Raw genomic sequence first — 167,540 nt, 5'->3', positions numbered from 1 at the left:
CAAGCGATAGGACAGGTTCATCGTGTTTGCCAGCATTTGCCGCAGCGTTACACGGACCGTCGAAAGCGGTTTGCAGTTGCCCGTTCACGGTGCGATAGGGCCGATTCTGGCGCGCGGCCGGTCGGCGATTCTCGACCGCAAGCCCCACCGGATGGATCGATGGATGGACGGTTTGAGGGTTAAAAGCGCTTATCTGCTGCTGGGAACGGCGTTGCTGGCGGCCAACGCGGCCCCGGCAATGGCGGCCGATCAACGCGTGTGCACGCGCACCAGCCATCTGCTGGGCGAAAACATGACCTTTCATCGCCAGGATATCGTGCACTATGCCGATGATCAGGACACCGCGCAGGGCGCAAGCGGGCTTCCGTCCGAAAACGAGCAGGTGATCGAGTTCACCGCAGACCAGCTCGACTATGACAGCAATGCCGATGTGGTGACTGCCAAAGGCAATGTCCTGCTGATCCGTGCCGACCAGTCGTTGGTCGCCGACAGCGTCACCTGGGACCGCAAGTCGGGCGAAGTCCGCGCCGATGGCAGTGTGCAGATCACCGACCAAGAGGGCAACAAGCTCTACGGCGATTCGATCGAGCTCACCGAAACGATCCGCGACGGCGTCATCGAGAACATCCTGGTCGTGCTCGACGCCGGTGGCCGCATGGTCGCCAGCCGCGGCGTGCGCGATGACGGCGTGATCACGCTGGAAAATGCCGCGTATTCCGCCTGCCTTGTCGAAACGCCCACAGGCAAGCCCAAAAACCCGAGCTGGCAGCTGCGCGCGATCAAGGTGGTGTACGATCCTGCCGACGAGCGCGTGCGCTATAAGGGAGCACGGCTTGAGCTGTTCGGGTTGCCGGTCATTCCGATACCGGGCCTGAGTCATCCCGTGGGCGAGGGCAGCGGGGGCGGCCTGCTCGTGCCCGATGTCCGGTTCAGCCGGGTCAACGGCATGCAGGTCAGCCTGCCATATTACATCAGCCTGGCCCCCAACCGGGACATCACCGTCACCGGATCGGTGTTTACAGAAGCCCTTCCGATGGTGAGCGCGACCTATCGGGCGCTTACCGACCGGGGGGCCTACCAGATCACCGGCTACGCCACCGCAGGATCCCGCATTCCGGTGGGCGTCGGCGGCATCGGTGCGACCAGTCAGAATGACTTCCGTGGCTATTTCGATGCCACCGGCCGTTTCCAGCTCGATGAGGCCTGGAGCGTCAGCGGCTCGATTCGTACGACCACCGATCGAACTTTCCTGCGCCGTTACGACATCAGCCGTGAAGACCGGTTGCGGTCGACGATCGAAGCCGAGCGGATCGGACCCAACAGCTATTTCTCGCTCGCCGGGTGGGCCACCCAGACGCTGCGGGTCAACGACCCGCAGGGCCAGGTGCCGATCGCGCTGCCGGTTGTCGACTGGCGGCTGCGGTTGCCCGAACAGGTCGCGGGCGGCAAGGTGGAGTTCCAGGTCAACACGCTCGCCATCGGTCGCACCGAAGGCCAGGATACGCAACGCGCCTTTGCACAAGCCCGCTGGGATCTGCGCCGGCTGACTGGCATGGGCCAGGAATTCACGCTGACCGCACTCGCCCGCGGCGATGTCTACAACAGCAGCGACAACGCGCTGACCAATACGCTGATCTATCGCGGCGAATCCGGGCTGCAGGCGCGCGCCAGCGGGTCGGTTGCCGCAGACATGCGCTGGCCGTTCGTCGGCGAAGCTTTCGGCGGCACGCAGGTGCTCAGTCCGCGCGTGCAGGTGGTTGCGACGCCCACGACCGGCAATCTTCAGGTGCCCAACGAGGATTCGCGGGCGATCGAGCTTGAAGACAGCAACCTGTTCGCGCTCAACCGCCTGCCCGGCTATGACCGAATAGAAGAAGGTGTTCGCGTCGTTTATGGCGTCGAATGGTCGCTTCAGCGCCCGGGGATGCAGCTCAACGCCGTCGTCGGGCAAAGCTACCGCTTCGACGATCAACGCGATTTCCTTCCCGAAGGCACCGGGCTTGGCAACCGCACGTCGGACGTGGTCGGCCGCGTCGATCTGAAGCTGCGCAACTTCATCCGCTACACCCACCGTTTCCGGCTCGACAAGGACAACCTCGCGGTACGCCGCAACGAAATCGATATCACGGTTGGCGGTCGGCAAACCTACGCCCAGATCGGCTATTTGCGGCTCAACCGGGACATCGGACCCGAGGTCGAGGATCTGCAGGATCGCGAAGAGCTGCGCGTGGCCGGGCGCGTCCGGGTTGCGCGCTATTGGTCGGTGTTCGGCGCGGCGGTGGTCGATCTGAGCAACGCGGAAGAAGACCCCCGGCTGCTATCCGACGGGTTCGAACCGATCCGCACCCGGCTCGGCGTCGCCTATGAAGACGATTGCCTTGAACTGGGCGTGACATGGCGTCGTGATTTCATCCCGGTCGGCGATGCCCAGCGCGGCAATACCTTTCTGCTCAGGCTGGCCTTGCGCAACCTTGGCTTTTGACCCCAAAGCGGATATTCACCGCCCCGCTCATCCGCGGTTAACGCTGGACGGGGCACAGGGTCGCTTTTCTCCATTCAGGAAGACATGAGCTTGCACGCATTGAACACCATCGCAATCCGTACCCGTCAGCTGGCGAAATCCACGCTGTTGCTGTCGCTGATTGCGGGGCTCGCCATGCCCGCACACGCCCAGTCGGTCAGCGACGATGCCGCCCCGCCGGAAACGTCGCTCGACGTGCCCGAAGGCCTGACGATCTTTGGCCAGCAGGACCCCAATGTCCGCCGCGCCACCGCCATCGTCAACAGCGAGATCATCACCGGAACCGATATCGATCAGCGCGTCGCGCTCATCCTGGCGGCCAACGATACGCCCGTCTCCGATGAGGAACGCGCCCGTCTCAGGCTGCAGGTGCTGCGCAACCTGATCGACGAGACGTTGCAGATCCAGGAAGCCGCCGCCAACGACATCACCGTTGACGAGAATCAGGTCGAGCGGACCTATGCCCAGGTCGCGTCGCAGAATTTTCGTCGTGAAACGTCTGCACTCGACAAGTATCTGGAGGGCATCGGCTCATCATCCCGTTCGCTCAAGCGTCAGATTCGCGGCGAACTTGCCTGGCAACGCCTCCTGGGACGCAACGTGACGCCCTTCATCAACGTCTCCGAAGACGAAGTGAAGGAAGTCATAGAGCGGCTGAAGGCGGCAAAAGGCACCGAAGAGTTCCGGATCGGCGAAATCTATCTTTCGGCCAATTCGCAGAACCGCGCCGAAGTTGAACAGAATGCCGCGCGCATCGTCGAGCAGTTGCAGCAGGGCGGATCGTTCGTCGCTTATGCCCGCCAGTACTCGGAAGCATCGACCGCAGCCGTCGGCGGCGATCTGGGCTGGCTGCAGCTTGCACAGCTGCCCCCCGCGCTCGGCGCTGTCGCGCGCGACATGCAGGTCGGCCAGCTCGCCGGACCGATCGAGATTCCCGGCGGCTTTTCGCTGATGTACCTGATCGACAAGCGCCAGATCCTGACATCAAACCCGCGCGATGCGTTGCTCGGATTGAAGCAGCTTTCGATCGCGTTTCCAGCCGGCACCAGCGAGGCAGAGGCTACCCGGCGCGCATCGGACTTTGCCAGCGCCACCCGCGCGATCAAGGGCTGCGGATCGGCCGATGAGATCGCGGCCCAGCTTGGTGCCACGGTGACCAACAACGACCAGGTCCCTGTCCGCGACTTGCCTGCGCCGTTGCAGGATACGCTGCTGGCGTTGTCGATCGGCGAGGCGAGTCAGCCTTTCGGATCGGTCAAGGATGGCGTGCGCGTGCTGGTGCTGTGCGGCCGCGATGACCCGCAGGCCGAGGGTGGCCCCAGCGCCGAACAGCTGATGGCGAACATGGAGGAAGAGAAGGTCAACCGCCGCGCACAGATCTATCTGCGCGATCTTCGCCGGGATGCGGTGATCGAGTACAACTGATGCGATCGTCGGACATCGTCCCGGCGTGAACGCGCTGCTGGCCATATCCGCCGGTGACCCTGCCGGAATCGGCCCCGAGATCATCGGGAAAAGCTGGCAAGCGCGACAGGCTGAAGGGCTGCCCGCATTCTTTGCGATTGGCGACCCACGTGCTTTTGCCAGCGTGTGGGATGGCCCTCTGGCCGTCATCGATACGCCATCGGACGCGCTGGAACATTTTGCCACCGCCTTGCCGGTGCTGCCGGTGATCGACAGCGGCGCGGTCGTGCCGGGCCAGCCCGATCTCGATGGCGCGCGCTGCGCGCTGCAGGCGCTGGAGATGGGCGTCGGCCTGGCGCGCGCAGGCACCGTGCGCGGCATCGTCACCGGTCCGATCTCCAAGATCCAGCTGCAGAAGGTCGGGTTCAACTTTCCCGGCCAGACCGAATTCATCGCCGAAGCCTGCGGTGTCGCACGCCAGAATGTCGCGATGCTGCTCGCTGGGCCATCGCTGCGCGTCGTTCCGATCACGGTGCATATCGGCATAGCGGATGTTCCCGCAGCCCTGTCGATCGAACTGATCGTCAACCGCGCCCGCGCCGCCGCCAAGGGCATGGCGCGCAACTTCGGGATCGAGAAGCCCCGGCTCGCCATCTCCGGGCTCAACCCGCACGCGGGCGAGCAAGGCAGCATGGGCCGCGAGGAGGCCGATATCATCATTCCAGCGATCGACATGCTGCGCGCCGACGGGTTCGATGTCGCCGGGCCGCTGCCGGCCGATACCATGTTCCACGCTGCCGCCCGCGCGCGCTACGATGTCGCCTTGTGCCAGTATCACGATCAGGCGCTGATCCCGGTCAAGGCGCTGCACTTCGATGACGCGGTCAACATGACGTTGGGCCTGCCGATCGTCCGCACTTCGCCCGATCACGGCACCGCCTTCGATATCGCCGGCCAGAATCGCGCCAGTCCCAGTTCGATGATCGCCGCGATCCGGATGGCAGGCGCGGCGTGGCAGCACCGACAGACCTACGACGGCTGATGCGCAATCCGGTGACTGCATTGCCCCCGCTGCGCGAGGTGATCGCGCGCCATGGGCTTGCCGCAAGCAAGGCGCTCGGTCAGAATTTCCTGCTCGACGAGCAGTTGCTCGACCGGATCGCCGCGGTCCCGGGCAACCTCGATGGCGTGGACGTGCTGGAGATCGGACCGGGTCCCGGCGGGCTGACCCGGGCGCTGCTGCGCGCGGGGGCGAACGTCACCGCGATCGAACGCGACCGTCGCTGCCTGCCCGCACTCGCCGAACTGGCCGAAGCCTTTCCCGGCCAATTGACCGTGATCGAAGGCGACGCGCTCGAGCTGCCACTGGCCGAGGTCATGCCGGGTGCGTGCCACATCGTTTCCAACCTGCCCTACAATGTCGGCACGGCGCTGTTCATCGGCTGGCTGGGCGGCAAGAGCTGGCCGCCGCAATGGCTGTCGCTGACCTTGATGTTCCAGCGCGAGGTTGCCGACCGCATCGTCGCGGATACCAATGCCGATGCCTATGGCCGTCTTGCCATTCTCAGCCAGTGGCGCTGCCATGCAAAGCTTGCGATGAAGGTGCACCGCAGCGCCTTCACCCCGCCCCCCAAGGTCATGTCGGCAATCGTGCACCTCACCCCAGCGCCGATGCCCGAGGGCGTCGCCCCTGCCCGGCTTGAAGCGCTGACCGCGGCCGCCTTCGGCCAGCGCCGCAAGATGCTGCGGCAGAGCTTGAAGGGTCTGCCGGGCGCTTTGCCTGCGCTGGAGGCTCAGGGCATCGACGCGTCACGCCGGGCCGAGACGTTGAGCGTCGAGGACTTCGTGCGGGTGGCGAAGGCAATGGACGCAGGATAAGACGCGGGCCTCGTGCAGCACTGCGATTCCGGCACAACCCCCTTCCCTTTCCCGGTGCGTGCGTTAGCATCCTCCGAAATCCGCCAGCAGCCCGGCACCAGACACGGGCGCGGCAGACCGGACGAGGAGCTTGAAGCATGTACGATCTGATCATTCGCGGCGGCACGATTTATGATGGGCTGGGCGGCGCGCCTTACATCGGCGATATCGCGATCCGCGGCGATACCATCGCGGCGATAGGCACCGTCACCGGCAGCGCGGCCGAGGAAATCGATGCCAGCGGCCATATCGTCACCCCCGGTTTCGTCGATATCCACACCCATTACGACGGCCAGGCGACCTGGGATGACGTCATGGCGCCGTCGGCCTGGCACGGCGTGACGACGGTGGTGATGGGCAATTGCGGCGTCGGCTTCGCGCCTGCCGCGCCCGACAAGCATCAGTGGCTGATCGGGCTCATGGAGGGCGTCGAGGACATCCCCGGAACCGCCTTGGCCGAGGGCATGACCTGGGACTGGGAGAGCTTTCCCGAATATCTCGATTCGCTCGAAAAGCTTCCGCGCACGATCGATATCGGCACGCATGTGCCGCATGGCGCGGTGCGCGCCTATGTGATGGGCGAACGCGGCGCGGCCAACGAAGAGCCGACCGATGCCGATATCGCCGCGATGTCGCGCATCGTCGAGGATGGCCTGCGCGCAGGCGCTCTGGGCTTCTCGTCCTCGCGCACCGTGCTGCACAAGTCGATCGACGGCGAGCTGGTTCCCGGCACCACCGCGACCGCCAAAGAGCTGATCGGCATCGGACGCGCGATGGGCAATGTCGGCTATGGCGTGTTCGAGATGGCCTCGGACCTCGTTCCCGAGTGGAACGAGTTCGACTGGATGACCGCGTTGTCGAAGGAAACCGGGCTTCCGGTAACCTTCGCGATGCTGCAATCGCCGATGAAGCAGATGAGCTGGATCGAGCAGATGGCCGCGTGCGAAGAGGCCAACCGCACCGGCGGCCATGTCGTCGCGCAGATCTCCCTGCGCGGCACCGGTGTGGTGATGAACTGGCGCGGTACGGTGCACCCGTTCGTCCAGCGTCCCAGCTGGCGTGCCATCGCCGAGCTCCCATGGGACGAGCAGCTTGCCAAGCTCAGGGATCCCGCCTTCAAGGCGCAGCTACTCGCCGAAGAAAGCCTGCCGCCGCCCTCGCCCGATATCGCCGCATTGTTCATGCTGGTGACCGCCGGCTTTGCGCTGCAGTTTCCGATGCACGACGATTTCACCTACGAGCCGACCCGCGCCGACAGCATCGCCTTGATGGCGGATGTGGCTGGCAAGGACGCGGCGGAATATGCCTATGACGCGCTGATGGCGGATGACGGCAACGGCTTCATCTATCTGCCGATCCTCAATTATCAGGACGGCAACCTCGATTTCATCAAGGGCCTGCTCGAGCGCGACGACACGGTCGTGTCTCTGTCGGATGGCGGCGCGCACTGCGGCACGATCTGCGATGCCGCAGCGCCGACCTTCCTGCTGAGCTACTGGGCGCGCGACCGCAAGGCAGGCACGATCCCCGTCGAGCTGGCGGTCAAGCGGCAGTGCCATGATACCGCGCGGCTCTATGGCCTCAACGATCGCGGGGTGCTCAAGCCCGGCTATCTCGCCGACCTCAACATCATCGATCTGCCCCGGCTGCGCCTCAGCCGTCCTTGGCTCGCCTTCGACCTGCCAGCAGGCGGCAAGCGCCTGCTGCAAAAAGCGGAAGGCTATGCAGCGACGATCAAGTCGGGCGAGATCACCTTCCGCAACGGCGAGGTGACGAAGGCGCGTCCGGGCGGGCTGATCCGCGGTCCGCAGAACGTCGAGCAGAGGGTCGCCGCGGAATAGGCGGCGCCCCCCCAATCAGAACGGCTTGACCGTGCCCAGGAAGCAGATGCCCGCGATGGTGATCCAGTAGACATAGGCCATCATCCGGCCATAGCCGATCTCGCGCTCCAGCGCGGCTTCCTGTGCGGCATCCGGACCCAGCGCCAGCGCGCGAAATCGCGTGGTCCAGCGCCGCATGATCCAGCGCAGGCCGAGGCCGATGCACAAGGTAAAGCCGTAGAGCGTCAGCTTGGCAGCATACCAGCGCACGCCCTCGCTTGCCTCGAACGGGCCACGGCCCAGCAGCGAGGAGATGCCGGTGATGAAGATCGCCGGGATGAGCAGATAGCGGATGGCTTCATCCGCTTTGGTCAGCTTGATGCCAAGATCGGTTTCGCGTGCGAAAAACGCCCCCCAGCACAGCCCCAGCCAGCCTAAGACGAATAGCCACATCGCGGTAAGATAGCCGCCGCCGAAGGGCTGAAGCCCATAAATATGCCCCATATGCAACCCCAGCGGCAGCAACAGAATGATGCCGGTGCGCGCCAGGATATCGATGCGATACGCCGTTTCCATATGCCGTTTGCGCTCATCGAGCGACAGATGGCGGTTGGTGACGTTGTAGCTCGACTGGAACACCCCCCATTCGCCGCCCAGCCAATAAACCATCGCCAGGATATGCACCCAGCGCAGCACCAGCACCTCTTCGATCACGTCATTTCCTCCACCCCAAATTCGTTTTGGCCCCGTCGCACCTCAGCGCGCGGACAGCGCGTGGACAATGTCCAGGATCGGCGGATCGGGATTTTCCATCGCCTCGACCTCCTGCTGGAAACCACGCATGATCCGCGCGATATAGGCGCGCGTATCCTCGCCGCGCGCCTGCCCGGCAGCATGATCGGGCGCATAATCCTCGACATCGCTGCGTTTCAGGCTTCCACCGGCTTCCAGCAATCGCTCGACGGTATCGAGCCGCTCGCGTGTAGCGGACAGCTCTGCTGCCAGCGCCAGCGTCAGCGAGTACAGCCGATCAACCGCCGGTTGATCGAAGAACGCCGGGCGGCGGCCTTTGGCACGCGCGCCCGCCCGGGTGATCCAGTCCAGTCCCTCGGTCACGCAGCCATCTCCTGTTCACGGCCAGGTTTCCATGCGCCATAGGCATGCCAGATTGCAGCGCGGCCATAATCCTCGGCCGCGCCATCGGGCGACGGCGGGAAGATCGACGGGTCAACCACCGCGCGCACGCCGATGGAGAACTGGTCTGCTTTGCCGAAGCCTGCCTCCTCCATCACCTGCTCCATGCTCACCCCATGCATCGCCGACCAGAATGGCTCATTGTTGTTGAACGCGTCCCAGTCGCGCAGGAACTGTTCGAACAGCGGCATATCCGCCCCGTATTGTGGCTGCTCGACATGCAGCATCAGCCCGCCGGGCTTGAGCACCCGATAGGCTTCGCGCAGGATGCGGGGCATCGAGGCGGCAGACAGTTCGTGCAGGAACATCGTGGTTTGCACCCAGTCGAAATGGCCGTCGGGAAAACGTGAGAGGTCCTCGCCATTGGCTTGGACGAAGCGGATATTCCTCACCCCCAGCCCCGCCGCCCGCGCCGCGCCGTAACGCAGGCTGGGCGCAGCGGTATCGATCGCGATCACCTCTGCCTCGGGAAAGCCCTGCGCGATCGGAACCGCGTTGTGGCCGACGGTGCAGCCGATATCGAGGATACGGCGCGGCGACCAGCCTGGCCGGTTGGCCTTAACCCAGGCGACCACCGCCTGCCCGCCACCATCGTTGAGCGCACCCAGCGCGCCGCCGGTGGTCGCAAACAGCCCGACATCATAGTTCGCGCCGACGGTCACGTCTCCGGGGCGCTCCTCGCCGTGATAGCCGCCGGGCTGGCAGTGGATGTCGACACAGGTCTGATAGTCCGGCTGCTCGATCGCCGGATCGAGCTCAAGCTGGCCGGAATGCTCGTTGAACTGGCGTGCCTGCGCGTCGAGCTCGTCCAGCTGGCGCAGCACCGCCTGGCGGCCGTTCATCTGGCGCATTTCCATCGCGTTGCGCTTGAGCGCCGACCATGTCCGGTGGAAGGGATCCAGGTTCATCGCATCGCGGATTTCATCACGATGCTGGGGATCGCGGCCATGCTCGGAACGGAAGGCCGGCAGCACCCGGCCTTCATAGGCCAGAGCGTTGCCGCGCCCCAGAGTGCCCGAGATATAGCGGTTGAAATGGGTGAGAAAATTGAACCTCGCAGCCTCGTCGTGGCGGGTGCGCGGCATCATCGGGTGGCGGGTCAATGCCGTATAGGCAGGCGGCAGGTTGTGCGTCATCGTGTCGGGCCTTTCCAAACAAGCCTGTCACGCTGCGCGCTCGGGCTTTCGGGCTCACCAGTCTGTCGGGATCGCGCTGGCGACAGTCAGCGCCCGACCGATCTGACACGATAGTTGTATGGACAAATCTGCACCCAGGATTTGATCCTGATCAAATTTTCAGCAAGAAAGTGACACGTACCCGTGCCTTTGCGCGCCGCGCCGCTTGAAAAAGGCGCGCTCAAGGCAGGACCGGCTTGGCGCCTGGCACGTCTACTTGTCGGCTGCGCGTCCGCTCCAGTCGCGCACGGCGGCGTCCAGCACGGTCATCGGCATCGGCCCGGAGGTCAGCACCAGATCGTGGAAGCCGCGCACATCGAACGCGGCACCCTGCGTCTCGCGGGCCGTCTCGCGCGCCGCGACGATCGCATTGGCACCAACCTTGAAGCTGCAGGCCTGACCAGGATACACCGCATAACGGGTCACCTCGCGATCGGTCGCCTCGGCCTGCTCGCCCGCATTCTCGACCATCCAAGCGACAGCCTGTGCCTTCGTCCAGCGATGATGGTGCAGCCCGGTGTCGACAACGATGCGCGCCGCGCGGAACAGGTTCGACTGCAGATAACCGATCCGCCCGAACGGATCGTTGTCATACACCCCAAGTTCGTCGGCGACCTGCTGCGCATAGAGCGCCCAGCCCTCGGTATAGGCGGAGAAGCGAACGATGCGGCGGAACAGCGGCAGCGCAGGAGCATGCGCGAGCAAGCTGGCCTGATAGTGGTGACCGGGAATGCCCTCATGATGTGTCAGCGTTGGCAGGCGCCAGGTGACGTGTTCGCCGGGGTTCTTGAGGTTAAGCGAATAGACGCCGGGACGGTCCGGTCCACCTCCCGAATAGAAAGCGCCGGGCGCACCCGCTTCGATCGTCGGCGATATCCGGCGCACGACGATCGGATTGATGGTCTGCGCGTTGAACGCGCCGGGGAGCAGCGCCTTGATCGTGTCCAGCTGTCCGGTAGCCAGCGCCAGCAGCTTTTCGCGTCCGGCATCGTCGGCGCTGACGCGGAACCGCGCATCGGTGTTGAGCGCCGTGACCCGATCGATCACGCTGCCCTTGGTCAGTCCCTGAGCGCGCAGCAGCCCGTCGATTTCGGCGGTTATCGCGCGGCATTGCTCCAGACCGATGCGGTGCAATTCGGCAGGAGACGTGTCCACGGTCGTGTTGGCGCGCACTGCGGCGGCGTAATAGGCATCGCCATCGGGCAGCTTCCAGACGCCGGCGCGGTCGTCGGCCTGCGGGGCCAGAGCCTCCAGCGCAGCGATCTGGCGGCTGAGCGCGGGCTGGATCTGATCGCGAAAGATCGCGAACGCGCGTTCGGTGACATCGCCCAGTTGCTGCGCGCGAATCCGCTTGAGAGCAGGCGCGATCAGCGCAGACTCGCCCGGCGCGACATCGCGCAGGCCCCTGATCTGAGCGATGGTCCGCACCAGCACGAAATCGGGCGGGATGACGCCGATCCCTGCGTCATGACGAATACGCTCGCTTTCCTGGGTGATCGCCACAGCAAAAGCCGACAAACGGTTGAGCCAGGCTTCCACATCGTCTGCGGTGTCGATCGGATGACGACTGCCGATGAAATCGGGCAACCAGTAATAGGCGCCGTTCATCTGGCTGACGACATAGGGGCTGGGGCGCAGATTGCCGTCGACATAGCCATAGCGGCCCAGCAGATCGGCCAAAGTGTCGTAGACGTAGCGCGCGACCGCGTGGTCAAGCCGGGCACGCGGCGACAGGGCCGCGACATTGATGCCGTCCAGATCGGCAAGTGCCGCCCGGATCGCTGCGCGATCGGTGGCCCGCGCGGCCATCGAGCGATCGTCGAGCCGACTGCGCAGCCCGGCGTTGGTGCCGATGTCGAAATCGCTGCCGGTGGCCTCTTCGGGCGATCGGCGCAGATAGGCCTCGCTGTGCCTCTGCAGCAACGCCTCAAGCGTGCTATCGGCGCTGAGGCCCTGCGCCAGCAAGACGCTTGGCACCATACCCGACAGGCCGCCCGCCGCGGCCATTCCCATGAAGCCCCGGCGATCGATCATTGTGCTGCTCCAAAATGCTGTTGGGTCCTGCTGTGCAATAGAGGATGGGGACGGCCGCGACCAGAGCCGTCCCCAAGGCGATGTCAGAACTTGTAGCCCAGGCTTGCGCCAAAGACGCGGAACGAAGGTTCGACCTGAACACCGCTATAGAAGGCTTTCTCATAGGCGTTGGCGTAGAAATCGGCCTTGAACAGGTTCTCGACGAACACCACCGCGCGGATATTGTCGTCCTCGATCCCCAGACGCAGATTGACGTTGTGATAGCTCGGGCTCTCGAACGGTTCGCCGGCGACATTCTGGTAGAGATAGTAATACGGGTTAGAGATCATCGCCGCGCGATAGCTCCATTCCGCGCGGGCAAAGCCTTCGAAGCGATCGCCCAAGGGTACGGTATACTGGGTCTGCGCGCCCAGCGTCCAACGCGGCGCATTGGTGAGCTCTTCGCCAGAGACGTCGATCACGATTCCGTCGATCAGCGCGTCGGGATAATCGACATATTTCGACTTGTTGTAGCCGACATTGCCGCTGAGGTTCCAGTTGTCGGTCAGCCGCGCATCGAAGCTCGCTTCGACGCCATAGCTTTCGGCCGACGCCGCATTGGCGATACCGCTGACTCCGCGCAGCAGCCCGGTCGCCGGATCGATGAACTGGAAGCGGATGGTCTGCTGAACGTCCTTCCAGTCCATGTAGAACGCGGTGATGTCGACCCGCAGCCGGTTGTCGAACAGGTTGAACTTGGTGCCGAGTTCATAGTTCCACAGGATTTCTGGCTCGAACTCGTTGGTCAGCGCGGCGCTGTTGGTGGTCTGCGTGCCGCCCGACTTGAAGCCGCGCGACGCGGTGGCGAAGATCATCAGGTCCGAATTGGGCTTGTAGGTCAGCGTGACCTTGGGCGACAAATCCTCGAAGTCGGCCACGCGGTCGTTGTTGCCGGTGATCACGGTGTTGGACCGCGTCTGCGAGACGTTGGTCACCTTTTCCCAGGAATAACGCAGGCCCGCGGTGGCGGAGAACTGTTCGGAGAAGTTCAGCGTGCCCTGGGCGAAGATCGCGAAATAGCGGCTCGAGCTGTCGCCATCGGCACCGGTGACCTCAAGCCCGTTGCAATTGCGCGCCAATGCGGCGGGGCAAAGCGGGCTGTCGGCGCCATGGAAGGTCGACTGATCGCTGACGCCGCTGTCCTTGCCCAGCGATGTCCCCAGGCTCCAGTCGAGGAACTGGGTGCCAGTCGATTGCAGGCGAAGTTCGCCGCTGGTCGATTTACGGCGAAGCTTGAGGTCCTCATAGAAGAAGTCGCGGCTGCCGCCATCGACATCCCCGAAGTTGAATACGTCGGATACCAGATGCCCGCCCACGGCGGTCATCTCGACCGGTCCGAAATCCCACACCGCTCGCGTGCTGAAATATTCGAACTTGCTGCCCACGCTCTGCGGGCGGTTGAAATTCACACGGTTGTTGTTCTGCGGGAAGAAGCCGACGCCATCGGGATCGGCGATCAGCCCGGCCGCACGGCCATAATAGACCGATGCCCAGGTGCGCGTGACAAAGCCGGTCGGAACGCCATTGCGCATACCGACTTCTTCATCCGAATAATTGTAGAGAAAATCCCAGGTGAGATTATCGATCGGCGTGAAGCGCAACTGGACGCGACCGGTGTAGTATTCGCTGTCATTGCCGCCGCCGATCGCATTGATGTTCTTGATATAGCCGTCCGACTTTTCGTACTGGCCCGAGGCGCGCAGCGCCAGCACGCCAGGAACGATGGGCACGTTGATCACACCCTGCGCGCGCTTGGTATCAAAGCTGCTGTAGCCGATTTCGACTTCGCCTTCGAAATTGTCGACCGGCTTCTTGGTGATGATGTTGATCGCACCGCCGACGGCATTGCGGCCGAAGTACGTGCCCTGCGGCCCGCGCAGCACCTCGATGCGCTCGAGATCGACGATCTGCGGGTTGCTCGTGCCTGCCGCAACGTTGAATTCGTCGACGTAGAAGGCATAGCTCGACTGGCGGACGTCGGCATAGGGATTGAGCTGGTTGGAGATCCCGCGGATCGAAAGGTCCTTGCGGTCGCGCGATCCGTTTGACTGGAAACTGACATTGGGCGTGAGCGCGAAATAATCTTCGACGCTCTGGATGTTCTGGTCCCTGATCGTTTCGGCGCTCACCGCAGTGATGGCGATCGGCACATCCTGAAGGCTCTGCTCGCGGCGCTGCGCGGTGACGACGATGTCGCTGTAGCCGACCGCGGTTTCAGCGTCCTGCGCGTAGGCCGGGATCGCCGTCAGGCCTGCGATCATCGCTGTCGCAGCGACGCTGATGGTGAAGCGGCCAATACCGCGCGTTTGAAAAGTGCCGTGTGTCATGTCAAAACCCCCTCTTCACCGGCGGTGGTATCCGCCGGTTCAAATGATCCAATCCTCTCCGTAGTCGCAGCTTTAGGGCGTCAATCCGTCCAGCACTGGGCATCGAGCGGGTCTTTGCCCGCCTCCAGCGTGTGCCTAACCAGAACGATCGAAGCGATTTTGCCGCCCTTGAGTTCGGCGTGGCCTGCAGCCAGCGAACAGCCTGTCTTGCCGTCACGGCGCGAGCGGATGACGTGGTAGGTGTACACGCGGTCCTTGGTCTCGAAGACGTCCTTGAACGGCACGACGATCTCGACATCACCGCCGCCGGACTGGATATTCTGGAAATGGGTCGCCCACTGGTCGACACCGTTGATGACCGTGCGGCCTTCGAGCACCAGCGTGGCTTCCGGCGTGAAGAATTTCGAGAAGTTCTCAGGGGTGTAGGCACCGGGCGTCTTGAACGCCTCATTCCACCAGATGAACATCTTGGAGACAACATCGGTGGCTGGCTTCTCTTGGGCCATAGCCGGAGTGGCGAGGCCGAAAGCAGCGACGATGGATGCGACGAGCAGCGTTTTCTTCACGTAAGGCTCCCTGTAATTTTGTTGCTTGATCGGCGATCTATTATGCGTGCCGTTGCGTGAAGTGTCCGTCAGTTGGAGCGTTGTTTCAACAACATTGTAAATCCACTTTCGTTGCGCTGACTGCAAACTAAGCATGGCGTCGGGACCGCAGGTCCAAGATGTTGGGATCCCAGGGCAAACCCGACCCGCTCCGATGACGTCAAAGCACGTTGCTTATCAATCACTTGCTACCAGCCCGAACCGCAGCCTGCACAGCGTGCCAGGATCACCGCTGCCAATCGTCGCGAATCACTTTGCCGCCCTTCATCACGAAGCCGACGGTCCGCAGAGCAGAGATATCGGCGATCGGATCAGCGTCGAGCGCTACGATATCGGCATAATATCCCGTCTTGAGCGTCCCCACCTCGTGATCGACGCCCAGCATGCGTGCCGGTTCGCTGGTGGCGGCGCGCAGCGCCTGGGCCGGGCTCATTCCGGCGTCGACATAGATTTCCGCCTCGCGGATCGTCGCCGTTGTTCCTTCATTGGGCTCCCAAGGATATTGATCGGTCCCCAGCGCGATGCTGACACCCGCGGCAATCGCATCGCGCAACGACTGGATATGCGCTTTGCCAACCGAATCCACCCGGTCGAGATACCAGGGCGGCGAGCCGATCTTGCGGTAAAATTCCTTGGCCCCGCTTTGCGATACGACGATGGTCGGAATGTACCAGACGCCCTTCTGCTTCATTTTTCTGAGCACCGGCGGTGTCAGGAAATATCCGTGTTCGAACGCGTCGATTCCGGCATCGATCGCGACTTCCGATGCGATCGGTGATCCGGTGTGACCGGTCACCTTGACGCCATTGCGATGCGCCACCTCGATCGCCGTCGTCAGCTCGGCATCGGTGAACGGCGACGCGCCGATATCGCCGTGCGTGTCCGATATGCCGCCCGATATGCCGAGCTTGATCCATGTCGCGCCGGCCTTGACCTGCTCGCGGACGGCGCGGGCGAACTCTGCCGGGCCGTTGACCTCGGTCTTGCCATGCCCGCCGGTGGCGACGATCGAGGACCCGGCGGTGTGTATCCTCGGGCCATCGAACAGCCCCGCGTCGATGGCGCGCTTGAGGGTGAAATCGACACCCGCATCCGATCCGGTGAGACGGATGGTGGTTACGCCCGATCGCAACGACTTCTGCGCATTGTCCAGCGAACGGAGCACCATGGAATCTGGCGTTTCGTTGTAGATGCGTGAAGCCCCAGGCAGGTTCAGCGCCAGATGGACATGCATGTTCATAAGCCCGGGGATCAGCCATTTGCCATCCATCGGGATGACCTTGGCACCGGCCGGAATGCTGGTCGTCGCGCGCGGCCCGATAGCGATGATGCGCTCGTCCTCGATCACCACCACCGCGTCGCGGACCGGCGCCTTGCCATTCAGATCGACGACACTGCCGCCGACCAGGGCGATAGTTTTGGCAGACGCAGGCCCGGCCAAGGTGACGCACAGAGCGGTGAAGGCATACAGCGCATGTTTCATGGTGATCCCCATATCTGACCGGTTCAACGGACGACGGTCTCGGGCGCGGTGTCGTTGCGATAGATCACCCCGCCCTTCATCACGAAGTCGAGCGTGCGCAGCGCCGAAATGTCTTTCGTGGGGTCGGCCGCTACAGCGATGATATCGGCATATTGTCCCGCCACGATGCGCCCGACAGATTTGTCCACGCCCAGCATCGCCGCCGGGCGGATGGTTGCCGCCTGCAGCGCCTGCAGATGCGTCATGCCCGCTTTCTGGTACAATTCGGCTTCGGCCACGGTCGCGGTGGTGCCGCCATTGGGCTCGAACGGAAACTGGTCGGTGCCCAGCGCAACATTGACGCCCATGCGGATCGCCTTTTGCAGCACCGCCCAATGGTCCTTGCCGGTCGAGGCCACCCGCTCCAGATACCAGTCGGGCGAGCCGATCTTGCGATAGAATTCATACGCGCCCGGCTGGCTGACGACGATCGTCGGCACCAGCCAGGTGCCCTGCTTCTTCATCTCGGTCAGCACCTCGTCGTTGAGATGATAGCCGTGCTCGAAACAGTCGACGCCGAACTTGAGCGCCTGCAGCGCCGCCTCGGAAGATCCGTTGTGCGCTGTCACCTTGACGCCGTTGCGATGGGCAACCTCGATGATGGTCGACAGCTCTGAATCGGTCATGGGCGCAGCGGAGATATCGCCATGCGTGTCCGAAATTCCGCCCGAGATCGCAATCTTGATCCAGCTTGCCCCGGCCTTGATCTGCAAGCGGGCCGCCTTGCTGAGTTCTGCGGGCCCATCGGCCTCGAGTGAGCCATGGCCACCAGTGGGAACAATCAGTTCGCCTGCGGACTCGATCCTCGGGCCGATCGCCTGCCCCTTGCCGATCGCGCGCTTGAGCATGAAATCGAGACCGCGGTCCTCTGCGGTCAGGCGCACCGTGGTGACCCCGGCAAGCAATGTGCGATGCGCATTGGCGGCCATGCGCAAGGCCTGTTCACCGTCCTTCTCGTTCATCAGCTCGGCGCCCTCGGCGCCGGGCAGCTTCAGACCGAAATGGACATGCATGTTCATCAGGCCCGGCACCAGCCACTTGCCGTCCATCCGCACGATCTTCGCCGACGGCGGCACCTCGATGCTGGCAGACGGTCCAACCCGCACGATTTTCTCGCCCTCGATCAGCACCACCGCGTCGCCGATGGTTTTTCCGCTGTCGACATCGACCACAGAGCCACCGACCAGCGCCGTCATCGCAGGCGTCTCGGCCGGTGATTGCGCTGCAAGCGGGGCTGAGCCCAACCCCAGAGTTGCGGCTAAGGCCGCCAGAACATGCGGTCGATTCATTTTCGGGACCCTCCAGAGGTGTGTGGCGCCAAGCCTGATGCAATGGCTGTGGAAAACAATGCACAAGATCGCGCAAACTCGTTGCGCTATGCGCAACGTAACATCAATAAGCCTACGCAAAAGACAACGGTAATCGATACATTTCCCCGATTTTGCGAGCTTTTGGATCAATCAGCCGGAATTTCTGAGGCTTGGTTCTCCGGCTTGCATTATTGCGGCGGTGCGACACGATCAGCAACAAGCGAAAAGCAAATGGGGACCCGTCATGCAAAGTCCGTCTATCCAGTTTACACGCCGGACGCTGATCGGCGCGATGGCAGCCAGCGCGCTGACCCCGTTGCCCGCGCGGGCGCAAGCCGCGCCCGCCTCTCAGGCCTTGCGCGCGCTGCTCGAACGCAGCGAAGCGGCCGATGCCGCGCTTAACCCTTTGCGCGCGGCGCGCACCGGCAAGACCCAGGGCCCGCTGTTCGTCGATCCGCTGGGCGATGACTATGCCAGGGCGTTGCGCGCCAACAAGGCGGCCGCCTTGGCGGAGCTTCAGGCAATCGATCGCGCGAGCCTGCCCGAAGCCGATCGCATCGCCTATGACGTGTTCGACTATCAGACCCGGCAGACGCTCAGCCTGTTCGAGACCGGGCTGTTCGAGGTCCAGCGCATGGCGCCGCTCAACCCGTCGTTTGGTCTGCACATCGAGTTCCCCGATTTCCTGTCCAGTGGCGCGGCGCCTTTCGCAACGCCTGCGGACTATGATGCAGCCTTGGTCCGGATCGATGGCTTTGTCGGGTATATGGACAGCACTGTCCGCCGCCTCCAGGAAGGGCGTGCGCAGGGCTATCTGCAGCCCAAGGTAATCGTCACCAACGTGCTCGCGCAGGTCGATGCGCTGCTGAAGCTGCCGATCGAGCAGAGCCCTTTCTGGAGCGGGATCACGCGGCTGCCGGACACATTTGCGCCCGAGGACCGCGACCGGATCATCGCAGCCTTTCGCGCGGCAGTCGAGGGCAAGGTCTATCCCGCCTATCGTGGCTGGGCGACCTATCTGCGCGACACCTATCTTCCCGATGCACCCGAGGCGCCGGGGCTTTGGGCGATGAAGAACGGCGATGCGCTGTATGCCTGGGATCTCGCCCGGCACACCACCACCACGCGCTCAGCGGACGACATCCACCGGCTCGGCCTGTCCGAAGTCGCACGCATCCGGTCGGAAATGGAATCGGTGCGCGCCAAGGTCGGCTTCGAGGGTGATCTCAAGGCGTTCTTCGAACACGTCCGCACCGACCCGCGCTATTATTGCAAGACGCCTGAGGAACTGCTCGCCCGGTTCGAAGCCATCGAGGCGCGAATATGGCCCGCGATCCCGCGTCTGTTCCATGCGCGGCCCAAGGCGCCGTTCGAGGTCCGCCCCCTGCCCGCGCTCGGCGATCAGCGCGGCACCGGTTACTATCGCGTTGGCCCGCCCGATGGTGTCTCGCCGGGCATCCTGTTCTTCAACATGTCGATGCTCAATACCCGGCCGATTCCCACACTGGAGACGCTGACCCTGCACGAAGGCATTCCGGGCCACCATTTCCAGCTGACTCTGGCAGCCGAAAATGCCGATCTCCCGCCGCTGCTGCGCCACGGACAGGCGACCGCCTATACCGAAGGCTGGGGGCTGTATGCCGAATCGCTGGGCTCCGAGCTCGGCATGTTCACCGATCCGATGCAGCTGTTCGGTCACCTCGACATGGAAATGCTGCGCGCGGTAAGGCTGGTCGTCGATACCGGGCTGCACGCCAAGCGCTGGGGACGGCAGCAGGCGATCGATTACATGCTCGACAACACATCGATGGCGCCGCGCGACGTGGTGGTCGAGATCGACCGCTATATCGCTTATCCCGGCCAGGCCTGCTCGTACAAGATCGGCGAACTCAAGTTCCGCGAGTTGCGCACCGCTGCGACCAAGGCACTGGGGCCCAAGTTCGACATCCGCGATTACCACCATCAGGTGCTCGCCACCGGGGCGCTGCCGATGGACGTTCTCGACGCGAAGATCCGCGGGTGGATCGCTGCCGGGGGCGGGAAGGCCTGAGCATGACAGCCGCTACCCCAGCCGTATCGCGCCGCCATCGCTGGCTGTTGCTCATTCCCTTCCTCTGGCAGATCGGCGGCATCCCGCTGGTCAACGATATCGCCTGGCGTCCGTTTTCGCTGCCGTTTCCGATGGTATGGCAGATGACAGGTATCGTGATCACGTCGCTGGTTATCGCCTTCATCTTCTCGATCGACAGGCGGCATCCGGAATTCGAAGGTCCGGATGATAACGCGTCGGATACAGGTAACGCAGCATGATCCTGGCGCTGACCCTGGCCGTTGTGCTCGGCACGATGGCGGGCGCTCTGCTGTCCGCCCGGCGGCATGCCAAGGCGAAGACACTGGCCGACTGGGCGGTAGGCGGGCGTCGCTTCGGCGTCCTGGTGTTCTGGTTTCTGAACGCGGGTGAGATCTACACCACCTTTGCAGTGCTGGGCATATCGGGCTTCGCCTGGGCGCACGGCGCGCCGGCGTATCTCGCGCTGACCTCGGTCTCGCTGTCGGCGACGATCGGCTATTGGCTGATGCCCAATATCTGGAATGCAGGCCGCAAGTTCGGGCTAGTCACGCAGGCCGATTTCTTCGCCAGCCATTACAACGCGACCTGGCTGGGCGTGGTGGTGGGAATCGCCGGCATCGCTGCGCTGATCGTCTATGTCCAGATCCAGATCGTCGCGCTCAGCCTGATCGTTCGGATGACCTTGGGGCCGGAGGTGTCCACGGTCGCTGCGGCGGTTATCGCAGCGGTGGTCATGCTCGTCTTCGTGTATTTCGCGGGGCTTCGGTCCGCCGCGTTCGCCGCGGGCGTCAAGGACGTGCTGATGGTGGTGATCGTCATATCGCTGTGCATCACGGTCGCATCGAAGGTCGGCGCGGCCTCGATGCTCGACGTCTATCGCATGGCGCAGGACCAGTATCCCGGCATTGGGCGACTGCCGGGGCTTCAGCCCGAAGCCGGGCTCTCGACCGTCTGGCTGATGACCGCCGCGCTCAACGTCGCCCTGGGCAACTGGATCCTGCCGCACCTGTTTCAGCTGTGCTTTTCTGCGGGCACCGAAGCGACGATCCGGCGCAATGCGATCTGGCAGCCCCTGTACTCGCTGTCCTATTTCTTCATCATCCTGCTAGGCCTGGCGGCGTTGCTGGCGGGGACCCAGCCCGAGGGCGGCGACACCAATGCGGTGCTGCTGCAGTTCGTTTCGGACCGCTATCCGCCCTGGGCGATCGGCATCTTTGCCGGGACCGCATGTCTGCTGGCACTGGTTCCGGGATCGGTGCTGCTGCTGACCGCGGGGTCGATCTTCAGCCGCAACATTCTCCTGCCGGTGATGCCGACGCTCTCCGACCGCGCGTCGCTGCTCGCGTCGCGGCTGTCGATGATCGTGTTTGCCGCCATCGCGGTGTGGCTGACCCTGGGAGGATCGCGATCGCTCGTCGAAATCGGGCTGTCGGCGTATGCCGCGATCGGCATGCTGGCGCCGGGCGTATATTTCGCCTTTCTGTGGAAGCGCGCGCATGCCTGGGGCGTGCTCGCAGGGATCATCGTCGGCTATTGCGCTTTGCTGCTGCCGCAGGCGCAAACGCTGTGGACCGCGCTGCTGCCGGGTTGGGACCATGGCCTGGTGGCGATGGCAATCAACGCCGCGGTGACCGCCAGTGTGTGCCTGGCATGGCCGCGGCGCCCCGCCCTCACCCCGCAGCCCGCCTGAAGACTGTCGTTGCGATCAGCTCCAGCTCTTCAGGCGCTTTTCGAGCACTCCCATCAAGCGCGCCGGCGCGCCTTCCAGCTGACGTCCGAGCCGGTGGATCAGGCTGACCGTGCTGTGCTCGATCGCGTCATCGAGCAATGGGCGCGCCACCAGGCTGCCATCGTCCAACTCGGCCAGCGCGGAGATTTGCGGCAGCACTGTAAGCGCGCGCCCGGCCTTGGCGATCTCGCGCATCATCTGGATCGAAGTCGTGACAAGCCGCGGCTCGAGCCACACCTGCGCGCGCTTTTCGGCGTGGTTGAGCGTGCTGCGGATGCGGAACCCCTGTGGCGGCAGGCACAGATCGAATCGGCTGAGATCCGCAATGGTCAACGCCTCCATCGCCGCAGCCGGATGGTTGGGCGCGCACAGCACCATCAACGGCTGCTCCACCGTCGTCCGCGTGCGGATCTTTGGCTCGCTGGTGGTGTGCAGAATCATGCCGATATGCGCCTCGTCGTCGAGCACCATGCGGATGATGTCGGAGCTCGGGCAGCTCGTCACGGTGATCGATATCCCCGGGTTGCGCCGCTGAAAGCTCTCGATCAGCGCGGTAAACGACGGTCCGAAAAACCCCTCGCCGATCGCCAGGTCGATCCGCCCCGACTTGACCTCGCGCAGCTCTTGAATGCGGTTGAGCAATGCCTCGCGATCGGCCATCTGGTTCTTGTGATAGTCAAACGCCAGTTGTCCCGCCTCGGTCAGCCTGATCGAACGCCGACCGCGCTCGATCAGCGCGATCCCCATCTCGCTTTCCAGCTGCGCGATCTGGCGGCTGATCGATGATGTCGCAACGCCGATCTTGTCGCTCGCCAGCCGCATCGATCCGAGGTTTGCCGCTTCATAAAAATAGTGCAGCGCATTGTCCCACATTCCGGAAGCTCCCCATGAACCGTTGCGAATCTGAAATCCTAAATGCCACTCGTTGCGGTAAACGCAACCAATTTCGCCTTTTGATGTCCTTGCCGCTAAGGCAGCTTGGCCTATCGGGATGCTATGCTGTACATCCTGATCAGGGGGAGCCGAATTGATGACCAAGAGATCGCGCGCCGATTGGCAGGGATATATCCCGGCGATCACCACGCCGTTCGATGCCGATCGCAATCTCGATCTGCCGGCGCTGGGCAAGCTGCTCGAATGGCTCCACTCCGAAGGGATGCACGGCTTGCTGGTGGCGGGGACGACCGGCGAGTGGCCCAGCATGTCGCCACAAGAATGCAAGATGCTGTTTTCGGCGGCAGGCGACCAGCTGAGCGGCAAGCTGCCGTTGCTCGCCGGGTGCACCGCCTTTACCGCAGATCGGGTGCTTGAGCTGGCCAATCACGCAGCGCAAAGCGGCTTTGACGGGATCGTGGTGACGCCGCCGCCGTATTACCGACCGCTGCCAGACGAGATCTTCGGTTTCTATCGCGACATTTCGGACAGAACGCCGCTTCCCATCTGCGTCTACAACTGGCCGCCCGGTACGGGTATCGACATGCCGCTCGACCTGCTGCGGCGCATCGCCGCGCTCGACAATGTTGTCGCGATCAAGCAGTCGACCAGCGACCTGCGCAAATTCCTCGACACCTTCTTCGCGCTCAAGGATGACATCCGCATCTTCGGCCACACTATGGACGAGCATGGGCTTGCACTGCTCGAAGCGCGTGGCGGCGACGGCACCATGGGTGCCGGCGGCGTGCTGGGACGGATCCATGCCGATTTCTACAATCACCTGTGGGCTGGCAACATCGCTGCTGCCCGGGAATGCGGCGCGAAGGACCGGATGATCCTGGATGCCTGGTACACGCCTGAGCTGGTAGGGCGGTTCGGGTCAGGGCCTGCCATCCTCAAGGCCGCGCTCAATGTGCAAGGGCTTCCCGGCGGTTATGTGCGTCCGCCGCTGCTCGATGTGTGCGCGGAGGATGTCGAACGAATCCGGGAGACATTGGCCTCGCTCGGGCGCATCTAGGATCGATGGAACGGGCGGACGTAGCGATCATCGGTGGAGGTCTGGTCGGCTGTGCGACCGCCTGGCGGCTGGCCCGCAAAGGTGCCTCGGTGGTGTTGATCGAAGCCGGTGATATCAACGCCGGCGCTTCCGGGCAGAATGCCGGATCGCTGCATTTCCAGATTGAACGCCGCTTTCTTGAAAACGGCGATGCGCTCGCCGAACAGGGCGCTCAGATCGTTGCCCTCAGCCGCCACGCCGTCATCGACTGGCGCACGATCGAGCGCGAACTGGAGACCGACCTGCATGTCGCGATGCACGGCGGGCTGATGGTCGCCGAAACCGCCGAGCAAGTGGCGTTGCTCGAGGCCAAGGCCGCGCGCGAAAGCCGCGAGGGCCTGACGGTGCGGACGCTGGATGGCGATGAGGCTCGCGCCATGGCGCCTTATCTATCGTCCGGCATCCTGGCGGCGAACTTTTCCGCCGACGAGGGCCATGCCGATCCGCGTGCGATCACCCCAGCGCTGGCCGAGGCGGCGCGAGGCGAAGGGGCGCAGGTCCGAACGGGCACCCACGTCAGGGCCATCACGCGCGAAAATGGGCGGTTCGTGATCCGGGGCAACGGGCTCGCCCTGTCCGCCGATCAGCTGCTGGTTGCAGCAGGCGCATGGAGCGCGGACGTCTGTGCGCTGATCAACATCCATATGCCGATCTATCCGGTGGCCCTGCTGATGAACGCCACCGAGCGCGCCCCGCCGATCATCCCGCATCTGGTGCAGCATGTCGGCCGCAGGCTTTCGCTCAAACAGACGCACGCGGGCAATCTGCTGATCGGCGGCGGATGGCCATCGCGGCTCGCCCAGACGCTGCACGGCGGTTTCGACCTTTCGGCCAAGGCGCAGATGATCCCCGAATCGCTGACCGGCAACCTTCTGGCGGCACGCGATGTGGTGCCGGGCGTCACGCGGCTCAACCTGATCCGCAGCTGGACCGGGGTCACCGCCATCACGTCGGACCAGCTGCCGATCGTCGGGCCGGTCCCGCGCATGCCCGGGCTCTGGGTCGCTGCCGGCGGGTCGGCATTCACGCTAGGCCTGACCTTCGCTCGGTTGATGGCCGATGCGATGACCGGCGACGAGGCCGACGAGCTGTCGCTGCTGTCTCCGGCGCGGTTCGAGCATTTGAACGGATTCATGGGATGAGCGCAGACCGGATTACCCAGGACGTCGAGCGCGGCGAGCCGATCACGATCGTTATCGACGGACAGCAGGTCGCGTGCTTTGCGGGTGAGACAATCGCGACCGCGATGCTGGCGGCGGGGCTCGACGCGTTCCGCACAGACCAGCGCGGCAAGCCTCGCGGGCTGCTGTGCAATATGGGCAGCTGCTACGAATGCCTCGTGACCGACATCGCCACCGGCCGCCGGATACGGGCCTGCCTTGCCCCGGCTGCAGACGGCATGGAGGTCTCCACCCGTGGCTGACCGGATCGAATGCGATGTCGCGATCATCGGCGGGGGTCCTGCCGGCCAGGCCGCCGCGCTGGCGCTGTCGGGCCACGGCCTTTCGATCGTCGTCATCGACGAGCAACCCCGGCCCGGCGGACAGATTCTGCGCCAGCCCCCTGCCCGGTTTGCTGTGCGTGGCTGGCTGGAGGAGCGCAGCTACCGGCCGCTCAAGCAGTTGCTCGGTCGGTTTCAGGCGCTGGATGATATCCACTGGCTGGGCAGTCATTCGGTGATCGGTTTGCAGCGCGGATCGGTGATGGCGATGGGGCCGGAGGGTGTCACGACCGTCACCGCCCGGCATATTCTGATCGCTGCGGGTTGCCATGACCTTGCGGTGCCGCTGCCGGGCTGGACGCTGCCGGGCGTCTATGCCGCAGGCGGCATTCAGGCGTTCATCAAGGGGCAACAGCTGCTGGTCGGCAACCGGATCCTGGTCGCCGGCACCCATCCGCTTCAACTGATCATCGCCGCGCAGATCGTCGCTGCGGGGGGATCGGTTGCTGCGGTGCTGTTCGCGCAGCCGCGCAGCGCCATGGTCGCAGCGCTTGCCCGGCACCCGCTGGCGGCGCTGCGCCGCGTGCCCGACCTGCTGGCGACTGCCGCAGCTCTGAGAGCGCTGGCCCGGGCGGGGACGCCGATCCACTTCGGCACATCACTCGAGGCGCTGATCGGCACGGACCGCGTTTCGGCTGCACAGACCAGCGCCGGGACGATCAACTGCGATGCGGTGGGGCTATGCTATGGCTTCGTGCCCCAGTCGGCGCTGCCGCGCATGGCGGGCGCGCAGATGCGGCCTTCGGGTCCGGCGGGCGGCTGGGCCTGTGGACACGACGATTTCATGCGCACATCGGTGCCGGGTGTATCCGCTGCGGGCGAGACAACCGGTGTCGCCGGGGCTGCTGCCGCAGCGGCAGGCGGAGCCCTGGCCGGGATCGGCATCGCCCTCGATCTTGGTCTTATCTCCCTCGAGGCTGCCGAACATGCGGCACGAACGCCTCGGCGCGACCTCGCCCAGCATCGCGCCTTTGCCGCGCTGCTTGATGCCGTCGCCGATCCCAGAGCCTATTTCCCCGCACCGTCTGCCGACACCATCATCTGCCGCTGCGAGGATGTCGAACAGGCCACGATTGCCGCCGAACTCCCCGTGTGCCAGTCGGCGAATGCTGTCAAGCTTGCCACCCGGTGCGGCATGGGCGCGTGCCAGGGCCGCAACTGCGAACCCAGCCTGTTGCGGATGATGGCAAAGGCGGGCAACGTCCCCGAAACCGGCTTCACGCCACGCTTTCCGGCCCGCCCGGTGTCGATTGCCGATCTTCTGCCGCCGCAATGATCGCGGACTATCATTGCGCTTCAAGCAACGATGTCTTTACATTCATTGCATTGCAGGCCCGCACCCTGCCCCGCAATATGGGCCATCGTATTTAGAGGAACTCCTGCATGACATCGGCACCGGACAAACCCGTATTCCTCTCGGTCGACCATATCTCGTGGACCGTGCCCGATCTCGAGGCAGCGGTGGCGTTCTATTGCAACGTGATCGGCGCCGAAGAGCTTTTCCGCATGGGCCCGCTCGATGCCGCCGACATGCCGGTCGACGATCAGGGACGGGACTGGATGGAAACCCATGTCGGGGTCCCCGGTGCGCGGATGACATTGGTGATGATGAAGCTCACCGACAACATGAACTTCCAGCTTGTCCAGTATGACAAGCCTGACGACCGCCGGTCCGATCTGCCGCGCAACTGCGATCGTGGTGGCCATCACCTCGGGCTCAAAGTCGACGACGTCGACAAGGCGCTCGCCTATCTCACCGCGCATGGGTGCACCCCGCTAGAGATTATCCACATCGATGCCGGTCCGCTGGCAGGCAAAAAGAATGTCTACGTGCTCGATCCGTTCGGGCACCAGCTTGAAATCGTCGACTGACACCCGCACCGAAGGAACACGGCATGACCAACACCAAGATCAACCCCGCCGGAATGTACGATGCGGTCGGCTATGGCTTTTCGCACGCCGCGCTGCACGAAGGCGGACGCATGCTTCAACTGGCCGGACAGGTCGCGTGGGACAAGGACTGCAATGTCGTCGGCGGGGATGATCTCGCCGCACAGACCCGCCAGGCGCTGGCGAACCTCAAGCAGGTGCTGGCCGAGGTCGGGGCCACTCCGGCACACATCGTGCGCCTGCGCACCTATATCGTGGGGCACACGCCCGACAAATTGGGCCCAGTGCTCGGCGAGGTCGGGGCGTTCTACGACGGCGCGACACCGGCGCCCAATACCGTCATCGGGGTCCAGGCTCTGGCGCTGCCCGACTTCCTGATCGAGATCGAGGCGACCGCGGTCATCGACTGACCGCGGCCCCAGCCATTTAACGCGCCCCTCAGCGCATGGTCTTCACTTCGTCATCGAGCCCGGTCATTTCCCAGCGGATCAGGGAGATCGGGATCGATCCGGCGGCGCGGAAGCGGTCGTGGAACGACTTGATGTCGAACGCCTCGCCCTCCTGCATCGCGACATCGGCAAGCAGCTTCTCGAGCTCGATCTTGCCCATATAATACCCGATACCATAGCCGGGCTGGCGCAGGTAAAGCTCGATATCGAACTGGGCCACGGCATCGCCCGGCTTCATCCATTTGGGCGTCCGCGCGATCAAGGATTCGTTGGCCTGCTGCCAGGTCCATTCATTGGCCTGCATCCGGATTTCTGGAACCACCCGCGCCGCGCGTTTGGCCCCCAAGATATAGTCGATCTCGCGCGTCTTGGGGCGGTCCTCCAGCATGCCGGCCTGCAGGATCATCTCCTCCAGATAGAACGCCCAGCCCTCGTTGCGCAGGCCGTTGACGAAGAACAGCCGCGGCTTGCCGCGCACCGGCCGTGTGTCGCGCGCAGCCTGCAGCGAATCGAACATATGCCCGGGCAGATTGTGGGCACGCAGCGGAAGTCCGTCGCGGAACTCCGCTTCGAAGAAGAAATGAAGCTTGAGCGGGGGGTCGAACAGACCTGGCTTGGACGGATCGCGGTCGAACGGAAACTGATAGGGCCCCTCCTCAGGATCGTGCTCGACATAATCGGGAATGGTCACCCAATCACCGTCCCGCAGCAGCTTGAGCAGGTGCTCGTCCTCTGCCTTGCGCTTGGCATCGAACTGCGCGCGTGTGGTGACCGGTTCGGGCATCGCGATCGCACGGTTGCGATGTTCCTCGATCTTCAGGAACGTCACCTGCCGCTGATATTCGCGCTCACCGATCGTCTCGACCTCTTCAGGGGTATAGGGCAGCAGCAGCACGTTTTTCAGATACCAGGCGTAGTTGTCCTTTCCGACACCGCCATGCGCTGGCAGGCCGGCTTCGATCGATTCCAGCCAAGACTTGAACTCGGCCGCGGCCGCCTGGGCGCGCTTTGCGGGCTCCGCCAGTTCGGGCTGCAGCTTGGCGGCGGACGCCGCCAGCTCGCCGAACACATTGACCTCGACCTGTTTCTGCACGATCGCCAGCCTGGCCAGATCGCCACGCGCGTCCGTCAGGTTCTCGCGGGCCTGACGCAGCGCACCGGGGACCGCGTCTAGCTTCGCTCGCAAAGCGATGGCCTTGTCCGCATCGATCGGCAGGCTTGGGATGCCGAATGCACCATGCATCTTGGGGCCGAACCCCAGATTGGTCGTGCTATAGAATGCCGGGTCGCGCTTCCACGGCTGCATTACGCGGTGCTGAAACTCGAGCCCGCGCATTTCGGCAAGAACCACCATGTAATCGACGCGCTGGCTGATCGGCCAGCGGCTGTCGTCAATGGCGGCCAGCCGCGTCTGAAACGCACGCAACCCCTCATACTGCCGCGCCATCGCTGCTGGGGAGTAATCGGGCAGGCCGTCCAGCATGTCCGGAGCGACGAACGCGCGGAACTCGTCATACAGCGCAACCAGATCGGCATGGCTTACAGTCGCAGCTTCGGCTTGCGCCGCGGCTGGAATGGCGCACGCCCCTGCAACCATCGGCAGAGCCAGCAAGCCGGCCATCACACGCATCTTGAAGTTCATGATCATTCTCCCTGTCGTGACGGCCTGCTCGATTGTGGCCCGCTATAGTGCGTTGAAGAAACGGCTCAGCCGCTCCATCGCCTCGGTCACCCGGGCTTCGGATTCCGATCCGAAACAGACGCGCAAGTGGCCTTCGCCGGCGGGGCCGTAAAAGCTTCCCGCCTCGACGACCACGTGCGCCTCTTTGAGGATCGCCATCGCAATGTCCTGCGAACTGCGGCCGGTGCCGGTGATGTCGGGGAAGGCATAGATTGTCGCTTCGGGCGCCGAGCAAGTCACGCCCGGCATCTGGTTCAGCGCCTGGACGACGATGTCGCGCTTGCGCCGGTCGGCCTCGACCATCGCCAGCATCGCGTCCTGAGGCCCTTCGACCGCAGCGCGCGCGCCTTCCTGCACGAAAACGTTGACATGGGTCACATCTGTCATCGCGATGGTCAGGATCGCGGGCATGAGTTTCGCATCGGCAGTGACATAGCCCACCCGCCAGCCGTCCATCGAATAGGCCTTGGTAAAGGCAAAGCAGGTGATCGTCCGCTCGCGCATCCCGGGCAGGCTCGCGATGCTGATATGCTGCGCCTGATCGTAGGTGATGTATTCGTACACCTCATCCGACAGCACCAGCAGGTCGTGCTCGATCGCCAGATCGGCGATGTTCTGCAGCTCCTCGCGGGTATAGACCCGGCCCGTCGGATTGGCGGGATTGATCAGCACGATCATCCGGGTGCGGTCGGTGATCTTTTCGGCGATCCTCTCTTTCGAGATCGCGAAGTTGTTGGCCTTGTCGAGCCCTGCGATCACCACCTTGCCGCCCGCAAGTTCGGTCTTGCCGATATGCTGCGGGTAATAGGGATCGAGCAGGATGACCTCATCGCCCGGATCGATCGCCGCCATGAACGCCGCGAACGAAGCGTGGGTCAGCCCGTTGGTGACCAGCACCTCGTCGACGCCGTAATCCAGCTTGTTGAAGTCGCGCAGTTTTTTGACCAGCGCCTGCCGGAAGGACAGCGTTCCGCGAAAATCCCCGTAATGCACGATGCCCGCATCCAGCGCGGCCTTGGTGGCCTGCTTGATGTGCTCGGGCGTGTCCGCATGCGGCCGTCCGAACTCGAGATGGATCAGATCGACCCCCTGCGCATCGAGCTTCGACGCCTCGTCATACATGCCGAAGCTTTTCTTGGATCCCGACGAAAGACGTTGCGCTGGCCACTTCATATTCAAATCTCCGGTGATTCCCATACACGTGAATAATTGCGTGATATACGATATTTCAAGCTTAAAGTTTTAAGCTTGAAACGATTTCCGGTGCGATCTAGCATATGGTCCATCGAGTCTCGGCACGAAGAGGGATACGCAATGAAGATCGGATGCGTCGGCGGAGGTCCAGCGGGCCTGTATTTCGCGATATCGATGAAACTGCACAATCCCGATCACGTTGTCGACGTGTACGAACGCAACCGGCCCGACGACACGTTCGGCTGGGGCGTGGTCTTCTCGGACCAGACGGTCGACAATCTGATGGCCAACGATCCGGTGAGCGGCGCAACGATCCGCGACGAATTCACCCATTGGGACGATATCGACGTGCATATCCACGGCGAATGCATCCGGTCGAGCGGGCATGGTTTTATCGGCATCGGCCGCAAGCGCCTTCTCGCCATCCTGCAAGACCGCGCCCGCGAACTCGGCATCGGGCTGCATTTCGAGCATGAAGCGAGTACCGACCCTGCCGACTGGGCTGAGTTCGATCTGGTGATCGCGGCCGATGGCGCCAACAGCCGCATCCGGACCGCACATGTCGAGCGGTTCGACGTCGACATTCAGGTCAAGAAGAACAAGTTTTTCTGGTTCGGCACCGCCAAGCAGTTCGATGCCTTTACCTTCGCGTTCGAACCAACCGAGGCGGGCTGGGTATGGGCCCACGCCTATCGTTTCGACGACCAGCTTTCGACCTTCATCGTCGAGATGGCCCCCGAGACCTGGGCTGGCCTGGGCCTCGATACGATGGACCAGCCCGAGGCGATCGCGCTGTGCGAGAAGCTGTTCGCGAAATACCTCGACGGCAATGCGCTGATGTCGAACGCCACCCATCTGCCCGGGCCGCAGGCGTGGCTGAACTTCCGCCGGATCATCACCGGCCAGTGGTCGTACGACAAGTTCATCCTGCTGGGCGACGCGGCGCACACCGCGCATTTCTCGATCGGGTCGGGCACCAAGCTGGCGCTGGAAGACGCGATCAAGCTGGCCGAGGTGCTCAACCGACCGGGCCTGTCGCGCGAGGACGCGCTGGCCGAGTATCAGGCCGAGCGCAGCATCGAGGTCTTGAAGCTGCAGAACAGCGCGCGCAATTCCACCGAATGGTTCGAGACGCTCGACCGCTATCTGCCGTTCGCACCGATCCAGTTTGCCTATTCGCTGCTCACCCGCTCGCAGCGCGTCAGCCATGAGAATCTGCGGTTGCGCGATCCGGCATGGCTGGAGGGTGTCGAACGCTGGTTCCAGGCGCAGGCCCCGGGTGGGCGCGACACCGGCGCGCCGCCGATGTTCGCGCCGTTCAGGCTGCGTGCGCTGGAACTCGCCAACCGCATCGTCGTCTCTCCGATGGCGATGTACAGCGCCACCGACGGCACGCCCGGCGATTTCCACTTCGTGCATTACGGCACCCGCGCGCAGGGCGGCGCCGGGCTGGTCTATACCGAGATGACCTGCGTCTCGCCTGAAGGCCGGATCACGCCGGGCTGCCCGGGCATGTATGCGCCCGAGCATGTTGCGGGATGGCAGCGGATCACCGATTTCGTTCACCAGAACAGCAAGGCTAAGATGTGCCTGCAGCTTGGTCATTCGGGCGCCAAGGGTTCGACCAAGCTGGGCTGGGAGGGAATGGATGAACCGCTCGACACGGGCAACTGGCCGCTGATCGCGGCATCCGACGTTCCCTGGAGCGCCGCCAACCAGACCCCGCGCCCGATGACCCGCGCTGACATGGACATGGTCCGCGACCAGTTTGTCGCCGCGACCCAGATGGCGATCGAGGCCGGGTTCGACATGGTCGAGATGCACGCCGCGCATGGCTATCTGCTCTCGAGCTTCATCACCCCGATGCAGAACCGCCGCACCGACGAATATGGCGGCGGCCTTGAGAACCGGCTGCGCTTCCCGCTCGAGGTGTTCACCGCGATGCGCGCAGCATGGCCTGCGGACAAGCCGATGTCGGTGCGCATCTCGGCGACCGACTGGATGGGCGACCAGGGCGTCACCCCGGAAGAGGCCGTGCTGATCGCCCAGGCCTTCCACGAGGCGGGCGCCGATCTGATCGACGTCTCGGCCGGCCAGACCTGGGCCGATTGCCAGCCGGTCTATGGCCGCATGTTCCAGACCCCGTTCGCCGATCAGGTTCGCAACGAAGCGCGCGTGTCGACCATGGCGGTGGGCAACATCTACGAGACCGATCATGTCAATTCGATCCTGGCAGCCGGGCGTGCAGACCTTGTCGCACTGGGACGCCCGCACATGATCGATCCGATGTGGACGCTGCGCGCGGCAGCGCAGCACGGGTATCGCCAGGTCGCGGTTCCACCCGCCTATCTGAGCGGCATGAGCCAACTCGCGCGCAACATGCAGCGCGCGGCGGAACAGGAAGCGGCATTGAGGGCCTGATATGCGATTGCAGGGACTTCACGCGGTCGTCACCGGGGGCGGATCGGGGATCGGCGCAGCGATTGCACGCGCGCTGGCAGCCGAAGGCGCAGCGCTGACCTTGGTCGGTCGGCGACGCGAGCCGCTGGAGGCCATCGCCGCCAGCCTGCCGGGTGCCTGTGTCGCGCAGGCCGATGTCACCGACCGGTCTGCGGTCGATGCGGCGTTCGCTGCGGCGCGCGCCGCGCACGGGCCGATCGGCATCCTCGTCAACAATGCCGGCATTGCGCCCTCTGCCCCGTTCGCCAAGGTCACCGCCGAAGCCTGGCACGAGACGATGGCGGTCAATCTGGATTCGCTGTTCCATTGCTGCCAGGCGGCGCTGCCCGATCTGCTCGCGGCACCCGCGGGCCGCATCGTCACCGTGGCCTCGACGGCCGGGGTCAAGGGCTATGGCTATACCGCGCCGTATGTCGCCTCGAAGCACGGCGCGATCGGCGTGATGCGCGCGCTCGCGACCGAATTCGCCGCGACCAGCCTCACCGCCAACGCGGTGTGCCCCGGCTTTACCGATACCGATATCGTCGGCGACGCCGTGGCCAACATTCAGGCCAAGACCGGTCGCAGCGCCGACGAAGCGCGCGCGCAGCTCACCCGCTTCAATCCGCAAGGGCGACTGATCGACCCGGCAGAGGTCGCAGACGCGGTGGTGTGGCTGTGCCTGCCCGCCAGCCGCTCGGTGACGGGCCAGGCGATCATGGTCGCCGGTGGAGAAGTGATGTGACAGGCGCGAGCGCGATCCGCGAAAAGCACGACGGCGAGATGGTCGACCGCAGCAACGTGCGGCTGTGGCTGCGGCTGCTGACCTGCACGACGGTGATCGAAAAGCGCCTCAAGCGGCGCTTCGCCGACCAGTACGGCATCACCCTGCCCCGCTTCGATGTCATGGCGGCGCTCGATCGCAACCCCGCCGGGATGACGATGGGGCAGCTTTCGCAGGAGCTGCTGGTGTCGAACGGCAACGTCACCGGGGTCGTCCAGACGCTGGCGCGCGACAATTACATCAGCATCGCCCCCTCGCCCACCGACGGTCGCGCCTCGATCGTGCGGCTGACGCAGCTTGGCCGCGAATGCTTTACCGGCATTGCCGAAGCGCATCACGAGTGGATCGACATGATGCTCGAGGGCCTCACCCGCGACCAGCGCGCCGCGCTGTACGATCTGCTCGGCGCGCTCAAGATTTCGCTGGCCGACGACAAAGGAAAGGAACAGCCATGAACCCCGAAAGCTTTTCGCCGGAGCATTTCAGCTGGCACTTCGACAAGGGCGTCGGGACCGTCACGCTCAACCGGCCCGACCGCAAGAACCCGCTGACCTTCGAAAGCTATGCCGAGCTGCGCGATACCTTTCGCGCGCTGGTCTATGCGACCGACGTCAAGGCGATCATCGTTACCGGCGCGGGCGGCAATTTCTCGTCGGGCGGCGATGTGCACGGAATCATCGGCCCGCTGACCAAGATGGCAATGCCCGAACTGCTCGCCTTCACCCGGATGACCGGCGATCTGGTCAAGGCGATGCGCGCCTGCCCGCAGCCGATCGTCGCGGCGATCGACGGCATCTGCGTCGGCGCAGGCGCGATCATGGCGATGGCATCGGACCTCAGGCTCGCGACGCCTGCCACCAAGACCGCGTTCCTGTTCACCCGGGTGGGCCTGGCAGGCTGCGACATGGGCGCCTGCGCGATCCTGCCGCGGATCATCGGCCAGGGCCGCGCATCGGACCTGCTCTATACCGGGCGGATGATGAGCGCCGAAGAAGGCGAGCGCTGGGGCTTCCACAACCGGCTGGTCGCCTCCGAAGAGCTGATCGATGAGGCGACCAAGCTGGCGCGCTCGATCGCCGCTGGCCCGACCTTTGCGCACGGCATCACCAAAACCCAGCTCGGTATCGAATGGGCGGTGTCGGTTGAAACCGCGATCGAGATGGAAGCACAGGCGCAGGCGATCTGCATGGCGACCAACGACTTCCGCCGCGCCTTCGAGGCCTTTGCCGACAAGCGCACTCCAGAATTTGCAGGTGATTGATGGCCGACCGCAGCTTTCTTGACTGGCCGTTCCTCGACGACAGCCACCGCAGCCTCGGCATCGAGCTCGACGCCTGGTGCGCGGCGAACCTTTCCGATGACCATCCGCACGACATCGACGCCGCCTGCCGCGATCTGGTCGCGGCGCTAGGGGCAGCAGGCTGGCTGCGCTATTGCGTGCCGGCGGCGTTCGGCGGCATCCACGAACAGCTCGACATTCGCTCGCTGGCGCTGATCCGCGAGACGCTGGCGCGCTATTCGGGTCTCGCCGATTTCGCCTTTGCGATGCAGGGCCTGGGATCGGGAACGATCAGCCTGCTGGGCACCGAAGAGCAGAAGCGTAGCTATCTGCCCGAGGTCGCCGCTGGCCGGAGGATCGCTGCCTTTGCGCTGACCGAGCCCGACTCGGGATCCGATGTCGCGGCGATGGAAACGACCGCCGAGCGCACCGCGACCGGCTATGTCGTCAACGGCGCCAAGACCTATATCTCGAACGGCGGCATTGCCGATTATTACGTGCTGTTCGCGCGCACCGGCGAGGCGCCAGGTGCGAAGGGCGTCTCGGCGTTCATCGTCGATGCGGACACTCCGGGGCTGGCAGTGACTGAGCGGATCGAGGTCATCGCACCGCACCCGCTGGCGACGCTGACCTTCACCGACATGGCATTGCCTGCCACCGCCTTGCTCGGCGAATCGGGTCGCGGTTTTGCCGCCGCGATGGCGACGCTCGACATCTTCCGCACCACCGTGGGCGCAGCGGCGCTGGGCTTTGCCCGCCGCGCGCTCGACGAGGCCACCGCGCGCGCCAAGACGCGCAAGCTGGGCGCAGGCACGCTCGCGGACAATGCGATCACCCAGTCCAAGCTCGCCGAGATGGTGCTCGATGTCGATACCTCGGCGCTGCTGATCTATCGCGCGGGCTGGCTGCGCGACGTGATGGGCCAGCGCAACACCCGCGAGGCAGCGCTCGCCAAGCTCCACGCCACCGACAGCGCGCAGCAGGTGATCGACAAGGCGGTGCAGATCTTCGGCGGCATGGGCGTCACCGTCGGTGCACCGGTCGAGGCCTTGTATCGCGAGGTCCGCGCGCTGCGCATCTATGAGGGCGCATCGGAAGTGCAGAAGGTCGTCATCGCGCGCCAGCATCTCGCTCAAAGCGGGTCCTGATGTTCCGCACCTGCCTGCCGCTGCGCTTTGCGCACTGCGACCCTGCGGGCATCGCTTACTATCCGCGGTATTTCGAACTGTGCGACGCGGCGATCGAAGACTGGACCGCCGCCGTGTTGGGCATCGACCGGCGGGAGATGCACATGGTGCTGGGACTCGGTCTGCCGACGGTGACATTGACCGCCGACTTTGCGGTGCCCAGCCGCTTGGGTGACATGCTTGATTTCGCGGTCAGCGTAACCCGGGTCGGGCGCAGCTCGATCGATCTGACGGTCGACATCGACTGCGACGGCGAACGGCGTTTCACCGTCCGTTACACCCAAGTCCTCACCCAACTGGCCGAGGGCAAATCGCACCCCTGGCCGTCTGAATTGCACGAACGACTGATCAAGGAAAGCGCATGACTGCCCATCACACCCTGTTGCCCCCCGGCTGGCCGAGGCCGCGTGGCTATGCCAATGGCGTGGCCGCCACCGGACGCCTCGTCTTTACCGCAGGCGTCGTCGCCTTCGATGCCGAGGAACGGATCGTTGGAGACGATCTGGGGACGCAGTTCCGCCAGGTGCTGGTCAACACCCTGGCCATTCTTGCAGAGGCCGGGGCCAGCCCCGAGCACATCGTGCGGATGACCTGGTATGTCACCAGCCGCGACGAATACATCGCCAGCCTACCTGCGATCGGCGAGGCCTATCGCGAACTGATCGGCCGGAATTTCCCCGCCATGGCAGTCGTCCAGGTCGCAGGCCTGGTCGAGGCCGATGCCCGGGTCGAGATCGAGACCACCGCGGTCGTTCCCCCCGCCAGCGCATAATCCGAAGGACCATTATCATGCAGACGTTCGATTGGGCCGACCCCTTTCTGCTGGACACCCAGCTCGACGAAGACGAGCGGATGATCCGCGACGCCGCACAAGCCTATGCGCAGGGCCGGCTCGCGCCGCGCGCCATCGATGCCTTCGCCAACGAGACCACCGACCCGGAGATCTTCCGCGAAATGGGCGCGCTCGGCCTGCTCGGCCCGACCATCCCGGAGGCCTATGGCGGCGTTGGCGCATCCTATGTCGCTTATGGCCTGGTGGCGCGCGAGGTCGAGCGGGTCGATTCGGGCTATCGCTCGATGATGAGCGTGCAATCCAGCCTGGTGATGTACCCGATCTATGCCTTCGGTTCGGAAGACCAGAAGCTGCGCTATCTGCCCAAGCTCGCAAGCGGTGAGTATATCGGCTGTTTCGGGCTGACCGAGCCCGATGCAGGATCCGACCCCGGCGGCATGCGCACCCGCGCGACCAAGATCGATGGCGGCTACCGCATCAGCGGCGCCAAGACGTGGATCTCCAACGCACCGCTGGCCGATGTCTTCGTGGTGTGGGCCAAGTCCGATGCGCACAATGGCGCCATCCGGGGTTTCGTGCTGGACAAGGGCATGGACGGCCTGTCCGCGCCCAAGATCGAAGGCAAGCTCAGCCTGCGCACCTCGATCACCGGCATGATCCTGATGGATGAGGTCGAGGTTCCGGACGACGCGTTGCTGCCCAATGTCGAGGGCCTCAAGGGGCCGTTCTCGTGCCTCAACCGCGCGCGTTACGGCATCAGCTGGGGCGCGATCGGTGCTGCCGAATTCTGTTTCCACACCGCACGGCAATATGGCCTCGACCGGCACCAGTTCGGCCGCCCGCTTGCAGCGACGCAGTTGTTCCAGAACAAGCTCGCCAACATGGAAACCGACATTGCCCTCGCGCTGCAGGCGTCGTTGCGGGTCGGCCGGTTGATGGATTCAGACCAGTTCGCGCCCGAGATGATCTCGATCGTCAAGCGCAACAATGTCGACAAGGCGCTCGGGATCGCGCGCATGTCGCGCGACATGCTGGGCGGCAACGGCATCAGCGGCGAATATCAGGTGATGCGCCACGCGATGAACCTGGAAACCGTCAACACCTACGAAGGCACGTATGACGTCCACGCGCTGATCCTGGGCCGCGCGATCACGGGCATTCCCGCCTTCTGATCGCGCGCGCCGCCGCGCTTATTTGACCAGCAGGATGCGGCTGGCAGGGGGATAGGCCCACTCCAGCCCGCTCTGCGTCACCACGCCATTGTCCTCGAGCGGGATCTTGATCTTGCGTCCGCCGAACTCGGGCACCGGGGTGTAGAGGAACAGCTCGATCGACAGGAAGTTGCTCGGGCGCAGCGTGTACGTCATCCGCAGCGGATTGAAGTCCGCCATCGACGGGCCCGAGCCGTGCCCCAGATCGCCCACCGAATGGCTGCCGATGACGACATCGGAAACCTTGGGATCGGCGACGGGGTCATCATAGCGCCCCAAGGCGAGCCCCGGCGTCTGCGCAACCTGGCGGTTGACCGCGGCAAGCGCATCGCCTGCGGTCACGCCCGGCCTGACCACATCGAGGATCATCCGCCGGATTTCGAGCGCCTTGTCGAAGGCGCGCTGCACACCAGGAGGCGGCGCATTTTCGCCCGCTTTCAGCACATAGGCCATGCGCTTCATGTCGGTATAGGCGGTGAGGTAGTTCACCCCCCAGTCCATGGTCAGCAGGTCGCCGCGCTGGATGATATGGTCGCCGGACACCGGCCCGCGCGGGCCCGGGCCCAGAACATAGATGCTGGGGATGCCGAAGCTGTTGCCAAGGCCTTCCTTGTGCAACTGTTCCATCATCCACCAGGCAACGTCGCCGGTGGTGGTCTTGCCGGGGGTGATCACCTCGCTCGAGAATGCGCGCTCTGCGATGGTGCGCGAATACTCGCCCGCGCGCGCAAAGGCCGCAATTTCGGAGACGGTATGGCGCCCGCGAAAGTCGGATACCAGCTTTTCAGCCGAAACCAGCCGCGAAGACAGATCGGGACCCAGCACCTCGCGCAGCTTTTCGTGCAGCGAATGGCTCAGCCCATCGGCGGTGCCGATCTCGCTGGCGATGTTGATGCCGATCCGCTTCGGATTGCGCTGTTCAACGAAGGCGCGAAGGTCTGCAGGCGACTGTTTGATATCATAGAGCGGGCACTGGTCGAACGCCGCTCCTCCGACCCCCATCGCAGCCCGTTCGATGCGGCCCGCTCCCCGGTCCGTGAACACATAAAGCCCGACATCGCCGACATAGCCACCGCCAAGCAACGCCGCATTCGGGTCGTCGTGACCCTCGCGCGAAGCCACGATCCACATGTCGATGTCGTTCTCGCGCATCGCTTCGGGGAGAACAAGATCAAGCTTGTCCTTGCGGATCTGGCACAATTGTTCCCAACGCTGCCGCGCTTCTTGCGCATCAGCAGGCGCGCTCGCCGCCATGGCGAGCGACACTGCGAGCAGCGTGCCTATTCCCGAACGCATTTGACGCATGGCAACCTCCCTACCGCCCAACGGACCATAGGCCCGAAGCGCAACTTGTTCCGTCAAATTACATCCAACTTCACGCGATTCTTGTCAATTTCTTAAATCGCTGCAGATTGCCAGGGCTCCGCAGTCTGGACCTGCCTTCCCCTCCGTTGACCGCATTGCCCGCTGCAATCGCTTGACGCACGCGATCCGGACTGTAGCGCGCACGCTGGATTTCCATCGGGACATCCATTCATTTTCAATCCGTCAGCGGCTATAACTCAGTGCAAATACACATGTATTCGGCTAATTCGACCTTCCTACCCGGTCCATGCCGATGGAACCGCTTGATCAATTAAGGCTTTTGATAAACACATGAGCACTAGGTCGAAAACAGCATCGACGCAGCAGGAAGGGGAGAACGTGGAAAATCGCGGCGATTATGACCCGAGCAGTCCAACATTCCGCCTGGAGAACTCGCCATTCTACCTGATGGCGCATGCCGACTTCAAATATCACGAGGATATGGACAAGGTGCTGCACAAGCACGGGGTGTCCAAGCCGATCTATCGCGTGATGACGGTGCTGCGCGAGCACCAGCCCGCAAGTATCGGGACGATTGCCGAGGCGGCCTTGACCAAACGCTCGACCATCAGCCGGATCATCGACCGGATGATCGAACAGGGGCTGGTCTCAACTGAATCGAATCCAGAAGACAACCGGATCACCGAAGTCACTTTGACCGCGGCCGGACAGCAGACATTGCGCAAGTTGACCCCGATCGTCGGGCGGCAGTTTACCCGTGCAATGGCGGGGATCAACAACCGGGACATCGCCCATCTTCTTCGAACGTTGAAGAAGATCAGCGACAATCTTGGCAAACTGCCGATCGAATAAGCATCGGATGATGCGGCGGTGTCGCTTGCACATCCCGACCCCGCCAGCCCGATCGGGTGTTGAAACAGGTGAATTTGCACGTGAATTAATGCGCGAATAGCTTGACGCTCCGTGTGCAGTTTGCTTGGCTGCATCGCGCCCGCCGATCATGGGATAGGGCGCGGATGCGGGAGCCGAGGTGGAACGGACACGCTCACAGGCCGACCTGGGCAACTGGCTTAACCAGGCGATGGCGATGGCCAGATCGGGCCGCCTTGATGACGCCGAGGCTCTGCTTGGCCGTCTACTGGCAATCGCGCCAAACCAGCCCGATGCGCTCCAGCTGATGGGAATGGTCGCGCGGCAGCGTGGAAACCACCGCTTGGCCGCAGACTATTTTCACCAATCGCTGGCCCAGCAGCCCAATCAGCCGCATGTTCTCAACAATCTGGGCAACAGCCTCAAGGATCTCGGCGATCACGGCGCCGCGGCCAATGCCTACCAGCAGGCGCTAGCGCTGATGCCCGATTATGCCGAGGCCCGGATCAATCTGGCGCTGGCGCAGATCGCACTGAACCAGCCGTCCGAGGCAAAGGCAACGCTCGCGCCGCTGACCGCAACCGATGGCGGTTCTGCGCGCGCCTGGGCAGTCCAGGGCCAAGCTTGCGCTGCGATGTCCGACAATCGCGGCGCGATCGACGCATACCGCAGCGCTCTTACCTTGCGCCCCGGTCATGCGCCATGGATGCACAATCTCGCGGTCGCCTTGCGGTTGGCGGGACGTGCCAGCGATGCTTTGCCCCTGTTAAGGGATTGCGAGGCACGATCTCCCGGCGAGGCAGTCATTCCCTATAATCTGGGCCACTGCCTGCAGGATCTGGGGCGGTTTGACGAGGCCGCGGCCGCCTATCGTCGTGCCATTGCGTTGACGCCAGGCGACGCCTCGATCCACGATTCGCTCAGCCGGATGCTGTGGCAACAGGGCGATAGCCAGGGCCATCTCGACAGCTATCGCCAGGCCTTGACGGACAGCCCCAATGATGCGGCCTTGCTGTGCGGCCTGGCCAACCGTCTCACGCTTTGCGGCCATGCCGATCAGGCCGCGGCGCTTCTGGACGGTCCAGCGACCGGCGGAACAGGCGGCGCCGATCTGCGCTGCGAGCAGGGGCGGGCCCTGTGGTCTGCTGGCCGACCGGACGACGCCCTCGCCGCCTTCGCGGCGGCATTGGCATTGGACGCTGACCACGCCCCAGCGCTGCGCGAATCCGCACGCTGTCTGGTGATCTGCGGCGCACTCGACAGTGCCGCTCCGCGCATCGCACGCCTGCTTGCGAACGACCCGACAGACCAGCAGGCGCTGGCGCTGCAGGCCCTGGTCTGGCGGCTCACCGGCGATGTGCGGGCAAGATGGCTGATGGATCCGGCGCTGATCGGGACGCAATTGCTGGTGCCGGACAACGGACAAACCGATACATTCAACCAAGACCTCGATGCCGCGCTGAATGCCTTGCATACAGGTCGGCACCATCCGCTCGAGCAGACGCTGCGCGGCGGCACGCAGACCACGGACGACCTGTTTGCCCGCACCCTGCCAGAGATCGAACCGGTGCGAGAGATGATCGAACGGGCGGTGCGCCGCTACATTCTGGCGCTGCCAGACGACGCCACCCACCCCTTCAGTTCGCGCAAAACCACGGCCTTCGCGTTTTCCGGGTCGTGGTCGGTGCGGCTGAGCGACGGAGGGCACCATACCAACCATATCCATCCCGAAGGCTGGATCAGCGCTGTGTATTATGTTGCCGTTCCCGATGCCGTCGCCGATGGCCACAGCGGCTGGCTCAAGTTCGGCGAGACCGGTATGCATTTGGGCGAGCGCGAACAGATCCTGCAGCAGGTCCGGCCTCAGCCAGGCCTGCTGGTGCTGTTTCCATCCTATTTCTACCACGGCACGGTTCCGTTTGCCGATACGGCGCATCGCACCACCATCGCTTTCGACATCGTTCCGGCAGACTGAAACAGCGTCCGAATATACTTGCATCTGCAAGTTTAATCTTTCACATTCCGCCCAGATCAAGGCCGACCAGTACAAGGGCCAACCAATGCAAGGGCCAACCAATGCAAGGGCCAACCAATGCAAGGGCCAACCAATACAAGGGGATGAGCATGACCACCGAGATTCTTCAGCAGCTCGCAGGCGCGGTCGCATCGGGCGCCATTCGTACGGTCGATCTGACCCAGACGCTGTCGCCTGACACGCCCACCCTTGTCCTCCCGCCCGAGTTCGGTCAGTGCGCGGCCTTCAGCCAGGAGGAGATCTCGCGCTACGACGAACGCGGTGTCGCGTGGTACTGGAACAACTTCACCGTCAGCGAGCACACCGGAACGCATTTCGATGCGCCGGTCCACTGGATCACCGGCAAGGATCTCGCCGACAATGCGGTCGATACCGTACCCCCTGCCGACTTCATCGCGCCTGCCGTGGTGATCGACATCTCGCAGCAGTCCGCTGCCGATCCCGACTATCTGCTCACCGTCGCCGATATCGAGGCCTGGGAGGCTGAGCACGGTCGAATTGCTCCGCGCAGCTGGATCATGCTGCGCACCGATTGGTCCAAGCGCGATGTCGATGCCTATACCAATCGCCGCAAGGATGGCGCGCATACCCCCGGGCCCTCGGCCGAGGCGGTGAAATTTCTCGTCGATGAACGCGATGCGCATGGCCTGGGGGTCGAAACCATTGGCACCGACGCTGGCCAGGCCCATTTGCTCGAGCCTGCCTATCCTGCGCACACATTGTTCCACGCCGCCGGGCGCTATGGCCTGCAATGTCTCGAAAATCTCGATCAGCTGCCTGCGACCGGGGCGGTTATCTTTTCCGCACCGCTCAAGATCAAGGGCGGGTCGGGCAGCCCGTTGCGCGTTCTCGCCCTCGTGGCGGCGTGACGCACCATGGCCGAACGGTCCTTCAAGGCTGAAGTCGAGCGACTGAAGATCGGCGATGGCGAGGCCTTCGAAGGCGAAGGCATCCTGGCTGTCACCAAGGCGCTGCTGCAATCGGGGGTCGCTTATGTCGGGGGCTATCAGGGCTCGCCGATCAGCCATCTGATGGATGTGTTCGCCGATGCGAGCGAGCTGATGGCCGGCCTCGGCGTTCATTTCGAAAGCTCCGCCAGCGAAGCGACCGCCGCCGCCATGCTGGCTGCCTCGGTGAACTACCCCTTGCGCGGCGCGGTCGCGTGGAAATCGGTGGTCGGCACCAATGTCGCCTCCGACGCGCTCTCCAACGTCGCTTCGGGCGGCGTCACGGGTGGTGCGCTGATCATCGTCGGCGAAGATTACGGCGAGGGTTCCTCGATCATGCAGGAGCGCACCCACGCCTTCGCGATGAAATCGCAGATGTGGCTGATCGATCCGCGCCCCAGCCTGCCGCTGCTGGTCGATATGGTCGAGCACGGCTTTGCGCTGTCCGAGGCCTCGAACACGCCGGTGATGCTCGAACTTCGCGTCCGCGCCTGCCATATGACCGGTAGTTTTGTTGCGCGCGACAACCGGCGCCCGCCGCTCACCGTCGCCGAGGCGGCGCAGACGCCGCACCGCGACACCAGCCGGATCGTGCTGCCGCCCGCCAACTTTGCGCACGAAGTCGAGAAGATCGAAAAGCGCTGGCCTGCCGGGATCAAGTATGTTCAGGACCACGGCCTCAACGAGCATTTCGGGACCGCGCAGGACGATATCGGAATCATCGTGCAGGGCGGGCTGTTCAACTCGCTCAACCGCGCGCTCGAGCTAATCGGGCTGTCGGATGCGTATGGCAACGCCGTGCTGCCGGTCTACGTGCTCAACGTCACTTATCCCCTGATCCCGGACGAGGTACAGGCGTTCTGCGCGGGCAAGAGCGCGGTGCTGATCGTCGAGGAAGGCCAGCCCGAGTTCATCGAGCACGAACTCAACACGTTGGTCCGCCGTGCAGACCTCAACACCCGGATTGCGGGCAAGGACATGCTGCCGCGCTCTGGCGAGTACACCGCCGATGTCATCAAGCAGGGTGTCGCAAAGTTCCTGCGGGCACATGCCCCTGACCGGGCGCCGGCGGAAATGCCGGTCCAGCCCCCCGCCCTGCCCCCGACCGCCGTGCCGCAGCGGCCGGCGGGGTTCTGCACCGGGTGCCCCGAGCGCCCGATCTTTTCGGCGATGAAGCTGGTGCAGAAGGATATCGGCGAGCTCCATGTGTCGGCCGATATCGGATGCCACCTGTTCTCGATCCTGCCGCCGTTCCACATCGGCAACACGACGATGGGCTATGGCCTCGGCACCGCGGGCGCATCGGCGTTCAAGCCCGAGGGCAAGCGTGCGGTAGCGATCATGGGCGATGGCGGCTTCTGGCACAACGGCCTGACCTCGGGCATCGGCAACGCGGTGTTCAACCAGGACGACAATCTGACGATCATCGTCGACAACGGCTATTCGGCCGCGACGGGCGGGCAGGACATTCTGTCTTCCAAAGCCACGACACCGCAACGCAAGACCAACAACCCGATCGAAAAGGCGGTGCGCGGCGTGGGCATTACCTGGGCCAAGACCCGCACGCGCACCTATGATGTCGCCGGGATGCGCGATGCGATCCACGACGCGCTGACCTCGCCGGACAAAGGCCCCAAAGTGCTGGTCGCGCAGTCCGAATGCCAGCTCAACCGCCAGCGCCGGATCAAGCCGCAGATCGCCAAGGCGCTCAAATCGGGCCAGCGTGTGGTGCGCGAGCGTTTCGGCGTCGATCCCGACACCTGTACCGGCGACCATAGCTGTATCCGGCTGTCGGGATGTCCGTCGCTCACCATCCGCGCCAACCCGGACCCGCTGCGGCAGGACCCGGTCGCGCATGTCGAGAACAGCTGTGTCGGCTGCGGCGTGTGCGGCGAAGTCAGCCATGCTGCGGTGCTGTGCCCGTCTTTCTACAAGGCGCATGTCATCTCCAACCCCAACCGTGCCGACCGCATCCGCCAGCGCCTGCGCGGCTGGGTGATCAGCGCGCTGCAGCGCCGCTCGGCGCGCAAGATCGCCGCGAGGGCCTTTTGATGAGCACATCCGGACGCATTTCGATCGCGGTGCTCGGGCTCGGCGGCCAAGGCGGCGGCGTGCTCGCCGACTGGATCGTCCAGCTGGGTGCGAACAACGGCTATGTAACCCAAGGCACCTCGGTTCCCGGCGTTGCACAGCGCACCGGCGCCACGGTTTACTATGTCGAGATGATGCCCCGCAGCGAGGCAGCAACGCCGCTGCTCGCGCTGATGCCGGTTCCGGGCGATGTCGACATCGTCGTCGCCTCGGAGCTTATGGAGGCAGGCCGCGCTATCCTGCGCGGCTTCGTTTCAGACAGAACGGTGCTGATCGGATCGACCCACCGCGTCTATGCGATCGACGAGAAATCGGCGATGGGCGACGGCCGCGCCAGCGGCGAGCGGATCATCGCGGCAGCCAAGCAACGCGCGGGCCGGTATATCGGCTTCGACATGGAGGACGCCGCCGAGCGCGCGGGCAGCGTGATCAGTTCGGTGATGTTCGGCGCCTTGTGCGCCAGCGGTGCGCTGCCCTTTGGTCGCGATGCCTTCGAGGCGGCGATCGTCTCGGGCGGCAAGGCGGTGGAAGCCAATCTGCGTGGTTTTGCTGCAGGCCATGCTGCAGCATTGTGCGACTCGGCCACCCCTCTCGATGCGCAGCAAATGCCGACTGCGTCGACCGAGAAGGGACGCGCGCTGCAGGCGCGCATTCAGGCCAACCTGCCGCAGGCGGCACAGTATTTCGCCATTGAGGGCGCACGCCGACTGATGGATTATCAGGACCCGGCCTATGCGGACCTCTATCTTGCCAGGCTGGAAAGCCTGTCCGGCAACGCGGACCTGATCACGGAGGCAGCCCGCTATCTTGCCCTGTGGATGTCTTACGAGGATACGATCCGCGTTGCCGACCTGAAGGTTCGCGAAACCCGCTTCGAGCGGGTGCGCGCAGAAGTGAAGGCCAAGGACGATCAGATCGTCCAGCTCACCGAATATATGCATCCCCGGCTCGAGGAGATCTGCGAAACCCTGCCTGCTGGGATGGGCCGTACGATCCTGGCCAGCCCCCGCCTGTCGGGCTGGCTGGGCGGCATGTTCACCAAGGGACGGCATGTCGAGACGACGAGCCTGCGCTGGTTCCTGATGCTGTCGGTGCTGGCCTCGGGTCGGTGCTGGCGCCGCAGCACGCTGCGCTACCAGACCGAACAGGCGCGCATCGAAGCGTGGCTTGATATCGTGCGCTCGGCCGATCCGGACGTTGCACTCGAACTGGTCAAATGCCAGCGTCTGATCAAGGGCTATGGCGATACCTTCGAGCGCGGGCTGCACAATTTCAACCGGATCATCGAACGCTATCGCTCAGGCGGGCTCAGCGCGTCCGGAATTGCCCGGTTGCGGGAGGCGGCGCTGGCAGATGAAAAGGGCGATGCGCTGCAGGCCGCGCTCGCAGGCTGACGATCAGCGCGGCAGGCGTTGCAGCGCGATCCAGCCATCGACCTTCTGTTCAAGCAGCGTCATCGGCAACTGGCCCTGCGCCAGGATCAGGTCGTGGAATGCGCGGATGTCGAAGCGGTCACCCAGCGCCTGCTCGGCGCGGCCGCGCAGTTCGATGATCTTGAGCTCGCCCACCTTGTACGCCACCGCCCCTGCCGGCGCACCGATATAGCGCGCCAGCTCGGTATCGATGTTGATATCGGCCAGCGCCGTGTTGTCCTCGAAGCATTGCCGTGCGCGCGCATAGTCCCAGCCCATCACATGGATGCCGGTGTCGACCACCATCCGGCAGGCGCGCCACATCTCGGTCGAGAGGCTACCGAAACGCTCATAGGCATCGCGGTACACGCCCATCTCATGGCCCAGCCGCTCGGCATACAGCGCCCATCCCTCGCGAAACGCCAGCAGGTCGCCAGCGCGACGGAACGAGGGCAGCGCTTGGTTCTCCTTGTTCAAGGCAAAATGCGTGTGATGCCCCGGCGCTGCCTCGTGCAGGCTCAGGGCCGGAACCTCGTAAAGGGGCCTCTGATCGAGGTGAGAGGTGTTGACCACGAACGTCCCGGCGAACCCCTTGGCGAAGTCCCCGCCGCCGCCACCGCGCGCGGTGGTATAGCCTTCCTCCAGATCACGCGGCACCGGCACGATGGTAAAGGGCTGGCGTGGCAGCACCGAGAAATAGCGCGGCAGGACGCCATCGATCCGCTTGGATGCGGCGGCGTATTTCTCGATCAGCCCTTCGCGGCTGGTCGCATAGAAGCGCGGATCGGTGCGCAGAAAACGCAGCCACTCGGCAAAGCTGCCTTCGAACCCAGTGGAAGCAATCACCGTATCCATCTCGCTGCGGATACGCTTGACCTCCGACAGTCCCATCGCATGGATCTGTTCGGCGGTGAGATCGGTGGTGGTGTAATAGCGCAGCAGAAAGTCGTAATAGGCCCGCCCGCCGGGGACCGCCGCAACGCCCAGATCGGCGCGCGCCTGTGTGCGATAGGGTCCGTCGATAAAAGCGAGCATAGCGCGCTGCGCCGGACGGATCTCGCGCTCGATCAGGCCCTGCGCTTGTGTCAGTGCCGTCGGATAGGCCTTGAGCGGAGCGAGCATCGGGTCATCGGCCAGTGGCACCGCAATCTGGTTGCGCAGCACCGCGACGGCGACGTCGATCACCACGCTCGGGTGCGTCCAGCCGGTGGCGACCCCGCGCTCAAGATTGGTGCGCTGGGCCGCGAAGTAGTCGGGAATGCCGCGCATCCGCTCGACCCAAGCCACAGCCTCGGCCTCGGTGCGCAAGTCCATACCGCGCGCCAGCGAATAGGGCGTGTTGTAGAACCCTTCGTGGGCGACGAAGGCAAAGCGGCGCTCGTCGAAATCGATTCCTTCGATCCGCCAGCCAATCAGTTCGCGCAGGTAATCGCGGTTCAGCCGATCTTCGTCGGGCAGCGTCTGCCCGTCGAGCGCATCGAGCGCGGCGGCGATCTGCGCCAGCGCCGCGCGGCGCGATGCCATGGCGGCAGGAGATTCCTCGGGCCAGCCGGTGCGCGATCGAGACGGGTCAGAGCGCCCCGCCTCCATCGGATAGTCGGCAGAGAAGCGCTCATAGTCCGCGACCAGATCGGGGAAAGTCGGAGGTGCGGCCGCGGCGAGCAGCAGCGCGGTCCCCATCAGTGCCAACATGCGCGCCCGCCGGGCAAACACCGTCCCGAATTGTGCTGTCATCAGCCCATGCCTTTCGTGAGATTTATGCCGTTGGCGCACATGCCCCGCTGGCCGATTGCACTGCCGCAATTTTCGGCTAAAGCGCGTGGATGGACGCCTTCATGTCGGGAAATCCCGGCGACTCCGCCTTCCGGGTGAAACGATACCCGTTCTATCTGCTCAACCGGCTGGTGAGCCGGTACAACAGCATCATCGACCAGCGATTGCGGGCGATCGATCTCGACATACCAAGCTGGCGGGTGCTGATGATCCTGGGCGAACATTCGCCGCGCGGCGCGCGAGAAATTGCCGAGGCGGCGGTGATCAACCTTTCCACGATGACGCGTATCATCCAGCGCATGTCCGCTGCCGGGCTGGTCACCACGGCGGCCAGCGCCGATGACGCGCGCGTGACCATGGTCGCCATTGCTCCCCTGGGAGAGAGCCAGCTGGCGCAGGCTCGCCAGGCGACTGCCCCGGTCTATGCACATCTGATCACCGGCCTCGAACCGGACGACTTTGAAAAGCTGATCACGCTGCTGGATCGCCTGCACGACAATCTGGAGCCGATCGCGCCCCGAACCGGCTGATCCCAGATCGCTCAATTGGTCAGATACGCAAGCGACATCAGCAACCTGGGCAGCAGCGCAGCGCCAGCGTGGAAACGCACTGGCTGCGGCGCGCGAGGACGCACGGACAGGGCATCGCGGTCACCTGTCGCCAGCATGGTGGCCACTTCCGAACCGATCACGGTATTGGTGGCGATGCCGCGCCCGTTGCAGGCCTGGATTGCGATGGCCTGGTCGCCGAGGTCATAGATTTCGGGTAGGAACGAGGTGTTCACCCACGCCAGTCCGCGCCACAGATAGTCGATCTCGGGCTCGGGCATGACGCCGAAATGCTGCTTCAGACGGCGGCGCGCCTCGCGATAATAGCCGGCGTCACCGTTGACCATGAACGACATCGGGAATGCCGAGATCAGGTGCCCCAAGCCGTCAAGCCGCGCGGTGAACAGATAGGGCACCTTGTCGGTGAATGCGCCACCCCTGGGCAGGATCGTCTGGCGCTGGGCGGCATCCAGCGGCATCGACGCGAACTGGAAGACATGCAGCGGAAGCGAGGTCCTGCGCATCGCCGGATGCAGCGCCGCGTTGCCGCCATTGGCCGCAAGCACCAGCCGTTGGGCGCGGACCGTGCCGATCGGGGTCCGGCAGAGCCAGTAGCCGTCCTTGCGTTCAAGCCGCGTGACGGGGCTGCCTGCATGAAGCCGGGCCCCGTTGCGCTGGGCTGCGCGCGCCAGACCGCGGACGAACGCCAGCGGGTTGAGACCACCGCCCTCCTCGAACCGCAGCGCTCCGCAATAGCGCTCCGCCCCGAAGAACCGGCGCGCGTGTGCCGCATCGATGAAGCTGACCTTGTGACCGCGCGAACTCCACTGCCGGGCATAATCCTGCTGCTGCGCAGCCAAGGCATCGGTGTGCGCGGGGGTGTAGAAGCCATCCTGCCGCGCATCGCATTCAATGCCGTGCCGATGGATCAGGTCGAACACGTGCCGACCTGACCCGCCGATCATGGCGGTCAACCGGTCACCTGCGTCTTCGCCCAGGACCGGCTGAATCGTCTCGGGGGTATGGCGGATGTAATCGGGCGCGACGATCCCGCCGCTTTGGCCGGTCGCGCCATCCCCGAACTGCTGCGCCTCCACCAGCAGTACATCGACACCTTTTTCGGCCAGATGCAGCGCGGTCGTCATGCCTGCTATCCCGCCGCCGATGACCAGCACATCCGTCTCGTGCGTGCCTGAAAGGACGTCGGCCCTGGGCGCGGGTCCGGCATTCACTGCCCAAACCGGGCTGGTCAGGGTGTTCGGCCGCTGACGCGGTATTGTCTGGTGCTTCATCAGCTGCCCGCCGACAAAAGGACGGTAACGGCAGAGGCACGGCGGAAGCGGATCGTGTCCGCAACATCCACCGATTTGGACAAGGTCATAGTGGCGAGTATCCTGTTCGCCCAATCGATGGGCGGTGAAAGCGTCAAGGTTCAGATGGCGGCGGGTTGGGGCTGCGGGTCACGCGCCGTCCGCCGCGCCACGGCGACGAACAGCATGACAACGCACAAAGCGACGGGCGTGTTCATGATCATCGGCAGCGACATCTCGTTGTTGCCGACAATCGAGACAGCGATGAAGATCGCGGTTCCCTCCTGCCGCATGAGATGCTCGATCCCGATCGCGACGTTCTCGCGATGGGTGAAGCCGGCAAAGCGCACGATGGTCATCACCACCGCCACCATCACCACGTTGAGGGTGACCGTGATCCAGAACAGCGCACCCAGATTTTCGCGCAGCACCGGGACCTGATCATACAGAATGACACCGAACGCGCTGAACAGCACGATCGTCGCGATGTTCTTGAGGTAGCGCTTGAACCAGATGGCAAACTCAGGCTTCCACGCGCGCACGGCAAAGCCGGTCGCCGCAGGAAGCACCGTGATCGAGAAGATATCCCAGAAGAACGACGCCAAAGGCACCTTCACGTCGGCCTCAAGCCCCATGAAATGCAGCAGAGCGAAATGCGCGTAAAAGGGCACGACGAAGATGTAGACCATGCTGAGGATCAGCGTCATCGACATCGACAGCGCCAGATCGCCCTTGGCCATATCGGTGAACAGGTTGGACAGCATGCCCCCGGGCGTCGTTGCCAGCAGGACGAAGCCCACCGCCAGTGCCGCCGTTGGCGCGACCGTCAGCGCCAGGGTGATGCCGATCGCCGGAGGAACGATCAGCATCGAGCACACGCCGAAAATCAGTGCGCGACGGTTGCGAAACACCTGGCGAAAATCGTCTGCGGTCAGCGACAGCCCCATCGAGGCCATGATCGCCACCAGCGACCCAGGCAGCAGCCAGTTGCCCAGCAACGCCATCAGATCAGCATAGGACATAGCTCAGCGTCCCTTATGCGGTTTCAAGCGACAGCGTGCAGGCGCCGTTGCGCCGGATCGTGCGGCAATCCGCCTGCGCCTTGGCCATATCCTCGTCCAGAATGCGCGCACAGACGTTCGCCTGGATCCAGCCGAAGGGCATCAGCAGGCGGCCACCGCTGCCATAGAACAGGCCGATGTCGTAAAAGTCGCCCGGCGGCAGCCCCTTGGTGCTGCCCGCGCCCAGATAGGCCAGCACGATGTCGCCGCTATCGGGATAGGACGTCGCATTTTCTGCCGGAATGACCGGTTGCGCCATGCCTTTAGGCAGAGTGCTGGCAGGCATCGGCACAGAGATTTCCGGCCCGGTCCAGATCGCATGCAGCGCTTCGAAGCCCGCTTTGCGTTCGGCCAGATCCCACAGGAACGCAGCCGATATCGGAGCTACATCGTCGAGCAGCCTGCAGCGAGCAGACAGGCCCGATTGCGGCTCGACCAGTTTGATGATGCGCATGTCGTTCCCTTACTGTCCGCCGACGGTGGCGAGATATTCTTCCTTCTGGAGTGCGATCGGCACATTGCCGTTCAGCCAGAGAAAGTCGTGAAAGCGGCGCAGGTCGAAGGCCTTGCCCTCGGCCACCCGCGCTTCGGCGAGAAATTCAGAGGTCTGCAGCTTGCCGATCTGATAGCTGATCGCCTGTCCCGGCGAGGCTGCGAAAAACACCGCTTCCTCGTGCGCGGTCTCGCGGTCCATCGGCACCATCGCCTCGAGATAGTCGGCGGCCTGATCGATGGTGAACGCGCCCGTTGCCAGCTTGACATCGACCTCGACCCTGAGCGCACGCAACCGAGCGAAATTGTAGATCACTTCGCGCGTTTTGGGGGCATCGGCCCAGAGACCTGCCTGCAACATCATCTCTTCGGCATAGAAGCCCGTGCCCTCGTTGGCCCCGCTGTCGTAATAATGACGCCGCAGCGGACTGGGATGCCTCCAGCTCACGGTCAGTTGGAAGAAGTGCCCCGGAACGCCTTCATGGACGATGATCGGCCGCGGATCGCGGGTGATCGAAAGATTGAAATAGCCCAGGTTCGGCGAAGGCTCGGGCAGATAGACCGTGGCATTCTGCCCCACCCTTGTCCGGTCCGTCAGATCGAACGTGCGGCCCAGCCAGCCGATCGGCGCGAGATACGCCGGAAACGGCAGCGCGTTATAGTGCCCGGCCCAGTCAGGCACGGTCAGCAGCTTGCGGTCGCGCAGGAAAGTGCGGATATCGCGCTCGTCCTCCGCCAGCTTGCCGATCACTGCATCGATCGAGGGACCGATCGGAAGCTCGGCCATCCCGGCGTTGCGGTTGCGCTCGAGCTCCTCGAACTGCACCGCCCGCGCCCATTCCTGCCGCCCCATCAGCGCAAGCTGGTCGGGCGTGTAAGGGTACAGCGCAACATTGCTGAGGAAATACTGATAGCTTTCGGAACCGACCGCCGTCTCGCCGGGAAGCTTGCCCTTTTGCGCTTCGAGGAACCGGCCAAACGCCGCAAAAGCCGTGATCGATTTTTCGACCGCCGTGTTCAGGCGCTTGCGCTGCGCAGCATTGGCATGGGCCTGCAGCCCGCGCTCCATGTCGCGCAGGCTCTGCGGAACGATCGCGATCTGGCCCAAGGCAGCATCGACAAACGGCCCCCGCATGTCATCGAGATTGACCTGCCCTGCCGCCAGCACCGCTGGCGCATTGTCGAGCAATCGGATGACCTGATCCACCCGCGCGCTTTCCACCGGCGGCGGCGGCAGCAGAACCTCGAACACCGGCGTCAGCGCCTGTGCGACATAGAAATGCGGCTGGCGACGCCAGGCTGCGACGTGATCGAGCTCCCAGTGGACGCGCGCAAAGGCCGAACCCACCAGGCGGTAGTCCACTTTCTCGCTGACCGTCTGCGGCCGGTCGGCCAGCGCCTTCCATTTAGCTTCGAACCCGGCGAGCGTCTTGCGCTGTTCGGCCACCGCGGCGGCCGACCAGTCGGGCGTCCAGCCTTGCGGCCGCACGATGCGGGGAATGTCGTCGCTGGTCGCAGGCTGGGTTTTGGACCGCCAGGTCCAGAAGTCCGCGCCGAGTTGCTGCACCTCTGCCTGTGCCAGCGCACACTGCGCCGACCCCAATGCTGCCGCCCCGATCATTCCCAGAATAGCCCGCCTCAGCATTCTATTTCCTGTTCTTGACGTTGCGATCGAAGAAATCGACCATCTTCTTGAAGGCGAACCGCGTCTGGCGCAGGTTGTCGCCGGCCCAGCCGTGGTTGGCGCCAGGCAGCGTCACCAGTTCGAACATCTGCTCGCGGTCGATCATGCCTTCTGCCAGCGCGATCGTGTCCGAATACAGCACAACCGGGTCGCGCGTGCCATGGATGATCATCAACGGGTCCTGAATCCCCTTGGCCTGATACAGCGCTGACTGCGCTTCGTAGCGACCGGGCATGTCATCACCGGTGGGCGGGCCCATGATCCACATCTGCCCAGGATACGCGTGCCAGACATTGGTGGCCGGCGCGCCCGCGATGCCGGCAGCATAGACGCCGGGCTTCTTGGACAGCGACATGATCGTCATCAGCCCGCCGTAGCTGGAGCCCCAGATGCCGATGCGCTTGGGATCGGCATAGCCCTTGTCGACCAGAAAACGCACGCCGCTTTCCAGATCGTTGATGTCGGTTTCGCCGTAGCTGTGGTGCTGCGTCTGGTTATGGTCGCGCCCCTGCCCCCACGATCCGCGAATATTGACGTTGAGCACGATGTAGCCCTGCGCGACGAAATACTGGTCGAGCCCCCAGGTGGGATGGGCCCGGCGACCGCCCCACTGGTTGCGCACCGCATCCGAATAGACCGAACCGACGATCACCGGATATTTCTTCGCCGGGTCGTAATTGGCGGGCAGGCTCAGCCGCGCGACGAGGTTCACGCCATCGACGTGGCTCGGAAATTCGGCGTAGCCAACGTTCGCCCAGGTCTGCCGGTAGAAGGCCGGCAAGGGCGACTTGGTCACCTGCGCAACCTTGGCCGGCTTGGCGGTATCGATCAGATACAGTTCGGGCGGCGTGGTATCGTTGCTGTACCAGTCGGCGACATGCCGAAAATCGGGCGAGTAGACCGGCTCATGCGTGCCTGCGGCCTGACCGCTGATCTGCTGCACCGCACCGCCGGCTACCGGGACGCGGTAGATCTGGCGATCCGAGAGATAGGACTTGTTGGCGGTGAAATAGATCTGGCCGCGGGCGTCATCGACCTCGAACGAAGCGATTTCCCATTCGCCTCTAGTGATCTGCCGCGGTGTCTCGCCCGCTGCGCGCTGATGATAGAGGTGCAGCCAGCCATCGCGGTCGGTGAGAATGATCAGCCCGTCATCGCCCGGCGCCCAGGCGACCTGCCAGTCGGGGCGCAGATGCTTGGGCTCGCGCAGTTGATAAAAGGTTTCGCGAGCCCCCGTGGCCACGTCATAGACGTAGATCGTGTGCTCGTTGGCCTCCATGTCCGATCCGCTGACGAACACCCGCTTGCCGTCGCTTGACAGTCCAAAGCCCCAGACGTGATGCTTGGGGTCGGGCCGGTCGAACATTCGGATGGTGCCCGATGCCAGGTCGACGACCCCCACGCTGGCCTTGGTGGTTTCGTCACCGGGAAAAGCGCGGATCACGCGGTTGTTCTGCAGTTCGCCCTTGGCGTAATAAAAGATGTCGCGTTCGGGCATCGCGCGATCGTCGGATTGCTGAAACGCGATCGCCTTGCCGTCCGCCGACCAGTGATAGTCATCGATATAGATTTTGGGATCGTCGTTGCCGGCGACCCGGACCGCGGTCTTGTCGTCGGTGGCCGTTACGTCACGGACCCACAACACACCGCCAAGGGTGACCCGGTTGCGGGTGTCGGCGGTGTTGCCCGCGATGAAGGCCAGCCGGCTGCCATCGGGGGAAACGACCAGCTTGCGGATCGCCTGCTTGTCGGTTTCCACCTTGGTAATGGCTCCCGCCGCGCTGCGGATATGCAACTGGCCGCCAAGGGTGAAGGCGACCCGACCACCGCTAAGCTGCACCGCCTGTGCGATGCCCTTCTGCTCGGCCTCCGGCTTGCTGTCCCGGCCCAGAAAGGTGAGCCGGGTCTTCTTTCCGGTCTTGGGAGAATAGGACCAGATGTCCCGATAGCTGTGGCCCTCGTCGTTCCACAGGAACAGAACCGTGCTGCCGTCGCGCGACCAACTATATCCTTCGGGCGAGGTGCCGATCAGGCTTTTGGGCTGGTAGAGTTCATCGATCGATAGCGAGGTGCCCGCAACGTCTGCACCGCCATGGACAGGAGCGTGCGGCCAGGGCCGGTCCTGCGCCAAAACCGACGTCGACATCAGCAGCGCCACCGCTGCCGTGGCGACCCTGAGCACACCTGATCTCTTCATGTAACGCAACCCCAGCTTTGCTTGTCATTGAATGCGACCCGTGGACCGCGACGACACAATGCCGCCGCGGTCCACGCGTTACCACTCAGAAGTTGGCCCTGAAACCAACCGTGAAGCGACGACCGATCGCATCGAAGGTTTCCCGCTCGAAGAGATAGAACGGCGGATCACGATCCAGCAGGTTGTCGATCGACCCGAAGAAGCTGAACGTTTCGGTCACGTCCAGATTGGCGCTGAGGTCGAAGTAATGCACATCACCGGTTTCTGGACGAGCCAGCCGCGGAGGCGTGATGCCTGACGCGATCGCACCGGCAATGCGGCCATCCGTGGTCGACCCCAGGTAACGATGCCGGAGCGAGACCTGCAACGAATCCGTGGCCCAAGTTAGGCGCTGGGTGAAGCGCCAGGTCGGGTTCGCCGTGGTGCAGCTGCCGCCGCCGATATAGCCCGCGCAGTTGACCGGGTTGACTGCCGGGCTTCCCTGCGTGATCGCATCGATGAGATAGCTCCCCGCGATGAAGTAATTGATGCTGCCCGCTTCCCCGATCTGGTGCCGGTAATCGAGACGGAAATCGACGCCCGAGGTTTCCAGCTTGGCGATATTGGCGTTGAGCAGCGGCACATCGATCAGCTGACCGTCTGGCGTGCGATTGGCCAGCGGCTGACAGAAGATGTTGGTGAGCGACAGATTGGCGTTGCACGCCGTGATCACCGCCTGGAGACCACCGCCGAACGATCCGATCGCCTGGTCGATCTTGATGTTGTAGTAATCGACCGTGAGCTGCAGATTGGGGATGAAGGCCGGGCGGATCACTGCACCGACCGACCAGGTATCCGACGTTTCTTCCTGCAGATTGGGGTTTCCGCCCGTCACCGCGCGGATCTGCTGGTTCTCCTGCTGGAACACATCGATAACGCTGGCCGGAACACGCAGCGCGGTGATGCAGAAGTCTCGTTCTGCAGCGGTACGACCGGCATCGGCGTTGCAGAAATCGACCGCCTGCGGCGCAGTGTTGGTGGCTCCCGAGAACAATTCGACCACGTTCGGCGCGCGCACCGCACGCTGGTAAAGGCCGCGGAACTTCAGGCCTTCGAAAGGCGAATATTCGCCGCCCAGTTTGTACGAGAAGACCTTGCCCGCGGTCGAGTAATCCGAATAGCGTGCGCCGCCTTCAAAGGCCACCAACTCGAAGCCGGGGGTGTCGGCGAGGATCGGCACATAGACTTCGCCATAGACTTCGGCGACGTCGAACGAACCGCCCGTGGGGCTGAGACCCGCCGAACGCGACAGCGCCTTGCCCTGCACGTAGAGCTGGTCAGGATCGAACTGCGAACTTTCCTTGCGATATTCCGCACCCACCGAAATGCCGACATCGCCGGCAGGCAGCGAGAACAGCGAACCGGTGATGCTGCCGCCGATCTGCCTCTGCTTGACGTTGGTGATGTTGGTCAGCTCGGTCGAGATATAGTCGATCATTTGAGGGGTCAGCGAACCGAAGCCAAAGGGATTGATCGTGACGCACCGCGGATCGGCAACAGCGCAATCGAAAGGGTTGGCCGGGTTGGTCAGGAAGCTGTTGGCGAAGTTGTCGATCAGCACGCCGCCGCCCTGGACGTCGGTGATCGTGTTTTCGCCCTGATTGTAGAACACTTCCCACTTCAGCTGGCTGGTCAGGTCGCCCTTCAGGCCCAGCACGAAGCGATAGAAATCGCGGGTCTGGTCGCTGGTGCGATCGCCGGCATCGAGCAGGCGCCGGTTGATGTTGACCGGGACCAGGTTGTTGCCGTCAGCATCGAGGTTGACGCGCAGGAACTCGCGCAACGAGGGATCGAGATAGGGATTGCGCAGATCGAGCTGGAAACCGGGGATGAAGCCCGAGCTGCTCATCGGCACCGCGCCCAGGGTCGAATTGATCTTGCTGCGGACGTAGGAGCCTTCCCAGAACGCGGTGATCGCATCGGTCATTTCATAATGACCCAGCACCGACGCCTGCCAGCGCTGCATCGGCATCTGCAGGTTGGTGAACGGACGGTCGTTGAACCCATCGGACCCACGATAGGCGCGCCAGCCTTCGGGTGCGAAGAAGATGCCTGCGGTGCCGATCGCGGTCCCGGCACGGTCGCGCAATCCGACGAGCTGAGGGCTGAAGATGGTGCCCTGCGGCGTTACGCCATTGCCGGCCGGAACCAGCGTCGGCTGGCCGTTGACGATGGCATCGGCGAGGAACACGGTCGCGTGGTCGCGCTGCGCGCCCCGCACCTGAGCGCGATCAAAATAGCTGCCATGGAACACGATGTTGCCGCGTCCATCGGCGAAGTTGCCACCAGCGGTGAATTCCACATTGTAGCGCGCGGCATCGCCTTCGTCGCTGATGCCGTAAAAGCCGCCGATCTCAAAGCCCTCGAAGTCATCCTTCATCACGAAGTTGACGACACCGGCCATCGCGTCCGAACCGTACACCGCCGAAGCGCCACCCGTCACGACTTCAATGCGAGACACCAGCGAGGGCGGGATCATGTTGAGATCGACCACGCCGTCCTGCGACGCGCCGACAACGCGGCGGCCGTTCTGCAGCACCAGGGTGCGCACCGGTCCAAGGCCACGCAGGTTGACGGTTGCCGAGAGGTTGCCCGAGTTGGACTGTGCACCGGCGCCTGCGACCGCTTGCGGCAGCGCATTGAGCAGCTGCTCGCTTTCGACAGTCACCGAAAGCTTGATTTCCTCTTCGCCGATGACGTTCACCGGGCTGTTGGATTCAACGTCCGGACGCGGAATGCGCGAACCGGTCACCACGATCGAACCGCCTTCTTCGCTATCTGCCTGGTCCTGCGCGAACGCAGTTCCAGTCACGGCCATGGAAAGCAGAAGCGCCGATCCGCACTTCAATGCTGCACGATTAAACCCAACCCGCCTCAAAACCATTTTTCTACTCCCTGAGTTAAACGCTCACCTGCGAAGGCCACGGGAGCCAACATTTTCCTGTTGATCATTCCCGTGAACAGTTGCGTGATTTTGAGCATATTGTGGGGATGGCGTCAATTCCGTGTCATAAAAAAATATGATCTCCGTCATATCGCGCCTCGCCAAACAGACTGCATCGGCATCCGACAGCGCGCTCGACGGTCAAATACGCCGCTTTAAGCATTTGTTTTTTATCTGTTTTAGTTCTTTCCTTCACTGGCCACCGTTATCGCCTTGGGGTCTTCTCGTCCTGGACAAGCGGGCCCTGCCTGCGACCTGCGGCACCGCCTGCATCGCCCCGTTTGACACTTGACCGCACGCCCCCGGCGCAACACTATGCTCAAAATCACGCTTTTTTCGTTTCAAATGATACGTTCCGAACACTGAGTCGGTAGTTTCCAAACCCGCCCATTCAGTCCATTACGAGGAGAACAGCTCAATGCGTCTGGTATCTCTCGCAGCGATCGCGATGCTGCTTGCCGCCCCCGCCAGCCTTGCCCAGGCTGCGCAAGCCCCCTCCCCAACAGTGGGCACTTCCCAGCCGGCAGGCCCCCCCACCGGGCAGGGAAGCTACCAGGAGCTTGTCCAGCTGTTCGATCAGTTCAATGCCTGGAAAACTCCCGAACCGGTGAACGGAATCGTCGATTACAGCCCGCAGACCATGGCCGCCCGTCGCGCGGAACTGGCTGCGCTCCAGGCTCGGCTCCCGGACTTTGGCGTGGCAGGCTGGGACCGGCATCAGCAGGTCGATTACCTGGCCGTTCGCGCGCAGATGGACCTGCAGGATTTTACGCTCACCGTCACCAAGCCCTGGGCGCGCGATCCGGGGATGTATGTCGATGAACTGCAGCGGCTGGCCTATGTCGACTTGCCGCTCGCTGCTGATCAGCGCGCGCGGTACCAGGACCGGCTGCGCACGATCCCTGCTTATCTGGCGCAGGCGCGGATCAACCTGGATTCGGTGGCGGCCGATTATGCCGATCTGGCCATCCACAGCCTGTCGAACGGCGACGGCGTGGGCCATGGGATGCCCTATCGCGCAGTCGAGCCTGCGGGGCTGATCGGGTGGTTTGCGGACCTGCGTGCGCGCGCCGAGACACAGCAGCCCGATCTGCTGCCCGATATCGATGCAGCGCAGCAGGCAATCGCAGGTTTCCGCGACTGGCTGGTCACTGCCCGCCCCGGCATGACCACCGCCGCTGGCGTGGGCAAACCGGCCTATGACTGGTTCCTGCACCACGTGCGGCTGATGCCTTATAACTCGGACGAAATCGTGACGCTGGCCGAGCGCGAGCTCGAACGCCACTGGGCGAATTACGCGACCGAACGGCACCGCAACCGCAACCTGCCCGAACTCCAGCTCGCAACGTCGGCCGAGGAGTATGAAAAGCAGCTGGCCGGAACAGACGCGAAGATCCGCAAATGGCTGAAAGACGAGGAGATCATCACGATCCCCGACTACATCCCCGACAGCTACACCGAGGTCGGCTTTAATGCACCCTGGGTGGTGCGGCCCGATGGACCGATGTTCTGGGAGCAGGTCCAGTTCCGCGATGTCTCTCCCGACCATCTCCATGCCACCTTCCCGGGCCACCGCTTCGACGGGATGACCGGCAAGCGGGTGACCCACCCGATCCGCCGGCATGTCAACGACAGCGGCCGCACCGAAGGCTGGGGGTTCTACCTTGAGGAAAGCGCGATCCAGCTCGGCCTGTTCGATGACCGACCCCGCACCCGCGAACTGATCTACATCTTCGGCCTGTTCCGGGCCGCCCGCACCATTGGCGACGTCAAGATGCAGCGCAACGAGATGACGGTCGGCGGGGCGATGGAGTTCTGGAAGGAATGGACGCCGTATCTCGACGACAATGTCGCGCGGGTCGACGCGGGCATCTATATCCGCCGCCCCCCGGGCTATGGCATGACCTATACCATCGGCGCGATCCAGCTTCAGAAAATGCTGGTCGACCGCCGCAGGCAGTTGGGCGAGAAATTCTCGATCAAGGAATTTCACGATTATCTGATGAACACCGGACGCCTGCCGGTGTCACTGCTGCGCTATGACCTGACCGGGCATGACGATGAAATCCGTAAGCTCTGGGCGCACGTCCCGCTGGCAACGGCGATGGCGACAGAAGGCAGTTGATCACCGCAGCATGAAGAGCGCCCTTTTGCATTCCCGGAGTGAAAAGGGCGCCCCGATTTTGGGCCGTTCGGGGAACTTTGTCGATGGGCGTTGGTAAGGAAAGGACAACCCCCGAAACAAGGATCGATCACGGACATGGCCCTCCCTATGTCGCGCGCCAGCGTAAACGGCACAGACCATGCGCTGCCGGCGGACCCGCGCCGCACGCTGCTGGACTGGCTCCGCGAGGACCTGGGCCTCACCGGCACCAAAAAGGGTTGCGACCATGGCCAGTGCGGTGCGTGCACAGTTCTGGTCGATGGCCGCCGGATCAATTCCTGCCTCTCGCTCGCGCAGTTGCACGATGGCGACACGATCGAGACGATCGAGTCCATTGGTAGCGCGGATAATCTCTCTCCTCTGCAAAAGGCGTTCGTGACGCACGACGGATTTCAGTGCGGCTATTGCACGCCAGGCCAGATCTGCTCGGCCAAGGCGATGATGCAGGAGCTGTCCGAAGGCTGGGCCAGCGCGGTGTCTGACGATGTCACGGCAGCGCCCGACATCACCCGCGAAGAACTGCGCGAGCGCATGAGCGGCAATCTGTGCCGCTGCGGTGCCTATTCCAACATCATTGCCGCGCTGGAAGAGGTGCTTGCCGACGCCGCCAGCGAAAGGGCAGACGCATGAAATCCTTCACCCTCGATCACGCCACCGATACCGATAGCGCACTCTCAGCTCTGCGCGGCGGCGCGACGACCATCGCGGGCGGCACCAATCTTGTCGATCTGATGAAGCTGCAGGTCGAGACGCCCGACCGGCTGGTCTCGATCCGCCGGACAGGGCTGGACACCATCGTCGAAGATCAAGACGGCCTGCGGGTCGGCGCGCTGGTGACCAATGCCGATTGCGCCGCCGATCAGCGCGTCCGCACATCCTGGCCGCTGCTCGCCAAGGCGATCCTCGCCGGGGCGAGCCCGCAGCTGCGCAACCGCGCGACGACCGGCGGCAACCTGTGCCAGCGCACACGGTGCGGATATTTCTACGACACCAGCCAGGCTTGCAACAAACGCGAGCCGGGTTCCGGTTGCGCCGCGCGCGATGGCTTCAACCGCATTCATGCCGTCTTGGGTACAAGCGAGGCGTGCATCGCCACCTATCCGGGCGACATGGCCGTTGCGATGCTCGCGCTCGATGCCGTGGTGCTGACCCAAGGACCCAATGGCGCGCGGGAAATCCCGATAGCCGAGTTCCACCGGATGCCCGGCGAAGATCCCTCGCGCGACAACACCCTGAAGCCAGGCGAACTGATCACTGCGGTCCGCCTGCCCGCACCCACCGGCGGCGTGCAGATCTATCGCAAGGTGCGCGACCGGGCGTCCTATGCTTTCGCGCTCGTTTCCGTGGCGGCCGATGTCAGCATGGAAGGCGGCCGCATCGCACGCTGTTCGCTGGCCTTTGGCAGTCTTGGAACGGTGCCATGGCGCGATCGGGCGGTCGAGGAATTGCTCGTGGGCGAGACCCCCTCGCCCGCGCTATACACCAAGGCCGCGGACCTGCTGCTGAAAGATGCGCGCGGCTTCGGTCACAACGACTTCAAGATACCGCTCGCCGCCCGGGCGCTTGCCGCCACCCTTCACGAAGCAACACAGGGCTGATCCGATGAGCCGCACCGACACCGTTACGTACGACAGCCCCGATACACGCAACCTGCTCGACCACACCCGCCAGGGGGTGATCGGCAAGCCGCTCGACCGTCCCGAGGGACCGCTCAAGGTCAGCGGCAGCGCGACCTATTCTGCCGAATGGAAATTCGATGATTGCGCCGAGGGTGTGCTGGTCCTCGCCACCATTGCGCAGGGCACCGTGCAGAGGCTGCACAAGCAGCGCGTGCTGGACATGCCCGGCGTACTGGCCGTGCTGGCGGACGAGGCGATGACCCGCCGTTCGACACAAGGCACCGCAGGCGAAGCGCCCGTCCAGGGTGTGCACACGGTCGACTATTTCGCCCAGCCGATCGCGCTCGTGGTCGCGGAAACCTTCGAGCAGGCCCGCGATGCGGCGCTGGCGCTGGAAGTGGACTATGTCGAAAGCAAATCACCGATCGCGCTGGATCCTGAAAGTCCCGATGCCGAGGTCGAAGACCCCGACAACAGCGAGACCGTCGAGGGCGGCGACCTCGAAAAGGCGATGCACGACGCCGCCTTCGCCATCGATGTCGAATATCGCACCCCCGGCCACGCCAGCGCCGCGATGGAGCCCCATGCGACCATCGCCCAATGGCATGGCGACAGGCTGGAACTGCATGGCAGCTATCAGATGCTGGCCTACAACGTCAAAGAGATCGCCGACTGCCTGTCGATCGACCCTGAAAAGGTCCGGATCATCGCGCCTTATGTCGGCGGCGGTTTCGGATCGAAGCTCGGCATCACCCACGAGGCGGTTGCAGCGGCGATCGCGGCTAGGCAGTTGAAGCGCCCGGTGCGTGTGGTGATGAGCCGCCAGCAGGTGTTCGAGACCGTCATGCGCCGCTCCGAAACCCGCCAGCGCGTGCGGCTGGCGTCCGATGCCAGCGGCAAGCTCATCGGGCTGGGCCACGAAGCATTGGTCTCCAATCTGCCTGACGAGGAATTCGCCGAACCGGTCACCCAGGCGACCGAGTTTCTGTATGGCGGCGAGAACCGCTTGCTCAAGGTGGAAGTGGCGCGGATCAGTCGCATGACCGCCGGATCTGTGCGCGCACCCGGCGAGGCGGTGGGCATGCAGGTGCTCGAAGCCGCGATGGACGAGCTCGCCGAGGCGGTGGACATCGACCCGGTCGAACTGCGCAAGCGCAACCTTCCCGCCAAGGTGCCGGTGGAGGGTACGGCCTATTCGTCGCGGATGCTGGTCGAGGCGCTCGACCAGGGCGCCGAGGCATTCGGTTGGGATCAACGCCGGCCGCGTCCGTGCCAGACCCGCGAGGGCGACTGGTGGATCGGAATGGGCATGGCCAGCGCAGCACGGGTCAATATGCTGGTGCCCGCCGAAGCGCGGGTGACGCTGAAGGCGGATGGCGCCGCGCTGGTCGAAACCGACCAGACCGATATCGGCACCGGCTCCTATGCCATTCTCGGCCAGATTGCGGGCGAGATGCTCGGGCTTCCGATCGACCGGGTCAACGTCGTCCTTGGCGATACCAGCCTGCCCGCAGGGGCCGGGTCGGGTGGAAGCTTCGGCGCCATCTCGACGGGTTCGGCGGTGATGCGGGCATGCGAAGCGATCCGGACGACGCTCTCCGAGGCGCTGGGATGCGATACCGACGCGCTCGATCTCAAGGATGGCACGGCGACCAGCGGCGATTTGAGCCAATCTTTGAGCGACCTGCTGGGTGGCAATGACATTGTCGAGACGGGCAAAATCGAACCCGGCAAGACTGCCGAGGATTTCTCGCAGGCCAGCTATGGCGCCTTTTTCGCCGAAGTCGCGGTCCACGCCTTTACCGGAGAGACGCGGGTCCGGCGGATGACCGGGGCATTCGGCTTCGGACGGGTGCTCAACGCCAAGACCGCGCGCTCGCAGTGTCTGGGCGGAATGGTGTGGGGCATCGGCAGCGCGCTGACCGAGGAACTCGCCTTCGACCTGCGCGACGGTCACCTCGTCAACCATGATCTGGCCGAATATCACGTTCCGGTGCATGCGGATGTACCGGCAATCGAGGTCATTCTGCTCGAAGAACGCGATGCCGCCGCCAGTCCCCTGCAGGCCAAGGGCGTAGGTGAACTCGGGATCTGCGGTGCAGCAGGTGCGATCACCAATGCGATCTACAACGCCTGCGGTGCACGCCTGCGCAATTTCCCGATGACGCTGGACAAGGTCATTCCGCATCTGCCCGACCCGTTTGCCGAGGTCGCGTAAAGGCGGATGCCGGATTTGGACGTCTGCCCTGACATCCGCTGATGGCGGCAGAGAACGCCCGCGTCGTCGGGCTACCAATATGGTCCGTCACGGCGGGAGACCCTCATAAAAAACGCCCCACGGCTCGGTCTGAGCCATGGGGCGTTTTCATAACAGCCAATCGGCTTCCCCGATCACCGGGGAGCGTGCTTACCAGCCAGCGGTGTTGGTGCGAGCCTGACGCTTTTTCATGTAGCGGGACACCACATAGCCGCCACCTGCTGCGACCACCATGCCCACGGGGCCAAGGCGGCGCATGACGGTGGCTGCGGCCAGGCCAACCAGCGCACCCTGTCCTTCGCTCATTCCGGGGGTCCGTGCAGCAATCTGCTTGCCGGCCAGTGCAGAAATAACCTTGCCAATCATGATACGCCTCGTCGTTTGTTCGTGTAGATTTCTCTACGTGTTCAACAGCAAGTCGTTCCGGCAAGCGCATCCATTGGAAAAATGTCAGTAATTCCACTGCGCCTGAATGCGCAGCAGCTCGCCTTCGGCCTGGCCGAACCGGCGCTCGTCCGCTTCCCTGCGGGACGCCCAGCCATAGGTGACCGTCAGCTCCAGTGCCGAAGTGGGCAGAAACTCGATGCCCACCTCGAGCTCCTCGGTTTCCAGCCGCGGCGCATTGGTCGCGGCCTTGAAGCCGCCGCGGTAATACTGCCAGCGAGCGAACGGGTAGAAAGACCCGACGGGGGAATTGCGGACCCGCGCCATCGCCTGGACATAGCCGCCGCGCAGCGCGCGGGTCTCGATCTGCTGGTTGACCGGGTCAAACTGCGGCCCCCTGCCCCAGTTCCATTCCGCCTGCAGGCCGAAGGGCTGCGGGTATAAAATGGCGTGGAGCCCCACCCGGTTATCCGCATAGCTGATCGGGCTGATCCCGCCACTGCGCACTTCCGGGTTGATGCGGTTGCGCATCATCGATCCGCCCACTTCCAGCACCTGTCCTTCAAGACCCAGGCCATCCAGCTTGAACGGCCAGGTCGCCAATGCAACCTTCATCACATTGTTGTTGGTTTCGGTGCGGTTGAGGCCCTGACCGTTGAACACGCCGAGGCCGAACGCGCCGTAGTTGCCGAACAGCTTCTGCCCATCGGCCGCCAGCCGGTCCCAGATCTCCTGAACTTGCGAGGGCGTATAATATGCAACTACGCCCAGATCGCGCTCGCCGGGCGCGGCGCTGTTGATCCCGTCGCTGCGATCGAGCGCCAGCCGGTTCGACGAGGACTGCATGTTCTCCCAGCCATAGGGCACCTTCGACTGGCCCAACCTGATGCGGAAGCTCTTGTCGCCCGTGGGGAACACATCGGCATAGGCATCACGCAATTGCGCAAAACCTTCGCGCCGTTCGCCACCCGACTGGTTGGACACCGCCGTGGCAAAATCCGGCTGGAAATACAGCGAGACATAGTCGTTGAGGTCGCCCTGCAGCACCAGCCGGACGCGGCGCAGGGTGAAGTTGCCATCATCGCGAATGCCGCTGTCGCCGATCGATCGCAACCGCGATACGCCCGCAGGCGCATTGGCATCACCCGACACGATCTTGTTCAACCGCATTTGGGTGTAACCGCGCAGCGCCAGCTTCTCGTACCAAGGTTCGCTCGTCCGCACAGGCGATGGCGGGGCTTGCAGCGGGTCCTGCGATGCCACTGCGGACACCGGCGCTGCCTGGGCCAACCCGGGCGACGGGGCCAGAGCGGCGGGCGGCGAGGCGTCCTGCGCTAGCGCGACCGAACCCTCCGGCCGAGCGACCGCCGCCGATGCTGCGGCGGTCTGCGCGGCCTTGAGGTCTGCGACCGTCGCCTTGAGTTCGTTGATCTGCCGCTGCAGATCGGCAATGAGGCTGGCCTGATCGGGCTGAGGCTCAACCGCCGGAACAGCCTGCGCGAGGGCCGGACCACTCACCGCCACCATCAATGTCGCCGCAAGGAGACCAGTGGAAGCGCCACCTGAAGCAAACGACATCAAAAAGCGCCTTTGGAAGGGAGTCCGTCGATCGGGACGGACAGTGGCGCCGCCTTTATGTCAGTTGTGTGTCACTTCTGTGACGTTATCAACGACATTATCTTGCACCGGTGTGACCACGGTCGCTGCAAAGCGCGCAACCCGCACGATGCTACGCTCCTGCGACATCTCGAGAAGACCTTGGTGCGCCCGACAGGATTCGAACCTGTGGCCCCCAGATTAGGAATCTGATGCTCTATCCTGCTGAGCTACGGGCGCGCCGATGGGCTGTTTAACCAGCGTTGGGGTGCAAGGCAATTGCGTTTGCAATTGGCTCTATCCGGTAGAGCGTTCAATTCTGCGCTTCGGGCGGGATGACCGGAAACGGCAGCGGCGCGACCGCGACGCCTTCTTCGATCAGCGCAGCGGCCTCTCGGGGCGCGGCCTCGCCATGGATCGGGGCATGGTCCTCCTCGCCATAATGCATCGCCCGGGCACGGTCGGCGAAATCTCCGCCGACCCAGGTTGACCGGCTGAGCGCCTCGGTCTGCGCCGTGGCAAGCGCGTGAAGCACCGCGCGCACCTTGGCCAGATCGGTTGGCACAGGGGCGTTGCTGACGGGAACGGGCATCGCTGCAGCGCCTGCGACGGGAGCGTCGCTTTCCTGCCGGTCGGACACGGCGCCGCCTTGCTGGTTTCCCTTGGCGTTGAGCCGCGGCGCCATCACCGCCTTGCCGACATCGGTCGATCCGCAATACGCGCAGGCCACCAGACCGCGCGCCCGCTGGTCCTCATAGGCCTGGCTCGACGCAAACCAGATTTCGAACACGTGATCGTTCGCGCATTTCAGATCGAACACGATCATGCGACGATCGCCTCGCCAACGGGCCGCCTGTTGGCGATTACGGGGACGCGGCTGCGCACCTCGGCGATCCGCTCGATCGGCAGATCGACGAAACCCAGACCGGGCGCATCGCCCATGTCGAGCAGCACATCGCCCCATGGGTCGACGACCAGACTGTGGCCATAGGTGCTGCGTCCATCGGCGTGGGTGCCAGTCTGCGCAGCGGCCACCACAAAGCACGCGCTTTCGATCGCACGCGCGCGCAAAAGCACATGCCAGTGCGCCTCGCCGGTAGGGACGGTAAACGCCGCAGGCACGGCGACGATATCTGCGCCCGCCCGGCTGAGCGCGGCATAGACCGCAGGAAACCGAATGTCGTAACAGATCGACAGGCCCAGCACCGCATGGGGCAACCGCACCGCGACGGCCTGTTCGCCCCCCTGATAGACCGACGATTCGCGCCAGCTTTCGCCTGACGCCAGGTCGACATCGAACAGGTGGATCTTGTCATAGCGCGCCGCAATGCTGCCATCGGGCGCAATCACGATGGCCCGGTTGCGCCATTTGTCGGCCCGGCCCTCGCCGCGCACCGCGAGCGAACCCAGATGCACCCACAGGCCGACATCTGCAGCAGCCTTACGGACCGCGGCCAGCACCGGATCCTCAGCCTCATGCCGGATGGTCTGTTCTGCCCGCACCCGATTGCGATCGAGCATGTTCGACATTTCGGGCGTGAACAGCATCTCCGCCCCGCCGGCCTTTGCTTGCGCCACCGCATCGGTCAGCACAGCCGCATTGGCAGCTGGGTCGAAACCCGCCGTCATCTGGAGAATCGCGATTTTCATGGCGGTCTTACTGCCCCAGCAGCGGATCGAGCTTTCCGGCGCGGTCGAGTGCGGCAAGCTCATCGGACCCGCCGATATGCTTGCCATCGATGAAAATCTGCGGAACCGTCATGCGCCCGCCCGCCCGGCGGATCATCTCGGCACGCGGCTCACCGCCCATCGAGATCTCGACTTCCTCGAAATCCACGCCCTTGCCGCTCAGCAGCGATTTGGCCCTGTAGCAATAGGGGCAGGTGAATTTGGTATAGATTTCTATTTTGGGCATCATTCCGTCCTTGGCACCATAATTGGGGCAATTGCGCAGAAATGCAACCTTCCTGGCACGAGGCGGGCCTTTCAGGGCGTATCCGCCTCATCGCCTTCGCGCAGCACGCGCGCCCAGCAGAAGATGGTTACCCGCGCCGCGCCCGCCTTCTTCAGCAACCGCACACAGGCGTTGGCGGTTGCGCCGGTGGTATAGACATCATCGACCAGCAGCACGTGCCGCCCCGCGATCCGACCCCGATGGCTGGCGGGGACGTCGAAGACACCGCGCACCGCAATTCCACGCTGCTTGCGGGTCATCCCCTTGAGCGGAGGGGTCGCGCGGGTGCGGCGCAGCACATCGGTTTCCACGGGCAGGCCGCGCCCCGCCGCCAGCGCACGCGCGATCAGGATCGACTGGTTGAATCCGCGCCGCCACAGCCGCCAGCGGTGCAGCGGCACGGGCACCAGTACGACATTGGACAGGTCGTCCGGCAGATGCCGGGCCAGATGCTTCGCTACCAGCCGGGCGAGACCGATCTTGCCACCGTGCTTGAGCCGCAACACGATCGAGCGTGACAGGTCGTCATACAGCACCACCGCCTTGATGCCGTCGTGCAGCGGCGGATTGGCGAGGCACTCGGCGCAGACCAGGTCCTCGTCGCGCCCCTGGGCAAAAGGTTTGCCGCACGATGTGCAGGCAGGGTCGCTTATGAAGCGCAGTTTGCTCCAGCAGTCGCCGCAGAACTGCATGTCATCCTCGACCAGCACCCCGCAGCCCGGACAACGCGGGGGTAGCACCAGATCGACCAGCGGCTTGAAGGCGGCGGCAAGCTCCATGCCCTCTTGTCGCGCGCCTCGCACGTCGGCACAAGGCCGCGATGACCGAAAACCCTGCCCCCCGCATCCTGTTTTCACCGCCTCGCCGCCGTCTAGCGATGGCGCGTGGGCAGCAGATGGCGATGCGTCATGGCGGCGCCTTTCTGGCCGAGCACATGGCGGACGAGATCGTCGAGCGGCTGGGCTGGGTCAACCGCAGCTTCGCCGATGCGCTGGTGCTGGGCCATGCGCCCGCGGTGCTGCTGGCGGCGCTGGGCTCGCGCGGGGTCAAGGTCACGCTCGCGGGGCCGGTGGGCGTGGATCATTCCTGCGAGGAAGATGCCCTGCCTTTTGCGCCAGCCGCGTTCGATCTGGTGATCGCCATCGGCACGCTCGACAGCGTCAACGACCTCCCCGGCGCGCTGATCCAGATCAACCGTGCGCTGCGGCCTGATGGGCTTATGATGGCCGCGATGGTCGGCGCCGGCTCGCTGCCGCGGCTCAAAGCGGCGATGCTGGCGGCCGACGAGGCAAGCGCACGCGGTGTCGCGGCGCACATCCATCCCCAGATCGATGTCCGCGCGGCAGGCGACCTGCTGCAGCGCGCGCGTTTTGCGATGCCGGTGGCGGACAGCGACACACTGACGGTGCGCTATTCCTCGCTGCCCGCGCTGGTGCGCGATCTGCGCTGCCATGGCTGGACCAATGTTCTGACCTCCGCCGCGCCGCCTGTGGGACGGGCGGGGCTGATCGCTGCGTTGCAGAATTTTGCCGAGGCCGCCGAGGTTGACGGCAAGACCGCGGAGCGCTTCGACCTCATTTATCTAAGCGGCTGGGCCCCCTCGCCCGACCAGCCCAAGCCTGCCAAGCGCGGCAGCGCGACCGCGTCGCTGGCGGGCGTGCTGGGAAAGACCAAGCCACGCTGAGCGGTCTGCCTCTCCCCTCCCGCTTGCGGGAGGGGCAGGTCCGCTTGTCGGACCGGGGTGGGCTGGGAGCACAAACGGTCGCAGGCCCACCCCGTCTTCGCCTGCGGCTCAGCCACCCCTCCCGCAAGCGGGAGGGGAGAAGTGTCGCCGCTCAAACCGTCGGCAGCACATAGTCCTTGAACTGATCACGCAGCGCGGTCTTGAGCAGCTTGCCGGTGGCCGAGTGGGGAAGCTGATCGACGAAAACGATGTCGTCGGGCAGCCACCATTTGGCGACGTGCTTTTCCAGATGCTCGCGGATCGCCTGTTGGCTGGGGCTGGTTCCGGGCTTGGGTACCACCAGCAGCAGCGGGCGCTCGTCCCATTTGGGGTGCGGCATGCCGATCGCGGCGGCTTCGGCCACTTCGGCCATGCCCATAGCCGCGTTCTCCAGATCGACCGAGCTGATCCATTCGCCGCCCGACTTGATCACGTCCTTGGCGCGGTCGGTGATCTGCATGACGCCATCGGGGTGGATCACCGAAACATCGCCGGTGTCGAACCAGCCATCCTCGGTCAGCGCATCTTCCTCGGCCTTGAAATAGCGCTTGATGATCCAAGGGCCCTTGATCTGCAACCGGCCGCTGGTCTTTCCGTCGCGCGGCAGGATCGCGCCATCCTCATCGACCACGCGCAGCTCGACGCCGAAGGGAACCCGCCCCTGCTTGGTGACCAGATCGAGTTGTTCTTCGAAGCTCAGATCGTCCCAATCGGGCGACGGCGCGCCCATCGTGCCGATCGGCGAGGTTTCGGTCATCCCCCATGCATGGTTCATCCGCGCGCCCATCTTCATGATCCGCTCGCACATCGCGCGCGGCGCCGCCGAACCGCCGATCGTAACGACCTGCAGATACTCCGGCTTCTGTCCGGTGGCATCGATATGCGCGAACATCGCCAGCCACACCGTGGGCACGCCGGCCGAGTGCGTGACCTTTTCCTCGTTCATCAGCGTGCACAGCACCGCAGGGTCGTTAACCGCCGAGAACACGAACTTGATCCCCGCAGCCGCGCCCGCAAACGGCAGGCCCCAGGCCGCGGCGTGGAACATCGGCACCACCGGCAGCGCCACAGCTTGCGGCGAAAGCGAGAACACCGCCGGCTGCATCTCGGCCAGCGCGTGGATTACGGTGGAGCGGTGCTCGTACAGCACACCCTTGGGGTTGCCCGTGGTGCCCGAGGTGTAGCACAGCATGCACGGATCGCGCTCCGACCCCTCGTGCCAGCGATAGTCGGCATCGCCGGTCTCGAGCAGCGCCTCGAAGCTCGTCGCCGAAGAGCCCGCCGGCGGGTCGAAGCAGATATAATGCTCGATCGTCGTCCAGCGGTCCTTCATCTTGTCGATGATCGGCTGGAACGCCGCGTCATAGCACAGCACCTTGTCCTCGGCGTGGTTGGCGATGTATTCGAGCTGCTCCTCGAACAGCCGCGGGTTGATCGTGTGGATCACGCCGCCAGCGCCGATCGCGCCGTACCAGGCGACCAGATGGCGGCTGTGGTTCATCGCCAGCGTGGCGACGCGGTCGCCGGGCTGCACGCCCATTCCGGCCAGGGCGCTGGCCAGCCGGCGCGCATCGCGGGCGATCCCGGCCCAATGGGTGCGGGTCTGGCTGCCGTCGGCCCAGTGGCTCACGATCTCACGGGTGCCGCTTTCACGCTCGGCATGGTCGAGCAGCCGCATCACGCGAAGTTCGTAGTCCTGCATTCCACCGGTAATCATGTGTCTCTCCTGACCATGGCCCACATTGCGGGGCGCACTTGTATGCAGGTCAGAAACCCCGAAGCGGCGCTGGAGTCAACTCACCAGCCGCAGTTCGGGGCGCTGGGAAGCAAAGGATTCGACATTGCGCACCGCAATCCCGTCGAGCGCCCGCAGCGCTTCGATGGTTTCGACATCAAGCCGGAAGCGATTGCCCAGCTTCACCGGCATCACCCGGCCCTCGCCCATGATCAGCCGTGCGTGGAGTTCATCCTGGCCGCTGCCGCCAGGCCCCACCAGATCGGCCAGGCGCGCCAGAGCATCGGGCTGCAGGACGTCGATCTTCGCGCGGTAGCGCAGCGTGACCTTGATCTCGTCGAGCGGTGTCGCCCGACGGATGGTGGCGCGCGGCGCCTGGTCTTCGCTCGAGCGATCGAATTCGAGCTCGATCAGCAGACAGGCCGATGCCTTCGCCCAGTCGGGCATGGCCGCGACGATGTCGTCATCGAACGAGCTCGCCGAGAACTGGCCGCTTTCGTCCGAAAGATCGACCATCACGAAGGCGTTGCCGCGCTTGCTCTGGCGACGGTTACAGCCCTCGACCAGGGCGGCGACCTTGGCGGTCTTGCGCTCGCCGACGCGGACATCCATCGTTTCGACCACCTGCTGATAGGGCCGCGCGCCCTGAGATCGGGCAACGGCGGCAAACTCCGTCACCGGGTGCGCCGAGAAGAAGAACCCGAACGCGTCGCGCTCGGCGGTCATCCGCTCGCCCATCGCCCAGGTCTTGCCCATGGGCAACCGCAATGACTGGCCGGGCTGCTGGACATCACCGAACAGGCCGCCCTGCCCGCTGGTGCGCTGGCGATGGGCATCTGCAGCGACCGCGAGCACCATATCGGCGCCGCCGTGTACCGCCGCGCGCTCGATCTCGAAACAGTCGAACGCGCCCGCAGCGGCGAGGCTTTCGATCTGGCGCTTGTTAACCAGTCCAGCATCGACCCGGTCGGCAAATTCGCCCAGGGATGCGAATGCACCGGCCGAAACCCGCGAGGCGACCACCGCCTCCATCGCCTTTTCACCGACGTTCTTGAGGCCTGCCAGCGCATAGCGCACCGCCAGGCCATCCGCTGTCTCCTCGACCGAGAACTCGGCCTCGCTGGCGTTGATGCACGGCGGCAGACAGGCCACGCCCATCCGCCGCATGTCGTCGACGAAAATGTTGAGCTTTTCGCTCTGGTGCATGTCGAAGCACATCGAAGCCGCGAAAAATTCGTGCGGATGATGCGCCTTCAGCCAGGCGGTCTGATAGGCGAGCAGCGCATAGGCCGCGGCGTGGCTCTTGTTGAAGCCATAGCCTGCGAACTTGTCGATCAAGTCGAACAGCTCGTTGGCCTTCTTGGTATCGATATTGTTGCGGCCCGCGCCCTCGACAAAGCGGCCGCGCTGCTGGTCCATCTCGGCCTTGATCTTCTTGCCCATCGCGCGGCGCAAAAGGTCGGCATCGCCGAGCGAATAGCCCGCGAGCACCTGCGCGGCCTGCATCACTTGCTCCTGATAGACGATGATGCCGTAGGTTTCCTTGAGGATATCCTCGAGCAACGCGTGCGGGTAAGTGATCGTCTCGCGCCCGTTCTTGCGCGCGCCGAAGCTTGGGATGTTGTCCATCGGGCCCGGGCGGTAGAGCGAGACCAGCGCGATGATGTCGCCGAACGCGGTCGGCTTCACCTGCGCCAGCGTGCGGCGCATGCCTTCGGATTCGAGCTGGAACACCCCGACGGTATCGCCGCGCTTGAGGAGTTCGTAGACCCCGGCATCATCCCAGGGCAGCGTGCTCAGATCGACGGTGATGCCGCGCTTGGCCAGCATCTCGGTTGCCTTGTGCAGCACCGAAAGCGTCTTCAATCCTAGAAAGTCGAACTTCACCAGACCGGCAGTCTCGACATATTTCATGTCGAACTGGGTCACCGGCATGTCCGAACGCGGATCGCGATACAGCGGCACGAGCTGCGCCAGCGGCCGGTCGCCGATGACGACGCCGGCAGCATGGGTCGAGCTGTGCCGCGGCAGCCCTTCGAGCTGCATCGCAAGATCGAACAGACGCTTGACCTCGGCATCGTCGCGATACTGATGGCGCAGTTCCTCGACGCCTGCCAGCGCGCGGTCGAGCTTCCACGGATCGGTCGGGTGGTTGGGCACCAGCTTGCACAGCCCATCGATCCGGCCATAGCCCATCTGCAGCACGCGTCCGGTATCGCGCAGCACCGCGCGCGCCTTCAGCTTTCCGAAGGTGATGATCTGCGCGACATGATCGCGGCCGTATTTCGCCTGGACATAGCGGATCACCTCGCCGCGCCGCGTTTCGCAGAAGTCGATATCGAAGTCGGGCATCGAGACGCGTTCGGGGTTGAGGAAGCGTTCGAACAGCAGACCCAATTTGATCGGATCGAGATCGGTGATCGTCAGCGCCCAAGCCACCACCGAGCCCGCGCCCGATCCACGCCCCGGCCCCACCGGAATGTTGTGGTCCTTGGCCCATTTGATGAAGTCGGCAACGATCAGAAAATAACCGGGAAAACCCATCCCGACGATGACGTTGACCTCGAACTCCAGCCGCTCGAAATAGCTCTTGCGCTCTTCCTCGCTCTGGTCGGCATAGGTCGACAGCCGCATTTCGAGCCCGGCGAACGCATCCGCGCGCAATTGCGCCGCCTCGCCCTCGAGGTCGCCCGCCAGGCTGGGCAGGATCGGCTTGCGCTTGGGGGGCGCAAACGCGCAGCGCTGCGCGACGACAAGCGTGTTGACCAAAGCCTCGGGCAGGTCGCTGAACAGCTCGCGCATCATCGGCGCGGACTTGATCCACGCTTCGGGCGAACTGCGTTCGCGGTTGGCGGCGCTCACATATTCGCCGCGCGCGATGCACAGCATCGCATCATGCGCGGCGTGGAAGCCGGGGTCCGAATAACAGGCCGGGTTGGTGGCGACGATCGGCAGGTTTCGGTCATAGGCAAGGTCGAGCAACGCGGTTTCGGCGAGCGTTTCGATCTCCTCGCCGCGGCGGCACAGTTCGATGTACAGCCGGTCGCCGAACAGGCCTTGCAGCCGGTCGCAATAGCTGGCGGCCGCATCGCCCTGTCCGGCCGCGAGCAGCCGCACCAGCGCGCCCTCGCCGCCTGCGGTCAGCGCGATCACGCCCTCGGTGCGCCCCTCGAGCCGTTCGAAGGGGACGTGCGCCGGAAGCTCTAGCGGACGGTCGAGGTGCGCGTGCGACACAAGATCGCACAGATTGTCGTAGCCGGTGGCATTCTGCGCGTAGAGCGCCAGCCAGTCGAGCACCGGCGCAGAACCCGCGACATCGGGCCGAGCGACGCACAGCAATGTGCCGATGACCGGCTGGATGCCGCTTTCCATGCAGCCGTCGGCAAAAGGCATGCCCGCATACAGCCCGTTGCGGTCGGCCAAAGCGATGGCGGGAAAGCCCCGCGCATTGGCGGTCTTGGAAATCGCCTTGGGCTCGATCGCGCCTTCCAGCATGGTGTAGGCCGAGAAGACACGAAGCGGGACGAAGGGTTCATAGGCCATGGCAAATAGCTATCGACTTTACCGTCATTTTTGGAAGCAAGATCACTCGCCGGTGGATAAATCCTTGGCCGCGATCTTGCGCCGCACATCGCGCACCGTCGACCAGATCCCGTAGAGGATCAGCGCGCCGAGGAAGAACCACACCCACAGCGGGATATCCTTGCCGACGATCGCCAGATAGACATAGGCCGAGACGAAGCAGGCGCCGGCGCACATCACCGGCAACAGCGTCGGCTTGCCCGCCCGCGCATTGCGCACCAGCCACGCGATGCTGGCGAGGAACAATGGAATCGCGCCGACATAGATCGACGCGAAGATCCACGGATTGACGCCATACTGCGCCCCCAGTTCGTTGGCCCAGGTGCTGATGGCTTCGATCATCTTGGTATTCCCCTGTCGCTTATCCGTCACCCCCGCGCATGCGGGATCCCGCTTCAGCGGTCCGGCACCAAAGTAGCGGGATTCCCGCTTTCGCGGGAATGACGAAAAAGCATAGCAGGAAATTCGCTCTGAGAGCGCCCCGGGTTACAGCAGCTTTTCGATATCCGCCTTGAGCTGCTCGGGCTTCACCATCGACCCAAAACGCGCGACCACGGTGCCCTTGCGATCGATCAGGAACTTGGTGAAATTCCATTTGATCGTGCGGCTGCCCATCAGGCCGGCCTGCTGGCTCTTGAGGTACTTCCACAGCGGATCGGCCTCTTCCCCATTGACCGCGATCTTGGCGGACAGCGGGAAAGTGACGTCATAGGTCAGCGAACAGAAATTCTTGATCTCTTCCGCATCGCCCGGTTCCTGCGCGCCGAACTGATTGCACGGATATCCCAGCACTTCGAACCCGCGGTCCTTGAACTCGCGGTGCAACGCTTCAAGCCCCTCATATTGAGGCGTAAATCCGCATTTGGATGCGGTATTGACGATCAGCAGCACTTGCCCCTGATAGTCGGAGAGTGGCTTGGCGCTGCCATCGGGCAGCGGCATCGTGTATTCGAAAACGGTCATGCGATCCTTCCATCGTGCAGGCGGACAACCCGGTCCATGCGTGTGGCCAGTCTTTCGTTATGGGTGGCCACCAATGCCGCGCTGCCCTCCTCCCTTACAAGATGGAGGAACTCCTGGAACACTATGTCTGCTGTCGCCTCGTCCAGATTTCCGGTCGGTTCGTCGGCCAGAACCACCTTTGGCCGGTTGGCCAGTGCCCTGGCGACGGCCACCCGTTGCTGCTCGCCGCCCGAAAGCTGGGTGGGCCTGTGGTCAAGCCGCTGGCCCAGACCCAGCCGCGTGAGCAGTTCCGCCGCACGATCCGACGCCACGTCGCGCGACTGGCCCATGATCAATTGCGGCAGCACCACATTTTCGCGCGCGGTGAAATCGGGCAGCAGGTGGTGGAACTGGTAGATGAAGCCCAAAGCCGTCTTGCGCAGCAAGGTGCGGCCATTGCTGTTCAGCTGTGCCGCCTCTTCGCCTGCGATCCGGATGGAGCCGGTAAAGCCGCCCTCGAGCAGCCCGACCGCCTGCAGCATCGTCGACTTGCCCGATCCCGACGGCCCCAGCAGTCCGACGATCTCGCCGGGCTGCACCGCCAGATCGATACCCTTGAGCACATCGATGGTGACCCCGCCCTGCACGAAGCTGCGGCGCACGTCGGTAAGATGGATGACCGCATCACTCATAGCGCAACACCTGAACAGGATCGGTGCTCGAAGCCTTGAGCGCCGGATAGAGCGTGGCCAGGAAGCTGAAGATCAGCGCCATCGCGGTGATGCCCAGCACTTCCATCGGATCGGTGCGGCTGGGCAGTTCGGTGAGGAAGCGGATCGAGGGATCCCACAGCTCCTGCCCGGTGATTAGCTGCACGAACATGACGATGCTCTGGCGGAAATGGAGGAAGACAAACCCCAGCCCCAGCCCGGCGAGCGTGCCGAGCGATCCGATGATCAGACCCACGGTGATGAAGATCTTGAGCAGCGACTTTCGGCTCGCCCCCATCGTGCGCAGGATCGCGATGTCGCGGGTCTTGGCGCGCACCAGCATGATCAGCGAGGAGAGGATATTGAACACCGCCACCAGGATGATGATCGACAGCACGATGAACATCGCCACCCGCTCGACCGCCAGCGCCTCGAACAGCGAAGCGTTGATCGTGCGCCAATCGGAAATGATCGCCTGGCCGCGCAGTCGCTCTTCGAGCGGCGCGAGAATCTCCCGGACCTTGTCGGCATCGCGGGTGGTCACCTCGATCATCCCGACCTCGTCGCCGAGCAGCAGCAGAAGCTGCGCATCGCGCATCGGCATGATCACAAAGGCCTTGTCGTAATCATAGATGCCGATCTCGACGATGGCGGCGACCTCGTAGAGAATTTCGCGTGGCACGGTACCGAACGGGGTCGACCGGCCTGCCGGATTGATGATGGTGATGCTGTCGCCGATGCGCACGCCCAGGTTCTGCGCCAGCCGCGACCCGATCGCGACCTTCGATGCCCCAGCCTTGAGCGCCGAGATGGAGCCCAGCACCGTCTTGTCCTTGAGTGCCGCAATATCCGGCGCGTCGGTGCCGCGCACCAGGATCGCCTCGACCCGGCCGTCGTAATTGACCAGCAACGGCTGCTCGATCAGCGGCGATGCCGCCACGACGCCTTCGATCTTGCGCGTCTCAGCAAGGATTTCCTGCCAGTTCTTCAGCCGACCGCCATAGCCTTGCACCACCGCGTGACCGTTCAAACCCACGATCTTGTCGAGCAGCTCGGCACGAAAGCCGTTCATCACGCTCATCACGATGATCAGTGCAGCAACGCCCAGCATCACCGCAATCAGGCTGATGCCTGCGACCAGAAAGATGAACGCCTCGCCTCGGCCAGGCAGCAGATAACGTTTGGCGATCGTCCATTCAAAAGTGGACAGCATAGAGGTGCACCGGACCTTTCGGATGGCTGGCAGGACCATGTCGGCTGCCGTGGCAATTGGGTTAAGGCTCTAGCCAGCCCGCAAGGAACTGACAATGGCCGAAGCGCGCCATGCGTGTTGCACAATGAACACAGAATGGATCAAGAATGGTGGCAAGTCGCGAATAACCCTAGCGTCGGCGGCCGCATTACGGAATCATGACAGCGCGGATCAAGCGGCTACGGCCATGGGTTCGGGGATAGTTTCCGTCGTTTTGGGGAAAGCGGCGGTTACCAGGGTCCAAACGTTGCGATCATGGCGACATCGCCATCTGCGCGCGACGAACGGATCTGATAAAGAGCGTCCGGGTCTTGGGGGCCGGACGCTCTTTTTTCGTCTGCAATCCATGTAGGTCCCGGCTGCCAGGATTGTAAAAAATCCATCTTGAAACCTCCGACCGATATCCTAAATTTGCGATGTGATCCACGCCAACCGGGTGGGTCGCGACATGCGAAGCGCCGCAAACGCGGGCTTCAAACCTATGAAATCGCTTATTTAAAGGATTTTGAAGATGAACCGTTTTGACTTTACCCCTTATCGCCGCACGACCGTTGGCTTCGACCGGCTGTTCGACTTGCTGGAAAATCAGGCGCGGGCCGCGCAGGGCGATAACTACCCGCCGTTCAACATCGAGCGCAACAGCGAGGACGCCTATCGCGTCACCATTGCGGTCGCCGGCTTCAAGGCTGAAGAGATCGACATCACGGCCCAGCAGAACCTGCTGGTGGTGTCGGGTCGCAAGGCTGCAGAAGCCGAATCGCGCGGCAACTTCCTGCACATGGGCATCGCCAACCGCAACTTCGAGCGGCGCTTCGAACTCGCCGATTTCGTGCGGGTCAGCGACGCGGGGCTCGAGGATGGCCTGCTGACCATCGATCTGGTCCGCGAAGTGCCCGAGGCAATGAAGCCCAAGAAGATCACGATCAACAACAGCACGCCCAAGCTGTCGGTGGTCGAGGGCAATGCCAAGGACGAGGGTGACATCAAGGCGGCCTGATGCCGCCGCGTTATCCCAGGGTAGACAAGCAACGGGGTGGGTCGGAAACGGCCCACCCTTTTTGCGTTGGCATTTCTTCTCCCCTACCGCTCGCGGGAGGGGTGGCCGCAGGCCGGGGTGGGCCTGTTCAGGTCTTCCAAATTTTTTTCAGGCCTACCCCCGGTTCAGCAAGCTGAGCCTGCCCCTTCCGCAAGCGGAGGGGAGAAGCAGGCACCCCCAAAAGAAGAGGGCGGACCTTTGCAGGCCCGCCCCCCGCGCCCGCTCAGGACGCTGCATTTTCCGGTGACAGGATTGGCCGGGTCGCATTTACCGCACCCATCCTCGGAAAAACCGATATTGTGACCCCGCGCCGCGAAGGCGCGGGGTTTTCTCCGGGGCCGGGTTCGGCCGGGTCGCATTAACCTTGCCCAACCCCGGAAAACTAAAAAACTCGTCGCAGTGTCAGCGGATCACGCAGCCTCGGATATCTCCAGCAGCGTATCGCGATCGACAATCTTCACCCTGCCCTGCTCCAGCTCGATCAACCCGGCATCGGACCAGGCGGAAAGCTGCCTGTTAATCTGTTCGCGTGACAATCCGGCGAACGTACCCAGCTCGCTCTGGCTCAAGTCCAGCTTGAGCTTACCCTCTTTTGCCCCCGACACCATCAGGCGCAGCAGATAGCGCGCCAGCCTGGGTCCGGACGTAAAGGCCCGGTCTGCCTCGATCACATCGTTAGCCTGCCGCAACCGCTTCGCCATCACCCGCAACATCCGCCGCGGCAGGGCCACATGCCGCTCGGCGATCTCCTCGAAGGCCGGGCGGGACAGCGACAGCGCGGTCAGCTCGGTCAAAGCCTCGATCGATGCGGTGCGCGGCCCGCCGTCCAGAAACGCGATCTCGCCGATGACATAGCCGGGCTCTGCATAATCCAGCACAATCTCGTGGCCGTTGCTGGCGACCATGCTGACTCTGGCAAAGCCGGTCAGAATGATCAGCAGATTGTCGCCATCATCCCCCTGCCCGATGATTTCCTGGCCCTTGCGATAGCGCACGAAGTGCCCGCGCAGGATGATGTCAGAAAGCTCGTCGGTTTCGCAATCGGCGAACAGGCTGTGGCTGGCCAGCAATTCGGCAAGCTCGTTCGCATGCATGTTTGGCTCTACCCCTTCCTTTCTGTCAGCCATCGAACATGTTGAGCAACTTTGCTTCAACCGCCCCTTCGCTGCCGACAGATTTCAATTCCCACGAATCGCCTTACGCCGCTGTGCGCCACCGCACAACTCTGTCAAATAGCGTAAATTTCCGATGACGCGGTGTGGTAAATTGGCGCACGACGAAGCCTTTTGCGGTCCGGCCGCATCAAACTTGATCTGGGTAAAAAGGCGTCAGGCGAGTCGGCGCCGACCAGGCATAATCAGACCAGGCGACTTTGGGCGACCGCTGCCTGGATGAAGCTTGCAAAAAGCGGATGCGGATCGAACGGCTTGCTCTTGAGCTCGGGATGGTATTGCACGCCAACGAACCAGCTGTGATCTGGCCGTTCGACAATCTCAGGCAACACGCCGTCGGGCGACATACCGGAAAACACAAGACCGCCCTGTTCGAGCCGGTCGTGATAGGCGGTGTTGACCTCATAGCGATGCCGGTGGCGCTCGCTGATCGTGTCGCTGCCATAGATTCCGCGAACCCGGCTGTTGCCCGAAAGCTTAGCCGGAAATGCTCCCAGCCGCATGGTGCCGCCAAGATCGCCCTCGGCACTGCGCTTCTGCAAGCCGGTCTCGCCCATCCATTCGGTGATCAAGCCGACGATCGGCTCATCGGTCGTACCGAACTCTGTGGTCGACGCGGTGATGATCCCGGAGGTGTTGCGCGCTGCCTCGATGCACGCCATCTGCATGCCCAGGCAGATGCCAAAGAACGGGACGTTGCGTTCGCGGGCGAAACGGACCGAGGAAATCTTGCCCTCGCTGCCGCGCTCGCCGAAACCGCCCGGAACCAGGATGCCGTGCATCGGTTCGAGCATCGCAGCCAGTTCGTCATCGGGCAGTTTCTCGAACAGTTCGGCATCGAGCCATTTGACGTGAACCTTGACCCGGTTGGCAAGACCGCCGTGCGTCAGGGCTTCGTGCAGCGACTTGTACGCGTCCTGAAGGCCGACATATTTGCCGACCACGCCGATGGTGACCTCACCCTCAGGGTGGTCATGCCGGTCCATGATGTCGGTCCAGCGCGCCAGGTCGGGCTGGCGGGCATCGTGGATGCCGAACGCGCGCAGCACTTCGTCGTCGAGGCCCTCGGCATGATACTGCATCGGCACGGCGTAAATGCTCTTGGCGTCGAGTGCGGGAATGACCGCTTCCTTGCGGACGTTGCAGAACAACGCGATCTTGGCGCGGTCCGATTCGGGCAACGGCTTTTCGCACCGGCACAGCAGGATATCCGGCTGGATGCCCAGCGAGGTCAACTCGCGCACGCTGTGCTGGGTCGGCTTGGTCTTGAGCTCGCCGGCCGCCGCGATATACGGCACGAGCGTGACGTGCACGAAAACGGTGTTTTCGCGGCCGATATCGTTGCGCAGCTGGCGGATCGCCTCGATGAACGGCAGGCTTTCGATGTCGCCGACGGTGCCGCCGATTTCGCACAACACAAAATCGAGGTCTTCGGTTTCCGCCTGGGCGAATTCCTTGATCGCATCGGTGACGTGCGGGATCACCTGGACCGTCGCACCCAGATAATCGCCGCGGCGCTCGCGCTGGATGATCGTCTGATAGATGCGGCCCGAGGTGACGTTGTCCGACTGGCGCGCCGAGACACCGGTGAAGCGCTCGTAATGGCCCAGATCGAGGTCGGTCTCGGCTCCGTCATCGGTGACATAAACCTCGCCGTGCTGATACGGCGACATCGTGCCCGGATCGACGTTGAGATAGGGATCGAACTTGCGGATGCGCACGCGGTATCCGCGTGCCTGCAGCAGTGCCCCAAGGCTTGCGGCCATGAGGCCCTTGCCTAGCGATGATACCACGCCGCCGGTGATGAAAATGAAACGCGCCATGGGAGAAATCCGTTAGCCGTTCGCGCGCAAGGCTGACAAGCGCGCGAATCCGCATGGAAAACAAAAAACTGTGCACATGCCGCCAAAGTGCGGCGAGCAGATCAGTTCGCGGGAGCCTCGCCAGCCGGTGCAGGCGCGGTCTGGGCAGGTGCAGCATCGGCAGGCGCTGTGGTCTGCGCGCCAGCCGCCGACAGCGGATCGCCGCTCGAAGGCATGCCCGGGGTAGCAGGAGCCGGCGCCGCCAGCGGATCGAGCGGCGCTTCTGCGCCCCGCTGCAGCGAGGTGTCGATGTTGCCGGTGGAGTGCATGTTGGCCGCCATCACCGCCAGAACGATGCTGAGCACGACAAAGATCGTTGCCAGGATCGCGGTCATCCGGGTGAGCAGGTCACCAGCCCCGCGAGCGGACATCAAGCCGTTGGGGCTGCCGCCCACACCCAGCGCGCCGCCTTCCGAACGCTGCATCAGGATGACTCCCACCATGGCAGCGGCAATCAGCGTCTGCACGATGGTGATGAACAGGAAAATCGACGACATGAACGGTCAGACCCAAGATAAAAGGAAACGTGTTGGCGCGCACATAGCGATTAGACTTCGCCAGCGCAACCGGCGCTGGCGGGGGCGATTAGACTTCGCCAGCGCAACCGGCGCTGGCGGGGGCGATTAGACTTCACCAGCGCAACTGGCGCTGGCGGGGGCGACTGGACAACGCCAGCGCAACTGGCGCAGCCGCGACCGTTAGCGCGGTGCGGCCTGGATGATGGGCAGGAAGGTTTCCGCTTTCAGGCTGGCGCCGCCGACCAGCGCACCGCCGACATCGGGAATGGTCAGAATTTCCTGCGCATTGCCGGGATTGACCGATCCGCCATACAGAATGCGCACGCTCGCGCCTGCCGCGCCGAGCAGGTCGACCAGCGTGCCCCGCAATGCTGCGTGCATCGCGGCAATATCCTCAGACACCGGGACGCGGCCCGTCCCGATTGCCCACACCGGTTCATACGCCACCGACAGCCAGTCCGCCGATGCGGAGTCCGGCAAGGAAGCGGCAAGCTGGCCGGTGACGATCGCGATGGCATTGCCGGAATCACGTTCGTCCAGCGTTTCGCCGACGCACAGGATCGCACTCATACCAGCCTCATGCAGGGCTTGCGCCTTGCCGAGGACATCGGCGTCGGTTTCATGCTGGTCAGCGCGGCGCTCGGAATGACCGACGATGGAAAATGTTGCGCCTGCCTCTTTAAGCATCGCGGCTGACACACAACCGGTGTGTGCGCCTGTGGCCTTAGCGTGACAATCCTGCCCGCCGACGCCGATACCGCCTGCGCCTTGCGCAAACGCCGCGATCAGCGTCGCAGGCGGACAAATGCCGACATCGACCGTCATATCGCTGGCTGCGGCATCGGCAATCGCCTTCAATATCGCGATATCGGCCTGCGTGCCGTTCATCTTCCAGTTGCCGACGATATAGGATTTTTGCTGCGTCACACTGACCGTCCTTCGGTATGGGCTGATTGCCAATAATGCGCGGCGGCTAGCAAATCATGCCGGGCTTGACCAGTGGCCGGGTATCGGCCCCTCGGGGAAGGCTTGAAGCCTGCGTCAAAGCCTCCTAAAGCCTGCCCGCGTTTTCACGAGGTGTAGCCTGCATGGCCGCGCCTCTTATTGCGGGCTTCTTGATGATCAGCTTTTTCCGTTCGTTCTTCCAGTCCAAGATCGGCCTGGCCATCAGCTTCATTTTCCTGGGACTGATCGCCGTCGCCTTTGCCGCCTCCGACGTGACCGGGGGTGCGACCTTTGGTGGCGTCAGCAGCGAAAGCGTGGCGGAAATCGACGGCGATGGCATCGGCACGGCCGAGTTTTCGTCCACGGTCACCAATGCCTTCAACCAGTTTCGCCAGGAGAATCCCGAGCTCGACATGGTCGCGTTCGACCAGCAGGGCGGTATCGATAGCCTCCTGGAGCAGATGATCGGAAGCTATGCAGCCTCAGCTTTCGGGGAAAGCATCGGGCTGGGTGCGAGCAAGCGGCTGGTGGACAGCGAGATTGCCGGGATTCAGGCCTTCAAGGGCGCGGACGGCCGCTTCGATGAAACGCTGTTCCGCAATGCTCTGGCGCAGCAGGGGCTGACCGAGGCCCGGGTGCGCGGCGATATCGAGCGCGGGCTGTTGAGCGACCAGCTCATGGTTCCGGCCACCTTTGGATCGAAAATGTCGACGCAAATGGCGTTGCCCTATGCCGGGCTGGTGCTGGAAGGCCGCGAAGGCAAGATCGCCTTCGTCCCGTCGGCAGCCTTTGCCCCAAAGGCAGCGCCCAGCGATGCCCAATTGCAGGCCTATTTCACCCGCAATGGCACGCGCTATCGCGTCCCCGAGCGCCGCGTGCTGCGCTACGCGACCTTCATGGCGGATCGCTTCCGCGACCAGGTCCAGATCAGCGATGCGGAAATTGCCGCGCTCTACAAGCAGCGCTCGGCAGAATTTGCCGCGACCGAAAAGCGTGACCTGGAACAGCTGATCGTCCCCACCGAAGCGGCCGCCAGGGCCATCGCTGCCAAGGTCAATGGTGGCGCCAGCATGGCCGCAGCGGCAAGGGAGGCAGGACTCGAACCCGTCGACCTCGGCTTGCAATCCAAGGCCGAACTGACCCGCGCCGCATCGCCCGCGGTCGCCAACGCGGTGTTCGCAGGCGCAGTCGGCAAGGTCGCCACGCCGGCGCGTTCGGCGCTCGGTTGGCATGTCATCCGCATCACCAGCGTTTCTGCGATTGCCGGTCGCAGCCTGGCGCAGGTGCGCGCGACACTGGAAAATGAACTTGCGCAGGAAAAGCTGCGTCAGACCGTCGCCGATTTCACCGCCAGCCTTGAAGACCGCATTGCCGACGGCGCATCGCTCGCCGACATCGCCAAGGACGAGGGTTTGACGCTTGAGGTCAGCCCCGAGCTGCTCGCCAACGGCCAGTCGCCCAACCGCCCCGACTTCGTGCCGATTGGCGCGTATCAGGCGATGCTGCCGCTGGCCTTCAGCGTCGAGGAGGACGCCGGTCCCCAATTGGTCGAGGTTCAGCAGGCGACCGAATTCGCGCTTTTCGAGGTCCAGGACATCAAACGCTCCGCGCCCCCGCCGCTCGCCAGCATTCGCGATCAGGTTGCACGGGATTGGGCGCTGGCTCAGGGCCTGACCGGTGCCAAGTCGCTCGCGGACAGCATTGCCAAGTCCTCGCGCACCAGCGCTGATCTGGCCAAGGCGGTGAGCAGTGCCAAGGTGCCCCTGCCAGGCATCGAGGACATCGCCACCAACCGCCAGACGATCATGCAGCAGCAGGGTCGCGTCCCGCCGCCGGTGGCCTTGCTGTTCAGCATGGCCGAAGGCACCACCAAGGTGCTGGAAGGCCCCAACCGCTCGGGATGGTTCGTTGTTCACCTGAGCAAGATCAATCGCGGCGACGCGAGCAGCGTACCCGAACTGTTGCAGGTGACCCGCGTTCAGCTTGGCCAGGTGCTGGCCAACGAATACGGGCAGCAGCTCATCGCCGCGATGAAGGCGGAAACCAATGTGAAGCGCAATCCGGCGGCGATCAAGCGCGTCAAGGACCAGCTCACCGGCCGTACCCGAGAGAATTGATGCGCGGCACCGCGAGCCAGAATGTCGCAGCGGCGCGAACCGCTCTGGCGGATGGCCGATCGGCATTGATCTGGCGGCGGCGTATCGCCGATACCGAAACCCCCGTGTCCGCAGCGCTCAAGCTGATCGAGCCCGAGCGCGGTGATTTCCTGCTCGAGTCGGTCGAGGGTGGCGAGACGCGCGCACGGCACAGCTTCGTCGGCATCGCGCCCGATCTGGTGTTCCGCGCCTCTGCCGAGCGCGCTGAGATCAATGCTGCCTGGTCCGCGGACCGCGCGGCCTTTGCGCCCTGCTCGGAAGGATCGATGCACGCGTTGCGCACGCTCTCAGAACGCTGCCGGATGGATGTTCCGCCCGAACTGCCGCGCGCGCTGGCGTTCCTGGTGGGCTATTTCGGCTATGAGACGATCGGTCTGGTCGAGGATCTGCCCCGCGCGCCGCAGTCCGACCTTGCCCTGCCCGACATGCTGTTCGTGCGGCCGACGGTGCTGCTGATCTTCGATCGGCTGAAGGACGAGCTGTTCCTGATCGCGCCGGTCTGGGCCGAAGGCGAGACCGACCCGGATCGGGTGATCGCCTTGGCTGAAGAGCGCCTCGATGCCGCCGAACGCGCGCTGCAGGCCGCGCTGCCCGCGCCGTCGCGCGATTCCGATGCGAACCCGCTGGCGCTGACGCCGTCGCCGGTGCTGGCACCCGGGCGCTATCGCGACATGGTGCTCAAGGCCAAGGACTATATCGAGGCCGGCGACGTGTTCCAGGTGGTGCTCGCCCAGCGCTTCACCGCGCCGTTTGCGCTGCCGCCGATCGAGCTTTATCGCGCGCTGCGGCGGGTGAACCCCTCGCCGTTCCTCTATTTTCTCGATCTGCCCGGTCTCGCGCTGATCGGATCGAGCCCCGAGATTCTGGTGCGGGTGCGCGACGGCGAGGTCACCATCCGCCCGATCGCCGGGACCCGCCCGCGCGGCAAGACGCCTGCCGAAGATATCGAGAACCGCACCAGCCTGCTCGCCGACCCCAAGGAGCTCGCCGAACACCAGATGCTGCTCGATCTGGGCCGCAACGATGTCGGGCGCGTGGCGAAAGCCGGCACGGTGCGCGTCACCGACAGCTTCACCGTCGAACAGTACAGCCATGTGATGCATATCGTCAGCAATGTCGTCGGTGAGCTGGTGCCCGACCGCGACGCCATCGATGCCCTGTTCGCAGGCTTTCCTGCAGGCACGGTCAGCGGCGCGCCCAAGGTGCGCGCATGCGAAATCATTGCCTCGCTCGAGCCGGAAACGCGCGGGGCTTACGCAGGTGGTGTCGGCTATTTCGCGCCCGACGGCTCGGTCGACAGCTGCATCGTGCTGCGCACCGCGATCGTCCGCGATGGCACGATGCACGTCCAGGCGGGCGCAGGCATCGTCGCCGACAGCGTTCCCGAATACGAACAGCGCGAATGCGAAGCCAAGGCCGGCGCGCTGTTCGCTGCCGCGCGCGAGGCATTGCGGCTGGCCAGCGAAGCGGGGTACGGGCAGTGATCCTGGTTATCGATAACTACGACAGCTTCACCTACAATCTGGTCCATTATCTGATGGAACTTGGGGCGGAGGTCCGTGTCGAGCGCAACGATGCATTGACCGCGCGCGAGGCGATCGCAACCAACGCGCAGGCGTTCCTGATTTCGCCCGGACCGTGCACGCCCAACGAGGCGGGGATTTCGCTCGATCTGGTCGCAGCCTGCGCCGATGCGCAGCGGCCGCTGCTCGGCGTATGCCTCGGGCACCAGTCGATCGGCCAGCATTTCGGCGGCGAGGTCGTTCGCGGCGGGCTGATGCACGGCAAGACATCGCCGGTGGTGCATGACGACAGCGGCATGTTCGCCGGGCTGCCCTCGCCCTTCCAGGCGACGCGCTATCACTCGCTGGTGGTGCCCGAGGCGAGCCTGCCGTCCAGCCTGCAGGTCAATGCCCGCATCGCGGTGGACGACGGCTCGACGGCGCATGTCATGGGCTTCCGCCATGCCAGCCTGCCGATCCACGGGGTCCAGTTCCACCCGGAAAGCATTGCCACCCAGTTCGGCCACCGGATGCTCGCCAATTTCCTGGAGATCGCCGGGATCGAGGTGAAGCCGATGCGCGCGGAGTTGCTCGCATGACCCGCCTGCCCGACACCAGCCATCCGCTCGGCCGTGACGCCGCCGCCGATGCCTTTGCCGCCATCCTCGACGGAACAGTCGAAGACGAAGCGATCGCGCAGTTCCTGATCGCTTTGTCCGAGCGCGGCGAAACCGCGATCGAGATCGCCGCCGCGGCGCAGGCGTTGCGCGACCGGCTGATCCCGATTGCCGCGCCTGCCAACGCCATCGATGTCTGCGGCACCGGCGGCGACGGTCATCACAGCCTCAACGTCTCGACCGCCGTGTCGCTGGTGGTCGCCGCGTGCGATGTGCCGGTCGCCAAGCATGGCAACCGCGCAGCGTCATCCAAGGCGGGCGCCGCCGATACGCTCAAGGCGCTGGGCATGGACATGACGGCGGCAGGCGCGACCGCCGAGCAGTCGCTCGCCGAGATCGGCATCTGCTTCCTGTTCGCGGTCAATCACCACCCGGCGATGCGGCGGATCCAGCCGATCCGCCAGAAGATCGGCAAGCGCACGATCTTCAACCTGATGGGACCGCTCGCCAACCCGGCGCGGGTCAACCGCCAGCTGATCGGCATCGCGCGCCCGGGCTATGTCCATGTCTATGCCGAGGCGCTCGACATGCTGGGCACCGAGCATTCGCTGATCGTCTCGGGCGACGAAGGGCTTGACGAGCTGTCGTTGGCAGGCGGCAACGAGGTCGCCGATATCGGCGCCGACGGCGTGATCATGAAACGCTGGCAGGCCGCGGATGCCGGGCTCCCCGTGCACCCGATCGAGGCGATTCGTGGCGGCGATGCGGCTTTCAACGCAGCCGCGCTGCGGCGGCTGCTGCAAGGCGAAACCGGTGCCTATCGTGATGCGGTGCTGTTCAACGCTGCGGCCGCGCTGTTGATCGCGGGCGAAGTCGACTCGCTTGCCGATGGCGCGGAAGAAGCGGCCGAAGCAATCGACAAGGGGCTCGCCAATGCGCTGCTCAACTGCTGGATCGATTTTACGAAAGCCGCCGCATGAACAAGCTGGAAGAAATCTGCTCGGTCAAAGCGATCGAGGTCGAGCGGCGCAAGGGCCTTGCCTCGCTTGCCGAGATGGAAAAGCGCGCCGCTGACGCCAGCGCACCGCGCGGTTTTGCCAAGGCGCTGGTGCGGGCCTCGGAAAGCGGCTTCGGTCTGATCGCCGAGATCAAGCGCGCCAGCCCGTCCAAGGGGCTGATCCGCGCCGATTTCGATCCTGCAGCGCACGCGGCGGCCTATCAGGCAGGCGGCGCTGCGTGCCTTTCGGTGCTCACCGATGTGCCCTATTTCGAGGGGCATGACGATTTCCTGCTCGCTGCGCGCGCCGCGTGCGACCTGCCCTGCCTGCGCAAGGATTTCATGGTCGATGTCTGGCAGGTGGCCGAAAGCCGCGCCTTGGGCGCCGATGCGGTGCTGATCATCGTCGCCGCGCTAGACGATTCGACAATGGCAGATATCGAAACTGCCGCGCTCGACTTGGGGATGGACGTGCTGATCGAGGTGCACGACGAGGACGAACTCGAACGCGCGCTCAAGCTGCGCTCGCCGCTGATCGGCGTCAACAACCGCGACCTGCGCAGCTTCGAGACCGACATCGCCAATACCGAGCGGCTGGTGAAGCTGATCCCCGAAGGCTATATTCCGGTCTCGGAAAGTGGAATCTACACGCATGACGATTGCGTGCGGCTGAGCCGGCACGGCGTGCGCAGTTTCCTCGTCGGGGAATCGCTGATGCGACAGGATGACATTACCCGCGCAACACGCGAATTGCTCACCGGCTCGGGCAACTGATGGCCGGCCTCACCCATCTCGACGCCAGCGGCGCGGCGCACATGGTGGATGTCTCCGCCAAGGCCGATACGGTGCGCGAAGCGGTGGCCGAAGGGGCGATCAGCATGGCGCCCGAAGTGATCGCCGCCATCCGCGCGGGTGATATCAAGAAAGGCGATGTCCTGGGCACGGCGCGCATCGCGGGTATCATGGCGGCCAAGCAGACCAGCAGCCTCATACCCCTGTGTCATCCGCTGCCGATCAGCAGCGTCTCGGTCGATTTCGATTACACCGATAGCGGCGTCCGCGTCGAAACCCGGGTGCGCACGACCGGCAAGACCGGGGTGGAGATGGAGGCGCTGACCGCCGCCAGCATCGCGCTGCTCACCATCTACGACATGGCCAAGGCGCTCGACAAGGCCATGGTGATCGGGCCTGTCCGGCTGCTCGCCAAGAGCGGCGGCAAGTCGGGCGACTGGGCCGCATCCTGATGGCGGGCGGGCTGATCCCGCTGGCCGAAGCACAGGCCCGGTTGCTCGCGCTCGCTTCGCCAAAACCTGCCATTTCGGTCGAACTGCTCAAGGCCAACGGCCATGTCATCGCCGAGCCGTTGATCGCCCTGCGCAGCCAGCCTGCGGCTGATCTTTCCGCGATGGACGGCTATGCCGTGCGCGCCGCAGACCTGCCGGGCCCTTGGACGATCACCGGCGAAAGCGCAGCGGGACGACCGTTCACCGGCAAGCTGGCCAGCCAAGAGGCAATCCGCATCTCGACCGGCGCGATCGTGCCCGATGGTGCCGATACGGTCGTGGTGCAGGAAGACACGTCGGTCGAGCGCGCCACGCTCACCCTCATCGGAGATGGCCCGCCCCGCCCCGGCGCGCACATCCGGCGGGCAGGGCATGATTTCGCTCAAGGCGCTGAGCTGGCGTCGGCGGCAACGCGGGTCGATGCGCGGCTGCTCGCGCTCGCGGCGATGGCGGGGCATGGCCACCTCAACGTGCATGCCCCGGTGCGCGTGACCATCCTCAGCACCGGCGACGAACTTATGCCGCCAGGCGCCCCCCTGCCCAGCACGGCGCATATCCCTGCCAGCAACGGCATCATGCTGGCTGCCATGCTGCAGGGCCTGCCGGTAGACGTCACCATGCCGGCTTTGCTGCCCGACCGGCTCGAGCCGATCGCTGCAGCCTTGCAGGAACATCGCGGTGCCGACATCATCGTCACCACCGGCGGCGCATCGGTCGGCGATCATGACCTGATCCAGCCTGCGTTGATCGATTGCGGTGGAACGGTTGATTTCTGGCGGATCGCAATGCGCCCGGGCAAGCCGGTGATGGTGGGCCGCCTCGGCAATGCCGTCGTTCTTGGCCTGCCAGGAAACCCGGTGTCCGCCTATGTCACCGCGCTGCTCCTGCTGCTGCCGCTTGTGAAGACGTTTGCCGGCTTTCGACAGGTTCTGCCCGACGTCCTGCGGGCACCTGCAGGCGGGCCGTTCCCCGCCAACGGCGCGCGGCAGGATTATGTCCGGGCGGTTCTATCGGACGGCGTGCTCGAGCCGGTCCGCAGCCAGGACAGCGGAGCCCTGTCGTCGCTTCAGACCGCCAACGCCTTGGTGATCCGCGCGCCGTTCCAGCCCGAAGCGCAGACAGGCGAGCCGATCGACTATATTGCGCTCGATCGCCATCGCTGACACAATCTCTTGACCTGACCGGCTTTGTTTCGTAATTGTTCCGTATTCGTTCGACCGCCGACCGACCGGCGCAGAAAGGAACATTCGGCATGCTGACCCGCAAACAACACGATCTGATCCGCTTTATCCAGGAACGGCTGGAGGAAAATGGAATTTCCCCCTCGTTCGAGGAAATGAAGGAAGCGCTCGATCTGAAGTCCAAGTCCGGCGTCCACCGGCTGATCAGCGCGCTCGAAGAACGCGGCTTTATCCGGCGCCTGCCCAATCGGGCGCGTGCGCTGGAAATCCTCAAGCTGCCCGAAGCGAGCGTCAAGCCGCGCGCCAAGGAACTGGTCGCAGCGGCCGGGGCGAAGTCGGACGCTGCCAAGAGCAACGTCGTCAGCCTGAAGGCCGCGCGCAAAGTACCGGTTCCGGCGCCCGCCAACTACAATGTGCTCGAGATCCCGCTGCATGGCCGCATTGCCGCCGGCGCCCCGATCGAAGCCTTCGAAGGCACCGAAATCCTGCCCGTACCCGCAGCCTTGCTGGGCAGCGGAGAGCATTATGCGCTTGAGGTTTCGGGTGATTCGATGATCGAGGCAGGCATCCTGGATGGCGATTTTGCGCTCATCCTGCGCACCGAGTCCGCGCGCGATGGGGAAATTGTCGTGGCACTGGTCCGCGGCGAGGAGGCAACGCTCAAATACCTGCGCCGCGAAAACGGTCGCATCCGGCTCGATCCGGCCAATGCTGCCTATGACCCGCAGTTTTATGCTCCGCACGAAGTCCAGGTCCAAGGCAAGCTCGCAGGTCTGCTGCGCCGCTATCACTGACCGGCGCGCAGGCGATAAGGCGCCGGCGAATACAACGCTGTTCGCGAAAAAAATGGTCGGGGAGACAGGATTCGAACCTGCGACCCTCTGCTCCCAAAGCAGACGCGCTACCAGGCTGCGCCACTCCCCGATCCTGGATCGACCGGCCGTTGAGCCGATCGCTGCTGACAACTGCGTGTGATGATCTTGGCACGCCATAAGCCGGGATCGCTCCGGGCCCTTGGCGGCCAGTCTCATCTGCATGAGCAGTTTGCCGAGCCGGGTGTCTAGCCCGTTGTCGCCGGATTGCAACCCATGAAACGCCCCGGCGTCACGTTTGCACTTTTCGGGCTGGCGGCGTGCCGGGTGTGCAGCCTACCAAGCGACAGAGCACCTATCGAGCCTTGGCCGCGATCGCCTCGATTTCGATCAGATAATGCGGTCCCGCCAGCCCGGCAACCTGGACGGTCGAGCGCGCCACGAGATTGGGGTTTGCCGCCGTGCCGAAAAATTCGCGATATCCCGCATTGAACCCGGCAAAGTCCATGCGGCCTTCGAGGCGGGGGTCGGCGACCACGAACACCGTAAGCTTGACGACATCCGACAGGGCATAACCCCGCCGTCCCAGCGCCGCCTCGATCTTGCGGAGCGTGCTGATCGTCTGCGTCCGGGTGTCGCCAAAAGCTGCAAGGCTGTTTGTGCTGGCAGGGTCGATGGGGTCGGCGATCTGGCCGCTGAGCATCAGAATCTCGGCACCGGACGGAATGGTCACGCTGTCGAGAATGATCGATGGCGCCGGATTGAGGTGGCGCTCGACCGTCCCTGCCGGAGGCTGATCTGCCTGGACTTGGGCCAGAGCCTGCGGACATGCGCACAGCACTGCAGCCGAGAGCAAAATGGATCGGATCACCTCAGCACCTTCTTCCGGTTCGCTAGCCGCATCCGAAGCACGCGGCGGCATCGATACCGCATGATCCCGATCGGGGAAATGGTGGGCCCGGAGGGACTCGAACCCCCGACCTAGCCGTTATGAGCGGCCAGCTCTAACCAACTGAGCTACAGGCCCGTCCTGGCTGTGCCATCCGCGCGGTTACCCCAGCGCAGGGCGGCAATGCAAGCGGGAAAAACGTGGCGGATCGCTCGCGATATGCAGGTTGGCAATCAGCGGACGATGGCAGTGTCTATCTCGGCGATACATGTCGGCCGGATCTCGCGATGGGCGAGATAGGACAACACCTGATGCCACCAGTCGAAAAATGCTTCGACATCTTCCGGACCGCGCACATAGGGCGTGTGGCCCGGCCGCAACGAGGGCGAATGGAACGAGAAGTTGAGCACCGGCAGTCCGTCGTCGAGCGCAATATCGATGCCGCGGATGACCTCGGTGACCGATATGCCTTCGGGCGTCAGGGAAATGCGCTCGAGCAGGCGTCCGCGCGCCATCAGCGATTTGGTGAAGCCCGCCATGTGCGCCAATGGGAAGCTGGTCCCCTGCCTGCGCAACAGCCCCCAATAGACCGACGTCACCGGCAGTTCGACGATATCAAGCGCCTTGTCCAGCCAATAGGGCTCGAGCGGATAGTGCGAGAAATCGGGGCCTTCGGCCTGGCTGTAGTCGAAATTGGACCGTACCGACGTATCGAACCGCACACCGGTTTCGCGCAACAGGTTGAGCGTTTGCGCGCCGATACCATACCGCCCCGCGCGATAGGCGATCGGCTGCCTGCCGGTGGCATCGGCGATGGCATCGCGCAACGCCAGAAACTTTGCGCGCTCCAGTTCGGGCGGGAGGTTGCCAGCATACGTGTTGCGCTGGGTGACCTCTTCCTCGAAGGGCGGGTTGACCCAGGGGTGCAACTGGATCCCCACCTCGGCGCGCCCTTCGCGCACCAGAGACCCATAGATTTCCTTGCCGCGCGGGTCCGAGATGATCGGCCAGTCAACGAGATACAGCGGCGTTACGCCATATTGTTCACACAGGGTCTGAAAGTCGATGATCGCGTCGAGCGCATCGAGCGAATAGCCATCGCGCTGGATGGGGCGACTCCAGTCGAACTCTTCCTCGACATCGATGGTGACCAGATACCGTTGCCCGAAATCGGGAGAGAACCGGACGAAATCGTCCTTGCCCGGCAATCTTGCAAAGGTCATCCACATCGCCTTGGTTAACGGGGTCGCAGTCCGCAGGCAGGCGCCCCCCGGCATCCCGACCTGCGCGCACCCTCAGGCTAGGATCGCGCGGCTTCTGCGCTAATCCGCGTGCAGGGCAACGTCAAGCGCAGAGCATCGGGCTCGATCGCCAGCTCGCCGCCCTGAGCAGACAGCAGGTTTCGCACCAGCCGAAGGCAGAACCCAAGCCCCAGCAGCGGGCCGCCGGTATCCTGCCCTGCCCCCACCCGGTCGACATCGAACAGCGCGTCCTCGTCCTGGCCGGTGAGGGACAATGGACGAGTGAAACGCATATCCAGCGCGTCGGCGTGCGGTGCAAACGACAGATACAGCACTTCGCCAGGCTCGCAGCTGCCGATCAGCGCACCGGCAAGCCTGGGCACGATGCGATCGATCGCTTGAGGCGACATGGCAATGACGGCTGCTGGAGCGCTGTCCAGCATCAGGCTGGCGCCTGAATGCTCGATCAGCGGCTGCACCCGGCCCTTCAGCCTGGCGAGGACCTCGGAAAGGTCGATATGGCCCGAAGGATCGTCGATGGCATTGCGGTCCAGCCGCAGCGCGGTGTCCAGGTCGTCAAAGCCACTGAGCAGCTGCCGCGCGTCCTGGCGGATGCGTAGCGCCATGTTGCGGTATTCAGCCGCCACCGGTCCGAACAGCTGCTGCTCGATGATTTCTGAAAAGCCCATGATGGCGTTGAGCGGTGTGCGCAGTTCATGAACGATCTGGCGCAGACCATCACGGCCCGCGAGCATGGCGCCTTCGTCCTGTGGCCCGGCGCTCTCCCACGCCATCGGTCGGCGGACCGTACCATGATAGCCGATGAACCGCCCGCTCGCCCGATCGAATGCGGGGTCGGCATCCACCCGCCATTCGCCGGTAAGGCCCGCTGCGCTCCCCAGATGGGCGCGCCCTCCGCGCACCGGCACCCGCCGGCTGAAGGCGGTTGCCACCGCTGCATCCACGCCGCGAAACCTGGCCATGGCCGGCAGCGCCAGCGACAGCCCGAATACGGCCCCGAGCGCCACGCCGCTGACGCTGGAAATGGCTCCGTCGACCCCGGTCGAAAACTGGAAATCTTCGACAGCAGGGCGTTCGGCCGCAGGCTCAGCGGAGACCTCGGTCGCAACCGGCGGATCGGGCTGTAGCGTCGTGCCCAGCCTGTTCCAGTCTTCTATTCCCGTGGAGGGGCGGTCTTCCAAGGCCTGTCTGAAACGAACTTCCTGCAGCGCCTCGATCCGCTTGACGATTTCGCCGATGCTTTGCGGTCCACCCGTTTCGGGCTCGGCAGGCGCGGCGACTATTTCAGGCTGTGATGCCGAGGCATCGGGGTCTGCGGACGATACGCCGAGCACCTCGGCGGCAACTGCAACACCAAGCTCCTGTTCGGCAAAGCCCGGTTCGATAGACTGAGGTTCGCCAGCCTCCGGCTCGGGATGCTCCGGTTCGGCAGGCTCAGCCTTGGCGGGCGCAAGGTCAGCCACCGGGTCTGCAGCATAGGCCGCACCGGCAGCAGCATCCGGCAACGCGGTGTCGTATAGCCCCAACTGGTCGAGCAGCGCGCGCGTGCGGGGGCCAAGGTCGCGGCGATGACGCAGGAATCCACGGGCTCGGGTGGGCATCGCAGGCACCAGCCGTGCCCATTGATCATCGGACAGCCGCGCTGCTCGGACGGCCGCGCTGGCGACGGCTGGCGATTCCGCTGCGAGATACTGGACCACCACCGGTGACACCAGTCGGCCCGATAGACACTGGACCGTCGACAGCCGATCCGCCTCGCTCACCATGCTGCGCAGCACATGAATCCGCGCCAGCGCTAGGGCATGACGCTCGTCGGCCGACCCTGCGCCGACCTGACCAAGAATATCCACCAGTTGCCGATATTGCGCCACTGCACCGCCCCCGCTGGGCACGTCACCTGCAAGAACTGTGGCCAGGCGATCGTCGAAATGCATAGGTGCCAATAGTCCCAAGGTCACAGATAGCGGAGGCGCGATCGGCAAGCGATTGCAGGAGGGCATACCGAATGTCGAACGACAGGGATAGCCAGTGAAGGACGTGAGCGGAAGTAGGGTTTTTTCCACGTCGCAATGTGGGACAATTGCGTTACAGAACAATTATATTATATGAAGGCATCGTCTTGTTGCGGAAAGTGTCTGCAGGAAGCTGATTTTCCGCTGGTTCGGGGGCGCATAGGCTCAAATCAAGGCCAATCTCCTCTAATCCACGGCATGGCAGGGGAAAAAGAGTGTCAAGTCTGGACCATATCGATCGCCAGTTGCTGACCAGGCTGCAGGACGAAGGCCGCATCACCAATGTCGAGTTGGCCAGCCGTGTCGGCCTGACCGCGCCACCTTGCCTGCGTCGTGTTCGCGCGCTTGAAGAAGCCGGGATCATCCGCGGTTATCACGCTGATATCGATCCTCAGAAACTGGGCTTCGCCATCACCGTGTTCGCCATGGTCAGCCTGAAAAGCCAGGCCGAGAGCGACCTCAAGGCGTTCGAGGATCATGTCAGCACGCTTCCCGAGGTCCGCGAATGTCATATGCTCAACGGCGAGATTGACTTTATTCTCAAGATCGTCGCGCGCGACCTCCAGGAATTTCAGGCATTCCTCACCTCCAAGCTGACCCCGGCCGCCAATGTCGCCAGCGTCAAGACCTCGCTGACCATCCGCACGTCCAAGCAGCAGCCAGGCGTTCCCCTCGACGAATAGGCCCGCGGGCGGCCAAAAAAATAGCGGGCCAGAATTGCTTCCGGCCCGCCATTCGTTTTCAATCCAATCGCTGTCAGAAGTCGGGCGCTGCTGCAGCACCTGCGCCCGACTTCTGGTCGGCATAAAGCGTCCACAGTTTGGCGATCGGTGCCCGCGGGCCGGTCACCCCAGTCAGGGTCTGCTTGGCAGGGTCATATTTGCCCTGCGCGACCTGAGCGATCGCCTGCACCATCATCGCGCGATCCTTGTCGGCGACGTTCTTGGTCAGCGCCAAGGCGGCCAGCTCTTCCGCTTCCGCATACTGCTTGTTGGCAAGCAGCGCGTCGGCGGTGGCAAGAGTGATCGTGGCGTTGGCACTGCCCCGTGAATCGCGCACCGAATCCGGCAGCGTCGCGACGTATTCCGCACGGCTGCTGCTCGCCAGCTGCGCCTGCTCCTTGATGTATGCATCGCTGGACGACACGACGCCGGACGCCTGACCTTCCTCGATCAAGGCCAGCACTTCGGTCGGACGCCGGGCAGCACCGGCGGCATCGATATACTCGCGGTAGTCGTTCGCGCTGCTCAGCGCGCCTGCCATGCGCATCAGCCGCAACGCGTCAAGGCTCTGGTCGGAGGTAAGGTTGCGGTTGTCGCTCTGCACCGCGCGAATCACCTCGTTCCACGCGCCGTTGCCGGTATCCGAGCGCAGCAGCAACTGCGCCCAAGTGGTGCTGTCGCTCTTGGTCGCGCGCGCAATCTGGAAACCGCGCTTCGACCAGCTTGCGGCATACTGCTTGTCGCCCGCGAGCTGCGCTTCCACGGCGCGCTGCAGATAAGGCAGGCCCTGCGCCGCCAGCGGCGAGTTGGCAGCGTCAATGCTGCGGCCACCCGACTTTGCAATGGCTTCACCGAAGTGCGCCTCAGCCAACTGGAACAGGTTCACCGGATTGTTCTGCCCAGCCTGCTCGGCGGCCGACAGATAGGTACGGGCGCCGGCGAAATCCTTCGCGACCAACGCCTTCTCGCCCAAATAGCTGTTGAACGTAACGGCTTCGGCCGGCGGCGACTTGCCGGTTGCCAAAGCGTCCTGGATTCTCTTGGTCTGCATGGCGTCGTTGTTCGTCTTCAGCCCGATCTGCAGCATCATCTTGCTGACGAGGTATTTTTCGTCCGCGCTGGTGGCAATCGCGGCCGCCTCGTTCAGCTTTGCTTCGGCGGTCGCGAAATCATTAGCGCCGAAAGCGGTCTGCGAATCCACGAATGGCTTACGAAACTCTGCGCTCAGCTCCATCTCGGGAGCGGCCTCCTGGCCCTTCTTGCCCTTCTTCTGGGCAAGCGCGGAATCGACGGGCAGCGCCAGCGAAACGACCGTGGTGGTAGCCAACGCCAGTGCGAGGGCCAAAGGGAAACGGGAAATGCGACGCATGTAATCCTCCGAACTAAATGCCGGCATCTTGGATGCCGGGTGTGACGACCTCTTTGCCGGTCTGTTGCTGAAGCCGTCCTTAATGACTCTGGCAGAAACGAACAACCTGGCTCTACGGTTCCCGCGCAATTACCCCGCAACGTCCGCCGATTCTCGGCCGCAGCCAGGGTTTCCGGCACCGTGAAGCGCTTGGCAATCCCCCGGCCGCTGGTCTATGCGACTTGCTGTATGATCATTTTGCTTTCCCCCGCCAAATCGCTCGATTTTGATTCGCCCGTCCCTGATGTCGAGCCGAGCAGCCTTCGCTTCGAACACGAATCCGACAGGCTGGTGAAATCGGCTGCACGGCTGTCCAAGGCCCGAATGAAGCAGATCATGCCGGTATCGGATTCCCTGATCGATCTCAATTACGGCCGTTATCGGGGGTTTTACGACCAGCCCGAGCGCCCGGCCGCCTTCGCTTTCAACGGGGATGTGTATTCGGGCCTCACGGCACGCACTCTGGAGGCACCCGCGCTTGCCTATGCTCAGGACCATGTCCGGATCCTGTCCGGCCTGTATGGGTTGTTGAGACCGCTGGACAATATTCGCCCCTATCGCCTTGAAATGGGAACACGCTGGGCACCACGGCATGCTTCATTGGTCGCCTTTTGGGGAGACCGGATCGCTGGTGCGATTGCGGATGATCTCGCGGCGACCGGCGCCGATACAGTCATCAACTTGGCGAGCCAAGAATATTTCGCAGCGGCGGACAAGGGCTTGAAAAAGCGCGGGCTCCGTATTGTCACCGCGGATTTTCGCCAACAGGGGCCCAATGGTCCGAGATTTATAAGCTTCGAGGCCAAGCGCGCGCGGGGCATGGCGGCCCGGTTCCTGTGCGAACATCGCCACACCGATCCAGACGCGCTGAAAGGCTTTGACGCTGACGGCTATCGATTCGATCCCGACAGCAGCGACGAGACCATCTGGCGATTCATCCGCGCATGACCCCTTGTACGGTCATCATCGGGGCATCGGGCGGCATCGGCGCGGCCATGGTGCGCCGGTCGAACGCGCGCGGCGAAAATGTCATCGCATTGGCGCGCAGCCTTACCGGCGATGGCTATCTCGACCTCGAAGACGAAGCCAGTATCGCGGCCGGAGCAGAGCGGGTGAGAGCCCAGGGCCTTGAGCCGACCTGCCTGATCGTCGCCACAGGATTGCTGCACATCGATGGCAAGGGGCCAGAAAAGAGCCTCAAGGACATCGACCCGGCTTGGATGGCGCGCAATTTCGCGGTCAACACGATCGGTCCGGCGCTGGTCGCCAAGCACTTCATCCCGCTAATGCCGCGCAAGGCACCGGCACGGTTCGCGGCGATCGGCGCGCGGGTGGGCAGCATATCGGATAATCGCCTGGGAGGATGGTATGGCTATCGGGCTGCAAAGGCCGCCTTGCATATGACCATCCGCAATATCTCGATCGAATGGTCGCGTCGCAACGACCAGTCGATCTGCGTCGCGCTGCACCCAGGAACCGTCGATACGGGGCTCAGCAAGCCTTTTCAGGGCAATGTCGCCGAAGGTCGCCTGTTCGATGCCGACCACAGCGCAGCCTGCCTGCTGGACGTTCTGGACGGCCTGAATCCATCCGATTCGGGCGGGATATTCGCCTGGGATGGCACCGCGATCCGGCCCTGAGCATCAGAACTGCTCAAGCTTCTGATTTTGTTGTTGAAAAATACCCGCTGAAAGCCCGCAAAAGCTGGCATTTCGGCCCCCCTTCGCCTAGAGCCGAACCCAGACGCAAAAGCGTCACAAAGGCATAAAAGGCGCATGGAATGACCGACGAAACCGCAACCGCGGAACCCTCCGAAATCGAACGCATCGACATCGTCGACGAGATGCGGTCCAGCTATCTGGACTATGCGATGTCGGTGATCGTCAGCCGTGCCCTGCCCGACGTCCGCGATGGCCTCAAGCCCGTCCACCGCCGCATTCTGTACGCCAGCCACGAGGGCGGCTTTGTCGCCGGCAAGCCCTATCGCAAGTCGGCCAAGATCGTCGGTGATGTGATGGGTAACTATCACCCGCACGGCGACAGCTCGATCTACATGGCCTTGGCGCGCATGTCGCAGGATTGGGCGATGCGCGTGCCGCTGATCGATGGCCAGGGCAACTTCGGATCGATGGATCCGGATGCGCCTGCATCGATGCGGTACACCGAAGCAAGGTTGAGCAAAGTCGCGCTCAAGCTGCTGGAAGACATCGAAAAAGATACTGTCGACTTCATCCCCAACTATGACGGATCGCGCCAGGAGCCGCAGGTTCTGCCGGCGCGATTCCCCAATCTTCTGGTCAACGGCGCGGGCGGCATCGCGGTCGGCATGGCGACCAACATTCCGCCGCATAATCTCGGCGAAGTGATCGACGGATGCCTGGCGTGGATCGCCGATCCGATGATCGAGCTCGACGATCTGATGAAGATCATCCCGGGCCCCGATTTCCCCACCGCACCTCTGATCCTGGGTCAGTCGGGCGCGCGCAACGCGTACCTCAAGGGCCGCGGATCGATCATCATGCGCGCGCGCCACACGATCGAGGAAGGCCGCGGCGACCGCCGGTCGATCGTTCTGACCTCGATCCCCTATCAGGTCGGCAAGAACGCGCTGGTCGAAACCATCGCCGAAGCCGCCAAGGGCAAGGAAGCGCGGATCGAGGGCGTCAGCGACATCCGCGACGAATCCAACCGCCTGGGCGTGCGGATCGTCATCGATCTCAAGCGCGATGCCTCGCCCGAGGTCGTGCTCAACCAGATCTGGCGCTACAGCCCGGCGCAGTCGAGCTTTCCCGCGAACATGCTCGCCATCCGCGGCGGCCGTCCCGAAGTGCTCGGCCTCAAGGACATCATCGAGGCGTTCGTCCAGTTCCGCGAGCAGGTCATCACCCGCCGCACCAAGTTCGAACTCGCCAAGGCGCGCGACCGCGCGCACATCTTGCTTGGTCTGGTGGTCGCCGTCACCAACATGGACGAGGTCGTACGGATCATCCGCGGCTCGGTTTCGCCGGCCGAAGCCCGCGCCGCGCTGCTCGCGCGCGAATGGCCGATCGGCGAGATCGCCCAGTACATCAAGCTGGTCGAGGCAATCGAGGGCGAACTGGAAGGCGATATCTACCGCCTCAGCGACCTGCAGGTCCGCGCCATCCTCGACCTGCGCCTGCACCGCCTGACGGCACTGGGCCGTGATGAAATCGGCAAGGAACTCAGTGCCTTGGCGCTTGCAATTGAGGAATACCTGGCGATCCTCAGCGACCGCGGGAAGCTTTACGCGGTGTTGCAGGAAGAGCTGATCGCGGTGCGCGACGAGTTCGCCACGCCGCGCCTGTCGGTGATAGCGCCCGCCTGGGACGGCATCGAGGACGAAGACCTGATCGAGCGCGAGGAGATGGTCGTCACCGTCACCTTGCAAGGCTATATCAAGCGCACCCCGCTCGATGCGTTCCGCGAACAGGCGCGCGGCGGCAAGGGCCGTTCGGGCATGGCGACCAAGGACGAGGATGCCGTCACCAGCATGTTCGTCACTTCGACGCACACCCCGGTGCTGTTCTTCTCGACCCACGGCAAGGTCTATCGCAAGAAGGTGTGGCGCCTGCCCGAAGGCGGGCCTGCGACGCGCGGACGCCCGATGATCAACCTGCTGCCGCTGGCGCAGGGCGAGACCATCCAGACCGTGCTACCGCTTCCCGAGGACGAGAGCACCTGGGCCGATCTGCACGTGATGTTCGCCACCGCCAACGGCACCGTGCGCCGCAACTCGATGGATGCGTTCACCAACATCCCGTCGAATGGCAAGATCGCGATGCGGTTCGACGAGGGTTCCGACGACCGGCTGATCGGCGTCGCGCTGCTCACCGAAGGCGACGACGTGCTGCTCGCCACGCGCCAGGGCAAGGCGATCCGCTTTGCCGCCACCGATGTCCGCGAGTTCCAGAGCCGCACCTCGACCGGTGTGCGCGGGATGACGCTCAAGTCCGGCGACGAGGTGATCTCGCTCTCGATCCTGTCAGGGTTCGACGCCTCGACCGAAGAGCGCGACAACTATCTGCGCGCTGCGCCGTGGAAGGGCAACGAGGCCGAACCGACGCTGTCGCCCGACCGGGTGGCAGAGTTCGCACTGGCCGAGCAGTTCCTGCTCACCGTATGCGCCAACGGCTATGGCAAACTGTCGTCAGCCTATGATTACCGGCGCACCAACCGCGGCGGTCAGGGGATCACCAATATCGACAACATCGGCCGCAACGGCCCGGTGCTGGCGAGCTTCCCCGCACACCGCAGCGATCAGCTGATGCTGGTGACCGATCAGGCCAAGCTGATCCGCCTGGGCCTGTCGACCATGCGGGTGATCGGGCGCAATTCGGCCGGCGTGCGGCTGTTCAACGTCGCCGACAACGAACATGTGGTCAGTGCAGCGCGGATTGCCGAGGAAGAAAACGCAGTGGACGAGGCAGAGGCAGATGGCGCGGCCCAGGATGGCGCTGGCGAACAGGATGGTCCGCCCGAAACGGCCGAATAAGACCTACGTTGCGACTATGATGTGATCGCGAAACCAGCGGGCGACCTCGTCTTCGGACAGGTCGCCTGCGGCGAGCGCGAGAGTCATCACCACCAACTCGGCTTCGCTTATGGCAAACTCGACATCGTTGAGCAGCAGGAAAGTCAGCGCGACGACTGCTGCGGTGCGTTTGTTGCCGTCGTTGAACGGGTGGTTGCGCGCCAAGCCGAACGCATAGGCAGCCGCAAGGTCAGCCGCATCCGGGTCGCCATAGGCGGCAAGGTTCATCGGGCGCCCAAGCGCACTCTCGACCAACGCCAGATCGCGAATTCCGCCTAGGCCGCCGTGCTCGGCAATCTGTTCGTCATGCAGCGCGAGGACGACGTCCTGCCGCAGCCAGATCCAGTCCGACATCTCACTTGGCCAGTTCGCGCAATGCGTTGCGATAGCGGCCCATCACGTCGCGGGCCGTCGCCATCTGCTTGTCGAAATCCGGGTCAGCAGATTTGAGGGCGATGCCATCGGCCTGCTTGATCACGGACACCTCGTCCCCCTGCGCTAGGTTGAGGTGCGCGAGCACGTCCTTGGGCAGGATGACGCCGGTCGAGTTGCCGATCTTGATGAGCTTGAGGGGCTTGTTCATACAGATGTTATAACAGATTCGCCGATCCGTCTCAACCTGCCGCGCGCGGGTCGCGGTGGCGCAGCGACTGGATGACGCCGGTGCAGATCAGGAACTGGCCAAAATAGTACAACGGCCAGATCAGCCAATCTGGAATCACCGATCCCTCGAGTGGCCCGAACCGCGCAAAGATCAGCAGATCGGAGACCACGAACATCAACGCGCCGGTGCCGACGCGGTAGCGCGGAAAGTCGCTGGTCCATGCCATCGCCGCCATGACGGCGAGAAACAGGCTGTAGACCGCAATCCCGGTCGCGCCCGCACGGTCGATCGGCAACGCCCAGGCGATCAGCACCACGGCGGGCACCAGCACGATCGCAAAAAGCCGCTGACTGGCGGTCGTCGCTCGCCGCCGGTGCCGCGCATACAGCACGACCGCGACGATATGCCCGAGCAGGAAGGCGACAGCGCCGTAAATCAGATCTATCTCGATCAGCATGTCGCCGACCGCGCCCAGCGCCATGACGCCGCTTATCAGCCGCGCATCGACCGAATGATGCCGCGCCAGTGCGAACACGCCGAGGAACGCGACCCCGAGCCCCTTCCACAGCATCAGATACAGGCCAGGAATCGGCGCATCGCTGACGAAATAATAGCTGATCGCAGCAACGAGGCTGAGCAACAGCCAGGGCCGCGATTCGACCAATGCGCGTTTTACGACCATGCTGCCCCTGCCCCTTGCGATACGCTTGCGTGATGGCATTGATCGCCGCGCGAACGCAAGCTGTGCAACGCACCCTGTGCAAAAGCCGTCCACCACGCTATTTGCACCGGCATGAGCAAAGCACACACATTCGAACATCAGATTCACATCATCGGCGGCGGACTCGCCGGATCCGAGGCGGCATGGCAACTCGCAGAAGCCGGCATCAAGGTGCGGCTGTCCGAGATGCGCGGCACCGGCGAGATGACGCCCGCGCACCAGACCGACGGTCTTGCCGAACTGGTCTGCTCGAACAGCTTCCGCTCGGACGACGCCGACCGCAATGCCGTCGGCCTGCTGCACCAGGAGATGCGGACGCTTGGATCGCTGATCATGGCTTCGGCGGAGAAATCCAAGGTTCCCGCCGGATCGGCGCTGGCGGTGGACCGCGATATCTTCTCCGATCATGTGACCAAGGCACTGGAGAACCATCCGAATATCCAGATTGTGCGCGAGCGGGTTGACAGCCTGCCCGACGCCGGACCGACGATCGTCGCCACCGGGCCGCTCACCGCGATGACCCTGGCGCAGTCGATCGGCGCGGCCACCGGCGAGGATGCGCTGGCGTTCTTCGATGCGATCGCGCCGATCATCCACCGTGACAGCATCGATATGGACATCTGCTGGATGGCGAGCCGCTGGGACAAGGTCGGGCCCGAGGGTGACGGCAAGGATTACATCAACTGCCCGATGGACAAGGAGCAGTATCTCGCCTTCCACCAGGGGCTGATGGATGGCGACAAGACCGAGTTCAAACAGTGGGAGAAGGACACGCCCTATTTCGAGGGCTGCATGCCGATCGAGGTCATGGCGTCGCGCGGCGTGGAAACGCTGCGCTATGGGCCGATGAAGCCTGTCGGGCTCGACAATCCGCGCACCGGACGCTGGCCCTATGCGGTGGTGCAGCTGCGGCAGGACAACAAGCTCGGCACCCTGTGGAACATGGTCGGCTTCCAGACCAAGCTCAAGCATGGCGCGCAGGTCGAGCTGTTCCGCAGCATTCCGGGGCTGGAAAAGGCTGAGTTCGCGCGGCTGGGCGGGCTGCATCGCAACACCTTCATCAACTCACCGCGCCTGCTCGACACCCAGTTGCGGCTGAAAAAAGCGCCGCACATCCGCTTTGCCGGGCAGATGACCGGGTGCGAAGGCTATGTCGAAAGCGCCAGCATCGGCCTGATGGCGGGTCGGTTTGCTGCGGCCGAGTTGCAGGGACGCGCCCTGGAAGCGCCGCCTTTGACGACTGCGCTGGGCGCGTTGCTCGGCCACATCATCGGCGGTGCGGACGCCAGCGACTTCCAGCCAATGAACGTCAACTTCGGGCTGTTCCCGCCGCCGGAGGGCAAGGTCCACAAGAAGCAGCGCAAGGAAGCCTATACCTCGCGTGCCCGTGAGGACCTGCAGCAGTGGATCAACGGGGGACCGCTCGCCATCGCAGCGGAATAGTCAGCATTTGCAGCGTGATACGGGCCGCTTTGGCTTGGTCGTCGCAAACTCTGGCGCCGACAGGCGACCATTGCCATCGGCATCGGCCGCAGCAAACCGCTCGGAGGTTGCTGCGGCCCATTCCTCGAAGGTCAGCAGGTTGTTGCCGTCCTTGTCGAGCGCCTTGAACGCCTTGGTGCGGCTGGCAAGCAATTCCTCACGCGTAATGATGCCGTCGCGGTTGCGATCGTAACGGGCAAAGCGTCGCTCCTCGCGGGTCAGCTCGGTGGCTTCTGGCGGTGCAGGCCCGCGCATCGTGCCGGGATCGGCGATCGGAAGTTCGGCGTCTTCGGGTTCGGGCGGCGGCGGTGCGATCGCGGCCAGATCATCATCCTGTTGCTGCGCTCGGATGACGAAGAAGCCGCCAACAACCAGCGCAATCGCCGCAAGACCGCCGAACAGGACCCGCATCGCCAAATTCCCCCACCACCGCGGCAGGCTGCTGCCCTGTCAGCGCGTCCTCAGCGCCCGGTCAGGCCATGCCAGACCAGCCCCGCAAACACGCCGGGACTGCCCCATGGACGTTCCATTCCGCCCCCGGCAATGTCAAGCCGCACCGCGCGCGCAACGATCGAGATCGGCCGCAGCTTGCGGGGCAGCGTGATCGCTCTCAGGGCCGTATGTTCGATGCCCGCCACCGCAGCGTCCAGGGCTGCAGTCCGGCGGTGGAAGCGCACCATATCCCATAGGGCCCATGCCTGCCCGATCTGGGCCAGATCTTCGCGGATGACCTCGGGCGCTATCGGCTGAAAGGCAGCGATCAATGCGCCCCTGCCCTCGGCGAATTCGGCCACGGCTTCGGGCTGATCGATCTCCAGCGCCGACTCCCAGCCGCGGATCACCGAGCCCAGCGCCGCGTGCAGGTCAAGCCCGTCGGCTTCGAGCGGCAACAGCGCAGCGAGCACCGGATTGGCCGACGGCCGGGCGCTGGCAGGCTTGCCGATGACGTCATGCCACCACTGCAGACGGATTTGCGCAAGCATCGGCTCGCGGGCTTGCAGCACGATGCCGGCAACCTGCGCATCGAAAGCGAAAAGCGCGTGACACCATGACCGCATCCGTCGGTCGCCATAGCTGCTGGCCAACGTCACAAGTGGCGAAACAGGGGTTTCCGGAGCATCCATGTTACGTCCGATCAACGATAACCCGCCCCGGATCAAGGTAAAGATCCTGGTAACCACGTCCTTTGGAAGGCTGCTTACCATTGCGCGCGTAGAAGGCCCGATACGTGACAGGGGCATAATTCAACCATGACGATCCGCACCACCGATACCTCGCATCGCCATGACGCCATTGCGACGCGCAGTGCCGCTCATCAAGGCGATGGGCACCGTCCGCTTTTCAACCGGCTGCTCGCATCCAAGCGCGGCAACGTGTTGCCGATCGTGGCCGCCAGTATCCTGCCGATGGCGGCGATGATCGGTGGCGCGGTCGACATGAGCCGCGCCTATATGGTCAAGTCGCGCATCCAGCAGGCCTGTGATGCTGGCGTCCTTGCCGGGCGCCGCGCGATGCAGCAGAGCGACTATTCGGACGCCGCCAAAACGCAGGCGCGGAACTTCTTCGATATCAACTTCAAAGAGGGCTATAACGACTCCGCCGACGTCACCTTCACCACCTCCAACCCTTCCGGCAGCAGCAAGGTGTTGGGCAGCGCATCGACCGTGATGCCCACGGCCATCATGGGGATGTTCGGCAAAGAGACAATCTCGATCGCAGTCGAATGCGAGGCCGAGCTGAACCTCAGCAACTCCGACGTCACCTTCGTGCTGGACGTGACCGGGTCGATGAACGATTCCATTTCGGTGGGCGGCGGCGGCTCGATCGTCAAAATGACCGCGCTGCGCAACTCGGTGATGAGCTTCTATGATACCCTGGCCAACGCGGCGAGCGGCAGCAACGCGCGGGTGCGCTATGCCTTTGTCCCCTATTCGACCAATGTGAATGTCGGCGAACTGATCTACAGCGGCACCAGCGCCGATGCCTCCAAAAGCGGCTGGCTCAACGGCACCGGCGTAAACGACAGCTGGAACTATCAATCCCGCATACCAATCTATCGCACGACGACAATCGACTGTCAGGTGTATGGCGGCAGTCAATCCATCGCCTGCCCGGTCCGCACCCATGCTGCCGTAAGCGGCGATGCAACCAACATTAACCGTAACCGCTGCCAGAACTACGGCGACAATGTCAGCTTCACCGGCTTCACGGCGACTGGCGCGCCACCCGCAGGTACAACGATCACATACAGCCGGTATAGCTGGGGTGGTGCGGCGCCAAGTTGGTCTGCCACAGGAACCAGGCAGTGCGTGCGGCAACGGACAACACACGTAGATTCCGACCAACCGACCCCTGGCTCGAGCTTTGCCTATTGGCAGTACGCGCAGCACACCTTCAAGACCTACGACTTCGTCCGGTCGATCAGCGGCAACAACCCGGCGGTCCCTACGCCCAGCGAAGTCAACGGCAGCACCAGCCGCTGGACCGGTTGCATCGAGGAGCGGGATACCATCGGGGGCAGCCCGATCGCCTATGGCTCCAACGGCATCACGGTCAACGGCAGCACGCAGGCGCATGACCTGAATATCGATTCCGCGCCGACCAGCGCGGCAACGCAGTGGCGCCCTTATTGGGAGGATGTCTATTTCTTCCGAAACGATGGCAAGAGCCTGAAGAATTATGGTGGCGGCTATACCGCGTGCCCCACCAAATCGACTTTGCTCGCCAACATGACGCGCTCCGAAGTGCAGACCTATGTCAACTCGCTGGTCGCGATCGGTGGCACCTATCATGACGTCGGTCTGCTGTGGGGGGCGCGGATTGCATCGCCTCAGGGCATATTCGCATCCAATGTCAATGCCCCTCCGGGCAATGGCGGATCGGTCGGCCGCCACGTGATCTTCATGACCGATGGCGATCTGACCAGCTATGATTTCGTCGCAAGCATGTACGGGATCGAGATGTACGATCGGCGGATAACCGACGGAAGCAACAACCCGACCCAGCTCGAACGCCAGCGCCAGCGCTATCTGGCGATTTGCGAGGCGATCAAGGGCAAGGGCATCCGGTTGTGGGTGATCGCGTTCGGCACCACCCTGACCACCGACCTGCAGACCTGTGCGAGCACGGGAAGCGCCTACACCGCTTCCAACAGCTCGGCGCTGAACACCGCATTCCAGAACATCGCCAAGCAGATTTCCGAACTGAGGCTGACCAAGTGATGCTGCAACTGGGCTTTATCAGGCGCGCAGCACAGGACCGGCGCGGGGTTACCGCGACCGAGTTCGGTCTGATTGCGCCGACGTTCATCATGCTGCTGCTGGGCGTGTTCGACATGGGCTACAACGTCTATGCCCGCGCCATTCTCGATGGCGCGGTTCAGAAGGCGGGCCGAGATTCGGCGCTGGAAACCGGCGCCGATTCTATCGGCACCCTCGATGCCAAGGTAACGGAAAACCTCGGCCCCCTGGCCAATGGCGCTGTGATATTGCCGCGTCGCAGGAACTACCGCGATTTCGCCAAAGTCGGGCTGCCGGAAGATTTTGAAGACAAGAACAGCAACGGTCAGCGCGATGCCGGCGAATGCTTCACCGATGAGAACGCCAACGGCACCTGGGATGCCGATCTGGGCAAGGAAGGCGTCGGGAATGCGCGCGACGTCGTGCTTTACACCGTCACCATGACCTATCAGCGCAAGTTCCCGCTCTACAACATGATCGGGATGAGCAGCACGGCGTCGATCACCTCAGCGACTGTGCTGCGCAACCAGCCTTATGCCGACCAGGGGTCCGAGACCAAGGAAGTGATCTGCACATGACCGGTTTTCAGTCTCTATCCGACAAGGCCAGCCCCGCACAGCCGGGCATTGTCGCGCGCAGCAGGCGCCTCGTCCGCAGGCTCAGGCGCGACCGCTCCGGCCTCGCGCTGATCGAGTTTGCGTTTACCTTGCCCATTTTCATGGGATTGGGGTTCTATGGTGTCGAAGTTTCGCACCTGGCCATCACCCAGATGAAAATGAGCCAGATCGCGCTCAACATGGCTGACAATGCCTCGCGCATCGGCACGCTGAATGCCACCCTGGGTGCCAAGGTCATCAGCGAACAGCAGATCAACGACGTGTTCCAGGCCGCCGCGCTGGAAGCGGGGTCAGCGGGTCTGTACAAGGATGGCCGCACCATTCTCTCCAGCCTTGAACTCAACGCCCAGGGCGGTCAGACCATCATGTGGCAACGCTGCAAGGGCATGGAGTTCGAGGACTCGAACTACGGCACGCAAGGCACCGGCGCATCGGGTACCGGCTTTCAGGGCATGGGGTCATCGGGCGAAACGATCAGGGCCACCTCGGGCACAGCGGTGATGTTCGTCGAGCTGCACTACACCTATCACCCGCTGTTCGGCAGCATGTTCATGGAAGACCGCGACCTGTATCAGGAAGCGGCCTACACCGTGCGCGACAGCCGGGAAATCGGCAAACCGCCCAGCGACAACGTTTCGTCGGGTCGAAAGTCCACCTGCGACAAATACGACGCGATTTTGCCTCAGACATCGGATGCCGCCATCACGGCCGCCAACAACGAGTCTCAGTCGGCTGCGGCAAACCCCACCGCGCATCCGGGGTATAGCGGTGGCAACAACCCGAACAATCCCGGCAAGGGGCTGTGCGTGGCCGGCTTGATCTGCGTCAAGCTGTGACGAGGGCCGGGTCGCGCGACCCGGCCATCGCACCTCATCCCTTGTAGCAGACCTTCGTGACCGCCTTGATCACGCGGGCGCTGTCGACCAGCGCCAGCTTCTCGAGATTGGCCGCATATGGCAGCGGCACGTCCTCGTTGGTTACGCGGAGCACCGGTGCATCGAGATCGTCGAAGCCCTGCTCCATCGCCACCGCGATGATTTCGCTCGAGATCGAGCACACCGGCCAGCCTTCTTCGACCACCACCATGCGGTTGGTCTTCTTGAGGCTTTCGAGAACCGTTGCCGTGTCGAGCGGGCGCAGGGTGCGCAAGTCGATGACCTCGGCTTCGATGCCTTCGCCTGCGAGCTTTTCCGCCGCGTCGAGCGCGACGGCAACGCCGATCGAGTAGCTGACGATGGTGACGTCTGAGCCCGCACGCATGATCCGCGCCTTGCCGATCGGCAGGACATGGTCATCCAGATCGGGAACGTCGTAGCTGCGGCCATAGACCAGCTCGTTTTCCAGGAACACCACGGGATCCTCGGTGCGGATCGCGGCCTTGAGCAGACCCTTGGCATCCGCCGCGTCATACGGCGCGATCACGATCAGCCCGGGAACGCTGGCATACCACGGACCGAAGTTCTGGCTGTGCTGCGCGCCGACGCGGCTGGCCGCACCATTGGGTCCGCGGAACACCACCGGGCAGCGCATCTGGCCACCCGACATATAATTGGTCTTGGCCGCAGAATTGATGATGTGGTCGATCGCCTGCATGGCAAAGTTGAAGGTCATGAACTCGATGACCGGACGCAGGCCGCCCATCGCCGCGCCCGCACCGATGCCGGCAAAGCCGTATTCGGTGATCGGCGTGTCGATCACGCGGCGCGGCCCGAATTCCTCGAGCAGGCCTTGCGTCACCTTGTAGGCGCCCTGATACTCGGCGACTTCCTCGCCCATCACGAACACGCGCTCGTCGCGGCGCATTTCCTCGGCCATCGCATCGCGCAGCGCTTCGCGGACCGTGGTCGAGACCATTTTCGTGCCTTCGGGGACTGCAGGATCGCTGACCGGCGCGCGCTTGGGCGTCTCGGGAACGATCTTGGCGTTCTCGCTCGGTGCTTCGGACTTGGCGGAGTCTGCCTTATCGGCTTCAGGCTCGGCTTCCGGCTCGGACTTCGCAGCAGGCGCGGGTGCAGACTCAGGCGTCGATGCGTCCTCGCCTTCGGCGGCGATCATCGCTATCACCGCGCCGACCTTCACGTTGTCGGTGCCTTCGGCGATCAGGATCTTGGTGATCGTGCCTTCGTCGACTGCCTCGAACTCCATCGTCGCCTTGTCGGTCTCGATTTCGGCGAGGATGTCACCCGATGCGACGGTGTCGCCTTCCTTGACCAGCCATTTGGCGAGGGTGCCTTCCTCCATGGTCGGGGAAAGCGCAGGCATTTTCAATTCGATGGCCATCAATATTGCTCCACCAGCACATCGGTATACAGATCGGACGGGTCCGGTTCGGGCGAGGTTTCGGCAAAGTCTGCCGCCTCGCTCACCAGCTTGCGGATGTCCTTGTCGATCGTCTTGAGCGCATCTTCGGCCACGCCCATTTTGAGCAGTTCGGCCTTCGCCGCCTCGATCGGGTCGGAATTGTCCTTCATGTTCTGGACTTCCTCGCGGCTGCGATACTTGGCCGGGTCGGACATCGAGTGGCCGCGATAGCGATAGGTCTTGAGCTCCATCAGCAGCGGGCCATTGCCGCCGCGGACATATTCGAGCGCCGCTTCGGCGGCGCCGCGGACCTCGAGCACATCCATGCCGTTGACCTGCATGCCGGGGATGCGGAAGGAATCGCCGCGCCGGTAGAATTCGGTCTCGGCGCTGCTGCGCGACACCTTGGTGCCCATGGCATAGCCGTTGTTCTCGATCACGAAGATGATCGGCAGCTTCCACAAAGCCGCCATGTTGAAGCTTTCGTAGACCTGGCCCTGGTTGGCCGCGCCGTCGCCGAAATAGGCAAGGCACACGCCGCCGTCCTCGTTGTATTTGTGCCCGAACGCCAGGCCCGCGCCGAGCGGCACCTGCGCGCCGACGATGCCGTGGCCGCCATAGAATTTGTGCTCGGTCGAGAACATGTGCATCGATCCGCCCTTGCCGCGCGAGATGCCCGCGCCGCGTCCGGTCAGTTCGGCCATGATCACCTTGGGATCGATGCCATAGGCCAGCATGTGGCCATGGTCGCGATAACCGGTGATGACGCTGTCCTTGCCCACCGTGAGCGCCGATTGCAGCCCCACCGCGACGGCTTCCTGGCCGATATACAGATGGCAGAAGCCGCCGATCAGACCGAGGCCGTACAATTGGCCAGCGCGCTCCTCGAAGCGGCGGATCAGCAGCATTTCCTTGTAGAAATGCATCAGCTCATCGGCAGTGGCCTCATGGCGTTTCGGATCGCGCGGACGGGGATGGTTGCTCCCCTCTTCCGGCAGAATGGCGGGCTTCGCGCCGGCAGCAGGTGCCGGGGCCTTTTCAGGCTTTGCGGAGGGTTTGCGTGCGGGCTTTGCCGCGGGTGTCTTGACCAAGACGAGGAACCTTTCACGATAAGGATCGGTGCCGTGAGGCGGGGAGGAACGACCGCAGCGGGTATAGAAGCAAGCGCGCGGTTTACGCAACGGCCAAGCCGGTTTTTGCACAATAATCCCGCAGCAATTGTGCGGGAAAGCGATCTGCCTATTTCAGCGGAACGATGATTTCGTCAGGATGCGCGACATTGAGATCGCGCCGCACAAGCTCGCTGACCAGATCGGGATCGACCGCGCGCGGATCGAGCAGCCGGACGCGGTTGCGCAGCGCATCGCGTTGATCCTGCAACTTGGCAAGCTCGACCTTCTGGACCTCCAGCCGCTGGCGATAATCACCCCAGGCCAGGACGCCCGTCGGTCCCAGCAAAGCATAGGCACCAATAGCCAGCAGCGCGACGAGCGAGATGCCCGGCGCGATCGCTTGCTTTGCTGGTTTAATGACAGGTTTACGTTGCGGCATTAACTCTATGAATCACAATTGATTCGGGCTGACAAGCTGAAACTGCCCCCCCGAATCAATATTGCGATCAGTAGAGGCCAAGATCAGCGAAAGATGGCTGTCCCGGCATAATGAGCAGAAGCACCCAGCTCTTCCTCGATCCGGATCAGCTGGTTGTATTTGGCCAACCGGTCCGAGCGCGCCAGCGATCCGGTCTTGATCTGACCGCAATTGGTGGCGACCGCGAGATCGGCGATGGTCGCATCCTCGGTTTCGCCCGAACGGTGCGACATCACCGCGGTATAGCCCGCACGGTGCGCCATGCTGACCGCTTCAAGCGTTTCGGTGAGCGTGCCGATCTGGTTGACCTTGACCAGCAGACTGTTGGCGAGGCCCTTTTCGATACCCATCGCGAGGCGCTCGGGGTTGGTGACGAACAGATCGTCGCCGACCAGCTGGACCTTGTTGCCGAGCAGTTCGGTTACTGCGAGCCAGCCTTCGAAATCGTCTTCGCTCATGCCGTCCTCGATCGAGCGGATCGGATAGTCATCGCACAGCTTGCCCAGATAATCCGCCATTTCGGTCGGGCTGAGCGAAAGCCCCTCGCCACTGATCTCATACTTTCCATCGCGGAAGAATTCGGTCGCGGCGCAATCGAGCGCCAGCATCACGTTCTCGCCGGGCTTGAAGCCGGCCTTTTCGACCGATGCCATGATGAAATCGAGCGCAGCGCGGGTCGAGGCCAGGTTGGGAGCGAAGCCACCCTCGTCACCGACTGCGGTGGCAAGACCCTTTTCGTGAAGGCCCTTCTTAAGCGTGTGGAAGATTTCCGATCCCCAGCGCACCGCTTCGGCGAGGCTGTCGGCGCCGACCGGCATGATCATGAATTCCTGGAAATCGATCGGGTTGTCAGCATGTTCGCCGCCATTGATGATGTTCATCATCGGCACCGGGAGAACATGGGCGGAAACACCGCCGACATAGCTGTACAGCGGCAGGCCCCGCGCATCGGCAGCCGCCTTGGCGACCGCCAGGCTGACACCCAGGATCGCATTTGCCCCCAGCCGCGACTTGTTCTCGGTGCCGTCCAGGCCGATCATCGCCATGTCGATGTCGCGCTGGTCTTCGGCATCGAGCCCGACGATTGCCTCGAAGATCTCGGTGTTGACCATATCGACGGCCTGGGTCACGCCCTTGCCCATATACATCGACATGTCGCCATCGCGCTTTTCGACCGCTTCATATGCTCCCGTGGAGGCGCCCGATGGGACGCCTGCCCGGCCGAAGCTGCCATCTTCGAGCAGCACGTCGACTTCCACCGTGGGGTTACCGCGGCTGTCGAGAATCTGGCGGGCGTGGATATCCATGATCGCGGTCATAAACGGCACTCTTTCCGGGTCAGTCAGGTGGATGGAATGGCGCATCCTCTAGGGGGTGAACGGCCGGTTGGCAACCATCCGGAGGCCGGTGCGGGCGGTCCAGTCAGGCGACCGAAATCGCTTGAAAATGTGCACGGACAGGCCAGAATAGTGCATGGGCAGGCGGAACCGCTGCAGCGCCTCATGCGTCTGCTGCAAAGCTTGAGGAGGAATCTATGTCCGAAGACGAAATGAAGGCCGCTACCCCGGTCGAGGCCACGCCCAAGAAGCCCCGCGCCAAAAAGGCAGCAGCGGCTTCGTCAGATGGCGCGCCCAAGGCGGCAAGGCCCAAGCGCACCCCATCCAGCCCCCAGCCGGGCGACAGTCAGCCCTTTAATGCTGGCGCTGCGGTGCCTGCGCCCGAAGCATCTGCCGCTTCCGCGCCCGTCGCAGCAACGGGCACCGCGCTCGCTGTGACCGCCTCGCCCACTTCCGACACCGGCGCTCTTGGCGCTGCGGCTGCCAAGGTAAATGCCATGATCCCTGAAAATGTCACCGACAAGGCCCGTGAAGTGGCTACCGAAGTCAAGGATATGGCAAGCGACGCCGTTCATGGCCTGGCGCGGATCATCAGCGACAGCGCAGGCGCAATCGACGACAATGTCGGACCCAAATATGGCGATTATGCGCGCACTGCAGCGCAGTCCGTCAGCGACGCCGCCGATCGCCTTCGCGCCAAGCCTGTCGATGAGATCGCCGAAGATACGCGCGAGTTCGTTCGCACCAAGCCGGCCGCTGCCGTGGGCATAGCCGCTGTCTTGAGCCTGATGCTGGCAAAGATTTTCGGATCGGTGTTCGGCAGCAAGAAGCGCTGACCGGCGAGAGATCGCTGGCTGAACCAGATTGATGAAAACCACAGCTGATCCTGTAACCGCCTCCACTGCGCCTGCTCCCGCCATCCCCCCGGATGGAGAAGCAGGCAGGGACACCGAAACCGCTGCCACGCAGGACACCACCAAGCTTGGCATGATCGCACAATTGCGCGGTCTTTACGCCGACGGACGCGAGCTCGTCGATGCCGAGATCGGCTTTCAAAAAGCCCGCATGGCTGCAGCCGGACGTCAGATTCGAACCATGGCGGTACTGGCCATTGTCGGTCTGGTATTGGTCAGCTGCGCGCTGATCGCCCTGGTGGTCGGCACGATGATCGCGCTGATACCGGCGCTGGGCGCCTGGGGCGCAATGGGGGCCACGGTGGCGGGCACGCTTGTGCTGGCAGCCCTGTGCTTCTGGCTTGCGGCCGGGCGGGTCGGCAAGGTCAGCGCACTGTTTGCGACCGAGCCCACCCCTGATGCGACCACAGCAACCAGTGGAGCCACCGCATGAGTGACTTGCAGCATCCGTCCGACGAACCCAGCCTGGCCGAGGTGACGGTACGCCGCACAGCGGCGCACACCCAATGGCAAAAGGCCCTCGCCCGCGCCAAAGAAAGGTTCACCCCGGCAAACGTGCGGGACGAAGCCATTAACAATGCCGCGGAGGCGGTCGGCGGCGCTGCTGACAAGGTTGGATCTCTGGCATGGGCCCATCGTGGCAAGCTGGCGATCGCAGGCTTGCTGGGTGGCCTTGTGGTGTTTCGCAAACCGGTCGCCGAAGTGGCAGGTCCTCTTGCCGTCAAAGCGAGAGCGTCGATCGACACAGCCACGAGTGCGATCAAGGACCGGTTGAAAAGCTGAGGTCGCCGCTGCGCGTCAGGGGTGGAAAATCGTTCTAAATGCGACTAAGGCGCACCGCAATCACACGGTGACCGGCTAGGTCCCGGTGAGGGGAAGATGCCAACCGGCATTCTGTTCATCGGTCATGGGACGCAACACTACAATGAGCAAACTTCATCTCGTCATGGGCGGGCGCGTCAGCAACCCGCAGACTCTCGACTTTTGTGAACTCGACAGCATGGACCTTGTCGGGGTGTATCCCGATTATGCCAGCGCCGAGGAAGCGTGGCGCAGCAATGCCCAGCGCACGGTCGACGATGCCGAAATGAAGTATGTGATCGTTCACCTGCATCGCCTGCTCGATCCCGAACAGCCCGGTCAGGGCTGAGGTTTCCGGCAATCGTTAGGTAACATCGTGTCGCGGCCTGCGCACCGCTGGGTTGCGGGCGAGCGGCACGGCGAGCACCAACCCCGCGATAAAGCCGCCGATATGCGCCCAGATGGCAATGCCAAGGGCCGAACCGGCAAAGGCGAACTGGCTGAGCAGGTTGATCCCCGTCCACGCGGCGGCCAGCCAGGCGATGTGCACGACAAGCCCAGGCACCGGTCCAATCGCCTGCGGCTTGCGGCGCGAAAACAACAGAAAATAGGCTGCCAGCAAAGCGGAGATTGCGCCGCTCGCGCCGACAACCGGCGTGGTCGAGAGCGGGTCGACGGCATAATGCATCGCGGCTGCCGCGATGATGCCCGCGGTATAGAGCACCACAAACCGTTCGGTGCCCAGCGCCGCCTCGATCATGCGCCCCACCATCACCAGGACGAGCATGTTCATCGCCAGATGAAACAATCCTGCGTGCAGGAATGCCGATGTGATCGGCGTCAGCCATACCGGGATCGCCCAGGGGTAATCGACCGGCAACGCGCTGGCGTGGCCATTCAGCGAATCCGACATCCTGGCAGCCCGAAAGCCGCCCTCGACCTGGAACCATTCGGTCCAGCCGGTCAAAAGGCCTGCCAGCCATACCAGCACGTTGGCGATCACCAGCGTGTTGGTCGCCGCACCGCGCGGCAGATTGGGCATCTGTTAAATGAACTCGATCTTGGACACGACGTAGAACTTGTCGCCTGATGGCACGCTTACCTCGACCTCGTCGTCAAGCAGGCGGCCGATCAGCGCGCGGCCCAGCGGGCTGGAATAGCTGATGCGGCCCTTGCGTGCATCGGCTTCGGCCTCGCCGACGATCTGGTACTTCACCGGCTTGTCGTCTTCGTCGAGCAAGGTCACCGTCGCGCCGAACACGACCTTGTTGCCCGAAAGCGTGGTGGGATCGATGATCTGCGCGCGGCTCAATTTGCCTTCCAGATCGGCGATGGTCGCCTCAACCTGGCCCTGGCGCTCCTTGGCGGCGTGATACTCGGCGTTTTCGGACAGATCGCCATGCGCGCGCGCTTCCTCGATCGCCTCGACGATCAGGGGGCGCTCTTCCTTGAGCAGTTTCAGCTCGCGCGAGAGCTTTTCATATCCTTCTGCCAGCATCGGCAGCTTATCGACGGTTGCCATTCGGCATATCCCTTCATTCTTGGCTGAGCTTGTCCCATCGCCCGGAAAAACGTCCCCTCACGGCACCTTGCACAGGGCCGCAGCAGGATAACGACTTGTCGGGGGGCTCAAGCGTCAGGCCGTATATAATAAGCCTGAAGCGGCTTTACTTCAAGGCTGGTCTTGGCGAGTGACGCCATGGCCCTGACCGCAGCAACGCTGGCGGCGGCGGTCGTGTAATACGGAATCTTGCCAGTCAAAGCGGTCGCACGGATCGATTGCGAGTCCTTCAGGCTCTGCCAGCCCTCGGTGGTGTTGAAAATCAGGGCGATCTCGCCATCCTTGATCCGGTCGACGATATGCGGCCGACCCTGCGCCACCTTGTTGACCTGAGTGACCGCGACACCATTGTCGCTGAGGTAACGTGCCGTGCCCGCGGTGGCGACGATCTGCATGCCCAGCTCGATGAGGCCCCGCGCCGCTTCCAGCACCACGGGCTTGTCGCTTTCCTTGACCGAGATGAACACCGTACCCTTGGTCGGCAGCGTCAGTCCCGCACCGATCTGCGCTTTGGCAAAGGCGGTGGCAAAGTCCTTGTCGATGCCCATCACCTCGCCGGTCGATTTCATCTCGGGGCTGAGCACCGGATCGACCCCGGCAAAGCGCGCCCAGGGGAACACCGCCTCCTTGACCGCCATATGAGCGATGTTCCGGTCGATCACCGGCAGGTCCGCCAGCATCTCGCCCGCCATCACCCGCGCGGCGTATTTCGCCACCGGCTGGCCGATCGCCTTGGCGACGAAGGGCACGGTGCGGCTGGCGCGCGGGTTGACCTCGATCAAATAGACCTGGCCTTCCTTGACCGCGAACTGGATGTTCATCAGCCCGCGGACCTTGAGCCCGGCGGCAAGCGCCTTGGTCTGGCGTTCCATCTCCGCGATCAGGTCGTCCGAGAGGCTGTAGGGCGGCAAGCTGCACGCACTGTCGCCCGAGTGCACTCCGGCTTCCTCGATATGCTGCATGATCCCTGCAATCGCGACATCGCGGCCATCGCAGATCGCATCGACATCGACCTCGATCGCATCGCGCAGATACTGGTCGATCAGCACCGGACTATCGCCCGACACCTGGACTGCCGTCGCGATATAGGATTCAAGCTGCGCCTGGCCGTCGACGATCTCCATCGCGCGCCCGCCCAGCACATAGGAGGGGCGGATGAGCACGGGATAGCCGATGCGGCTGGCGACCGCGATCGCCTCTTCGCGGCTGCGCGCGATGCCGTTGAGCGGCTGCTTGAGACCAAGCTTGTCGACCAGCTTGGCAAACCGCTCACGGTCTTCGGCCAGATCGATCGCGTCGGGCGAGGTGCCGAGGATCGGGATGCCTGCATCCTCGAGCGCCTGTGCCAGCTTGAGCGGGGTCTGCCCGCCGAACTGGACGATGACGCCGACGAGTTCGCCGTTGGAGCGCTCGACATCCAGGATCTCGAGCACATCCTCGGCGGTCAGCGGCTCGAAGTACAGCCGGTCCGAAGTGTCGTAGTCGGTCGACACCGTCTCGGGATTGCAGTTGATCATGATCGTCTCGAACCCGGCATCGCCGAGCGCAAAACAGGCGTGGCAGCAGCAATAGTCGAACTCGATCCCCTGCCCGATGCGGTTGGGTCCGCCGCCCAGGATCACCACCTTGCGGCGGCCTGTCGGCTGGCTTTCGCATTCGGGCTCGCCGAAGCTCGGCGCTTCGTAGGTCGAGTACATATAGGGCGTCTTCGCCTCGAATTCCGCCGCACAGGTATCGATCCGCTTGAACACCGGGCGCACGCCCAATTTGTGGCGCAGTGCGCGCACTTCCTGTTCGGTGATGCCTCCGGTCATCGCCACCAGCGCGTCATGAACCATGCCCGATCCCCGAGCCAGCGCATGGCCCATGCCGGGACGCAGATGCGCCGACTTCAGCGCCAGATAGGCGAGGCGCTTGTCGGAAAAGCCCATCGACTTGAGCCGCCGCATCCCGACTGCATCGCGCGGCAGGCCATCGGCGAGCACCTCGGCTTCGGCATCGACGATCTGCTTGATCTGCTCGAGGAACCAGAGGTCGTATTTGGCAACCGCATGCACCTGCTCGACGGTCATGCCCTCGCGCAACGCCTGGGCGGCGATCAGCAGCCGGTCGGGCGTCGCTTGCGAAAGCTCGGCGACGATGTCCTCATGCGGCGCGCCGACGAGGTGGTCGACCATGTTGAAGCCGCTCAGACCCGTCTCCAGCCCGCGCAGCGCCTTTTGCATCGATTCCTGGAAGTTGCGGCCGATCGCCATCACCTCACCTACCGATTTCATCGCCGTGCCGAGCAGCGGGCTTGCACCCTTGAACTTCTCGAACGCGAAGCGCGGGATCTTGGTGACGACATAGTCGATCGTCGGCTCGAAGCTGGCAGGCGTCGCGCCGGTGATGTCGTTGGTGATCTCGTCGAGCGTGTAGCCGACCGCCAATTTGGCCGCGACCTTGGCGATCGGGAAGCCCGTCGCCTTTGACGCCAGCGCCGAGGAGCGCGACACGCGTGGGTTCATCTCGATGACAATCAGGCGGCCATCGGCGGGGTTGACCGCGAACTGGACGTTCGACCCGCCCGTCTCGACGCCGATCTCTCGCAGCACCGCGATACTGGCCGAGCGCATGATCTGGTATTCCTTGTCGGTCAGCGTCAGCGCGGGCGCCACGGTGATGCTGTCGCCGGTATGCACGCCCATCGGATCGACGTTCTCGATCGAGCAGATGATGATCGCGTTGTCGTTCTTGTCGCGGACAACCTCCATCTCGTACTCTTTCCAGCCGAGCAGAGATTCCTCGATCAGCACCTCGGTGGTCGGCGAGGCATCGAGCCCGCCGGTGACGATCTGGACGAACTCGTCGCGGTTGTACGCGATGCCGCCGCCGGTGCCGCCCATGGTGAAGCTCGGCCGGATGATCGAAGGCAGCCCGGTACGCTCGAGCACCGCAAGCGCCTCGTCGATCGTGTGGGCAATGCCCGACCGCGCCGATTCCAGCCCGATCTTGTCCATCGCGTCGCGGAACTTCAAGCGGTCCTCGGCCTTGTCGATGGCTTCGGCCTTGGCGCCGATCAGTTCGACATCGTATTTCTCCAGCGTTCCGTCGGCATCGAGCGCCAGCGCGGTGTTGAGCGCGGTCTGGCCGCCCATCGTCGGCAGCACCACCAGCTTCTCGTTCGGCCGTTCGGCGCGCTCCTTGGCGATGATCTTGGCGACGATCTCTGGCGTAATCGGTTCGACATAGGTCGCATCGGCCATGTCGGGATCGGTCATGATCGTGGCGGGGTTGGAGTTGACCAGAACGATCCGGTAGCCCTCTTCCTTCAGCGCCTTGCACGCCTGCGTGCCCGAATAATCGAACTCGCACGCCTGGCCGATGATGATCGGGCCTGCGCCGATGATCAGGATGCTGTCTATGTCGGTGCGCTTGGGCATGGTTAGTGTGCTCTCTTGAAAGGCTTTGATTTCATCTTGGGGAGGCGGCGACGGGGCGTTTGGTCAGTGCACCGTGCCGGACTGGGCTTCGCAGCCCCAGCCATCATATTCGACATTGAACATCATCTCGATCTGCAGACACAGCCGGGTCAGGTCTTTGATCGACTGCGCATCGACCGCCTGGAACCGCTCGAAGAACAGATACGGCTCGCCGCCCTCGGCATCCTCTTCGCGATCGAGCTCGGTCAGCCCGAAGCCCTTGGCCGCCTCGGACAGGCGCTCCAGATTGTCCTCCGACCCGCGAAAGCTGACGTCGACCGCGCGTTTGACGCTCGCCCGGTCGCCATTGGCCGCCAGATTGCGCAGCACGTCCTGATCGGCCGCCCACTCCTGCTCCATACGGGCAGGATCGACCTTGGGGAGTTTCATGCTCATGCCGCGTTCACCGATGTCTTGAGGCCGCTGACGAATGTCTCGAACAGATAGAAGCTGTCCTGCGGACCCGGCGACGCCTCGGGGTGATACTGGACGCCAAACGCGCGCTTGTCGGTGAAGGCGATGCCGCAATTGCTGCCGTCGAACAGCGAGACATGGGTTTCTACGACGTTGGCGGGCAATGTCGCCGCATCGACCGCGAAGCCATGGTTCATGCTGGTGATCTCGACAACGCCGGTCTCGAGCCGCTTGACCGGATGGTTCGCGCCTCTGTGGCCCTGGTGCATCTTCATCGTGCGCGCCCCGGCAGCAAGGCCGAGCAACTGGTGGCCCAGGCAGATGCCGAAGATCGGCACATCGCGATCGAGCAGATCCTTGATCACCGGGACCGCATAGACGCCGGTGGCTGCAGGGTCGCCCGGGCCGTTGGAGAGGAACACGCCATCGGGCTGCAGCGCGTCGATCGCCTCGATCGGGGTCTGCGCGGGCACGATGGTGACGCGCGCGCCTGCCTTGACCAACGAGCGGAAGATGTTGTGCTTGGCGCCATAGTCGATCGCGACGACATGCGGACGTTCTCCGGCGCCGTCGCCGGCATAGCCCTGCCCCAGCGCCCACACGCCGCCCTGCCAGTCGCGGGTATCGGCACCGGTGACCTCGATCGCCAGGTCCATGCCCTCGAGTCCGGCCCAGCCCTTGGCCTGGGCGAGCAGTGCGTCCATGTCGAACACGCCATCGGGGGCGTGCGCGATCACCGCATTGGGCGCGCCGGCCTCGCGGATGCGGCGGGTCAGCGCGCGGGTATCCACGCCCGAAATCCCGATCTGGCCGTTGGCCGCAAGCCACTCGCCGAAATGCTGTGCCGAGCGGAAGCTGCTCGGGTTGGTCACGTCCTCGCGCACGATGCAGCCCAGCGCCTGGGGCACGTCGGCCTCGATATCCTCGGGGTTCGCGCCGACATTGCCGATATGCGGAAAGGTGAAGGTGATGATCTGCCCGGCATAGCTCGGATCGGTCAGGATTTCCTGATAGCCGGTGATCGAGGTGTTGAAGCAGACTTCGCCTGCCTTTGCGCCGGCGGCACCAAAGCCCCTGCCCCAGATCGCCGTGCCATCGGCCAGAAGCAGCAACCCGGTCGCGCCTTGCGGCTGAGCGGAGGTGGTGGCGTGCGCCATGGATCGTTTTCCTTGTGTTGCGTTGAGTCGCAAATGGGCCGGGCCGCAGACTATTGCAGGTTCGGGCGGTGCCAAAGCTCCGTTCACGCCCCCTGCCGGAAAGCAGCCAAATTGGCGGGTCACTAGGCCCGCGCAGGTTGCACGGTCAATCTATGAAAAACATTTTATTCCCGCTAGGTTGGTCGCTTGTTCCAAAATTCACCGGGAAAGGATGCGTTCGCATGATTCGCGATTCGCTTAAGGCTGCGCAGGTTGCGGCAATGAAGGGGGGCGACAGGCCCCGCACCGCGGCGGTCCGCCTGATCCTCGCCAAGATCAAGGACCGCGATATCGAGCTGCGCACCTCGTCAGCGACGATCGATGACGATGCGATGGTCACCGAAGTGCTGCAGAAGATGATCAAGCAGCGCCGCGAGTCGATCGGAATGTACGAGCAAGGCGGCCGCGCCGAACTCGCCGCACAGGAGGCTTCCGAAGTCGCGATCATCGAGGAATTCCTCCCCGCGCAGCTCGATGAGGCGGCAGCCAAGGCCGCCATCGCTGCGGTGGTCGCCGAGACCGGCGCCTCCAGCCTCAAGGACATGGGCAAGGTCATGGCCGAGGTCAAAGCCCGCCACGCCTCCGAGATCGACATGAGCAAGGCCAGCGGCTGGGTGAAGGAAGCCTTGGCAGGCTAATCGGAAGCCCATGACCCTCACCCCGCAATGGCTGGACGAATTGCGCTCGCGCATCACGCTGTCGAGCGTGATCGGGCGGCATGTGAAGGTCCAGCGTGCGGGGCGCGAGTTCAAGGCGTGTTGCCCGTTCCACAACGAGAAGACCCCCAGCTTCACGATCAACGACGACAAGGGCTTCTATCACTGCTTCGGTTGCGGGGCGCATGGCGATGCGATCCGGTTCATGACCGATCATCAGGGTCTGGGGTTCATGGATGCGGTCAAGGAGCTCGCCTCCGAAGCCGGGATGACCGTGCCCGCGCCCGATCCGCGCGCGGCGCGTCAGGCGGAGGCGCGCGCCTCGCTGCACGATGTCTGCCAGGCGGCGCAGGACTGGTTCGTCGCGCAACTGCACAGTGCATCAGGCGAGCAGGCGCGCGCCTATCTCAAGGCGCGCGGGCTGACGGCGGAGACGGTGCAACGCTTTGGCATCGGCTTTGCGCCCGACAGCCGCACCGGGATCAAGTCCGCGCTCGCCTCGATCGACGAGGACCTGCTGATCGAGGCGGGGCTGCTGATCAAGGTCGACGACAAGCCCGCCTATGACCGCTTCCGCGGGCGAGTGATGATCCCGATCCGCGACCCGCGCGGTCGGGTGATCGCATTCGGCGGCCGCATCCTCGGCGCCGGCGAGCCCAAATACTTGAACTCGCCCGACACGCCGCTGTTCGACAAGGGCCGCACGCTCTACAACCTGCATATCGCCGCGCCCGCATCGCGCCAGACCGGGCGCGTGGTGGTGGTCGAAGGCTATATGGACGTGATTGCGCTGGCGCAGGCGGGCTTCGGCGAATGCGTCGCGCCTTTGGGCACCGCGCTCACCGAGCACCAGATCGAACGGCTGTGGAAGATGGTCGACAGGCCATTGCTGTGCTTCGATGGCGACAGTGCCGGCCAGAAGGCAGCGATGCGCGCCGCGTCGCGCGCGCTGCCGCTGCTCAAGCCAGGGCTGTCGCTGGGTTTCGTCTCGCTGCCTGCGGGCCAGGACCCCGACGATCTGGTGCGCGCATCGGGGCCAGCGGCGTTCACCGCGTGCATCGATCGCGCCGCCGGGCTGCTTGACCATCTGTGGACGCACGAGCTGGCCGCAGCCCCGCTCCAAAGCCCCGAGGCGCGCGCGGGCTTCAAGGCCAGGCTCAACGCGCATGCCGATACGATTGCCGATGGCGATATCAAGGCGCTGTATCGCCGCGAGATCGGCCAGCGCTTTTCGGACATGTTCTTCGGTGCGCGTCCGCAATCGACGCCCTCCCCCGCCTTCAGGCCGGGGCAAAAGGGTCAGAAAGGCTGGCAGCGGCGCGACGAGCCTGTGCCGCCGAGCGCGGAGCTGCGCGAGTTCAGCCGCCAGCCGATGAGCGACCTTATCCTGCGCGGCGTGCTCCACGGTTTGCTGTGTCGCCCGGCGCTGATGATCCATCATTCCGAAGCCCTGAGCGAGTTCGTGGCGCTGGCAGACGGTTGGGCCGATCTGCTCGGAACCATGCTCGACGCGGCCCATGCGCATTCGGTTCAGCCGATGGACGCGGCGGAAACTCTTGATACGGGTCGGCTTATGACCATATTGCACAGCAAGGGCATGGCAGACACGATCGACCGGCTGAAATCGGGTGGCAAGCCGCCATTTTCGTTCTGTACCCCGGTGCAGCCGACAACGGACGAAACGCACGAGATTCGCATTGCTGGCGATTTTGCCGAGGCAATCGAGGTGATGACCACCAGGCCCCGACTGGTGGCGGCCCTGAGCGAGGTAACCCGGCGGTTTGAAACCGATCTGGCAGAAAATGATTCGGGTGATGGATTGTTTTTGGAGCAACAACAGCTAAGGGCAAGAAAGCAGCAGTTTGACCAGCGCCTGATAGAATTGACGGAGCGAAGTGCATAACCGGCGATACCGTCGCCAGCACTTCGGAAGATGCAGGGCCGCTTGAGCTTGGACGCAAAACATTTGTATCGGCCAATCGCGGCCTGATATGACGCAAAATTCTCTCCGCAGCCCCCACGCAGGCGGCGGCGACACAGGTGACAGGAATTACGGAATTGGCAAGCAAGGCACCGAAAGACAGCAAGGCCGACACCACGGATGCACCGCTGATCGATCTGAACGAAGCCTCGGTCAAGAAGCTGCTCTCGCGCGCCAAGAAGCGCGGCTATATTACCTATGACGAGCTGAACGAGGCGCTGCCGCAGGACCAGATGTCCTCCGAGCAGATCGAAGACGTGATGTCCGCGATCTCGGAGATGGGCGTCAACATCGTCGAGAACGACGAGGAAGCCGGCGAGGAACAGCCCGCCGCCGACGAAGACACCCCCGACGACGGTTCGGAACAGCTCAACATCTCTCCTGAAAAGAAGAAGGAGACGATGGACCGCACCGATGACCCGGTGCGGATGTATCTGCGCGAAATGGGCGCGGTGGAGCTGCTCAGCCGCGAGGGCGAAATCGCCATCGCCAAGCGCATCGAGGCCGGCCGCGACACGATGATCCTGGGGTTGTGCGAAAGCCCGATCACCTTCCACGCGATCATCGAATGGTCGACCGCGCTCAACGACGGCGAAATGCAGCTGCGCGAGATCCTCGATCTCGACGCGATGCTATCCAAGGAGCCCGCGCCCGAAAGCCTGTCCGAGGACGGCGAGGATGATGGCGAGATCAGCGAGAAGACCGCAGGCCCCAGCTTCAAGGAAGAGGAGGAAGTCGAGGAGGTCGCCGAGACCAACGACGACGAGGACGATCTGACCGAGCGCCGCACGCGCCGCCCGGACGACGACGAGGAGGAGGACAACACCCTCAGCCTCGCGCAGATGGAAGCGCAGTTGAAGCCTGCCGCGCTCGAGAAATTCGCGTTGATCACCTCGCTGTTCCGCAAGTTTGAGAAGATCCAGCGCGATCGGCTCAATGCGCTCAGCATCGGCGATGATTTCGCCCCCGCCAAGGAAAAGAGCTATCACAAGCTGCGCGAAGAGCTGACCGCCGAAGTCGAATCGGTCCAGTTCCACGCCAACAAGATCGAATATCTGGTCGATCAGCTCTATGCCTTCAACCGCCGCCTGACCGCTTTGGGCGGGCAGATGCTGCGCCTGGCCGAGCGTCACAAGGTGCCGCGCAAGGACTTCCTCGACCGCTATGTCGGCCACGAGATGGACGAAGCGTGGCTCGAAACCATGGCGGGCATCGACAAGAAATGGGCTGCGTTCGTCAGCAACGAAGCGGGCGCGGTCGATCGCATTCGTGCGGAGATCAGCGACATCGCCGCTGCGACGGGCATGAGCCTCAACGAGTTCCGCCGCATCGTCAACATGGTGCAGAAGGGCGAGCGCGAGGCGCGCATCGCCAAGAAGGAAATGGTCGAGGCCAACCTGCGCCTCGTCATCTCGATCGCCAAGAAATACACCAACCGCGGGCTGCAGTTCCTCGACCTCATCCAGGAAGGCAATATCGGCCTGATGAAGGCGGTGGACAAGTTCGAGTATCGCCGCGGCTACAAGTTCTCGACCTACGCAACCTGGTGGATCCGTCAGGCGATCACCCGTTCGATTGCCGATCAGGCGCGCACCATCCGTATCCCGGTGCACATGATCGAGACGATCAACAAGCTGGTGCGCACCAGCCGCCAGTTCCTGCACGAACAGGGCCGCGAACCGACCCCCGAAGAAATGGCCGAGCGTCTGTCGATGCCGCTCGAAAAGGTCCGCAAGGTGATGAAGATCGCCAAGGAGCCGATCAGCCTCGAAACGCCGATCGGCGACGAGGAAGACAGCCACCTGGGCGATTTCATCGAGGACAAGAATGCGATCATCCCGGTCGATGCCGCGATCCAGGCGAACCTCAAGGAAACTGTCACGCGGGTTCTTGCAAGCCTGACGCCGCGCGAAGAACGCGTGCTGCGCATGCGCTTCGGCATCGGTATGAACACCGATCATACGCTCGAGGAAGTCGGCCAGCAGTTCTCGGTGACCCGCGAACGTATCCGTCAGATCGAGGCCAAGGCGCTGCGCAAGCTGAAGCACCCGTCACGGTCGCGCAAGATGCGGTCGTTCCTGGATCAGTGAGGGTGTCGGCCGCCGTTATCGGGTGAACGGCCACACCATCTGCCGGGCATAGCCTTCGGGCACCTCGAGCCCTTCGATGCCATAGCCGCTTGGCCAGCGGTCCTCGGGCATATGCTCGGTGCCGAACCAGCGGTCGATCATCGGCAGGTGCACCGCGAAATTGCGGTCACGTGCTTCGGGCTCGATCGCGTGGTGCCAGTGATGGAAGCGGGGCATCGCGATCCAGCGTTCGAGCCACACCTTACGCGGCGCAAAGTTGGCGTGGATGAAGACCGCGTGGACTGACACGAAAGCCAGATAGGCGTAGACCGCAACCTGGTCGAACCCCAGCATCACGATCGGCAGCAGCACCAGGCCGCGCGTCACCACGACATCGACCAGATGCAGCCGCGATCCGGCAATCCAGTCCATCTGCGTCACCGAATGGTGGACGCGGTGGAAGCGCCATAGCAAAGGCACGGCGTGGAAGGCGCGGTGGACAGCGTATTGCGCAAGATCGGCGACCAGCACGATCGCGAGGAACTGCACCGCCAGCGGCAGCATCTGGATACCCGCCTGCACCGGCGCAATGGCCAGCGCCTGGCCGAGCTGGGTCGCGGGGATCAGCACCAGCAGCGACATCAGTTGCACCAGCGCATGGCTCATGAAGAAATAGCTGGTATCGGTCAGCCAGCCGCGCCGGAATGGCCCCTGCTCGCGCCGCAGCGCAAACGCCCGCTCCAGCGGCACGAACAGCGCCGCGGTGGTCAGCGTTCCCAGCACGAACCAGTCGAGTCCGACATAGACCGCACTGGCCGGCGCCTGAGGGATCGCCACCCCGCCCGCGCCCAGCGCCAACGCAATGGCCGCCATCGCCAGCCCGGCCAGCCCCAGCGCCTTGCGGCGCCGCAACAGCATCGACAGCGCGGCCAGCACCAGCGTGCAGAGAATAGCAATATCGATCGCACTGCGCACCAACGGCAGCGGATACCGTCCGCGCAACTCCGGCAATGTCAGCCACTGTGGAAAATGCAGACACAACACCGCAACGACGCTCAGCAAACCCAGCACGATGCCCAGCACACCGCTCACCCACCCGCTACCGAAACGGCGCGGCGCCTGGTCTGCAAAGATGCGGGTCAGCCATTGCTCTGCGGTCATGGAGGCGAGAATGACGGCGATTAACAAAAATATGGTTGATTGGGCGCGACAGCTGCTTTTTGCATATGCTGCCTGTCGAGCAGCAGGCTGCAATCAAGCCACGCGGGCGTGCGGTTCGCCATCGCGCTGGCCCGGGAACTCTTCTTCCTCGCCTGCTGCCATCAGCCAGGCTTCTGCTTCGTCGCGGCTGGTAAAAAACCGCGCGTCACGGCTAACGGTGGCGCGCTGCAGTTGCGTGCGGGCCAGCGACAGTGCGACGACGAAGGCGAGCTTGCGCGATCGATGGCGCGGGTCGGCCAGCACGCCGCCGAATGCCTTGACGATGTCCTGCTGCTGGATTTTCATGTCGCGCACATCGACCAGCGTGACATGCTGGTTGGGGCCGCTGGTCAGCTGGGCATGCGCGGCATTGCGCGCCGCGACGTATCGCTCGACATCCGCTGGCTCGAAGAACCCGGCAAGATAATGCCGAACGATATTGCGTATCGGATCGACTTCGATTGTGTAGACCGCATCCATTGCGCTGGCATAGCGCAGACGGGTAAAAATTGCGTAAGCGCGCTCAATACAGAAGCAATTCCCGCACCTTATCCCACGACGCCTCATCCGGCCGTGTCAGCGCATCGAGATCATCCGGCGCCGTGCCTGCATCATCGACCCATTCGCGCAAGGCAGGGCCGCCGTTGATCACGTCGATGGCGAGCTTGCCAAGTTCATACTCGTACGGGAAATCGCGCCACAACGGGTAATCCGGGTAGAGGCTGCGGATCGCCTTGAACGCGAGCGCCTGGACGCGCCAGGGGCGGAAGGCGGCGTGGTCGTAGAACGGCCCTTCTGCATGGATATGGACGCCATGGCACAGCTTGCCGACATGCTTGTGGAAGGTCGGCTCGAACCAGATCTCGCGCAAGGCGCATCCGGTGAGCCAGTGCGGCGCGATTGCGTGCATCTTTGCGATCACGGCACGCGCGTCGATATCAGGCGCGCCGAAGATTTCGAGCGGGCGGGTGGTTCCCCTGCCCTCGCTCAATGTCGTGCCCTCGAGCATAACCGTGCCCGCATAGGCGCGCGCCATGTTTACGTTGGGCGCGTTGGGGCTGGGGTTGATCCAGATGCGGCTCTCGGGCCAGCCGTGGCCGGGTGCGGCATCGGGCTGCCAGCCGGTCATCTCGATCACGCGGTAATCGACGTCGAGCCCGTAATGCTGGATGAACCAGTGGCCCATCTCACCCAATGTCAGCCCGTGGCGCATCGGCATCGGACCTGCCCCCACGAAGCTTTCCCAGCCCTCGCGCAATGTCAGCCCCTCGACCGGGCGTCCGGCGGGGTTGGGCCGGTCGAGCACCCACACCGATTTGCCCTCCTTCGCCGCGGCCTCGAGCATGTACAGCAAGGTCGTGACGAAGGTGTAGATGCGGCAGCCGAGGTCCTGCAGGTCGATCAGCACCACGTCGAAGGTGTCCATCATCTGCCCCGTCGGGCGGCGGACCTCGCCGTAGAGGCTGAACACCGGGATGCCGTGCACCGGATCGGTGAAGTCGGGGCTTTCGACCATATTGTCCTGCTTGTCGCCGCGAAGCCCATGCTGCGGGCCGAAGGCGGCGGTCAGGCGGATGTCGTCGAGCGCCGGCAAGGCATCGAGCGAGTGCGTCAGATTGGCGGTCACCGATGCAGGGTGCGCAACCAGAGCGACGCGCTTGCCGTGCAAGGGCTTGCGCAGATCAGGCTCTGCCAGAAGACGATCGATACCGAAGAGCATATGGGAACTCGCGCTGCGAAAAGGGTGCGGGTTCTTTACCCCAGCCGCGCGGCAAAACAATCCGCGTGGTGAAAATTGGGCTTGCCGGGGGGATGGGCTAGCGACCAGTAGGATTTGGAACCGTCGCGTGCCTCGATCACCGCGGTAACCGCGAGCCGCCACGGCGCGGGACCGATCAGGTCGGAAAGCCCGGTCAGGTCGAGCGTCGCGTGCCAACGGTTGGACGCGGTGTGCGCGATCTGCGGAGGGGTAGCTAGGTTCAGGTCGCGCATACCCGAGCGGTAGTCATCGAACGCATAGGCCGCCCAGGCGCCCGAAGGCGAGAGGTTCACCTCGGCATAGGCGCTGCCGGTGGCGGACCCGATGAACGCCTCGAAGCAGGTGTTTTGCCATAGGCCGTCGGTGCGGCCCGATGCAGGCGCGGGCCAGAGAATTGTGTGGTGGGGATCGGAGACGCGGAACTCCAGCGCCAGCGCCTCGGCATCGAGCGTCCATCCGACGGCGACCTCGACGATGGCGGGCAACGGGCAGTCGGGATGGGAGACAAGGATGTGCGATTTCATGGCCGCAACTTCGCGGACAAGCGCCGGATATTCAAGCACCTTCCCCGTCATTCCCGCGAACGCGGGAATCCCGCTCCGGCTCGACCCGCGCGCAGAAGCGGCCCCCCCCGCCTGCGCGGGGGTGACGGGTGAGTTACGCTCGGGTGACGATGACAGGACCGGTTTGCGGATCGACGGCACCTCTGTTAAACTGACGCAAACGTAAAGTACGTGCGCCCCAAGGGCCCGCAGGAGATGGATGCCCATGGCTCTCGTCAAAGCCGCCAACCCTTCGCAGATATTAGGTCGCGATGCGTTTCGGGAGTTGACCGCGGTGTCGCGCTGGAAGGGGCTGGCGCTGGTCGCGCATGGCTGGGCGGTGATCGTCGCACTCGCCTGGGGCGCGGCGTATCTGGGCACCTGGTGGGCGTGGATCATCGCGATTCTGCTGATCGGCGGGCGGCAGCTTGGGCTTGCCATCCTGATGCACGAGGCGGCGCATGGCCTGATGCACCCCGACCGGCGGATCAACAACTGGGTCGGCCAATGGATCACGGGGGTGCCGATGGGCACCGACATGCACGCCTATCGCACCTATCACCTGACGCACCACCGCTACACCCAGCAGGCCGAAGACCCCGATCTGTCGCTGTCGGCCCCCTTCCCCACCACCCGCGCGAGCATGCTGCGCAAGGTCTTTCGCGACCTGACCGGCCAGACGTTTTTCAAGCAGCGCAGCGCGCAGGTAAAGATGGCATTGAAGGGTTTCGGCCCCGGCGCGAAGGAGCAGAACCTGTTCGTGGGCAAGGTCATGCTGCGGTTCTTCGCCGCGCAAGCCGTGCTGCTGGCGCTGTCATTCGCGACCGGGCTGGGCGCACTGCCCTATCTGGTCTGGCTGATCGCGCTGGCGACAACGTTCCAGCTCTACCTGCGCATCCGCAACATCGCCGAACATGCCTGCACCGCGACCGGCAGCGAGGACCCGTTCACGCATGCGCGCACGACGTATGCGAACGTCTTGGAGCGTGCCACGGTAGCGCCCTACTGGGTGAACTTCCACAGCGAGCACCATCTGTTCATGGGGGTGCCGTGCTACAACCTGCCGCGCGCGCACCGGATGCTGGTCGAGGGCGGGCATGCTGATCGCATGACGATCTCGCGCGGTTACGCGGATGTCATGCGGCAGGTGATCATCCCATCACCCGCCGCACAAACGCAATGATCAGACGGTTTCAGACTTCGCACTGGCAGCTTCGTTGACCGCCATCGCAATCGCCGCGCTGAATGCGGGCAGATCGTCGGGATTGCGGCTGGTGATCAGATTGCCGTCGACCGCCACCTCCTGATCGACGACGTTGGCACCGGCGTTCTTGAGATCGGTGCGGATCGAGGTGTAGCAGGTCATCGTCTTGTCCTTGGCAAGCCCTGCCTCGATCAGCAGCCACGGTGCATGGCAGACCGCGGCGATCGGCTTGCCGGCTGCGGCGAAGTCCTTGATCAACGCCATCGCGGTTTCGTCGGCGCGCAGCAGATCGGGGTTGATCTGGCCGCCGGGAAGCACCAGCGCGTCGTAGTCCGCAGCCTTGGCACCATCAAGCGGCGCATCGACCGAGACGCTGTCGCCCCAGTCATCGCCCTGCCAGCCGCGAATTTCGCCGCTTTCGGGCGAGACGACGTGGACGGTGGCGCCGGCATCGCGCAGCGTATCGCGCGGCTTAATCAGTTCGGACTGCTCGAAACCATTGGTGGCCAAGATGCAGATTTTGCGACCGGTAAGATTGGGAAGCGACATAGGGGTTCTCCGTGATGGGGGTATGCAACCCCTACGGATCGACGCGGCAGCGCGTTCCCTCAGCCGGGTCGCCGGTCGCGCGCTAAAGCCATTTCGCCCGTTTGAAGCGGACATAAAGCGTCAGGCAGATCAGCGCCATCACGCCGACGATAGCGAAATAGCCATAGCGCCAGCGCAGTTCGGGCATCACGTCGAAGTTCATGCCATAGATCCCTGCAATCGCGGTCGGCACAGCAAGGATCGCCGCCCAGGCTGCGAGCTGGCGGGTGATCGCGCCCTGGCGCTGCTGCTCGAGCAGCCCGCTGGTCTCGATCACCGATGTCAGCGTGTCGCGCAGCCCCGCGACGCGGTAATCTGCACGGCGGACATGATCGTGCAGATCGCGGAAATAGGGCACCATATCGGCGTCGATCTGCGGGAGGCTGAGGTTCATGCAGCGCGCGGCGACATCCTGCATCGGCCCGAGCACGCGCTGCAGCCGGAACAGATCGCGGCGCAGCGAAAACAAGCCTGCGGTCTGTTCGCGATCGAGAAACGCATCGAACGCATTATCCTCCATCGCCAGCACCCGGTCCTCGAGCACGTCGATGACATCGAGATAGTTGTCGACGATGAAATCGAGGATGGCGTGGAGCACAAAGTCCGCGCCGTGCGCCAGCATCCACGGCGTCGCCTCGAGCTGGGTGCGCACCGGGCTGTGATCGCGCATCGACCCGTGGCGCACGGTGACGATGAAATTGCGCCCCATGAACACCGCGGTGTTGCCATAGGTGATGTGCGTCTTGCTGCCATCGGTCGCGGTCAGGTGCACCGTCCGCGCCACGGTGAACAGATGCTCGCCGAACGCTTCGATCTTGGGCAGATGGCGTTGGTCGAGCGCATCCTCCACCGCCAGCGGGTGCAGCCCGAGTTGTTCCTCGATCGGCGCCAGCTCGTCCTCGCTGGGCTCGTGCAGCCCGATCCACAGCAACTCGTTGTCGCCGGGAACCGGCAGCGGCTGGGTTATGTCGACATCGGCAACCTTCTGCCCCTCGCGGTACAGCCTGGCCGCGATGACGGTCATGCCAGCGCTTGCGCGATCAGCTTGCGGGTGTTGGCAACGCCGTACAACGCGATGAAGCTGCCCATCCGCGGTCCCTGTTCGGAGCCGAGCAACGTCTCGTACAAAGCCTTGAACCAGTCACGCAGATTGCCAAAGCCATAAGCCTCGTCCTTGCCGATCGCGTAGACGATGTTCTGGATATCCTCGGCGGTGGCGTCCTCAGGCAGCGCGGCGAGTTCGGCGTCGAGCGTCTTGAGCGCATCGACCTCGGTTCCGGCGGGCGCGCGGCGCTTGAGCGTCGGCGCGATGAAATCGCGGCCATAGTTGACCGCATTGGCGATCAGCCCGTCGAGCTCGGGATGCGTCTCAGGCGAGACCCCCGGCGCGTACTTCTGGACAAAGCCCCAGACCAGATCCTTGTCGTCCATCCCCGGCAGGCTGACGACGTTGAGCAGCAGCCCGAAGCTCACCGGCAGTCCGCCCTCGGCAACCTCGCCGCCATGGATATGGTGGACAGGATTGCCTAGGCGCTTGTCGGCGTCCTGGGTGTGCCAGGTGTCGCGGAACTGGAAGTATTCATCCACCGCGCGCGGCACGACCGAGAGCGACAGCTGCTTGGCGGCCTTGGGATCGCGGTAGATATAGAACGCCAGGCTGTTCTCGCTACCATAGCGCAGCCACTCGTCGATCGAGAGGCCGTTGCCCTTGGACTTGGAGATCTTCTCGCCCTTCTCGTCGAGATACATCTCGTAGATCATACCCTCGGGCTTCTGCCCGCCGAGCACGCGCGCGATCTTGCCCGATTGCACGCCGCTGTCGGTCAGGTCCTTGCCGTACATCTCGTAGTCGACGCCCAAAGCGACCCAGCGCATCGCCCAGTCGACCTTCCACTGCAGCTTGGCAGCCCCGCCCAGGATCGATTGCTCGATGGTCTCCCCGTCGTCGACGAAGCGCACGATTCCCGCTTCGGCATCGACCACCTCGACCGGGACCTGCAGCACCACGCCCGACTTGGCGCTGATCGGCATCACCGGCGAATAGGTCGCGGCGCGCTCGGCGCGCAGCGTCGGCAGCATGATGTCGAGGATCGCCTGATAGTTGCGCAGCACCCCGCGCAAGGCTTCATCGAAATGGCCGCCCTGGTAACGCTCAGTCGACGAGACGAACTCGTATTCGAAACCGAACTGGTCCAGAAACGCGCGCAGCATCGCGTTGTTGTGGTGCGCGAAGCTTTCGAACTTGCCGAACGGATCGGGGATCTGGGTCAGCGGCTTGCCGAGATGCTCGCGCAGCATCTCCGGGTTGGGCACGTTGTCGGGCACCTTGCGCAGGCCGTCCATGTCGTCGCTGAACGCCACCAGCCGGGTCGGCGCGCCACCGGTCAGCGTCTCGTAGGCGCGGCGGACGAGCGTGGTGCGGAACACCTCCTGGAAGGTGCCGATATGCGGCAGGCCGGAAGGACCATAGCCGGTTTCGAACAGCACCGGGCCTTGCGCTTCGGGCTTGCCGTCGCGATAGCGCTTGACCAGCTTGCGCGCTTCCTCGAATGGCCATGCCTTGGACCGCAGTGCTGCCTCGCGATACGCGCTCACGTGTGTTTCCTTTTCGTTCCAATGCCGCCATAAGGGCGTGTGATGTCCGCTTCCCTAAACTTTCCCGCCCTGCATGCAAGCCATAGCGCGATCTGGTTCGCGCATCCCGGCCAACCCGCGACGCGCATCTCCAAGGGCGAGGCGATCGGCCGCGCGGCGGAAACCCCGCTGATCATGCTCAACGCGCCCTTGGTGGCGCAGCGGCTGGGCTATCCCGAGCTCTCCGGGCTGGACCTGCTCGAGCTGTTCGCGTTCGTCCACCCGGCGCAGTTCATGGTGCCGACTCCGATGGGGCTGGCGCGGGCGCTCAAGCTGCCTCTTCCAGCGCTCTCCCCGGTCCCCCGCGAAGGCGGGGGCCCATCTCCCGAGCTCTCGGGATTGCTGGGGGGTGGCGATGCAGAGCCTGCAAACGCCAACGTCTTCGGCCAAAGTGCGGACCGCTCCATCGTCAACCCTTTGGAGATGGGCCCCCGCCTTCGCGGGGGACCGGAAGATGGTGCAGGCGACATCTCGATCCCCGACTCCGCTATCCCCGCCCTGCTCCACGCCGCCACCCAAACCCTGTTCGCCACGCTCGAGGACCCCGCCTGGCCGCAGCGCGAAGGCGCGTGGTCTTCGCTGCAGGCTCTGGCGAAATTGCGCTGGCCTTGGGCCGGTGCTGCCTCCAGGCACATCAAACAACCCGAAAAGGCCGAACGCTGGCTGTTCAGCCGTCTGCCCGAATGGGAGGAGCAGCCGCCGCGGCCGCAGCCTCGACAGGTGACGCTGAGCGAGGATGCGGTCGAGGCGCAGCTTGAAACGCTCACCGGCACCGGTGCCGAGCGCCGCGAGGGCCAGCGCCAGTTCGCGCGCACCGCGACGCACATCTTCGCGCCGCGCGAGCGCAAGTCCGAGCCGCACATGCTGCTCGCCGAGGCCGGCACCGGAATCGGCAAGACCCTGGGCTATCTGGCGCCTGCCTCGCTCTGGTCGCAGGCGACCGGCGGCACGGTGTGGATATCGACCTACACCAAGGCGCTGCAACGCCAGCTGTCGCGCGAAACTGAGCGGATCTATGGTAACGAGGCCGCATTCCGCAAAAGCGTTGTCATCCGCAAGGGCCGCGAAAACTATCTGTGCCTGCTCAACCTGGAGGACGCGCTGCAGGGCGGCTTCCAGGGCCGTGCGGCGGTGCTCGCGCAATTGGTGGCACGCTGGGCCGCGTATAGCCGCGATGGCGACATGATCGGCGGCGATCTTCCCGGCTGGCTGATCACCTTGTTCCGGCGCGCAGGCGTTACTGCGCTGACCGACCGGCGCGGCGAGTGCGTCTATGCCGGCTGCCCGCACTACCGCAAATGCTTCATCGAGCACGCCACAAGGTCGAGCCAGCACGCCGACCTCGTTATCGCCAACCACGCGCTGGTGATGGTCAACGCGGCGCGCGCGCGGGAGCAACAGGGCCGCCCCACGCGCATCATCTTCGACGAAGGCCATCACCTCCACGATGCCGCCGACTCGATGTTCGCGGTTGCGCTGACCGGCCAGGAAACCGTCGAAATGCGGCGCTGGGTGATGGGCCCCGAAGGCAAGTCGCGCGGGCGCAGGCGCGGGCTTGCCGCACGCCTGTCCGATGTCGCCTCATACGACGAGCTTGGCGGGCGTGCGATCGAGGCGGCACGGATCGCGGCCGAAGCCCTGCCCGGCGAAGGCTGGCTGGCGCGCATCCGCGAGGGCGCGGCCTCGGGTGAGATCGAGCAACTGCTCGCCGCGATCCGCGGCACGGTCTATGCGCGCGATGAAAGCGGCGGCGAGGACGCGGGCTATGGGCTCGAAACAGAACTCGCCGAGCTCGACGGGCCGCTGGTGGCCGCCGCGCTCGATGCCGCGCGCGCGATCGATGCGCTGCACAACCCTTTGGTAGCACTTGGGCGGCGCCTCGAGGCACTGATCGAGGACGGCCCCGACTGGCTCGACGGCCCGGCGCGCGCGCGGATCGAGGGCGCACTGGCTTCGCTCGGCTGGCGGATCGATCTGCTAGCCGCCTGGGCGTCGCTGCTCGGGCGGATCGGCGGGCCTGCCGATCCCGATTTCGTCGACTGGCTCGCGCTCGACCGGTTCGAGGGCCGCGAATACGACATGGGGCTGCACCGGCGCTGGCTCGACCCCGGCAAGCCGCTCGCCGAGGCGGTGATCAAGCCCTCGCACGGGGTGCTGGTGACCTCGGCAACGCTCAAGGCCGGCGAGGACTGGGGTCCTGCGCTCACCCGCTCGGGCGCGGTGCATCTGGAAAAGCCTCCGCAAATGTTCGCCGCGCGCAGCCCGTTCGATTACGCCAATCAGGCCCAAGTGCTGATCGTCACCGATGTGAAGCGCGGCGATATGGCCGGGCTTGCGGGCGCGTATGGGCGGCTGATCGAGGCCGCGGGTGGGGGCGCTCTGGGGCTGTTCACCGCGATCCGCCGGCTGCGCAGCGTCCATGGACGGATCGCCGACCGGCTCGCGCAATCGGGGCTGCCGCTGTACGCGCAGCATGTCGATCCGATGGAAACCGGCACCCTCGTCGATATCTTCCGCGACGATCCGCGCGCCTCGTTGCTCGGCACCGACAGTCTGCGCGATGGCGTCGATGTGCCGGGCCATTCGCTGCGGCTGGTGATCATGGAGGGGGTGCCCTGGCCCAAGCCGAACATCCTTCACCGTGCACGAAAAGCCGCCGGTGGTGGTACCCAGTATGACGACATGATCATCCGCGCCCGCCTCGCCCAAGCCTTCGGTCGGCTGATCCGCCGTGCCGACGACCGCGGGCGGTTCGTGATGCTGTCATCGGCCTTCCCTTCGCGGCTGCTCAGCGCCTTTCCTGCGGGCACGCCCGTGCGCAGGTGCACCCTTTCCGAAGCTTTACAAGCGGTGCAATCTGGCGTTTCTGCGCAATCGGTGCCGGGCGCGCGAATCGATCCCGTGACGGGGTCCGGGAGAGAGACGCGATGAAGAAGCTGACCTTGCTGCGGCATGCCAAATCGGACTGGCTCGACCGGTCGCTGCGCGATTTCGATCGGCCGTTGAACGCGCGCGGGCTGCGCGGTGCCAAGGCCATGGGGCTTTATGCCGCCGAAAAGGGCATGGCATTCGACGCCGTCGTCGCTTCGCCGGCCGTGCGCGTGACCGAAACCATCGACCATTTTGAAACCGCATTCGGTCAGACGCTCAATCCCGATTGGGACCGGCGCATCTATCTCGCCTCGTCGGTCACGCTGATCGACGTGCTGCGCGGCGTGCCCGATACCGCCGACCATGTGCTGATGGTCGGCCACAATCCGGGGCTGGAGGATCTGGTGTTCGATCTGGTCGCCGATGACGGGTCGAGCCCGCTGCGCGACGTGGTCGAGGAGAAGTTCCCGACCGCCGCACTTGCGGTGATGGAAATTGCGATCGATCGCTGGTCCGATCTCGACAACCGCTCGGCCAAGCTCGTCGAAGTCACCCGCCCGCGCGATCTCGATCCCGAGCTCGGCCCGCAGGACGACGATTAAGCGACATAGTATGACGGCCGAGACGATCCTGCGACGGGCGACGTCCGACGACGCGCCCAAGCTCGCACTGCTCGGCGCGGCCACCTTCCTCACCGCGTTTGCCTCCGACCATCCCGGCCAGGCGCTGGTCGACCATTGCGCGCATGAACACGGCGTGCAGCGCTATGCCGACTGGCTGGGCAAACCCGATTACGCTTTCTGGCTGATCGAGACCCAGCTCGGCGCGCCGCTCGGATATGCGATGCTGTGCCCGCCCGAGATCGACATTCCCCCCGATGCGGGCGCGCTCGAGCTCAAGCGCATCTATACTCTATCGGGCTGGCAGGGCGCTGGCCTGGGCCGCAGGCTGGTCGAGGCGGTGGTCGAAGAGGCGTGCGTGCGCGGTGCGCCATCGCTGTATCTGTGCGTCTACACCAACAACGTGGCGGCACAGCGTTTCTATGCGCGTTTCGGTTTCCAAAAGGTCGGGCAGCAGCAGTTCATGACCGGCGATGTTCCGTTCACCGACTGGATCCTGCGCAAATCGCTGGATTGAGCGCTCGCGTCAGGCGGCTGCCAACGCCGCAGCGAGGCGGTCGCGAATGGCGCGAAGCGCGGTAACATCCACCGGTGCCCCGTTCGCCTCCACGGGCGGTTCAGACACGCGAGGCGCCTGGTCCGGAGCCTGCTGGCCCAGATACTGCCGTGCCCCGCGCACGGTAAAGCCTTCTTGGTTGAGCAAGTGGTCGATCCGCCGCAGCATCGCGACGTCCTGGGCACGGTAATAGCGGCGCCCGCCAGCTCGCTTGAGCGGCTTGAGAGTGTCGAACTGGGCTTCCCAATATCGTAGGATGTGGGGCTTCACGCCCAGCTCGGCCGAAACCTCGCCAATGGTACGCATCGCGCCGTCGGCCTTGCCCGCGGGAATATCGTCGGCAGGATCAGCCATAGACCACGTCCGAAGCACGAGGCTGGGAGAGATCGGGACCGGCAGCGCAATCAGTCACCCGCCATGATCCTTTCCTTCATGATCTGGCTGGCACGGAAAGTGAGGACGCGGCGCGGGGTAATGGGCACTTCGACCCCGGTCTTGGGATTGCGCCCGACCCGTTCGCCCTTGTCGCGCAGAAGAAAGGTCCCGAACCCGGAAATCTTGACGTTCTCGCCGCGCTCGAGGGCATCGGTCATATGATCGAGCACGGACTCGACCATTTGCGCGGCATCCGCGCGCGAAAGACCGATCTGATGATTGATCGTGTCCGCCAGATCAGCGCGTGTCAAAGTTCCAACCGATCGCATCCCGCCTTCTCCTCACCCGCTCAATCGGTCGAAGATAACGTATGTAAGCGTTCAAGGCAAATCGGCTCGTCCTTAAAACGGTGTAAATTGAGGCTTTTGCCCCAATAAATGACGCGACGTTAATATCGGACGACCGCAGCGCCCCAGGTGAGGCCACCACCCATCGCTTCCAGCACCAAAAGGTCACCGCGCTTGATCCGTCCATCACGCACCGCCGTGTCGAGCGCCAATGGCACCGAGGCCGCTGACGTGTTGGCATGCTGATCGACGGTCACCACCACCTTTGCGGGCGGGAGGCCCAACTTGCGCGCGGTTGCATCAAGAATACGGGCGTTGGCCTGATGGGGTACGACCCAGTCGATATCCGCGCTGGTCAGGCCAAGCGGCACCATCACCTGCTCCATCACCTCGGCGAGATTGACCACCGCGTGCCGGAACACCTCGCGCCCGCGCATCCGCACCTTGCCCACCGTCCCGGTGGTCGAAGGTCCACCATCGACGTAAAGCAGATCATGATGGCGGCCATCGGAATGCAGTTGCGTCGCGAGAATGCCGCGCGGCGCGGCGTCGCCCGCAGCTTCGGTTTCCAGGCCCAGCACAACCGCGCCTGCACCGTCGCCAAACAGCACGCAGGTTCCGCGGTCTTCCCAATCGAGAATGCGGCTGAAGGTTTCCGCGCCGATCACCAGCGCGCGGCGCGCCATGCCGGTGCGCAGCATGCTGTCGGCCACGCTGAGCGCGTACAGAAAGCCCGAGCAGACCGCCGCGACATCGAACGCGATCCCACCCGTCATGCCGAGCGCCGCCTGCACCTTGGTAGCGGTGGCGGGAAAGGTATGGTCGGGGGTCGCGGTGGCCAGCACGATCAGGTCGACATCCGTGCCCTGAAGGCCTGCGGCCTCGAGCGCGGCGCGCGCCGCACCGATCGCCAGCGTCGAGGTCGTCTCGTCGGGTCCGGCCAGATAGCGGAACTTGATGCCGGTGCGTTCGGTGATCCAGCCATCGCTGGTGTCCACCGTTTCGGCCAGCTCGGCGTTGGAGACCCGCCGGGCAGGCAGTGCCGATCCGGTACCCAGGATGACACTGCGCGTCACCGGCATCTGATTGGTCATTTCGGTGATTCGCCCGATCCGTTGGTGCTGGCGCCGTTGCTGGCGATTGCGCTCGTGTCGAAATCCTTGAGGACATCGCCAATGCGCTGGGTAATATTGTCTTCCACCAGCCGCGCGGCCACTTCCACCGCGTTGGCGACGCCCTTGATGCTCGCCGAACCGTGGCTTTTGACCACGACGCCATTGAGGCCGAGGAAAACGGCGCCATTGTGGTTGTTGGGGTCGAGATGGTGCCGCAGCAGGTCGGTCGCCGGGCGCGAGATCAGGAACCCGATCTTCGAGCGCAGCGAGGACTGGAAGCTGCGCTTGAGCAGGTCGGTGACGAAACGCGCGGTGCCTTCAAGCGACTTGAGCGCGATGTTGCCCGAGAAGCCGTCGGTCACGACGACATCGACATCTCCACGCGACAATTTGTCCGCTTCGGTGAAGCCCTGAAAATCCATCGGAAGGTGCTTGGCCGCGCGTAGCGCAGCGGCGGCATCGCGCAGCGAATCGGTGCCCTTGGAATCCTCGGTACCGATATTGAGCAATCGGGTGCGGGGTTTGTCGAAGCCGAAGATGATCTGCGAATAGACCGCGCCCATCACCGCGAACTGCACCAGATTGCGCGCGTCGCACTCGGTGTTGGCGCCCAGATCGAGCATCACCAGATCGGTATCTTCAAGCGTCGGCAAAAGCGCAGCGAGCGCAGGCCGGTCAATCCCGGGCATGGTCCGCAGCGCCAGCTTGGCCATCGCCATCAACGCGCCGGTGTTGCCCGCGCTGACCGCAGCGCCGACATCACCCGATTTGACCGCCTGAATGGCAAGCCCCATCGACGAGTTTTTGGACTTGCGCAACGCCTGGGCAAGCTTGTCCTCGCCACGAACGACTTCGTCGGTGTGCAGGATTTCGGACGCAGCGCGCAAGTTGGGGTGGTTGTCCAGCCCCGCCTTGATCTGCTTTTCGTCCCCGACCAGCAAGAAGGTGAAGCGCTCATGCCGGTGGCGCGCCTCTGCGGCACCCCCCAGCATCACGCGCACGCCCTCGTCACCGCCCATCGCATCAATCGCGATCCGCGGCTTCATTGGCACCGGATAATCCCCCTGAAAAAGTGCAAAGGTCGTCTGATCTGGATCAGGCGACTGCAAGCACCTCGCGGCCGTTGTAATGGCCACATGCGACGCACACGTGGTGCGGGCGCTTCAGTTCACCACAGTTCGAGCATTCGCTGAACGCATCGACGGTCAGCGAATCGTGGCTGCGACGCATGCCGCGCTTGGAGGGTGAGGTTTTTCTTTTAGGAACAGCCATGGCAGGATCTGCTTACCTTAATTGCTTGTCTATCAATGCGATATTGCCGTGTTTTCCGTAGCGGACGCGCCAAGCGCAACCCGCCGGTGGAGCAACAAAGCCCATTCGCGTGCGAAGGCGGGGCTATAGCGAAAATCTCGTGCGTTGCAAGCATTGTCACGCTAGGCCCGCCGCAGAAATTGCCGCGCTTTCCATGCGGCGAAACCTTAGGGGAAACTTGCATGAGCCTGCCGCTGACACTGACCATGGCCGCTGCCGCCGGATTGATCAACATCTGGCTTGCGATCCGCATCGGCCAGGTGCGCACCAGCCAGAAGGTTAGCGTGGGCGATGGCGGCAACGAATTCGTCATTCGCCGCATGCGCGCGCAGGCCAATTTCGTCGAGTTCACCCCCTTCGTGCTGATCCTGATCGCAGGCCTCGAAGCCTCGGGCTATGCCGCGACGTGGATGTGGATCGTCGGCGTGGTCTATATGATCGGGCGGCTGGCGCATGGCCTGGGCATGGATGGCGGTGCATTCAAGCTGGGCCGCATGATCGGCACGCTGACGACATTGCTGACGCTGCTCGGCCTGTCGGGCTATGCGGTGTATGTGGCGAGCGTGCTGCCAGTGGCTTGAGGCCACTCACTCTCCCCTACCGCTTGCGGGAGGGGTGGCCGAAGGCCGGGGTGGGCCTGCAACATCGCGAATTTCAGGCCCACCCCGGCCCGGCAAGCCGGGCCTGCCCCTCCCGCAAGCGGGAGTGGAGAGAGTTAAGCCAGCACGTGGTCCGCAACGAACCCATTCCGCTGGCGTTCAAACCCGAAATTGCTCGTCGGACCATGGCCAGGAACGAACACGGTTTCGTTGCCCAGTGGCCAGAGCTTCTGGGTGATCGAATCAATCAGATCCTGATGGTTGCCGCGCGGAAAGTCGGTGCGGCCGATCGATCCCTGGAAGATCACGTCGCCGACGATTGCCAACTTCGACGGCGCATGGTGGAAGACGATGTGCCCCGGCGTGTGGCCCGGGCAATGGATCACATCGAGCACCAGATTGCCGACGGTGACGGTGTCGCCGTCCACGAGCCAGCGATCTGGCTCGAACACCGCGCCAGCAATCCCGTAATTGCGGCCATCATCATCGAGCCGCGATATCCAGAACCGGTCCTCCTCGTGCGGGCCTTCGATCTTGAGGCCCAGTTCCTTGGCCAGCGTGCCGGTCTCACCGCAATGGTCGATATGGCCATGCGTCACGAGCAGCTTTTCCAGCGTCACCCCGGCCTGCGCCACTGCCGCCTTGAGCTTGGGCAAATCGCCGCCCGGATCGATCAGCGCACCCTTCATCGTCTCGGTGCACCACATCAAAGTGCAGTTCTGCTGCAACGGCGTCACCGGAATGATCGCGGCGCGAAGGGGCGGCTGGGCGGGGCTGGTAGGGGGATTGGCCATGCCCGGTATGTGGCAAGGATGGAGGGCGGGTGCAAGGCATTGCCTGCCGCGCGTGGCCGATCGAGTGTCTCAAAACTCCCTGATCAGCCGGGCCGCGGCTTCGGGCCGAGCAACGTCGAAGCGCGCCTTGTGCACACCGAGTCCAAACTGCAGGTTGGTATGCTGCCCGAGCTTCTGGTGCCATTGCGGCGTTACCCTAAGCGATCGCCTGCCGCCGCTGCGCACGTTGACTTCCAGCCCTGCGACCGAACGTTCGTCGACATCATAGAAGGTTGAATGGTTGATCAGCAAAGCGTCCTTGTCGCTTGTAAATCCCGGACTGATCTCGCCGACACCGACCATCGCCAGCGCACTCCATCTGGAATTGAACCGCTGTCCAATCATGTAGAGGAAGGTATTGAACACGCGCTTTTCGTGACGGTCATAGACGCCGAGATACTGCCAGCCATGGATTGCCCTGCCATTGTCCAGCGTTCCGAAGGTGCCCTGCAGGCCCAGCTTGAACTCCGCAAGGTTGCCGTTTTCAAACGGCAGCTCGACCTCGATCGCATGGCCCTTTGCGAAGGCATATTCGACTTCCGGGGCCCATTCGACGACATGAGGTTCCCCCGACAATGGGGCCAGAGCCAGCACATTGGCTTCCAACTCGCCCCTATCGGCTCCGAGCGGCCGGATCATATCGAACACCATCGGCTCCGGTATAACAGGAGCCGATGTGCTGGATGCCAGCGCCGGGGCGCTTGGCAGGAAAAGGCACGGGCACAGGAACAGGCAGGCAATGATTGATCTGATCATGGGCAAAGGGCTCTATCGAGTTAGCGTGTCAGCCCCCCAGACGCCGACAGCTAGCCAGCCACGATGACAGAACTGTGACATTCCCGCGTTTCACACCCGCCGCCCGGCCCAGATTACCCTGCCCACGATCACAACGCTCTCCGGCGCGACATCGGGATAGCTGGGGTACAGCGCATTGTCCGAGGTCACCGACAGCCTCCCGTCGGGCCGAAACGCCAGCCGCTTGACGATCAGCGCGTCGTCCATGCGCAGCACGTGGATGCCGTCCCGGCGGCGGGCGGGGCCATCGGAGGGCATCGCGACGAGGATGTCGTCGCCGTCGCTGAGCGTCGGCGCCATCGAATCGCCTTCGACCTGGATCATCGTCACCGCGTCCGACCCCGCACCCAGCCTGCGCAGCCACGCCTCGTCGAACGCGATCTCGGCGAGCGGGGCTTCGCTGTCGGGCAAGGCCCCTGCCCCAGCCGATGCGCCCACCGCCAGCCGCGGGATCAGCCGCATCCGCGACGGCAGACCGCGCGCGCTCGATGGTCGTTGTGGGAACTGACGCTGCGGCCCGCTGCGGCGAGGCGGCAGCGGCGCCGTGTCAAAGGGGGCGCCCAGTTGCTGCTCCGACACGCCGAAGAACTGCGCCAGCAGCCGCCGGTCGCGCTCGTCAAGCCTTTTGGGGCTGCCCCTGCGGAGGAACTGCTGCACGTAAGCCGGGTTCTTGCCGAGCAGTTGCGAGACGCCGGCAAAGCTCAGCCCGCGCGCCGCGATCAGCGCCTCCAGCATCCGGCGAACGTCGTCTGTCTCCATAATGGATATATAGCACAGGCAATTTCCGCTTCAAGGATATTTCCTACACCATGCGAATCGCATATAGGAATAATCCTACCGCAATTGGACCCCGCCCCCGCAGGCCGGAAGGAGAATGCAAAATGCCGCTGCTGCGCCTCATCGAGATCTTCCTGCGCGAAACCGGAATGGCGCGCACCCGCTTCGGTCGCTTGTCGGCAGGAGACCCCCGGCTGGTCGACGACCTGCGCAACGGTCGCGAACCGCGCGAAGCACTGCGGCAACGCGTGGAACATTTCATGAACATCTATCGTCAGGAGCAGGCATGATCCAGCAGAAAATCCGCCACGACCCCGCCACCGCGCTGATCCGCGCCGTGCTGTCGCTGGCGAAAGGCGATGCCGCGCTCGAGGAGCATCGCGGGACAAGCTGGGCGAGCGCGACGTTCACCGAAATGCGCCACGTCATGCGGCTGCGGTTCGAGGGCGAACAGGCCGTGACCACCGCGCGGTGGCTGGCCAATATCCTGCCCGAGCACGAATTTGCGATATCCGCGCATCTTGTCGCCGACATCGCGGTCGCCGAAACCCACCGCCGCTGCGAAGGCACGCCTGCGATGACGCTGATCATCGAGGCGCTGACGGTTGAGGCGGACTAAGCCGCCCTGCTCGTCTTTATCGACCCAGCCTATTGCCTAGCGGCGGCCAGCATCGCCGGGCGCGGTCCCATCCAGTCGGCCATCGTCACACTGTCGCTGACCTTGTAGGGCTTGCCGCTCTTGTTGAGGAACAGCTTCTCCATTTCGGAGCGGGTAAAGGGCCGCGAGCCCAGCCGCCCGAAGACCGCCATCTGCCCGCCTGATTCATCCACGCCACGATCCCGATCGAGCCCCTTTGCGACGGCCAGCGCCGCGGATGGGGTCCGAGCGAACGCGATCAGATCGGGCCGCGGATCGGGCGAGAAGCCATAGAAATTGGGCTGGCTCGACGGCGAGGTCAGTTGCAGCACCTTCATGCCGTTGCGGCCATCGGCGACATAGGCGAACAATGTCGCGTTGGTCGACGCGACGATCACGTCTTCGGCATCGTTGAGCAGGCCGCCGGCATTGTACCGCATGTATTCGCGCGGCGCCTCAGGGTTGGTCATGTCGATGATCACCAGCCCGTCCTGCTTGGCCGCGACATAGGCAAAGGTGCGCGCCAGATAGAGCTTGCGCGCATCGGCCAGCCGGACCGTGCCCGACGGCACCGCGACAGGCGCCTCGAGCCGCGTGACGTCGAACAGCTTGATGCCCTCGGCATCGGTGACCCACAGATAGCGGAACTGCACCGCGCTCGCGCGCGCATCGGTGAGCGGCAGCACCGCCATCAGTTGCGGGTTGAGCTTCGAGTGATCGAAATCGCGCGGCGCGTTGGCGGGCGGAGCATCCGCCAGCCGCACCACGACGAGTCCCGCATCGGCGGTGATATAGGCAAAGTCCCCAGCCAAAGTGATATGGCGTGCGCCCTTGAGCACGTTGTCCGGGTTCCAGGTCAGCGTCCGCTTGAAGAAGTTGTTGCGGAACTCGCCATCGGCGAGCGTATCGATGTTGACCGCAATCAACCCTTCGACGCTGTCGGTGACGAAGGCGTAATGATAGACAGCGCGGAACGGCTGTTCCTGGTTAGCCTCGCGCATCTCCGGCGTGTTGCGCGTCGGCGCGATCGGCTGGGTGGTGGCGATCGCCATGCAGGTGGCGTTCGTCGTCTTCACATGCGTGTCATGCCCCAGCGAGGAGAACGGCGCGCGGATGATGCGTTCGGAAAAGCCCTTGTTGCCGATCGAGGCGATGTCATAGGCGCGGAAGCCGCCCTTGCCTTCGGCCACGAACATATATTCGCCGCGGTTCTGCAGGCAGGTCACCCGGCCAGATGTGTTCTGCACGACATTGGCGAACTCCTCGAGCGCGTAAGATTCGCCCGAGAACTTGGCATCGAAGGTCTTGCCGCGCGTCCAGTTCTTGAGCTCGCGGCCATTCTGTTCGACGTGCAATTTGTAGTAATCGGGATAGGCGTAACGATGGAGATACGATCCGATCACCGCCTGCGGCTCGTCCCATTCGGTCACGCGCACCGCCTCGAAGCCGCCTTCGAGCCCGAACCAGCTGTTCAAGCCCACGAAGTTGACGAAGTTGGTGCCGAGCAGCAGCAACTGCGACATCACCGCATTGTTGTCGTTGGCCGCGCTCAGATGGCAGTCCGAGCACTGCTTGGTCTCGGTCTTGCGCACCGTGTGCGGGAAGTGCGGCGCGAACGCCTGGGATGAGAAGCCGGGCGCCGAGATCGGCGGCTGCTGCACATAGATGCGCTCGCGGTTGATGTTGGTCGACGACAGGATCAGCGCCGAAGTCGAGCGGATCGGGGCGATGATGTTGCCCTTGCTGGTCTGGTGGCGGCCAATCTGGAACATCTCGTCGCGCGCGACCTGCGGATTGTAGGTCGCGTAGTTGCGCGTTTCGTCTTCCTCGTATTTGTGGACCTTGGCCTTCCAGTTGGCCTCGATCGGCAGATGGCAACCACCGCACGATGTCGTCCAGCTGAGGTGACAGGTGAAGCACGCCATCTCTTCGGTGTCGTGCGCGCGGTCGGCCTTGGCGACGGAAGGCCCGAAGCTGTACGTGCCGGTGTCCGAACCCTGCTTGGCCATCAGCTTGGAGCGCGCCGCCTTGGCGTTGAAATCGGGGCTGGCGGGATCGACCGCGTCCTTGACCAGGCTGACCTGCCACGACAATTCGGGGTCGAGCACCGAGCGCTGCAGCAGCACGCGCTTGCCGGTCGCGTCCTTCATCCACTCGAACCGGCGCTGGCCATCGGGGTTGCGGATCAGCGCAAGGTTGTTGCCCTTGGGCCGCGCGGCGAGGTTGGAGGTGAACAGCGTCGGGTACGCATCGGGGGTGCCGTGGCAATCCTTGCAGCCGATCTCGACCGCATTGGCGACCTCGCCATAGATCAGGCCGTTGCCGTGGCCGTCCTGGCTGAAGTGGCAATCGACGCACTGCATGCCAAGCTCGGCATGGATGTCCATCATGTGGACCGATTTGCCCGGATTGGTGCCGACGGGGACGAACTTGCCCTCGCCTGCCTTGCGGAATTTCTCGGGATCATCGGGCGAAACCATATTGGCGGTATCGGTGCCCCAGGTCGCCATATTGCCTTCCGCATCAAGCAGATTGCCCTTCCGGTCGCGCTTCAGGATTGCGCGGAAGTTCCAGCCATGGCCGTGATAATCGGCAAACTGCGTGTCCTTTGCCTCGGTATTGAGGTCATAGACATTGCGCACGAACTCGATGTCCGACCACAGGCCGCGCGCGGCTGCACCCTCGGGATTGCGGTCGAGCGTCGCACGCACTTCCTTGGCGGTGGGATAATGCTGCTGCTTGTAGACCCGCTGATACTCTTCCTCCGACATGCCCTCGGGTTTGGGCGCGCGGTTCTCGGGCCCCGGCCACATCAGCGGCGCGTCGGATTCATAATCCCACATCGTGTAGCCGAGATAGCTGTTCAGGAAGATGTTGGGCTGGTGCATGTGGCAGTTCATGCACTGCGCGGTCGGGATCGCACGGGTGAAGGCGTGCTTGAGCGGGTGGCCCTTTTCCTTGAACGCGGCCTTCTCCGCATGAGCGGCCTCACCGCCGTGCGACGCGCCATGCTCGCTGGCGCCTTCGGCCAGGGTGGTGCCATGATCGCCGCCATGCCCCCCGCCGCCATGATCGTCATGGTGCTCCGCCGCATCATAGGTACCATAGCGGCCCGGGCGTTTCTGGCCCTCGGTCAGCGTGTTGATCGTCGGGTCGTCGGTGATCGTCTGGCCGTCGCGGCCGTATTTGGCGTAGATCAGGCTGTGTCGCGGCTCGCGGTCGTTGGCATAGACGACATGGCACGCCGCGCAGCCCGAAGCCCGATAATCGCCCGGCTGGTCGTTGGTGCCCATCTGCCACAGGAACGGATCGTTGAGCCGGGTCTTGTGGATGTTGATCACCGGCACCGCGACGCGAAGGCCCGTGCCGGGTCCCCGGTTGGACTGCTTGAGATCGGGACGGCCCGGCTCTTCCAGCCGCTGGATGATGCCGCCGATATTGGGCAGACCGATTTCGGGGAATTGCGAGTTGATGTTGCGTCCGCCGCGTTCAAACACGCGGAAGATGTCGCCCGGCGGCAGAATGTGCCAGGTCGGCAGCGGGTACATCACCGGCAGCGCGCCGCGCGCCTTTTCCGCTGCGGTCACGGTGCCGTGCGGCTGCCCCTCTTCGGTCGCCGCCGACTTGATCATCGCCGGCTTGCCGTCGCGGGTGAAGGCCTCGCCAAAGATGTAGTTCTTGAACGGCACAATGCCGTTGTTGTACGCCGCGCCGCCCCACAGCATCGCGCCGGTCGCCATCAGCGAGCGTTCGGAGGCCTCGATGATCTCGATATGGCAGGCGCCGCAAGATTCGCGCACCACGCGGTAATCGGACGGATTGACGAAGCGGATGAACTCGGGCGCTTCCTTGGCGAGCAGTGCGTACGACCGCTGAGGGTTGGCCGAAGACGGCCATTTCCACGCCACCGGATATTTGGGCAGGACGTGGCTCTTCATCAGCGCGTCCTGATAAGGCAGACTCTCGCGGCCCCAGGCGTTGTCGCCCATGATCGCGGCGTCGCCGCCATGGCAATCGGTGCAGCCCAGCACCACGGCGGGCGATGCGTGCATCGTCTTGTGGTCGCTGGCGGTATGGCAGCTCTGGCAACCCGCGCTCTTGGCGTCGGCCTCGGGCCATTCCTGGTTCGCAGGCGCGGGCGCGGTGAAGGTATACTTGACCTTCTGCGCCTTTTCCTTGCCCGATGCGAGCACCTGATCGGCCGGCAGCGTACTCAGGGTGACGAGCAGCAGGCCCGCCAGCAGCAGCTTCCAGTTGAAGCCCCCCCTATTGAAGGCCCCCCTATTGAAGGCTGGCGCGTTTCCGCGCGCCCGGTCAGTACGCCAGAATTGCATTGAACAGCACCGAATAAAAGAGGTCTGACTTGCCCGATTGGGTGAACAGGTCGCGGAAACCCTTGGATGGGTCGAACACCGCGCCGGAGAGGCGGAAGACGAGGTTCTGGTTGGCGTTGGGACGCCAGATAAAAGCCGCCGAAGCATCGAGACCGATCGAGCTGGGCACCGTGCCCTCCTGGCGCAACGCCTCGAGCGTATCGGTCTTGTGGAACCACAGATGGTTGACGTTGGTCGACAGCCGGGTGGTCGCACTGAGGTCGAAATCCGCGCCCGCGCCCAGCAGCACGGTGCCGGGGTTGTTGAAGTTCGACTGGCCCTGTTCCTTGGACGAGCGCAGCGAATTGAGGATGCCGTTGCGGCCATTGATGCCGACCGCGCGGCCGCCGCCGGCAAAGGGAATGACCTGGCGGATCCAGTAGCTGGTGTCGGCGCCGGCGAAGATCGGGTTTTCGAAGATCGCATCGAACCCGGCCTCGGTGTCATTATACGGGTCACCGTCGCCGCTGGCGAACAGACCCTGCAGCCGAAAACGCGCCCAGTCATAGTCATAGCTGACTTCCGCCGCGCCGAAATACGAGCGAATGTCGGCCTTGCGGCTGGTGAAGAAGCTGTTGCGGTCCTCGCCGAACGCGCCATAAACCTGCCCCGTCAGGTTGATGCGCCCCACCCGGCCATCGACGGCATAGCCCAGATACACCACGTCGTATTCGCGCGAGCGCAGGTCGCCAAGCAGCGCGGGGCGCACCGGGAAGCCATTGTCGTCGATCTTGAGCTCGCGGCCACCCTCGCGGTTCATGTTGTAGGTGACCGACACCTGGCTGGTCAGGCCGACCACCGGAAAGTCTTGGCGATAGGCGTTCGCGAAGAACACCCAGTCGTCACGCGGCGTTTCGACCACGCTGTTCAGGCCCGAATTGGTGTCCTTCTCCAGCCGCCAGAAGGCGCCCAGGTTGAACTGGAAGCGGTTGTTGTCGCGGTTGCCGAACAGCCGGATTCCCAGCTGGTTGTCCTGGAACAGGAAGCCGCGAAAATCGGCCTGCATCGGCTGGATCCCTGCGCGCAACGAGATGAAGTCGTAGCGCGAGGTATCGTACTGGCCGAGGTGATAGTCGATGAACGCTTCCTGGATGCCAACGAAATGATCGGTGCGGTGCGTCGGCTTCGATGGCTCGACGAACAGGATGCGCCGCTCGTTGACATCGACATGGTTGACCTGCGCCGCGAGCGTGAGGCGATATTCGATCGCAGGCGGCTTGTACGTCGTCTCGCCCTTGATCAGCGCAAACCCGGCAATAACGGTCTGCGCGAGTACCAGCGAATCCGCGCGACCGAACACATCGAGGCTGTCGGGCCGCGTGGTCGTCTGAACGCCCACCGGCGTCGGGAAGCTGCGCGGCTCGACGACGGTGTCCGAGATGACGTTGGCGACGAAGAACCAGTCGTCTTCCTTGAGGAAGCCGGGGCGCTTGCCTTCGGGCAGCGGCCGGTCACCCTTCAGGATGTTCTGGTGATAGGGGTCCAGCTTCGACCGGCAGACGTTCGAAAGATTGGGATAGAGCGCATAGATCGACTGGTCGCCGGTCTTGGTCGGACACAGCGAGGTGACGATGCGCCAGCGATCGGGCACCGGGAACTCGTCGGTCGGAAAGGCTTCGGGCGCAGGCGCGCGCACTGCCCCCGGATTGTCCTGCGTCACCCGATCGGGCAGCTGCTTTTCCACACCGGGACGGCGGCGATCATCGATCAGCGCCTCGTCGGCATCGATGGTATCGGGATTGCGCGTGTCAGGCTCGACCGAACCGGGTGTGGGTGCTTCCTGATCTGCGGTCAGCAGCAGCACGTCTGCTTCGCGCCCCCAGAATGCGGCATCACCGCCGCCCGTCAGCCGCGGCGAGCCCAACCGATGCGGCGCCGGGGCCAGTGCCGTACGGCGAGGCGCTGCTAGCTGCGGTTTGATCGTCTCGAGATGCTGGGCGATCCGCACGATCGCAGTTCCACGCCCGACATCCGCCTTGGCCAGCGCCAGGATTGCGGACTGCTGGTCGCTGCGTGCGCAGGGCCCGGCACCCGAATCCACAGCTTCGCCGCCATTCCCGGCCAATGCCAAAATCGGGATCAGGGCGACGAAAGGTGCTGACATCTACAGCCCCTCGCAGACATTTTGCTGGTTGGTATCGAGGAACGGCGCGAACGGGCAGCTGACATAGCGCAGGCGGACCTGAGCATTGCCAAGGTTCACCACCACCCGGTCTGCGCGGATATCCTTGGGCGCATTGCCGACGCCGCCGACTCGCGCACCGCCGTTGTTCAACCCCAGAAAGCTGACCATGTCGTCCTGGTCGATGCCGTCGCCCGAAACCCCGATTCCGCCGACCAGCACGTTGCCGCGATAGATCGGAACCGCGCCGGGGAAGATCTGGATGCCGTTCTCGAGCCGGTTCTGGCCTTGGACCGTATCGGGCAAGGCGGTGCAGCGCTGTGCAGTATCGGTCGGCGAGGCGCCCGAGACGAACTGCGAATGCTGGATGATGTTCGCGGCGACCAGTTGCACCTGCAGACCCACGGCAAACGGGTTGAAATCGTCGATCGGCCGCGACAGCGGGCCTGGCGGACGGCCAAGCTCGCCATCGGGGAAATAGGGACGCGCCAGATTGCCGACGCTGCGGTTGCCATAAGCGATGGTGCCCGTGAGCGAATTGGGATCACCCAAGAATGTCCGCATCGCCGCAACGAACGGCGCAACGCCGCCGCCTGCCGACATCAGATTGGCCGCAGCGCGCGAGTTCGAGAAGAACATTGCGGTGCGGGCCTTCTGCAGCGACACGTCAATTCCGAAGATCGGTGCATCCGGCGAGCGGACCACACCCAGAACTTCGCCATGCGTGTCGACAACCGAGATCGAAGCCTGCATCCGGCTGTCGAGCGGCCGGCGGATCTGCGCACGCGCGCGGGTCAGCACGGTGAACGCCTCTTCCAGGATCGCACGAACCTCGGCAGCGGTCAGCGGCTGCGAATTGCTAGCGGTGTCGGTCCCGGCGCGGATCGGATAACGGTTGTTGCCCGCGCCATCGGTCAGGATGAAGGCATCGGAGTTGCTGAACTCGGCTGCGCGCGCGGCGCGGATGCCCGATGCCTCGGTGCCGTAAGGCGTGCCCGCGATGATCGTCGCGGTGCTGTAGCCGCGCACCGCGACAATCGCGCCTGCGCTGCCGTTGATAGCGGCGAAGTTGCCCGAGACCGCCCCGATGTCGCTGGCGAGAATGTCGCTGAACCGCAAGCTGGTGCCATCGACCGTGATCCGGTCGGCGCGGATGGCTTCCGCGGCAGCAAAGCCTTGCGTGCCGGCAAACGCGATCGCTTCTTCGGGGTCGATGTCGCGGTCGAGGATGTTGGGGTCGAAGCCGTAGTCGCCGTCGCCCATCACTCCGATGGCCCCTACCACCACACCGTTCTTGTAGAGCGGCAACCCGCCGGGGTCGGCTGCGAGCCCCAAAGGTGCGCGTTTGGGCCCGATCAGCGCCGATGCGCCGCCCGCTGATTGGAAGCGCGCGTTGAGATCCGAACACGGCAGCTGGCTGAACTGCACCCCGAACAGCGGTCCGCTTTCCAGCCCGCGCGTGGACGGCGCAGGCGGGAAGTGCTGCTGGACGATCTGGCTGGCGGTGCGGCTCGAAAACGCGTTGCCGCCGCTCGACAGATACGCCCCGGTCACCGCCTTGGAGATCGCCGCCATCTCGGCAGGGACGTCGAGCCCCTGCGCATCGACCAAGGGGCTGTTCAATCCCGCTTCGGTCATCGCGCTGGTTCGCGCCATCGCGCGCGCGCCGTTCATCCGGAAGACCCCGAGCACATTGCCGACCCGGTCGACGACCGCGATCACCGAAGGCAGGTTGCGGCGCTGTGCCTCGCTCACCGCCTGCGCGATGATGGTCTGCACTTCGGCAACGCTGAGCGATTCTTGTGCGGGCGCGACGAAGTTGCCGCCGGCAGGTGGCGGAGCCGGATTGGGGGTCGGCGTCGGGCTGGGCGCGGGCGTGGTGCCGCTGCTGTTGCCGCCTCCGCACGAGGTGAGCACCAGTGCCATCGCCGCCAGCGACGTCGCCATCTTGCCGACGCGCATCATGCCGCAAAGCCCTGCGCGGGCCGGGCAAAGCGCTCTGCGGCCCCTATAGCGACGATCCCATCAGGCACCTGGAAACTCACCACTTGCGTCATCTCCCTGCCGCCCGGATCACTGCAGCGACCGGATGGTGCGCACGGCGCCGCCCAGTGCCCGGCGAAACTCCAGCGGCTTGTATGAATTGGGCTCTGCAACAGCGGCATAAGCCTGGTTGATCTGCGCGCGCAGCGAGGTGGCCGAACCCGCGGACACCTGGCCCTGCGTCACCAGGCCGCTGAGCAAGGTATCGACCGCCATCACCGCCTGCACCGAGCCTTCATAATCGGTAAAGCGCGGGGATATCGCCTCGCTGGCGATCGATTCCATGATCGCAAAAGTCTGCGCGCGGGTGAAATCGCTGCGGCTGAAACGGTCGGCGAGGGTCATCGCGGTCTGCCGCAGCCGGTTTGCGGCTTCCACCGCCGGGCCCCTGCCCTGCGCCATGGCAGCGTGGAAGGCGCGTGCGTGGCCTTCATACTGCGAGGCAAGTTCGGGCGCGGCGATCCGTACGGCGGCCGAGAGCATGATCATGTTCTCGTCATTGTACGGCGGCATGCCCGAGGGGATCGGGCGCCCAGGATTGCCGAGCTTCGCAGGACGCGCATCCTCTTCGTCATAAATCCTGCGGTGACAGCTGTGGCAATCGAAGAAATAGAATTCGGGGAACATGCCTTCGGTGCCCAGCCCGGGCTTGCCGAACAGGCTCAGCGAGCGCTCGAGCGCGATCGCCTGGCCCACCGCCCACATCCGCATCGAGTTGGCCTTGCCCTTGCGCTGGCGATAATCGGCGTCTTCGTCGTGGTGCTGGGTCAGCGTCGAGAACAGATCGACCTCGAAGGCGATCCGCGGGTGCCCCGCTGCCATGATCCGGTGGTTGACGAACTGTCCCGGCGCGTCGCTGCCCAGATGGCAGTCGAGGCAGACACCTGCGCGCGCCTGCGCGTTTTCGAGCGGGATCATGCCTTGCGAAACGTTGCGGCCGTGGCTGGTGCCGGTGGCGTAGTGGCTTGCAAGCCAGCCCGATGCGGCACCATGACACGCTTCGCAGCTCACCCCGTCACTGACCTGATAGCGCGGGCCCTTGGCGGCGGCGGGCGTCGAATGGCACCCCAGGCACATCGCGGCAGAGCGCGGATCGCCGATCCCCAGTTTCTTGCCGATCGCCAGGCTGCGCGGCTCGCCGAGCACACGATAGGCTCGCGAATGCGCGCCGCCGGGGGTCGATTCTTCCTGCCAGCGCCACAATTCGTCCTGCCGGACGACTTCGCCATCGGCCTCGTTGCGGCCATGGCAGGTCGAGCCTGCGCAGCTGCCGACACCCATATGGGTGCCCGATGCGGCGCGCGCAGCCTGTGCCTCGAGCCTTTCGGCCCCTGCGAGATTTGCGATGAAGAAGGCGCCGATGGCCAGCGCGGTGATCCCGAAAACTGCCAACGCAGTCCGAACGCCACCCACGCGCGAGTCGGCCCAAAGCCCTGAAATGTGCCCCAAAATGTGCATCGTCGCTTTTACCCCCGGCCCCATGCAGGACCGGCCCCCGATAGACTAACGATGCGACCCCTTAGTCTTGTCTTGCAGAACCTTATCGCCGGTTCGCCCTCCACTTTCAAGGCAATCCTTCGATAGGGGCCGCAATTTATCCAGTGCGCCGCGCGCGCCGATGCGCAATGGTCTGCTTGCCGCAGCGTAGAGCATTTGGCATGCTCGGTGCCGGTTGGGGAGTTGATGACATGCCGCTTGGACTTGGTTTTGCAGACGGTGCCTGGCTCGGACACCTGGCCTTCCTGATCCTGGCGATCGCGCTGATCGCTCCGCCGATGCCGTGGATGCGACTCGGCATCGTGCTGTCCTCGCTCGCCGGACTCGGCTTTGCGCTGGGATTTGCCAACGATCTGGGGCTCGCCTTCTGGTTCTTCGTGCTGCTGGTGATCGGCGCGTCGATGCTGTTCCGCTACCTCGTGGCAGAACGCAACTCGCGCTTTTCATCCGAGGAGGAGGCATTGCGGGCCAGCTTCATGGGCGAAATGACCCGGGCCGGCGCGCGGCACCTGATGGACCAGGGCAATTGGATCACCGGACGCGGCGGCGAAGTGCTGATCAACGAGGGCGAGGCGATCAGCCACCTGTTCTATCTGCACGATGGCGCCGCAGAGATTTCGCTGCACGGCCAACACGTCGGTGCCGTGGCCAGCGGTGACCTGATCGGCGATGCAACCGCGCTCAGCGGCGCGCCAGCAACAGGAACGGTGCGGCTGACGACAGACAGCCGCTTCTGGTGCGTTTCCGCGCCCAAATTGCGGCAATATCTCGATCTGCATCCCGATGCGCGCACGGTGATCGAGCGCCAGATCAACAGCGCGCTCGACCGCAAGCTGCGCGCCGCCAACGCCGCGCTGGCCGGGGAGTGAGCGCTCAACACCGCATGTAATGCCCCGTCACCCCCGCGAACGCGGGGGTGACGATTCTGCGCCAACGCCGACGAAATAGCGGGATTCCCGCTTTCGCGGGAATGACGAGCGAGGATAGGTAAACGCTCAGGCTGGACTATTCAGCCTCAAAGCTGCGGGCCGAGCACCTGGTCGATGCCGTGGACCATGCCGTTGCTCGCCGCCAGATCGGGCAGCGCGATCGAGCCGACGTTGCCACTGGCATCGGCCAGCCGGATCTGATCAAGTTCGACCGACGCATTGAGCTTCTCGCCCTGCAGCGTCACGATCTCGATACTGCCGCCATTGTCGCCGATCCGCTTGCGCAGGTCGGCTGCGGTCAGCCTTCCGGGAATCACATGATATTTGAGCACCGTCGCCAGCCGCGCCTTGTTGGCGGGCAGCAGCAATTCGGCCAGTGTATCGACGCCCAATTTGTCGAACGCGCCGTTGTCGGGCGCGAACAGCGTCATCGGCGTATCGGCGCCCAGCTCCGCGCCAAGTTCAGCCGCCTTGATCGCGCGGGCGAGCGTCGACAGATCGGGGTTGCGCAGCACCACCTCATCGACGCGCAGGATGGCCGCAGGCTCGCCATCGGCGGTAGCTTCGGCAACTTCCAGGCTCTTGGGATCGATCCGCTTGACCGGATCGCCCCCGCCATCCTGGCTGCCACAGGCCGCGACGGTAAGGGTCAGACCCATCAGGGCAGCAACGGCTTGTGAACGCATGATAATCTCCAAATAGTCCGGCCAATGAGGTTCAGCACTATGGCTTAGCCCCCAAGCGTCAGGCTGGGCCCTGCTTGTCGAGGAAAACGAAATCCCGCTCCAGGCTCAGCATATGGGCACCGCCATCGACGAAAAGCAACTGGCCCGTCATCGCGGACGCGTCGGCAAGGTAACGCACCGCACGTGCAATGTCTTGCGGGTCTGACAACCGGCCCAGCGGCATGCGTGCGGCGAGCCGTGCCATTTGCGCGTCGTCGAAGTCGCTGGTCGCCAACGTCAGCCCTGGCGCGACCCCGTTGACCCGTGCGCGCGCACCGAACGCGCGCGCCAGCGTCCGGATCGATTCGGCCAGCGCCTGCTTGGACAGGGTATAGGACAGCTGGTCGCCATTGGGGTTGCGGACGCGCTGGTCGATGATCTGGACGATCGCGGGTTGCGCCCCCTCGCCTGCCGCCGCGACCAGATCGCGCGCGAGCAGCACCGGTGCGAAAGTGTTGACCGCGAAGTGATCGCTCAGCATCTGCGGCGTCATGCTGGCCAGATCGTCATAGTCGAACATCGACGCGTTGTTGACCAGCAGATCGGGGGCGCGGCCGAAATGCGCGACCACCTGCGCGATCAGCGCGGCGGGCGCATCGGGGCGCGCGAGATCGGCGACGAAGCCGTGCCATTGCGTGTCACAGGCTGCCAGCGTGCCTGCCAGGTCGGTATCGGGAACCGCATCGCTGTGCCCATGCAGCGCAAGCGTCCATCCGGCGCGCGCCAGTTCGGCGGCGATAGCCGCGCCCACCCGGCGGCATCCGCCGGTGACGAGCGCAAGGCGCGAGGGATTGCCCTGAGGGCTCACCGGCGCGTCCGGGTCAGCGTGATGCCGATCGATTCGTTATGCTCGGCGATCGCCAGCTTGATGATCTTGACTGTCAGCCGGTGGATACGCGGATCCTGCAAAAACAACGTCTCGATGACATGATCGGCGACCGCCTCGATCAGCGTGAAATGCACCCCCTGGGGCAGCGCGGTCGATGCGGCGTGCTTGAGGTCCATATAGTTCTTGGATGCCGACAGCGGCGTATCGGGCGCATAATGGTCCTGCGCCAGCATCTGCGCCTGGATCGTGAAACGCAGCGGCTGCGGCAGCTTGGTCTCTTCCGAGTAAATCCCGGTGAGGACGTTGACGTCGAAATCGGCGATCTCGAGGATCAAGCTGTCTGGTGTGGTGTCGATCAAAATGGGTGGCCTGTTCTATGATGTCTGCTGCTCGTCACCCCGGCGCACGCGGGGGTCCCGCTAAAATCTGTAACCACGGCGCGAAAGCGGGATTCCCGCGTTCGCGGGAATGACGAACCCGCGCGTTGGCAAATTGCGCGGGGCAACGCAAGCGCTCAACCGTTCGACCAGCGCGCAAAGATCGCGGTGGGCAGCAGCCGCCCGCCGGCTTGCTCGCGCACCGCTAGCTCACCGACCTCGACCGTCCCCGGCAGATCGGCGAAATGCGCGGCGAGCAGTTCGCCCAGCGCCAGTGCCGACATCCGCACCGCATAGACGGTGAGGAAGAGGCAGCGCGAGCGATCATCGAGCAGCTTGCGACAGTCTGCGATCAGGCCGGGCAGATGCTCCTCGAGCTTCCACACCTCGCCCTCGGGGCCGCGCCCGAACTTGGGCGGATCGAGCAGGATCGCATCATAGCGCTTGCCGCGGCGAACCTCGCGCGCGGCGAACTTGACGCAATCGTCGACCAGCCAGCGGATCGGCAGGTCTTCCATCCCCGACAGGCCTGCGTTGACCCGAGCGGCTGCGACCGACTTTTTCGAGGCATCGACATGCGTGAGTTCGGCCCCTGTCGCCGCCATCGCCAGCGTACCGACCCCGGTATAGCCGAACAGGTTGAGCGCCTTGGCGGCCTCGTCACCGTCATGCCGACCAATCTGACCGCGCAGCCAGCGCCACACCGGATCCATATCTGGGAAAAACCCAAGATGCCGGAACGGGGTATTGAGCGCGGTCAGCCGCACCTCCTCCCACGCCAGCGGCCAGCCATCGCGCGGCACGTTGGATTCAAGCTGCCACTTGCCGCCGCCATCCTCGTCCGATCCAGGGATGAATGCGCCATCGGCGTCCCAATCGGGAAGCGTCGTCGGCCACATCGCCTGCGGCTCGGGACGGACGAACCGATAGGGACCATAGGCCTCGAACTTGCGCCCGGCGCCGCTGTCGATCAGCGTATAGTCCTCGCGCGGCTCGCCGATCATCAGCACCGGTTGCGGATCGAGGGCGGCCATAAGCGAACGTCAGCCCTTGGCCGGAACGGCGCGGGCGGCGATGTAATCGCGCACGGTGGTGTAATCGCCCGCAAGCTTGTCGAATTTCTCGGCGCGCTCGAACAGGTCGCCGACACGGGTGGGCAGGCGCGGGCGCAGGCCCGTCGCGCGCTCGACCGCATCGCGGAACTTGGACGGGTGGGCGGTTGCTAGGGTAACGCACGGAATCGCCCGGTCGAGCGTGCCTGCATCCTGCAGCCGGTGCGCCGCGCCAAGTCCGATCGCGGTGTGCGGATCGAGCACCTGTCCCGCGTCATCCCAGGCCCGCCGCATGGCAATCCCCATCTCTTCCGGATCGACGCTCGCACTGGCGAATATGCCTTCCGCGCCTGTGCGCATCGCGGGCGTGAGCTGCATCGCCTTGCTCGCCTCGAAGCCCTGCATGCGCGCGGCGGTCAGCGCGCCATCGCGGCCTTCCAGATCGAACAGCAGCCGCTCGAAGTTGGAACTGACCTGAATATCCATCGAGGGCGCCGCGGTGGGCGTGACGCTGCCTGCCGAATAGTCCCCGGCGCTGAGCGCGCGGTGGAGGATGTCGTTGACGTTGGTCGCCACCACCAGCCTTGCGATCGGCAGTCCCATCTGGCTGGCGACGTAGCCTGCGAAGACATCGCCGAAATTGCCGGTAGGAACCGAGAACGCGACCGGACGGTGCGGCGCGCCAAGCTGCAAGGCTGCGGCGAAGTAATACACGATCTGCGCCATCAGCCGTGCCCAGTTGATCGAGTTGACCGCCGAGAGCGTGAACCTGCCGGCAAAATCGGGATCGCCGAACATCCGCTTCACCATCGCCTGGGCATCATCGAAGCTGCCATCGATCGCGATGTTGTGCACGTTGGGGGCCAGAACCGTGGTCATCTGCCGCCGCTGCACGTCCGACACCCGGCCATCGGGGTGAAGCATGAAGATATCGACCTTCTCGCGCCCCGCGACAGCATCGATCGCCGCCGATCCGGTATCGCCCGAGGTCGCACCGACGATGGTCAGGTGCGTATCGCGGTTGCTCAGGAAGCGCTCGAACAGATGGCCGAGCAATTGCAGCGCGACATCCTTGAACGCAAGCGTCGGCCCATGGAACAGCTCGAGCAGCCAATTGCTCTGATCGAGCTGCACCAGCGGCGTCACTGCCTTGTGCGAAAACCGGCCATAGGCCGCCTCGCACAGACCGTGCAGTTCTTGCTCGGTCAGGCTGCCCGCGACATAGGGTGCCATAATCTTCACCGCGAGATCGACATACGACAGCCCCGCCATCGCCGCGATCTCGGCTTGCGTGAACTTGGGCCAGCTCCGCGGAACATAAAGCCCGCCATCGCTCGCCAAACCCGCCAGCGTCACGCCCTCGAAATCGAGCGCCGCTGCCTTCCCCCTGGTGCTGATATAGTCCATGGGATGGACCCGTTAGCGACCCTGCCTGCCGCTTGCAATGGCCGCGTCAGTCTTCGGGGCTTTCGTAGAACATCAGGACGGCGGGTCCTTCGGGGGTTTCGATCTCGCCATGCTCGACAAAGCCCGCGCGGACATAGGCGCTGCGCGCGCGCTGGTTGTGCGGATCGGGATCGATGCACAGCACCCGAACGCCCTGCGCATTGAGCTGCTTGGCGAGCATCGCCAGCAGCTTTGCGCCGTGCCCCTTGCCGATCAGCGAGGGCACGCCGATGAAGCAATCGACCGCGCGCGCGCCCTGCGGCAGATCCTGCAGATGCTTTTGCGGCCAGGCATGGACCTCGAAATGCTGGATATAGGCGATTGGATAGCCATCGAGCATCCCGATCAGCTGCACCATGTCGGGATTGTCCATATCCTCTTCGATCAGCGCCAGCTCGTGCTTGGGATCGCCCCACCACTTGCGGACCTCGGGGGTTTCCAGCCACGAGGTAATCAGGGGCAGATCGGAATGGGTAACCCTATGGAAGCCGTAATAATGTCCGCCCTGCATGGTCTCTCCTTACGGCATCACGCGGACGATCAGGATCGTGCCCGCCTTGCGACTGCCAGACCATATATAACGGCAGCCAGCCCCGCGAATAAAAACCATTGTATTGCATAGGCCCAATGATTGTTCGGAATGTCCTCGGGCGAAGGTGGTTGCACAGCCTCGAGACCCGCAACCGGCGGCGCTGCGACCAGCCGGATCAGGTGCATGCTGTCGGGCGCGATCACGCCGGTGACCTGCCCGCCGGTCCAGTCGGGATCATCGGGACGCAGCGACCACCCGGCCACGACCTGCGCGCCCGGGCCTTCGGCCCCGGTCGAACATGACGCAATGTGCACCCAGCCCGCCCGCCCCCGCGCATTGCGTCCGCTCGCCGAACGCCAGCCGGTAACGGTGAGGCAATTGACCGAGGATTCCCGATACAGCGGCAGCGCGTCGCGATCGGGCACCGACGGCCATGCCACGGCAGGCCGTTGCGAAGCAGTCGCATACTCGTCGAGGAGCGCCTCTTTCCAAGCCATGCGCTGCAGCTGCCAGACACCCAGCGCGATCATGATCGCGATGGCGATGCCGACGATCACCGTCGGCCATAACGGCAGGCGCTTCATGGCTGTTCCTTCGTATCGTCCGCGACCCGCCCCTCACGGACCTCCGCGCGCGCCTCGTGGATCAACATCATTGCTTTGGAAACCCTGAGCGACAGCAGCACCAGCGCCGTGGTGATCGGTACCCACAGCACGATGTGGACCCAGAAGGGCGGGCTGGCCTGGACCTGAAGCACCAGCGCAAAGGCGCACACCAGCGCGCCAATGACCAGGATCAGGAACGCCGCCGGGCCATCGCCGACGTTAAACGCGGAAAAATCGTGTCCGCAGGCACGGCACTTGGCTGCGAAGCGAACCCAGCCGGCAAACAGCGTGCGCGAGCCGCAGGCCGGGCATTCGCCAAAAAGGGCAGCCTGGACCAGACCAGACTGCCCTTTGTCGACAGGCGTATCATCCATGATGACCGCGCCGATTCATAAGGTGAGGATCAATGCGTCACCGCGCCCCAGCCACCCCAGACATAGATGACGAGGAAGAGGAACAGCCACACCACGTCAACAAAGTGCCAGTACCAGGCAGCCGCTTCGAAGCCGAAATGCTGCTTGGGGGTGAAGTGACCCTTATAGGCGCGAACCAGGCAGACGATCAGGAAGATCGTGCCAACCAGAACGTGGAAGCCGTGGAAACCCGTCGCCATGTAGAACGCCGAACCATAGTTCAGATCCTTGAACGGGAACGGTGCCACAGCGTATTCATACGCCTGGACGCTGCTGAACAGCAGGCCCAGCAGGATGGTGACCCACAGACCCTTGATCAGGCCGTCACGATCGCCGTTGATCAGCGAGTGGTGCGCCCAGGTCACGGTGGTGCCCGAGCACAGCAGGATCAGCGTGTTGAGCAAAGGCAGTTCGAATGCGTTGAGCACTTCGACACCCTGCGGAGGCCAGGTTCCGCCAATCACCTCTGCCGACGAGGGGAACAGCGAGAAATCGAACCACGCCCAGAACCAGCCGACGAAGAACATGACTTCCGACGCGATGAACAGGATCATGCCGTAGCGCAGGTGCAACTGCACCACCGGGGTATGGTCGCCCGCATGCGCTTCCTTGACGACCTGCGCCCACCAGAAATACATCGTTGCGACCACGGCTGCGGTGCCGGCGTAGAATACGATACCCATCGTATCGATGCTCTGCATCCACAGGATGGCCCCTACGGCCATGAGCAGCGCCGACATCGATCCGGCAAACGGAATGATGCTGGGCGGCAAAATATGATAATCGTGGTTCTTTGTTCCGGCCATCGGTCTGGTCCCTGTCGTCCCTAAAGCGTCTTTAAACTAAGCCCTTAACTGCCCTTATTCGCCTGGTCCAGCGGGTAAAAGGTGTAGCTGAGGGTTATCTCTTCGATATCCTTGGTCTCCGGATCGGTCATGATCGCGGGGTCCACATAATAGATCACCGGCATCCGCACCTTCTCGCCCGGCTGCAGCGTCTGCTCGGTAAAGCAGAAGCACTGGACCTTGGCGAAATAGCGCCCGGCCTGCACCGGCGTAACGTTGAACGTCGCGGTGCCGGAGACCGGCTGGCTCGACAGATTCTCTGCCTCGAACGCGGCCATGTCGCGCGCGCCGATGGTGATCTTTTCGGTCGGGTTCTCCGGCTTGAAGCGCCAGGGCAGTGCCGAGGACACGTTCGAATCGAACCGGACGGTGATCTGCTTGTCAGTCACGACGAACGCCGAGGCATCGGCCTCGCTGACCTTCATCGTCGTGCCGCCGAAGCCCGTCGCCTCGCAGAACATGCGGTAGAGCGGAACGGCGGCGTAGCCCATGCCGAGCATGCCGACCGCGAAACACAAAGCCAGAAGAGCAGCGCGCCGGTTGCGACGCGACATCTCGGGATTGAGCGTTGCAGCGTTCATCCCCACACCCCGATCTTCACGATGGTGATGACATAGAACATCACGCACAAGGCGATGAGGATGCCGGCCATGAACAAGGCGCGGCTGCGCTGGCGCGCGCGCAACTGCGCCAGCACCTCGGGATCGTTGAAATCGGGAGTCGGGCGATCGGTCATGCGGCAATCACCGGAACCACGGCACGATCAATGACCAGCGCGGTGAAGATCATGAACAGATAGACGATCGAATAGGCAAATAGCTGCTTTTCAGGCTTCAGCGTATCGCCTTCGCCCGCCACGCGGAAGCCCACGCGCGCCGCCAGCAGGACGAAGAAGCCGGTCAGCAGCAGCGCGCTGATGCCATAGGTCCAGCCGACCAGGCCCAGCGCGAAAGGCGCGAGCGTGGTCGCGAGCAGCACCAGCGAATAGCCGAACACCTGGTGCCGGGTCGACTTCTCGCCAGCGACGTTGGGCATCATCGGAATGCCGACGCGCGCGTAATCCATCTTCACGAACAGCGCGAGCGCCCAGAAGTGCGGCGGGGTCCAGAAGAAGATGATCGAAAACAGCAGGATCGGCAGCATCGTGACGTCGCCGGTTACCGCCGCCCAGCCGATCACCGGCGGGAACGCCCCTGCCCCGCCACCGATGACGATATTCTGCGCCGTGTTGGGCTTGAGCCACACGGTGTAGATCACGGCATAATAGAAGATCGAAAAAGCCAGAATTCCCGCGGCCAGCCAGTTGACCGCCAGCCCCATGATCACCACCGAAAAGCCCGACAGCGCCAGACCGAACTGCAGCGCGGCCTCGCGGTCCATGCGGCCTGCGGGGATCGGGCGGTTGGCGGTGCGCTTCATCAGCGCGTCGAGGTCGGACTCGTGATACTGGTTGAGGGCGGCAGCACCGCCCGCCCCCATGGCAATGCACAGGATCGCGACGAAGCCGATCACCGGATGGATCGTGCCGGGCGCCGCGAGCAAGCCGCACAGCCCGGTGAACACCACAAGGCGAATCACGCCGGGTTTGGTCAGCGCCCAGAAATCGCGCCAGTGCGCGGGCATGATGGCGCCTTGCTGGCCATGCACGGTGCCCGCGTGGAGATCAATCTGCTGAACGGCGTCGGTCATTTTACTCAATACCCAAATGGCAAACCCCTCCCGAGCCGGGAGGGGCTGCGGGCCGGATCAGGGATAGCCCTTCACCGGCCCTTTCAGAGGCCCGATATGCGCCCGGTCACTTGATGACGGGGAGCGTTTCGAACTGGTGGAACGGCGGCGGGCTGGACAGGGTCCATTCCAGCGTCGTGGCACCTTCGCCCCAGTAGTTGCCTTCGGCACGACGGCCGGCAACCAGCGAGTAGGCGATGTTGATGAAGAAGATCACCATGCCGGCCGCCATGATCGCATAACCAATCGACGCGATCTCGTTCCAATAGGCGAACGCCTCAGGATAATCGGGATAGCGACGCGGCATGCCCTGACGACCCAGGAAGTGCATCGGGAAGAACAGGATGTTCACGCCGATGAAGAAGATCCAGAAGTGCAGGTGGCCCAGCAGCTCGCTGTAGTGGCGGCCGCTCATCTTGGGGAACCAGTAATAGAAGCCCGCGAAGATCGAGAACACCGCACCCAGCGAGAGCACGTAGTGGAAGTGCGCGACCACATAATAGGTGTCGTGCAGGTTGTCATCGACACCGCCATTGGCAAGCACGACGCCGGTCACGCCGCCCACGGTGAACATGAAGATGAAGCCCAGAGCCCAGACCATCGGGGTCTTGAAGGTGAGCGATCCGCCCCACATCGTCGCGATCCACGAGAAGATCTTGATGCCCGTGGGCACCGCGA

The 167,540-nt window shown here is 63.9% G+C and carries 150 protein-coding genes and 3 tRNA genes; 65 read left to right on the top strand and 88 right to left on the bottom strand.

Annotated elements, in window-relative coordinates; genetic code table 11:
* Nucleotides 1-163 precede the first annotated feature (163 nt).
* The 5 genes from QUV11_RS04975 to QUV11_RS04955 all read left to right on the top strand — a co-directional run bounded on the left by QUV11_RS04975 (nt 164) and on the right by QUV11_RS04955 (nt 7,683).
* A complete protein-coding gene (locus QUV11_RS04975; protein WP_300880860.1) occupies nt 164-2,482 on the top strand; it encodes an LPS assembly protein LptD in 2,319 nt (772 codons plus the stop codon).
* 174 nt (nt 2,483-2,656) lie between these two features.
* Complete coding sequence (locus tag QUV11_RS04970; protein ID WP_300880866.1) at nt 2,657-3,946, top strand: peptidylprolyl isomerase; 1,290 nt, start codon at nt 2,657-2,659, stop codon at nt 3,944-3,946.
* Nucleotides 3,947-3,971: 25 nt separating this feature from the next.
* Nucleotides 3,972-4,967 (top strand): 4-hydroxythreonine-4-phosphate dehydrogenase PdxA, encoded by a 996-nt coding sequence (gene pdxA / locus QUV11_RS04965; RefSeq protein ID WP_300880859.1) that lies wholly within the window; start codon nt 3,972-3,974, stop codon nt 4,965-4,967.
* An 11-nt stretch (nt 4,968-4,978) separates the two neighbouring features.
* Nucleotides 4,979-5,803, top strand: coding sequence for a 16S rRNA (adenine(1518)-N(6)/adenine(1519)-N(6))-dimethyltransferase RsmA (gene rsmA, locus QUV11_RS04960; protein WP_300880858.1), 825 nt, complete (start codon nt 4,979-4,981; stop codon nt 5,801-5,803).
* Between the two features lie 137 nt (nt 5,804-5,940).
* Nucleotides 5,941-7,683 (top strand): amidohydrolase family protein, encoded by a 1,743-nt coding sequence (locus QUV11_RS04955; protein WP_300880857.1) that lies wholly within the window; start codon nt 5,941-5,943, stop codon nt 7,681-7,683.
* A gap of 15 nt (nt 7,684-7,698) precedes the next feature.
* Here the strand turns inward: QUV11_RS04955 and QUV11_RS04950 are convergent, their stop codons facing one another.
* From QUV11_RS04950 to QUV11_RS04915, 8 genes are all read right to left on the bottom strand, one after another.
* Entirely contained in the window at nt 7,699-8,376 is a 678-nt protein-coding gene (locus tag QUV11_RS04950) for a hypothetical protein (RefSeq protein WP_300880856.1), read from the bottom strand.
* A 42-nt stretch (nt 8,377-8,418) separates the two neighbouring features.
* Nucleotides 8,419-8,778: a hypothetical protein gene (locus QUV11_RS04945; protein ID WP_300880855.1), complete on the bottom strand. Its 360-nt coding sequence runs from the start codon at nt 8,776-8,778 to the stop codon at nt 8,419-8,421.
* Nucleotides 8,775-9,992, bottom strand: coding sequence for a class I SAM-dependent methyltransferase (locus tag QUV11_RS04940; protein ID WP_300880854.1), 1,218 nt, complete (start codon nt 9,990-9,992; stop codon nt 8,775-8,777). Before QUV11_RS04940 ends, QUV11_RS04945 begins: the two co-directional genes overlap by 4 nt.
* A 252-nt stretch (nt 9,993-10,244) precedes the next feature.
* On the bottom strand, nt 10,245-12,065 hold the full coding sequence (locus QUV11_RS04935; protein ID WP_300880853.1) for a DUF885 family protein: 1,821 nt from the start codon (nt 12,063-12,065) through the stop codon (nt 10,245-10,247).
* An 83-nt stretch (nt 12,066-12,148) separates the two neighbouring features.
* Nucleotides 12,149-14,431, bottom strand: a complete 2,283-nt coding sequence (locus QUV11_RS04930) for a TonB-dependent receptor (protein ID WP_300880852.1) — start codon at nt 14,429-14,431, stop codon at nt 12,149-12,151.
* An 80-nt stretch (nt 14,432-14,511) separates the two neighbouring features.
* On the bottom strand, nt 14,512-14,997 hold the full coding sequence (locus tag QUV11_RS04925) for a hypothetical protein (RefSeq protein WP_300880851.1): 486 nt from the start codon (nt 14,995-14,997) through the stop codon (nt 14,512-14,514).
* Nucleotides 14,998-15,262: 265 nt separating this feature from the next.
* Nucleotides 15,263-16,519 carry an amidohydrolase family protein gene (locus tag QUV11_RS04920; protein ID WP_300880850.1) on the bottom strand — a complete coding sequence of 419 codons (1,257 nt, stop codon included), beginning with the start codon at nt 16,517-16,519 and terminating at the stop codon, nt 15,263-15,265.
* Nucleotides 16,520-16,542: 23 nt separating this feature from the next.
* The gene (locus tag QUV11_RS04915) at nt 16,543-17,847 is read right to left on the bottom strand and encodes an amidohydrolase family protein (RefSeq protein ID WP_300880849.1); all 1,305 of its coding nucleotides are present in this window, start codon (nt 17,845-17,847) and stop codon (nt 16,543-16,545) included.
* Nucleotides 17,848-18,112: 265 nt separating this feature from the next.
* On the opposite strand from QUV11_RS04915, the gene QUV11_RS04910 reads away from it, so the two are divergent.
* The 3 genes from QUV11_RS04910 to QUV11_RS04900 are packed head-to-tail and all read left to right on the top strand — an operon-like array spanning nt 18,113 to nt 21,629.
* Nucleotides 18,113-19,918 carry a DUF885 family protein gene (locus QUV11_RS04910; protein ID WP_300880848.1) on the top strand — a complete coding sequence of 602 codons (1,806 nt, stop codon included), beginning with the start codon at nt 18,113-18,115 and terminating at the stop codon, nt 19,916-19,918.
* 2 nt (nt 19,919-19,920) lie between these two features.
* Nucleotides 19,921-20,178, top strand: a complete 258-nt coding sequence (locus tag QUV11_RS04905; RefSeq protein WP_300880847.1) for a DUF3311 domain-containing protein — start codon at nt 19,921-19,923, stop codon at nt 20,176-20,178.
* Nucleotides 20,175-21,629 carry a sodium:solute symporter gene (locus tag QUV11_RS04900; protein ID WP_300880846.1) on the top strand — a complete coding sequence of 485 codons (1,455 nt, stop codon included), beginning with the start codon at nt 20,175-20,177 and terminating at the stop codon, nt 21,627-21,629. The genes QUV11_RS04905 and QUV11_RS04900 overlap by 4 nt, the downstream gene beginning before the upstream one ends.
* A 15-nt stretch (nt 21,630-21,644) precedes the next feature.
* Here the strand turns inward: QUV11_RS04900 and QUV11_RS04895 are convergent, their stop codons facing one another.
* Complete coding sequence (locus QUV11_RS04895; protein WP_300880845.1) at nt 21,645-22,541, bottom strand: LysR family transcriptional regulator; 897 nt, start codon at nt 22,539-22,541, stop codon at nt 21,645-21,647.
* Between the two features lie 157 nt (nt 22,542-22,698).
* Here QUV11_RS04895 and QUV11_RS04890 point away from each other — a divergent pair, with 157 nt between their 5' ends.
* The 6 genes from QUV11_RS04890 to QUV11_RS04865 all read left to right on the top strand — a co-directional run bounded on the left by QUV11_RS04890 (nt 22,699) and on the right by QUV11_RS04865 (nt 27,459).
* Complete coding sequence (locus QUV11_RS04890) at nt 22,699-23,619, top strand: dihydrodipicolinate synthase family protein (protein WP_300880843.1); 921 nt, start codon at nt 22,699-22,701, stop codon at nt 23,617-23,619.
* 5 nt (nt 23,620-23,624) lie between these two features.
* Entirely contained in the window at nt 23,625-24,800 is a 1,176-nt protein-coding gene (locus QUV11_RS04885; RefSeq protein ID WP_300880842.1) for an FAD-binding oxidoreductase, read from the top strand.
* Nucleotides 24,797-25,081, top strand: a complete 285-nt coding sequence (locus QUV11_RS04880) for a (2Fe-2S)-binding protein (RefSeq protein ID WP_300880841.1) — start codon at nt 24,797-24,799, stop codon at nt 25,079-25,081. Before QUV11_RS04885 ends, QUV11_RS04880 begins: the two co-directional genes overlap by 4 nt.
* Nucleotides 25,074-26,435 carry an NAD(P)/FAD-dependent oxidoreductase gene (locus tag QUV11_RS04875; RefSeq protein ID WP_300880840.1) on the top strand — a complete coding sequence of 454 codons (1,362 nt, stop codon included), beginning with the start codon at nt 25,074-25,076 and terminating at the stop codon, nt 26,433-26,435. Before QUV11_RS04880 ends, QUV11_RS04875 begins: the two co-directional genes overlap by 8 nt.
* A gap of 107 nt (nt 26,436-26,542) precedes the next feature.
* Nucleotides 26,543-27,031 (top strand): VOC family protein, encoded by a 489-nt coding sequence (locus tag QUV11_RS04870; protein ID WP_300880839.1) that lies wholly within the window; start codon nt 26,543-26,545, stop codon nt 27,029-27,031.
* Between the two features lie 23 nt (nt 27,032-27,054).
* Nucleotides 27,055-27,459, top strand: a complete 405-nt coding sequence (locus tag QUV11_RS04865; RefSeq protein ID WP_300880838.1) for a RidA family protein — start codon at nt 27,055-27,057, stop codon at nt 27,457-27,459.
* A 28-nt stretch (nt 27,460-27,487) separates the two neighbouring features.
* On the opposite strand, the gene QUV11_RS04860 is transcribed toward QUV11_RS04865, so the two are convergent.
* Together QUV11_RS04860 and QUV11_RS04855 are read right to left on the bottom strand one after the other, a co-directional pair.
* Nucleotides 27,488-29,140, bottom strand: a complete 1,653-nt coding sequence (locus QUV11_RS04860; RefSeq protein WP_300880837.1) for a DUF885 family protein — start codon at nt 29,138-29,140, stop codon at nt 27,488-27,490.
* Nucleotides 29,141-29,182: 42 nt separating this feature from the next.
* Entirely contained in the window at nt 29,183-30,352 is a 1,170-nt protein-coding gene (locus QUV11_RS04855; RefSeq protein ID WP_300880836.1) for a pyridoxal phosphate-dependent aminotransferase, read from the bottom strand.
* 141 nt (nt 30,353-30,493) lie between these two features.
* Between QUV11_RS04855 and QUV11_RS04850 the strand changes: the two genes are divergently transcribed.
* The 8 genes from QUV11_RS04850 to QUV11_RS04815 are packed head-to-tail and all read left to right on the top strand — an operon-like array spanning nt 30,494 to nt 38,027.
* A complete protein-coding gene (locus tag QUV11_RS04850; RefSeq protein ID WP_300880835.1) occupies nt 30,494-32,794 on the top strand; it encodes a bifunctional salicylyl-CoA 5-hydroxylase/oxidoreductase in 2,301 nt (766 codons plus the stop codon).
* Nucleotide 32,795: 1 nt separating this feature from the next.
* Nucleotides 32,796-33,557, top strand: coding sequence for an SDR family NAD(P)-dependent oxidoreductase (locus tag QUV11_RS04845; protein ID WP_300880834.1), 762 nt, complete (start codon nt 32,796-32,798; stop codon nt 33,555-33,557).
* Nucleotides 33,554-34,051, top strand: a complete 498-nt coding sequence (locus QUV11_RS04840; protein WP_300880833.1) for a MarR family winged helix-turn-helix transcriptional regulator — start codon at nt 33,554-33,556, stop codon at nt 34,049-34,051. Before QUV11_RS04845 ends, QUV11_RS04840 begins: the two co-directional genes overlap by 4 nt.
* Entirely contained in the window at nt 34,048-34,857 is an 810-nt protein-coding gene (locus tag QUV11_RS04835) for an enoyl-CoA hydratase family protein (protein ID WP_300880832.1), read from the top strand. Before QUV11_RS04840 ends, QUV11_RS04835 begins: the two co-directional genes overlap by 4 nt.
* Nucleotides 34,857-36,023: an acyl-CoA dehydrogenase family protein gene (locus QUV11_RS04830; protein ID WP_300880831.1), complete on the top strand. Its 1,167-nt coding sequence runs from the start codon at nt 34,857-34,859 to the stop codon at nt 36,021-36,023. The genes QUV11_RS04835 and QUV11_RS04830 overlap by 1 nt, the downstream gene beginning before the upstream one ends.
* Nucleotides 36,023-36,427, top strand: a complete 405-nt coding sequence (locus QUV11_RS04825; RefSeq protein ID WP_300880830.1) for a thioesterase family protein — start codon at nt 36,023-36,025, stop codon at nt 36,425-36,427. The genes QUV11_RS04830 and QUV11_RS04825 overlap by 1 nt, the downstream gene beginning before the upstream one ends.
* The gene (locus QUV11_RS04820; RefSeq protein ID WP_300880829.1) at nt 36,424-36,834 is read left to right on the top strand and encodes a RidA family protein; all 411 of its coding nucleotides are present in this window, start codon (nt 36,424-36,426) and stop codon (nt 36,832-36,834) included. The genes QUV11_RS04825 and QUV11_RS04820 overlap by 4 nt, the downstream gene beginning before the upstream one ends.
* Nucleotides 36,835-36,851: 17 nt before the next feature.
* Nucleotides 36,852-38,027: an acyl-CoA dehydrogenase gene (locus QUV11_RS04815; protein ID WP_300880828.1), complete on the top strand. Its 1,176-nt coding sequence runs from the start codon at nt 36,852-36,854 to the stop codon at nt 38,025-38,027.
* 18 nt (nt 38,028-38,045) lie between these two features.
* Here the strand turns inward: QUV11_RS04815 and QUV11_RS04810 are convergent, their stop codons facing one another.
* Entirely contained in the window at nt 38,046-39,371 is a 1,326-nt protein-coding gene (locus QUV11_RS04810) for a M24 family metallopeptidase (RefSeq protein WP_300880827.1), read from the bottom strand.
* Nucleotides 39,372-39,770: 399 nt separating this feature from the next.
* Between QUV11_RS04810 and QUV11_RS04805 the strand changes: the two genes are divergently transcribed.
* From QUV11_RS04805 to QUV11_RS04785, 5 genes are all read left to right on the top strand, one after another.
* Nucleotides 39,771-40,244, top strand: a complete 474-nt coding sequence (locus QUV11_RS04805; RefSeq protein WP_300880826.1) for a MarR family winged helix-turn-helix transcriptional regulator — start codon at nt 39,771-39,773, stop codon at nt 40,242-40,244.
* A 178-nt stretch (nt 40,245-40,422) separates the two neighbouring features.
* Nucleotides 40,423-42,237 (top strand): tetratricopeptide repeat protein, encoded by a 1,815-nt coding sequence (locus QUV11_RS04800; protein WP_300880825.1) that lies wholly within the window; start codon nt 40,423-40,425, stop codon nt 42,235-42,237.
* A 149-nt stretch (nt 42,238-42,386) separates the two neighbouring features.
* Entirely contained in the window at nt 42,387-43,166 is a 780-nt protein-coding gene (locus tag QUV11_RS04795) for a cyclase family protein (protein WP_300880824.1), read from the top strand.
* 6 nt (nt 43,167-43,172) lie between these two features.
* Complete coding sequence (locus QUV11_RS04790) at nt 43,173-45,296, top strand: indolepyruvate ferredoxin oxidoreductase subunit alpha (protein WP_300880823.1); 2,124 nt, start codon at nt 43,173-43,175, stop codon at nt 45,294-45,296.
* Nucleotides 45,296-46,729: an indolepyruvate oxidoreductase subunit beta family protein gene (locus QUV11_RS04785; protein WP_300880822.1), complete on the top strand. Its 1,434-nt coding sequence runs from the start codon at nt 45,296-45,298 to the stop codon at nt 46,727-46,729. The genes QUV11_RS04790 and QUV11_RS04785 overlap by 1 nt, the downstream gene beginning before the upstream one ends.
* Before the next feature lie 3 nt (nt 46,730-46,732).
* Here the strand turns inward: QUV11_RS04785 and QUV11_RS04780 are convergent, their stop codons facing one another.
* Nucleotides 46,733-48,481 (bottom strand): DUF885 family protein, encoded by a 1,749-nt coding sequence (locus QUV11_RS04780; protein WP_300880821.1) that lies wholly within the window; start codon nt 48,479-48,481, stop codon nt 46,733-46,735.
* Nucleotides 48,482-48,582: 101 nt separating this feature from the next.
* On the opposite strand from QUV11_RS04780, the gene QUV11_RS04775 reads away from it, so the two are divergent.
* On the top strand, nt 48,583-49,050 hold the full coding sequence (locus tag QUV11_RS04775) for a MarR family winged helix-turn-helix transcriptional regulator (protein ID WP_300880820.1): 468 nt from the start codon (nt 48,583-48,585) through the stop codon (nt 49,048-49,050).
* 11 nt (nt 49,051-49,061) lie between these two features.
* On the opposite strand, the gene QUV11_RS04770 is transcribed toward QUV11_RS04775, so the two are convergent.
* From QUV11_RS04770 to QUV11_RS04745, 6 genes are all read right to left on the bottom strand, one after another.
* Nucleotides 49,062-50,360, bottom strand: coding sequence for an FAD-binding oxidoreductase (locus QUV11_RS04770; RefSeq protein WP_300880819.1), 1,299 nt, complete (start codon nt 50,358-50,360; stop codon nt 49,062-49,064).
* 140 nt (nt 50,361-50,500) lie between these two features.
* Entirely contained in the window at nt 50,501-51,400 is a 900-nt protein-coding gene (locus QUV11_RS04765) for a bile acid:sodium symporter (protein WP_300880818.1), read from the bottom strand.
* A gap of 13 nt (nt 51,401-51,413) precedes the next feature.
* Nucleotides 51,414-51,893 carry a DUF3830 family protein gene (locus QUV11_RS04760; protein WP_300880817.1) on the bottom strand — a complete coding sequence of 160 codons (480 nt, stop codon included), beginning with the start codon at nt 51,891-51,893 and terminating at the stop codon, nt 51,414-51,416.
* Nucleotides 51,894-51,902: 9 nt separating this feature from the next.
* Nucleotides 51,903-53,576 (bottom strand): DUF885 family protein, encoded by a 1,674-nt coding sequence (locus QUV11_RS04755; protein WP_300880816.1) that lies wholly within the window; start codon nt 53,574-53,576, stop codon nt 51,903-51,905.
* A gap of 1 nt (nt 53,577) precedes the next feature.
* Nucleotides 53,578-55,812: a prolyl oligopeptidase family serine peptidase gene (locus tag QUV11_RS04750; protein WP_300880815.1), complete on the bottom strand. Its 2,235-nt coding sequence runs from the start codon at nt 55,810-55,812 to the stop codon at nt 53,578-53,580.
* 85 nt (nt 55,813-55,897) lie between these two features.
* Nucleotides 55,898-58,669 carry a TonB-dependent siderophore receptor gene (locus QUV11_RS04745; protein WP_300880814.1) on the bottom strand — a complete coding sequence of 924 codons (2,772 nt, stop codon included), beginning with the start codon at nt 58,667-58,669 and terminating at the stop codon, nt 55,898-55,900.
* A 544-nt stretch (nt 58,670-59,213) separates the two neighbouring features.
* Here QUV11_RS04745 and QUV11_RS04740 point away from each other — a divergent pair.
* The 4 genes from QUV11_RS04740 to QUV11_RS04725 all read left to right on the top strand — a co-directional run bounded on the left by QUV11_RS04740 (nt 59,214) and on the right by QUV11_RS04725 (nt 64,796).
* The gene (locus tag QUV11_RS04740) at nt 59,214-60,920 is read left to right on the top strand and encodes a DUF885 family protein (RefSeq protein ID WP_300880813.1); all 1,707 of its coding nucleotides are present in this window, start codon (nt 59,214-59,216) and stop codon (nt 60,918-60,920) included.
* 135 nt (nt 60,921-61,055) lie between these two features.
* Nucleotides 61,056-61,589: a 2Fe-2S iron-sulfur cluster-binding protein gene (locus QUV11_RS04735; protein WP_300880812.1), complete on the top strand. Its 534-nt coding sequence runs from the start codon at nt 61,056-61,058 to the stop codon at nt 61,587-61,589.
* Complete coding sequence (locus tag QUV11_RS04730; RefSeq protein WP_300880811.1) at nt 61,586-62,557, top strand: xanthine dehydrogenase family protein subunit M; 972 nt, start codon at nt 61,586-61,588, stop codon at nt 62,555-62,557. Before QUV11_RS04735 ends, QUV11_RS04730 begins: the two co-directional genes overlap by 4 nt.
* A gap of 4 nt (nt 62,558-62,561) precedes the next feature.
* Nucleotides 62,562-64,796, top strand: coding sequence for a xanthine dehydrogenase family protein molybdopterin-binding subunit (locus tag QUV11_RS04725; protein WP_300880810.1), 2,235 nt, complete (start codon nt 62,562-62,564; stop codon nt 64,794-64,796).
* Between the two features lie 189 nt (nt 64,797-64,985).
* Here QUV11_RS04725 and QUV11_RS04720 read toward each other — a convergent pair whose 3' ends face one another.
* From QUV11_RS04720 to QUV11_RS04690, 7 genes are all read right to left on the bottom strand, one after another.
* A complete protein-coding gene (locus QUV11_RS04720; protein WP_300880809.1) occupies nt 64,986-65,201 on the bottom strand; it encodes a hypothetical protein in 216 nt (71 codons plus the stop codon).
* Between the two features lie 84 nt (nt 65,202-65,285).
* On the bottom strand, nt 65,286-66,797 hold the full coding sequence (locus tag QUV11_RS04715; protein ID WP_300880808.1) for a porin: 1,512 nt from the start codon (nt 66,795-66,797) through the stop codon (nt 65,286-65,288).
* Between the two features lie 181 nt (nt 66,798-66,978).
* Nucleotides 66,979-67,055 (bottom strand) — tRNA-Arg (locus QUV11_RS04710).
* A gap of 73 nt (nt 67,056-67,128) precedes the next feature.
* Nucleotides 67,129-67,641: a DUF1178 family protein gene (locus QUV11_RS04705; RefSeq protein ID WP_300880807.1), complete on the bottom strand. Its 513-nt coding sequence runs from the start codon at nt 67,639-67,641 to the stop codon at nt 67,129-67,131.
* Nucleotides 67,638-68,465: a carbon-nitrogen hydrolase family protein gene (locus QUV11_RS04700; protein WP_300880806.1), complete on the bottom strand. Its 828-nt coding sequence runs from the start codon at nt 68,463-68,465 to the stop codon at nt 67,638-67,640. Before QUV11_RS04700 ends, QUV11_RS04705 begins: the two co-directional genes overlap by 4 nt.
* Before the next feature lie 7 nt (nt 68,466-68,472).
* Nucleotides 68,473-68,730: a glutaredoxin 3 gene (grxC, locus tag QUV11_RS04695; RefSeq protein WP_300880805.1), complete on the bottom strand. Its 258-nt coding sequence runs from the start codon at nt 68,728-68,730 to the stop codon at nt 68,473-68,475.
* 71 nt (nt 68,731-68,801) lie between these two features.
* Entirely contained in the window at nt 68,802-69,548 is a 747-nt protein-coding gene (locus QUV11_RS04690) for a ComF family protein (protein WP_300880804.1), read from the bottom strand.
* A gap of 116 nt (nt 69,549-69,664) precedes the next feature.
* Here QUV11_RS04690 and QUV11_RS04685 point away from each other — a divergent pair, with 116 nt between their 5' ends.
* On the top strand, nt 69,665-70,453 hold the full coding sequence (locus tag QUV11_RS04685; protein WP_300880803.1) for a methyltransferase domain-containing protein: 789 nt from the start codon (nt 69,665-69,667) through the stop codon (nt 70,451-70,453).
* Nucleotides 70,454-70,604: 151 nt separating this feature from the next.
* On the opposite strand, the gene QUV11_RS04680 is transcribed toward QUV11_RS04685, so the two are convergent.
* From QUV11_RS04680 to QUV11_RS04655, 6 genes are all read right to left on the bottom strand, one after another.
* Nucleotides 70,605-72,209, bottom strand: a complete 1,605-nt coding sequence (locus QUV11_RS04680) for a long-chain fatty acid--CoA ligase (protein WP_300880802.1) — start codon at nt 72,207-72,209, stop codon at nt 70,605-70,607.
* 75 nt (nt 72,210-72,284) lie between these two features.
* Nucleotides 72,285-75,770 (bottom strand): DNA polymerase III subunit alpha, encoded by a 3,486-nt coding sequence (dnaE, locus tag QUV11_RS04675; protein ID WP_300880801.1) that lies wholly within the window; start codon nt 75,768-75,770, stop codon nt 72,285-72,287.
* Nucleotides 75,771-75,812: 42 nt separating this feature from the next.
* Nucleotides 75,813-76,151 (bottom strand): hypothetical protein, encoded by a 339-nt coding sequence (locus QUV11_RS04670; protein WP_300880800.1) that lies wholly within the window; start codon nt 76,149-76,151, stop codon nt 75,813-75,815.
* 144 nt (nt 76,152-76,295) lie between these two features.
* Nucleotides 76,296-76,772: a glutathione peroxidase gene (locus QUV11_RS04665; RefSeq protein WP_300880799.1), complete on the bottom strand. Its 477-nt coding sequence runs from the start codon at nt 76,770-76,772 to the stop codon at nt 76,296-76,298.
* Entirely contained in the window at nt 76,769-77,443 is a 675-nt protein-coding gene (locus QUV11_RS04660; RefSeq protein ID WP_300880798.1) for an ABC transporter ATP-binding protein, read from the bottom strand. The genes QUV11_RS04665 and QUV11_RS04660 overlap by 4 nt, the downstream gene beginning before the upstream one ends.
* Nucleotides 77,436-78,674, bottom strand: a complete 1,239-nt coding sequence (locus QUV11_RS04655) for a lipoprotein-releasing ABC transporter permease subunit (protein ID WP_300880797.1) — start codon at nt 78,672-78,674, stop codon at nt 77,436-77,438. Before QUV11_RS04655 ends, QUV11_RS04660 begins: the two co-directional genes overlap by 8 nt.
* Nucleotides 78,675-79,224: 550 nt before the next feature.
* Here QUV11_RS04655 and QUV11_RS04650 point away from each other — a divergent pair.
* The gene (locus QUV11_RS04650; RefSeq protein WP_300880796.1) at nt 79,225-79,710 is read left to right on the top strand and encodes an Hsp20 family protein; all 486 of its coding nucleotides are present in this window, start codon (nt 79,225-79,227) and stop codon (nt 79,708-79,710) included.
* 449 nt (nt 79,711-80,159) lie between these two features.
* On the opposite strand, the gene QUV11_RS04645 is transcribed toward QUV11_RS04650, so the two are convergent.
* The 4 genes from QUV11_RS04645 to tpiA all read right to left on the bottom strand — a co-directional run bounded on the left by QUV11_RS04645 (nt 80,160) and on the right by tpiA (nt 84,228).
* On the bottom strand, nt 80,160-80,843 hold the full coding sequence (locus tag QUV11_RS04645) for a Crp/Fnr family transcriptional regulator (protein WP_300880795.1): 684 nt from the start codon (nt 80,841-80,843) through the stop codon (nt 80,160-80,162).
* A 263-nt stretch (nt 80,844-81,106) separates the two neighbouring features.
* Entirely contained in the window at nt 81,107-82,744 is a 1,638-nt protein-coding gene (locus QUV11_RS04640) for a CTP synthase (protein ID WP_300880794.1), read from the bottom strand.
* 101 nt (nt 82,745-82,845) lie between these two features.
* Complete coding sequence (secG, locus tag QUV11_RS04635) at nt 82,846-83,280, bottom strand: preprotein translocase subunit SecG (RefSeq protein ID WP_300880793.1); 435 nt, start codon at nt 83,278-83,280, stop codon at nt 82,846-82,848.
* A gap of 201 nt (nt 83,281-83,481) precedes the next feature.
* On the bottom strand, nt 83,482-84,228 hold the full coding sequence (gene tpiA, locus QUV11_RS04630; protein WP_300880792.1) for a triose-phosphate isomerase: 747 nt from the start codon (nt 84,226-84,228) through the stop codon (nt 83,482-83,484).
* A 161-nt stretch (nt 84,229-84,389) separates the two neighbouring features.
* Here tpiA and QUV11_RS04625 point away from each other — a divergent pair, with 161 nt between their 5' ends.
* From QUV11_RS04625 to lexA, 8 genes are all read left to right on the top strand, one after another.
* Nucleotides 84,390-86,363: a peptidylprolyl isomerase gene (locus QUV11_RS04625; protein WP_300880791.1), complete on the top strand. Its 1,974-nt coding sequence runs from the start codon at nt 84,390-84,392 to the stop codon at nt 86,361-86,363.
* Complete coding sequence (locus tag QUV11_RS04620) at nt 86,363-87,886, top strand: anthranilate synthase component I family protein (protein WP_300880790.1); 1,524 nt, start codon at nt 86,363-86,365, stop codon at nt 87,884-87,886. The genes QUV11_RS04625 and QUV11_RS04620 overlap by 1 nt, the downstream gene beginning before the upstream one ends.
* A complete protein-coding gene (locus tag QUV11_RS04615) occupies nt 87,883-88,503 on the top strand; it encodes an aminodeoxychorismate/anthranilate synthase component II (RefSeq protein WP_300880789.1) in 621 nt (206 codons plus the stop codon). Before QUV11_RS04620 ends, QUV11_RS04615 begins: the two co-directional genes overlap by 4 nt.
* Nucleotides 88,500-89,501 (top strand): anthranilate phosphoribosyltransferase, encoded by a 1,002-nt coding sequence (trpD, locus tag QUV11_RS04610; RefSeq protein WP_300880787.1) that lies wholly within the window; start codon nt 88,500-88,502, stop codon nt 89,499-89,501. The genes QUV11_RS04615 and trpD overlap by 4 nt, the downstream gene beginning before the upstream one ends.
* Nucleotides 89,498-90,292, top strand: coding sequence for an indole-3-glycerol phosphate synthase TrpC (gene trpC / locus QUV11_RS04605; protein ID WP_300880786.1), 795 nt, complete (start codon nt 89,498-89,500; stop codon nt 90,290-90,292). Before trpD ends, trpC begins: the two co-directional genes overlap by 4 nt.
* A complete protein-coding gene (gene moaC / locus QUV11_RS04600; RefSeq protein WP_300880785.1) occupies nt 90,292-90,762 on the top strand; it encodes a cyclic pyranopterin monophosphate synthase MoaC in 471 nt (156 codons plus the stop codon). Before trpC ends, moaC begins: the two co-directional genes overlap by 1 nt.
* A complete protein-coding gene (locus QUV11_RS04595) occupies nt 90,762-91,964 on the top strand; it encodes a molybdopterin molybdotransferase MoeA (protein ID WP_300880784.1) in 1,203 nt (400 codons plus the stop codon). The genes moaC and QUV11_RS04595 overlap by 1 nt, the downstream gene beginning before the upstream one ends.
* An 89-nt stretch (nt 91,965-92,053) precedes the next feature.
* Nucleotides 92,054-92,776, top strand: a complete 723-nt coding sequence (gene lexA, locus QUV11_RS04590; RefSeq protein WP_300880783.1) for a transcriptional repressor LexA — start codon at nt 92,054-92,056, stop codon at nt 92,774-92,776.
* A gap of 53 nt (nt 92,777-92,829) precedes the next feature.
* On the opposite strand, the gene QUV11_RS04585 is transcribed toward lexA, so the two are convergent.
* From QUV11_RS04585 to QUV11_RS04565, 5 genes are all read right to left on the bottom strand, one after another.
* Nucleotides 92,830-92,906 (bottom strand) — tRNA-Pro (locus tag QUV11_RS04585).
* Between the two features lie 243 nt (nt 92,907-93,149).
* The gene (locus tag QUV11_RS04580; RefSeq protein WP_300880782.1) at nt 93,150-93,665 is read right to left on the bottom strand and encodes a RidA family protein; all 516 of its coding nucleotides are present in this window, start codon (nt 93,663-93,665) and stop codon (nt 93,150-93,152) included.
* Between the two features lie 79 nt (nt 93,666-93,744).
* A tRNA-Ile gene (locus QUV11_RS04575) sits at nt 93,745-93,821 on the bottom strand.
* Between the two features lie 95 nt (nt 93,822-93,916).
* Complete coding sequence (locus tag QUV11_RS04570; protein WP_300880781.1) at nt 93,917-94,906, bottom strand: polysaccharide deacetylase family protein; 990 nt, start codon at nt 94,904-94,906, stop codon at nt 93,917-93,919.
* Between the two features lie 77 nt (nt 94,907-94,983).
* Nucleotides 94,984-96,879, bottom strand: coding sequence for a histidine kinase dimerization/phospho-acceptor domain-containing protein (locus tag QUV11_RS04565; protein WP_300880780.1), 1,896 nt, complete (start codon nt 96,877-96,879; stop codon nt 94,984-94,986).
* A 293-nt stretch (nt 96,880-97,172) separates the two neighbouring features.
* Between QUV11_RS04565 and QUV11_RS04560 the strand changes: the two genes are divergently transcribed.
* Nucleotides 97,173-97,640: an Lrp/AsnC family transcriptional regulator gene (locus QUV11_RS04560; RefSeq protein WP_300880779.1), complete on the top strand. Its 468-nt coding sequence runs from the start codon at nt 97,173-97,175 to the stop codon at nt 97,638-97,640.
* 73 nt (nt 97,641-97,713) lie between these two features.
* Here the strand turns inward: QUV11_RS04560 and QUV11_RS04555 are convergent, their stop codons facing one another.
* On the bottom strand, nt 97,714-99,153 hold the full coding sequence (locus QUV11_RS04555; RefSeq protein WP_300880778.1) for a hypothetical protein: 1,440 nt from the start codon (nt 99,151-99,153) through the stop codon (nt 97,714-97,716).
* 123 nt (nt 99,154-99,276) lie between these two features.
* On the opposite strand from QUV11_RS04555, the gene QUV11_RS04550 reads away from it, so the two are divergent.
* From QUV11_RS04550 to gyrA, 3 genes are all read left to right on the top strand, one after another.
* On the top strand, nt 99,277-100,035 hold the full coding sequence (locus tag QUV11_RS04550; RefSeq protein WP_300880776.1) for a YaaA family protein: 759 nt from the start codon (nt 99,277-99,279) through the stop codon (nt 100,033-100,035).
* Complete coding sequence (locus QUV11_RS04545; protein WP_300880775.1) at nt 100,032-100,727, top strand: SDR family NAD(P)-dependent oxidoreductase; 696 nt, start codon at nt 100,032-100,034, stop codon at nt 100,725-100,727. Before QUV11_RS04550 ends, QUV11_RS04545 begins: the two co-directional genes overlap by 4 nt.
* A 140-nt stretch (nt 100,728-100,867) precedes the next feature.
* Nucleotides 100,868-103,600, top strand: a complete 2,733-nt coding sequence (gene gyrA / locus QUV11_RS04540; RefSeq protein WP_300880774.1) for a DNA gyrase subunit A — start codon at nt 100,868-100,870, stop codon at nt 103,598-103,600.
* 3 nt (nt 103,601-103,603) lie between these two features.
* On the opposite strand, the gene QUV11_RS04535 is transcribed toward gyrA, so the two are convergent.
* The 3 genes from QUV11_RS04535 to QUV11_RS04525 are packed head-to-tail and all read right to left on the bottom strand — an operon-like array spanning nt 103,604 to nt 104,925.
* On the bottom strand, nt 103,604-103,993 hold the full coding sequence (locus QUV11_RS04535) for a type II toxin-antitoxin system death-on-curing family toxin (RefSeq protein ID WP_300880773.1): 390 nt from the start codon (nt 103,991-103,993) through the stop codon (nt 103,604-103,606).
* 1 nt (nt 103,994) lies between these two features.
* Nucleotides 103,995-104,222: an AbrB/MazE/SpoVT family DNA-binding domain-containing protein gene (locus tag QUV11_RS04530; RefSeq protein ID WP_300880772.1), complete on the bottom strand. Its 228-nt coding sequence runs from the start codon at nt 104,220-104,222 to the stop codon at nt 103,995-103,997.
* 31 nt (nt 104,223-104,253) lie between these two features.
* Complete coding sequence (locus QUV11_RS04525; protein ID WP_300880771.1) at nt 104,254-104,925, bottom strand: lysoplasmalogenase; 672 nt, start codon at nt 104,923-104,925, stop codon at nt 104,254-104,256.
* A 111-nt stretch (nt 104,926-105,036) separates the two neighbouring features.
* Between QUV11_RS04525 and trmFO the strand changes: the two genes are divergently transcribed.
* The gene (gene trmFO, locus QUV11_RS04520) at nt 105,037-106,407 is read left to right on the top strand and encodes a methylenetetrahydrofolate--tRNA-(uracil(54)-C(5))-methyltransferase (FADH(2)-oxidizing) TrmFO (RefSeq protein WP_300880770.1); all 1,371 of its coding nucleotides are present in this window, start codon (nt 105,037-105,039) and stop codon (nt 106,405-106,407) included.
* Here trmFO and QUV11_RS04515 read toward each other — a convergent pair whose 3' ends face one another.
* Nucleotides 106,408-106,857, bottom strand: a complete 450-nt coding sequence (locus tag QUV11_RS04515) for a hypothetical protein (protein ID WP_300880769.1) — start codon at nt 106,855-106,857, stop codon at nt 106,408-106,410.
* Nucleotides 106,858-106,907: 50 nt separating this feature from the next.
* Entirely contained in the window at nt 106,908-107,570 is a 663-nt protein-coding gene (locus QUV11_RS04510) for a squalene/phytoene synthase family protein (RefSeq protein WP_300880768.1), read from the bottom strand.
* A gap of 126 nt (nt 107,571-107,696) precedes the next feature.
* Between QUV11_RS04510 and QUV11_RS04505 the strand changes: the two genes are divergently transcribed.
* The 3 genes from QUV11_RS04505 to QUV11_RS04495 are packed head-to-tail and all read left to right on the top strand — an operon-like array spanning nt 107,697 to nt 111,138.
* A complete protein-coding gene (locus QUV11_RS04505; RefSeq protein ID WP_300880767.1) occupies nt 107,697-109,667 on the top strand; it encodes a pilus assembly protein in 1,971 nt (656 codons plus the stop codon).
* Nucleotides 109,667-110,263, top strand: coding sequence for a TadE/TadG family type IV pilus assembly protein (locus QUV11_RS04500; protein ID WP_300880865.1), 597 nt, complete (start codon nt 109,667-109,669; stop codon nt 110,261-110,263). Before QUV11_RS04505 ends, QUV11_RS04500 begins: the two co-directional genes overlap by 1 nt.
* Entirely contained in the window at nt 110,260-111,138 is an 879-nt protein-coding gene (locus QUV11_RS04495) for a TadE/TadG family type IV pilus assembly protein (RefSeq protein ID WP_300880766.1), read from the top strand. The genes QUV11_RS04500 and QUV11_RS04495 overlap by 4 nt, the downstream gene beginning before the upstream one ends.
* Before the next feature lie 34 nt (nt 111,139-111,172).
* Here the strand turns inward: QUV11_RS04495 and QUV11_RS04490 are convergent, their stop codons facing one another.
* From QUV11_RS04490 to eno, 4 genes are all read right to left on the bottom strand, one after another.
* A complete protein-coding gene (locus QUV11_RS04490; protein WP_300880765.1) occupies nt 111,173-112,582 on the bottom strand; it encodes a pyruvate dehydrogenase complex E1 component subunit beta in 1,410 nt (469 codons plus the stop codon).
* Entirely contained in the window at nt 112,582-113,604 is a 1,023-nt protein-coding gene (gene pdhA / locus QUV11_RS04485) for a pyruvate dehydrogenase (acetyl-transferring) E1 component subunit alpha (RefSeq protein WP_300880864.1), read from the bottom strand. The genes QUV11_RS04490 and pdhA overlap by 1 nt, the downstream gene beginning before the upstream one ends.
* A 238-nt stretch (nt 113,605-113,842) precedes the next feature.
* Entirely contained in the window at nt 113,843-114,154 is a 312-nt protein-coding gene (locus QUV11_RS04480; protein ID WP_300880764.1) for a septum formation initiator family protein, read from the bottom strand.
* Nucleotides 114,155-114,237: 83 nt separating this feature from the next.
* Nucleotides 114,238-115,512: a phosphopyruvate hydratase gene (gene eno, locus QUV11_RS04475; protein ID WP_300880763.1), complete on the bottom strand. Its 1,275-nt coding sequence runs from the start codon at nt 115,510-115,512 to the stop codon at nt 114,238-114,240.
* Nucleotides 115,513-115,727: 215 nt separating this feature from the next.
* Between eno and QUV11_RS04470 the strand changes: the two genes are divergently transcribed.
* From QUV11_RS04470 to QUV11_RS04455, 4 genes are all read left to right on the top strand, one after another.
* The gene (locus QUV11_RS04470) at nt 115,728-116,366 is read left to right on the top strand and encodes a hypothetical protein (RefSeq protein WP_300880762.1); all 639 of its coding nucleotides are present in this window, start codon (nt 115,728-115,730) and stop codon (nt 116,364-116,366) included.
* A 31-nt stretch (nt 116,367-116,397) separates the two neighbouring features.
* A complete protein-coding gene (locus QUV11_RS04465) occupies nt 116,398-116,877 on the top strand; it encodes a phage holin family protein (RefSeq protein WP_300880761.1) in 480 nt (159 codons plus the stop codon).
* On the top strand, nt 116,874-117,227 hold the full coding sequence (locus QUV11_RS04460) for a hypothetical protein (protein ID WP_300880760.1): 354 nt from the start codon (nt 116,874-116,876) through the stop codon (nt 117,225-117,227). The genes QUV11_RS04465 and QUV11_RS04460 overlap by 4 nt, the downstream gene beginning before the upstream one ends.
* A 142-nt stretch (nt 117,228-117,369) precedes the next feature.
* Entirely contained in the window at nt 117,370-117,594 is a 225-nt protein-coding gene (locus QUV11_RS04455) for a DUF4170 domain-containing protein (RefSeq protein ID WP_300880759.1), read from the top strand.
* Between the two features lie 15 nt (nt 117,595-117,609).
* Here QUV11_RS04455 and QUV11_RS04450 read toward each other — a convergent pair whose 3' ends face one another.
* The 5 genes from QUV11_RS04450 to carA form a co-directional block, all read right to left on the bottom strand.
* Nucleotides 117,610-118,287, bottom strand: a complete 678-nt coding sequence (locus QUV11_RS04450; protein ID WP_300880758.1) for a rhomboid family intramembrane serine protease — start codon at nt 118,285-118,287, stop codon at nt 117,610-117,612.
* A gap of 3 nt (nt 118,288-118,290) precedes the next feature.
* Nucleotides 118,291-118,767, bottom strand: coding sequence for a transcription elongation factor GreA (gene greA, locus QUV11_RS04445; protein ID WP_300880757.1), 477 nt, complete (start codon nt 118,765-118,767; stop codon nt 118,291-118,293).
* 107 nt (nt 118,768-118,874) lie between these two features.
* Nucleotides 118,875-122,228: a carbamoyl-phosphate synthase large subunit gene (carB, locus tag QUV11_RS04440; RefSeq protein WP_300880756.1), complete on the bottom strand. Its 3,354-nt coding sequence runs from the start codon at nt 122,226-122,228 to the stop codon at nt 118,875-118,877.
* A 63-nt stretch (nt 122,229-122,291) separates the two neighbouring features.
* On the bottom strand, nt 122,292-122,663 hold the full coding sequence (locus QUV11_RS04435; RefSeq protein WP_300880755.1) for a ribonuclease E inhibitor RraB: 372 nt from the start codon (nt 122,661-122,663) through the stop codon (nt 122,292-122,294).
* A complete protein-coding gene (gene carA / locus QUV11_RS04430) occupies nt 122,660-123,838 on the bottom strand; it encodes a glutamine-hydrolyzing carbamoyl-phosphate synthase small subunit (RefSeq protein ID WP_300880754.1) in 1,179 nt (392 codons plus the stop codon). Before carA ends, QUV11_RS04435 begins: the two co-directional genes overlap by 4 nt.
* A gap of 221 nt (nt 123,839-124,059) precedes the next feature.
* On the opposite strand from carA, the gene QUV11_RS04425 reads away from it, so the two are divergent.
* From QUV11_RS04425 to rpoD, 3 genes are all read left to right on the top strand, one after another.
* Nucleotides 124,060-124,515, top strand: a complete 456-nt coding sequence (locus tag QUV11_RS04425) for a GatB/YqeY domain-containing protein (protein WP_300880753.1) — start codon at nt 124,060-124,062, stop codon at nt 124,513-124,515.
* Between the two features lie 10 nt (nt 124,516-124,525).
* Entirely contained in the window at nt 124,526-126,436 is a 1,911-nt protein-coding gene (dnaG, locus tag QUV11_RS04420; RefSeq protein ID WP_300880752.1) for a DNA primase, read from the top strand.
* A 155-nt stretch (nt 126,437-126,591) separates the two neighbouring features.
* Complete coding sequence (gene rpoD / locus QUV11_RS04415) at nt 126,592-128,604, top strand: RNA polymerase sigma factor RpoD (RefSeq protein ID WP_300880751.1); 2,013 nt, start codon at nt 126,592-126,594, stop codon at nt 128,602-128,604.
* Between the two features lie 15 nt (nt 128,605-128,619).
* On the opposite strand, the gene QUV11_RS04410 is transcribed toward rpoD, so the two are convergent.
* The 4 genes from QUV11_RS04410 to QUV11_RS04395 all read right to left on the bottom strand — a co-directional run bounded on the left by QUV11_RS04410 (nt 128,620) and on the right by QUV11_RS04395 (nt 132,066).
* Nucleotides 128,620-129,744 (bottom strand): sterol desaturase family protein, encoded by a 1,125-nt coding sequence (locus QUV11_RS04410; RefSeq protein WP_300880750.1) that lies wholly within the window; start codon nt 129,742-129,744, stop codon nt 128,620-128,622.
* A 93-nt stretch (nt 129,745-129,837) separates the two neighbouring features.
* Nucleotides 129,838-130,263 carry a hypothetical protein gene (locus QUV11_RS04405; protein WP_300880749.1) on the bottom strand — a complete coding sequence of 142 codons (426 nt, stop codon included), beginning with the start codon at nt 130,261-130,263 and terminating at the stop codon, nt 129,838-129,840.
* Nucleotides 130,264-130,306: 43 nt separating this feature from the next.
* On the bottom strand, nt 130,307-131,503 hold the full coding sequence (locus QUV11_RS04400) for a DUF1343 domain-containing protein (RefSeq protein ID WP_300880748.1): 1,197 nt from the start codon (nt 131,501-131,503) through the stop codon (nt 130,307-130,309).
* Nucleotides 131,504-131,538: 35 nt separating this feature from the next.
* A complete protein-coding gene (locus QUV11_RS04395; protein WP_300880747.1) occupies nt 131,539-132,066 on the bottom strand; it encodes a DOMON-like domain-containing protein in 528 nt (175 codons plus the stop codon).
* Nucleotides 132,067-132,310: 244 nt separating this feature from the next.
* Between QUV11_RS04395 and QUV11_RS04390 the strand changes: the two genes are divergently transcribed.
* Nucleotides 132,311-133,267 (top strand): fatty acid desaturase family protein, encoded by a 957-nt coding sequence (locus QUV11_RS04390; RefSeq protein ID WP_300880746.1) that lies wholly within the window; start codon nt 132,311-132,313, stop codon nt 133,265-133,267.
* Here QUV11_RS04390 and QUV11_RS04385 read toward each other — a convergent pair whose 3' ends face one another.
* From QUV11_RS04385 to QUV11_RS04375, 3 genes are all read right to left on the bottom strand, one after another.
* The gene (locus QUV11_RS04385; RefSeq protein ID WP_300880745.1) at nt 133,268-133,837 is read right to left on the bottom strand and encodes a type 1 glutamine amidotransferase domain-containing protein; all 570 of its coding nucleotides are present in this window, start codon (nt 133,835-133,837) and stop codon (nt 133,268-133,270) included.
* A gap of 82 nt (nt 133,838-133,919) precedes the next feature.
* On the bottom strand, nt 133,920-134,900 hold the full coding sequence (locus QUV11_RS04380) for a magnesium and cobalt transport protein CorA (RefSeq protein WP_300880744.1): 981 nt from the start codon (nt 134,898-134,900) through the stop codon (nt 133,920-133,922).
* Nucleotides 134,897-136,471: a lysine--tRNA ligase gene (locus QUV11_RS04375; protein WP_300880743.1), complete on the bottom strand. Its 1,575-nt coding sequence runs from the start codon at nt 136,469-136,471 to the stop codon at nt 134,897-134,899. Before QUV11_RS04375 ends, QUV11_RS04380 begins: the two co-directional genes overlap by 4 nt.
* A 42-nt stretch (nt 136,472-136,513) precedes the next feature.
* Here QUV11_RS04375 and QUV11_RS04370 point away from each other — a divergent pair, with 42 nt between their 5' ends.
* Genes QUV11_RS04370 through QUV11_RS04360 form a run of 3 tightly spaced genes read left to right on the top strand, consistent with a single transcriptional unit; the run spans nt 136,514 to nt 140,518 of the window.
* Nucleotides 136,514-139,441 (top strand): ATP-dependent DNA helicase, encoded by a 2,928-nt coding sequence (locus QUV11_RS04370; RefSeq protein ID WP_300880742.1) that lies wholly within the window; start codon nt 136,514-136,516, stop codon nt 139,439-139,441.
* On the top strand, nt 139,438-139,983 hold the full coding sequence (locus QUV11_RS04365; RefSeq protein ID WP_300880741.1) for a histidine phosphatase family protein: 546 nt from the start codon (nt 139,438-139,440) through the stop codon (nt 139,981-139,983). The genes QUV11_RS04370 and QUV11_RS04365 overlap by 4 nt, the downstream gene beginning before the upstream one ends.
* 10 nt (nt 139,984-139,993) lie before the next feature.
* On the top strand, nt 139,994-140,518 hold the full coding sequence (locus QUV11_RS04360; protein WP_300880740.1) for a GNAT family N-acetyltransferase: 525 nt from the start codon (nt 139,994-139,996) through the stop codon (nt 140,516-140,518).
* A 9-nt stretch (nt 140,519-140,527) separates the two neighbouring features.
* Here QUV11_RS04360 and QUV11_RS04355 read toward each other — a convergent pair whose 3' ends face one another.
* The 5 genes from QUV11_RS04355 to rpmF form a co-directional block, all read right to left on the bottom strand.
* Nucleotides 140,528-140,911, bottom strand: coding sequence for a MerR family transcriptional regulator (locus QUV11_RS04355; RefSeq protein WP_300880739.1), 384 nt, complete (start codon nt 140,909-140,911; stop codon nt 140,528-140,530).
* A gap of 50 nt (nt 140,912-140,961) precedes the next feature.
* Entirely contained in the window at nt 140,962-141,261 is a 300-nt protein-coding gene (locus QUV11_RS04350) for an integration host factor subunit alpha (protein WP_300880738.1), read from the bottom strand.
* A 119-nt stretch (nt 141,262-141,380) separates the two neighbouring features.
* On the bottom strand, nt 141,381-142,373 hold the full coding sequence (locus tag QUV11_RS04345) for a beta-ketoacyl-ACP synthase III (RefSeq protein ID WP_300880737.1): 993 nt from the start codon (nt 142,371-142,373) through the stop codon (nt 141,381-141,383).
* Entirely contained in the window at nt 142,370-143,440 is a 1,071-nt protein-coding gene (gene plsX / locus QUV11_RS04340; RefSeq protein ID WP_300880736.1) for a phosphate acyltransferase PlsX, read from the bottom strand. The genes QUV11_RS04345 and plsX overlap by 4 nt, the downstream gene beginning before the upstream one ends.
* Before the next feature lie 49 nt (nt 143,441-143,489).
* A complete protein-coding gene (rpmF, locus tag QUV11_RS04335; RefSeq protein WP_188513650.1) occupies nt 143,490-143,666 on the bottom strand; it encodes a 50S ribosomal protein L32 in 177 nt (58 codons plus the stop codon).
* A gap of 221 nt (nt 143,667-143,887) precedes the next feature.
* Between rpmF and QUV11_RS04330 the strand changes: the two genes are divergently transcribed.
* Nucleotides 143,888-144,286 (top strand): MAPEG family protein, encoded by a 399-nt coding sequence (locus QUV11_RS04330; RefSeq protein WP_289619968.1) that lies wholly within the window; start codon nt 143,888-143,890, stop codon nt 144,284-144,286.
* 134 nt (nt 144,287-144,420) lie between these two features.
* Here the strand turns inward: QUV11_RS04330 and QUV11_RS04325 are convergent, their stop codons facing one another.
* The 3 genes from QUV11_RS04325 to QUV11_RS04315 form a co-directional block, all read right to left on the bottom strand.
* Entirely contained in the window at nt 144,421-145,098 is a 678-nt protein-coding gene (locus QUV11_RS04325) for an MBL fold metallo-hydrolase (protein WP_300880735.1), read from the bottom strand.
* 69 nt (nt 145,099-145,167) lie between these two features.
* Nucleotides 145,168-145,893 carry a hypothetical protein gene (locus tag QUV11_RS04320; RefSeq protein WP_300880734.1) on the bottom strand — a complete coding sequence of 242 codons (726 nt, stop codon included), beginning with the start codon at nt 145,891-145,893 and terminating at the stop codon, nt 145,168-145,170.
* A 90-nt stretch (nt 145,894-145,983) separates the two neighbouring features.
* Entirely contained in the window at nt 145,984-146,691 is a 708-nt protein-coding gene (locus QUV11_RS04315; RefSeq protein WP_300880733.1) for a S24 family peptidase, read from the bottom strand.
* A gap of 122 nt (nt 146,692-146,813) precedes the next feature.
* Between QUV11_RS04315 and QUV11_RS04310 the strand changes: the two genes are divergently transcribed.
* On the top strand, nt 146,814-146,999 hold the full coding sequence (locus QUV11_RS04310; protein ID WP_300880732.1) for a hypothetical protein: 186 nt from the start codon (nt 146,814-146,816) through the stop codon (nt 146,997-146,999).
* A complete protein-coding gene (locus tag QUV11_RS04305; RefSeq protein WP_300880731.1) occupies nt 146,996-147,328 on the top strand; it encodes a hypothetical protein in 333 nt (110 codons plus the stop codon). Before QUV11_RS04310 ends, QUV11_RS04305 begins: the two co-directional genes overlap by 4 nt.
* Nucleotides 147,329-147,357: 29 nt before the next feature.
* On the opposite strand, the gene QUV11_RS04300 is transcribed toward QUV11_RS04305, so the two are convergent.
* From QUV11_RS04300 to QUV11_RS04285, 4 genes are all read right to left on the bottom strand, one after another.
* Nucleotides 147,358-151,680 carry a hypothetical protein gene (locus tag QUV11_RS04300; RefSeq protein ID WP_300880730.1) on the bottom strand — a complete coding sequence of 1,441 codons (4,323 nt, stop codon included), beginning with the start codon at nt 151,678-151,680 and terminating at the stop codon, nt 147,358-147,360.
* On the bottom strand, nt 151,661-153,823 hold the full coding sequence (locus tag QUV11_RS04295) for a hypothetical protein (protein WP_300880729.1): 2,163 nt from the start codon (nt 153,821-153,823) through the stop codon (nt 151,661-151,663). The genes QUV11_RS04300 and QUV11_RS04295 overlap by 20 nt, the downstream gene beginning before the upstream one ends.
* Nucleotides 153,824-155,803 (bottom strand): heme-binding protein, encoded by a 1,980-nt coding sequence (locus QUV11_RS04290; protein WP_300880863.1) that lies wholly within the window; start codon nt 155,801-155,803, stop codon nt 153,824-153,826.
* Between the two features lie 111 nt (nt 155,804-155,914).
* A complete protein-coding gene (locus QUV11_RS04285; protein ID WP_300880862.1) occupies nt 155,915-157,165 on the bottom strand; it encodes a multiheme c-type cytochrome in 1,251 nt (416 codons plus the stop codon).
* Between the two features lie 407 nt (nt 157,166-157,572).
* On the opposite strand from QUV11_RS04285, the gene QUV11_RS04280 reads away from it, so the two are divergent.
* Nucleotides 157,573-158,250 carry a Crp/Fnr family transcriptional regulator gene (locus QUV11_RS04280; RefSeq protein ID WP_300880728.1) on the top strand — a complete coding sequence of 226 codons (678 nt, stop codon included), beginning with the start codon at nt 157,573-157,575 and terminating at the stop codon, nt 158,248-158,250.
* Between the two features lie 146 nt (nt 158,251-158,396).
* Here the strand turns inward: QUV11_RS04280 and QUV11_RS04275 are convergent, their stop codons facing one another.
* The 13 genes from QUV11_RS04275 to QUV11_RS04215 all read right to left on the bottom strand — a co-directional run.
* Nucleotides 158,397-158,996, bottom strand: coding sequence for a fasciclin domain-containing protein (locus QUV11_RS04275; RefSeq protein ID WP_300880727.1), 600 nt, complete (start codon nt 158,994-158,996; stop codon nt 158,397-158,399).
* Nucleotides 158,997-159,054: 58 nt separating this feature from the next.
* Nucleotides 159,055-159,843: an SDR family oxidoreductase gene (locus QUV11_RS04270; RefSeq protein ID WP_300880726.1), complete on the bottom strand. Its 789-nt coding sequence runs from the start codon at nt 159,841-159,843 to the stop codon at nt 159,055-159,057.
* A complete protein-coding gene (locus QUV11_RS04265) occupies nt 159,840-160,223 on the bottom strand; it encodes a dihydroneopterin aldolase (RefSeq protein WP_300880725.1) in 384 nt (127 codons plus the stop codon). Before QUV11_RS04265 ends, QUV11_RS04270 begins: the two co-directional genes overlap by 4 nt.
* 155 nt (nt 160,224-160,378) lie before the next feature.
* A complete protein-coding gene (locus QUV11_RS04260) occupies nt 160,379-161,275 on the bottom strand; it encodes a class I SAM-dependent methyltransferase (protein WP_300880724.1) in 897 nt (298 codons plus the stop codon).
* A gap of 9 nt (nt 161,276-161,284) precedes the next feature.
* A complete protein-coding gene (gene thrC, locus QUV11_RS04255) occupies nt 161,285-162,700 on the bottom strand; it encodes a threonine synthase (protein WP_300880723.1) in 1,416 nt (471 codons plus the stop codon).
* A 46-nt stretch (nt 162,701-162,746) separates the two neighbouring features.
* Nucleotides 162,747-163,250: a GNAT family N-acetyltransferase gene (locus QUV11_RS04250; protein WP_300880722.1), complete on the bottom strand. Its 504-nt coding sequence runs from the start codon at nt 163,248-163,250 to the stop codon at nt 162,747-162,749.
* Between the two features lie 29 nt (nt 163,251-163,279).
* The gene (locus QUV11_RS04245) at nt 163,280-163,855 is read right to left on the bottom strand and encodes an SURF1 family protein (RefSeq protein WP_300880721.1); all 576 of its coding nucleotides are present in this window, start codon (nt 163,853-163,855) and stop codon (nt 163,280-163,282) included.
* Nucleotides 163,852-164,250 (bottom strand): DUF983 domain-containing protein, encoded by a 399-nt coding sequence (locus QUV11_RS04240; RefSeq protein ID WP_300880720.1) that lies wholly within the window; start codon nt 164,248-164,250, stop codon nt 163,852-163,854. Before QUV11_RS04240 ends, QUV11_RS04245 begins: the two co-directional genes overlap by 4 nt.
* A 29-nt stretch (nt 164,251-164,279) precedes the next feature.
* On the bottom strand, nt 164,280-165,095 hold the full coding sequence (locus QUV11_RS04235) for a cytochrome c oxidase subunit 3 (protein ID WP_300880719.1): 816 nt from the start codon (nt 165,093-165,095) through the stop codon (nt 164,280-164,282).
* A gap of 44 nt (nt 165,096-165,139) precedes the next feature.
* On the bottom strand, nt 165,140-165,688 hold the full coding sequence (locus tag QUV11_RS04230; RefSeq protein WP_300880861.1) for a cytochrome c oxidase assembly protein: 549 nt from the start codon (nt 165,686-165,688) through the stop codon (nt 165,140-165,142).
* 23 nt (nt 165,689-165,711) lie between these two features.
* On the bottom strand, nt 165,712-165,870 hold the full coding sequence (locus tag QUV11_RS04225) for a hypothetical protein (RefSeq protein WP_289619957.1): 159 nt from the start codon (nt 165,868-165,870) through the stop codon (nt 165,712-165,714).
* A complete protein-coding gene (locus QUV11_RS04220) occupies nt 165,867-166,823 on the bottom strand; it encodes a heme o synthase (RefSeq protein ID WP_289619956.1) in 957 nt (318 codons plus the stop codon). The genes QUV11_RS04225 and QUV11_RS04220 overlap by 4 nt, the downstream gene beginning before the upstream one ends.
* A 106-nt stretch (nt 166,824-166,929) precedes the next feature.
* The coding region (locus QUV11_RS04215; RefSeq protein WP_300880718.1) for a cbb3-type cytochrome c oxidase subunit I at nt 166,930-167,540 on the bottom strand (611 nt) is incomplete at its 5' end.

This window comes from Blastomonas sp., from assembly GCF_030373265.1.
Lineage (GTDB): Bacteria > Pseudomonadota > Alphaproteobacteria > Sphingomonadales > Sphingomonadaceae > Blastomonas.
The sequence above is the reverse complement of the archived record's forward strand: the minus strand, read 5'-3'. Positions and strand labels throughout refer to the sequence as shown.

Excerpts from the sequence above, each read along its gene's own strand:
- QUV11_RS04975 (WP_300880860.1), top strand. The coding sequence starts at position 164 with ATGGACGGTTTGAGGGTTAAAAGCGCTTATCTGCTGCTGGGAACGGCG.
- QUV11_RS04970 (WP_300880866.1), top strand. The coding sequence starts at position 2,657 with ATGCCCGCACACGCCCAGTCGGTCAGCGACGATGCCGCCCCGCCGGAA.
- QUV11_RS04955 (WP_300880857.1), top strand. The coding sequence starts at position 5,941 with ATGTACGATCTGATCATTCGCGGCGGCACGATTTATGATGGGCTGGGC.
- QUV11_RS04940 (WP_300880854.1), bottom strand. The coding sequence starts at position 9,992 with ATGACGCACAACCTGCCGCCTGCCTATACGGCATTGACCCGCCACCCG.
- QUV11_RS04935 (WP_300880853.1), bottom strand. The coding sequence starts at position 12,065 with ATGATCGATCGCCGGGGCTTCATGGGAATGGCCGCGGCGGGCGGCCTG.
- QUV11_RS04930 (WP_300880852.1), bottom strand. The coding sequence starts at position 14,431 with ATGACACACGGCACTTTTCAAACGCGCGGTATTGGCCGCTTCACCATC.
- QUV11_RS04920 (WP_300880850.1), bottom strand. The coding sequence starts at position 16,519 with ATGAAACATGCGCTGTATGCCTTCACCGCTCTGTGCGTCACCTTGGCC.
- QUV11_RS04915 (WP_300880849.1), bottom strand. The coding sequence starts at position 17,847 with ATGAATCGACCGCATGTTCTGGCGGCCTTAGCCGCAACTCTGGGGTTG.
- QUV11_RS04910 (WP_300880848.1), top strand. The coding sequence starts at position 18,113 with ATGCAAAGTCCGTCTATCCAGTTTACACGCCGGACGCTGATCGGCGCG.
- QUV11_RS04905 (WP_300880847.1), top strand. The coding sequence starts at position 19,921 with ATGACAGCCGCTACCCCAGCCGTATCGCGCCGCCATCGCTGGCTGTTG.
- QUV11_RS04900 (WP_300880846.1), top strand. The coding sequence starts at position 20,175 with ATGATCCTGGCGCTGACCCTGGCCGTTGTGCTCGGCACGATGGCGGGC.
- QUV11_RS04895 (WP_300880845.1), bottom strand. The coding sequence starts at position 22,541 with ATGTGGGACAATGCGCTGCACTATTTTTATGAAGCGGCAAACCTCGGA.
- QUV11_RS04890 (WP_300880843.1), top strand. The coding sequence starts at position 22,699 with ATGACCAAGAGATCGCGCGCCGATTGGCAGGGATATATCCCGGCGATC.
- QUV11_RS04885 (WP_300880842.1), top strand. The coding sequence starts at position 23,625 with ATGGAACGGGCGGACGTAGCGATCATCGGTGGAGGTCTGGTCGGCTGT.
- QUV11_RS04880 (WP_300880841.1), top strand. The coding sequence starts at position 24,797 with ATGAGCGCAGACCGGATTACCCAGGACGTCGAGCGCGGCGAGCCGATC.
- QUV11_RS04870 (WP_300880839.1), top strand. The coding sequence starts at position 26,543 with ATGACATCGGCACCGGACAAACCCGTATTCCTCTCGGTCGACCATATC.
- QUV11_RS04865 (WP_300880838.1), top strand. The coding sequence starts at position 27,055 with ATGACCAACACCAAGATCAACCCCGCCGGAATGTACGATGCGGTCGGC.
- QUV11_RS04860 (WP_300880837.1), bottom strand. The coding sequence starts at position 29,140 with ATGAACTTCAAGATGCGTGTGATGGCCGGCTTGCTGGCTCTGCCGATG.
- QUV11_RS04855 (WP_300880836.1), bottom strand. The coding sequence starts at position 30,352 with ATGAAGTGGCCAGCGCAACGTCTTTCGTCGGGATCCAAGAAAAGCTTC.
- QUV11_RS04850 (WP_300880835.1), top strand. The coding sequence starts at position 30,494 with ATGAAGATCGGATGCGTCGGCGGAGGTCCAGCGGGCCTGTATTTCGCG.
- QUV11_RS04845 (WP_300880834.1), top strand. The coding sequence starts at position 32,796 with ATGCGATTGCAGGGACTTCACGCGGTCGTCACCGGGGGCGGATCGGGG.
- QUV11_RS04835 (WP_300880832.1), top strand. The coding sequence starts at position 34,048 with ATGAACCCCGAAAGCTTTTCGCCGGAGCATTTCAGCTGGCACTTCGAC.
- QUV11_RS04830 (WP_300880831.1), top strand. The coding sequence starts at position 34,857 with ATGGCCGACCGCAGCTTTCTTGACTGGCCGTTCCTCGACGACAGCCAC.
- QUV11_RS04825 (WP_300880830.1), top strand. The coding sequence starts at position 36,023 with ATGTTCCGCACCTGCCTGCCGCTGCGCTTTGCGCACTGCGACCCTGCG.
- QUV11_RS04820 (WP_300880829.1), top strand. The coding sequence starts at position 36,424 with ATGACTGCCCATCACACCCTGTTGCCCCCCGGCTGGCCGAGGCCGCGT.
- QUV11_RS04815 (WP_300880828.1), top strand. The coding sequence starts at position 36,852 with ATGCAGACGTTCGATTGGGCCGACCCCTTTCTGCTGGACACCCAGCTC.
- QUV11_RS04810 (WP_300880827.1), bottom strand. The coding sequence starts at position 39,371 with ATGCGTCAAATGCGTTCGGGAATAGGCACGCTGCTCGCAGTGTCGCTC.
- QUV11_RS04795 (WP_300880824.1), top strand. The coding sequence starts at position 42,387 with ATGACCACCGAGATTCTTCAGCAGCTCGCAGGCGCGGTCGCATCGGGC.
- QUV11_RS04790 (WP_300880823.1), top strand. The coding sequence starts at position 43,173 with ATGGCCGAACGGTCCTTCAAGGCTGAAGTCGAGCGACTGAAGATCGGC.
- QUV11_RS04785 (WP_300880822.1), top strand. The coding sequence starts at position 45,296 with ATGAGCACATCCGGACGCATTTCGATCGCGGTGCTCGGGCTCGGCGGC.
- QUV11_RS04780 (WP_300880821.1), bottom strand. The coding sequence starts at position 48,481 with ATGACAGCACAATTCGGGACGGTGTTTGCCCGGCGGGCGCGCATGTTG.
- QUV11_RS04775 (WP_300880820.1), top strand. The coding sequence starts at position 48,583 with ATGTCGGGAAATCCCGGCGACTCCGCCTTCCGGGTGAAACGATACCCG.
- QUV11_RS04770 (WP_300880819.1), bottom strand. The coding sequence starts at position 50,360 with ATGAAGCACCAGACAATACCGCGTCAGCGGCCGAACACCCTGACCAGC.
- QUV11_RS04765 (WP_300880818.1), bottom strand. The coding sequence starts at position 51,400 with ATGTCCTATGCTGATCTGATGGCGTTGCTGGGCAACTGGCTGCTGCCT.
- QUV11_RS04760 (WP_300880817.1), bottom strand. The coding sequence starts at position 51,893 with ATGCGCATCATCAAACTGGTCGAGCCGCAATCGGGCCTGTCTGCTCGC.
- QUV11_RS04755 (WP_300880816.1), bottom strand. The coding sequence starts at position 53,576 with ATGCTGAGGCGGGCTATTCTGGGAATGATCGGGGCGGCAGCATTGGGG.
- QUV11_RS04750 (WP_300880815.1), bottom strand. The coding sequence starts at position 55,812 with ATGAAGAGATCAGGTGTGCTCAGGGTCGCCACGGCAGCGGTGGCGCTG.
- QUV11_RS04745 (WP_300880814.1), bottom strand. The coding sequence starts at position 58,669 with ATGGCCGTGACTGGAACTGCGTTCGCGCAGGACCAGGCAGATAGCGAA.
- QUV11_RS04740 (WP_300880813.1), top strand. The coding sequence starts at position 59,214 with ATGCGTCTGGTATCTCTCGCAGCGATCGCGATGCTGCTTGCCGCCCCC.
- QUV11_RS04735 (WP_300880812.1), top strand. The coding sequence starts at position 61,056 with ATGGCCCTCCCTATGTCGCGCGCCAGCGTAAACGGCACAGACCATGCG.
- QUV11_RS04730 (WP_300880811.1), top strand. The coding sequence starts at position 61,586 with ATGAAATCCTTCACCCTCGATCACGCCACCGATACCGATAGCGCACTC.
- QUV11_RS04725 (WP_300880810.1), top strand. The coding sequence starts at position 62,562 with ATGAGCCGCACCGACACCGTTACGTACGACAGCCCCGATACACGCAAC.
- QUV11_RS04720 (WP_300880809.1), bottom strand. The coding sequence starts at position 65,201 with ATGATTGGCAAGGTTATTTCTGCACTGGCCGGCAAGCAGATTGCTGCA.
- QUV11_RS04715 (WP_300880808.1), bottom strand. The coding sequence starts at position 66,797 with ATGTCGTTTGCTTCAGGTGGCGCTTCCACTGGTCTCCTTGCGGCGACA.
- QUV11_RS04705 (WP_300880807.1), bottom strand. The coding sequence starts at position 67,641 with ATGATCGTGTTCGATCTGAAATGCGCGAACGATCACGTGTTCGAAATC.
- QUV11_RS04700 (WP_300880806.1), bottom strand. The coding sequence starts at position 68,465 with ATGAAAATCGCGATTCTCCAGATGACGGCGGGTTTCGACCCAGCTGCC.
- grxC (WP_300880805.1), bottom strand. The coding sequence starts at position 68,730 with ATGCCCAAAATAGAAATCTATACCAAATTCACCTGCCCCTATTGCTAC.
- QUV11_RS04690 (WP_300880804.1), bottom strand. The coding sequence starts at position 69,548 with ATGGAGCTTGCCGCCGCCTTCAAGCCGCTGGTCGATCTGGTGCTACCC.
- QUV11_RS04685 (WP_300880803.1), top strand. The coding sequence starts at position 69,665 with ATGGCGATGCGTCATGGCGGCGCCTTTCTGGCCGAGCACATGGCGGAC.
- QUV11_RS04680 (WP_300880802.1), bottom strand. The coding sequence starts at position 72,209 with ATGATTACCGGTGGAATGCAGGACTACGAACTTCGCGTGATGCGGCTG.
- dnaE (WP_300880801.1), bottom strand. The coding sequence starts at position 75,770 with ATGGCCTATGAACCCTTCGTCCCGCTTCGTGTCTTCTCGGCCTACACC.
- QUV11_RS04670 (WP_300880800.1), bottom strand. The coding sequence starts at position 76,151 with ATGATCGAAGCCATCAGCACCTGGGCCAACGAACTGGGGGCGCAGTAT.
- QUV11_RS04665 (WP_300880799.1), bottom strand. The coding sequence starts at position 76,772 with ATGACCGTTTTCGAATACACGATGCCGCTGCCCGATGGCAGCGCCAAG.
- QUV11_RS04660 (WP_300880798.1), bottom strand. The coding sequence starts at position 77,443 with ATGAGTGATGCGGTCATCCATCTTACCGACGTGCGCCGCAGCTTCGTG.
- QUV11_RS04655 (WP_300880797.1), bottom strand. The coding sequence starts at position 78,674 with ATGCTGTCCACTTTTGAATGGACGATCGCCAAACGTTATCTGCTGCCT.
- QUV11_RS04650 (WP_300880796.1), top strand. The coding sequence starts at position 79,225 with ATGAACCGTTTTGACTTTACCCCTTATCGCCGCACGACCGTTGGCTTC.
- QUV11_RS04645 (WP_300880795.1), bottom strand. The coding sequence starts at position 80,843 with ATGCATGCGAACGAGCTTGCCGAATTGCTGGCCAGCCACAGCCTGTTC.
- QUV11_RS04640 (WP_300880794.1), bottom strand. The coding sequence starts at position 82,744 with ATGGCGCGTTTCATTTTCATCACCGGCGGCGTGGTATCATCGCTAGGC.
- secG (WP_300880793.1), bottom strand. The coding sequence starts at position 83,280 with ATGTCGTCGATTTTCCTGTTCATCACCATCGTGCAGACGCTGATTGCC.
- QUV11_RS04625 (WP_300880791.1), top strand. The coding sequence starts at position 84,390 with ATGGCCGCGCCTCTTATTGCGGGCTTCTTGATGATCAGCTTTTTCCGT.
- QUV11_RS04620 (WP_300880790.1), top strand. The coding sequence starts at position 86,363 with ATGCGCGGCACCGCGAGCCAGAATGTCGCAGCGGCGCGAACCGCTCTG.
- trpD (WP_300880787.1), top strand. The coding sequence starts at position 88,500 with ATGACCCGCCTGCCCGACACCAGCCATCCGCTCGGCCGTGACGCCGCC.
- trpC (WP_300880786.1), top strand. The coding sequence starts at position 89,498 with ATGAACAAGCTGGAAGAAATCTGCTCGGTCAAAGCGATCGAGGTCGAG.
- moaC (WP_300880785.1), top strand. The coding sequence starts at position 90,292 with ATGGCCGGCCTCACCCATCTCGACGCCAGCGGCGCGGCGCACATGGTG.
- QUV11_RS04595 (WP_300880784.1), top strand. The coding sequence starts at position 90,762 with ATGGCGGGCGGGCTGATCCCGCTGGCCGAAGCACAGGCCCGGTTGCTC.
- lexA (WP_300880783.1), top strand. The coding sequence starts at position 92,054 with ATGCTGACCCGCAAACAACACGATCTGATCCGCTTTATCCAGGAACGG.
- QUV11_RS04570 (WP_300880781.1), bottom strand. The coding sequence starts at position 94,906 with ATGACCTTTGCAAGATTGCCGGGCAAGGACGATTTCGTCCGGTTCTCT.
- QUV11_RS04565 (WP_300880780.1), bottom strand. The coding sequence starts at position 96,879 with ATGCATTTCGACGATCGCCTGGCCACAGTTCTTGCAGGTGACGTGCCC.
- QUV11_RS04550 (WP_300880776.1), top strand. The coding sequence starts at position 99,277 with ATGATCATTTTGCTTTCCCCCGCCAAATCGCTCGATTTTGATTCGCCC.
- QUV11_RS04545 (WP_300880775.1), top strand. The coding sequence starts at position 100,032 with ATGACCCCTTGTACGGTCATCATCGGGGCATCGGGCGGCATCGGCGCG.
- gyrA (WP_300880774.1), top strand. The coding sequence starts at position 100,868 with ATGACCGACGAAACCGCAACCGCGGAACCCTCCGAAATCGAACGCATC.
- QUV11_RS04535 (WP_300880773.1), bottom strand. The coding sequence starts at position 103,993 with ATGTCGGACTGGATCTGGCTGCGGCAGGACGTCGTCCTCGCGCTGCAT.
- QUV11_RS04530 (WP_300880772.1), bottom strand. The coding sequence starts at position 104,222 with ATGAACAAGCCCCTCAAGCTCATCAAGATCGGCAACTCGACCGGCGTC.
- QUV11_RS04525 (WP_300880771.1), bottom strand. The coding sequence starts at position 104,925 with ATGGTCGTAAAACGCGCATTGGTCGAATCGCGGCCCTGGCTGTTGCTC.
- trmFO (WP_300880770.1), top strand. The coding sequence starts at position 105,037 with ATGAGCAAAGCACACACATTCGAACATCAGATTCACATCATCGGCGGC.
- QUV11_RS04515 (WP_300880769.1), bottom strand. The coding sequence starts at position 106,857 with ATGCGGGTCCTGTTCGGCGGTCTTGCGGCGATTGCGCTGGTTGTTGGC.
- QUV11_RS04510 (WP_300880768.1), bottom strand. The coding sequence starts at position 107,570 with ATGGATGCTCCGGAAACCCCTGTTTCGCCACTTGTGACGTTGGCCAGC.
- QUV11_RS04505 (WP_300880767.1), top strand. The coding sequence starts at position 107,697 with ATGACGATCCGCACCACCGATACCTCGCATCGCCATGACGCCATTGCG.
- QUV11_RS04500 (WP_300880865.1), top strand. The coding sequence starts at position 109,667 with ATGCTGCAACTGGGCTTTATCAGGCGCGCAGCACAGGACCGGCGCGGG.
- QUV11_RS04495 (WP_300880766.1), top strand. The coding sequence starts at position 110,260 with ATGACCGGTTTTCAGTCTCTATCCGACAAGGCCAGCCCCGCACAGCCG.
- QUV11_RS04490 (WP_300880765.1), bottom strand. The coding sequence starts at position 112,582 with ATGGCCATCGAATTGAAAATGCCTGCGCTTTCCCCGACCATGGAGGAA.
- QUV11_RS04480 (WP_300880764.1), bottom strand. The coding sequence starts at position 114,154 with ATGCCGCAACGTAAACCTGTCATTAAACCAGCAAAGCAAGCGATCGCG.
- eno (WP_300880763.1), bottom strand. The coding sequence starts at position 115,512 with ATGACCGCGATCATGGATATCCACGCCCGCCAGATTCTCGACAGCCGC.
- QUV11_RS04470 (WP_300880762.1), top strand. The coding sequence starts at position 115,728 with ATGTCCGAAGACGAAATGAAGGCCGCTACCCCGGTCGAGGCCACGCCC.
- QUV11_RS04465 (WP_300880761.1), top strand. The coding sequence starts at position 116,398 with ATGAAAACCACAGCTGATCCTGTAACCGCCTCCACTGCGCCTGCTCCC.
- QUV11_RS04460 (WP_300880760.1), top strand. The coding sequence starts at position 116,874 with ATGAGTGACTTGCAGCATCCGTCCGACGAACCCAGCCTGGCCGAGGTG.
- QUV11_RS04455 (WP_300880759.1), top strand. The coding sequence starts at position 117,370 with ATGAGCAAACTTCATCTCGTCATGGGCGGGCGCGTCAGCAACCCGCAG.
- QUV11_RS04450 (WP_300880758.1), bottom strand. The coding sequence starts at position 118,287 with ATGCCCAATCTGCCGCGCGGTGCGGCGACCAACACGCTGGTGATCGCC.
- greA (WP_300880757.1), bottom strand. The coding sequence starts at position 118,767 with ATGGCAACCGTCGATAAGCTGCCGATGCTGGCAGAAGGATATGAAAAG.
- carB (WP_300880756.1), bottom strand. The coding sequence starts at position 122,228 with ATGCCCAAGCGCACCGACATAGACAGCATCCTGATCATCGGCGCAGGC.
- QUV11_RS04435 (WP_300880755.1), bottom strand. The coding sequence starts at position 122,663 with ATGAGCATGAAACTCCCCAAGGTCGATCCTGCCCGTATGGAGCAGGAG.
- carA (WP_300880754.1), bottom strand. The coding sequence starts at position 123,838 with ATGGCGCACGCCACCACCTCCGCTCAGCCGCAAGGCGCGACCGGGTTG.
- QUV11_RS04425 (WP_300880753.1), top strand. The coding sequence starts at position 124,060 with ATGATTCGCGATTCGCTTAAGGCTGCGCAGGTTGCGGCAATGAAGGGG.
- dnaG (WP_300880752.1), top strand. The coding sequence starts at position 124,526 with ATGACCCTCACCCCGCAATGGCTGGACGAATTGCGCTCGCGCATCACG.
- QUV11_RS04410 (WP_300880750.1), bottom strand. The coding sequence starts at position 129,744 with ATGACCGCAGAGCAATGGCTGACCCGCATCTTTGCAGACCAGGCGCCG.
- QUV11_RS04405 (WP_300880749.1), bottom strand. The coding sequence starts at position 130,263 with ATGGATGCGGTCTACACAATCGAAGTCGATCCGATACGCAATATCGTT.
- QUV11_RS04400 (WP_300880748.1), bottom strand. The coding sequence starts at position 131,503 with ATGCTCTTCGGTATCGATCGTCTTCTGGCAGAGCCTGATCTGCGCAAG.
- QUV11_RS04395 (WP_300880747.1), bottom strand. The coding sequence starts at position 132,066 with ATGAAATCGCACATCCTTGTCTCCCATCCCGACTGCCCGTTGCCCGCC.
- QUV11_RS04390 (WP_300880746.1), top strand. The coding sequence starts at position 132,311 with ATGGCTCTCGTCAAAGCCGCCAACCCTTCGCAGATATTAGGTCGCGAT.
- QUV11_RS04385 (WP_300880745.1), bottom strand. The coding sequence starts at position 133,837 with ATGTCGCTTCCCAATCTTACCGGTCGCAAAATCTGCATCTTGGCCACC.
- QUV11_RS04380 (WP_300880744.1), bottom strand. The coding sequence starts at position 134,900 with ATGACCGTCATCGCGGCCAGGCTGTACCGCGAGGGGCAGAAGGTTGCC.
- QUV11_RS04370 (WP_300880742.1), top strand. The coding sequence starts at position 136,514 with ATGTCCGCTTCCCTAAACTTTCCCGCCCTGCATGCAAGCCATAGCGCG.
- QUV11_RS04365 (WP_300880741.1), top strand. The coding sequence starts at position 139,438 with ATGAAGAAGCTGACCTTGCTGCGGCATGCCAAATCGGACTGGCTCGAC.
- QUV11_RS04360 (WP_300880740.1), top strand. The coding sequence starts at position 139,994 with ATGACGGCCGAGACGATCCTGCGACGGGCGACGTCCGACGACGCGCCC.
- QUV11_RS04355 (WP_300880739.1), bottom strand. The coding sequence starts at position 140,911 with ATGGCTGATCCTGCCGACGATATTCCCGCGGGCAAGGCCGACGGCGCG.
- QUV11_RS04350 (WP_300880738.1), bottom strand. The coding sequence starts at position 141,261 with ATGCGATCGGTTGGAACTTTGACACGCGCTGATCTGGCGGACACGATC.
- QUV11_RS04345 (WP_300880737.1), bottom strand. The coding sequence starts at position 142,373 with ATGACCAATCAGATGCCGGTGACGCGCAGTGTCATCCTGGGTACCGGA.
- plsX (WP_300880736.1), bottom strand. The coding sequence starts at position 143,440 with ATGAAGCCGCGGATCGCGATTGATGCGATGGGCGGTGACGAGGGCGTG.
- rpmF (WP_188513650.1), bottom strand. The coding sequence starts at position 143,666 with ATGGCTGTTCCTAAAAGAAAAACCTCACCCTCCAAGCGCGGCATGCGT.
- QUV11_RS04330 (WP_289619968.1), top strand. The coding sequence starts at position 143,888 with ATGAGCCTGCCGCTGACACTGACCATGGCCGCTGCCGCCGGATTGATC.
- QUV11_RS04325 (WP_300880735.1), bottom strand. The coding sequence starts at position 145,098 with ATGGCCAATCCCCCTACCAGCCCCGCCCAGCCGCCCCTTCGCGCCGCG.
- QUV11_RS04320 (WP_300880734.1), bottom strand. The coding sequence starts at position 145,893 with ATGATCAGATCAATCATTGCCTGCCTGTTCCTGTGCCCGTGCCTTTTC.
- QUV11_RS04315 (WP_300880733.1), bottom strand. The coding sequence starts at position 146,691 with ATGGAGACAGACGACGTTCGCCGGATGCTGGAGGCGCTGATCGCGGCG.
- QUV11_RS04310 (WP_300880732.1), top strand. The coding sequence starts at position 146,814 with ATGCCGCTGCTGCGCCTCATCGAGATCTTCCTGCGCGAAACCGGAATG.
- QUV11_RS04305 (WP_300880731.1), top strand. The coding sequence starts at position 146,996 with ATGATCCAGCAGAAAATCCGCCACGACCCCGCCACCGCGCTGATCCGC.
- QUV11_RS04300 (WP_300880730.1), bottom strand. The coding sequence starts at position 151,680 with ATGCAATTCTGGCGTACTGACCGGGCGCGCGGAAACGCGCCAGCCTTC.
- QUV11_RS04295 (WP_300880729.1), bottom strand. The coding sequence starts at position 153,823 with ATGTCAGCACCTTTCGTCGCCCTGATCCCGATTTTGGCATTGGCCGGG.
- QUV11_RS04290 (WP_300880863.1), bottom strand. The coding sequence starts at position 155,803 with ATGCGCGTCGGCAAGATGGCGACGTCGCTGGCGGCGATGGCACTGGTG.
- QUV11_RS04285 (WP_300880862.1), bottom strand. The coding sequence starts at position 157,165 with ATGGGTGTCGGCAGCTGCGCAGGCTCGACCTGCCATGGCCGCAACGAG.
- QUV11_RS04280 (WP_300880728.1), top strand. The coding sequence starts at position 157,573 with ATGCCGCTTGGACTTGGTTTTGCAGACGGTGCCTGGCTCGGACACCTG.
- QUV11_RS04275 (WP_300880727.1), bottom strand. The coding sequence starts at position 158,996 with ATGCGTTCACAAGCCGTTGCTGCCCTGATGGGTCTGACCCTTACCGTC.
- QUV11_RS04260 (WP_300880724.1), bottom strand. The coding sequence starts at position 161,275 with ATGGCCGCCCTCGATCCGCAACCGGTGCTGATGATCGGCGAGCCGCGC.
- thrC (WP_300880723.1), bottom strand. The coding sequence starts at position 162,700 with ATGGACTATATCAGCACCAGGGGGAAGGCAGCGGCGCTCGATTTCGAG.
- QUV11_RS04250 (WP_300880722.1), bottom strand. The coding sequence starts at position 163,250 with ATGCAGGGCGGACATTATTACGGCTTCCATAGGGTTACCCATTCCGAT.
- QUV11_RS04245 (WP_300880721.1), bottom strand. The coding sequence starts at position 163,855 with ATGAAGCGCCTGCCGTTATGGCCGACGGTGATCGTCGGCATCGCCATC.
- QUV11_RS04240 (WP_300880720.1), bottom strand. The coding sequence starts at position 164,250 with ATGGATGATACGCCTGTCGACAAAGGGCAGTCTGGTCTGGTCCAGGCT.
- QUV11_RS04235 (WP_300880719.1), bottom strand. The coding sequence starts at position 165,095 with ATGGCCGGAACAAAGAACCACGATTATCATATTTTGCCGCCCAGCATC.
- QUV11_RS04230 (WP_300880861.1), bottom strand. The coding sequence starts at position 165,688 with ATGTCGCGTCGCAACCGGCGCGCTGCTCTTCTGGCTTTGTGTTTCGCG.
- QUV11_RS04225 (WP_289619957.1), bottom strand. The coding sequence starts at position 165,870 with ATGACCGATCGCCCGACTCCCGATTTCAACGATCCCGAGGTGCTGGCG.
- QUV11_RS04220 (WP_289619956.1), bottom strand. The coding sequence starts at position 166,823 with ATGACCGACGCCGTTCAGCAGATTGATCTCCACGCGGGCACCGTGCAT.